211 protein-coding genes and 1 pseudogene (1 of these 212 cut by a window edge) are annotated in these 220,600 nt (G+C 71.1%); 111 read left to right on the top strand and 101 right to left on the bottom strand.

The window, feature by feature from the left end; translation table 11 throughout:
* A protein-coding gene (locus MFF64_RS06180) for a glycosyltransferase (RefSeq protein WP_099906999.1) crosses the window boundary here: on the top strand, window positions 1–1,487 show its final stretch. Its footprint begins 1,582 nt before the window's first position; only the last 1,487 of its 3,069 coding nucleotides appear in the window; its start codon lies beyond the left edge, outside the window; its stop codon occupies window positions 1,485–1,487.
* Window positions 1,488–1,587: 100 nt separating this feature from the next.
* Here the strand turns inward: MFF64_RS06180 and MFF64_RS06175 are convergent, their stop codons facing one another.
* The 3 genes from MFF64_RS06175 to MFF64_RS06165 form a co-directional block, all read right to left on the bottom strand.
* Window positions 1,588–1,824 carry a hypothetical protein gene (locus tag MFF64_RS06175; protein ID WP_133123682.1) on the bottom strand — a complete coding sequence of 79 codons (237 nt, stop codon included), beginning with the start codon at window positions 1,822–1,824 and terminating at the stop codon, window positions 1,588–1,590.
* A 156-nt stretch (window positions 1,825–1,980) separates the two neighbouring features.
* Complete coding sequence (locus MFF64_RS06170) at window positions 1,981–2,526, bottom strand: sigma-70 family RNA polymerase sigma factor (protein WP_099907009.1); 546 nt, start codon at window positions 2,524–2,526, stop codon at window positions 1,981–1,983.
* Between the two features lie 20 nt (window positions 2,527–2,546).
* Window positions 2,547–2,876 (bottom strand): NepR family anti-sigma factor, encoded by a 330-nt coding sequence (locus tag MFF64_RS06165; protein ID WP_099906995.1) that lies wholly within the window; start codon window positions 2,874–2,876, stop codon window positions 2,547–2,549.
* A 456-nt stretch (window positions 2,877–3,332) separates the two neighbouring features.
* Between MFF64_RS06165 and MFF64_RS06160 the strand changes: the two genes are divergently transcribed.
* On the top strand, window positions 3,333–3,620 hold the full coding sequence (locus MFF64_RS06160; protein WP_099906993.1) for a hypothetical protein: 288 nt from the start codon (window positions 3,333–3,335) through the stop codon (window positions 3,618–3,620).
* Between the two features lie 134 nt (window positions 3,621–3,754).
* Here the strand turns inward: MFF64_RS06160 and MFF64_RS06155 are convergent, their stop codons facing one another.
* From MFF64_RS06155 to adh, 4 genes are all read right to left on the bottom strand, one after another.
* Window positions 3,755–4,990: a molybdopterin molybdotransferase MoeA gene (locus MFF64_RS06155; protein WP_238190071.1), complete on the bottom strand. Its 1,236-nt coding sequence runs from the start codon at window positions 4,988–4,990 to the stop codon at window positions 3,755–3,757.
* Window positions 4,987–5,466, bottom strand: a complete 480-nt coding sequence (gene moaC, locus MFF64_RS06150) for a cyclic pyranopterin monophosphate synthase MoaC (protein WP_099908067.1) — start codon at window positions 5,464–5,466, stop codon at window positions 4,987–4,989. Before moaC ends, MFF64_RS06155 begins: the two co-directional genes overlap by 4 nt.
* A gap of 97 nt (window positions 5,467–5,563) precedes the next feature.
* Window positions 5,564–5,929 carry a DUF779 domain-containing protein gene (locus MFF64_RS06145; protein WP_099908065.1) on the bottom strand — a complete coding sequence of 122 codons (366 nt, stop codon included), beginning with the start codon at window positions 5,927–5,929 and terminating at the stop codon, window positions 5,564–5,566.
* Between the two features lie 53 nt (window positions 5,930–5,982).
* A complete protein-coding gene (gene adh, locus MFF64_RS06140) occupies window positions 5,983–7,506 on the bottom strand; it encodes an aldehyde dehydrogenase (RefSeq protein WP_099908064.1) in 1,524 nt (507 codons plus the stop codon).
* Window positions 7,507–7,777: 271 nt separating this feature from the next.
* Between adh and MFF64_RS06135 the strand changes: the two genes are divergently transcribed.
* Window positions 7,778–9,661 carry a sigma-54-dependent Fis family transcriptional regulator gene (locus MFF64_RS06135; protein ID WP_099908062.1) on the top strand — a complete coding sequence of 628 codons (1,884 nt, stop codon included), beginning with the start codon at window positions 7,778–7,780 and terminating at the stop codon, window positions 9,659–9,661.
* Between the two features lie 104 nt (window positions 9,662–9,765).
* Here the strand turns inward: MFF64_RS06135 and polA are convergent, their stop codons facing one another.
* Complete coding sequence (gene polA, locus MFF64_RS06130) at window positions 9,766–12,828, bottom strand: DNA polymerase I (RefSeq protein WP_099908060.1); 3,063 nt, start codon at window positions 12,826–12,828, stop codon at window positions 9,766–9,768.
* A gap of 305 nt (window positions 12,829–13,133) precedes the next feature.
* On the opposite strand from polA, the gene MFF64_RS06125 reads away from it, so the two are divergent.
* Both MFF64_RS06125 and MFF64_RS06120 read left to right on the top strand, forming a co-directional pair.
* Window positions 13,134–13,607, top strand: coding sequence for a hypothetical protein (locus MFF64_RS06125; RefSeq protein ID WP_099908058.1), 474 nt, complete (start codon window positions 13,134–13,136; stop codon window positions 13,605–13,607).
* Window positions 13,607–14,260 (top strand): ribonuclease T2 family protein, encoded by a 654-nt coding sequence (locus MFF64_RS06120; protein WP_099908056.1) that lies wholly within the window; start codon window positions 13,607–13,609, stop codon window positions 14,258–14,260. Before MFF64_RS06125 ends, MFF64_RS06120 begins: the two co-directional genes overlap by 1 nt.
* A gap of 4 nt (window positions 14,261–14,264) precedes the next feature.
* On the opposite strand, the gene MFF64_RS06115 is transcribed toward MFF64_RS06120, so the two are convergent.
* Entirely contained in the window at window positions 14,265–14,615 is a 351-nt protein-coding gene (locus MFF64_RS06115) for a HepT-like ribonuclease domain-containing protein (RefSeq protein ID WP_099908054.1), read from the bottom strand.
* 107 nt (window positions 14,616–14,722) lie between these two features.
* The gene (locus MFF64_RS38005; RefSeq protein WP_309296443.1) at window positions 14,723–14,893 is read right to left on the bottom strand and encodes a nucleotidyltransferase family protein; all 171 of its coding nucleotides are present in this window, start codon (window positions 14,891–14,893) and stop codon (window positions 14,723–14,725) included.
* A 97-nt stretch (window positions 14,894–14,990) separates the two neighbouring features.
* Between MFF64_RS38005 and MFF64_RS06105 the strand changes: the two genes are divergently transcribed.
* Complete coding sequence (locus MFF64_RS06105) at window positions 14,991–15,836, top strand: 23S rRNA (adenine(2030)-N(6))-methyltransferase RlmJ (protein ID WP_099908052.1); 846 nt, start codon at window positions 14,991–14,993, stop codon at window positions 15,834–15,836.
* Window positions 15,837–15,917: 81 nt separating this feature from the next.
* Here the strand turns inward: MFF64_RS06105 and MFF64_RS06100 are convergent, their stop codons facing one another.
* Together MFF64_RS06100 and MFF64_RS06095 are read right to left on the bottom strand one after the other, a co-directional pair.
* Window positions 15,918–17,606: an SWIM zinc finger family protein gene (locus MFF64_RS06100; protein WP_238190068.1), complete on the bottom strand. Its 1,689-nt coding sequence runs from the start codon at window positions 17,604–17,606 to the stop codon at window positions 15,918–15,920.
* Window positions 17,603–19,036 (bottom strand): FAD-linked oxidase C-terminal domain-containing protein, encoded by a 1,434-nt coding sequence (locus MFF64_RS06095; protein ID WP_099905434.1) that lies wholly within the window; start codon window positions 19,034–19,036, stop codon window positions 17,603–17,605. Before MFF64_RS06095 ends, MFF64_RS06100 begins: the two co-directional genes overlap by 4 nt.
* Before the next feature lie 255 nt (window positions 19,037–19,291).
* Between MFF64_RS06095 and MFF64_RS06090 the strand changes: the two genes are divergently transcribed.
* Window positions 19,292–19,648 carry a c-type cytochrome gene (locus MFF64_RS06090; RefSeq protein ID WP_099905432.1) on the top strand — a complete coding sequence of 119 codons (357 nt, stop codon included), beginning with the start codon at window positions 19,292–19,294 and terminating at the stop codon, window positions 19,646–19,648.
* Window positions 19,649–19,802: 154 nt separating this feature from the next.
* Window positions 19,803–20,126, top strand: a complete 324-nt coding sequence (locus tag MFF64_RS06085) for a hypothetical protein (RefSeq protein WP_133123621.1) — start codon at window positions 19,803–19,805, stop codon at window positions 20,124–20,126.
* A gap of 64 nt (window positions 20,127–20,190) precedes the next feature.
* Here the strand turns inward: MFF64_RS06085 and MFF64_RS06080 are convergent, their stop codons facing one another.
* Window positions 20,191–20,664 carry a PaaI family thioesterase gene (locus tag MFF64_RS06080; protein ID WP_238190066.1) on the bottom strand — a complete coding sequence of 158 codons (474 nt, stop codon included), beginning with the start codon at window positions 20,662–20,664 and terminating at the stop codon, window positions 20,191–20,193.
* A 92-nt stretch (window positions 20,665–20,756) separates the two neighbouring features.
* Here MFF64_RS06080 and MFF64_RS06075 point away from each other — a divergent pair, with 92 nt between their 5' ends.
* Entirely contained in the window at window positions 20,757–21,188 is a 432-nt protein-coding gene (locus MFF64_RS06075) for a PaaI family thioesterase (protein WP_099905430.1), read from the top strand.
* Between the two features lie 21 nt (window positions 21,189–21,209).
* Here MFF64_RS06075 and MFF64_RS06070 read toward each other — a convergent pair whose 3' ends face one another.
* On the bottom strand, window positions 21,210–22,676 hold the full coding sequence (locus MFF64_RS06070; protein ID WP_238190064.1) for a pilus assembly protein TadG-related protein: 1,467 nt from the start codon (window positions 22,674–22,676) through the stop codon (window positions 21,210–21,212).
* A 265-nt stretch (window positions 22,677–22,941) separates the two neighbouring features.
* On the opposite strand from MFF64_RS06070, the gene MFF64_RS06065 reads away from it, so the two are divergent.
* The 6 genes from MFF64_RS06065 to MFF64_RS06045 all read left to right on the top strand — a co-directional run bounded on the left by MFF64_RS06065 (window position 22,942) and on the right by MFF64_RS06045 (window position 26,879).
* Window positions 22,942–23,541 (top strand): DUF1285 domain-containing protein, encoded by a 600-nt coding sequence (locus MFF64_RS06065; protein WP_099905350.1) that lies wholly within the window; start codon window positions 22,942–22,944, stop codon window positions 23,539–23,541.
* Window positions 23,538–24,197: a CoA pyrophosphatase gene (locus MFF64_RS06060; RefSeq protein ID WP_099905348.1), complete on the top strand. Its 660-nt coding sequence runs from the start codon at window positions 23,538–23,540 to the stop codon at window positions 24,195–24,197. Before MFF64_RS06065 ends, MFF64_RS06060 begins: the two co-directional genes overlap by 4 nt.
* A 6-nt stretch (window positions 24,198–24,203) precedes the next feature.
* Window positions 24,204–24,461, top strand: a complete 258-nt coding sequence (locus tag MFF64_RS06055) for a DUF6111 family protein (RefSeq protein ID WP_099905346.1) — start codon at window positions 24,204–24,206, stop codon at window positions 24,459–24,461.
* Window positions 24,458–25,747 carry a CCA tRNA nucleotidyltransferase gene (locus MFF64_RS06050; RefSeq protein ID WP_099905344.1) on the top strand — a complete coding sequence of 430 codons (1,290 nt, stop codon included), beginning with the start codon at window positions 24,458–24,460 and terminating at the stop codon, window positions 25,745–25,747. The genes MFF64_RS06055 and MFF64_RS06050 overlap by 4 nt, the downstream gene beginning before the upstream one ends.
* Before the next feature lie 31 nt (window positions 25,748–25,778).
* On the top strand, window positions 25,779–25,901 hold the full coding sequence (locus tag MFF64_RS37800; protein ID WP_273557140.1) for a hypothetical protein: 123 nt from the start codon (window positions 25,779–25,781) through the stop codon (window positions 25,899–25,901).
* Window positions 25,902–26,105: 204 nt separating this feature from the next.
* Window positions 26,106–26,879 carry a DUF4198 domain-containing protein gene (locus MFF64_RS06045; RefSeq protein WP_099905342.1) on the top strand — a complete coding sequence of 258 codons (774 nt, stop codon included), beginning with the start codon at window positions 26,106–26,108 and terminating at the stop codon, window positions 26,877–26,879.
* A gap of 9 nt (window positions 26,880–26,888) precedes the next feature.
* On the opposite strand, the gene MFF64_RS06040 is transcribed toward MFF64_RS06045, so the two are convergent.
* The 3 genes from MFF64_RS06040 to MFF64_RS06030 form a co-directional block, all read right to left on the bottom strand.
* Window positions 26,889–27,356: an ureidoglycolate lyase gene (locus MFF64_RS06040; RefSeq protein ID WP_099905340.1), complete on the bottom strand. Its 468-nt coding sequence runs from the start codon at window positions 27,354–27,356 to the stop codon at window positions 26,889–26,891.
* A 26-nt stretch (window positions 27,357–27,382) separates the two neighbouring features.
* Window positions 27,383–28,978, bottom strand: coding sequence for a GMC family oxidoreductase (locus tag MFF64_RS06035; protein WP_238190062.1), 1,596 nt, complete (start codon window positions 28,976–28,978; stop codon window positions 27,383–27,385).
* 86 nt (window positions 28,979–29,064) lie between these two features.
* Complete coding sequence (locus MFF64_RS06030; RefSeq protein WP_238190061.1) at window positions 29,065–30,474, bottom strand: FAD-binding oxidoreductase; 1,410 nt, start codon at window positions 30,472–30,474, stop codon at window positions 29,065–29,067.
* Window positions 30,475–30,925: 451 nt separating this feature from the next.
* On the opposite strand from MFF64_RS06030, the gene MFF64_RS06025 reads away from it, so the two are divergent.
* Entirely contained in the window at window positions 30,926–32,083 is a 1,158-nt protein-coding gene (locus MFF64_RS06025; protein ID WP_238190058.1) for a S8 family serine peptidase, read from the top strand.
* A gap of 6 nt (window positions 32,084–32,089) precedes the next feature.
* On the opposite strand, the gene MFF64_RS06020 is transcribed toward MFF64_RS06025, so the two are convergent.
* From MFF64_RS06020 to MFF64_RS05985, 8 genes are all read right to left on the bottom strand, one after another.
* A complete protein-coding gene (locus MFF64_RS06020; protein ID WP_238190056.1) occupies window positions 32,090–32,887 on the bottom strand; it encodes a shikimate dehydrogenase family protein in 798 nt (265 codons plus the stop codon).
* Window positions 32,888–32,896: 9 nt separating this feature from the next.
* Complete coding sequence (locus MFF64_RS06015; protein WP_238190054.1) at window positions 32,897–33,604, bottom strand: FAD-binding oxidoreductase; 708 nt, start codon at window positions 33,602–33,604, stop codon at window positions 32,897–32,899.
* Window positions 33,605–33,607: 3 nt separating this feature from the next.
* The gene (locus MFF64_RS06010) at window positions 33,608–34,213 is read right to left on the bottom strand and encodes a sulfite oxidase-like oxidoreductase (RefSeq protein ID WP_099901534.1); all 606 of its coding nucleotides are present in this window, start codon (window positions 34,211–34,213) and stop codon (window positions 33,608–33,610) included.
* 125 nt (window positions 34,214–34,338) lie between these two features.
* Complete coding sequence (locus MFF64_RS06005; RefSeq protein WP_238190052.1) at window positions 34,339–35,760, bottom strand: SNF2-related protein; 1,422 nt, start codon at window positions 35,758–35,760, stop codon at window positions 34,339–34,341.
* A 115-nt stretch (window positions 35,761–35,875) separates the two neighbouring features.
* Window positions 35,876–36,118, bottom strand: coding sequence for a hypothetical protein (locus MFF64_RS06000; RefSeq protein ID WP_099901508.1), 243 nt, complete (start codon window positions 36,116–36,118; stop codon window positions 35,876–35,878).
* A gap of 78 nt (window positions 36,119–36,196) precedes the next feature.
* Window positions 36,197–36,370, bottom strand: coding sequence for a hypothetical protein (locus tag MFF64_RS05995; protein WP_165795652.1), 174 nt, complete (start codon window positions 36,368–36,370; stop codon window positions 36,197–36,199).
* A gap of 23 nt (window positions 36,371–36,393) precedes the next feature.
* Window positions 36,394–36,687: a hypothetical protein gene (locus MFF64_RS05990; RefSeq protein ID WP_238190050.1), complete on the bottom strand. Its 294-nt coding sequence runs from the start codon at window positions 36,685–36,687 to the stop codon at window positions 36,394–36,396.
* Window positions 36,688–36,691: 4 nt separating this feature from the next.
* Window positions 36,692–37,051, bottom strand: a complete 360-nt coding sequence (locus tag MFF64_RS05985) for a hypothetical protein (RefSeq protein ID WP_099905819.1) — start codon at window positions 37,049–37,051, stop codon at window positions 36,692–36,694.
* Window positions 37,052–37,213: 162 nt separating this feature from the next.
* On the opposite strand from MFF64_RS05985, the gene MFF64_RS05980 reads away from it, so the two are divergent.
* The 3 genes from MFF64_RS05980 (at window position 37,214) to MFF64_RS05970 (ending at window position 41,060) form a co-directional block, all read left to right on the top strand.
* Entirely contained in the window at window positions 37,214–37,813 is a 600-nt protein-coding gene (locus MFF64_RS05980) for a nitroreductase family protein (protein WP_099905817.1), read from the top strand.
* 20 nt (window positions 37,814–37,833) lie between these two features.
* Complete coding sequence (locus MFF64_RS05975; protein ID WP_099905821.1) at window positions 37,834–39,423, top strand: AMP-binding protein; 1,590 nt, start codon at window positions 37,834–37,836, stop codon at window positions 39,421–39,423.
* A 362-nt stretch (window positions 39,424–39,785) separates the two neighbouring features.
* Window positions 39,786–41,060 (top strand): sulfatase-like hydrolase/transferase, encoded by a 1,275-nt coding sequence (locus tag MFF64_RS05970; RefSeq protein WP_099905815.1) that lies wholly within the window; start codon window positions 39,786–39,788, stop codon window positions 41,058–41,060.
* Between the two features lie 70 nt (window positions 41,061–41,130).
* Here the strand turns inward: MFF64_RS05970 and atpC are convergent, their stop codons facing one another.
* The 11 genes from atpC to MFF64_RS05915 all read right to left on the bottom strand — a co-directional run bounded on the left by atpC (window position 41,131) and on the right by MFF64_RS05915 (window position 51,968).
* On the bottom strand, window positions 41,131–41,532 hold the full coding sequence (gene atpC / locus MFF64_RS05965) for an ATP synthase F1 subunit epsilon (protein ID WP_099905813.1): 402 nt from the start codon (window positions 41,530–41,532) through the stop codon (window positions 41,131–41,133).
* 92 nt (window positions 41,533–41,624) lie between these two features.
* Entirely contained in the window at window positions 41,625–43,082 is a 1,458-nt protein-coding gene (atpD, locus tag MFF64_RS05960) for a F0F1 ATP synthase subunit beta (protein ID WP_099905811.1), read from the bottom strand.
* A 25-nt stretch (window positions 43,083–43,107) separates the two neighbouring features.
* Complete coding sequence (locus MFF64_RS05955; protein ID WP_099902047.1) at window positions 43,108–43,995, bottom strand: F0F1 ATP synthase subunit gamma; 888 nt, start codon at window positions 43,993–43,995, stop codon at window positions 43,108–43,110.
* A 31-nt stretch (window positions 43,996–44,026) separates the two neighbouring features.
* On the bottom strand, window positions 44,027–45,556 hold the full coding sequence (atpA, locus tag MFF64_RS05950) for a F0F1 ATP synthase subunit alpha (RefSeq protein WP_238190048.1): 1,530 nt from the start codon (window positions 45,554–45,556) through the stop codon (window positions 44,027–44,029).
* 67 nt (window positions 45,557–45,623) lie between these two features.
* Complete coding sequence (locus tag MFF64_RS05945) at window positions 45,624–46,196, bottom strand: F0F1 ATP synthase subunit delta (RefSeq protein ID WP_099905183.1); 573 nt, start codon at window positions 46,194–46,196, stop codon at window positions 45,624–45,626.
* Window positions 46,197–46,579: 383 nt separating this feature from the next.
* The gene (locus MFF64_RS05940) at window positions 46,580–47,284 is read right to left on the bottom strand and encodes a DsbA family protein (protein ID WP_099905184.1); all 705 of its coding nucleotides are present in this window, start codon (window positions 47,282–47,284) and stop codon (window positions 46,580–46,582) included.
* Between the two features lie 73 nt (window positions 47,285–47,357).
* Window positions 47,358–47,849, bottom strand: a complete 492-nt coding sequence (locus MFF64_RS05935) for a glutathione peroxidase (RefSeq protein ID WP_099905186.1) — start codon at window positions 47,847–47,849, stop codon at window positions 47,358–47,360.
* 41 nt (window positions 47,850–47,890) lie between these two features.
* Window positions 47,891–49,093 carry a Zn-dependent hydrolase gene (locus tag MFF64_RS05930; RefSeq protein ID WP_099905188.1) on the bottom strand — a complete coding sequence of 401 codons (1,203 nt, stop codon included), beginning with the start codon at window positions 49,091–49,093 and terminating at the stop codon, window positions 47,891–47,893.
* A gap of 446 nt (window positions 49,094–49,539) precedes the next feature.
* Complete coding sequence (locus tag MFF64_RS05925) at window positions 49,540–50,013, bottom strand: DUF3597 domain-containing protein (RefSeq protein WP_099905190.1); 474 nt, start codon at window positions 50,011–50,013, stop codon at window positions 49,540–49,542.
* A gap of 23 nt (window positions 50,014–50,036) precedes the next feature.
* Window positions 50,037–50,270 (bottom strand): DUF2171 domain-containing protein, encoded by a 234-nt coding sequence (locus MFF64_RS05920; protein ID WP_099905192.1) that lies wholly within the window; start codon window positions 50,268–50,270, stop codon window positions 50,037–50,039.
* 114 nt (window positions 50,271–50,384) lie between these two features.
* Window positions 50,385–51,968: an aldehyde dehydrogenase (NADP(+)) gene (locus tag MFF64_RS05915; RefSeq protein WP_238190046.1), complete on the bottom strand. Its 1,584-nt coding sequence runs from the start codon at window positions 51,966–51,968 to the stop codon at window positions 50,385–50,387.
* Window positions 51,969–52,199: 231 nt separating this feature from the next.
* Here MFF64_RS05915 and larC point away from each other — a divergent pair, with 231 nt between their 5' ends.
* The 5 genes from larC to MFF64_RS05890 all read left to right on the top strand — a co-directional run bounded on the left by larC (window position 52,200) and on the right by MFF64_RS05890 (window position 56,405).
* On the top strand, window positions 52,200–53,492 hold the full coding sequence (gene larC / locus MFF64_RS05910) for a nickel pincer cofactor biosynthesis protein LarC (RefSeq protein WP_099904003.1): 1,293 nt from the start codon (window positions 52,200–52,202) through the stop codon (window positions 53,490–53,492).
* On the top strand, window positions 53,489–54,298 hold the full coding sequence (larE, locus tag MFF64_RS05905; RefSeq protein ID WP_099904005.1) for an ATP-dependent sacrificial sulfur transferase LarE: 810 nt from the start codon (window positions 53,489–53,491) through the stop codon (window positions 54,296–54,298). The genes larC and larE overlap by 4 nt, the downstream gene beginning before the upstream one ends.
* An 8-nt stretch (window positions 54,299–54,306) precedes the next feature.
* The gene (gene larB / locus MFF64_RS05900) at window positions 54,307–54,984 is read left to right on the top strand and encodes a nickel pincer cofactor biosynthesis protein LarB (RefSeq protein ID WP_238190130.1); all 678 of its coding nucleotides are present in this window, start codon (window positions 54,307–54,309) and stop codon (window positions 54,982–54,984) included.
* Between the two features lie 19 nt (window positions 54,985–55,003).
* Window positions 55,004–56,119 (top strand): aldo/keto reductase, encoded by a 1,116-nt coding sequence (locus MFF64_RS05895; RefSeq protein ID WP_238190043.1) that lies wholly within the window; start codon window positions 55,004–55,006, stop codon window positions 56,117–56,119.
* A gap of 76 nt (window positions 56,120–56,195) precedes the next feature.
* On the top strand, window positions 56,196–56,405 hold the full coding sequence (locus MFF64_RS05890; RefSeq protein ID WP_238190041.1) for a hypothetical protein: 210 nt from the start codon (window positions 56,196–56,198) through the stop codon (window positions 56,403–56,405).
* 335 nt (window positions 56,406–56,740) lie between these two features.
* Here the strand turns inward: MFF64_RS05890 and MFF64_RS05885 are convergent, their stop codons facing one another.
* A complete protein-coding gene (locus tag MFF64_RS05885) occupies window positions 56,741–57,655 on the bottom strand; it encodes an SDR family oxidoreductase (RefSeq protein WP_238190039.1) in 915 nt (304 codons plus the stop codon).
* Between the two features lie 103 nt (window positions 57,656–57,758).
* Here MFF64_RS05885 and MFF64_RS05880 point away from each other — a divergent pair, with 103 nt between their 5' ends.
* On the top strand, window positions 57,759–58,400 hold the full coding sequence (locus MFF64_RS05880; protein ID WP_099900334.1) for a TetR/AcrR family transcriptional regulator: 642 nt from the start codon (window positions 57,759–57,761) through the stop codon (window positions 58,398–58,400).
* Between the two features lie 15 nt (window positions 58,401–58,415).
* Here MFF64_RS05880 and MFF64_RS05875 read toward each other — a convergent pair whose 3' ends face one another.
* Entirely contained in the window at window positions 58,416–59,840 is a 1,425-nt protein-coding gene (locus MFF64_RS05875) for a pyridoxal phosphate-dependent decarboxylase family protein (protein ID WP_238190037.1), read from the bottom strand.
* A 383-nt stretch (window positions 59,841–60,223) separates the two neighbouring features.
* On the opposite strand from MFF64_RS05875, the gene MFF64_RS05870 reads away from it, so the two are divergent.
* From MFF64_RS05870 to MFF64_RS05860, 3 genes are all read left to right on the top strand, one after another.
* A complete protein-coding gene (locus MFF64_RS05870; protein WP_099900336.1) occupies window positions 60,224–60,547 on the top strand; it encodes a hypothetical protein in 324 nt (107 codons plus the stop codon).
* A gap of 226 nt (window positions 60,548–60,773) precedes the next feature.
* Complete coding sequence (locus MFF64_RS05865; RefSeq protein WP_099900338.1) at window positions 60,774–61,049, top strand: hypothetical protein; 276 nt, start codon at window positions 60,774–60,776, stop codon at window positions 61,047–61,049.
* Between the two features lie 75 nt (window positions 61,050–61,124).
* Window positions 61,125–63,095, top strand: coding sequence for a PhoX family protein (locus MFF64_RS05860; protein WP_238190035.1), 1,971 nt, complete (start codon window positions 61,125–61,127; stop codon window positions 63,093–63,095).
* A gap of 219 nt (window positions 63,096–63,314) precedes the next feature.
* On the opposite strand, the gene MFF64_RS05855 is transcribed toward MFF64_RS05860, so the two are convergent.
* From MFF64_RS05855 to MFF64_RS05845, 3 genes are read right to left on the bottom strand one after another with little or no spacing between them, the layout of a single operon-like run.
* Entirely contained in the window at window positions 63,315–65,552 is a 2,238-nt protein-coding gene (locus tag MFF64_RS05855; protein ID WP_238190033.1) for a xanthine dehydrogenase family protein molybdopterin-binding subunit, read from the bottom strand.
* Window positions 65,545–66,600 (bottom strand): FAD binding domain-containing protein, encoded by a 1,056-nt coding sequence (locus tag MFF64_RS05850; protein ID WP_099902800.1) that lies wholly within the window; start codon window positions 66,598–66,600, stop codon window positions 65,545–65,547. Before MFF64_RS05850 ends, MFF64_RS05855 begins: the two co-directional genes overlap by 8 nt.
* Entirely contained in the window at window positions 66,597–67,121 is a 525-nt protein-coding gene (locus tag MFF64_RS05845; RefSeq protein WP_099902798.1) for a (2Fe-2S)-binding protein, read from the bottom strand. The genes MFF64_RS05850 and MFF64_RS05845 overlap by 4 nt, the downstream gene beginning before the upstream one ends.
* 162 nt (window positions 67,122–67,283) lie before the next feature.
* Between MFF64_RS05845 and MFF64_RS05840 the strand changes: the two genes are divergently transcribed.
* From MFF64_RS05840 to MFF64_RS05825, 4 genes are all read left to right on the top strand, one after another.
* Window positions 67,284–67,553, top strand: coding sequence for a hypothetical protein (locus MFF64_RS05840; RefSeq protein WP_238190031.1), 270 nt, complete (start codon window positions 67,284–67,286; stop codon window positions 67,551–67,553).
* A gap of 324 nt (window positions 67,554–67,877) precedes the next feature.
* Window positions 67,878–68,843, top strand: coding sequence for a D-2-hydroxyacid dehydrogenase (locus tag MFF64_RS05835; protein WP_238190029.1), 966 nt, complete (start codon window positions 67,878–67,880; stop codon window positions 68,841–68,843).
* A gap of 470 nt (window positions 68,844–69,313) precedes the next feature.
* A complete protein-coding gene (locus MFF64_RS05830) occupies window positions 69,314–69,877 on the top strand; it encodes a hypothetical protein (RefSeq protein ID WP_099901101.1) in 564 nt (187 codons plus the stop codon).
* A 21-nt stretch (window positions 69,878–69,898) separates the two neighbouring features.
* Window positions 69,899–70,501, top strand: coding sequence for a DUF4852 domain-containing protein (locus MFF64_RS05825; RefSeq protein WP_238190027.1), 603 nt, complete (start codon window positions 69,899–69,901; stop codon window positions 70,499–70,501).
* 282 nt (window positions 70,502–70,783) lie between these two features.
* On the opposite strand, the gene MFF64_RS05820 is transcribed toward MFF64_RS05825, so the two are convergent.
* Window positions 70,784–71,194: a tellurite resistance TerB family protein gene (locus MFF64_RS05820; RefSeq protein ID WP_238190026.1), complete on the bottom strand. Its 411-nt coding sequence runs from the start codon at window positions 71,192–71,194 to the stop codon at window positions 70,784–70,786.
* Window positions 71,195–71,763: 569 nt separating this feature from the next.
* On the opposite strand from MFF64_RS05820, the gene msuE reads away from it, so the two are divergent.
* The 5 genes from msuE (at window position 71,764) to ssuD (ending at window position 76,231) form a co-directional block, all read left to right on the top strand.
* A complete protein-coding gene (msuE, locus tag MFF64_RS05815; protein ID WP_099904311.1) occupies window positions 71,764–72,345 on the top strand; it encodes an FMN reductase in 582 nt (193 codons plus the stop codon).
* A complete protein-coding gene (locus tag MFF64_RS05810) occupies window positions 72,342–73,286 on the top strand; it encodes an aliphatic sulfonate ABC transporter substrate-binding protein (RefSeq protein ID WP_099904313.1) in 945 nt (314 codons plus the stop codon). Before msuE ends, MFF64_RS05810 begins: the two co-directional genes overlap by 4 nt.
* 4 nt (window positions 73,287–73,290) lie before the next feature.
* Window positions 73,291–74,076: an aliphatic sulfonate ABC transporter permease SsuC gene (gene ssuC / locus MFF64_RS05805; RefSeq protein ID WP_099904315.1), complete on the top strand. Its 786-nt coding sequence runs from the start codon at window positions 73,291–73,293 to the stop codon at window positions 74,074–74,076.
* Between the two features lie 30 nt (window positions 74,077–74,106).
* On the top strand, window positions 74,107–74,934 hold the full coding sequence (locus MFF64_RS05800) for an ABC transporter ATP-binding protein (protein WP_238190024.1): 828 nt from the start codon (window positions 74,107–74,109) through the stop codon (window positions 74,932–74,934).
* Window positions 74,935–75,067: 133 nt separating this feature from the next.
* Window positions 75,068–76,231 carry an FMNH2-dependent alkanesulfonate monooxygenase gene (gene ssuD / locus MFF64_RS05795; RefSeq protein ID WP_099903909.1) on the top strand — a complete coding sequence of 388 codons (1,164 nt, stop codon included), beginning with the start codon at window positions 75,068–75,070 and terminating at the stop codon, window positions 76,229–76,231.
* Window positions 76,232–76,395: 164 nt separating this feature from the next.
* On the opposite strand, the gene MFF64_RS37795 is transcribed toward ssuD, so the two are convergent.
* The 9 genes from MFF64_RS37795 to repA form a co-directional block, all read right to left on the bottom strand.
* Window positions 76,396–76,530, bottom strand: a complete 135-nt coding sequence (locus tag MFF64_RS37795; RefSeq protein WP_273557139.1) for a FitA-like ribbon-helix-helix domain-containing protein — start codon at window positions 76,528–76,530, stop codon at window positions 76,396–76,398.
* Window positions 76,531–76,547: 17 nt separating this feature from the next.
* A complete protein-coding gene (locus MFF64_RS05790; protein WP_099903911.1) occupies window positions 76,548–76,937 on the bottom strand; it encodes a type II toxin-antitoxin system death-on-curing family toxin in 390 nt (129 codons plus the stop codon).
* Window positions 76,934–77,158 carry an AbrB/MazE/SpoVT family DNA-binding domain-containing protein gene (locus MFF64_RS05785; RefSeq protein WP_207768135.1) on the bottom strand — a complete coding sequence of 75 codons (225 nt, stop codon included), beginning with the start codon at window positions 77,156–77,158 and terminating at the stop codon, window positions 76,934–76,936. The genes MFF64_RS05790 and MFF64_RS05785 overlap by 4 nt, the downstream gene beginning before the upstream one ends.
* A 117-nt stretch (window positions 77,159–77,275) precedes the next feature.
* On the bottom strand, window positions 77,276–80,497 hold the full coding sequence (locus MFF64_RS05780) for an error-prone DNA polymerase (RefSeq protein ID WP_238190021.1): 3,222 nt from the start codon (window positions 80,495–80,497) through the stop codon (window positions 77,276–77,278).
* 19 nt (window positions 80,498–80,516) lie between these two features.
* Window positions 80,517–82,019, bottom strand: a complete 1,503-nt coding sequence (locus MFF64_RS05775) for a Y-family DNA polymerase (RefSeq protein ID WP_238190020.1) — start codon at window positions 82,017–82,019, stop codon at window positions 80,517–80,519.
* Window positions 81,937–82,677 (bottom strand): ImuA family protein, encoded by a 741-nt coding sequence (locus MFF64_RS05770; protein WP_238190018.1) that lies wholly within the window; start codon window positions 82,675–82,677, stop codon window positions 81,937–81,939. Before MFF64_RS05770 ends, MFF64_RS05775 begins: the two co-directional genes overlap by 83 nt.
* Window positions 82,678–84,655: 1,978 nt before the next feature.
* Window positions 84,656–85,795, bottom strand: a complete 1,140-nt coding sequence (locus MFF64_RS05765) for a replication protein RepA (protein WP_099903791.1) — start codon at window positions 85,793–85,795, stop codon at window positions 84,656–84,658.
* A 194-nt stretch (window positions 85,796–85,989) separates the two neighbouring features.
* Complete coding sequence (gene repB / locus MFF64_RS05760; protein ID WP_238190016.1) at window positions 85,990–87,027, bottom strand: plasmid partitioning protein RepB; 1,038 nt, start codon at window positions 87,025–87,027, stop codon at window positions 85,990–85,992.
* Window positions 87,024–88,244 carry a plasmid partitioning protein RepA gene (gene repA / locus MFF64_RS05755; protein WP_099906932.1) on the bottom strand — a complete coding sequence of 407 codons (1,221 nt, stop codon included), beginning with the start codon at window positions 88,242–88,244 and terminating at the stop codon, window positions 87,024–87,026. Before repA ends, repB begins: the two co-directional genes overlap by 4 nt.
* Before the next feature lie 447 nt (window positions 88,245–88,691).
* On the opposite strand from repA, the gene MFF64_RS05750 reads away from it, so the two are divergent.
* Complete coding sequence (locus MFF64_RS05750; protein ID WP_099906935.1) at window positions 88,692–89,312, top strand: pyridoxamine 5'-phosphate oxidase family protein; 621 nt, start codon at window positions 88,692–88,694, stop codon at window positions 89,310–89,312.
* A gap of 4 nt (window positions 89,313–89,316) precedes the next feature.
* Here the strand turns inward: MFF64_RS05750 and MFF64_RS05745 are convergent, their stop codons facing one another.
* Window positions 89,317–90,144, bottom strand: a complete 828-nt coding sequence (locus MFF64_RS05745; protein WP_099906938.1) for an EamA family transporter — start codon at window positions 90,142–90,144, stop codon at window positions 89,317–89,319.
* Between the two features lie 155 nt (window positions 90,145–90,299).
* Between MFF64_RS05745 and gcvA the strand changes: the two genes are divergently transcribed.
* Both gcvA and MFF64_RS05735 read left to right on the top strand, forming a co-directional pair.
* Window positions 90,300–91,181: a transcriptional regulator GcvA gene (gcvA, locus tag MFF64_RS05740; protein ID WP_099906941.1), complete on the top strand. Its 882-nt coding sequence runs from the start codon at window positions 90,300–90,302 to the stop codon at window positions 91,179–91,181.
* Between the two features lie 71 nt (window positions 91,182–91,252).
* Window positions 91,253–92,218, top strand: a complete 966-nt coding sequence (locus MFF64_RS05735; protein WP_099906944.1) for a C45 family autoproteolytic acyltransferase/hydrolase — start codon at window positions 91,253–91,255, stop codon at window positions 92,216–92,218.
* Between the two features lie 22 nt (window positions 92,219–92,240).
* Here the strand turns inward: MFF64_RS05735 and MFF64_RS05730 are convergent, their stop codons facing one another.
* Genes MFF64_RS05730 through MFF64_RS05720 form a run of 3 tightly spaced genes read right to left on the bottom strand, consistent with a single transcriptional unit; the run spans window position 92,241 to window position 95,971 of the window.
* Window positions 92,241–94,001 (bottom strand): ABC transporter ATP-binding protein, encoded by a 1,761-nt coding sequence (locus tag MFF64_RS05730; RefSeq protein ID WP_099906946.1) that lies wholly within the window; start codon window positions 93,999–94,001, stop codon window positions 92,241–92,243.
* Between the two features lie 42 nt (window positions 94,002–94,043).
* Window positions 94,044–95,003 carry a glycosyltransferase family 2 protein gene (locus MFF64_RS05725; RefSeq protein ID WP_238190014.1) on the bottom strand — a complete coding sequence of 320 codons (960 nt, stop codon included), beginning with the start codon at window positions 95,001–95,003 and terminating at the stop codon, window positions 94,044–94,046.
* A complete protein-coding gene (locus tag MFF64_RS05720) occupies window positions 95,000–95,971 on the bottom strand; it encodes a glycosyltransferase family protein (RefSeq protein ID WP_309296442.1) in 972 nt (323 codons plus the stop codon). Before MFF64_RS05720 ends, MFF64_RS05725 begins: the two co-directional genes overlap by 4 nt.
* Before the next feature lie 216 nt (window positions 95,972–96,187).
* Here MFF64_RS05720 and MFF64_RS05715 point away from each other — a divergent pair, with 216 nt between their 5' ends.
* From MFF64_RS05715 to glpK, 12 genes are all read left to right on the top strand, one after another.
* A complete protein-coding gene (locus tag MFF64_RS05715) occupies window positions 96,188–97,246 on the top strand; it encodes an RHE_PE00001 family protein (protein ID WP_099903630.1) in 1,059 nt (352 codons plus the stop codon).
* 244 nt (window positions 97,247–97,490) lie between these two features.
* A complete protein-coding gene (locus MFF64_RS05710) occupies window positions 97,491–98,318 on the top strand; it encodes a DeoR/GlpR family DNA-binding transcription regulator (protein ID WP_238190013.1) in 828 nt (275 codons plus the stop codon).
* A gap of 92 nt (window positions 98,319–98,410) precedes the next feature.
* A complete protein-coding gene (glpD, locus tag MFF64_RS05705; RefSeq protein ID WP_438823057.1) occupies window positions 98,411–100,000 on the top strand; it encodes a glycerol-3-phosphate dehydrogenase in 1,590 nt (529 codons plus the stop codon).
* 24 nt (window positions 100,001–100,024) lie between these two features.
* Window positions 100,025–101,110: an ABC transporter ATP-binding protein gene (locus MFF64_RS05700; protein ID WP_099906652.1), complete on the top strand. Its 1,086-nt coding sequence runs from the start codon at window positions 100,025–100,027 to the stop codon at window positions 101,108–101,110.
* A gap of 14 nt (window positions 101,111–101,124) precedes the next feature.
* Complete coding sequence (locus tag MFF64_RS05695) at window positions 101,125–102,219, top strand: ABC transporter ATP-binding protein (protein WP_099906654.1); 1,095 nt, start codon at window positions 101,125–101,127, stop codon at window positions 102,217–102,219.
* Window positions 102,216–103,190 (top strand): carbohydrate ABC transporter permease, encoded by a 975-nt coding sequence (locus MFF64_RS05690; RefSeq protein WP_099906656.1) that lies wholly within the window; start codon window positions 102,216–102,218, stop codon window positions 103,188–103,190. The genes MFF64_RS05695 and MFF64_RS05690 overlap by 4 nt, the downstream gene beginning before the upstream one ends.
* Window positions 103,190–103,987, top strand: a complete 798-nt coding sequence (locus tag MFF64_RS05685; protein WP_099906658.1) for a carbohydrate ABC transporter permease — start codon at window positions 103,190–103,192, stop codon at window positions 103,985–103,987. The genes MFF64_RS05690 and MFF64_RS05685 overlap by 1 nt, the downstream gene beginning before the upstream one ends.
* Window positions 103,988–104,003: 16 nt before the next feature.
* On the top strand, window positions 104,004–104,285 hold the full coding sequence (locus MFF64_RS05680) for a DUF2160 domain-containing protein (RefSeq protein WP_099906660.1): 282 nt from the start codon (window positions 104,004–104,006) through the stop codon (window positions 104,283–104,285).
* A 122-nt stretch (window positions 104,286–104,407) separates the two neighbouring features.
* On the top strand, window positions 104,408–106,153 hold the full coding sequence (locus MFF64_RS05675) for an ABC transporter substrate-binding protein (protein ID WP_099906662.1): 1,746 nt from the start codon (window positions 104,408–104,410) through the stop codon (window positions 106,151–106,153).
* A gap of 95 nt (window positions 106,154–106,248) precedes the next feature.
* Window positions 106,249–106,488 carry a type II toxin-antitoxin system Phd/YefM family antitoxin gene (locus MFF64_RS05670; protein ID WP_099906664.1) on the top strand — a complete coding sequence of 80 codons (240 nt, stop codon included), beginning with the start codon at window positions 106,249–106,251 and terminating at the stop codon, window positions 106,486–106,488.
* Window positions 106,485–106,919: a type II toxin-antitoxin system VapC family toxin gene (locus MFF64_RS05665; RefSeq protein WP_165795838.1), complete on the top strand. Its 435-nt coding sequence runs from the start codon at window positions 106,485–106,487 to the stop codon at window positions 106,917–106,919. The genes MFF64_RS05670 and MFF64_RS05665 overlap by 4 nt, the downstream gene beginning before the upstream one ends.
* Window positions 106,920–106,945: 26 nt before the next feature.
* Window positions 106,946–108,439: a glycerol kinase GlpK gene (gene glpK, locus MFF64_RS05660; protein ID WP_238190006.1), complete on the top strand. Its 1,494-nt coding sequence runs from the start codon at window positions 106,946–106,948 to the stop codon at window positions 108,437–108,439.
* 39 nt (window positions 108,440–108,478) lie between these two features.
* Here glpK and MFF64_RS05655 read toward each other — a convergent pair whose 3' ends face one another.
* Window positions 108,479–109,345: an NAD(P)-dependent oxidoreductase gene (locus MFF64_RS05655; RefSeq protein ID WP_099904834.1), complete on the bottom strand. Its 867-nt coding sequence runs from the start codon at window positions 109,343–109,345 to the stop codon at window positions 108,479–108,481.
* Window positions 109,346–109,528: 183 nt separating this feature from the next.
* On the bottom strand, window positions 109,529–110,311 hold the full coding sequence (locus tag MFF64_RS05650) for an ABC transporter substrate-binding protein (protein WP_099904832.1): 783 nt from the start codon (window positions 110,309–110,311) through the stop codon (window positions 109,529–109,531).
* Window positions 110,312–110,481: 170 nt separating this feature from the next.
* Here MFF64_RS05650 and MFF64_RS05645 point away from each other — a divergent pair, with 170 nt between their 5' ends.
* Complete coding sequence (locus MFF64_RS05645) at window positions 110,482–112,209, top strand: coiled-coil domain-containing protein (RefSeq protein WP_238190004.1); 1,728 nt, start codon at window positions 110,482–110,484, stop codon at window positions 112,207–112,209.
* A gap of 18 nt (window positions 112,210–112,227) precedes the next feature.
* Here MFF64_RS05645 and moaA read toward each other — a convergent pair whose 3' ends face one another.
* Window positions 112,228–113,277, bottom strand: coding sequence for a GTP 3',8-cyclase MoaA (moaA, locus tag MFF64_RS05640; RefSeq protein WP_238190002.1), 1,050 nt, complete (start codon window positions 113,275–113,277; stop codon window positions 112,228–112,230).
* A 122-nt stretch (window positions 113,278–113,399) separates the two neighbouring features.
* Between moaA and MFF64_RS05635 the strand changes: the two genes are divergently transcribed.
* Window positions 113,400–113,777, top strand: a complete 378-nt coding sequence (locus tag MFF64_RS05635; RefSeq protein ID WP_099906298.1) for a gamma-butyrobetaine hydroxylase family protein — start codon at window positions 113,400–113,402, stop codon at window positions 113,775–113,777.
* Here the strand turns inward: MFF64_RS05635 and MFF64_RS05630 are convergent, their stop codons facing one another.
* Complete coding sequence (locus tag MFF64_RS05630; RefSeq protein ID WP_099906294.1) at window positions 113,778–114,995, bottom strand: MFS transporter; 1,218 nt, start codon at window positions 114,993–114,995, stop codon at window positions 113,778–113,780.
* 11 nt (window positions 114,996–115,006) lie between these two features.
* Window positions 115,007–116,326, bottom strand: coding sequence for a tetratricopeptide repeat protein (locus MFF64_RS05625; protein WP_099906292.1), 1,320 nt, complete (start codon window positions 116,324–116,326; stop codon window positions 115,007–115,009).
* 125 nt (window positions 116,327–116,451) lie between these two features.
* Between MFF64_RS05625 and MFF64_RS05620 the strand changes: the two genes are divergently transcribed.
* The gene (locus MFF64_RS05620; protein ID WP_099906287.1) at window positions 116,452–117,246 is read left to right on the top strand and encodes an AraC family transcriptional regulator; all 795 of its coding nucleotides are present in this window, start codon (window positions 116,452–116,454) and stop codon (window positions 117,244–117,246) included.
* A gap of 316 nt (window positions 117,247–117,562) precedes the next feature.
* Here the strand turns inward: MFF64_RS05620 and MFF64_RS05615 are convergent, their stop codons facing one another.
* From MFF64_RS05615 to MFF64_RS05605, 3 genes are all read right to left on the bottom strand, one after another.
* Entirely contained in the window at window positions 117,563–118,186 is a 624-nt protein-coding gene (locus tag MFF64_RS05615) for a L,D-transpeptidase (protein ID WP_099906281.1), read from the bottom strand.
* A gap of 205 nt (window positions 118,187–118,391) precedes the next feature.
* Complete coding sequence (gene eda, locus MFF64_RS05610; RefSeq protein ID WP_165795826.1) at window positions 118,392–119,036, bottom strand: bifunctional 4-hydroxy-2-oxoglutarate aldolase/2-dehydro-3-deoxy-phosphogluconate aldolase; 645 nt, start codon at window positions 119,034–119,036, stop codon at window positions 118,392–118,394.
* The gene (locus MFF64_RS05605) at window positions 119,033–119,971 is read right to left on the bottom strand and encodes a sugar kinase (RefSeq protein WP_238190000.1); all 939 of its coding nucleotides are present in this window, start codon (window positions 119,969–119,971) and stop codon (window positions 119,033–119,035) included. Before MFF64_RS05605 ends, eda begins: the two co-directional genes overlap by 4 nt.
* Before the next feature lie 509 nt (window positions 119,972–120,480).
* On the opposite strand from MFF64_RS05605, the gene MFF64_RS05600 reads away from it, so the two are divergent.
* The 8 genes from MFF64_RS05600 (at window position 120,481) to MFF64_RS05565 (ending at window position 126,947) form a co-directional block, all read left to right on the top strand.
* Window positions 120,481–120,747, top strand: a complete 267-nt coding sequence (locus MFF64_RS05600; protein ID WP_207768088.1) for a hypothetical protein — start codon at window positions 120,481–120,483, stop codon at window positions 120,745–120,747.
* Window positions 120,748–120,805: 58 nt separating this feature from the next.
* Window positions 120,806–121,144: a hypothetical protein gene (locus MFF64_RS05595; protein ID WP_099902794.1), complete on the top strand. Its 339-nt coding sequence runs from the start codon at window positions 120,806–120,808 to the stop codon at window positions 121,142–121,144.
* A 105-nt stretch (window positions 121,145–121,249) separates the two neighbouring features.
* Window positions 121,250–121,750, top strand: coding sequence for a MarR family winged helix-turn-helix transcriptional regulator (locus MFF64_RS05590; protein WP_099902793.1), 501 nt, complete (start codon window positions 121,250–121,252; stop codon window positions 121,748–121,750).
* A complete protein-coding gene (locus MFF64_RS05585) occupies window positions 121,750–123,777 on the top strand; it encodes an FUSC family protein (RefSeq protein WP_438823058.1) in 2,028 nt (675 codons plus the stop codon). The genes MFF64_RS05590 and MFF64_RS05585 overlap by 1 nt, the downstream gene beginning before the upstream one ends.
* Window positions 123,777–123,980 carry a DUF1656 domain-containing protein gene (locus MFF64_RS05580; RefSeq protein ID WP_099898840.1) on the top strand — a complete coding sequence of 68 codons (204 nt, stop codon included), beginning with the start codon at window positions 123,777–123,779 and terminating at the stop codon, window positions 123,978–123,980. The genes MFF64_RS05585 and MFF64_RS05580 overlap by 1 nt, the downstream gene beginning before the upstream one ends.
* A 12-nt stretch (window positions 123,981–123,992) precedes the next feature.
* On the top strand, window positions 123,993–124,961 hold the full coding sequence (locus MFF64_RS05575; RefSeq protein ID WP_238189996.1) for an efflux RND transporter periplasmic adaptor subunit: 969 nt from the start codon (window positions 123,993–123,995) through the stop codon (window positions 124,959–124,961).
* Window positions 124,962–125,161: 200 nt separating this feature from the next.
* Complete coding sequence (locus MFF64_RS05570; RefSeq protein ID WP_238190125.1) at window positions 125,162–126,424, top strand: MFS transporter; 1,263 nt, start codon at window positions 125,162–125,164, stop codon at window positions 126,422–126,424.
* A gap of 211 nt (window positions 126,425–126,635) precedes the next feature.
* Window positions 126,636–126,947: a hypothetical protein gene (locus MFF64_RS05565; RefSeq protein WP_099898844.1), complete on the top strand. Its 312-nt coding sequence runs from the start codon at window positions 126,636–126,638 to the stop codon at window positions 126,945–126,947.
* Window positions 126,948–126,951: 4 nt separating this feature from the next.
* Here MFF64_RS05565 and cbiB read toward each other — a convergent pair whose 3' ends face one another.
* Window positions 126,952–127,947: an adenosylcobinamide-phosphate synthase CbiB gene (gene cbiB, locus MFF64_RS05560; protein WP_099898846.1), complete on the bottom strand. Its 996-nt coding sequence runs from the start codon at window positions 127,945–127,947 to the stop codon at window positions 126,952–126,954.
* Between cbiB and cobD the strand changes: the two genes are divergently transcribed.
* The 3 genes from cobD to MFF64_RS05545 all read left to right on the top strand — a co-directional run bounded on the left by cobD (window position 127,946) and on the right by MFF64_RS05545 (window position 130,843).
* On the top strand, window positions 127,946–128,944 hold the full coding sequence (gene cobD, locus MFF64_RS05555; protein WP_099898848.1) for a threonine-phosphate decarboxylase CobD: 999 nt from the start codon (window positions 127,946–127,948) through the stop codon (window positions 128,942–128,944). The two genes, cbiB and cobD, sit on opposite strands and share 2 nt — an antisense overlap.
* Before the next feature lie 93 nt (window positions 128,945–129,037).
* Window positions 129,038–130,342 carry a KpsE/RkpR family capsule polysaccharide export protein gene (locus MFF64_RS05550; protein ID WP_238189994.1) on the top strand — a complete coding sequence of 435 codons (1,305 nt, stop codon included), beginning with the start codon at window positions 129,038–129,040 and terminating at the stop codon, window positions 130,340–130,342.
* Between the two features lie 219 nt (window positions 130,343–130,561).
* Window positions 130,562–130,843: a hypothetical protein gene (locus MFF64_RS05545; RefSeq protein ID WP_099898852.1), complete on the top strand. Its 282-nt coding sequence runs from the start codon at window positions 130,562–130,564 to the stop codon at window positions 130,841–130,843.
* A 1-nt stretch (window position 130,844) separates the two neighbouring features.
* On the opposite strand, the gene MFF64_RS05540 is transcribed toward MFF64_RS05545, so the two are convergent.
* Complete coding sequence (locus tag MFF64_RS05540) at window positions 130,845–131,249, bottom strand: CBS domain-containing protein (protein ID WP_099898862.1); 405 nt, start codon at window positions 131,247–131,249, stop codon at window positions 130,845–130,847.
* A gap of 220 nt (window positions 131,250–131,469) precedes the next feature.
* Between MFF64_RS05540 and glgX the strand changes: the two genes are divergently transcribed.
* The 5 genes from glgX to MFF64_RS05515 all read left to right on the top strand — a co-directional run bounded on the left by glgX (window position 131,470) and on the right by MFF64_RS05515 (window position 139,075).
* Window positions 131,470–133,746: a glycogen debranching protein GlgX gene (glgX, locus tag MFF64_RS05535; RefSeq protein ID WP_099898864.1), complete on the top strand. Its 2,277-nt coding sequence runs from the start codon at window positions 131,470–131,472 to the stop codon at window positions 133,744–133,746.
* Between the two features lie 161 nt (window positions 133,747–133,907).
* On the top strand, window positions 133,908–134,285 hold the full coding sequence (locus MFF64_RS05530) for a response regulator (RefSeq protein WP_099898866.1): 378 nt from the start codon (window positions 133,908–133,910) through the stop codon (window positions 134,283–134,285).
* 137 nt (window positions 134,286–134,422) lie between these two features.
* Entirely contained in the window at window positions 134,423–136,342 is a 1,920-nt protein-coding gene (locus MFF64_RS05525) for an AI-2E family transporter (RefSeq protein WP_099898854.1), read from the top strand.
* Window positions 136,343–136,761: 419 nt separating this feature from the next.
* Window positions 136,762–138,378, top strand: coding sequence for a hybrid sensor histidine kinase/response regulator (locus tag MFF64_RS05520; protein WP_099898856.1), 1,617 nt, complete (start codon window positions 136,762–136,764; stop codon window positions 138,376–138,378).
* A 40-nt stretch (window positions 138,379–138,418) separates the two neighbouring features.
* Window positions 138,419–139,075, top strand: a complete 657-nt coding sequence (locus tag MFF64_RS05515; RefSeq protein WP_238189992.1) for an intradiol ring-cleavage dioxygenase — start codon at window positions 138,419–138,421, stop codon at window positions 139,073–139,075.
* Between the two features lie 198 nt (window positions 139,076–139,273).
* On the opposite strand, the gene MFF64_RS05510 is transcribed toward MFF64_RS05515, so the two are convergent.
* Window positions 139,274–140,488, bottom strand: coding sequence for an NADP-dependent isocitrate dehydrogenase (locus MFF64_RS05510; RefSeq protein WP_099898860.1), 1,215 nt, complete (start codon window positions 140,486–140,488; stop codon window positions 139,274–139,276).
* Window positions 140,489–140,780: 292 nt separating this feature from the next.
* Between MFF64_RS05510 and MFF64_RS05505 the strand changes: the two genes are divergently transcribed.
* A complete protein-coding gene (locus tag MFF64_RS05505) occupies window positions 140,781–141,524 on the top strand; it encodes an RNA methyltransferase (RefSeq protein WP_238189990.1) in 744 nt (247 codons plus the stop codon).
* A gap of 21 nt (window positions 141,525–141,545) precedes the next feature.
* Here the strand turns inward: MFF64_RS05505 and curA are convergent, their stop codons facing one another.
* Window positions 141,546–142,559, bottom strand: a complete 1,014-nt coding sequence (curA, locus tag MFF64_RS05500) for an NADPH-dependent curcumin/dihydrocurcumin reductase (RefSeq protein WP_099905503.1) — start codon at window positions 142,557–142,559, stop codon at window positions 141,546–141,548.
* A 179-nt stretch (window positions 142,560–142,738) separates the two neighbouring features.
* On the opposite strand from curA, the gene MFF64_RS05495 reads away from it, so the two are divergent.
* A complete protein-coding gene (locus tag MFF64_RS05495) occupies window positions 142,739–143,158 on the top strand; it encodes a DUF4174 domain-containing protein (RefSeq protein ID WP_099905505.1) in 420 nt (139 codons plus the stop codon).
* 84 nt (window positions 143,159–143,242) lie between these two features.
* Here MFF64_RS05495 and MFF64_RS05490 read toward each other — a convergent pair whose 3' ends face one another.
* Window positions 143,243–143,737, bottom strand: coding sequence for a hypothetical protein (locus tag MFF64_RS05490; RefSeq protein ID WP_099905507.1), 495 nt, complete (start codon window positions 143,735–143,737; stop codon window positions 143,243–143,245).
* Between the two features lie 173 nt (window positions 143,738–143,910).
* On the opposite strand from MFF64_RS05490, the gene MFF64_RS05485 reads away from it, so the two are divergent.
* The 5 genes from MFF64_RS05485 to MFF64_RS05465 are packed head-to-tail and all read left to right on the top strand — an operon-like array spanning window position 143,911 to window position 146,754.
* Window positions 143,911–144,690: a phosphodiester glycosidase family protein gene (locus tag MFF64_RS05485; protein ID WP_099905517.1), complete on the top strand. Its 780-nt coding sequence runs from the start codon at window positions 143,911–143,913 to the stop codon at window positions 144,688–144,690.
* A 58-nt stretch (window positions 144,691–144,748) separates the two neighbouring features.
* Complete coding sequence (coaD, locus tag MFF64_RS05480) at window positions 144,749–145,252, top strand: pantetheine-phosphate adenylyltransferase (RefSeq protein ID WP_099905509.1); 504 nt, start codon at window positions 144,749–144,751, stop codon at window positions 145,250–145,252.
* A gap of 32 nt (window positions 145,253–145,284) precedes the next feature.
* Window positions 145,285–145,833, top strand: a complete 549-nt coding sequence (locus tag MFF64_RS05475; RefSeq protein WP_099905511.1) for a peptidylprolyl isomerase — start codon at window positions 145,285–145,287, stop codon at window positions 145,831–145,833.
* A 4-nt stretch (window positions 145,834–145,837) separates the two neighbouring features.
* Complete coding sequence (locus MFF64_RS05470) at window positions 145,838–146,302, top strand: UCP034077 family protein (RefSeq protein ID WP_099905513.1); 465 nt, start codon at window positions 145,838–145,840, stop codon at window positions 146,300–146,302.
* Entirely contained in the window at window positions 146,299–146,754 is a 456-nt protein-coding gene (locus tag MFF64_RS05465; RefSeq protein ID WP_099905515.1) for a peptidylprolyl isomerase, read from the top strand. Before MFF64_RS05470 ends, MFF64_RS05465 begins: the two co-directional genes overlap by 4 nt.
* Window positions 146,755–146,822: 68 nt before the next feature.
* On the opposite strand, the gene mobA is transcribed toward MFF64_RS05465, so the two are convergent.
* Together mobA and MFF64_RS05455 are read right to left on the bottom strand one after the other, a co-directional pair.
* Window positions 146,823–147,461, bottom strand: coding sequence for a molybdenum cofactor guanylyltransferase MobA (gene mobA, locus MFF64_RS05460; protein ID WP_238189989.1), 639 nt, complete (start codon window positions 147,459–147,461; stop codon window positions 146,823–146,825).
* Window positions 147,458–148,591 (bottom strand): Mrp/NBP35 family ATP-binding protein, encoded by a 1,134-nt coding sequence (locus tag MFF64_RS05455; protein ID WP_099902041.1) that lies wholly within the window; start codon window positions 148,589–148,591, stop codon window positions 147,458–147,460. Before MFF64_RS05455 ends, mobA begins: the two co-directional genes overlap by 4 nt.
* Before the next feature lie 286 nt (window positions 148,592–148,877).
* Here MFF64_RS05455 and MFF64_RS05450 point away from each other — a divergent pair, with 286 nt between their 5' ends.
* Together MFF64_RS05450 and MFF64_RS05445 are read left to right on the top strand one after the other, a co-directional pair.
* The gene (locus MFF64_RS05450) at window positions 148,878–149,501 is read left to right on the top strand and encodes an RNA polymerase sigma factor (protein WP_238189987.1); all 624 of its coding nucleotides are present in this window, start codon (window positions 148,878–148,880) and stop codon (window positions 149,499–149,501) included.
* Between the two features lie 175 nt (window positions 149,502–149,676).
* Window positions 149,677–151,524, top strand: coding sequence for a vWA domain-containing protein (locus MFF64_RS05445; RefSeq protein WP_238189985.1), 1,848 nt, complete (start codon window positions 149,677–149,679; stop codon window positions 151,522–151,524).
* Window positions 151,525–151,527: 3 nt separating this feature from the next.
* Here MFF64_RS05445 and MFF64_RS05440 read toward each other — a convergent pair whose 3' ends face one another.
* The 4 genes from MFF64_RS05440 to MFF64_RS05425 are packed head-to-tail and all read right to left on the bottom strand — an operon-like array spanning window position 151,528 to window position 154,580.
* Window positions 151,528–152,295 (bottom strand): ABC transporter ATP-binding protein, encoded by a 768-nt coding sequence (locus MFF64_RS05440; RefSeq protein WP_425324292.1) that lies wholly within the window; start codon window positions 152,293–152,295, stop codon window positions 151,528–151,530.
* Window positions 152,295–153,335, bottom strand: coding sequence for a FecCD family ABC transporter permease (locus MFF64_RS05435; RefSeq protein WP_207767862.1), 1,041 nt, complete (start codon window positions 153,333–153,335; stop codon window positions 152,295–152,297). The genes MFF64_RS05440 and MFF64_RS05435 overlap by 1 nt, the downstream gene beginning before the upstream one ends.
* 5 nt (window positions 153,336–153,340) lie before the next feature.
* A complete protein-coding gene (locus MFF64_RS05430; RefSeq protein ID WP_238189983.1) occupies window positions 153,341–154,363 on the bottom strand; it encodes an iron ABC transporter substrate-binding protein in 1,023 nt (340 codons plus the stop codon).
* Between the two features lie 7 nt (window positions 154,364–154,370).
* Window positions 154,371–154,580, bottom strand: coding sequence for a TOBE domain-containing protein (locus MFF64_RS05425; protein ID WP_099899358.1), 210 nt, complete (start codon window positions 154,578–154,580; stop codon window positions 154,371–154,373).
* Window positions 154,581–154,793: 213 nt separating this feature from the next.
* Between MFF64_RS05425 and MFF64_RS05420 the strand changes: the two genes are divergently transcribed.
* From MFF64_RS05420 to MFF64_RS05410, 3 genes are all read left to right on the top strand, one after another.
* Window positions 154,794–155,303, top strand: a complete 510-nt coding sequence (locus MFF64_RS05420) for a pyridoxamine 5'-phosphate oxidase family protein (RefSeq protein ID WP_099899360.1) — start codon at window positions 154,794–154,796, stop codon at window positions 155,301–155,303.
* 149 nt (window positions 155,304–155,452) lie between these two features.
* Window positions 155,453–156,745, top strand: coding sequence for a nicotinate phosphoribosyltransferase (locus MFF64_RS05415; RefSeq protein ID WP_099899362.1), 1,293 nt, complete (start codon window positions 155,453–155,455; stop codon window positions 156,743–156,745).
* 161 nt (window positions 156,746–156,906) lie between these two features.
* A complete protein-coding gene (locus MFF64_RS05410; RefSeq protein WP_099899364.1) occupies window positions 156,907–158,061 on the top strand; it encodes a GGDEF domain-containing protein in 1,155 nt (384 codons plus the stop codon).
* Window positions 158,062–158,172: 111 nt separating this feature from the next.
* Here the strand turns inward: MFF64_RS05410 and hemC are convergent, their stop codons facing one another.
* From hemC to MFF64_RS05395, 3 genes are all read right to left on the bottom strand, one after another.
* Window positions 158,173–159,108: a hydroxymethylbilane synthase gene (gene hemC / locus MFF64_RS05405; protein ID WP_238189980.1), complete on the bottom strand. Its 936-nt coding sequence runs from the start codon at window positions 159,106–159,108 to the stop codon at window positions 158,173–158,175.
* An 87-nt stretch (window positions 159,109–159,195) separates the two neighbouring features.
* On the bottom strand, window positions 159,196–159,354 hold the full coding sequence (locus MFF64_RS05400; RefSeq protein WP_165795507.1) for a hypothetical protein: 159 nt from the start codon (window positions 159,352–159,354) through the stop codon (window positions 159,196–159,198).
* Window positions 159,355–159,406: 52 nt separating this feature from the next.
* Entirely contained in the window at window positions 159,407–159,706 is a 300-nt protein-coding gene (locus MFF64_RS05395; protein ID WP_099899365.1) for an antibiotic biosynthesis monooxygenase family protein, read from the bottom strand.
* Window positions 159,707–159,961: 255 nt separating this feature from the next.
* On the opposite strand from MFF64_RS05395, the gene MFF64_RS05390 reads away from it, so the two are divergent.
* Window positions 159,962–160,423: an RNA polymerase sigma factor sigma-70 region 4 domain-containing protein gene (locus MFF64_RS05390; RefSeq protein WP_099899367.1), complete on the top strand. Its 462-nt coding sequence runs from the start codon at window positions 159,962–159,964 to the stop codon at window positions 160,421–160,423.
* A 126-nt stretch (window positions 160,424–160,549) separates the two neighbouring features.
* Window positions 160,550–160,864, top strand: a complete 315-nt coding sequence (locus tag MFF64_RS05385; protein WP_309296441.1) for a carboxymuconolactone decarboxylase family protein — start codon at window positions 160,550–160,552, stop codon at window positions 160,862–160,864.
* Window positions 160,865–160,929: 65 nt separating this feature from the next.
* Here the strand turns inward: MFF64_RS05385 and MFF64_RS05380 are convergent, their stop codons facing one another.
* Window positions 160,930–161,394: an Hsp20 family protein gene (locus MFF64_RS05380; protein WP_099899369.1), complete on the bottom strand. Its 465-nt coding sequence runs from the start codon at window positions 161,392–161,394 to the stop codon at window positions 160,930–160,932.
* Window positions 161,395–161,640: 246 nt separating this feature from the next.
* Here MFF64_RS05380 and MFF64_RS05375 point away from each other — a divergent pair, with 246 nt between their 5' ends.
* Window positions 161,641–162,636, top strand: a complete 996-nt coding sequence (locus MFF64_RS05375; RefSeq protein WP_099899371.1) for an alpha/beta fold hydrolase — start codon at window positions 161,641–161,643, stop codon at window positions 162,634–162,636.
* Between the two features lie 15 nt (window positions 162,637–162,651).
* On the opposite strand, the gene MFF64_RS05370 is transcribed toward MFF64_RS05375, so the two are convergent.
* A complete protein-coding gene (locus MFF64_RS05370; RefSeq protein WP_238189979.1) occupies window positions 162,652–163,539 on the bottom strand; it encodes a LysR family transcriptional regulator in 888 nt (295 codons plus the stop codon).
* A 95-nt stretch (window positions 163,540–163,634) separates the two neighbouring features.
* Here MFF64_RS05370 and MFF64_RS05365 point away from each other — a divergent pair, with 95 nt between their 5' ends.
* On the top strand, window positions 163,635–164,759 hold the full coding sequence (locus MFF64_RS05365; RefSeq protein ID WP_238189977.1) for an aldo/keto reductase: 1,125 nt from the start codon (window positions 163,635–163,637) through the stop codon (window positions 164,757–164,759).
* A 95-nt stretch (window positions 164,760–164,854) separates the two neighbouring features.
* On the opposite strand, the gene hisN is transcribed toward MFF64_RS05365, so the two are convergent.
* From hisN to MFF64_RS05330, 7 genes are all read right to left on the bottom strand, one after another.
* Complete coding sequence (hisN, locus tag MFF64_RS05360) at window positions 164,855–165,646, bottom strand: histidinol-phosphatase (protein WP_099904141.1); 792 nt, start codon at window positions 165,644–165,646, stop codon at window positions 164,855–164,857.
* 111 nt (window positions 165,647–165,757) lie between these two features.
* The gene (locus MFF64_RS05355) at window positions 165,758–167,749 is read right to left on the bottom strand and encodes an AI-2E family transporter (protein WP_238189974.1); all 1,992 of its coding nucleotides are present in this window, start codon (window positions 167,747–167,749) and stop codon (window positions 165,758–165,760) included.
* Between the two features lie 164 nt (window positions 167,750–167,913).
* Window positions 167,914–169,974: a penicillin-binding protein 1C gene (pbpC, locus tag MFF64_RS05350; RefSeq protein WP_238189971.1), complete on the bottom strand. Its 2,061-nt coding sequence runs from the start codon at window positions 169,972–169,974 to the stop codon at window positions 167,914–167,916.
* Between the two features lie 195 nt (window positions 169,975–170,169).
* Window positions 170,170–171,177: a DUF808 domain-containing protein gene (locus MFF64_RS05345; protein ID WP_099902672.1), complete on the bottom strand. Its 1,008-nt coding sequence runs from the start codon at window positions 171,175–171,177 to the stop codon at window positions 170,170–170,172.
* A gap of 101 nt (window positions 171,178–171,278) precedes the next feature.
* Entirely contained in the window at window positions 171,279–172,955 is a 1,677-nt protein-coding gene (locus MFF64_RS05340) for an efflux transporter outer membrane subunit (RefSeq protein WP_238189968.1), read from the bottom strand.
* Window positions 172,956–173,014: 59 nt separating this feature from the next.
* Window positions 173,015–176,152 carry an efflux RND transporter permease subunit gene (locus tag MFF64_RS05335; protein ID WP_099907865.1) on the bottom strand — a complete coding sequence of 1,046 codons (3,138 nt, stop codon included), beginning with the start codon at window positions 176,150–176,152 and terminating at the stop codon, window positions 173,015–173,017.
* 70 nt (window positions 176,153–176,222) lie between these two features.
* Window positions 176,223–177,536, bottom strand: a complete 1,314-nt coding sequence (locus MFF64_RS05330) for an efflux RND transporter periplasmic adaptor subunit (RefSeq protein ID WP_099907867.1) — start codon at window positions 177,534–177,536, stop codon at window positions 176,223–176,225.
* A 541-nt stretch (window positions 177,537–178,077) separates the two neighbouring features.
* Between MFF64_RS05330 and MFF64_RS05325 the strand changes: the two genes are divergently transcribed.
* From MFF64_RS05325 to murC, 6 genes are all read left to right on the top strand, one after another.
* The gene (locus tag MFF64_RS05325; protein WP_099907880.1) at window positions 178,078–178,704 is read left to right on the top strand and encodes a ParB-like protein; all 627 of its coding nucleotides are present in this window, start codon (window positions 178,078–178,080) and stop codon (window positions 178,702–178,704) included.
* Window positions 178,705–178,984: 280 nt separating this feature from the next.
* The gene (locus tag MFF64_RS05320) at window positions 178,985–179,419 is read left to right on the top strand and encodes a hypothetical protein (protein WP_133123718.1); all 435 of its coding nucleotides are present in this window, start codon (window positions 178,985–178,987) and stop codon (window positions 179,417–179,419) included.
* Between the two features lie 422 nt (window positions 179,420–179,841).
* Window positions 179,842–180,084, top strand: a complete 243-nt coding sequence (locus MFF64_RS05315; protein WP_099907869.1) for a hypothetical protein — start codon at window positions 179,842–179,844, stop codon at window positions 180,082–180,084.
* A gap of 153 nt (window positions 180,085–180,237) precedes the next feature.
* Window positions 180,238–181,377: an FtsW/RodA/SpoVE family cell cycle protein gene (locus MFF64_RS05310; RefSeq protein ID WP_099907871.1), complete on the top strand. Its 1,140-nt coding sequence runs from the start codon at window positions 180,238–180,240 to the stop codon at window positions 181,375–181,377.
* Between the two features lie 107 nt (window positions 181,378–181,484).
* The gene (locus MFF64_RS05305) at window positions 181,485–182,600 is read left to right on the top strand and encodes a UDP-N-acetylglucosamine--N-acetylmuramyl-(pentapeptide) pyrophosphoryl-undecaprenol N-acetylglucosamine transferase (RefSeq protein ID WP_099907873.1); all 1,116 of its coding nucleotides are present in this window, start codon (window positions 181,485–181,487) and stop codon (window positions 182,598–182,600) included.
* Window positions 182,601–182,673: 73 nt separating this feature from the next.
* Entirely contained in the window at window positions 182,674–184,089 is a 1,416-nt protein-coding gene (murC, locus tag MFF64_RS05300; RefSeq protein ID WP_099907875.1) for a UDP-N-acetylmuramate--L-alanine ligase, read from the top strand.
* Window positions 184,090–184,099: 10 nt separating this feature from the next.
* Here murC and MFF64_RS05295 read toward each other — a convergent pair whose 3' ends face one another.
* Window positions 184,100–184,483 carry a helix-turn-helix transcriptional regulator gene (locus tag MFF64_RS05295; RefSeq protein WP_099907878.1) on the bottom strand — a complete coding sequence of 128 codons (384 nt, stop codon included), beginning with the start codon at window positions 184,481–184,483 and terminating at the stop codon, window positions 184,100–184,102.
* 10 nt (window positions 184,484–184,493) lie between these two features.
* A complete protein-coding gene (locus MFF64_RS05290; protein WP_238189966.1) occupies window positions 184,494–184,748 on the bottom strand; it encodes a type II toxin-antitoxin system RelE family toxin in 255 nt (84 codons plus the stop codon).
* Between the two features lie 74 nt (window positions 184,749–184,822).
* On the opposite strand from MFF64_RS05290, the gene murB reads away from it, so the two are divergent.
* The 8 genes from murB to MFF64_RS05250 all read left to right on the top strand — a co-directional run bounded on the left by murB (window position 184,823) and on the right by MFF64_RS05250 (window position 195,334).
* A complete protein-coding gene (murB, locus tag MFF64_RS05285) occupies window positions 184,823–185,740 on the top strand; it encodes a UDP-N-acetylmuramate dehydrogenase (RefSeq protein WP_099902826.1) in 918 nt (305 codons plus the stop codon).
* 508 nt (window positions 185,741–186,248) lie between these two features.
* Window positions 186,249–187,238, top strand: coding sequence for a cell division protein FtsQ/DivIB (locus tag MFF64_RS05280; RefSeq protein WP_099902829.1), 990 nt, complete (start codon window positions 186,249–186,251; stop codon window positions 187,236–187,238).
* A gap of 103 nt (window positions 187,239–187,341) precedes the next feature.
* Window positions 187,342–188,667: a cell division protein FtsA gene (gene ftsA / locus MFF64_RS05275; protein WP_238189964.1), complete on the top strand. Its 1,326-nt coding sequence runs from the start codon at window positions 187,342–187,344 to the stop codon at window positions 188,665–188,667.
* Between the two features lie 115 nt (window positions 188,668–188,782).
* Window positions 188,783–190,621 carry a cell division protein FtsZ gene (gene ftsZ / locus MFF64_RS05270; protein ID WP_099903711.1) on the top strand — a complete coding sequence of 613 codons (1,839 nt, stop codon included), beginning with the start codon at window positions 188,783–188,785 and terminating at the stop codon, window positions 190,619–190,621.
* Window positions 190,622–191,027: 406 nt separating this feature from the next.
* Window positions 191,028–191,975, top strand: coding sequence for a UDP-3-O-acyl-N-acetylglucosamine deacetylase (lpxC, locus tag MFF64_RS05265; protein ID WP_238189962.1), 948 nt, complete (start codon window positions 191,028–191,030; stop codon window positions 191,973–191,975).
* A gap of 252 nt (window positions 191,976–192,227) precedes the next feature.
* Window positions 192,228–193,130 carry an outer membrane protein assembly factor BamD gene (locus MFF64_RS05260; RefSeq protein WP_099905080.1) on the top strand — a complete coding sequence of 301 codons (903 nt, stop codon included), beginning with the start codon at window positions 192,228–192,230 and terminating at the stop codon, window positions 193,128–193,130.
* A 112-nt stretch (window positions 193,131–193,242) separates the two neighbouring features.
* On the top strand, window positions 193,243–194,916 hold the full coding sequence (gene recN, locus MFF64_RS05255; protein ID WP_099905078.1) for a DNA repair protein RecN: 1,674 nt from the start codon (window positions 193,243–193,245) through the stop codon (window positions 194,914–194,916).
* A 214-nt stretch (window positions 194,917–195,130) separates the two neighbouring features.
* On the top strand, window positions 195,131–195,334 hold the full coding sequence (locus MFF64_RS05250; protein WP_099905075.1) for a hypothetical protein: 204 nt from the start codon (window positions 195,131–195,133) through the stop codon (window positions 195,332–195,334).
* Between the two features lie 155 nt (window positions 195,335–195,489).
* Here the strand turns inward: MFF64_RS05250 and MFF64_RS05245 are convergent, their stop codons facing one another.
* Window positions 195,490–195,690: a hypothetical protein gene (locus MFF64_RS05245; RefSeq protein ID WP_238189959.1), complete on the bottom strand. Its 201-nt coding sequence runs from the start codon at window positions 195,688–195,690 to the stop codon at window positions 195,490–195,492.
* Window positions 195,691–195,891: 201 nt separating this feature from the next.
* Between MFF64_RS05245 and MFF64_RS05240 the strand changes: the two genes are divergently transcribed.
* A complete protein-coding gene (locus tag MFF64_RS05240) occupies window positions 195,892–196,068 on the top strand; it encodes a DUF1328 domain-containing protein (protein WP_048429091.1) in 177 nt (58 codons plus the stop codon).
* Window positions 196,069–196,161: 93 nt separating this feature from the next.
* Here the strand turns inward: MFF64_RS05240 and MFF64_RS05235 are convergent, their stop codons facing one another.
* The gene (locus MFF64_RS05235; RefSeq protein ID WP_099905073.1) at window positions 196,162–196,401 is read right to left on the bottom strand and encodes a NepR family anti-sigma factor; all 240 of its coding nucleotides are present in this window, start codon (window positions 196,399–196,401) and stop codon (window positions 196,162–196,164) included.
* 189 nt (window positions 196,402–196,590) lie between these two features.
* Here MFF64_RS05235 and MFF64_RS05230 point away from each other — a divergent pair, with 189 nt between their 5' ends.
* Complete coding sequence (locus MFF64_RS05230; RefSeq protein WP_048429093.1) at window positions 196,591–197,394, top strand: response regulator; 804 nt, start codon at window positions 196,591–196,593, stop codon at window positions 197,392–197,394.
* A gap of 110 nt (window positions 197,395–197,504) precedes the next feature.
* On the opposite strand, the gene MFF64_RS05225 is transcribed toward MFF64_RS05230, so the two are convergent.
* From MFF64_RS05225 to MFF64_RS05215, 3 genes are all read right to left on the bottom strand, one after another.
* Complete coding sequence (locus MFF64_RS05225) at window positions 197,505–198,149, bottom strand: L,D-transpeptidase (RefSeq protein ID WP_238189956.1); 645 nt, start codon at window positions 198,147–198,149, stop codon at window positions 197,505–197,507.
* Window positions 198,150–198,703: 554 nt separating this feature from the next.
* On the bottom strand, window positions 198,704–200,254 hold the full coding sequence (locus MFF64_RS05220) for an acetolactate synthase large subunit (RefSeq protein ID WP_099902904.1): 1,551 nt from the start codon (window positions 200,252–200,254) through the stop codon (window positions 198,704–198,706).
* Window positions 200,255–200,640: 386 nt separating this feature from the next.
* A complete protein-coding gene (locus MFF64_RS05215) occupies window positions 200,641–202,845 on the bottom strand; it encodes a hypothetical protein (RefSeq protein ID WP_238189954.1) in 2,205 nt (734 codons plus the stop codon).
* Window positions 202,846–203,846: 1,001 nt separating this feature from the next.
* On the opposite strand from MFF64_RS05215, the gene MFF64_RS05210 reads away from it, so the two are divergent.
* The 5 genes from MFF64_RS05210 to MFF64_RS05190 all read left to right on the top strand — a co-directional run bounded on the left by MFF64_RS05210 (window position 203,847) and on the right by MFF64_RS05190 (window position 209,519).
* Window positions 203,847–204,908 (top strand): zinc-binding metallopeptidase family protein, encoded by a 1,062-nt coding sequence (locus MFF64_RS05210; protein ID WP_099898868.1) that lies wholly within the window; start codon window positions 203,847–203,849, stop codon window positions 204,906–204,908.
* 178 nt (window positions 204,909–205,086) lie between these two features.
* Window positions 205,087–206,082: a fumarylacetoacetate hydrolase family protein gene (locus MFF64_RS05205; protein ID WP_238189952.1), complete on the top strand. Its 996-nt coding sequence runs from the start codon at window positions 205,087–205,089 to the stop codon at window positions 206,080–206,082.
* A gap of 225 nt (window positions 206,083–206,307) precedes the next feature.
* Window positions 206,308–207,546, top strand: a complete 1,239-nt coding sequence (locus MFF64_RS05200) for a TadE/TadG family type IV pilus assembly protein (RefSeq protein ID WP_099898870.1) — start codon at window positions 206,308–206,310, stop codon at window positions 207,544–207,546.
* Between the two features lie 95 nt (window positions 207,547–207,641).
* Window positions 207,642–208,085 carry a VOC family protein gene (locus MFF64_RS05195; RefSeq protein ID WP_099898872.1) on the top strand — a complete coding sequence of 148 codons (444 nt, stop codon included), beginning with the start codon at window positions 207,642–207,644 and terminating at the stop codon, window positions 208,083–208,085.
* A 159-nt stretch (window positions 208,086–208,244) separates the two neighbouring features.
* Window positions 208,245–209,519 (top strand): pilus assembly protein, encoded by a 1,275-nt coding sequence (locus MFF64_RS05190; RefSeq protein ID WP_165795494.1) that lies wholly within the window; start codon window positions 208,245–208,247, stop codon window positions 209,517–209,519.
* Between the two features lie 3 nt (window positions 209,520–209,522).
* Here the strand turns inward: MFF64_RS05190 and MFF64_RS05185 are convergent, their stop codons facing one another.
* The 4 genes from MFF64_RS05185 to MFF64_RS05170 all read right to left on the bottom strand — a co-directional run bounded on the left by MFF64_RS05185 (window position 209,523) and on the right by MFF64_RS05170 (window position 214,094).
* A complete protein-coding gene (locus tag MFF64_RS05185; protein WP_099898876.1) occupies window positions 209,523–210,284 on the bottom strand; it encodes an SDR family NAD(P)-dependent oxidoreductase in 762 nt (253 codons plus the stop codon).
* 65 nt (window positions 210,285–210,349) lie between these two features.
* The gene (locus MFF64_RS05180) at window positions 210,350–210,796 is read right to left on the bottom strand and encodes a Crp/Fnr family transcriptional regulator (RefSeq protein ID WP_048449164.1); all 447 of its coding nucleotides are present in this window, start codon (window positions 210,794–210,796) and stop codon (window positions 210,350–210,352) included.
* A complete protein-coding gene (locus tag MFF64_RS05175) occupies window positions 210,793–213,780 on the bottom strand; it encodes an ABC transporter ATP-binding protein/permease (protein WP_238189935.1) in 2,988 nt (995 codons plus the stop codon). Before MFF64_RS05175 ends, MFF64_RS05180 begins: the two co-directional genes overlap by 4 nt.
* A gap of 95 nt (window positions 213,781–213,875) precedes the next feature.
* Window positions 213,876–214,094, bottom strand: a complete 219-nt coding sequence (locus tag MFF64_RS05170; RefSeq protein WP_099898878.1) for a hypothetical protein — start codon at window positions 214,092–214,094, stop codon at window positions 213,876–213,878.
* A 303-nt stretch (window positions 214,095–214,397) separates the two neighbouring features.
* Between MFF64_RS05170 and MFF64_RS05165 the strand changes: the two genes are divergently transcribed.
* Window positions 214,398–214,592, top strand: coding sequence for a con-10 family general stress protein (locus MFF64_RS05165; protein WP_048429096.1), 195 nt, complete (start codon window positions 214,398–214,400; stop codon window positions 214,590–214,592).
* 224 nt (window positions 214,593–214,816) lie between these two features.
* Here the strand turns inward: MFF64_RS05165 and MFF64_RS05160 are convergent, their stop codons facing one another.
* From MFF64_RS05160 to MFF64_RS05145, 4 genes and pseudogenes are all read right to left on the bottom strand, one after another.
* The gene (locus tag MFF64_RS05160) at window positions 214,817–215,023 is read right to left on the bottom strand and encodes a hypothetical protein (RefSeq protein WP_099898880.1); all 207 of its coding nucleotides are present in this window, start codon (window positions 215,021–215,023) and stop codon (window positions 214,817–214,819) included.
* A 38-nt stretch (window positions 215,024–215,061) separates the two neighbouring features.
* Entirely contained in the window at window positions 215,062–215,580 is a 519-nt protein-coding gene (locus MFF64_RS05155; protein ID WP_099898882.1) for a hypothetical protein, read from the bottom strand.
* Window positions 215,581–215,963: 383 nt separating this feature from the next.
* On the bottom strand, window positions 215,964–217,532 hold the full coding sequence (locus tag MFF64_RS05150; RefSeq protein WP_099898884.1) for an aldehyde dehydrogenase family protein: 1,569 nt from the start codon (window positions 217,530–217,532) through the stop codon (window positions 215,964–215,966).
* A gap of 16 nt (window positions 217,533–217,548) precedes the next feature.
* Window positions 217,549–218,445, bottom strand: a pseudogene (locus tag MFF64_RS05145) (NAD(P)-dependent oxidoreductase); the annotation flags it as partial.
* A gap of 179 nt (window positions 218,446–218,624) precedes the next feature.
* On the opposite strand from MFF64_RS05145, the gene MFF64_RS05140 reads away from it, so the two are divergent.
* Window positions 218,625–219,566: a LysR family transcriptional regulator gene (locus MFF64_RS05140; protein WP_238189933.1), complete on the top strand. Its 942-nt coding sequence runs from the start codon at window positions 218,625–218,627 to the stop codon at window positions 219,564–219,566.
* Between the two features lie 223 nt (window positions 219,567–219,789).
* Window positions 219,790–220,600 (top strand): CHASE3 domain-containing protein (locus MFF64_RS05135; RefSeq protein WP_238189931.1); only part of this gene is annotated, 811 nt, incomplete at its 3' end.

Raw genomic sequence — 220,600 nt, 5'->3', positions numbered from 1 at the left:
TCTACCTGAACCGGCAGGCCCTCGACGAGGTCGGAGGCCTGTCGCCCGAATGGGGCCGGGGCTATTGCGAGGAGGTCGACTGGTGCCTCACCGCCCGGGACCTCGGCTGGATCCACGTCGCCGCCACCGACACCTACGTCGAGCACGAGGGGTCGGTGTCGTTCGGCAAGGGTGAGCGGCTGGCGATCCTGGAGCGCAACCACGCCCGGCTCGTCGCCCTCTATCCGGAGTACCAGGACGAGATCGACGCCTTCCTCGCCGCCGACCCGCTCCGATCCCTGCGGCTCACCGTATTCGGGTCCCTGCTCGCCGGGAGCATCCGGCGCCTGACCCTGCATGTCGGCCACGGGCTCGGCGGCGGCGCGACGCGCTACGTCGACCAGATCCGCGGGCTCGCCCGGGCGAAGGACCACGAGATCGGTCACCTGGCCCCCGCCGGCCAGCGTCTCGCCCTCACCCTCGATGCCGCCCGCGCGGGAGTGACCCTGCGGCAGGACGACTTGTTCGGCCTGCTCGAGGCGCTGGAGGGCGCTGGCGTCGCCATCGACCTCCACCTCAATGCCCGCTTCGGCTACGCGTCGAGCTTCCTCGACCGGCTGCTCTCGGGCCGCTGGCCCTACGCGGTCACGCTGCACGACTTCCAGTGGTACTGCCCGAAGGTGCACCTTGTCGACGGGCGCAACTTCTACTGCGAGGAGCCGCCGGCCGACATCTGCCGCCACTGCACGGTGCGGGGCGTCCCTTACGACTACGCCGACCAGAACGCCCTGATGGGCGGCGGCCTCGACGGCTGGCTGGCGACGAACGAGCGCATCCTGCGCGGCGCGCGGCGCCTGGTGGCGCCCTCCCGCGACACCGCCGAGCGCTACGCCCGCCGCCTCGGCCTCACCGGCATCGCGGTGGTGCCGCATCCCGAGGCGGCCGCACCCGTGGCCGCGCGGCCATCTCGGGCGCGGACGGGCGCGGTGCGGGTCGCCCTCGTCGGCGGCATCGGCGCCCACAAGGGGTTCGAGGTGGTGGTGGCGCTCGCCGAGCGCGCGGCGCGGGAGCGGCGGCCGATCGCCTTCACGGTGATCGGCAGCGTCTCCGACCTGCACCGGGTGGAGGGCCTGCCCAACCTCACGGTGACGGGTGCCTACATTCCGGAGGACCTGCCGCGCCTTCTGGCCGAGGCCGATCCGGACTACGTGTTCCTGTCGAGCGTCTGGCCCGAGACCTATTCCTACGTCCTGTCGGAGGTGTGGGCCGCGGGCTACCCAGTCGTCGCCTTCGACATCGGCGCCCCGGCGGAGCGCATCCGGGCCGAGGGGGGCGGGATCCTGCTCCCCTTCACCCGCGACACCGCGCTGCTGCTCGACGCGCTGGTGGCCGCCCGGGGCCAGCTGGCGGAGGTGGCGATCCCAGCCCTGCCCGCGGCGGCGCCGAGCCTGGCGGCCTATGAGTCGGCGATCGAGGCGGGCGGCACGGCGGAGGGCTCGGGTCTCTGACCCGCCGCAGTGAGACAAGATCGACAGCGCCGAGAATGTGGGGCTTCGCCGCGTTCCCGGTGCTGCGGATCAGCCGGCCGAACCCCGCGACCTCGGTCGCTCAAGCACTCAAGCGGTTCATCGGATGGGACTCGGCGGCCACGAGCGTGCGAGCCATGGCGTCGTTCTCGGCGTCGAGGATCGCCTGGGCGATCCGGCTGACGAGATCGCAGCTCGCCGCGTCGAGCGCGGCGTCGTTCCCGGTTCGCGCGGCCGCGGCGAGCGCCGAGCCCTCCTGCATCACGATGGCGCGGGCGGTGCGGACCGCGTCCGCGACGGCTTCGTAGGGGCGAGGCATCGACAACTCCACGGATCGAGCAGCGCCGCAGGCACCGGCGGATGCCGCCGCCGGCCTGCCGCGGGGTCATCGAAACCGCGCAGGCCGGAAAACCGTTCCGGGGGTGCGGCGACCCGCGCCATCAAGCGCGGGCCGCGGACGCGACGGACGACTCGGTCACGGATGACCCATGGCCGCCAGGGTCATGCCGTCGCTGCCGATGTCGTCGGGGCCGGTCATGCCGAGCAGCTCGATCAGCCGGCCCCGCGCCCGGCTGACCCGGCTCTTGATCGTGCCGACGGCGACGCCGCAGATCTCGGCCGCCTCCTCGTAGGTGAAGTTCTGCGCCCCTACCAGCACCAGCGCCTCGCGCTGGTTCGCCGGCAGGGTGCTCAGAGCCGCCTGGAAGGCCGAGAGCTCGACCCGCGCCTCCTGGTCCGGCAGGGCCGTCAGGCGTCCCGCCATCACCCCGTCGGCATCCTCGACCTCGCGCCGGCGCTTGCGCTGCTCGGAGTAGAACAGGTTCCGCAGGATGGTGAACAGCCAGGCATAGAGGTTGGTGCCGGGGGTGAAGCTGTCGGCCTTGGTCCAGGCCCGAACCAGGGTCTCCTGCACGAGGTCGTCGCTGCGGTCGAGGTCGCGGGTCAGCGAGAACGCGAAGGCGCGTAACGCCGGGATCGCCCCGAGCAGCAGCGCTCGCATCTCGGGATCGACGGACGTCATCGTGGACATCTTGGCGGAGTTCATCGCGCGTCCTCCTGCCCGGACTCGTCGGCCGCAGGCTCGGCTGCAGGCGAGACCGGCAGCGCGGCCGCCGGCGGGGTGCCGGCCAAGGTGCCAGCATCGAGCCCGGCGATGAGCGCCGCGAAGCGGTCCGGCACGGGAGCGTTCAGGAGGTCGGCGTAGTGGGCGCGCAGGGCACGGCCGAGCCGGCGCCGAGTGACGGCGTCGAGCTCCGCCGGCCCCTTGCCTTGCCCCTTGCCTTGCCCCCTGCCCTGCCCTTGACCCGGCCGCCCCCGGGATCGCGGCTCCGGCCCGGCCGGAGCGTCGGTGTCGGTCTCGTCGTCGCGCATCGCCGCCTGAGCCTCGCGGCTGCCGGGGCCGGGTCGCGGGCGAGGCGGGATGCCTGCCGGAACCACGGCGCGCCGATCGTGAGCCGCCACATGCTTCGTTCGGCGCCGCAATAAAGCCGTGGATTTTAATGCGATCTGAAAACGATATTCAGCGAACCTTAATCCAAGCTTGGCGGTATAGCGCCAGCTTGTCTGTCGGATCACAAGAAATTCAAGTCCGGGGCATGACAACGATACGGCTGGGATCTGCGACCGGAGGGAGCGCCCTTGCGCAGGTCCGCGCCTCTCAGAATGCGGCATTCCGGGCGGACCGACCCGCTGGCGCGGAAGCAAGCCCGAACAGGTCACCGCGGGCTCAGGCGCGCATCGCCGCGCAAGTGTGACCTGGCCGCGCTTGTCCAGCGGCCCGGGGCACCTACCCTAGGGGCTTGCCGATTCTCCAGCGGGGATGACACCTTGAACCCGAAGTCGCTTCGTGCGCCCGCCGCCACTGCGGCCTTCCTGACGCTTCTGGCCCTGACCCCCTTGGCGGTGACGCCGGCCCTCGCCCAGCGGGACGATCAGGGCCTGCAGATGAACTGTGCCGGCGACTACTTCAAGCTCTGCGCCGGAGCCGACCCGGACAGCCCGGAGGTGGAGCGCTGCTTCGCGCGCAACCGGGCCAAGCTCTCGCCCCAGTGCCGGGCGGCGATCACCGCCTACGACCGCAAGACCGGCGGGACCAAGGGTCCCGACGAGCAGTAAGTGCGACGGGGGACGCGAGGTCCCCCCGCCTCCCGGCGGAGTCCGCGTGGGCAGACCGACGCTCCGTCCGCTTCGTTCATCGTCGTGTCGCAGGTTCTTGTCGCAGAACCGGCCACCGCTTTCGCGAAACCTGCTCAGAACCCCCGATCGAGCCGCAGGATGCGGCAGGGATCGCCGGCCCGGGCCGCCGGCGCGTGCGGCGCGCGGATCAGCAGCGCCTCGGAGCGGGCAAGCACCGAGAGCATCGAGGAATCCTGGCGCGCGGCCGGGTGGACCACCGGCAGCCGGTCCGGCGCGGTGTCGAGGGCGGCCCGCATGTAGTCCTGGCGGCCGTCATTGGCCGGCAGATCGCGCCCGAGGAGGGCCGGCTCGCTGTGGTCGGCCCCGGCCTCCGGATCGCCCAGCAGCGCCCGGATCAGCGGGTGGACGAAGAGCAGCCCGCACACCACCGACGAGACCGGGTTGCCGGGCAGCCCCAGAACCGCCATCGCGCCGAGGCGGCCGTGCATCAGCGGCTTGCCGGGCCTGAGCGCCACGCGCCAGAAGCCGAGATCGAGCCCCTGCCGGGTGAGCGCCGACTGGACGAGGTCGTGGTCGCCGACCGAGGCGCCGCCGAGCGTGACGAGAAGGTCGGCCTTCGCGTCGCGGGCGTGGGTGATCGCACCTTCCAGATCGGCGAAGGTGTCGCCGGCGATGCCGAGGTCGATCGCCTCCGCCCCGGCCGCCTCCGCCATGGCGGCCAGCGCCAGACCGTTCGAGGCGACGATCTGGTCCCATTCCGCCGGCTCGCCCGGCCGCACCAGCTCGTCGCCAGTAGCGAGCACCGCGACGCGGGGCCGGCGCCGGACGCTCAAGGTCGGATGCCCGCCCGCGGCGGCGAGCGCGACGCGCCAGCCGTCGAGGCGTTCGCCGGCGCCGAGCAGCCGGTCGCCTTCGCGAAAATCGAGTCCGCTGCCGCGGATGTGACGCCCCGCCGGGTTGCCGGCGCGGGCGAGCACCGTGTCGCCCTCCGCTTCGGTGTCCTCCTGGATCACCACCGTGTCGGCGCCGTCCGGCAGCGGCGCGCCGGTGAAGATGCGGATCGCCTCACCCGGGCCCACTGGCCCGCGGGCGCCGTGGCCGGCAGCGCTGGTGGCGGTGACCGCGAGGCGCACCGGCGCCTCGGGTGAGGCCCCGGCGACGTCGGCGGCGCGCACGGCGTAGCCGTCCATGGCCGAGGTCGCGAAGGGCGGCTGGGTGCGCAACGCCCGCACATCCTCGGCCAGGGTGCGGCCGGCGGCAGCGGTGATCGCGACGGATTCGGCCTCGACCGGGTGAACACCGGCGAGGATGCGCGCCAGCGCCTCGGCGACGGGAAGGAGCGGGCTCACGCGCCGGCCTCCCAGACCCCCGAGCGGCCGCCGCTCTTGTGAAGCAGCCGCACGCCCTCGACCCGCATGCCCCGGTCGGCCGCCTTGACCATGTCGTAGACGGTGAGGCAGGCGACCGAGACGGCGGTCAGCGCCTCCATCTCGACCCCGGTCGGGCCCTGCACCCGCACTTCCGCGGTGACGCGGATGCCCGGCAGCGCCTCGTCCAGCTCGCACTCGACCCTCACCTTCGTGAGAAGCAGCGGGTGGCAGAGCGGGATCAGCTCGTGGGTGCGCTTGGCCGCCATGATGCCGGCGAGCCGCGCGGTGCCGAGCACGTCGCCCTTCTTGGCGTCGCCCTCCCGGATCAGCCGCAGGGTCTCAGGGTTCATCGCCACCAGGCCCTCGGCGCGGGCGGCGCGATCGGTCGCGGCCTTGTCGGTGACGTCGACCATGTTGGCGGCGCCGGCGGCGTCGAGATGGGTCAGGGTCGGCATGGCCTGGCTCCAGGTGCACGGGGTCCGCGCTGAACGTGTCCGCGCTTAGCACGCCGGCCGCCGGCCCCGCCACGGCCTCGCCGAGCATCCCGCGTCGTCAGGGAGTCAGGGCCGCGCTCTCGGCCTCGTCGAACACCCGGGAGCGCAGGAGGAAGCGTTGCCCGGAACCGTTCTCCAGCGAGAACATGCCGCCGCGGCCCGGCACCACGTCGATGATGAGCTGAGTGTGCTTCCAGACCGCATATTGCGGCCCGCTGATGTAGAAATCGGCCCCGCCGATCGCGCCCAGATGCACGTCGCCGTCGCCGATCATGAAATCGCCGACGGCAAAGCACATTGGCGCCGAGCCGTCGCAGCAGCCGCCGGATTGGTGGAACAGGATCGCGCCGTGCTCAAGGCGGAGCGCCGCGATCAGGTCGAGGGCCGCCGGGGTGGCGACGACGCGGGGTGGGGACATGGTCATGCGGAGCGTCCTCGTCGAGGCGGCGGGGCGAGCGCCCCGCCGCCTCCCGAACCTCAGAAGAACCCGAGCTTCTTCGGCGAGTAGCTGACCAGCAGGTTCTTGGTCTGCTGGTAGTGGTCGAGCATCATCTTGTGCGTCTCGCGGCCGATGCCGGATTGCTTGTAGCCGCCGAAGGCCGCATGCGCCGGGTAGGCGTGGTAGCAGTTGGTCCAGACGCGGCCGGCCTGGATCGCCCGGCCGAAGCGGTAGGCGCGGGTGCCGTCGCGGGTCCACACCCCGGCGCCGAGGCCGTAGAGGGTGTCGTTGGCGATGGCCAGCGCCTCGGCGTCGTCCTTGAAGGTCGTGACCGACAGGACGGGCCCGAAAATCTCCTCCTGGAAGATCCGCATCCGGTTGTGACCGCGGAACACCGTCGGCTTCATGTAGTAGCCGCCGGCGAACTCGCCGTCCTTCACGTTGCGCTCGCCGCCCGTGAGGCATTCGGCGCCCTCCTGCTTGCCGATATCGACGTAGCTCAGGATCTTCTCCAGCTGCTCGGAGGAGGCCTGGGCGCCGATCATCGTCGCGGGGTCGAGCGGCGAGCCCTGGGTGATCGCCTCGACCCGCTTGATCGCCCGCTCCATGAAGCGGTCGTAGATCGATTCGTGGACCAGCGCCCGGCTCGGGCAGGTGCAGACCTCGCCCTGGTTGAGGGCGAACATCGTGAAGCCCTCGAGCGCCTTGTCGAGGAAGTCGTCGTCCTCGGCAGCCACGTCCGAGAAGAAGATGTTTGGCGACTTGCCGCCGAGCTCCAGCGTCACCGGAATCAGGTTCTGCGAGGCGTATTGCATGATGAGGCGGCCGGTCGTCGTCTCGCCCGTGAAGGCGATCTTGGCGATGCGGGCCGAGGAGGCGAGCGGCTTGCCGGCCTCCAGCCCGAAGCCGTTGACGATGTTGAGGACGCCCGGCGGCAGGAGGTCGCCGATCAGCTCGGCGAGCAGCAGCACCGAGGCCGGGGTCTGCTCGGCGGGCTTGAGCACCACGCAATTGCCGGCGGCGAGGGCCGGAGCGAGCTTCCAGACCGCCATCAGGATCGGGAAGTTCCACGGGATGATCTGACCAACGACGCCGAGGGGCTCGTGGAAGTGGTACGCCACGGTGTCGTGGTCGATCTCGGAGAGGGAGCCCTCCTGCGCCCGGACGCAGCCGGCGAAATAGCGGAAGTGGTCGATGGCGAGCGGGATGTCGGCGTGGGTGGTCTCGCGGATCGGCTTGCCGTTGTCCCAGGTCTCGGCCCGGGCGATCAGGTCGAGGTTGTCCTCCATTCGGTCGGCGATCTTGAGGAGGATGCGGGCGCGCTCGGCAGGCGCCGTGCGGCCCCAGGCCTCCTTGGCGGCGTGGGCGGCATCGAGCGCCCGCTCGATGTCCTGCGCGTCCGAGCGGGCCACCTCGCAGATCACGCCGCCGGTGATCGGCGAGGTGTTCTCGAAGTAGCGGCCCGCCACCGGGGCGACCCACTGGCCGCCGATGAAGTTGTCGTAGCGCGCCGAGAACGGCGAGGTCGTCCTGGCATCGGCGAAGAGTTCCGGCTTGTTCATCTGTTCCTCCCTTTCGCCCCGTGACGGGGCGTGGCGGGAGATCACCCGGCAGCGGGCGTGCCAGCCGAACCCCGACCGCCGGCCCGAGTCGTCCATCCATCGGCAAGGCGTTGGTCGGATTGATCTTTCTCGCTCGCCCGGCGCGCCCTTCGACCAAAATCCGGACCCGCCCGGTCGCCGCGGCGCTGGACCGGGCGCGCGACAGCTGCGACACCTGTCGCAAACAGCGACAGGCCGCCGACGCGGCGACGACACGGGAGGTGAGCCGCGCATGCAGAACCGCGTGACCACGCCCCGCACCCTGCTGGCCGCCCGGCGGCAGGCCTTCGGGCCGGGGATGGCGGAGCCGCCGCCGCCGATCCTGCGCTCCTGGGAGCGCTGCGCCGCCCTCGGGCTCGATTTCGGGCAGCGGCCCCGGGTCGAGCCGCTGAGTACCGCCGAGATGCGCGCCGCCTTCGACCGCAGTGAGGCCCTGCGCCGGACCTGCCGGCCCGAGATCGAGGCGCTGCACGCCGACGCGCAGGCGACCGGCAGCCTGGTGATCCTCACCGACGCCGACGGGCTGATCCTCGACACCCTCGGCAGCGATTCCTTCGCCGGCCGCGCCGCACAGGTGGCGCTCCGCCCCGGGGTACCCTGGAGCGAGAGCCTCACCGGTACCAACGCCATCGGCACCGCCCTCGTCGAGCGCCGCCCGGTCGAGGTGCGGGGGGCGGAGCACTATTTCGAGCCGCACCGCATCCTGAGCTGCGCCGCCATGCCGATCCTCGGCCCGGACGGCACGGTGCTGGGCGTCCTCGACCTGACCGGCCCGGCGGCGATCCACCAGGGCCACGCCCTCGGGCTGGTCGGTCTCGCGGTCGCCGCCATCGAGCACCGCCTGCTCGCGGCGGTGCCGCCGGGCTGCGAGGTGCTGCGGCTGCACCGCGACGCAGGGCTCCTCGGCACCCCCCGCGAGGGAGTCCTGGTCTTCGAGGGGCGCCGCCTCGTCGGCGCCAACCGGCACGGGCTGACGCTGCTCGGCCTCGGCTGGGGCGATCTCGGGGCCGAGCATGCCGGCGACCATGGCGGCGGCTCCGCGCCCGGCCCCCTGGCCCTGCGGGACGCGGGCGGGGCACCGCTCTATGGCCGCCTCCAGGGGGCGCCGCCCTCGAGCCGGCGCCGGCCGGCAGCCGAGCCGGCGCGGCAGAATCCCGAGGCACGGAACCCCGCGGCGCCGATCCTCGACCCCGCGACCGAGAAGCTCCTCGCCCGCGCCGTGCGCCTGATCGATGCCGGCATCCCGGTGGTGGTCGAGGGCGAGACCGGCACCGGCAAGGAGGTGTTCGCCCGTGCCGCCCACGCGGCCTGCGCGCGGTCGCAAAAACCCTTCGTGGCGGTGAACTGCGCGGCGCTCCCTGAGACGCTGATCGAGGCCGAACTGTTCGGCTACGAGCCCGGCGCCTTCACGGGGGCGGCGCGCCACGGCGCCAAGGGCCTGCTGCGCCAGGCCGAGGGCGGCCTGCTCTTCCTCGACGAGATCGGCGACATGCCGCTCGCCCTGCAATCGCGCCTGCTGCGGGCCCTGCAGGAGCGCGAGGTGCTGCCGGTCGGCGGCACCTGCCCGGTCCCGGTCGATTTCGCGCTGATCTGCGCCACCCACCGCGACCTGTCCGGCATGGTCGAGGACGGCGCCTTCCGGGCCGACCTCTACTACCGCATCGCTCCCTACCGGGTGCGCCTGCCGGCCTTGCGCGAGCGGCCGGACCGCCTCGCCCTGGTGCGGGCGCTGTGGGCCCGGTCCGACGGCCCGTCCCGCCGGGTCGCCCTGTCGCCCTCCTGCGAGGCGGCCCTGGCCGAGGCGGATTGGCCCGGCAACCTGCGCCAGCTCGCCGCCTGCCTGAAGGCCCTGGCCGTGCTCGCCGAGACCGGGGAGGTGCTGGGTCCGGAGGACCTGCCCGAAGGGGTGGCCGGACGCCGAACCACCCCCCGCCCCGATCCGAGCCCCCATCGGCCACCGGCACCCGGCCGCCTCGATACCCTGGCCCACGCGGCGATGCGCGCGGCCCTGGCAGAGCATGGCGGCAATGTCAGCCGCGCGGCGCGCAGCCTCGGGATCAGCCGCAGCACGCTCTACCGGCGATGCTTGACGGAGCCGGCGGGGACGCCGGGTTGACCCGCGGCCTCACCGCCGGCCCCCAGATTTCCCTCCGCTGACGCTTGGCTTGTCCGCGACAGGGCGAGGCTCGCGAGGAACGCTCCGCCCCGGCGACCGAGCGCTCAATGCGCCTCCTGCCAGTTCGTCGCCGCCTTGGCCTCGACGGCGAGCGGAACCCGGAGCTGCACCGCCGGATGGGGCGCCTCCTCCATCACCCGGGCGATGATCGGCAGCGCCCGCTCGACCTCGTCGTCGGGCGCCTCGAACACCAGCTCGTCGTGGACCTGGAGCAGCATCCGGGTCGAGAGGCCGGCCTCGGACAGCGCACCCTCCATCCGGGCCATCGCCCGGCGGATGATGTCGGCCGCGGTACCCTGGATCGGCGCGTTGATCGCCTGGCGCTCGACCGAGGCGCGCTCCTGCGGGTTGTTGGAGCGGATCTGCGGGTAGTGGCAGACCCGGCCGAACAGCGTCGTGACGTAGCCCTTGTCGCGGCAGATCTTCTTGGTGTCGTCGATATAGGCGCGGATGCCGGGGAAGCGCTCGAAATACTGCTTGATGAAGGCCGAGGCCTCGCCCTGCGGGATGCCGAGCCGGTCGGCGAGGCCGAAGGCCGAGATGCCGTAGATGATGCCGAAATTGATGGTCTTGGCCCGGCGCCGCAGGTCCGGATTCATCTGGTCGAGGGGCACGCCGAACATCGCCGAGGCGGTGGCGGCATGAATGTCGATGCCGTCCTCGAAGGCCTGGCGCAGCTGCGGGATGTCGGCGATGTGGGCGAGCAGGCGCAGCTCGATCTGGCTGTAATCGGCCGAGATCAGCTTGTGCCCGGCATCGGCCACGAAAGCCTGGCGGATGCGCCGGCCTTCTTCCGTGCGGACCGGGATGTTCTGCAGGTTCGGGTCCGACGACGACAGCCGCCCGGTCGTGGTGGCGGCGAGCGCGAACGAGGTGTGGACCCGGTCGGTGCCGCGGTCGGCATGCTCCTGCAGGCTGTCGGTGTAGGTCGATTTCAGCTTCGAGAGCTGGCGCCATTCGAGGATCCGCCGCGGCAGGTCGTGGCCCTGGCCGGCCAATTCCTCCAGCAGGGTCGCGGGCGTCGCCCACTGGCCGGACGGGGTCTTCTTGGCGCCGGGCAGGCCCATCTTGCCGAACAGGATGTCGCCGATCTGCTTCGGCGACGAGACGGAGAATTTTTCCCCCGCCATCTCCTGAATCTCGTCCTCGAGCCGTGCCAGCGACTGGGCGAAGTCGCCCGAGAGCCGGCTCAGCATGCCGCGATCGACCTTGATGCCCTCGCGCTCCATCCGCGCCAGCACCGGCACCAGCGGCCGCTCCAGGGTCTCGTAGACGGTGGCGCGGCGCTCGGCGGCGAGCCGCGGCTTCATCAGCCGCCACAGGCGCAGGGTCACGTCCGCGTCCTCGGCGGCGTAGGCCGTCGCCTTGTCGAGGGCGACGCGGTCGAAGGTGACCTTCTGGCGTCCGGTCCCGGCGACGTCCGCGAAGGTAATCGGCTGGTGGCCGAGATGGCGGCGGGCGAGCTCGTCCATGCCGTGCGAGCCCTTGCCGGCATCGAGCACGTAGGAGATCAGCATCGTGTCGTCGAAGGGCCGGACCTCGATGCCGTGGCGGGCCAGCACCAGCCAGTCGTACTTGATGTTCTGGCCGACCTTCAGCACCGCCGGGTTCTCGAGCAGCGGCTTCAGGCGCTCCTTCACGGCCTCCCAGGAGAGCTGCCCCGGCAGCAGGCCGCCGCCGAACAGGTCCTCGCCGCCGCGATGGCTGAGCGGGATGTAGGCGGCGCGGCCCGGCGCGGTGGCGAGCGACACGCCGACGAGGTCCGCCTTGTTGGCGTCCAGCGCCGTGGTCTCGGTATCGACCGCCACGACGCCGGCCTCCACCGCCTCGGCGACCCAGGCCTCCAGGCTCTCGACCGTGGTGATGGTCTCGTAGGACGCGGTGTCGAAGGGCTTCACCGCCTCGGCGGCCCGGGCCGCCACGAGGGTCGTCGGCGTCGCCTCGGCCGGAGCCCTGGGCTTGGGCGGCGCGTCCGGCAGATCGAGATCGGCGAAGGGGTCGATCTCGGGCTTCGTCTCAGCCGGTGCGGCATCGGGCGCGTCGCCGAAGAACGGCGTCACGTCGCTGCCGCCCTTCGTGTTCGAGAAGCCGGTATCGGCGCCCTCGGGCAGCAGGGCCGGGTCGGGGCGCACCGCCTCGGGATCGACGTGCAGCATCTGGGCGATGCGGCGCGTCAGGGTGTTGAACTCCATCGCCTTGAGGAAGCCGACCAGGCGCTCGGGGTCGGGCTTCGGAAGCCTAAGGTCGTCGAGGGGCACCGGCACCGGCACCTGCTCGTCGAGGGCGACGAGGCGGCGTGACAGCCGGGCCTGGTCGATGCTGGCGAGCAGGGTCTCGCGGCGCTTGGGCTGCTTGATCGTGGCGGCCTTCTCCAGCAGCGCCTCCAGGCTGCCGAATTCCTTGATCAGCGCCGCGGCGGTCTTGAGCCCGATGCCCGGCACGCCCGGCACGTTGTCGGAGGTGTCGCCGATCAGCGCGAGCGCGTCGCCGATCTGCTCCGGCGCCAGCCCCTCCCAGCGCTCGACGATCGCCGCCCGGTCGAGGTTGCGCTCGGGCCGGTAGCCCGGCTTGCCCTTCTGGCCCGATTCGAAATCGTAGAACCGCACGAGGTCGCCGACGAGCTGCATCAGGTCCTTGTCGGACGAGACGATGATGACGCCCGCCCCCCGGCCTTCCGCCTGGCGGGCATAGGTCGCGATCAGGTCGTCGGCCTCGTAGCGCTGCAGCTCGATCGGGTGCAGGCCGAAGGCCCGCACCGCGTCGCGCATCAGGGGCATCTGGCGCTTGAGGTCGTCGGGGGCGTCGGGCCGGTGGCCCTTGTAGTCCGGGAAGATCTCCTTCCGGAACGAGCCCTCGGACTTGTCGAACACGATGCCGAGATGGGTCGGCATGACGCCGGCGGCGCCCTCCTGCACGAACTGGGCGAGCTTGGCGCAGAACAGCCGCACTGCCCCGGTCGGCAGCCCGTCGGAAGGGCGGAAATTGTAGCGCTCGGGCTGGTTGATCGACTGGAAGTAGGCCCGGAAGATGAAGGACGAGCCGTCGACCAGGAGCACCTGATCGCCGGGGCCGACGGGCTTCGTCTCGGGGGCGGTCTCGGTGCTCATGCGGGCTGACGTCTGTTCCTGCAGTGGTGAGACCCGTCTTAGTGCGTCGCCGGGGCGAGGCAAACCGCGGCGCGGGCGCGCTCCCCGGGGAATGGGGGCGATCAGGTGAGCCCCTCGAACGGATGCACGGATGTGAGTGTGCCTCCGGCACACCAGGCGCCCGCGAAAGCGCCGCCGGACCAGCCCGGAAGCTTGACTTGGTGCGGGCGGAGGCTTGGTGTCAGGCTTGAGAGAGCAACCGTCATTCGCCCGGGAACCAGGACGCCGCCTTCGGGCGGGCGCCGCCCGGGCCCAAGGACCGGCCCATGCGCACGACACCCCTTCTCGCCGCCCTCCTCGCGGGCCTCGCCACCGCCGCCGGCCTGTCGGCGGCGCAGGCCCGCTCCGCCCGCCAGGAGATCGCCCCGGCCGAGGAGCGCGAGTTCCCGTTCGACGCCCAGATTCCGGGCTGCCAGGATGCGGGGGTTCTGGAGAAGATCACCTACCAGTTCGCCGAGAAGGAGGCGAAGTTCTGGAACTCGACGCTGACGATCGCCTCCTACGACAGCATCGAGCGCACTGCCTGGCGGCCCTGGGGCCTCGACTTCTATCCCCGCCGCTTCTGCACCGCGGTCGCCACCACGTCGGACGGGGTGCGCCGGCGCGTCGACTACTCGGTGCGCGAGAGCCTCGGCATCATCGGGGCGACCTACGGCGTCGAGTTCTGCGTCCATGGCCTCGACCGCAACCTCGCCTACGCCTACGCCTCGGCCTCGTCCTGCCGCGAAGCCCGTCCCTGATGAACCGGTTCGCCGCTGCCCTCCTCGCACTCGCGACCCTGGCGGGCCCGGCCGCCGCGCAGGGGCGCGGAGGCGGCGAGCCGGGCGTGTTCGACTTCTACGTCCTGGCTTTGTCCTGGTCGCCGACCTACTGCGCGCTGACCGGCGAGCGCCGCAACGACCGGCAATGCGACACGGGCCGCAACCCGGGCTTCGTGGTCCACGGTCTGTGGCCGCAATACGACCGCGGCTTCCCGAGCGAGTGCGGCGCCTTCTCCCGCAGCCCGAGCCGCCCGGCGATGGAAGAGGCCGAGGGCGTCTTCCCGAGCGAGGGCCTGGCCCGCCACGAGTGGCGCCGGCACGGCACCTGCTCGGGCCTCGACCCGGCGGCCTATTTCCGCGCGACCGCCAAGGCCCGCGAGGCGGTGACGATCCCGGCCGCCCTGGCGAAGCCGGGGGAGGACCTGCGCGCCGCCCCCATCGACATCGCCCGCCAGTTCGTCGCCGCCAATCCGGGCCTGCGCCCGGACATGATGTCGGTCACCTGCCGGTCGGGGCAGCTCGAGGAGGTGCGGATCTGCTTCACCAAGGACCTGCGCGGCTTCACCGCCTGCCCGGAGGTGGCGCGCCAGAACTGCCGCGCCGGGGAGGTGACGGTGGGGGCGGGGCGCTGAGGTCTCACTCGTCCGGCACCCGATCGAGAAGCGCCGCAGCAGCGGTATCGAGGGGCGCCAGATGTTCAGTGACAACCGACCAGAGCACCACCGGGTCGATTCGGCGATACTCATCGCGGAGCATGTTGCCGAGTCCATGGATCTGTCGCCATGGGACCGATGACTCCAAAGCCTTCAGTTCGGATGGAACGTGCTTTGCAGCCTCCGCGATGATCAACAGTGCGTGCTGCACGGCTCGCGTCATGGCCCGGCTTCCCGCGAATGTTTCGAAGGTGGCATCTTTGGTCAGATCGCGCATGCCGGCGATCTCGCCTCGAATATCGAGCAGCCAGATGTGGGGCGAGTGGCCGGCCATCGGAACACCCTGACCGCATCCCGCTCGATCTTCGGACGCAGGACCGGATGCAGCCCGCTGCGCGTGCCGTAATCCACCCGGCCTCCCACCGCAGCTTCGATCACCTCTTAAGCCGCCATGAACGGCAGAAAGCCGAACGCGACGCCAGGCGCGGGATCGACGAACACGTCGATGTCCGAATCGTCCCGGGCCTCGTCCCGGGCGTGGGAGCCGAACAGGTAGAGCGCGGCGACGCCGCTCGCGCGCAGGGCGGGCTCGGCGGATTTCAGGCGGGCCAAGATCTCGCGACAACGACCTCGTCGCGGCGCATGCGATGATGATAGGGCATCGCGCGCCGATTCTTACGTGGGACGGCGAGACGAGGACCAGCGACCCGTGAATTACCGCCACGCCTTCCACGCCGGCAACCACGCCGACGTGCTCAAGCACTGGGTGCTGACCCGGGTGCTGGCGCATCTCCAGCGCAAGGCGACGCCGTTCCGGGCGATCGACACCCATGCGGGCCTCGGCTTCTACGACCTCACCGCCGACGAGGCCGGGCGCACCGGCGAGTGGCACGACGGCATCGGCCGGCTCGACGCGCCCTTCCCCAACGCCGTCGAGGCCCTGCTCGCCCCCTACCGCGACGCGGTAACGGCGGTGCGGGCGCGCCACGGCGCGACGGTCTATCCCGGCTCGCCGGCGCTGATTCGCGAATTCCTGCGCCCCGGCGACCAGGGCGTGTTCGTCGAGCTGCACCCAGCCGACGGCGCGGTGCTGCATGCCCGCTACAACCAGGATTCGCGCACCAAGGTGCTGGCCCTCGACGGCTGGACCGCGCTCCCCGCCCTGATCCCCCCGAAGGAGCGCCGCGGCCTGGTGCTGATCGACCCGCCCTACGAGGTGCCGGGCGAGATCGACCGACTGGGCCGCGAATTGCTGAAGGCGGTGGGCAAGTGGGCGACCGGCACCTACCTCGCCTGGTACCCGATCAAGGACGCAGCAGCGATCGACCGCCTCGCCGCGACCCTCGACGCCGCCCTCCCCCGCCCGGCCCTGCGCCTCGACCTCCTGATCCACCGGCCCGACCCGACGCGCCTGAGCGGCAGCGGGCTCATCGTGGTCAACCCGCCCTGGACCCTGCGCGAGGAGGCTGACGCCGTCCTGCCGGCTCTGGCCGAGCGCCTGGCCCAAGGAGGCTACGGCGCCTTCCGCTGCGCAGCCCTCGGGCCACCGGCCTGAGGTTCAGCGCAGCGCCACCAGCAGCGGCTTGAGCGAGTGGCGCCGCTTGTGCTCGGTGATCAGCGCCTCGATCCGTGTGACCTACTCCGCCTGCCTGCCCTGCGCCAGGTAAGCCTGCCGGGCATGGGCGAGCCAGGCCGCGGCCTGCTCGTAGGGGCGCCGCGAGCCGGCGGTCAGGAGCGGCGCCGCCCGTGCTTCGGCGAAGCGGGCGACCCAGGCCGGGTCGCGCTCCAAAGCCGCCTCGGCCAGGCGGTGCAGCACCGCCTCGTCGATCGTGTGCTCGCGGTTGAACTCGGCCGCCGTCATGGCGTCCCCGACCAGCCCCTCCTCGAGCAGGATCGCGATCCGGTCGGAGGCGAAATCGGTCTTGGCCAGGATCGCCAGGAGGTCGTCGCGGAGGGGGTCCCAGCCCTTGCCCGCCACCTTCCGGGCGGCCAGGTAGTCGTCGAGGGCGCAGCTCTGAGCGAAGGCAGCGCGGGCGCCCTCGAGGGCGAGGTCCCGGCGCTTGAGCGCGGCGGCCTCGTCGCGCAGCCAGCGCGCCAGGGCCCCGGCCGACCTGCTCGCCTCTGGGCCGGCTCGGCGCAGGCCGGATTGCGCCAGGTCGAGCGCCCGGGCGGGATGCCCGCCCTCGCGCAGACGCCGCGCGAGGGCGAGGACCTGGCCCGGATCCGCGACGTGCTCGGCCGCGTAGGCGACCGCCTCGTCGGTCCGGCCGAGCTGCACCAGCATGCCGGCATAGGCCGCCCCATCCCCGGCCGCCCGGGCGAGGTTCAGGTACTCCTCGGCGCGGCTGGTGGCCTCGAGCGCCCGCAGACGGACCGCGACGAGGTCCTTTTCGGTCGCCGGCAGGGCCGCCCCGGCCTCGCCGGCGAGCACGGCCTGGAGCGCCGGCGCGTCCCAGCCGGCGGCGAGCGCCGCGGTGACGATCGAGAAGCCCTCCGGCCCGTAGTCGCTGAGCTCGGCCTGCCAGCCCTCGACCGTCTCGAACAGGTCGTCGCGCTCGTCCTCCGAGAGGTCGCCCATCAGGACGGCCTCGGCCATCATCCGTCCGAGGTCCTCGAACAGGAGGTACATCTCCTCGTCGGTCTCGGCCATCTCGCCGAGCCACTCCTCGATGAATGGCTCGGCCACAGCCACGAGGACACGAAGCGCGTTCCGCCCGTCGCCGGCCTCCAGGAACGGCACCGCCTTCTCGACCAGGGCATGAAGCTCGGCGGAGGGACCGACGGATTCGTAATCGTCCCAGTAGGTCCGCGCCCGGCGGGCGAGGACGGTCCGCGCCCGGGCGGCCAGCGGCGCCGGATCGACGGCACCTCGGCCGGGGGCTGTGGCCAGCTCGACCTCGATCCAGCCGGGCAGGTCGGGATCGGTCCCGGCCCGGCGCAGCAGCAGGTCCGTCAGGGCGTCCCGGGACAGGCCGTCGAGCAGCTGGCGCACCGGTGGCCGCTCGGTCACCGCCCCGGGCCTGGCCGCGGCGAGCAGGATGGCGACGACGTGCTTGCAGGCCCCACCCCACTCGTAGGGACAGCTGCAGCAGAAATCCGCCACGCCGCGATCCTTCAGCCGGACCGTGACCCGGTAGGGCTCGTCCTCGCTGCCCGCGACCGCGGCGGTGAGATGGTCGCCCCGCCGCACGAGGTCGGAGACGGCACCCGAGCGTGCCACGTCGCGGCCGCGCTCGAACACCTTCGGGTCGGCGAGGGCCTTGACCGCCGCCTCGCCCGGCAAGGCGGCAGACGCGCTCTTGTCGCTGCCCCGCTTACTCCTCACGCGGCGATCCGGCCCTCGAGCGGGAAGACCTTGGCCGGGTTCATCAGCCAGGCCGGGTCGAACACCGCCCGCACCCGCATCTGCTGGTGCAGATCCTCCGGGTTGTACTGGACGGTCATCAGGTCGCGCTTCTCGATACCGACGCCGTGCTCGCCGGTGAGGCAGCCGCCGACCTCGACGCAGAGCTTCAGCATCTCCTCGCCGGCGGCCTCCGCCTTCTCCATCTCGCCGGGCGTGTTGATGTCGAACAGGATCAACGGGTGCAGGTTGCCGTCGCCGGCGTGGAAGACGTTGGCGCAGCGCAGACCATAGGATTGGGTGATCTCGCCGATGCGCTCCAGCACGCGCGGCAATTGCCCGGTCGGGATGGTGCCGTCCATGCAGATGTAGTCGGAGATGCGGCCCGTGGCGCCGAAGGCCGACTTGCGGCCCTTCCAGATCGCGGCGCTCTCGGCCTCGGACTGCGAGACCTTCAGGCTCGTCGGGTTGAAGGGCTTGGCGATCTCGCAGATGCGGGCGAGCATCGCGTCGCATTCCTCCTGGCAGCCCTCGACCTCGATGATCAGCATCGCCTCGGCGTCGAGCGGGTAGCCCGCATGGGCGAAGGCCTCGCAGATCGTGATCGCCTCGCGGTCCATGTACTCGATCGCCACCGGGATGATGCCGGCGCCGATGATCGCCGCCGTGCAGGCGCCCGCATCCTCGACCGTGCCGAAGCCCATCAGGGCCGGCCGCGCGCCTTCCGCGGCACGCAGGATCCTGACGGTTGCCTCGGTGACGATGCCGAGCTGCCCTTCCGAGCCGCAGACCAGGCCGAGCAGGTCGTAGCCGGCGGCATCGAGGTGGTCGCCGCCGATCTCGACCACCGTGCCGTCGATCATGACCAGGGTCACGCCCATCAGGTTGTTGGTGGTGACGCCGTATTTCAGGCAATGGGCGCCGCCGGAATTCATCGCGATGTTGCCCGCGATGGTGCAGGCGAGCTGGCTCGACGGGTCGGGGGCGTAGAAGAAGCCCTCGTGGGCCACCGCCGCGCTGATGGCGAGGTTGGTGATGCCGGCCTGGACCCGGGCGGTGCGGTTCGAAAAATCGACGTCGAGCACCCGGTTCATCTTGGCGACGCCGAGGATCACCGCATCCTCCTGCGCGATGGCGCCGCCGGCGAGCGAGGTGCCGGCGCCGCGCGGTACCACCCGCACCCCGTTCTCGTGGCAGTAGCGCATCACGGCCGCGACCTCCTGGGTCGTCGAGGGCAGAACCACGGCCAGCGGCATCTTGCGGTAGGCGGTGAGCCCGTCGGTCTCGAAGGCGCGGCGCTCGTCCTCGCTGGTCACCAGGGCCTCCGGCGCGACGAGGCCGCGCAGGCCGTCCACGATCGCGTCGCGGCGGGCGAGGATCGCGGGGTCCGGCGTCGGGAAGGCGATCGTCATGGGGTATCCTCCGGGCATTCTTGGATGTCGTTCGGCCGGCGAAGGCCGCGGATGCCCCCTCTTACCTCAGGCGAGGAAGCGCGCCCATCCATGGGGCACCCCCGCACCTTGGTCCGATTGCGCGGGGACGCGGCACAGCTTCTTTTCGCCGCACGGGACCCGTCGCGAGCCGTCGGCGTTTTTAACTGTACCAAACTGCAGGCTGGGCCATATCCCGATGGCCCGTCGCGAACGACGTCCGTTGGAGGGAACCTCATGCGTCAGCTCATCCTCGGTGCCGCCCTGGCGGCGCTCCTGCCCTTCGCCGCCCAGGCCCAGGACGCGGCCGCCGGCGAGAAGGCCTTCGCCCCCTGCAAGGCCTGCCACGCCTTCGGCAAGAACGGCGTCGGGCCGGATCTCAAGGGCGTCATCGGCCGCAAGGCCGGCACCCACGAGGGCTACAACTATTCGGCGGCGATGAAGAATTCCGGCCTGACCTGGGACGAGTCCACCTTCCGGGACTACATCCACGACCCGAAGGCCAAGGTGCCGGGCACCAAGATGATTTATGCCGGCATGAAGGACGACAAGAAGGTGTCGGACCTGATCGCCTATCTCGAGACCCAGAAGTAACGCACGGTGGACCCCGGCGGTCATCGCCGGGGTCCCGGGCCCGTCGACGGAATCGACCGTCGTGATGCTCGCATGACGCAGCGCTGGATTAAGTTATAACAGTCGCAGGGTCGGGAAGGCGGGCTTCGCCCTGGAGATCGGCGATCGCCATTTGTTGCGCGAAGACCTGATCTACTCCGGCGGGAGCATGGTGAAAATCTGGGAACACGAGGACCAGTTTTGGCATCATCAATTGCCTCCTCTCTCAGGAGGCGATCCCGTTTATGATGCGATACTCGATACCACTTTCGCACTCTACAACAAGGATCATTTCCAGCATTCAAATATCTGGCGCGCGGTTCGGGCGGGCGGAAGATTCACGTCGCGTCACCTGCCCTGGTATCGCGAGGCGCGCATCCCGATCGAAGTGGCGCACGCCTACGCGAAGACCCAGCGATACTCGACGTATCTTCGCGACGCCGCATCCATCGGCGAGTGAGACGACAGTCGCCGGCCAATCCATCCGGAGACCGTTGGGGGAGAGGCGGGCGGCAGTCCCATCCTCAATCGCCGACGCCCTCCCGCCCCTGCACCGTCATCAAGGTGGCGGTGAGGAGCGCGACCAGCTTCTCGCCCGCTTCCGTCTCGGCGAAGACCTCGGCCTGGGCGAGGGTCAGGGTGCGGCCGGCCTTGACCACCTGCCCCCGGGCGACGATGCGGCGGCCGGCGGCGGGGGCCAGCAGGTTGATCTTGAATTCCGCCGTTAGCACCCCGGCGCCGGGCGGCATCAGGGTCAGGGCCGCGTAGCCCGCCGCGCTGTCGGCGATGGCGCTCACCGCCCCCGCATGGACGAAGCCGTGCTGCTGCGACACCGCCGGCCCGGGGGTCAGGGCGATCTCGACCGCGCCGGGCGACACCGCGGCGAGGGAGGCTCCGAGGGTGCGCATCAGGCCCTGCTTGTCGAAGCTGGCGCGCACGCGCGCCTGGATCGCCTCGGGCTGGGCGCGCAGGCGCGCCTCGTGTGTCTGGTCCGTCACGGGCGCTGGGCCTCCCCCTCGATTGTCTTGTAGGGACGTTGAGGCACGGCCGCGGCCGCGCTGTCCAGCGCTCTCACCCTCCGAGACCCTCGATGACCACCCCCGATTCCGATCCGGCCGGCTGGCGCCCCTTCGACGATCCTGGCTTCCTCTCCCTGGTCGGCCCGGTCCTGCTGCGCGAGGAGGGCGAGGCGGTGAGCTTCGCCTTCCGGGCCGAGCCCAAGCACGCCAACCTGATCGGCGTGGTGCAGGGCGGCATGATGATGACCTTCGCCGACCGGGCGCTCGGCTTTTCCGCCATGCGGGCCGCTGGCGGGGCGAATTGCGTCACGGTGCAGTTCGAGATGCAGTTCGTCTCGGCCGGACGGATCGGCGAGACGATCACGATGACGCCCGAGGTGGTGCAGCGCACCAGCAGCCTGGTCTTCCTGCGCGGCGACGCGCGGTGCGACGGGCGCATCGTCGCCACCGCCACCGGGGTGTGGAAGATCCTGCGCCGCCGGCCGGAGGTGGGCGCGGCCTGACGCGGCCGGCCCCGCCGGAGATCAATGGGTGAGCGACGGGCGGGTGCTCGTGGGGCCGAGCCCCTGAGGCACCGGCACCTTGGTGGCGCTGTAATTCGCGTTGACGACGAGACGCGGCGCCTGCGACAGCGCCAGCTTCCGCGTGACGATGGCGGTGTATTCCGACTGGTCGGCGACGACCTGATTGGCAGAGACCAGGAAGGTGCCCTGCGGCATGTAGATCGTGCCGACGAGACGGCGCGCATTGTCGCTCATGACCTCGAACACCCGGTCCACCGGGGCGGCGCGGTCCTCGAAGAACAGCAGGCCCGCCATGACGTCGCCCGTCGGCGCGCTGAGCGACACGTTCGAACGCGGCATGAATTGCAGCGGGCGGGGGATGCCGTCGTATTCAGGCGGGACCGTTCCAGTGAAGTAGAAGCCCACGCCGTCACCGCTCAGCGAAGCCGCCGGCAGTGATGATGGCGCGGCGGGGCAGTGCATCATCTCTTTGTCATGCAAAGAAACGTCGTTATGATAGCAAAGACACGAAGCGTGATCATGCTTGTGCCCTTTCCCCTGCTTCAAAATGTCCGTTCCGACCACGAAAGGACCGTCCTTCATGACATAGATCCCAGGATTCAGCTTGACTACAGCGCCTGACGTAAGAACAAGACCGCCGCAATAAGTTCCAGGATTGAGAACTTCGCTCCAATTCCCCACCAGCTTGTTAGTATACGTACAGCCCCCCACCGGCGGGGCGGCGCGTCCCGCGAGCGGGTCCTTGATGGCCGGGCAGCCGGTGATCGGCACGGGCTGGTAGCGCTGCGACGGACCGGCATAGCCGCCGACCGTGCACGACGTCATCGCGGAGAGCTGCGACGTGTCGCGCGCGTTGATCGCCGCACTGGAATCGGACATCGCGTAGACGGAGCAGTTGGTCGCCGAAACCCGGGAATCGTTGCGCAGGGCGATGGCGTCCGCCGACCGCCCGTCGAGCGCCACGACGCAGACCCGGGACGTGCCGACGATCTCGGCGGTCGCCTGGACGAGGATGTCGGTCAGGTGCGGCGTCACGAGCTTGGTCATGATTGCGCGTTTGCGCTGCGACAGGGTCGTCCTCACGCCCGTGGGCGCCTGGTCGCCGCCGTTGACCACCACCGGCGCGAAGGGATCGTTCCCGTTCTGCCGGCGATAGACCGGCTCGGTCGTGACCGTGATCGGATCGGAACCGAGCGCGGTCCCCGCGAGGCTGCGTACCTGGCTCTCCGCCACGGCTTGCGCCCGGCCCCTGTCGTAGCCGCCGACCTGCATGTCGGAGACGACGGCGAGAGCCGTCGCGTCGGCAATGTTCTGGAGCCTCTGCTTGCGCACCAGCCAGGTCGCGTAATCGACCCCGACCCCCACGAAGCCGAGCACGATCGGGAGAACAAGCGCGAGGATCAGCGCGAGGCCACCGCTCCTGTCTGCCGCAAAACTGCTCAGCACGTTTTGGCGAGATTTTTTCAAGCCGACCCTCACAAACAAAATATTGTTATCCGATCATGTCTTAAAATTACCCTAAGTCAGATTAATTTCTCAACGTCGCCTTATGCCATCTCCATCTGCGGCAGATGCTGAGCAAACACGCGTTGTCGATCACCGTCGGAGCAAGGGCGATGACGCGTCATCAGACCGATGATCGCCGCGAGCGCCGTCGCCGCATGCCGATCCCGGCGGCGACCCGCCACGACGACGCCTGCACAACCCGCCCCGATCCGCTATGTAGAGCCGCATGACGCACGATCCGAACGGCGCCCCGCCCGGCGGGGTCCTCGAACGACTGACCGCGGCTCTGGGCGCGGAGGGCACGCGGCGCGGGCCGCCGCCGGTCGAGCGCTGGAACCCGGATTATTGCGGCGAGATCCCGATGCGCATCGCCGCGGACGGGACCTGGCACTATAACGGCAGCCCGATCACCCGGCCGGCCCTGGTCAAGCTCTTCTCCACCATCCTCCGCCGCGACCCCGACGGGCGCACCGTGCTGGTGACGCCGGTGGAGCGGGTCGGGATCGAGGTCGAGGACGCGGCCTTCCTGGCGGTCGAGATGGCGGTGGAGGGCGAGGGCGACGAGAGGGCCATCGCCTTCCGCACCAACCTCGACGACGTGGTCCCCTTCGACGAGGCTCACCCGCTGCGCGTCGAGCGCGATCCGGAGGGCGGGTTCAAGCCCTACGTCGCCGTGCGCCACGGCCTCTGGGCCCGCCTCACCCGGGCGCTGACCTACGACCTCGTGGAGCTGTGCGAGGAGCGCGAGGAGGCGGGCGAGAGCTGGTTCGGCCTCGCCGCCGGCGGGCGCTTCCATCGCATTGCCCGGGCGGCCGAGCTGTCGTGACCGATCTCGCCGCTCCGACGGCTCTCGACGCCTTCCTGACCCGCGCCCGCGACCGCCTGCGGCCCGAGCCGCCGGGCCCGCACGATTCGACCTCGAACCCGAGGGGCGACCACGACCTCGAGCCCGACGTGCTGGAGGCCGCCCTGTCTCGCCCGCCCCGGCTCGCCGCGGTGCTGGTGCCGGTGGTGCCGCGCGACGACGGCGTCTCGGTGCTGTTCACCCTGCGGGCCTCGCACCTGCGCGACCATTCGGGCCAGATCGCCTTCCCGGGCGGCAAGATCGATCCCGGCGATCCCTCGCCGCTCGCGGCAGCCCTGCGGGAGGCCAACGAGGAGATCGGCCTCGACCCGGCGGCGGTGACGCCGCTCGGCTACCTCGATCCCTACCTGTCCGGCACCGGCTTCCTGGTGACGCCGGTGGTCGGGCTGGTGGCGCCGGACGCAGGGCTCAGCCTCAACCCGCACGAGGTGGCGGAGGCGTTCGAGGTGCCGCTCGACTTCCTGATGAACGTCGCCAACCACGCCCTGCACAGCCGGGAATGGCGCGGGCGCCAGCGCCGCTACTACGCGATCCCCTTCGGCGAGCGCTACATCTGGGGGGTGACCGCCGGCATCGTGCGCAACCTCTACGACCGGCTCCGCGACGCGGACGAGTGAGATCTGATGGCCCGCGCGCTGATCGACGACGTCCTGCTGTTCCTGCTCCCCTTCGCGGTCTTCGCGGTGTGGCTGGTCCTGCGCCAGCGCAGCCCGCTGCGCTGGATTCACTGGAGCGACCACGCCGCGCGGCTCGCCATCGCGGGCGCCGCCCTGGTCATCGCCTCCTTCGTGGTGGTGGCGCTCACCTCGGAGCGGCACCGGGACGGCTTCGTGCCGACCCACATCGAGAACGGCCGGGTGGTGCCCGGGCAGTTCCGGTGAACCGTCCCCTCGACGAGGCCGCCCTGCGGGCGGTGCTGGCGCAGCCGCGTCTCGCCCGCGTGCTCGCCGCCCTCGACGCTCCGGCCGAGGAGACCCGCCTCGTCGGCGGCGCGGTGCGCGACGCGCTGCTGGGCCGCCCGGTCGCCGATATCGACCTCGCCACCACCTTGCTGCCCGAGGCGGTGGTGGCGCGCGCGCGCGCGGCGGGCCTGAAGCCGGTGCCGACCGGCATCGCGCACGGCACCGTCACGGTGGTGGTGGAGGGCGAGCCGTTCGAGGTGACGACCCTGCGCGAGGACATCGAGACCGACGGGCGCCATGCCGTGGTGCGCTTCGGCCGCGACTTTTCCCGCGACGCGGCTCGGCGCGATTTCACCGTCAACGCCCTCTCGGTCGACCCGGCGGGCCGCGTGCACGATACGGTCGGGGGCTTGGCCGACCTCGCGGAGGCCCGGGTGCGCTTCATCGGCGAGGCGCGCCAGCGCATCCGCGAGGATTACCTGCGGGTGTTGCGCTTCTTCCGCTTCCACGCCCGCTACGGCGCCGGCGCCCCCGATCCGGAGGGGGTGTCCGCCGCGATCGAGGCGCGGGACGGGCTGGCGCTGCTCTCCCGCGAGCGGGTGCGGGGGGAACTCCTGAGGCTCCTCGTCGCCCCGGGGGCGCCCGCCGTCACCGCCGTACTGTCCCAGACCGGGCTGCTGCAGCGCCTGATCGGCGGGGCCGGCGATCTCGGCCGCCTCGCCCGCCTCGCCGGTGCGGAGACCGAAGCCGATCCCGTGCGCCGCCTCGCCGCCCTGGCGGTCCGCTCCGGTGCCGATGCGGAGCGCCTGCAGGACACCTTGCGCCTGTCGAAGGCCGAGCATGCGCGGCTCTCAGCCTATGCGGGAGCCGAGGCCGCCCTGCACGGGGCGCTCGATCCCCTGACTCCCCCGGATGTGCGGCGTCTGGTGGCCGTGCACGGCGCGGGGGCGGTCTCCGATGCCGCCCTGGTACTGACGGGCGAGCCGCGGCCGGTGCTGACGCCGGACGCCGCCGACGCGCTCGCCCGCTTCGCCGCCGGCGCCGATCCGGTGCCGGTTCTGCCGGTCACCGGGGCGGAACTGGTGGCGGCGGGCGCCCCGCCCGGCCGCAACCTCGGCCGGGGCCTGGCGGCAGCGCGCCGGGCCTGGCTCGCGGAGGGCTGCCCGACCGATGCGGCCGCGAAGGCGCGCCTGTGCGCCCTGGCCCTCGCGACCGCCGGCGGAACCCGCGAAGACGCCGCCCGTTCGCCCCATTCCAGGAACTAACAGTACCGGGATCGCCCGGGGAGAGGACGGGATGGCGCGGATCGCGATGGTGTTCGGGGCGGCGGCAGTGGCCGTTGCCGGGGCGGTGGCCCTGTCCTACCTGACGAACGGGGCGCGCGAGGCGCGCCAGGGACAGCAGGCCAAGCCGACCTGAGGACAAGCCTGTTCGAGGCAAGCCCGCACGCGGAATGACCGGGCTGTCGGACGGTTCACCCGAGGGATCGTCGGCCTCGGGGCTCCTGCGGGATCGGTTTGCCGCCGGATGGGTTATGATGCCTTGCCGCCGCGGGCCCGCTTCGTGCCTCGCCCCACCCGCGCGAGGCGCTGTCCGGCGCCGCCCGATGGAGACCGACGACCGATGCAGCCCCTGCTCCGCACCGCCCTGGCCGCCGCCCTCGTCCTCGGGGCCTCGCGGCCGGGCGGCGCGCACGAGCTGTGGCTGACGCTCAGCACCGTCGAGCAGGTCCCGCAGGTCCGGGTCAATTACGGCCACGCCTCGAAGCGCGAGGCGCCGAGCCCCCTGAAGCTCATCGAGCTCGTCGCCCTGACGCAGGACGGGAGCACGTCCTTGCGCGCCGGCCTCAAGCCGGCCCCGCCGGAGGTGCCGCCCGCCCTGCTGGCGCCGCTCGGCACGAAGCCCGGCCGCACGCTGGTCGCGGCGACCTACGATGCCGGCTACTGGGCGACCCTGCGCGACGGCACCCGCCTCAACGCCAGCCGGCGCTTGGTGCCCGACGCCCGGGAGGGCCGCTGGTCGGTGAAATACGCCAAGGCCGCTTTCGGCCCTGGCGCGCCGTGGCTGCGGGTGGTCGGCCACACGCTGGAGATCGTGCCGATCGAGGTCCCGGGGCCGACCGCGGGAGCGATCCGTGTGCGGGTGCTGTTTCGTGGCGCGCCGCTGCCGGGGGCCGACCTCTATTACGGCGACAGCGGTATGGAGCCGGAGCGGGCCGGCGTGCCGGCCTACACCACCGATCCGGACGGCATCGCCACGGTGCCGATCCGCAAGGCCGGCAGCCAGGTGCTCACGGTGAGCCAGACCGTGAGCCCGTCGGCCACCCCGACGCTCGCCGACGAGGACGTCTACACCGCGACCTTCGCGTTCCGGCTCGACGAGCCGTCGGTGAATTGAGCGACGGCGTCACGCCTCCGGCGTGACCGGGGCGATCGGCGCGAACACGCAATCCTCCGGCCCGCCATCCTCGTGCACCAGCATCGCGAAGGTGCCGGGCGCCGACAGCGTGGTCATGTGGGCGTGCCACGCCCCGCTGCGGTAGACGATGCCCGTGCCGGCCGGCACCCGGAAGGCGCGCAAGGCCGTCTCGTCCGGCCGCCCGCCGGCATCGGGGGCCACCACCACCAGGTACTCGCCGACGGCGAGCGGCAGGAAGGCTTGCGCCGAGTGCGGGTGCCGCTCGAGCCGCCGCAGGGGCAGGGAATCGGCGAAGGGCTCGCTGCGGATGAGGGCGAGGTTGAGGGCCGCGCCCGGGCGCCCGTTCTCGATCTCGGCCGCCCGGTCCTGCCGCGGGCCGGCCGCCGGGCCGACCAGCAGCGTGCCGAAAGGAGCGAAGGCCTCCGCGGTGATCGGCTCGATCGGCAGGGTACGCATCTCGTCGGGTCCTTTCGGGTCGCGCCTCAGCGGCGATCCTCCCGTATCAGGTCCGCCCCCTTCTCGGCGATCATCATCACGGCGGCCTGGGTGTTGGCCGAGACCTCGGTCGGCATCACGCTCGCGTCGATCACCCGCAGGCCGTCGAGGCCGCGCACCCGCAGGCGCTCGTCCACCACCGCCTCCGGGCCCTGGCCCATGCTGCAGGTGCCGACCGGGTGGTAGATCGTCTGGCCGTTGCGGCGGGCGAAATCGAGCCACTCGTCGTCCGATTGCACGCCGTCGCCGGGATTGAGCTCGTGCGCGCGGTAGGGGTCCATGGCGGGCTGTTCGATCACCCGGCGGGCGATGCGCATGCCCTCGATCAGGGCCTCCTGGTCGGTGCGCACGCTCAGGAAGTTCGGGCGGATCGCCGGCGGGCGGAGCGGATCGCTTGAGACCGCGTGGATGGTGCCGCGGGATTCGGGACGCAGCTGCGTCACGCCGATCGTCATGCCGGGCGCGCGGTCGAGGGTGCGGTCGGCGGCATTGGCGTAGCTCGCATGCATGAAGAAGTACTGCACGTCGGGCCCGGCGAGATCGGGACGGGTGCGCACGAAGCCGTGGGCGAGGCCGGTGCCGAGGGTCAGGATGCCGCGGCGGGTGAGGAAATACTGGCCGACCGCGAGGCCGAGGCGCCAGCCGCGGGTCGCCTCGTTGAGGGTCACCGGCAGCGTCACGCGCCAGTTCATCCGCGTGGCGTAATGGTCGCGGTAGTTCTCGCCGACGCCCGGCAGGGCGTGGCGCACGGGGATGCCGGCTGCCGCCAGCACCTCCGGCCGGCCGATGCCGGAGAGTTCGAGCAGGTGGGGCGACTGCACGGCGCCGGCGGCCAGGATCACCTCGGCCCGCGCGCTCACCCGCTCCTCGCGCCCGTCGCGCCGGTAGGTGACGCCGGTCACGCGGGTGCCGTCGAGATCGAGGTGCAGGACGTGGGCGTTGGTGCGCACCGTCAGGTTCGGGCGCGTGCGGGCCGGCTGCAGGTAGGCGTCCCGGGCGCTCCAGCGGCGGCCGTTTCGCTGGTTGGCCTGGTAATAGCCGAACCCCTCCTGCGAGGCGCCGTTATAGTCGGGGTTCTCCGGGTAGCCGGCCTCGGTCCCGGCGCGGATGAAGGCATCGGCGAGGGGGTTCCTCACCCCGACCCGGGTGACGTGGAGGGGCCCGCCCCGGCCGCGTAAGGCGGGATCGCCGCCCTCGAAATGCTCGAGCTTGCGGAAGTAGGGCAGCACGTCCTGCCAGCTCCAGCCGCGATTGCCGCTCTGGGCCCAGATGTCGAAATCCTGCGGCTGGCCGCGCACGAAGATCATGCCGTTGATGAGCGTCGAGCCGCCGAGCCCCTTGCCGCGGGGCACCACGATGGCGCGGTCGTGGGTGTTCGGCTCCGGCTCGGTGACGAAGCGCCAGTTGAAGGCGGCGCCGGTGAGGAGCTTGGGGAAGCCGGCCGGGATGCCGACCCAGAACCCTGTCCCCTCCCCGCCCGCCTCGAGCAGCAGCACGCGGTGGCGGGCATCCTCGCTCAGGCGGTTGGCCAGCACGCAGCCCGCGGTGCCCCCGCCGACGATGACGAAGTCGAACGCGTCCATGCTCCTCCCTCGGTGTTCGTTTTTGTCGTTGTGGCTCGTCCTCGATCCCTTCCCCCTCTGCGGGGAGGGTTCGGGCGCCGCCTTCCCTACCCCCGCGCCAGCACCTTCCCCGGATTCAGCAGCCCCTCCGGATCGAGCGCCGCCTTGATCCGCCGCGCCAGCGCCATCTCGTCCGGATGGCGGTGGCGGGCGAGCTCGGCGACGCGGTACTGGCCGATGCCGTGCTCGGCCGAGATGCTGCCGCTGTAGCGGTCCACCACCCCGTGCACGAGGGCGTTGATCGCCTCCGAGGCGTGGTCCGGCCCGATCAGCACGTTGTAGTGGATGTTGCCGTCGCCCATATGGCCGAAGGTGTTGACGCGGGTGCCGGGCGCGCCCGCCGCCAAGACCCGGCCGGCCTCGTCGAGGAAGTCGGGGATCGCGGTGATCGGCACCGAGACGTCGTGCTTCACGCTCTTGCCCTCGCGGGCCTCGCACTCGGTCACGTGCTCGCGCAGGGCCCAGAGCTCGGCGGCCTGGCGACCGGATTCGGCCAGCACCCCGTCGAGGGCGTCCTCGCGCTCGAGCGCCGTGCCGAGCACGCCTTCCATCGCCTCGCGCAACCCCGAGAGCGACGAGGCCGCCTCGATCAGCACGCTCCAGCCCGCCTGCCCGACCGGGCTCTTGAGGCCCGCATGCGTCTCCACCAGGCCGAGCGAGGTGCCGGAGATCAGCTCGAACGCTTGGATGCTGTCGCCGATTTCGTCTTGGGCGAGGGTGAACAGGCGCAGGGCCGCCGCCGGATCGGGCACGGCGAGGAGGGCCGTCGCGGTGTGGCGCGGCTTGGGCACGAGGCGCAGGACCGCCGCCGTGACGATGCCGAGCGTGCCCTCGGTGCCGATGAAGAGCTGCTTCCAGTCGTAGCCGGCATTGTCCTTGCGCAGGGCCCGCAAGCCGTCGACGACGCTGCCGTCGGCGAGCACCACCTCGAGGCCGAGGACGAGGCCGCGGGTCATGCCGTAGCGCACCACGTTGATCCCGCCCGCATTGGTGGCGATCACGCCGCCGACCAGCGCCGAGCCCTCCGCCGCGAAGCTCACCGGCAGGAGCCGCCCGGCCGCCTCGGCGGCGTCCTGCGCCACCTTGAGGACGCAGCCGGCCTCGGCGGTCAGCGTCAGGCCGACCGGATCGACCCCGCGGATCGCGTTCATGCGGGCGAGCGACAGCACCACCTGCGTGGCCGATCCGTCCGGCACCGCGCCGCCGGCGAGCCCCGTATTGCCGCCCTGCGGCACCAGGGCGGCGCCGGCCTTGGCGCACAGCCGCACCACGTCGGCCACCTCGGCGGTGGAGGCGGGGCGCACCACGCAGGCAGGCCGGCCGGGAAACAGGCGCCGCCAGTCGATCGCGAAGGGGGCCATGTCGGCCTCTTCGGTGAGGAGGCCGGCGGGACCGAGGCGCTGCCCGAGGCGGTGGATCAGGTCGTCGTGCTGGGGCTGGTGGGCCGGAAGGGTCATCGGCGTCCTCCGACGGGTCGTGGGCGGCAGGAAGGTGGCGCCGGCCTCGCCCGGATGGCCGCCGGGGTCAAGCCCGCGCGACGCTAGCCGGCAGCGACCGATTCATCGCGACCTGCCCGATCGGGAAGAACAATTCCACCGTGCCGACCGGTTGCGGGCCTTCATCCGAAGTTCCGGCGAGAGCACGCACCTCGCGCAGCGGAAACTACTTGCGCGAGAATAAAATTTATATAAAACCTCGCACAAATCCCCATCGGAGACGGCGATGCCCGAGCGGCGCGTGATCCTCGTCCTGCCGACGCAGGAGGCGCTGCACGACTCTGCCATGATGAGGCTGAGTGGCGGCAGTGGGATCACCCGCCGTCTGACCGGATTGCCGGCCCGCGCGGAAATCGATACGCGCTTTTCTGCAGTTCCTCTCGGAGAAAGTCAGCTCACCTCCCCTTTCTCGGTGTCGTCACCCGACAGCGCCTCGCACTACGCCGTCCGGGCGACGATCGACGCCGATGCCGAACTGTCGGCGCTGACGACGGAGGGCGCGGCGATCTTCTCCGACCCGCCGATCGCGCATTTTGCGACGCCGGCCAGCGCTCCGGGCGGCACGCGGGCGGAGGTGGAGCAGCGCCTCGGCGTGCCTGGGCTCGTCACGCGCCGGCTCGACGGCGCGGGCGTGGCGATCGCGGTGGTGGATGGCGGGATCAACCTCGCGCATCTGGCCGCGCGGGGCGTTGCGGCCGACCTCGACGCGTCGGTGACGTGGCCGCCCCGTCCAGTCGAATCCGGCCACCACCCGGTCGGCCCCGGCACGATGTGCGCCTATGGCGCCCTGATCGCCGCCCCGCGGGCGACGCTGCTCGACCTGCCGGTCCTGCCCGCGACGGGCCCCGGCTTCCTCAGCGACGCGCTCCAGGCCTACGCGCACCTGCTCGCGGCGGTCCGGGTAGACAAGCCACGCTTCAAGGCCCTCGTCGTCACCAATTCCTGGGGCGTCGGCCACGAGAGCTGGGACTTCCCGGCCGGACATCCCGGCCGCTACGTCGACAACCCCGGCCATCCCTTCAACCGGATCGTCGGGGCGCTCAGCCGCTACGGCGTCGACATTCTGTTCGCGGCCGGCAATGGCGGCCCAGGACGGTCCCAAATGCATCTAGCCCAAATGCATCCCGCGCAAGTGCATCGCGACGAGCGATCGGGCTCGCCCGGCCAGGGCCGCGCCCGGGCCACCATCATGGGGGCGAACGCCCATCCGGACGTCATCACGGTGACCGGCGCGACCCTGCGGGGCCGGCGCACGGACTCCGCCTCGCAGGGGCCGGGCATCCCCGGCATGGTCTACGCCAAGCCCGACCTCGCGAGCTACGCCGACTTCCTCGGCTCGGAGGCGGGCGGTCCCGGCAAGGCCGATGCCGGGACCTCGGCCGCCTGTTCAGTCGCAGCCGGCTGCGTCGCCGCGCTCCGGACCCGGCTGCCACACGCCGCCCTCACCCCCCGCGACCTCACCGTCGCGCTCCAGGCCGATGCACGCCGCCGCGGCTCGTCGCGCTGGCACCACAGCCTCGGCTACGGGGTGATGGCGCCCTTGCGCACCGCCATGCGCCTGGGGCTGTGATCCGGATCACGGCCGCATGCGCAGGAAATCCGCCATCAGGGCGAGCTGACCCTCCAGCATCGGCAGGCCCGGATGGGTGCGGCAGCCCCGCGCCGCCGCCACCTTGAGCAGCGGCGTCTCGGCCGGCTGCATGATGATCTCGGCCACGAGCTGATCGGGTTCGAGCCCGGCGGGGTCGAGGGGCAGGGCATCGTCGGGGCGCAGACCCAGCGAGGTGGCGTTGACCACGAGGTCGTGCCCCGCCGGATTCGGACCGCCGAGCGCCAGCGGCAGGTCGGGGACGAGCCGGCGCAGGCGCGCGAACAGGTCCTCCACCCGGCCGGCCGTGCGGTTGTGTACGGTGAGGTGGGTGACGCCTGTTTCGGCCAGCGCGAAGGCGATGGCGTTTGCGGCACCGCCCGCCCCGGCGAGATAAGCGCTGCGCCCGCGAGGCTCGTGGCCCGCCGCCCGCAGGCCCGCAACGAAGCCGGCACCGTCCAGGATCTCGCCGACGAGGCGGCCGTCGGCCTCCCGCCGCACGGCGTTGACCGCCCCGACCAGCCGCGCCGCCTCGCTGACGTGATCGAGGAGCGGCACGATCGCGGTCTTGTGCGGCACGGTGATGATCGCGCCGCCGAAGCTCTGCACGCCCCGCAGGCCCGCGAGCACCGTCGCGAGGTCGGCCGCCGCGACGTGGAGCGGCACCATCACCCCGTCGACCCCGCGCTCGGCCATGATGCGGTTGAGCCCTTGCGGCGCCTTCACCTGGGTGATCGGGTCGGCGAGGATCGCGAAGACGCGGGTGTGGCCGGTGATCTCGGGCATGGGTGCGGTCTATCCTCCAAAGCGTTCGGTGCGGATCGTTCTCGCCGGCACGCCGGCCTCGACCAGGAGGTCGGAGGCGGCGGAGACGAACGGGTTCGCCCCACACACGAAGGTGTGGGCCGGTGTTCCGAGGGCGGCGAGCGTCTCGCCGATGGTGGCTGCGTCGATCCGCCGGCCGCCCGGCGACCGGGTGAGGACGAGCCTCAGGCGAAAATCCGGCTCCTCGGCGTCGCGGCGCAGCAGCTCCTCGCGGGCGATCACCTCGTCGAGGGTCCGGGCGGAGTAGAGCAGCAGGGCCGGCACGCCGGGCGCCGCTTCCGCCCGGTGGCGCAGCATGGCGAGCAGCGGCACCACCCCGGACCCGCCGCCGACGAGGAGGAGCGGCCCGCCCTGCGCCGGATCCCACACGAAGGCGCCGCCGATCGGCCCGCGCAGCTCGATCGCGTCGCCGGGCTCGGCCACGTCGGCAAAGAAGCCCGAGACCTCGCCGTCGTCGAGGCGCTCGATCAGGAGGTCGATCGTCTCACGATTCGTCGGGGAGGAGGCGATCGAGTAGCTGCGCTGGGCCTGGTAGCCGTCCGGTGCGGTCAGGCGCACGTCGACGTGCTGGCCGGCCCGGAAGGGCTTCGACCAGCCGACCGCCAGGGTGAGGCGCCGTACCCTCGGCGTCTCAGGGACGGCGGCGGTGATCCGCGCCTCCTGCCAGACGAGCGGCACCGCTCAGTCGCCGGTGAAGCGCTGCTCGCGCCAGGGATCGCCGACCATGTGGTAGCCGCGCAGCTCCCAGAACCCGGCCTCGTCCTTCTGCGTGAAGCGCAGGCCCTTCACCCACTTGGCGCTCTTCCAGAAGTAGAGGTGCGGCACCAGCAGTCGGGCGGGGCCGCCGTGATCGGGCGGGATCGGCTCGCCGGCGTAGCGGGTCGCCACCATGGCCTTGGCCCCGGTCAGGTCGGCCACCGGCACGTTGGTGGTGTAGTCGTCGTAGCCCTCGGCGAGCAGGTAGGCGGTCGGCGCCTCGATCCCGGCCGCCGCCAGGAGGTCGTCGATCGTCACGCCCTCCCAGGCGGTGTCGAACTTCGACCACTTGGTCACGCAGTGGATGTCGCCCCTCCAGCGGGTGCGCGGCAGGGCCTCGAACTCGTCCCAGGTCCAGCTCTTCAGGGGCTTCGATCCCTCCCGCAGGGTGAAGCGCCAGCGCGCGAGGTCGATCCTCGGCGTCGGCCCGAGCTGCAGCACCGGGAAATCCTCGGTGAGGTACTGGCCCGGCGGCAGGCGCTCCGCGTCCGGCCGGGCTGGGCGGCGCCCCGTGAACCCTCGCGTCACCATGAGGATGTCTCCTTTCCTGGTGTCTCGCCATCGACGCGTCGATGACGGAACGTCCGGCGCATCGGCGCCGACGCCTGGTCAGGCTTGGCCCTGGCCCTCGGCCCTGGCTCTCGACGGCCGAGGGATCATTCCGCCTCACCATCGATGATCCGCGCGATGGCGTCGAGGAGGGAGGTATCCTCGCCGGCCATCCTGTCCATCCCGGCCATGCGGGCGATCACGGTGGCGGCCACCCGCTCCTCCACGGTGCCCTCCGCATAGGCGAACAGGATCGCGGCGCGCTCGCCGTCGCGGTGGCAGCGGCCCTCGATCTGGCTGAGCTGGATCGCGCTGTGGCGCATGTCGTGGACGATCAGGCTGCGCGGGCGCTCGCCGCCGGGCAGCTCGTTGCGGTGGAGCGAGATCGACTCGGTGACGGTGAACACCACCGCGTCGAGCTCGCCGCGCTGGAAGGCGACCCGCACCGCCTCGTTCGTCTCCGGGCTCTGCGTCCCATTGATGGTGCCGGCGCGCCAGCCGCGGCCCGTGAGCGCCGCCGCGAGCGCCGCGCCGGTCTCGAGGAACGCCACCGAGATCGCCACCTGCTCGCCGGCCTCCAGCAGGTCCTCGGCGAGGTCGACGGTGCCGGCGACGCGGATCAGGCTCGCCTTCTGGCGGAAGCGCAGATCCGCCGCCCAGCCGGCGGCGCGCCGGTTCGAGCCGCCGGCCAGGCCCCATTCCCGGCGGAACTCGCGCCAGGTCGCGTCGTAGAGGCGCTTTGCCGGCGCATCGAGGGCGGTGGGGGCGAGGTCGCGCCGCACCTCGGGCCAGCCGGCGATGTCGGCCGGGCGGCGCCGGAGCCCGATCGCCCGTGCGCCGCGATAGAGCAGGTCGGCCATCACCCTCTGGTCGCGGAGATTCGGCTCCCACGACCAGTTCTGCCAGCGCCCCTTGGCGCGGCCGATCTTCAGGTGCTGCATCAGGGCGCGGAAATCGGAAACCGTCTCGACCGGGCGGCCGACGGTGTGGCCCAGCAGCGCACCGAGATAGGACAGCTCGTGCGGCGCCTGGCCGGCGGTGGCGCTGGCATAGACCGTGAAGGCGGCGGCCTCGGCCATCCGCCGGCAGGCCTGGCCGGCTTGCGAGTTCGGGTTGCGCAGGCGGTGGGCCTCGTCGAACACCACGATCGGCCAGACCCGCTTCGGCCGCCCGAGCTTGGCGAGCTCGTTGTTCTTCGCCCTCACCGAGCGGCGGGCGCTGGCGGTAGGCAGCGCCAGCAGGGACTTGGTGCGCTCGTAGTTGAGGAGCGTCACGTCCTTCGAAGCCAGCCCCGAATCCCGGATCGTGCGCCGCCATTGCGGCATCGCCCCCTTGGGGCAGACGATCAGCACCGCGGATTCCGGCATCGCCGCCACCGCGCCCCAGACCGACAGCGTCTTGCCGAGCCCGGTCATGTCGCCGAGGAGGAAACCCGGTCGCCCCTCCGCCCGCGCCGCCAGGATGGCGCGGATCGCCTCGACCTGATGCGGGCGGGGAATCAGGCGGGGTGGCGCGGAGAGGGAGGACATGGCGCCCCTATGCCGGGGGGCGGAGCAGGGCTCAAGCCCGCGCTCGCGTCCCAGGCCCGGCGATACGCCGCGGCATCGCCCTCCCGACAGGCAGGATTCCAGCCCGACCCGAAGCCTAGCCCAGGCCGGTCGTGGGCGCCTGCCACGCCACGCCGGGATGCTCGCGCACATCCCCGGCGTTCGAACCGGTATCCGACGTGCTGACCCAGTCGCCGGGCTCGGCGACCTCCACCACCTCGTCGTCCGGATAGGCCGCTTCGAGGAACAGCCTCGCCTCACCCTCGGCCGCGGCGCGCACCGTCACGAGCGGCCGATCCCCGGACGTCCCGCGCACCCGTGCGATGAAGAGCTTCGTCATCGTCGTCCTCGTGAAGAACCGAGCCGGCCGCGACGCGGCCGGCCGTCTCGGCTCGGGCGCCGGGATGCGCCCGGCATCCTAACCCGCCCCCGGATCGACCTCGTCGCCCTGCCGGTCACCCGCATTGGCGCCGGACCTGTTGTCCTCGCCGTCACCGTCCTGCGGCACCGCGGCGACACCCTTCAGGTCGTCGGAAGTGATCTTGTCGTCGCGGGCCGGCTTGCCGTCCCGCTGGTCCTTGCGCTCCGCCATCCCGTGCTCCCCTCTCGACCGGCCTACCAATCGACCTTGCCACCGGTCTTCTCGGTCCGATACTCGCCGTCCGCGACCTTCTTCCCCTCGCGCGGACCCTGCCCGGCGACCTGGTCGGAATGGCCGCCGGAGCTGCCGCCGACAGAGACCGGCGGCCGGCCGGGCGTGCCGGCCGAGGACCATTCGCGCTTCAGCTCGGCCTCGTCGCGGCCGCCCCCCTCCTGCCGGGTGATCGCCTCCTGCTGAGGCGTCTGGTGGCCGCCGCCGGCGGCCGGCTCGCCCCGGCTGCCCACCACGTCGTCGGGCTTGCGCGTCATCGCTTCACTCCCCCTCGTCCTGGCCAATTGCCGCGGTCGCGCGGTCGATCGCCTCCTTGGCGGCGGGATTCCGCGCGGCGGGGCCGCCGGTCGAGGGGTCGCTGATCCGGCGCAGGTTCTCCGGCGGCGTCTCGTCCTCGGTGGCCTGGCTGCCGTCGGTGGCGCCGATCGCGTCGAGGCGGTTGAAGTCGGAGGCGACCCGGGCGTCGCGGGCCTGGCCCATCGGGTCGTGGGCCAAATCGGCTTGCGTGCGCTGCGGCACCCCGAGATCGAGGGGCGAATCCTGCCCCATGTCCTGGCCGTTGCGGTCGGTATAGGGGTCGAAGTCGCGCAGCGAGGGCCGCGCCTGATCCGTCTTCGCCATCGATCCGTCTCCTTTGCGGCCGGTTCGCTCGTGTCGAAGACAACACCGGGGTCGGTATGAGGTTTCCGCGGGTCAGATCCGCCGAAGGACCGGCATCCGGGCCCGTGACAACCGCCGCGCTTGCTGGCAGGACGGCGCGACATCCACGGAGATCCTCCACCCGTGACCACCGCCAATTCCCGCACCGCCGACCACCCGATCGACGCGCAGTTCCTCGAGCGCTGGTCGCCCCGCGCCTTCACCGGCGAGGCGGTGCCTCAGGCCGATCTGATGACGATGATCGAGGCGGCGCGCTGGGCGCCCTCGGGTTACAACTCGCAGCCCTGGCGCTTCCTTTACGCGCTTCGCGACACCCCCGCCTGGGAGACGCTGTTCGGCCTCCTCGTGCCGTTCAACCAGGGCTGGGTGAAGAGTGCCGGGGCACTGGTGTTCCTGGCCTCGAACGGGATGATGAAGACCCCGGACGGGCTGAAGCCCTCCTACAGCCACTCGTTCGATGCCGGCACGGCCTCCGCGCTGTTCCAGCTCCAGGCGGTCAAGATGGGCTGGCACGCCCATGGCATGACCGGGTTCGACCACGAGCGGGCGCCGGCCGCGCTGAATCTGCCGCCCCACCACCGGGTCGAGGCTGCCTTCGCCATCGGCCGCAAGGCCGACCCGGCGACGCTGCCGGAGGAGACCCGGGCCCGCGAGACCCCGAACGGCCGCCACCCCCTGTCCGACTTCGTGTTCGAGGGCGGTTTCCCGCCGCGCGAGGCGTGAGCCCCACCACCTACGACGAGATGGTCTCCGGGTTCCGCTGGCGGATCCCGGAGCGCTACAACATCGCGGTCGACGTCTGCGACCGCTGGGCCGCGGCCGATCCGGATCGCACCGCGATCCTCGACGTGAGCCCGGCCGGCCGGGTCGAGGCCTGGAGTTTCGCCGCCTTGCGCGAGGCCTCGAACCGCTTCGCCAATGCCCTGCGGGCTCACGGCATCCTGGCCGGCGACCGGGTGGCGGTGCTGCTGCCGCAATCCCCCGCCGTGGTGGTGGCCCATCTCGCGATCTACAAGCTCGGCGCCGTGGCGCTGCCGCTCGCGGTGGTGTTCGGGCCGGAAGGCCTGCTCCACCGCCTGAGCGACGCCGGCGCCCGAGCCGTCGTGACCCATGCGGGCGGCGTCGCCAAGCTCGGCCCCTTGCGCGATGCCGTGCCGGGGCTCGACCTCGTCGTCTCGACCGACGGTGCCGGCGACGGGGCGCTCGGCTACGCCGACCTCCTGGCGGCGGCCTCGCCGGACTTGATCCCGGTCGACACGCTGGCCGACGACCCGGCCCTGATGATCTACACCTCGGGCACCACCGGCCCGCCGAAGGGGGCGCTGCACAGCCACCGGGTGCTGCTCGGCCACCTGCCGGGCTTCGCCATGATGCACGACTTCATGCCGAAGGCCGGCGACCGGATGTGGACCCCGGCCGACTGGGCCTGGGCCGGGGGCCTGCTCAACGCGCTCCTGCCGAGCCTCCATCACGGCGTCGCCGTGGTGGCGCGCAAGGCCGAGAAGTTCGAGCCCGAGGAAGCCTTCCGGCTGATGGCCGACCTCTCGGTCGCCAATGCCTTCGTGCCGCCGACGGCCCTGCGGATGCTGCGCACCGTCACGGATCCGCGCCGGCGCTTCGACCTGCGCGCGTTGCGCACCCTGGCCTCGGCCGGCGAGATGCTGGGCCCGGAGACCTTCCACTGGGCGAGGACTGCGCTCGACCTCACCATCAACGAGGCCTACGGCCAGACGGAGTGCAACCTCGTGCTCGCCTCCTGCTCAGGCCTCGGGCTGGCGCGGGCGGGCTCGACCGGCCGGCCGGTGCCGGGCCACCGCGTCGCGGTGATCCGCCCGGACGGCTGCCCGGCGGCTCCCGACGAGACCGGCCAGATCGCCGTCGCCCGGCCCGATCCGGTGATGTTCCTGCGCTACTGGAACGACCCCGACGCCACCGAGCGCAAGTTCCTCGGCGACTGGATGACCACCGGCGACCAGGGCCGGATGGACGGGGACGGCTACGTCCACTTCGTCGGCCGCGACGACGACGTCATCACCTCGTCGGGCTACCGGATCGGCCCCGGCGAGATCGAGGATTGCCTCTTGCGCCATCCGGCGGTGGCACTGGCGGCGGCGGTGGGCAAGCCCGATCCCGTCCGCACGGAGATCGTCAAGGCCTTCGTGGTCCTGCGGCCCGGATACGGCCCCTCCGACGCGCTGGCCGCCGAGATCCAGGCTTTCGTGCGCACGCGGCTCTCGGCCCACGAATATCCGCGCGAGATCGCGTTCCGGCCGAGCCTGCCGCTCACCACGACGGGCAAGATCATCCGGCGGGTGCTGCGCGACGAGGCGTAGAAGGTGCGTTCCGAGTCCCGATGCCGGACTGCGTCATAAGATTATCGTCCTGCAGACATCGCGTCGTTGCGGCGCCGATTGTCCGATACCACCGCCACAACATCGTCGCGCGCTGTCGGTTTGCGATCAATGCAACAGCCGCCATATCGCGCCGTATGCGAGAATATCGCCGCGATACGCCGTCGTTAGATCTACACCTTCGTCGGATCGGAAGGTCGAATTAACGAAAGACCGGCTACGAATCCGATATGCTTCTACGTCATGGATCCGCAGCTTACGCCGCAATCCTGCGGCCTATTCGGCGGGCTCCGGCACTCGTCCTGCCGGATCGGCCGAGTCTGCTCCTGCTCGTCGGCGGCCTCGTGCTGCCGAACGCTCTCGCCCTCGCCGCCTGCGCCGTCGCGGGCGTGCCGACGCGCACGAGCGCCATCGCGCTCTACGCGGCGATCGCCCTCCTGGGCGGAACGCTGCCGGGCTGGGCGCTCGTGCTGCTCGTCCTGCCGACGATGGCGTTCGATCTCGTCTTCGCCGTCGGCCGCATGTTCTTTCTCGACGCCGGCGCGCTCCTGGGCCTGATCGATGCCGACCTGCTGACCACGCTCCTGGCGACGCGTGACTACGCGGCCGGTGCCCTGGCGGCCACCTGCGTCGCGCTCGCCTACCTGACCTTCCTGGTGCGGGCCGGCCCGGTGATGCGCCGGGGCAGCCGCCCCGTCTTCGCGGCGGCGGTCGCCGCGCTGCTGATCGGCGACGGCCTGGTCAACGGCTCCACCGCCTACGATTTCGGGCCCCTGGCGAGCTTCGGCAAGCCGTTCGAGTCGGGTGGCGTCCAGTCGGGCTTCGATGCCCTGCCCGATCAGCCGCGGCCTCCCCGCCGGGTCCTGATGGTCATGGTCGAGAGCCTGGGCGTCCTGCGCGACGTCACTCAGCGCGCGATCCTAACGGCACCGTTCGACGATCCGGCCCTGCGCCGGCTCTACACGGTCACGACCGGGACGAGCGCCTTCTTCGGCTCCACCGCATCGGGTGAGATGCGCGAATTGTGCCGCACCTATCGCCCGCATCGCGAGGTCTTCGCCGCGGACGATCCGACCTGCCTGCCCGGTCGGTTCGCCGCCCGCGGCTACCGGACGGTTTCGGTGCACGGCTACCAGGCCGGGTTCTACGGCCGCGCGCAGTGGTACCCGCTGGCCGGCTTCCGGACGAGCCTGTTCGGCGAGGCCCTGGCGCCCCGGTTCGCCAAGGCTTGCGGCGGCCCGTTCCCGGGCCCCTGCGACACCGACGTGGCCGAGGTGGTCGAGGCCGAGATGGCGGCATCCGAGCCCTCTTTCGTCTACTGGCTCACCCTGAACTCGCACGTGCCGGTGCCGCAGGGCGGAGCGACGCCGCGGCAGGATTGCGGGCGCCCGGGCAGCCCGTTTCCCGACCGCGAGGTCTGCACCATGGTGGAGTTCTGGCAGGACGTGTTCGCTGCGGTGTCACGCCTCGCCTTGGCCTATCCGGCGACCGAGATCCTGCTCGTCGGCGATCACGCCCCGCCGCTGTGGCGCCGGGCCGCCCGCGACGCGTTCGAGCCCGGCCGGGTGCCGTGGATCCGGCTCGCGCCGATCCCGGTCGCCACCGCGGCGCTGCCGTGAACGCGAAGAGGGCGGCGGGAACCTCCGTTCCCGCCGCCCTCTCGAGACGTCCGACCCGCGATGATGGCGCTCAGAAGCTCAGTGCCACCTTGGCCTCGCGCAGCTGCGCGATCTGGCCCTCGATCTCGATCTTGCGGTCGTAATCGTCGGTGGCGTCGTAGAGCATCTCGGCCGCCGCGATGTCGGCGTCGATGATCGCGGGCGTCAGCTCCTCGATCGGGGTCGCCCGCTCGGCGATCACGGTGAGCGAGGTGGCGTTGATCTCGGCGAAGCCCCCGCGCACCAGCACCCGCTTGCCGTGCTGCGGGCTCTCAGTGATGACCAGCATGCCGGTCTTGAGGGTGGTGAGCACGGGCGCGTGCCCGGGCAGCACCGTCATCTCGCCCTCGGAGCCCGGCAGCTGCACGGCATCGACCGCGCCGGAATAGAGGATCCGCTCGGGGCCGACGAGGTCGAACTGGAAGGTGGCCATGGGGTAGGGTCGATCCCGGTTTCGTCAGACGCGACAGGACTTTGCGCGAATGGGCCCAGCCTCATGGCCGGGCCCGTTTGAGTCGCTGCCGATCAGGCCGCGGCGGCGAGGCGCTGGGCCTTCTCCTTGGCCTCCTCGATCGAGCCGACCATGTAGAAGGCCGCCTCCGGGAGGTTGTCGTACTCGCCGTCTACCAGGCCCTTGAAGCCCTTGATGGTGTCCTCGAGCGCCACGAGCTTGCCCGGCGAGCCGGTGAAGATCTCGGCGACGTGGAACGGCTGGCTCAGGAAGCGCTCGATCTTGCGGGCGCGGGCCACGGTGAGCTTGTCCTCCTCGGACAGCTCGTCCATGCCCAGGATCGCGATGATGTCCTGGAGCGCCTTGTAGCGCTGCAGCACCTGCTGGACGCGGCGGGCGACGGTGTAGTGCTCCTCGCCGAGGATCGCCGGCGACAGCATGCGCGAGGTCGAGTCGAGCGGGTCCACCGCCGGGTAGATGCCCTTCTCGGCGATCGAGCGCGACAGCACGGTCGTGGCGTCGAGGTGGGCGAACGAGGTCGCGGGCGCCGGGTCGGTCAGGTCGTCGGCCGGCACGTAGATCGCCTGCACCGAGGTGATCGAGCCCTTGGTGGTGGTGGTGATGCGCTCCTGCAGGGCGCCCATGTCGGTGGCGAGCGTCGGCTGATAGCCCACCGCCGAGGGGATGCGGCCGAGCAGCGCCGACACTTCCGAACCCGCCTGGGTGAAGCGGAAGATGTTGTCGACGAAGAACAGCACGTCCTGGCCCTCGTCGCGGAAGTGCTCGGCGACGGTGAGGCCGGTCAGCGCGACGCGGGCGCGGGCGCCCGGGGGCTCGTTCATCTGGCCGTAGACCAGGGCGCACTTGGATCCTTCCGCGGAGCCGTGCTCCTTGGGGTCCATGTTCACCTTGGACTCGATCATCTCGTGGTAGAGGTCGTTGCCCTCGCGGGTCCGCTCACCGACGCCCGCGAACACCGAGTAGCCCGAGTGGGCCTTCGCGATGTTGTTGATGAGCTCCATGATCAGCACGGTCTTGCCGACGCCGGCGCCGCCGAACAGGCCGATCTTGCCGCCCTTGGCGTAGGGAGCCAGCAGGTCCACCACCTTGATGCCGGTGACGAGGATCTGCGCCTCGGTCGACTGCTCGGCGTAGGACGGGGCCGGCTGGTGGATGGCGCGGAGCGACTCGGTCTTGATCTCGCCGGCCTCGTCGATCGGCTCGCCGATGACGTTCATGATGCGGCCGAGCGTGTTGGCGCCGACGGGCACGCGGATCGGCGAGCCGGTATCGGTGACCTCCTGGCCGCGGACCAGGCCCTCGGAGGTGTCCATCGCGATGCAGCGCACGGTGTTCTCGCCGAGCTGCATGGCCACCTCGAGGACGAGGCGGTTGCCCTGGTTCTTGGTCTCGAGAGCGTTCAGGATCTCGGGCAGGTGGCCCTCGAACTGCACGTCGACGACCGCGCCGATGACCTGGGTGATGTGGCCGACCTTGTTCGAGCCGGCGCCGGGGGTGGCAGTGTTCGCCATGATGCTAATCCCTGATTGCGTGCGGTCAGAGCGCCTCGGCGCCCGAGATGATCTCGATCAGCTCCTTGGTGATCATCGCCTGGCGCGTCCGGTTGTAGATCAAGGTCTGCTTCTTGATCATCTCGCCGGCGTTGCGCGTGGCGCTGTCCATGGCACCCATGCGCGCGCCCTGCTCGGAGGCGGCGTTTTCCAGGAGCGCCCGGAGGATCTGAACGGTGAGGTTCTTCGGGAGAAGGGCGGCGAGGATCTCGCCCTCGCCCGGCTCGTACTCGTAGACCGCGTCGGCCGAGGCGCCGGCAGAGGCGGTCTCGGACGGGGCGATCTCCGCCGGGATGATCTGCTGCGCCGTCGGGATCTGGGCGATCACCGAGCGGAAGCGCGAGTAGAACAGCGTGGCGACGTCGAACTCGCCCGCGTCGTAGCGGCCGAGCAGGTTGCGGGCGATGCCTTCGGCGTTCTCGAAGCCGAGCTGGCGCACGCCGCGCAGCTCGATCAGCTCGACGATCTGGTCGCGGAACTCGCGACGCAGGATGTCGTAGCCCTTCTTGCCGACGCAGATGATCTTGACCGTCTTGCCCTCCGCCATCAGGCGGCGGGCATGGTCACGGGCGAGACGCGCGATCGAGGAGTTGAACGCGCCGCACAGGCCGCGCTCCGCCGTGCAGACGAGGAGCAGGTGGGTGCGGTCCTGGCCGGTGCCGGAGAGCAGCCGGGGCGTCTCCGCCCCGGGGGTCAGGTTGGCGGCGAGGTTGCCGAGCACCTGGGCCATGCGCTCGGCGTAGGGCCGGGCGCTCTCCGCCGCCGTCTGCGCGCGGCGCAGCTTGGCGGCGGCGACCATCTGCATCGCCTTGGTGATCTTCTGGGTCGCCTTCACCGAGGTGATGCGATTGCGCAGGTCCTTCAGACTCGGCATCGGAGAATCCCTTGCTGTCGAGCCGGAACGCTTACTGGAACGACTTGGCGAAGGACTCGACCACGCCCTTCAGCTTGGCGCCGCTGTCGGCCGACAGCTCCTTGGAGGAGCGGATCGTGTCGAGCAGGTCGGTGTGCTTTGTGCGCAGGGTCGAGAGCAGGCCGTCCTCGAAGGCGCGGACCCGGTTGACCGGGATCGCATCGAGGTAGCCGTTCACGCCAGCGTAGATCACCGCGACCTGCTCCTCCATCTTCAGCGGCGAGAATTGCGGCTGTTTCAGGAGTTCGGTCAGGCGGGCGCCGCGGTTGAGCAGCTTCTGGGTCGAGGCGTCGAGGTCCGAGCCGAACTGCGCGAAGGCCGCCATCTCGCGGTACTGCGCCAGCTCGCCCTTGATCTTGCCGGCGACCGACTTCATCGCCTTGGTCTGGGCGGCGGAGCCGACGCGCGACACCGAGAGGCCGACGTTCACCGCCGGGCGCACGCCCTGGTAGAACAGGTCGGTCTCGAGGAAGATCTGGCCGTCGGTGATCGAGATCACGTTGGTCGGGATGTAGGCCGAGACGTCGTTGGCCTGGGTCTCGATGACCGGGAGCGCGGTCAGCGAGCCGGCACCGGCGGCGTCGCCCATCTTGGCGGCGCGCTCGAGCAGGCGGGAGTGCAGGTAGAACACGTCGCCCGGATAGGCCTCGCGGCCCGGCGGGCGGCGCAGCAGCAGCGACATCTGGCGGTAGGCCACGGCCTGCTTCGACAGGTCGTCGTACACGATCACGGCGTGCATGCCGTTGTCGCGGAAGTACTCGCCCATGGCGCAGCCGGCGAAGGGCGCCAGGAACTGCATCGGGGCGGCGTCCGAGGCGGTGGCCGCGATGACGATCGAGTACTCGAGGGCGCCGTTATCCTCCAGCACCTTCACGAACTGGGCGACGGTGGAGCGCTTCTGGCCGACCGCGACGTAGACGCAGTACAGCTTGGCCTTCTCGTCGGTGCCGGCATGGGCCGGCTTCTGGTTCAGGATGGTGTCGAGCGCGACGGCCGTCTTGCCGGTCTGGCGGTCGCCGATGATCAGCTCGCGCTGGCCGCGGCCGATCGGGATCAGGGCGTCGATCGCCTTGAGGCCGGTCGCCATCGGCTCGTGCACCGACTTGCGCGGGATGATGCCCGGGGCCTTCACGTCGACCCGGCGGCGCTCCTCGGCGACGATCGGGCCCTTGCCGTCGATCGGGTTGCCGAGCGCGTCGACGACGCGGCCGAGCAGGCCCTTGCCGACCGGCACGTCCACGATGGCGCCGGTGCGCTTGACGGTCTGGCCTTCCTTGATCTCGCGGTCGGCGCCGAACACCACGACGCCGACATTGTCCTGCTCGAGGTTCAGGGCCATGCCGCGCACGCCCGACTCGAACTCGACCATCTCACCGGCCTGGACGTTGTCGAGGCCGTAGACGCGGGCGATGCCGTCGCCGACCGACAGCACCTGACCGACCTCGGTGACCTCGGCCTCCTGGCCGAAGTTCTTGATCTGCTCCTTCAGGATGGCGGAGATCTCGGCGGCACGGATGTCCATCTGGACCTTCCCTCGTTCGTTCGCGTGTCGGGCGTTGTTCTGGATAGCGGCGGGTGCGTCGGGGGCCTTAGCGGGCGCCCTGCATCGCCAGGCGGATGCTGTTGAGCTTCGTGCGCAAGGAGGCGTCGACCATGCGGCTGCCGAGCTTGACGACGATGCCGCCGATCAGGCTCGGGTCGATGCGGAGATCGAGGTCGACCTCGGCCTTCGCGACGTCACGCAGGGACGCCTTGATGTCCTGGAGCACCGCGTCGGAGGGCTTTTCGGCGAGCCGCACCTCGGCGCGCACGATGCCCTTCGATTCGCGCACCAGCTCGCGGTAGGCGCGGATCATGTCCGGCAGGGCGAAGAGCCGGCGGTTGGCGGCCGACAGGCGGATGAAGTTGCCGGCGAGGCCCCCGATGCCGGCCTTGGCCAGCACCGCCTCGATCGCCTTGACCTGATCCTCGGCCGAGAAGGCCGGGCTGCGTACGAGGCGCCGCAGGTCGGCACTCTCGGCGATCAGGGCGTCGAACCGGTCGAGCCCCTCGGCCACCGCATCGACGGCCCGCTCGTCGCGGGCGAGCTCGAACAACGCCGAGGCGTACCGCCCGGCGACGCCCGCCAGGGGAGAACCCGATTCCGATGCGTTCTGAGCCACCAGCGCTCTCTCTTCATGTCCTGGCCCGACGGGTCCGGCCGCATCGCGCCGGTCTGGAGTGGAGCGGCGGCGGCGCGCGGCCCGTCGATGATGGGAAAGGCTCCGGCGCGAGAAGAATGCCCCCTCCCCCGGCGCGGCGCCGGCCTAGCATGGGTTTTCGGGGGGCGCAAGGCGAGCGGAGCGCGCGCAATCGCGAGGCGGGCCGTGGGCTTAAACCCATCCGGCGCCTCGCGGTTGCGCGGACGGGGCGGCTCTTCGACGATGGTCGGATTGCGCTGACGCGACGCGTTGGCTCGCGGACGCGCCGCGGAACTTTCTCCGCGGCGGCTAAGCTGCGGAGGTTTCGGCGAGGTTTCCGAATGATTTCCTGGTGCTGGAGGTCGTCAGCTCGCGCAGGCGATCTCGTCGCACTCGACCACGTTCGACAGCACCCGGGCGAGGCTCTTCGGCCCCGGATAGCCGAGCAAGGCGGATGTGCCGACGACGTAGGACGGGGTGGCGTGGAGGCCGAGATTGGCCGCGAGGCTCATCTGGCTCTTCAGCGCCTCGCGCACCTCGTCGGAATCCGCCGACTGCTCGATCCCCGCCCGGTCGTGGCCGAGGCGCGCCGCCGCCTCCAAAGCCCGGGGCCCGTCGATCCGCCCGGACGTGCCGGGGCCGAGGAGTGCGGCGTAGAGCTTCGCGGTCGCCGCCGAGCCGCCGGCGCGCTGCACCGCGAGGGCCACCTTGGCGGCCTGGGCCGACTGCACCGACAGGATCGGGTTGTTGACGAGGCCGATGCGCAGGTCCGGATTGGCCTTGACCAGGTCGTCGAGATCGCGCGCCGCGGCCCGGCACCATGGACAATTGTAGTCGAAGAACTCGTAGAGCGTGACCGAGGCCTCCCGCGGCCCGAGCCAGGTCACGCCGCGCAGGCGGCCGATCTCGGAGGCCAGCTCGCCCGGCAGGCGAGTGTTGGGGATCGGTTGGCCGTTGTCGCCCGTCACTGCGCGCCACTGGCCCTCCGCCTGCGCCAGGGCCCTGCCGGAGGCCAGGGCGGGGAGCGTCGCCAGGGAGGCGGCGAGGAGGGTGCGGCGGGAGAGCGACATGGTTCTACGTCCGGGGCGACGGGTACTCGTCACCCTCGATGACTAGCTCGGCCATTTTGGCCGGATGATGGCCTCAGACCGTCTCCGCCAGCGCCTTCACCACCGCTTTCTCCAGAGCCTCCGGCGTCACCCGCGGGGCGAAGCGTTCGATTACCCGCCCGTCGCGGCCGACCAGGAACTTGGTGAAGTTCCACTTGATCGCGCGGGTGCCGAGCAGCCCGGGCCTCGCCTCCTTGAGGTAGGCGAAGAGCGGGTCGGCTCTGGCCCCGTTCACCTCGACCTTGGCCAGGAGCGGGAAACTGACATCGTACCTGAGGCTACAGAACCGGGCGATCTCCGCCGCGTCGCCCGGCTCCTGGGCGCCGAACTGGTTGCAGGGAAACCCCAAGACCACGAGGCCGGCCTCGCGGTGGCGGCGCCACAGGCCCTCGAGCCCGGCATATTGCGGGGTGAAGCCGCAGGCCGAGGCGGTGTTGACGATGAGCAGCACCTTGCCGCGGTACTGCTCCAGCGGGTGGGGCACACCGTCTGGGGCGGCGGGGGCGAAGTCGTGGACCGTACTCATGCTCCGTCATAGCACCGGCCGATGGCGAAGGTCTGCCCGCGCTATCGCGCCAGCACCCGCTCGGCCGCCGCACCCAGCACCCGCACCCCGAGCGCCAGGTCTTCCTCCTTGGTGTCCTCGGACCAGTGATGGCTGATGCCGCCGATGGAGGGCACGAACAGCATCGCGGCGGGCATCACCTTGGCGACGTTCTGGGCGTCGTGGCCGGCGCCCGAGGGCATCGCCTGCCAGCCGCCGGGGCACAGGGCCTCGGCCGCCTCCGAGAGGGCACCCATCAGGACGGGATCGCACAGGGCCGGGGTGGCGCGGGAGATCTCGTGCAGGGTCGCGGTGCAGCGCTCGCGCCGGTTGCTCTCGCGGATCAGTGCCCGCAGGGTCGCCTCCATCCGCTCCAGCACCGGCACCGAGACGTCGCGGAACTGGAACAGGATCTCGGCCCGGCCCGGGATGATGCTCGGCGCGCCGGGATCGAGGGTGATGCGGCCGGTGGTCCACGTGCTGCGCTCGCCGCAGACCTGCGGGAAGGCCTGGTCGATCGCGGCCAGCAGGCGCACGGCGGTCAGCCCCGCGTCCCGGCGCTCCGCCATGGTGGTGCCGCCGGCATGGTCCTGCGCGCCCTCGATCACGATCCGCCACTGCCAGATCGCCACGATGCCGGTGACGATGCCGAGGCGCTGCCCCGCCGCTTCGAGTTGCGTGCCCTGCTCGATATGCATCTCCAGGAAGCCGCGGTAGCGCCCCGGCTCCAGCCGCATCCGCGGCAGGCCGGCGAGGCCCGCGGAGGCCAGCGCCTCGCGCAGGGGCGTGCCGTCGGTGCGGTTGCGGCTGCCGTCGATCTCGGCCTCGTCGACCTCGCCGATGGCGGAGCGGCTGCCGAGGAAGCCGACATCGAAATGCCCCTCCTCGTCCGCGAAGGCGCAGACGTCGACCGGCAGCCCGGCCCTGGCGAGCGCGATCCCGGCCACAACCCCGAGCGCCCCGTCGAGCCAGCCGGCCTCGTTCTGGCTCTCGATGTGGCTGCCGACGAGGAGGTGCGGGCCTTCGCCCCGATGACGCCCAAGGACGGTGCCGACGCCGTCGATCGCGGGCTCCAACCCGCATTCCTCCAGCCTCTGCATCAGCCAGCGCCGGGATTCCATGTCCTGGGGCGAATAGGTCGGGCGGTGCACACCGGTGCGGAACCGGCCGATCGCGCGCAGGTCGTGGAGATCCTTGAGAAAAGCCTGCGTGTCGATTGCCCGCATGGTCCCCGTCGCCCTCCATGGCCGCCCCGGACCGGGACGGTCGGGCGCGGCTCGCTCGAGGCACGATCCGTACCAGGGCGCGATCGGTCAAGCTATAACAAGCGGGAGCAGAGCAGCCCCGCGCTAGGGAAATCGAATCGTCCCCTCGCGAAGCCCCGCCGCGCGGATCACGGCAAAAAGAAGGCCCGCCGAAGCGGACCTTGGTACCAGTTCCCGCCCGGGAACCACGCGGCAGCGGACCGGGTTTGTCCTGTGCAGGGCGGTGGCGATGCCGCTGCGCTGCTCGCGCCCTCCTCGGGCGTTTCCTCCCTAGACTCGGGCCGCCTTCTCGCAGGGCGGCCCTTTTTTCGTCCAGGAATGTTAACCCAACTCAAGTCACGGGCGTCTGGTTGCATCATCCGTTGGCAGAGTGCCGCGCGAGCAGCCTACGCCGGACGGCGCCCCGGTCAGGCGTGGCGCAGGTCGTCCGGCACCCGTCCGCCGTTCTCGGCGAGCTTGCGCATCACTTGCGCGTGCAGCCACACGTTCATCGCGGCGGAATCGTTCGTGTCGCCAGTATAGTGCAGCTCCCGGGCCAGTTCCTGGCGGGCCGACAGGCTGCTGTCGAGGCCGAGCAGCTTCAGCAGGTCGACAATCGAGCGCTTGTAGTCGAGGCCCTGGCCCGACCGGGCGGCCAGATCCTGAAGCACCGCGCCGACATCGACGGCCTCCGGGGAGCCGGCCGCAGGATCATTGGCCACCGGCGACGGGGCGCCGCCCATCGTCGGTACCGCGGCGCTGCTCGCGCCGCCGGAGGGGCCGCCGAGCCCGGTGCCGCCGCCGGCCGTGACGTTCGGCGTCTCGGTCGCGTGCGGCGCGGCGGCCTGGGCCGCGGCCGGACCGCCGAAGATCTTGGTCATGATCGACCCGAAGATGCTCATCGCGTCACTCCTTCCGTGCAGCGTCAGGCCATCGCCCACTCGTCCCTGGCCTCGGCTTTGGTGCGGTTGAGGCGTACCTGCCCGCCCTCGACGCTGGCGATGGAATCGACGTGGATGAAGTGGTGGTGGCCGCCGGCCTCCGGGTCGGTCTTCGTCAGCTTGATCCGCTGCCCGTCGAGGTGATCGATCGTGCCGACATGGCCGCCGTCGGATCCGACGACCGGCATGTGCTCCTTGATGCTGCTGAGATCGATCATCGCGCGCTCCTTCTGGTGCGGCGATCAACGGGAACACAGGGGGCGGGTTCCTGTCGCCCACGGGAAGGCGCGCAGCCTCCCGCAGGCGTCAAGGGGTCCCAGGCTCCAGAACTCTCAGGCCCCTGGGGCCGTGAGCTTGCCGTCCTGCCGGCGCCACAGCTTGAGCGGGTTGTCGTCGCGGAGCGCGGCCGGCAGCAGGGCCGCGGGCAGGTCCTGGTAGCTCACCGGGCGCAGGAAGCGGTGGATCGCCAGGCTGCCGACCGAGGTGGTGCGGCCGTCCGAGGTCGCCGGGTAGGGCCCGCCATGCACCATGGCGTGGCCGACCTCGACGCCGGTACCGAAGCCGTTGACGAGGATGCGTCCGACCCGGCGCTCCAGTACCGGCAGCAGCGCCCGGGCGGCGTCGTGGTCGGCCTCGTCGAGGTGGACGGCGGCGGTGAGCTGGCCTTCCAGCCGCTCCAGCACCGCGCGGATCGCCGCGAGGTCGGGGCAGCGCACCACCAGGGAGGCGGCGCCGAACACTTCCTCGGCGAGGGTGTGGTCGGCGAGGAACGCCTCGGCGGTGGTGGAAAAGAGCGCCGCCTGGCCCTGATGCGTGCCGCCGGCGAGGCCCCGGGCGAGCGTGGTCACGGCGGGGTTGGCCTCCAGGGCCGCGATGCCGGCGCAGTAGGCCTTGTGGATGCCGGGCGTCAGCATCGTGGCGGCCTGAGTCTCCTTGAGGGCGGCGGAGGCCGCCTCCAGGAAGCCGTCGAGGCCCGCGCCCTCCAACGCCAGGATGAGGCCCGGATTGGTGCAGAACTGGCCCGAGCCGAGGGTGAGCGAGCCGACGAAGGCACGGCCGATGTCGCGACCGCGGGCCTCGAGCGCCGCCGGCAGCAGGACGACCGGGTTGATGCTGCTCATCTCGGCATAGACCGGGATCGGCACGGGGCGCGCGGCGGCGGTCTGCATCAGCGCGACGCCGCCGCGGCGCGAGCCGGTGAAGCCGACAGCAGTAATGCGCGGATCGGCGACGAGGGCCTGGCCGACAGAGATGCCGGAATCCATGAGGAGCGAGAACACACCCTCCGGCAGCCCGCACTGCTTCACCGCCGCCTGCACCGCGCGGCCGACCAGCTCCGAGGTGCCGGGATGGGCCGGGTGGGCCTTGGCCACCACCGGACAGCCGGCGGCGAGGGCCGAGGCGGTGTCGCCGCCGGCGACCGAGAAGGCGAGGGGGAAGTTCGAGGCGCCGAACACCGCGACCGGGCCGACGGCGATCTGGCGCAGCCGCAGGTCGGGGCGCGGCAGGGGCTTGCGCTCGGGCTGGGCCGGGTCGACCCGGGCTTCGAGGAAGCCGCCGTCGCGCACCACGCCGGCGAACATCTTGAGCTGGCCGACGGTGCGGCCGCGCTCGCCCTCGAGCCGGGCCCGCGGCAGACCGCTCTCGGCCATGCAGCGCACGATCAGCTCGTCGCCGACCGCCACGATGGCGTCGGCGACCGCCTCGAGGAAGCGGGCGCGGTCCTCGAGGGACGTCTCGCGGTAGGTGTCGAAGGCCTCGGCGGCGAGCGCGCAGGCCCGCTCGACATCCGCCGGCGTCGCCGAGGCGAAGGCCGGCTCCAGGCTCTGGCCCGTGGCGGCCTCGACGGCGCGGAAGGTCTCGCCCTCGCCGCGGCGGGCGGCGGCGCCGATCAGGTTCTCTCCGGTGATGGGCATGGGTCGCGTCCTCTCCTGGATGGCCGATGTTTGGCCGGGCTTATGCCCCGACGGGCGGGGATTGATCCACCGGGCGCACGAGAAAATTCGGAGCCTGTCCCGCATTCTCGGCGCCCCGCTGCGACGGTCTGTCCCGAGGGGCCGACGCTTGCCGTAGGCCTGGGCGGGCCGATGTGCCCCCGACCGGCGTTAGGTCCAACGCCGACGAGACGAACCCGATCAAGGGACCCGATGCAAATTCATCTCGACGCCGTCGGGGGTGTGGCCGGCGACATGGTCGTGGCGGCGCTCCTCGATGCCTTTCCGGAGCACGGGGCGGGCGTGCGCGAGAGCGTGGCGCGGGCGAGCCGCGGCCGGACGACCTGCACACTGCTCGCTCATGGGGACGGCGTGCTGCATGGCCAGCGCTTCGCCGTCACCGGCCCCGAGGGCGAGGCGCCAGACCGGCCGGCGGACGACCACGGGCATCACCATCACCACCACGGCGATCATCACCACCATCACGAGCACCACGGCCATCACCATCACGGCGGCGGGCACGCGCACCGGCACTGGTCCGGCATCCGCCGCGACCTGGAGGGCAGCGGCCTCGTCCCGGCGGTGCTCGCCCACGCGCTGGCGATCTTCGGACACCTCGCCGAGGCCGAGGCGCGGGTTCATGGCATCCCCGTCGAGGAGGTGGCGTTCCACGAGGTCGGCGCCTGGGATTCGATCGCCGACATCGTGGCAGCGGCGCATCTCGTCGACGCGATCGGCGCCACGGCCTGGTCCGTCTCGGCCCTGCCGCTCGGCTCCGGCCGGGTGCGGACCCAGCACGGGCCCCTGCCGGTCCCGGCGCCCGCCACCGCGCTCCTGCTCGAAGGCTTCCTCACCCTCGACGACGGCGTGCCGGGCGAGCGCGTGACCCCGACGGGCGCGGCGATCCTGCGCCATCTCTGCGGCGGCCCATCCCGCAGGAGCGGGCCGCGCCGGCTCCTGCGCAGCGGCCTCGGCTTCGGCACCAGGACACTTCCCGGCCTGAGCAACGTGCTGCGGGTACTGGTCTTCGAGGAGCAGGGCGAGACCGGATCCCCCGGCCACCGCGAACTCGGCATCATCGAGTTCGAGGTCGACGACCAGTCGGCGGAAGACCTCGCCATGGGGCTCGACCGGCTGCGGGCCCATCCCAAGATCTTCGACGTCGTGCAGATGCCGGTCTTCGGCAAGAAGGGCCGGATGATGACCCATGTCCGGGCGCTGGCCCGGGCCGACGCGATCGAGGAGGCGATCGAGGCCTGCTTCCGCGAGACCACCACGATCGGCCTGCGCCACCACACCGTCTCGGGAGCGGCGCTGAAGCGGCGCGTCGACACCGTCGAGGTGGCGGGCAAGCCGGTGCGGGTGAAGAGCGTCGAGCGGCCGGGCGGGCGCACCGCCAAGGCCGAGGCCGACGACGCGCAGACGACCGAGGGCCATGCCGCCCGCCAGGCGCTGCGCCGCGAGGCCGAGCGCCTGGCCCTCGCGTTGCCGGAGGACGAGCGATGAGCGCCGGCCTCGAAGCGATCCTCTTGGGTCTCGGGCCCGTCGCCGTCGCGGTGAGCGGCGGGGTCGACAGCCTGACCCTGGCGACGGTCGCGCACCGAACCGGCACCGAGCCGCCCCTGATGGTCCACGCCGTCTCGCCCGCGGTGCCGGGCGAGGCGACCGAGCGCGTGCGGGCGGAGGCTGCTCGCGAGGGCTGGCATCTCCGCGTGATCGAGGCCGGCGAGTTCGCCGACCCGGCCTATCGCGAGAATCCGGTCAACCGCTGCTTCTTCTGCAAGACCAACCTCTACGGGGCGATCCGCCGGGTCACGGAGCGCCAGATCGTGTCGGGTGCCAACCTCGACGATCTCGGCGAGTACCGACCCGGCCTCGACGCCGCCCGGGAGCACGGGGTGCGCCATCCCTTCGTGGAGGCGCGATTCAGCAAGGCGATGGTGCGGGCGCTCGCCCGCGACCTGGGCCTACGCGCGGTGGCGGAGCTGCCCGCCGCGCCCTGTCTGTCGAGCCGGGTCGAGACCGGCATCCGCATCGAGCCCGAGACCTTGGCTTTCATTCACGCCGTCGAGCGGCTGGTGGGCGAGGATTTGGAGGTCTCGGGCGCCCAGCGCGCGGTGCGCTGCCGGGTGCGCGCCGCCGGCATCGTGGTCGAGCTCGATCCGCAGAGCCTCGCCAGCCTGCCCGAGGCGGTGCAGGCCGATCTCGGCCGCCGGATCGCCGCGCGCGCGCCGGCGCGGCTGGCCGCGGCGCCGGTCTCCTTCGCGCCCTACCGCACCGGCAGTGCTTTCCTGGTGGGAGGCGCCCGGTGAGCCTCCAGGTGAGCATCCAGGACGAATTCACCCTCGACTTCGCCCGCACCGAGCGGATCGGCCTCGAAGAGGCGGTGTTCGCCGCCGGCAAGTCGCCGGCGCAGATCGATGCCATCCTGGCGGCGGCGGAGGAGCGCGGGGCGCGGTTCCTCGTCACCCGGCTCGACCCGGAGCGTCACGCCGCCCTCCAGTACAAAGACCGGCTCGATTACTGCCCGGTCTCGCGCACCGCGTTCTTCGGCGAGGCCCGACGGGTCGCGGGGCCCGCCCGGATCGCCATCGTGGCGGCCGGCACCTCGGACGTGCCGGTGGCCCGCGAGGCCGAGCGGACCCTGGCCTACCAGGGACACGCCACGACGCTGATCGCCGATGTCGGCGTCGCGGGATTGTGGCGGCTGACCCGGCGGATCGAGGAGATCCGGGCCCATCCGGTGGTGATCTGCGCCGCCGGGATGGACGCGGCCCTGCCGAGCGTGCTCGGCGGCCTCGTCGCCGGCGCGGTGATCGCGGTGCCGACCTCGGTGGGCTACGGCGTGGCGCAAGGCGGGCGCGCCGCCCTCGACGCGGTGCTGGCGAGTTGCGCCCCCGGCATCGCGGTCGTCAACATCGACAACGGCTACGGCGCCGCATGCGCGGCCCTGCGCCTGCTCCACGCGGCAACCCGGCTCGCGGAGGCCTCCCGATGATGATCCCAGGAGAATCGCCATGGAACGTCGCAGCTTCCTGCAGGGCGCGGCCCTCGGGGCCGGTCTCGCCGTCACCAGCGGCGCGGGGGCGGCCGTGAACGCCCCGCCGGCCCCGCTCCCGAACACCCGCCCGGCCGACCCCGCCGCCCTGCCGCTGGTCACCGATCCCGGCGAGCGCCGGGGCGAGATGCTCTACCGCCCCTTCGGGCGGACGGGCGAGACAATCTCGGCGATCGGCATGGGCGGTTTCCATCTCGGCAAGAGCGCCGTGACCGACGCGGAGGCGACCCGGCTGATCCACGAAGGCGTCGACCGCGGCATCACCTTCATGGACAATTGCTGGGACTACAACGAGGGCCGCTCCGAGGAGCGGATGGGCATCGCCCTCGAGCAGAACGGCACCCGCAACAAGGTCTTCCTGATGTCCAAGATGGATGGGCGGACCAAGCAGGAGGCGATGAAGCAGATCGACCAGTCGCTGCGCCGCCTGCGCACCGACCGGATCGACCTCGTCCAGCACCACGAGATCCTGCGCTACGACGACCCCGACCGGGTCTTCGCCGAGGGCGGCGCCATGGAGGCGTTCCAGGAGGCGAAGAAGGCGGGCAAGCTGCGCTATATCGGCTTCACCGGCCACAAGGACCCGCGCATCCACCTGCAGATGCTCGAAGTGGCAGCCGAGCGCGGCTTCCACTTCGACGCCGTGCAGATGCCGCTCAACGTGATGGACGCGCATTTCCGCAGCTTCGGCCACCTCGTGCTGCCCTACCTCGTGCAGAACGGCATCGCGCCGCTCGCCATGAAGACCTTCGGCGACGGGGTGATCCTGAAGAGCGACGCGCCGATCAAGCCGATCGAGTACCTGCACTTCTCGCTCAACCTGCCGACCGCGGTGGTGATCACCGGCATCCAGAACCAGCGCGACCTCGATCAGGCGTTCGAGGCGGTGAAGACCTTCCGGCCGATGGACAAGGCGACCGTGGCGGAACTCTTGAACCGCAGCCGGCCCTACGCACTCGAGGGCAAGTACGAGCTGTTCAAGACCAGCGCGACCTTCGACGGCACCGCCAAGAACGCCGCCTGGCTCGGCGAGGACGTGCCGGGGGTGAAGACGCTCGCTCCCACCATGGAGTGAGGACAGGAGCCACGATGACACAACCATGACGGCGGCCGGCGCGTTGACCCGACGTCTTCACGCCGGAAGCCACCCCATGAGCGACACCACCGCCCCTCACCGCAACCCGTCCGCGGAGCTGCAGACGATGAACGACCGTCTCGCGGCCTGGGCCGCCTGCACGGCCGAGGACAGCCCGGCGCTGATCGAGCGCTTCGAGGCGATGGGCTACGAGGTGCGGGGCAAGTCGCGCGAGGAGGTGGAGGCGGTCCTGCGCTGCCCGCCGACCCGGGTGGGGCGGGGGTGAGCGGGGTCGGACCGGGCCGCGCGAGTGCGTTCGTCGAACGTACATGCGGGTGACGCCTCACGGTGTCGCAGCCCGGGGGGCCGCGCAGCGGAACCCGGGATGACGCGGAGAGCGCGAGAACCGCAAGGAGAGCCGAACAAGCCCGCAGCAGGTAAATCGCCGGCGCGGCCATGTCGCCCGGATGGGACCGGGCTGACGGACGCGGCGTCGCCCATGACGTCTCTCGGCGGCCGATCGGCCGCCGTCGCGGCGCAAGGATGACAGTTCACGAAGGACGCCGCGCCGACGAGGGCGGCGGTGCAGAAGCGGGCGAGGATCGGGGTCATCGGGCCTCCTCAGCCGAAACGCACGCCGGCGAGGCGCTCGGAGACCTCCCACAGCCGCGCAGCCGCCGCCTCGTCCAGCGCCTGGGCCGGGACCCGGGCGGGGCCGGGTGCGCCGCGGGTCTCAGAGAGGCGGACCGGTCCGTAATACGCACCCCCGGCCGCTTGAGGCGCGGTCGCGGCATAGAGGGTTGGCAAGGCGGCCCGGTCGGCGGGCTGGAACAGGAACCACAGGTAAGTGCGCGCCAGGCCGGCGACGCTGCGGGGGCCGGCGCCGTTGGGCAGGAGATCGGTGCGGGCGATGCCCGGATGGGCGGCGAGGCTCGCGAGGCCCCAGCCATCGGCGCCGCTGCGGCGGTCCAATTCGCGCGCGAACATCAGGCAGGCGAGCTTGGACTGGCTGTAGGCCGTCATCGGCCGGTAGGCGCGCTCCGCTTGCAGGTCGTCGAAGGCGATGCGACCGCCGCGGGCCGCGACGCTCGACAGCGACACCACCCGCGGGGCGCGTCCCCGGCGCAGCAGCGGCAGCAGGCGCGCGGTGAGGGCGAAGTGGCCGAGATGGTTGGTGGCGAATTGCAGCTCGTACCCGTCGGCGGAGACCTGGCGCGTCGGCGGGGTCATCACGGCGGCGTTGTTGACGAGCAGGTCGATCCGGTCGCGGCTCGCGGCCATCCGCTCGGCGAAGGCGGCGACAGAGGCGAGGCTGGCGAGGTCGAGGCGCTCGAACCCCACCGTCGCGCCCGGCACCGCCTGCCGGATCCGCGCGAGGGCTGCCGCGCCCTTGTCCGGGTTGTGCCCGGCGACGAGCACGTCGGCCCCGGCGCGGGCCAGCGCCAGGGCGTCCTCGAAGCCGAGGCCGCCCGTGCCGGTCACGACCGCAATCCGTCCCGTCTGGGACGGCATGTCCGCCAGCGTCCATCCCGACATGGTCGAGACTCCCTTTCACCGAGTGCATGGCCGCACTCGGTGCAATTTTTTACTGCACCGAGTGCAGCTTTTCAAGGGGGGAGCGACGTGCGAGAAGGCCGGCATGACGAGCGAGCCCCCGGAGACCGAGACCCCGAAACCCGAGGGCCTGCGCGCGCGCAAGCGGCAGGAGACGCTGCAGCGGATCGCCGAGACCGGCCTGCGGCTGTTCGGCGAGCGCGGCTACGAGGCGACGACGCTCGACGCCATCGCCGAGGCCGCCGGCATCTCGCGCCGGACGTTCTTCTCGTACTTCCGGTCGAAGGAGGAGATCCTGCTGGAGTGGCAGATGCGCGGGTTCAGCGCGCAGCTGCGCCGGGCGGTGCTGGCGCAGCCCGCCGACCGGGCGCCGATCGCGGTGGTGCGCGACGCGATGCTGCAGCTCGCCGCCGGCATCCGCGCGCAGGAATTCATCAGCATCGACCGGGTGATGCGCGCGAGCGAGACCCTGCAGGCGCGCAAGCAGGCGACCTACGCCCTGCAGGAGCGGGCCCTGCACGAGGCCCTGGTCGAGCGCTGGCCCGATCCGGCCCGCAGCCAGGCCCTGCGCCTCGTCGCGATGGTCTCCCTCGGCGCGATGCGCCTGGCCATCGAGGCGTGGATCCAGGCCGGCGGCGATCGGGGCGCCGCGCCGTTCCTGGAGGACGCCTTCGCGCAGATCGCCGCCGAGGTCTGTGGGGTCGGTGGGCCTTCGCCGGCGGCCTGAGCCGACGTCCGGCCCTCACCCCGCCCGCAATCCCGCCGCGATCTCCTTGACCGCCGCCCACGCCATCATGACATCCTCCCGCGTCGTCGTGGTCTGGCCGACCTGGAAGCGGATGACGAAGCGGCCGTCGTGGCGGGTCTGGGTCAGGTAGGTGCGGCCGTCGTCGTTGATGCGCTCGACGAGGCGGGCGTTCAGCGCGTCGAGGTCGTCGGTGCCTGCACCGGCAGGGGCGTACCGGAAGGTGAACAGCGACAGGATCGGTTCGGTCGTCAGCTCGAAATCGGGCTCGGCCGCGATGACCTCCGCGAGTTCCCGCGCCCAGGCGACGTGGTCGCGGATCATGCCGCGCAGCGCCTCGACGCCGTAGGATCGGATCACGAACCACAGCTTCAGCGCCCGGAAGCGGCGCCCGAGCGGAATCGACCATTCGTTGTAGTCGACGAAGCCGTCCTGACCGAGCGTGCGCAGGAAGGGCGGGCGGATGCCGAGGGTATCCGTCAGGGCCTTCGGGTCGCGCACGAAGTGGGCCGAGCAGTCGAAATGGGTGAACAGCCACTTGTGCGGGTTGAACACCAGGCTGTCGGCGTGCTCCGCCCCCCGCATCAGGTCGCGGAACTCGGGGCAGATCATCGCGCTGCCAGCCCAGGCGGCGTCGACGTGGAGGAAGACGTCGTGCCGGCGCGCCACCGCGGCGACGGCCTCGATCGGATCGCAGGCGCCGATGCTGGTGCCGCCGAGGCAGGCGACGATCGCGGCCGGCACCAGGCCCGCCTCGCGGTCGGCCCGGATCGTCGCGTCGAGGGCGTCGGGGTCCATGCCGTGGAGCAGCCCCGTCACCGGGATTCGCACCAGGTTGGCATCGCCGTAGCCGGCGATGCGCACCGCCTTGTCGACGGAGGAATGCACCTGCGCCGAGGCGTAGACGCGTAAGGTCGGCCCGCCGGCGAGGCCCTTGGCGTTGCCGGTGAAGCCGAGCGCCCGCTCCCGGGCGGTGAGGAGCGCCGCGAGCGTCGCGCCGGACGCCGAATCCTGGATCACGCCGGAGAAGCCGTCGGGCAGGCCGATCATCTGGCGCAGCCAGTCCATCACCCGGGTCTCGAGCTCGGTCGCGGCCGGCGAGGTCTGCCAGAGCATGCACTGGGCCGCGAGCGCCGCGGTGACGAACTCCGCCACCAGGGAGGGCGGGCTGGCATTGGCCGGGAAGTAGGCGAAGAAGCGCGGGTGCTGCCAGTGGGTCATGCCCGGCATCACCACCCGGTCGAGGTCGGAGAAGATCCGTTCCATCGGCTCGCCCGCGGCGGGAGGAGTGTCGGGCAATTGCCGGAAGATCTCGCCCGGCGCGACCTGGGCCCGCACCGGCCGCTCGCCGACGCCCGCGAGGTAATCCACCGACCAGTCGGCGGCCCGGCGCGCCCAGGCCCGAAACGTCTCGTCGTCCATCGCGTCAGCGCTCCTCCCGCCGGTCCGGCATTCCGGTGCCTGGGCGGGTGTCTAGCAGGTTTCGTGGGGCGCGCCTCCCCGCCCCTGCCCGGGTGTGCAATCGAGCCCTGGGCACATGGCGGACGGCACCGGATCCGACATGAGATCCCGGTCTTCGGCCCACTTGAGAGCGCGGCGAAAGCGTGCCACGATCAGTCAAGTAGGCACTATTTACGGTTGATTAACTAATCCAAGGTTGCAATATCGAGCTGCTGATTGTTTTTGACCATAGGTCAATGAGAATGCTGCGGAGATAAGCGCCGATATCGTGAATTGTCGGAATTCGCTTCGATATTTCTTAACCGGCCATGTTAGTTCATGAGAGGACGAGCGAGAGGAGCGCGATGTTCGGGCGAGGCACCCAGACGAGACCGGCCGGCACGCTGACCCAGCGCCATGTTCGCGTGCAGAGCGGCGGAGCCGATCAGGATTGCTGCCTGATCTATCTCGGCGACCAGCTCGTCTCGCGGCTGATCCGCCTGCAGCCGGGCACCGCGGCCGCACCGGAGCACCGCCACAAGTGGCGCGTGGCGGAGGCCTACGGCCCCGGCAAGGCGCTGGCTCGCGCCCCGCTCTTCGACACGCCCGACGCGGTGATCGACTGGATCGCCCGCCGTCTGCCCCTCCCGGCGCCGAGGCCCTGGCTGGACGCGCACCTGCTGCCGTGAGGCCGCGCCGCATACCCGATCCGACGTGATCGCAAGGCCCGCGATAAAGGCTTTCCCCACAAAGGCTTTCCGGCCTGCTGCGCCCGTCCGCCGAAGCGGCCCGGTGCGCCGGCGCACGTGGGGCCGAGCGGACCGGGCCCATATCTCTCCCATGCCGCCCGAACCCCGCTGCGCCGATGTGAGACGCCAGGACGTGAGATGCCGGGATGGCGGCCGGAGACTTGCCATGACCCGCTTCGTCACTGCCGCGGCGGCTGCCGCCCTCGTCGCCCTGCCCCTGGTTGCCCTGCCGTTCCCGGCCTTCGCCAATGGCGGGGACCGCGAGCCCGCCGGCGGCGCCTTCATGAGCAGCTACGTCACCAACCCCTACGCCACCTCCCGCTCGCCCGCCGAGGCCCGCCCGCTGGACCGGCCGGCGCCGTGGCTCGTGCCCGACGTCATCGGACCTGACACCACCGGGTCCGTGCGGGCCCTCCCGGCTCGCCGGCGGACGCATCGCTGAGCGCCGTCATCCGCTCGCCACGGTCCCTAGGGTAAGCGTCCGGTTTCATCCATGAAGGCGCGCCGAGGGATCCCGATGACACAGCCGTCGCTGAACCGATCGCAGCAGGCCGAGGCGGCCGAGGATGCCGGCTCGAACCCGAGCCCGAACCCGACCCTCGGCGAGGTCGTGGCCCGGCGCTTCGACCGGCGCGAGATCCTGCGCGGGGGGTTGGCCGTCGCGGCGATCTCGGCGACCCTGGCGCCCCGGGCGGCAGCGGCGGCGGAGGGCCCGCCCGAGACCTTCCCGTTCCGCGAGCTGCCGGCCGGCGCCGACGAGCGCCACCACGTCGCGGACGGGCACGACGCCGAGGTGCTGATCCGCTGGGGCGATCCGGTGCTGCCCGGCGCCCCGCCCTTCGACCCCCACAGGCAGTCGGCCGCCGCGCAAGCGCAGCAATTCGGCTACAACAACGACTTCCTGGGATTCTTCCCCCTGCCGGGTGCGAGCGACCCCGCGGGTCACGGCCTCCTCGTCGTCAACCACGAGTATACGAACGAGGAGCTGATGTTCCCCGGTCTCGGCCGGCAGGACGGCAAGACCGCCTTCGCCGACATGGACCGCGACCTCGTCGACATCGAGATGGCGGCCCATGGCGGCTCGGTGATCGAGGTGAAGCGCGAGGACGGGCGCTGGCGGGTGGTGCCGGAATCCCGTTTCGCCCGCCGCATCACCGCCACGACCCCGATCCGGCTCGCCGGCCCCGCCGCCGGCTCGGACCGCCTGCGCACCGGCGCCGACCCGGAGGGGATCCAGGTCCTGGGGATGCTCAACAACTGCGCCGGCGGCGTCACCCCCTGGGGCACGTGGCTGACCTGCGAGGAAAATATCAACTACTACTTCCAGGGCCGACTCCCCGAGGGATCGGCGGAGGCGAAGAACCACAAGCGTCTCGGCCTGCCGGGCAACCTCTACGGCTGGAGCCGCTTCCATCAGCGCTTCGACCTCGCCAAGGAGCCCAACGAGCCGAACCGCTTCGGCTGGGTGGTCGAGATCGATCCCTTCGACCCGACGAGCGTGCCGGTGAAGCGCACCGCCATGGGCCGCTTCAAGCACGAGGGCGCCGCCGGCGCGATGGCCCGTGACGGCCGCTACGTCGTGTTCCAGGGCGACGATGAGCGCTTCGACTACGTCTACCGCTTCGTCACGCGCGACCCGGTGAACAGAGCCGACAAGGCGGCGAACCGCGACATCCTCGACCACGGCACCCTGTCGGTCGCCCGCTTCGATGCCGACGGGCGCGGCGCCTGGCTGCCGATCGTGTTCGGGCAGGGCCCGCTGACGCCGGAGAACGGGTTTCGCGATCAGGCCGACGTGCTGATCGAGACCCGCCGGGCCGCCGACCTCCTCGGCGCCACCAAGATGGACCGGCCGGAGGACGTCGAGGCCAACCCGAAGACCGGCAAGGTCTACGTGATGCTGACCAACAACGTCCGCCGCAAGGCCGACCAAGTCGATGCGGCGAACCCGCGGCCGGACAACCGCTTCGGCCACATCGTCGAACTCGCGCCGGACGGCGGCGACTTCGCGGCCGATCGCTTCGCCTGGGAGGTGCTGGTGCGCTGCGGCGACCCGTCGATCGCGGCGGTGGGCGCGACCTTCTCGTCGTCGACGACGAAGGACGGCTGGTTCGGCATGCCGGACAATTGCGCGGTCGACAGCCAGGGCCGGCTCTGGGTCTCGACCGACGGCAACTCGCCCTCGAAGACCGGCCGCACCGACGGCATCTGGGCGATGGAGACGCAAGGTCCCCGCCGCGGCACGGGCAAGCACTTCTTCCAGGTGCCCCTCGGGGCCGAGATGTGCGGCCCCTACTTCACCCCCGACGACACCACGTTCTTCGTCGCCGTGCAGCATCCCGGCGAGGCCGACGAGGAGGATCCGAACGCCCAGCCGGCCACCTTCGAGCAGCCGGCGACCCGCTGGCCCGACTTCGACCCCGCCCTGCCGCCGCGCCCGGCGGTGGTGGCGATCACGAAAAGGGGCGGGGGGACGGTGGGGACGTAAGCGGTTCTCCTTACTCAAGAAGTCGCACCGGCTCGACCCCTCCCCCCCTCTGCGGGGGAGGGTGGCCTGCGGAGCAGGCCGGGAGAGGGGCAGCGCGACGCTGAAGGATTTGGCGCCCTTCACGACTGTCGCGACCTCTCCGGAGCCGGCGTCCCCTCCCCCGCCCGGCTCCGCCAGGCACCCTCCCCCCGCGGAGGGGGGAGGGGTCGGGCGGGCTCGCTACAGCACCTTGTCCAACGTCACCGGCAACCTGCGCACCCGCTTGCCGGTCGCGTGCCAGATCGCGTTGACGATCGCCCCGGCGCTGCCGGTCACGCCGATCTCGCCGACCCCCTTGATGCCGAGCGGGTTGACGTGCGGGTCCTCTTCCTCGACCAGGATCGCCTCCAGCGAGGGCACGTCGGCGTTCACCGGCACGTGGTACTCGGCGAGGTTGGCGTTCATCGGCCGGCCGGTGCGCGGGTCCATCACCGCCTGCTCGTGCAGGGCGAAGGAGACGCCCCAGATCATTCCGCCGTAATACTGGCTGCGCACCAGCCGCGGGTTGATGATCCGCCCGGCCGCGAAGGCACCGACGAGGCGGGTCGCGCGGATCTGGCCGAGATCGGGATCGACCGTCACCTCGGCGAAGACCGCGCCGTGGGCGTGCATGGCGTAAGACTCGCGCGCCGCATCGGGACCCGCCGCGCCCTTGCCTTCGACCGAGTCCTGGCCGGCCCTGCCCAGGATCTCCGTGAAGGCCTCGGACCGGCCCTCGTCGTCGCGCCGCACCAGCCGGCCGCCCCGGGCGATCACCCCGGCATTGCCGGCGCCGTAGAGGGGCGAGCGCGGGTCCTGCGTCGCCAGCGCGGCGAGCTGCGCGATCGCGTCGGCGGCCGCAATCTTGATCGCCGTGCCGGCGGTGGCGGTGTGGGCCGAACCGCCGGCGATGCCGCCATTCGGCAGGTCCGAGGAGCCGATGCGGAAATCGATCGCGTCGATGTCGAGGCCGAGTTCCTCGGCGGCGATCTGCGCGAGGGCGGTCCAGGCCCCCTGCCCCATGTCGATGGCGCCGATCGCGACCGCAGCCTCGCCGCTGGCCTTCAGCACCGCCCGCGCCTCGGCCTGGAACATCAGGGCCGGGAAGGTCGCGGTGCCGACGCCCCAGCCGACGAGGAGCCCGTTCGCGTCGCGCATCTGCCCCGGCGCCAGCGGGCGCTTGCCCCAGCCGAACGCTTCGGCGCCGCGCGCGTAGCACTCCCGCAGGGCCTTCGAGGAGAACGGCTTGCCGGAGGCCGGCTCGGTCTCGGCGTAGTTGCGCAGGCGGAACGCCAGCGGGTCCATGCCGCAGGCCTCGGCCATCTCGTCGATGGCGCCCTCGAGCGCGACGCTGCCCGAGGCCTCGCCGGGGGCACGCATGAAGAGCGGCGTGCCGGTATCGAGCCGCACCGCCCGGTGCCGGGTGGCGAGGGCCGGCGCGGCGTAGAGCGTGTGCGAGACGCCGCCGCTCGGCTCGATGAAGTCGTCGAAGGTGCTGGTCGCCGTGAGGGTGTGGTGGTCGAGGGCGGTGAGCCCGCCATCCTCGCTCGCGCCGAGGCGCAGGGTCTGCCGCGTCGGGGCGCGATGGCCGACGGGGCCGAACATCTGCGGGCGGCTCATGACGAGCTTCACCGGCCGGCCGACGAGGCGGGCCGCCATGATGCCGAGCACCTGGGGACCGGCGATCATGCCCTTCGAGCCGAACCCGCCGCCGAGGAACGGGCTGCGGATGTGGATATCCGCGGGCGAGATGCCGAACAGGCCGGCGATCCGCCCCTGCGCCATCGCCAGCCCCTGCGAGGGCGTGTCGAGGTCGAGCGTGTCGCCGTCCCAGGTCGCCACCACGGCGTGCGGCTCCATGGCGTTGTGGTACTGCGCCGGCGTCTCGTAGGTCGCCTCGATGGTGCGCGCCGCCGCCGCGAGCCCGGCCGCGACGTCGCCCGTCTCCATGTCGGCCGGGTCGCCGACGCCGATCGCCGGCGGGGTGAACGGCTCGGAGCCGTCGAGCCCGACCGCGGGCGTCTCGGCCTCGTAGGCCGGGTCGAGCAGGGCGGCGCCCTCGGTCGCGGCCTCCAGCGTCTCGGCGATCACCACCGCGACCGGCTGGTTGGCGTAGCGCACCCGGTCGTCCTGCAGGAGGTCGAGCCGGAAGGTGAAGCCGTCATTCTTCTCGTCCGGGTGCCGGGCGAGCGCGGGCTTGTTCTGCGGCGTCATCACCGCGACGACTCCGGGATGGCTCTCGGCCGCCGCGACGTCGAGGCGGGTGACCCGGCCGCGGGCGATGCGGCTCACCGCCATCACGGCGTAGAGCATCCCGGGCGGGTGGTGGTCGGCGGCGTAAGCTGCGGCGCCGGTCACCTTCAGGATCCCGTCCCGGCGGGTGAGCGGCTGGCCGAGATTGGAGCCGTGGCGCATCTGGCGGGGAGCGGTCTCAGACATGAGCGGCCTCCGGAAGCGGGGCGAAGGCGGAACCCGGCAGCGCCGGCAGGCGCTCCGGCGTGCCCGCCGCGGTGCGGGCCAGCGCCCGCACCACGAGACGGCGGGCGAGCTCGATCTTGAAGGCGTTGTCGCCGGAGGGCTCGGCGCCCGCGAGGGCGGCGTCGGCGGCGGCCCGGAAGGCGGCCTCGTCCGGAGCGCGTCCGGCGAGCAGGCTTTCCGCCTCCCGCGCCCGCCAGGGCTTGAGGGCGACGCCGCCGAGCGCCAGCCGCGCCTCGGCGATGCGCCCGCCATCGAGCCTCAAGGCCACCGCCACCGAGACCACCGCGAAGGCGTAGGAGGTGCGGTCGCGGACCTTGAGGTAGCGGCTGTGGCCGGCGAAGCTCGCGGCGTCCGGCGGTAGGACGAGAGCCGTGATCAGTTCGCCCGGCTCCAGCACCGTCTCGCGCTCGGGCGCGTCGCCGGGCAGGCGGTGGAAGGCCTCGAGCGGCACGCTGCGGGTGCCGGCCGGACCGGCGATCTCGACGAGAGCGTCCAGCGCGACGAGGGGCACGCAGAAATCCGACGGGTGGGTGGCGATGCAGGCCTCGCTCCAGCCGAGGATCGCGTGCAGCCGGGTCTCGCCGCCCCTGGCGTCGCAGCCGCTGCCGGGCTCGCGCTTGTTGCAGGCGCTGCCCGTGTCGGTGAAGTACGGGCAGCGGGTGCGCTGCATCACGTTGCCGGCCGCCGTGGCGGCGTTGCGCAATTGCGCCGAAGCGCCGGAGAGCAGGGCCTCCGCCACGGCCGGATAGGCTTTGGCGAAGGCGGGATCATGCGCGAGGTCGCTGTTGCGGGCGAGCGCGCCGATGCGGAGCGACCCGTCGCCCATCCGCTCGACCGCGGCGAGGCCGGGCAGCCGGGTGATGTCGACGAGGCGGCGCGGGCGGCTGACGCCGCCCTTCATCAAATCGAGGAGGTTGGTGCCGGCGGCGAGGTAAACGGCGCCGGGCGCCGTCCCCGCCGCGACCGCGCCGGCGAGATCGGTCGCGCGGACGTACTCGAACGGGATCATGCCGCCTCTCCCTGCCGGGGGGAGGCCGGATGCTGGCTCGTGGGGGCCTGAGTCATGGCGGCCTGCGCCTCCAGCACCGCCTCGGTGATGCCCGCATAGGCGCCGCAGCGGCACAGGTTGCCGCTCATCGCCTCCCGCACCCGCTCGGGATCGTTGCCGGCCTGGGCCTCGCGGATCAGCCCGACCGCGCTCATGATCTGGCCTGGGGTGCAGAAGCCGCACTGGAACCCGTCATGGGCGATGAAGGCCTCCTGCACCGGGTGCAGGCGATCGCCTTCCGCCAGCCCCTCGATGGTCAGGACCTCGGCGCCGTCGAGGCTGACCGCGAGCGCCAGGCAGGAATTGATCCGCCGCCCGTCGACCAGCACCGTGCAGGCGCCGCACTGGCCGCGGTCGCAGCCCTTCTTCGTACCGGTGAGGTGCAGACCCTCGCGCAGCAAGTCGAGCAGGGTCGTGCGCGGGTCCGGAATCGGGATCGTGCGCCTCGTGCCGTTCACCGTCAGGACGATGTCGAAGCTCATGCGGCTTCCTCCAGGCTAGACGCGGTCCAAACTAATCCCGCATCGCAAACTGCCCAGGACCCGATGCGTGCGGCAGCGCACACGTCGTGGCGAACCTTTTGCCGGCGAGACGATTGACCCTGCGAAACCGCAACGCGGTCCCATCAATCCAGAGGTTCTGTCATGAAGACCCGTCTCGCCCTCGCGGCCGCCCTGCTGACCGCCGCCGCCGCTCCCGCCTTCGCCCAGGGTGGCTCGCCCTACAACCGATCGGGCTCGCAGGCCGGTGGCCCGCTGGGCGGCATAGAGCGCGCCTACGGCGCCCCGGGCGGCGCTCCGGCCGTCGACAGCACCGGCAGCATCGTCGTCTATCCGCGCGACGAGCGCGGCGTGCTGGTGCGCGAGGTGCCCCCGGGCTACGCGCCGGTCGCTCCCTACGTCTACGGCCGCTGATCGAGCCTCCCGGGGTTCCGTCCGCTCCACTCGGAACCTCGGGCTCTCGTGAGCTTACATAAGCCCGTCCCTGCGCCCAGCAGGGGCGGGCTTTCGTATGCGTGGCGAGGTTGCGTTGATCCGAAACCCGACTGCCGCTTCCACAGTGTTTCAGAGTGAAGCGCGCCTCCCATCTCCCGCGTGGGAGAGGGATCCCGGGCTTTCTCGCGAACGGGTTCATGATCGAGATGGATCTATCCGGATCGGTCTGACGCCTTGCCTCCGGCTCAAGCTCGGTGTGAACTCCCGCGGCCTCGCTTGCCCAGGATCCCGAGCCGCCTGCCGATGACCGCACCCGCCCTCTCCGGACCGATCGTCCTCGCCCACGCCGCCTATCGCCTCGGCGACGCCTACGCGGCGAAGGGCGCGCGCCAGCCCGTCGTCGAGGTGCGCAACGTGGAGGCGCTGCAAGAAGCGGTCACGGACGCCGAGGTGCTGGTGGTCTCAGGCCTGTGGCGTCATTCCCTGCTGGAGCGGGCGCCGCGCCTGCGCTTCATCCAGTCGGTCAGCGCCGGCACCGACCAGTTCCCGAAGGACGCCCTGCGCGAGCGCGGCATCCGGCTCGCCAGCGCGCAGGGCGGCAACGAGCGCGCCGTGGCCGAGCACGCCCTCGCGCTGATGCTCGGCCTCACCCGCCGCCTTCCGGAGGCCCTGCGCAACCAGGCCGCCGCGACCTGGCGCCCGATGATCGCCGATCCGGCCCGGCGCGAGCGCGAGCTCGGCGGCCAGACGCTGCTGGTGATCGGCCTCGGGCGCATCGGCACCCGCATCGCCCGGCTGGCGCAAGGGTTCGACATGCGGGTGATCGGCCTGCGCCGCCGCCCGCTTCAGGCCGGCGACCCGGTCGAGGCGGTCTTCTCCCCCAACCGGCTGCACGAAGCCTTGGGCCAGGCCGACGTGGTGGCGCTCGCCTGCCCGCTCACCCCGGAGACCGAAGGCCTGATCGATGAAGCGGCGCTCGCGGCGATGAAGCCGGGGGCGCTCCTGATCAACGTCGCCCGCGGCCGGGTGGTCGACCAGGACGCCCTGGCGCGGGCGCTCACCGAGGGCCGGATCGCCGGGGCCGGCCTCGACTGCTTCCGGGAGGAGCCGCTGCCGCCGGAGGCGCCGTTCTGGCGCATGGAGAACGTGATTGTCACGCCCCACAGCGCCGGCGAGACCAGCCACTACGAGGGCCGGGTGATCGACCTGCTCCTCGAGAATCTCGGCCGGCTGCGACGCGGGGAGGAGCTGGTCAATCCGGTGGTGTGAGGGGAACCGCCGGACGGCATGAATCTCGCGCGAGAGCGCCGCTCGCCCGTCAGAGGCCCGGCCGCTCTCACCCCCCGGAGGCCGGTTCCACCGCGCGCATCGGCCGTCGCGACCTGGGCGGCGGGTCTGTACGCCGGCGGTCGCGGGGTCGCGTCGGATATTCGTTCGCCGCCCGCGGGGCCTGCCGCGGCCTCGATGGCCAAGCCATTCGCGCCGTTCGGGAATGGCATGTTGAACTCCCTCGCCGTAACATTGCCTTAGGATAACGTGTTCAAAGATTATTTAGCTGTGCTGCGTCATGTTGGCTTCATCGTCACGCCTACGAAGCCTTGCATATGTATAAATCAGCGATCACGACTGCTTTGCTCGGCCTACTCGCGATCGGGAGTGCGAGTGCCGGCCCTGTGACAGGCCCGGAATACTCACCGGCTCAAATCAGATCTCAATCCGTCGCCGGTCTGCGACTCGGGATGACGGTCGACGAAGCCGAGAAGGCGCTCAAGGAGGGCGAATTCGAAGGCAACTTCAAGAAGTTCGTCGCCACGGAGACGACCGCGACGTCCTGGGTGAAGATCGACCAGCGCGTCTCTCCGTTCCGCTTCAGGGCCGCCGACGGACAAATCCGCATCTGGACGATCATGTTCGAGCAGAGGTTCGACCGTCCTCAATCCGTCGAGGCGCTGAGCGATCTCATCGTCAAGAAGTACGGGACCCCGACCGAGAGCCAGAAGTTCTCCACCGACACGCCGGTCAAGTTCCTCTACCATCCACATTTTACCGTCGACCACCAGCTGTCGACCGCTGCCTGCCAATCCGGACCCGACGTCTTCTGCCCGCAGAAGCAGTACGAGGCGTTCGAACGCGAGCTTCGGATGCCGATCCTCGAGATCTCGATCACGCCCCGATCGATCCGGGCACGCCTTGCGGATGGCGAGGCTCGCGCCGCCGGTGACGAAGCCTCACAGGCCGCCGCGAGCGCCGCCCAGGAAAGCAAGGCGCTCAACAACACCAAGAACACGAAGCTCGGGCTGTAAAAAATCAGGGATGATCGTGTCGTGAAGACTCTGATGATGAATTGCGCCGCGATCGCAGCTGCGATCGGCAGCACGTTTGCCGGAGCCGAGGCGAGAGACTTCTCGGCGCCCGAGGCCTACCTCGCCTACCTCAAGCTCGCTCAACCGGCGGATCTGTCGACATACATACCGGAGTATCGCCTGCATTTCGCGCCGCCTTCCTCGCGAACCTCGAACGAGTTCGACTCCGAGAGCGAGGAGAAGAGGCTGCTCACGACCCTGAAGCGGAACGTGTCGTCGTTCGACCTCAACGAGCCGTTCGAACTTCAGTTATCCGTGCAGTTCGGTGAGTATAATTTCGAGAAAAAGGCATTCAATTTTCATCCGCTGAGTGCGTCCAACGTCTTCGCGTCGGGCCGGATATCACTCGTATTCCTGAATACCAGGCAGTTCGACGGACTGCCGATGGACGAGAGTCAGGCGCGCGCGTTCGTCCAGCGCAATCCGTCGCGTACGGTCGCGGCAACCGTGAGGTTCGTTCCGAAAGAGGCGATCGAGGACACGAATCGCATCAAAGCCAGCATCGTCGGCATCGAGGTCTTTTCGGATTCGCGTCGCCAAAACCTGATCTACGTCATGAAATGAGCTTGTCCGCGACGCGGATCCCGGTTCGCTCGGCATGATCCCGGAAATGTATCGATGGACCGGTCGCCGGGCCAGCCGCGGGAGTTCGCCCGACGCTCCCTCGAGGCGCCGGCGCGTGCGCCGACCGCTCGCGCCGGAACGACGGATGCGAGCGGCATCGGGCGGCGCCCTCGCGATTCACGCCACGCTCAGGTGGCGTGAATCGCGACGGTGAGTGCGGCCGCGAACCCGGGCCGACCGCCCTCCGTCGGGCGGCCCGCGACAGCGCCGTAGGCCGGAGCCTCAGCGATCCAGCACCGCCCGGTCGTTCTTCGCCACCAGGGCCTTGAAGTACGGGGTCAGGTCGTTCTCCGACAGGCCGAAGGCCTGGGAGAACTGCATGATGAGCTGCTGCTCGCCCGCCTCCGCCTCGCCGTCGGCCATGGCGCTGTCGATCATGTTGAGGATGATGCAGAGCTTCTGCTCCGGACGCAGGCGCGGCGCCGCGTCGGCCAGGAACTGGGCCGGCTGGGTGGCGCGGGCGTAGCGGACGGCGGAGTCGAGGCTCTGGCGCGTCGCGTTGCGGCCGAGCACCGACATCAGGTGGCCGATCTCCTCCGGGTCGATCTCGCCGTCGGCGCTCATGCAGTAGATCAGCGAGACCGCGAGGCAGGTCCGCGGGGTGAGGTCGAGCGAGGTCTGCGACTTGAACATGTTGAACATCGTCGGGGGCCCCTGGCAAGGTGCTCTGTGAATGTGCTGAATCGATCCATCAGCGCAGGCGGTCGATTACCGCAACGGTGCGGCGGTGTCGATCATCGGCGAGCCCGTCGCATGAGAGTATTTTTACGGCACACCGTATTCCATTTGCGAGCCGACACTCCCATATAACGGCGGATTTTTCTTCAATACGTTTGGTGAGAGGATTTAATCCGCATCAAATGCTTGAAAATGCGACTCGGAAGCAAGTCCAGCGGCCGAGGCCGGCGGGGTTGGGGCCGGACCGCCCCTTTGGTCACCACCGCGCCCCGATCGCCGGGCCCGAACCGCAACCGTACCAGGATATCCCGCCGGGAACCTACGATCTTTCTCATTCCATACCGAGTTCCAAGTCGCATTTTCTCTCTTTTGCCGCCCCCATAGCAGGATCAACTCCCGCTATACGATCATTTGAAATCTCATTTCATTGACTGATCTCAGCCTCGGCCGCATCGTAAGGACATCGAGCACGGGGCCGCGGCGCCCCTTCCGTGCCCCCGCCCCTGACCATCGGATCGACCCCCATGACGCGACCGCGCCTCGTCGGCTTCTCCGCGAACATCCAGCGGCCCTCGAAGACCCGCACCCTGGTCGAGGCGATCGCCGCCGAGGCCGCCGTGAGGCTGCCGGTCGAGGTGCGGATCTTCGACCTCGTCGATGCCGGACCCGGCCTCGGCGGTGCGCTCACCCGCGACCAGCTCTCCCTGCCGGCCCGGCGCATCGTCGAGGCGGTGGAGGAGGCGGACGCCCTCGTGGTCGGCACCCCCGTCTACAAGGGTGCCTATACGGGCCTGTTCAAGCACCTGTTCGATCTCGTGGCGCCCGAGGCCCTGGCCGGCAAGCCGGTGGCGCTCGCCGCCACCGGCGGCGGGCCGCGTCACGCCCTCGTGGTGGAGCACGCCCTGCGCCCGCTCTTCGGCTTCTTCACAGCGCTGACGGTGCCGACGGCGGTCTACGCTTCCGACCCCGATTTCCGCGAGGGCGGCCTCGACTCCGCGGCGATCCGCCAGCGGGTGGCCGAGGCCGGGGATCAGCTCGCCGGCCTCGCCGGCGCCCGCGCCGCCGCGGCCGCGCCGCTCGCCCGCGCCGCCGGGGGCGCCCGGTGATCGACCGCCGCACGCTCCTGGCCGCGGCCCTCGCGGGCGCCGCCCTGCCGGCCCGGGCCGGGCCGGGCGACACCCTGCGCATCGGCTACCAGAAGAACGGCATCCTCGTCGTCGCCAAGCAGCAGGGCGCGATCGAGGCCCGGCTGAAGCCCCTCGGCGTCTCCGTCACCTGGGTCGAGTTCTCGTTCGGCCCGCCGCTCCTCGAGGCGATCAGCCTCGGCGCCATCGATCTCGGCCCGACTGGCGACGCGCCGCCGATCTTCGCGCAGGCCGCCGGTTCGCCTCTGGTCTACGTGGCGGCGATGGAAGCGGCGGGCTCGGGCGCCGCGATCTTGGTGCAGACGGACTCCCCGATCCGCACCCTGGCGGACCTGAAGGGCAAGCGCGTCGCCTTCGCCAAGGCGTCGAGCGCGCACAACCTCACCATCGCGGCGCTGGAGAAGGCGGGGCTGACCTACCGCGACATCGAGCCGGTGACCCTGGCGCCGGCCGATGCGGCCGCCGCCTTCGCCCGCGGCAGCGTCGATGCCTGGACGATCTGGGACCCGTACTTCGCCATCGCGGAGATGCAGCCGAGCACCCGGGTGCTGACGCTCGCCACAGACATCGCCAAGCCCAACAGCTTCTTCCTCGCCCACCGGACCTTCGCCGCCGAGCGCGGCCCGGTGCTGGACGCGGCCCTCGACGCGCTCGCCGGCGTGGCGCGCTGGTGCGAGGCCAATCGCGGCGATGTGGCGGCGATCCTGTCGAAGGGCACCGGCGTGCCGTTGCCTGCGACGCGCCGGGCGGTGGACCGCACCGACTACGTCATCGGACCGATGACCCCGGGGGCGGTGGCCGAGCAGCAGCGCGTCGCCGACCGCTTCCACGCCCTCGGCCTGATCCCGCGGGCGATCAGAATCGCCGACGCGCTCCGCGCGCCCGTCTCCCAGAACGGCTGATCCAATGCCTGCCCTTCCCTCCCCCGACGCCGCGGCGCGGCGCCTCGCCCCCTGGCTCCTGCCGGCGGTGATCCTCGTCGGCTGGCAGATCGCCGGCTCGGCCGGGCTGGTCTCGACCCGGCTGATGCCGGCCCCCCTCGACGTGGCCGCCGCCGGCTGGCGCCTGGCCGAGACCGGCGAGCTCTGGACCAATCTCGGCGTCAGCTTCCTGCGGGCGGCGAGCGGCTTCCTGATCGGCGGCGGCATCGGCTTTTCCCTCGGCCTTGCCAACGGGCTGTCGCGCCTGTCGGACCGGCTCACCGACACCACCGTGCAGATGATCCGCAACATCCCGCACCTGTCGCTGATCCCGCTGGTGATCCTGTGGTTCGGCATCGGCGAGGAGGCCAAGCTCTTCCTGGTCGCGCTCGGCGTGTTCTTCCCGATCTACGCCAACACCCTGCACGGCATCCGCTCGGTCGATCCGCAGCTGATCGAGATGGGCCGGATCTACGGCATGTCGCGGACCGAACTCTTCTGGCGGGTGGTGCTGCCGGGTGCCCTGCCGTCGATCTTCGTCGGCCTGCGCTATGCCCTCGGCATCATGTGGCTGACGCTCATCGTCGCCGAGACGATCTCGGCCTCCTCCGGCCTCGGCTACATGGCGATGCAGGCGCGCGAGTTCATGCTGGTCGACGTCGTGGTGCTGGCGATCCTGATCTACGCGCTCCTCGGCAAGGTGGCCGACCTGCTGACCCGCCAGCTGGAGCGCGCCTGCCTCGCCTGGAACCCGGCCTACCGCTCGGCCTGATTCCCGCTCTCGCTTCCAGGGTTCGTCACCATGATCGCCAGCACCCTCCGCCGGTTCGAGGGCTTCGCCCCCGCCTCCCCGGCCCGTCTGCGCCGCGAGGTCATCGACCGGGAGATCGCCCGCGACCGGGCCGCCACGGGCCTCGGCATCACGCTCCGCGGCCTGTCGAAGTCCTTCGACGGCGGCAAGCCGGTGATCGACGGGCTCGACCTGCACATCCCGGCGGGCCAGTTCGTCGCCGTGGTCGGGCGTTCGGGCTGCGGCAAGTCCACCCTGCTGCGCCTGATCCTCGGCCTCGAGGCGCCGACCGCCGGCCGGGTCGCGATCGAGGGCGGCGAGGCGCCGCGCCGGATCATGTTCCAGGAGCCGCGCCTGCTGCCCTGGGCACGGGTCCGCGACAACGTCGCGGTCGGGCTCGGCCGCGACGGCAAGGCGGCGGAGCGGCGGGAGCGCGCGGGTGCGGCGCTCACCGAGGTCGGCCTCGCCGAGAAGGCGGGACAGTGGCCCGCCACCCTCTCGGGCGGCCAGCGCCAGCGGGTGGCGCTCGCCCGCGCCCTCGTCAGCCGCCCGGGGCTGCTCGCCCTCGACGAGCCCCTCGGCGCCCTCGACGCGCTGACCCGCATCGACATGCAGGCGATGATCGAGCGGATCTGGCGGGCGCAAGGCTTCACCGCGCTGCTCGTCACCCACGACGTCGCCGAGGCGGTGGCCCTCGCCGACCGCATCCTGGTGGTCGAGGCCGGCCGCATCGCCCTCGACGTGGCGGTACCGGTGCCCCGCCCGCGCCGCCGCGGCGACCCGGAACTGGCGGCGCTGGAGGGGCGCATCCTCGATCACCTGCTGGATGGGCGGGGTTGACGGGCCGCTCGCCGAAGCAGCCCTGTCAGATTCTCGCTCCCCCCATCCCCGGCCTCAGGATGAGGTCGGGGGTGGGATGATTTGAAAAGCTACCGCCGAACAGGCGCCCGAACCTCTTCACGGGAGTCCCCCCATGACCGGCCAGACCGACGTCCTCTGGTTCCTGCCCACCCACGGCGACGGCCGCTACCTCGGCGCTCAGGAAGGGGCCCGGGCCGTCACCCTGCCCTACCTGCGCCAGATCGCCCAGGCCGCGGACGAGCTCGGCTATTTCGGCGTGCTGCTCCCGACCGGACGCTCCTGCGAGGATTCCTGGGTCGTCGCCTCGGCGCTCGCGCCGTTGACGAAGCGCCTGCGCTTCCTGGTGGCGGTGCGGCCGGGCCTGCAATTGCCGTCCACCGCCGCCCGCATGGCCGCGACCCTCGACCGGATCTCGGACGGGCGGCTCCTCATCAACGTGGTCACGGGCGGCGATCCGGTGGAACTGCGCGGCGACGGCGTCTTCCTGGCGCACGATGAGCGCTACGCGGTGACCGACGAGTTCCTGCGGGTCTGGCGCGGCCTCCTCGCCGGCGAGACCGTGACCTACGAGGGCGAGCACCTGCGGCTGGAGGACGGACGGCTGATCTTCCCGCCGGTCCAACGGCCCTACCCGCCGCTCTATTTCGGCGGCTCGTCGCCGGCCGGCATCGAGGTCGCGGCCGAGCATTGCGACGTCTACCTGACCTGGGGCGAGCCCCCGGCCGACGTGAAGGAGAAGATCGCCCGGGCCCGCGAGGCGGCCGAGAAGCGGGCTAAGACCTTCTCGTATGGCATCCGCCTGCACGTCATCGTGCGCGAGACCGAGTCCGCGGCCTGGGAGGCGGCCGAGTCGCTGATCTCGCGCCTCGACGACGCCACCATCGCCAAGGCGCAGGCGACCCTGGCGCGCCAGGATTCCGTCGGCCAGAGCCGGATGATGCAGCTCCACGGCGGCCGGCGCGACAAGCTCGTGGTCTCGCCGAACCTTTGGGCCGGCGTCGGCCTGGTGCGCGGCGGCGCCGGCACCGCCCTCGTCGGCTCCCCCGACCAGGTCGCCGACCGGATGAAGGAGTACATCGACCTCGGCATCGACCGCTTCATCCTCTCCGGCTACCCGCACCTGGAGGAGGCCTACCGCTTCGCCGAGCTGGTCTTCCCGAAGCTCCCCCTGCGCAGCACCACAGGCACGGCAGCGACGGGCGCGCGCAACGACGGCCCGTTCGGCGAGGTGATCGCCAACGACATCGTGCCGGCGCGGGGGGTGGCGGCGCATTGAGGGGTTCATTCGGGCCGCATCCGACCAGAGATCATGGCCGCGTCGAGGACGATCAATCCTCGAATCGTGGCGGCTGACCGACCACCACCGGCGGGTGCGGCTCAAGCTCGACCCCGCCGAGCGGCGCGAAGCGACGGCGGATCGCTTCGGCCAGATCGGCCACCTCACGCAGGGGTGGCGCGACCGTCTCGGCGAGGATCGCGCGCCTCCGCTTCCACGGAGCGGGCGTTGCGCACGGCGCGCACGCGCATCGCCTGTTTAACCTTGGTGTCGAGGTTGCGGATCGTGAGCGTGACCATGGTCGATGCGTCCGGGACTACAGGGAAGTCGATGCGAAACGCCTGATCCAGGCCGTGATATCGTCCTCCGTCATCTCCCCCGCGGCGATGGCCGTCCAGACTCGGACGACGTCGCTGTCGTTGGCAGTCAAGTCATATCCGTTGAGCGCGAGAAAAAGTTCGGTCACTACCGCCGAGACTCGCTTGTTGCCGTCCACGAAGCCCTGATTGCGGGCCAAGCCGAACGCGTAGCAGGCCGCGAGTTCGCAGATGTCGTCGCAGCCGCCGAGGTCGTGACGGTTCCGAGGCCGGTCCAGGGCCGAGTCGAGCATCATCCTGTCACGGATCCCGCCGGCGCCGCCATGCTCGGCCAGCTGCTCGTCGTGGATGGCGAGAACGACCTCGGTCTCGACCCAGAGCGGTATCATTTGGCGAGTTCGCGCAGCGCGTTGCGGCGCCGCTTCATGATCTCCCGCGCCTTGTCCATCTGCTCCTCGAAGGTCGGGTCGTAGGGGGTCAGCCGGTAGCCGTCCGGCGTCTCGGTAAGAAACACGGTGTCGCCCTTCTCGACCTTGAGGCGCGCGACCGCTTCCTTGGGGAGAACGAAGCCGAGCGAGTTCCCGATTCCCGTGAGCTTGAGCGCCAGCATGGCGGCCTCCGCTGTTACAACACTCGTTATAACGATGGGGCGTTGCGTGACTTCACGCAAGCATCTCCCCTGACCGGCGAACCGGCGCAAGCAACCGAGATAGGGCAGAGCCGCATCTTACCGGAAATCCCGGCTCCCCACCCGCAACGGCCGCGCCACTCCTCGCGGATCCGCACCACCGCGCCGCGCCTCGTCCCCCCGCCCTCCATCGACCGCCAGGGGCTCGGCCGGCCCCTCCCCTGCCACCCGCGCCAGGAGGTCCGAGCGGTCGATCAGGTGCTCGGCGACGAGGTGGATCACCTCGCCCTCGCGCTGCACCCGGCCGCGGGCGGCCATCAGGCCGGCCTGGAGGATCAGGCTGCGCTGGCGGGCGAACAGGGAAGGCCAGATCACCAGGTTGGCGACCTCGGTCTCGTCCTCCAGGGTGATGAACATCACGCCCTTGGCCGAGCCCGGCTTCTGGCGCACCAGCACCAGCCCCGCCACCGTCACCCGGGCGCCGTCGCGCAGGCGGCGCAGGGCAGCGCAGGCCGAGACGCCGTCGCGGGACAGCTCCGCCCGCAGGAAGGCGAGCGGGTGGCGCCCGAGACTGAGGCCCGAGGCGCGGTAATCCGCCACCACGGCGGCCCCCTCCCCGAGGGGCGCCAGGCGCACCGGCGGCTCGGCGAGTTCGGGGGACGGCGTCGCCTCGCGCCGGTCGGCCGCCGCGAAGAGCGGCAGCGGCGCGGGCGCCAGGCCGCGGATCGCCCACAGGACGTCGCGCCGCCCCAGGCCGAGGCAGGCGAACGCATCCGCGGCGGCGAGACTCCGCAGGCCTTTCAGCGAGAGCCCAGCCCGGCGCCACAGATCCTCGACCGAGCGGAACAGGTCGGCCTCCCGCACCGTGGCGATTCGGGCGCCATCGGCATTGGGCAGGCCGCGCACCAGCCGCAGGCCCAACCGCACCGCGAGGCGCCCGTGGCCTGCCGGCTCCAGGGTGCAGTCCCAGCGCGAGGCGTTGACGCTGATCGGCCGGACCTCGACCCCATGGTTACGGGCGTCGCGCACGATCTGGGCCGGAGCGTAGAAGCCCATCGGCTGGGCGTTGAGGAGCGCGCAGCAGAACACCTCGGGGTGCCGGCATTTCAGCCAGGACGAGGCGTAGGCGATGAGGGCGAAGGAGGCGGCGTGGCTCTCCGGGAAGCCGTAGGAGCCGAAGCCCTCGAGCTGGCGGTAGGTGCGGGCGGCGAAGTCCGGGTCGTAGCCGTTGGCGATCATGCCGCGGACCAGCTTGTCCTCGTAGAGGTTGATCGTGCCGTCGCCCTTGAAGGTGCCCATGGCGCGGCGCAGGCCATCGGCCTCGGCGGCGGTGAAGCCGGCGGCGACGATCGCGACCTGCATCGCCTGCTCCTGGAACAAGGGCACGCCGAGGGTCCGCTTCAGAACCGCCTTCAGTTCCTCGGTCGGGTAGGTGACCGGATCGAGGCCGCGGCGCCGGCGCAGATAGGGGTGGACCATGTCGCCCTGGATCGGGCCCGGCCGCACGATCGCGACCTCGATGGTGAGGTCGTAGAGGTCTTCGGGCTTCATCCGCGGCAGCATCGCCATCTGCGCCCGGCTCTCGATCTGAAAGACCCCGATCGTGTCCGCCTTCTGGATCATCGCGTAGGTGTCTTCGTCGCCCGGCGGGATATCGGCGATCTCCCGCGGCGGGTTCGTCTCGGGCCTGTGCTCGGCGAGCAGCGCGAAGGCCCGGCGCAGGCAGCCGAGCATGCCGAGGCCGAGCACGTCGACCTTCATGAAGCGCAGGGCCTCGATGTCGTCCTTGTCCCACTCGATGATCTGGCGGTTCTCCATCCGGGCCGGGACCACCGGGCAGAGCCGATCGAGCCGGTCGAGGGTGAGGACGAAGCCGCCCGGATGCTGGCCGAAATGGCGCGGCGTCCCGATCAGCGCCCGGGCGATCTCGAGGGTGAGGCGCAACGATCGCTCGGAGAGGTCGAGGCCGAGCGCCTTGGCCTCGCGCTCGCCCACCCCCTCGCGCGACCAGCCCCAGACCAGGCGGGCGAGGGCGCCGGTGACGTCCTCCGGCACGCCCAGAACCTTGCCGACCTCCCGTACCGCGCCGCGGGCGCCGTAGCGGATCACCGTGGCGGTGAGCGCCGCCCGCTCGCGGCCATAGGTGGCGTAGATCCACTGGATCACCTCCTCCCGGCGCTCGTGCTCGAAATCGACGTCGATGTCGGGCGGCTCGTCGCGGTTCTCGTTGATGAAGCGGGCGAAGAGCAGCCCCTGCTCCACCGGATCGATGGCGGTGATGCCGAGGCACCAGCAGATCGCCGAGTTCGCCGCCGAGCCGCGGCCCTGGCACAAAATTCCTTGAGAACGGGCGTAGCGGACGATCGCCTCGACGGTGAGGAAGTACGGCGCGTAAGCCTTCTTGGCGACGAGGTCGAGTTCGTCCCCGAGCTGCCGGCGGACCGCCTCCGGCACCCCGGCCGGGTAGCGCTTCGCCGCGCCCTCCCAGGTCATCGCCGCGAGGCGCACTTGCGCCGGGCGGCCGTCCTCCCCGGCCTCGTCCGGGTAGGTGTAGGTCAGCTCATCCAGCGAGAAGCGGCAGGATTCGGCGAGTGCCGCGGCGCGGGCGAGCGCCTCCGGGTGGCGGGCGAACAAGCGCGCGGTCTCGGCCAGATCGTGCAGGTGGCGCCCGGCATGGCGCTCGCGGGAGAAGCCCGCCGCCGCGATGGTGGTCTTCAGGCGGATGCAGGTGACCACGTCCTGCATCATCCGCCGCTCGGGCACGTGGTAGAGCACATCGCCGAGGGCGATGGTCGGCACCCGGGCGGCGCGGGCGAGGCCCGCGATCTCGGCGAGCCGCAGGTGATCGTTGACGCCGAAGCGCCGCGACAGGCCGCAGGAGAGATCTTTGCCGAAGATCGCCTTTAAGATGCGCAGGCGTTCGACGAGGAGGTCGTCCGGCCGGTCGGCGGGCAGCACCGCCACGAGACCCCGGCTCCACTCGGCCACGTCCGCGGTTGTCAGGTGGCAACCGCCGCGGGGCACCCGATCCCGCGAGCGGCCGATCGTGAGGAGCCGGCAGAGCCGGCCATAGGCCGCCCGGTCCGTGGGGTAGACGAGCAGGCTCCAGCCCTCGGCGAGGTCGAGCCGGCAGCCGACGATCAGGCGGAGGCCGGTGGTGCGCGCGGCAGCGTGGGCCCGCACCATCCCGGCGAGCGAGTTGCGGTCGGTGACGGCGAGCGCCCGGATGCCGAGGAGGGCGGCGGCGGCAAACAGCTCCTCGGGCGAGGAGGCGCCACGCAGGAACGAGTAATGGGTGGTGACCTGGAGCTCGACGCTCATCTTCGGAGCTCGACGCTCATCACGCCTCCCCCAGACCGTGCAGCCACCAGCGCGCACCCTCGGACGTGAGGGAGTCGCGGAACAGCCAGTAGCGGGCGCCGGTCTCGTCCTCGACCCGGTAATAGTCGCGGCAGGCCGAAACCTCGTCGTCGGCGAGCCACCATTCGCCGAAGATGCGCTCCGGCCCGTCGGCCCGCGCCACCCGGCGGCGGGTGCCGCGCCAGGTGAAGACGGAGGGCGGGGCATCGGGGAGGGCCGCCAGCACCGCCACCGGCTCCGGGACGGGAAGCAGGCGGCCGGGCCGCGGCAGGTCGGCGGGCCAGGTCACGCCGGTGGCGGGGCTCAACGGCGCGACCCGGCGCACGGCCCTCTCGGGCCACTCGCTCTCGACCGGGGCGTTGCGGAACACCCGGCCCGGCCCGAGCCGGAGCACCAGCCGGTCGATCAGCTCGGCCATCGCGTCCGGATCCGGCTCCTCGCCGGGGGCGGCGAGCTGGCGCGCTTCCAGGCGCTCGACCCGGGGGGCGGAGAGTCGCGCCTCGTCGAGGCCGTGGCCGGGATCGATGTGGCTCAGGCGCTCGGAGAGGAGGCGGGCGAGGTGGCGCGGGTCGCGGCTCGGCCGGGCGGTCCCGATGCTGACCGACTGGTCGAGCCCGTCGACGCGGCGGAACACCAGGTCGAGCCGTCGTGCGCCGAGCCCGTGCCGGGTGAGGTTTGCGGCCAGCATCGCGGCGAGCCGCCCGGTCACCCGGGCGAGCGTCTCGGGGGCCCCGATCGGCTCCGGAAAGGCGAGGCGCACGGCGTGCTCCACCGGCGGCGCCAGGTAGGCCAGCGGTTCGGGAGCGTGGCCGAAAGCCTGGTCGAGGCGGCGGGCGGGCTCCTCGCCGAAGCGCAGGCGCAACGGGCCGCTTGGCTGGTCGAGGAGATGACCGATCCGTGTGAGGCCGAGCTGGCCCAGGCCCGAGACGGTGTCGCGGTCGAGGCGCAGGGCCCAGAGCGGCAGGGCGAGGAGCGCGTCCCGCTGGCGGCCGGGCGGCAGCACGATTTCGGGCCCGAGGCAGCGGGTCGCCGCCCAGGCGGCGCCGGGCGTATCGGCCACGGCCGCCCGGACCCGGATCCCCGCCCGGCCGAGGCGGCGGCGCAAGTGGCCGAGCAGGGCCGCCTCGCCGCCGTGCAGGTGGGCGGCGCCGGCGCTGTCGATCCAGATCCCGTCCGGCGGGTCGGGGGCGACGAGGGGGGCATAGGCCAGGCACCAGGCCGCGAGGCGGGCGAGCGCCGCGGCGTCACCCTCCGGATCGGCCGCGATCACGGTGAGACCCGGCACCATGGCCTGGGCCTGCGCGACGGCGAGGCCGGGGCGCAAGCCGAGACCCCGAGCGGCGCGGTCGACGGCGCTGAGCACCCGGCGCGGCCCCTCCTGCGCCGCCGCGACCAAAGGCTCATCCGGCGACGGCCCGCCGCTCCGGCGCCGCCAGCGGTCGGTCGGCCAGGTCGGCAGGAACACGCAGATGACCCTTCGCATCGGGAGCCTCGAGGAGCCAGGTGCGGGGCTCGGCGCCCCGGGCGCGAACGAGCGCCACGGTCCAGCGGGCCCGCGACAGGCCCGGCACGGGAAGGACGGGAGACGGCGCCGCCGTGACGCTCCAGCGGGTCGCGGCGGCGTTCGGTTCGGGGATCGCAGCGCCCCAGCGGCGTATCACCAGGGCGAGACCCCGGCTGCCCTCGGCGGCGAGCTGGAGCCGGCGCGACGGGGTGAGCCCGAGCCGGGCGACCTCGCCCACCACCCCCGCGAGGCCGCGATGGCGCAACCCCTCCTCCATGGTGGGCAGGATTTCGGCCTCGCGCCGCGTCTCGGCGTAGAGCACCCGGTCGGGATGGAGGCCGACCGCGGCGAGGCCGGGGGCGAACAGGTCGCGGCTCGCCAGGCACCACAGCACCGGGCCGGAGAGCCGGGCGAGGATCGCGGCGGCGAACAGGGCCGCGAGCGCCCCCTCCCCGTCCACCGGCCCCGCCGCCAGCACCTCGTGCACGGCACCGAGGCGCAGGCCCCCACCCGGCAGATGCTCGTCCAGGGCCGCGACGCCGAACGGCAGGACCGGCCGTCCCGCCCCCTCGGGCGCCAGCCCACCGATCCGCTCGCGCAACGCCGCGAGCTGCCGCTCCCGCTCGGCCTGTCGCATCTCGTGCCCATCACCGACCGAAGCCCATACATGTTCTTGTTTTGTTCGATTTCGAGGGAGTGTCAATCGGGGCTGTGGATGGAAGGGACGTCAGAGCCTGCGGAAACCGGGCTCCTGTTGACGGCAACGGGGACAGCTGCGTCGAGGCCGCCCGGAAAGCCCGGTGCTGCAAGGGGATCGGTCGGGAGTGCGAGCTGGCCTGCGAGCGGGCACAGCCCTTGGACAACGCTGTCAAAGCCGCCAGGAGCGCCGCTGAGCTGGATTCGGGGCCGGCGGGTGCCGTACAACTGTCTCGGGGCGCAACCGGCCTCCACGGGCCTCCTGGCGGAGAATCCGGCGATCCCGACGCGTCGGGATCGCCGCGGGTGTCAGGAGGCACGAATGCGGCTTCGTCCAGGGGTGGCGCGCGGCCCCGCGCGGCACGCTGAGTCGCCTACGCCGGGCCGTCCGCGATTCACACAGCTTTCCAAGCTGTTAATCGGGGGCCTGCGCAGAGTAACCTACGGGGCCGCGCCGAGTCGCCTTCGCCGGACCGGTGATTCCGCGCAGACCTGCCTACGCGGACACGCCGAGTTGCCTACGCGGACGCGCAGACCTGCCTACGCGAACCAGGCCTAACTCCTTGCAGAACATCAGAAAATCGCGGCCCCATATAATACCCATATAGCTCTACGGATTCAGATTCGGAATCTAGATTCTGAATCTCTCATAAAAAGGCTTTTGGGGATCAGGAGTTAGGGAGTTCTCGGGGCCTGATCGTCGCGATCCGGCCCATCGGGGGGCCGGCCTGAGCCGGAGCTCGGCACGATCAGGGTCCGGCCTGGGGGAGCTGGGCCCCCCTCCCCGCTCGTCCCGAGTCCTCGCGGCCGGTCCCTCGAGTCGGAGACTCGCGGGCCACGAGTCTTCGTCTGACAAAGCCCAGCACAGCTGGACGCGTTTCCCGGGGAAAGAGTCGAGGCGAGGCTTGAGGGGCTGGAACCGACTCGCCTCTACGCTGGCTGATGATTCGCTGTCCCGATCCGGGACTCTCGCTCGACTCTCGTCACCCGTTTGACATACGAAAATACTTGCCGGCGACTCGTGGCCCTGACTGGCCGGAGGGTTACTGCCAGGCTGCACGGTCGCGGAGGAGCGTAGGCAGTTCGGCGTGGAGTCGTTCACGACCTGTAGGCAGGTCTGCGTGCGTGCAGACAGAGAAAAGACGTGAAATCTCAATGGGGAAGCGGCAGATTCGGGATGTCGCGCGAGCGGTGAGGCGCGTAGGCGATTCAGCGTCGTCGGGCGCGGCCCCGGCGGTGGCGGGGCGTAGGCAACTCGGCGTAGGGAGGCGCCGGCAGCTATGCGCTGCGATGCGCCCGGGCAGGATCTTCGGATCGGGATTCACCCTATGATCCGGGATCACATCGGCTTTTGGACCTCAACCGACCGGATCGCGCGGTAGAACGAAGGGTGTTTTCCGAATAAATACCCACGTATCAAAGGATATTGATTGCGTTCAACGGGCGTCCAGATCTCCCGACCGTACAAATACCCTCTGCGTCATCGCTGGGCCGCCGAGTCGGAAGCCGGGTTCCGTAACCGCCGACGATGCAGGATGACGCGGAACGCCGACCGCCACATCCGGCAGCGTCGGCGGCTATGGATCCCGGGTTCTCGGCAAGCCCCGCCCCGGGATGACGCGGAGCATGGCGCGGCCGCAGGCGAAACAGGCCGACGAGCACGGAGGGAGACGTTCTTGGTGCCCGTTCAACCCGCTCCCATCGAGCCAGACCGATCACCCCATCATGGGAGACACTCGTGATCGGGACCGGTCGAACAGGCTTCGGGACCTGCGCGCTGCCGGCGCCAGAGATGCCATCAGCGACAAGATAATAATCCTACCGACAGTCACGCCAAGACCCGCACGCCTGAAACGCCGCGCACACGGGTCACACCCCAGGCCGCGGCCCCCCCTCCCCTCGTAGGGAAGTCAGCGGAATCAAGCCCTTGCCCGGGCTCGCTTATTCGCGAGCGCCGCCTTGGGGGGCACCAGCAGGTCCTTCGGATCGGACGGAAGCAGTTGCATTCCCCCATCGTCGAGGGTGAGGCGCAGGCGGGGAAATACCTCGGTGAGGTGGGCGACGTCCTTGCGGAATTCCTGCCGGAACGAGCGGATCGAGCCGTTCTCGCTGCCGAACTGCTTGTAGAGATTGTCCCAGGTCAGGCGCAGCGGCCGTTCCAGGCGCGAGAGCCGGTAGCCGACCCAGAACAAGAGGTCGAGCTTGCGCGCCGAGCCGGCGAAGGCGCGGGCAGCGCGGATATCGACCGGCAGGGCGTGCTGGATCAGGTTGTCGTAGAACTCGCGGTGGAAGGTGATGGTCGAGGACCAGAGCAGGCCCTGGTCCGGATGGTTGTGCAGCGGCAGCCACACGTCCATCTGCCGGAACGGCGGCACGTTGAGGGTCGAGGCGCGGGTGCCGTCCCACAGGCCGATCTGCATCGAGCAGGCGGCGAGCCGGTTGAGTTGCTCCTTGAACTGCTTGAGCGTGCCGCGCTCGCCGCCGGTGACCGGGAAGCCCATGTCGCGGATGAAGCCCGACATGCTCTGCGCCACCTCGACCTTGGGGCTGCGCTGGCGCACCGCCTCGGTGCAGAGGTGCAGCAGCAGAAGGCGTGCCTTCGGGCCGTAGGGCAGCCCCTGCATCTCCATCTCGCCGGTGGTCGGGTTGATGAGCCGGCCGGCATTGATGGCGAGCGTGTTGCGGCCGTATTCGCGCGAGACGTTGGTGACGCCCTTCGGTTCGCGATACGGCAGGCCGCAGAGCGCCAGCACCGAGTGGATGTGCTGGATATTCTCCGGCGCTGCCGGCTCGTTCTCGATTACCTCACGCACCATGTCGCGGCGGCGGGCGTTGCGGGGCAGCCGGGCGCGCTCGGCCGCTGCCTCGGCCTTCAGCACCACCAGCTTGTCGCGCGCTTCGGCCTCGGCATCGCGCTTGGCCTGGCTGGCACGGACGAAGGCGAGCGTCGCCTTGTAGGCGACGCTGCCGCGTGCCTTCTCGACGATCTCGATCAGGTCGGCGTCGCGCACGCCCTCGACCGGCTCGGGCGACGGTTGCGGCGGGTTCGTCGTCTCCACCAAAAGGGCTCCGCACGAGGACGCGAACCTTCTGGGCACGCGTCGTGACTTTTGTCTGGCGGAGTCCTAACGCGTGAAACCCGAATCGGCAGAGTCGAGTCCGGCCGAATTTCGAAGCAGAGCGACAGATTCCTGTGAATCTGTGTGCTTAACCGGCGAGTCTTCGTCCCGCCGGCTTGAGAGGGGGCCGAACCTTAATCGGTCTCGTCGCGGGTCCTCGACTCGGTGAAGGTGGCGTAGAGCTGTGGAAGACTCTGGATAAGATAGGCGGCGAAGTCCGGCTCGAGCGCGTCGTCGACGGTGAGCTGGGTGCCCTGGCGGCCGCGCTCGATCCGCACCACCGGCCGGCCGCCGAGATTGGTCCAGACCGCCGGCGTCGGAGCCGGACGCGACGCCGGCACGGCGAGGCCCGCGAGCAACCGGGCGAAACGGTCGTCGGAGGAGAGCCCTGAGAAGTCCGGCGCCGCCAGGATACGGGTCACCACCTCCCCTGCCCCGTCCCGCGCCAGCGCCTCGACGAGCGCGGTCCAGCGCGGCCGCCCGGCTTTCGGCGCCGGACCGACCGCTGCCACGAGGGCTGCGGGCACCGCCCGGCCGATGCCGAGCAGGCGCGAGAGCTGGGTCTTCTCGACCGCGAGCGCCGCCATGATGGTAGCACGATCGAAGCCGCGATCCTCCAGCGCGATCGCGAACAGCGCCCGCTCGATGTAGCTGAGATCGGCCCGGGCCGAGTTCTCCTGCCCCTGCGCGACGACGAGATCCTCGTCCGACAGCGCCTTGACCACCGCCCGCACCGGCCGGCCGAGCTCGGCCGCCGCCCGCAGGCGGCGATGGCCGTAGGCGACCTGGTAGCGGCCTTCGGCGCTCGGATGCGGCCGTACCAGAATCGGCACCTGCTGGCCGCGCTCGCGGATCAGTTCGACGAAGGCGGCGTGCTCGGCTGGATCGCCGGTGAGCCGGTCCTGCACGAAGGAGCCGTCGATCAGCGCCGGATCGAGTTCGACCACCCGGTCGCCGGAGGCGACCATGGCGCGGGCTTCCGCCGCCGCGCTGGCGATGCGCCCGAGGCTGCGTCCCATGGCACCGACGGCGCCGGAGCGCACCAGGGGGCGCGGCGCCTCGGGGGGAGCCTCCACCGCCTCGGCCGGGTTGCCAGCTGGCAACTCCGGCGCCGTCTCGCGGTCGAGGGAGCGGGCGCCGAGGGCGGCGCGGAGGGCGTCCTTGCGCTTCATGCCGGCACGCGTCCCCAGGCGCGGTGCATCAGACCCTCGATCTCGCCGTTGACCCCGTCGAGGGCCTCGATCGCCCGGTCGTAGGTGGCGCGGGTGAAGCTCTCGCGGCCGATCTCGTAGAGGGTCTGCTTCGACAGTCCGGCATCCGAGATCGCGGTCGATTTGAGCATCAGGTGAGTCAGCACCCGCTCGCGGAACAGCGAGCGCATGAAGCCGACCATCTGCGTCTGTGGCGCGTCGGAGGGCTCGTAGCGGGTCACGACGTAGCGCAGGAAGTCGTAGTCGAGGTCGGCGCCGGCCTCCTGCACCACCCCGAGCAGGTCGGAGGCCATCAGCAGGAACTGGCACATCGACATCACGTCGAGCATCTGCGGGTGCACCGTCACCAGCATCGCGGTGGCGGCGCAGAGCGCGCCGAGCGTCAGGAAGCCGAGCTGCGGCGGGCAATCGAGGATCATCACGTCGTAATCGTCGGCGACGCTGCCCAGCGCCGTGGCGATGCGGCCGAAGAACGGCTCGGCGTTCCGGTCGGCCAGCACCCGCGGGGTGTCGTGCTCGAACTCCATCAGCTCGAGGTTGCCCGGCACGAGGTCGAGGCCCGGGAAATAGGTCTTGCGCACCACCTCGCTCAAGGGGCGCTGCTCGTCGTCGTGGCGGATCGCGGCGTAGAGCGTCTGGTTGGGGCCGACGTCGAATTCCGGCTGATAGCCGTGCAGCGCCGTCAGCGAGGCCTGCGGGTCGAGGTCGACGGCGAGCACCCGGTAGCCACGGAGTGCGAGGTACTGGGCGAGGTGGGCCGCCGTGGTGGTCTTGCCCGACCCGCCCTTGAAGTTCACCACCGCCAGCACCTGGCAATGCTCGGTCCCGGAGCGGTGCGGCACGTAGCCCTTCGCCTTCGGGCCGTCGTCGAGGAGCTGGCGCAGCTCGTTGATCTGCCCGAGCGTGTAGGAGCGCCGTCCGCCGGGACCGATCTCCGGCTGTGGGCCCTTGCTGGCAAGGGAGAGCTGGCGCAGGTAGCCATCCGCCACCCCGATCAGCTTCGCCGCCTCGCCAGAGGAGAACGAGCGCAGCAGCTTGTGCGAGGCCGGCGGGAAGAGCGTGCGCCGCAGCGCGTTCAGCTCACTCGACAGGGCGCCGCCATCATCGGCGATGATCCTGGTGATCGAGGGACGGTCGGAGATCGCGGCTCTCGCCTGCTCCTGCGGCTGATCAGGCATTTACGGTTCCTGGACGCATCACGGAAAAAATCCGTAAGACGATGCCAGCGTGGCCGTGGGAGCGCAAACGGTTTTTGGTTAAGGTTGATTAACCAACACTCACCTTGACCGCCGCCCACCGGTGAGAGGTTGCCAGGTGGCAACCGGCCCGCCGCGAACGGCCTGGTACCGACCGAGCCACCGACAAGCCTCCGTCTGTGCAACCGCACCCGTCTCGCGCCGCACAGACGCGACCAGGGACGCTGCCGCCGCCAACGCCCCCTGGCCTTGTCTCGTCGACCGGCGCGACCCCACCCGGCAGATGCCGAGCCGCCTGTTGCCAGGTGGCAACCGGGGGGCGGGCAGGAGTCTCGGTGAGCGAATCTCACGCAAGGGTGCGATCTTCTCGATGGTCAGGCGTCCCACGATCGCCTAACCGATCCCCATCCACGCTGAGGAAGACGGTCGATGGCGATCCTGGATACGGTGGCGGAGCTGGAGCGGGTCTACGGCGAGTTCGGCGCGGTCGGCGAGGCCTCGACCGTGAAGGTCGCCGACCACATCACGCCGGATTACCAGCGTTTCATCGAGGCGGCGCCGTTCACCGCGTTGGCGACGAGCGGCCCGGAGGGTCTCGATTGCTCGCCCCGCGGTGATCGGCCCGGCTTCGTGCGCATCGCCGATCCGCGCACGCTGCTCCTGCCGGACCGCCGCGGCAACAACCGGATCGACAGCCTGCGCAACGTCATCCGTGACCCGCGGGTCGGGCTGATGTTCCTGATCCCCGGAATCGGCAACGCGCTCCGGGTCAACGGACGGGCGGTGATCGAGGACGACACGGAGCTGTGCGCGTCGTTCGCCGTCGAGGGCAAGGCGCCGCGCACCGTGATGGTGATCCGGGTCGGGGAGGTCTATTTCCAGTGCGCCCGGGCGCTGATCCGCTCCGGGCTGTGGCGGGCCGACAGCCAGGTCGACCCGAAGACCCTGCCGACCCCCGGCCAGATCCTGGCCGGCTTGAGCGAGGGCCGCGTCGGCGGCGAGACCTACGACGTGGCCTGGGCCGAGCGGGCGAGGCAGACGATGTGGTGATCGATCAGGCGGCGAGGCAGGCCGCGCCCGCGGCGATCGCCAGGCAGGAGGCGATGCGCTGCACCGTCAGCCTCTCCCTCAGGAAGATCCGGCCGATCAGGGCGGCGTAGACCACGCTGGTCTCGCGCAGGGCCGAGACCACGCCCATCGCCCCGAATTGCATCGCCCAGATGACGATGCCGTAGGCGAGGATCGAGACCACGCCGCCGGCGAGTGCCATGGTGGTCTCTCGCCGCGTATAGGTCGGTGGCCTGCCGCGCAGGCCGAAGAAGATCGGCGGCATCGTCAGGCTCCACAGGAGGAACATCGCGTTGGCGTAGGCCACGCTGTCGCCCGACAGACGGACCCCGATCCCGTCGACGACCGTGTAGGCGCCGATCAGCGCGCCCGTGGTGAGGGCGGCGGGCAGCACTTCGGCCCGGACCGTCCGACCCTGCAGGGCCAGCGAGACGATCCCGCCGGAGACGAGCGCGATGCCGAGGGCGGAGACGAGGGTGACGGCCTCGTGCGCGAAGAGCATCGCTCCCAGGGCGACCAGGACCGGCGAGGAGCCGCGGGAGATCGGATAGGTCTGGCCGAGATCGCCGATGCGGTAGGTCCGCACCAGGGACAGGTTGTAGCCGGTATGGATCAGGCCTGAGGCGATCACGTAGGGCCAGCTCGCCGCGTTCGGCCAGGGCAGGACCAAAGCCGCGGTGCCCGTGACGACGCTGACCGCGACCATCATCAGGGTCATCGACCACAGCCGGTCGCTGCCGCCGCGCAGTACCGCATTCCAGCCCGCATGCAGGATCGCGGCGCCGGTCACGGAGGCGAGGACAAGGGGCGTCATGCGGCGGCCTCGGCGCCGCGCCGACGGATCGGGAGGTTGATGACATCGGGCACAGGTTTCACGCGACGACGGTGGAGCATGCGTGAGGGTGGCTCTTGTCGATGACCCCGACAAACCATTTGTTCACTCGAAACTCTGCAGGAAAACTCACCCGAATGCGGCGCGCGCTGCCTCCCCTGAACGCCCTTCGCGCCTTCGAGGCCGCTGCCCGCCTCGGCAGCTTCAAGGCCGCTGCGGACGAACTCGGGGTGACGCACGGTGCCGTCAGCCAGCAGGTGCGGGGGCTCGAGGGCTGGCTGCGGGCGAGCCTGTTCGAGCGGCACAACCGGCGCGTCGTGCTCACCCCGGCAGCCCGCGCCTATCTGGCGGAGGTCGGCCCGGCCCTCGACCGGATCGCGGCCGCGACGGCGCAGTACGGCCACGAGGCGGGCGCGGTGCTCCGGGTCAATGCGCCGGCGAGCTTCTCCCTGCGCTGGCTGGTGCCGCGGCTCGCGCGCTTCCGGGCGCGGCATCCCGCCATCCGGGTCAGGCTCGAGACCTCGAACCAGCCCCTCGAGGCCCTGGCCGACCCTTACGACGTGGTCATCCGCGGCGGGCCCGATACCTTCTACGGCACCACGGTGCGGGTCTTCCTGTCCGAGCGGCGGCTGCCGGTCTGCAGCCCCGGCCTGCTGGACCGGGCGCCGCTGCGCAGCCCCGCGGACCTGCGGCGCCACACGCTGCTGCACAGCGCGAGCCTGCCGCGGCTGTGGGACGACTGGCTGTCAGAGGCCGGCGTCGCGGGGCTGGAGCCGGAGGCGGCGCTGACCCTCGACCATTTCTATCTCACGCTCCAGGCCGCCCTCGACGGCGTCGGCCTCGCCATGGGCCCGACGGCTTTGATCGCCGACGACCTGGCGCGGGGCCGCCTCGTCGCGCCGTTCGAGGGGCCGCGCCTGCCGGCCCGAAGCTACTGCACCTATGTGCGGGAGGGGAGGGCTCTCGCCGGGCCGATCGCCGCCTTCCTGACCTGGATCGAAGAGGAAGGGGCCGCTTGAGCCCGGTCCGATTGCCGCGCGGCCGGGAACGCGGTGGTCAGGGCAGGGGTGGGGCGGATACATGATCCATCATGGAAAAGACCTTCACCGCCCACCGCGAGGACCGGCCCGGCGCCTTGTGGCTCGCGCGCTTCCGGGACGGGCGGGACGAGGCGGCGCGGTGGTATCTCGGGGATGGAGCGACCGACCGACCGACGGCCGCCGAGTGCCGGGCCGCCCTGGCGCGTCACATGCCCGAGCTCGTCCCGCATTACGACGACCTGTGCGGGATGGTCGGCGACGATGACCTCGCCCACCGCATCCTCAGTCATTACCGCCCGGCCGCGCACCGGCAGGGATGCAGCCAGGCGGTGTGGCTCGGCGAGGACGGCCCGGCCCTCGTCCGCAACTACGATTATCCCCTGACCTCGATCACCGGCCGCATCGAGCTGACCGCGTGGTCGGGGCGGCGGGTGATCGGGATGGTGCAGCGCCCCTGGGGCGGCTGCCTCGACGGGATGAACGAGGACGGGCTGGTGGCCAGCTGCACGCTCGGCGGCATCGCCCGGCGGGGAGAGGGCTTCGCCATCATCCAGATGCTGCGCTATGTGCTGGAGACCTGCGGGTCGGTCCCCGAGGCGGTGACCGCGCTCTGCCGCCTTCCGGCGGTGCAGCTCCACAACGTCACTGTGCTCGACCGGACGGGCGATCACGCCACGGTCTTCCTCGGGCCCCGGCGCGAGCCCGCGGTGACGCGCCAGAGAACCTGCACGAACCACCAGGAGCGGATCCTGCCCGCCTCACGCTCCGCCTTGCGCCAGCGGGTGCTGGAGGAGGCCCTGGCCGATCCCGCGACGAGCCTCGCGACCCTGGCGGCGCGCTTCTTCGCGCCGCCGCTCCACTCGCGCAAGCTCAGCTTCACCACGGCCTACACGGCATTGTACCGGCCGGCTTCGGGCCGGGTCGACTACCTCTGGCCCGGCCACAGCTGGAGCCAGAGCTTCGACCGGTTCGAGGAGGGGGCCTACACCCACGATTACGGCGAGCTGGAATCGTGACCCGTCGCGCCCTCTGGCGCGATCACCCCTGATCCGCCGTCCGTGCCACCTGTGGCAGCACCTGTTCCGGCCGACCCGAGGCCACGATCCGGCCGCCCTCCAGCACGTGCACGGTGTCGGCCCCGGCGAGGCTGGTGAGGCGGTGGGCGATCATGATCAGGGTGCGGGTGCCAGAAAGCCCCTGCACCGCCCGCATCACCACGCCCTCCGTCTCGTCGTCGAGGGCGGAGGTCGCCTCGTCGAACACGATCACGTCGGGGTCGTGGTAGAGCGCCCGGGCGATGCCGATGCGCTGGCGCTGGCCGCCGGAAAGCCGGGCGCCGCGCTCGCCGACGCGGGTGGCGTAGCCCTCCGGCAGGGCTGCGACGAAGTCGTGCGCGCCGGCGAGTCTGGCGGCCCGCTCCACCGCCGCCTCGTCGATCGCGTCGAGCCCGAAGGCGATGTTCTCGGCGATCGTGCCGTCGATCAGGAAGATGTCCTGCGGCACGTAGCCGATGCGGTTCTGCCAGGCCGGCAGGGTGGCAGGGTCGAGCGTCACGCCGTCGACCGCGATGCGGCCGCTCGTGGGGGCGAGGAAGCCGAGGATCAGGCCGACCAGGGTCGACTTGCCCGAGCCGGTGCGACCGACGAGGCCGATCGTGGTGTGGGCGGGAATCATGAGGTCGATGCCCGACAGGGCCGGGCGGCCGGGCTCGTAGTCGAACCCGACATTCTGGAGGCGAATGGCCTCGCGGAACGGCAGGCGCCCAGGTGGGCGGGGGCTCGGAGCGCGCTCGCCGTCCAGCCCGTCGACGACGAGCTGCACCGCCGGCAGGGTGAAGCGCAAGAGCGCGAGCGCGTTGAACACGTTCTGGAACGCCGGCAACATCCGGTAGCCCGCGAAGGCGAACAGGCCGAGCAGCGGCAGGATGCCGGCGGTGTCGAGCCCCTGCGAGAGCGCGAACAGCACCACCACGATGACGCCGCCGAAGGCCAGGGCCTCGATGACGAAGCGCGGCAACTGCCCGGTGAGCAGGCTCTCGGCGCTGGCTTGCGCGTAGGCGCGGGCCGGCGCCTCGAACCGGCTCGCGAAGCCTTCCGCCCGGCCGTAGAGCTTCAGCTCGGTGAGGCCGCCGAGCGTCTCGTGCACCACCCGGAACCGGCCCTCGTTGCCGGCCACGGCGCGGGCGCCGATGCGCGCCAGCCGCGCCCGCACCACCAGGAAGATGCCGACATAGAGCCCGCCGAAGCCGGCCCCGAGGATCAGCGCAAGGCGCGGCGAGACGACGAGCAGGAAGACGATCACGGCGATCGCCGAGGTCGCCCGCGAGGCAATGACCGTGGCGGGCGTCAGGACGCCGACGACGAGCCGGTCGGTCTCGCTCAGGATCGTCTTGGCGAGCGCGGCGCTGTTCGCCGTGGTGAAGAACAGCCGCTCGCGGTCGATGGTGCGAAACAAGAGCCTTCGCGCGAAGCCGTAGCCGACGCTGTGGCTGAAGCGCAGCTGGGCATAGGTGAGCCCGGCATTGACGCAGGAGGTGGTGAGGATCGCGAGCAAGGCCGCCAGGCCGACCACGATCAGGAAGGTGCGGTCGTGGACGAGCCCGAGCCCGTCGCGGATCGCCGCCAGCGCCGGGACCCGCGCCGCTGCGCCTGGATCGCCGACCAGCGTCAGGAACGGCACCACCGAGGCCACCCCGACGACCTCGAGCAGGGCTGCGAGCGCCAGCCCGGCCCCGATCAGCCCGGCGCGGCGGCGCTCGCGCAGGGTCATGGCGCGGAGGAGGTCGATCAGGGCGCGCATCGTGGGCTCACGGGAGACTTGGAATCGGGGGAGGGGAGGGGATTACCGGGGGCCGATCGCCCGCAGCAGGCCGGGCAGCGCCCGGGCGAGCAGACCCGCCCCGCGCAAGGTCTCGCGGGCCTCGGCGGCTGAGCGCCGCGCCAGCGCCTGGGCGAGGCGCAGCGGCACCTGCGCGCCGAAGGCCGTCGCCACCAGGGCGAGCGCAGTCGCCCGGCCGTGATGCTTGGCGGCGTAGCGGATCTGGCTCTCGAGGAAGCAGGCGAGCCGGTGAGCCTTGGCCGCCCGGGTGGTGCCCTGGCCCTCGTGCCGGACAGTGATGCCGGCGAGGTGGCGCACCGCGAAGCCCGCATCCCGGGCCCGGGCGCAGAGATCGACATCCTCGTAATAGACGAAGAAGCGCGCGTCGAAGCCGTCGAGGCGCGAGAAGAGCGAGCGGCGGATCATCAGGAAGGCGCCCATCACCTGATCGACCGCCCGGTCCTCGGCGTGGTCCCACTCGGTCATGAAGTGGGAGGGCACCAGCCCCGCACGGTCGAGGAGCAGCGCCTGGCCGATCAGCGAGCGGGCGGTCGGCCGCCGGGCGCAGGAGCGCTGCACGCGGCCTGCCTCGTCGAGAAGCTGCGCGCCGACGATGCCGGTGCCCGGATCCGCCATCAGGGCCGCGTGGGCGCCGGCGAGGCTCTCCGCCGTGACTCGCGCATCGGGGTTGAGGAACAGGATCGCGGGCGCGCCTCCCCGCGCCGCCCCTGCGTTGCAGGCCCGGCCGAAGCCCTGGTTGTCGGGATTGGCGATCACCTCCGGGCCATGGCGTAAGGACGGCAGGGCCTCCAGAGAGCCGTCGCGCGAGGCGTTGTCGACCACGACGACCCGCAAGGGAAGGGCGTCGCCGAGGCGGTCTTCGGCCTCGGCCAGGCTGGCGAGGCAGGCCCGCAGCAGGGCGCCGCCGTTCCAGTTGACGATCACGACGTCGAGGGCGGGGGGCATCACGGCACTGTCCGTCATGGCAATCCTCGCGGCGGGCCGAGCCGGCCGCGCAGGCCGTCCACCACCGCGCCGGCGAGCTGCGCGAGCACGCCCGGGCGGTAGCCGGCATCGGCCCAGTACAGCAGGGCCTGAAGCGGCAGGTAAGCGGCCTGGCGCCAGCGCCAGCGCCGTGGCACGTGCGGCAGCCGCCAGGCATAGACGCTGTTGCGCAGGTAGGCCGCCATCCGGAAGAGCGGCTGGCGCGGCATCTCGATGCCGAGGAGCCGGGACCGGATCACCCCGGCGCCGACCCGGTGGGGCAGGGCGGTGCCGGTCTCCATCCAGCAGCCGTAGCCGCGAGCCCAGGCGCGGAAGCACCATTCGAGGTCGACGCCGTCGATGAAGAAATCGCTCCGGAACGGGCCGATCCGCGCGTAAGCCTCGAGATCGACGAGCGAGCCGGAGGTGGCCAGGAACTCCACCGGCACCAGCGAGCCGTCATCCGGAAGGCCCGGCCGGCGCGGATAGGCCGGCGCCTTGCGGCCGGGCGCCGCGTCCGGCCTGGGCCCGACGACGGCGGGCGGGGGGCTCGCGGTTCGCAGCCGCGCCAGCGCCGCCTCCAGGCCTGAGACCTGCTCGGGCCGGAACGCGGCATCCTGGTCGAGGAGCAGCAGCTGGGCCGCGCCCGCTTCCGCTGCCGCCCGCGCGATCGCGTCGAGGGCGCCGCCGACCCCGATGTTCCGGCCCGCCGACAGCACGCGCGCGCCGCGCGCGGTGAGATGGGCGGCGTCCTCCGCCGGCAGGCCGCCATTGTCGAACACGATGGTCAGGCGAGGTTCCGCCTCGACCCGCGCGCGCAGGGCCGCGATCTGCGCCGCGTCCGGCCGGAAGACCGTGATGCCGACGGCGGCGATGGGCCGACAAGCGGAAGCGGGAGGGGGAGAGGTCGGCAGGATCGTCTCGGCGGAGGGCTGGCGCACGCCCGCGTCCGGCGCGGCGTCGGTCACGGATGGTCGCGTCGCCGTAGGGCCGTCGGGGCAGGCGGGTCAATATCCCGGCGCGGCAGCGACATTGCGGCGGGATCGGCCGCCCAGGCCGGCGGGGGTGGGCTTTTCGCCTCTGGCGGGCGAGTGGCGGCGTTTAAGGGGGTGATCGGGCTTTCGCTGTGACCCAAGCGAACACCGACTTCCGTTGGCGATGATACGCCGTATCGTGCCACCGCAATGGTTTACGATTTCGACTCGCTCCGCCCTCCCGCCACCTGGCGGGGCCTGGCCGGTCCCCTGGAGGCGGCGTCCGACGCGCTGGTGCGCGTCGACGAGCGTCTCGCCCGCGCCGAGCCGGTGCTGGCCGACGGTGCCCGGGCGCGGGCCCACCTGCTCGACGCGCAGGCCGCCCTCCACCTCGACGGCGAGCTCGTCGCCCTGGAAGATCTGGTGTTGCACGAGGCGGCGATGGACGTGCGCCGTCCGACCCTGGCCCTCGCGCGCGCCGTCGCGGTGCTGGCCGACCGTCGCCGCCTCGCCGCCGCAGCCCCGGGCCGGGCCTTCTCCGGTGACGGCTGGGCGCTGCTGACCGGGCTCGCGGCGAGCGCGCCGGACGACGAGGAGGACGAGCGCGACCCGGAGGATGGGGAGGAGCCGGCCTTCGTCGCCGTCGACCGGCTGCTCGCCCGCACCCGCCGCACCCTCGCGGATTACGAGGCGGGTGCGCCGGCCCCGCGCGCTGCGACGGACGCCCCGCTCGCCGCCTGGCGGCGGATCCTCGACGAGACCCGCGACCTGCCGGCTTTACTCGCCGCTGCGGTCGCCCTCGATGCCTGGCTGGTGCTCGATCCGGCTCCGCGCCGATGCCATCGCGGCCTTCTCGCCGCGGCCGCTCTGCTGCGGGCCCGGGGCAAGGCCACCGCCCACCTGCCGGCCCTGGCGCTGGGCCTGCGCGAGAGCCGGGCGCACTGGTCGCGGGCGCTGCCGCTCCCCGAGCGCCTAGCCGGCCTCCTCGGGGCGGTCGAGACCTCGGCCCGCCTCATGGGGCGCGACCTCGACCGCCTGGCGCTGGCCCGCGAGGTGATGCTGCGCGCCTGCGCCGGGCGGCGCAGGACCTCGCGCCTGCCCCAGCTCGTCGACCTGTTCGTCGGCACGCCCCTGGTTACGGTGGCGAGCGCCGCCCGGGGGCTCGCGGTCAGCCCGCAGGCGGTGGAGGCGATGCTGGCCGAGCTGGGTCCGGCCCGGCCGCGGGAATTGACGGAGCGGCGGCGGTACCGGGCGTGGGGGATCGTGTGAGCGTCCGTCCGTTGCCACCCGGCAGATGGCAGCTCGCCGTTCGGACGAGGCCAACATTCGTCGTAAGCCTCTTCCCTTCCGAGCCCGGAAAGGGGCGGGTGTAAACTCATCGTGCCCCTATCGCGCAGGTCGCCGTGGTCGTGAGAGCCCTCAACCCCTGCACGACCCACGCCGCCCCGATTGCGCCCGTCCCCGCTTGCCCCGACAATGCCCGCCCCCGCGCACCCGCGGGCAAGAACAAGGCATGCGCGTCGTGATCGACCAGGTTTCCCAGCGCCAGCAGGACATCCTCGCCCTCGCCCGCCTGCACGGGCGGGTCAGCGTCGAGGACCTGGCGGCGCGGTTCGAGGTGACGCCGCAGACGATCCGCAAGGACCTGAACGAGCTCTGCGACAGCCGGCTGCTGTCGCGCATCCACGGCGGCGCCGTGGTCGCCTCCGGCGTCGAGAACGTGTCCTACGAGGCGCGCCGCCTCGTCGCCCACGGCGAGAAGCGGGCGATCGGCGCCGCCGCGGCGCGGCTCATCCCCAACAGCGCGTCGCTGTTCATCAATATCGGCACCACCACCGAGGAGGTGGCCCGGGCGCTCGGCGACCACGAGGACCTGCTCGTCATCACCAACAACCTCAACGTGGCGACCCTGCTCTACCGCCACCCGAAGATGAGCCTGATCGTTGCCGGCGGGCCGGTGCGGCGGGCCGACGGGGCGGTGATCGGCTCGGCGGCGGTCGATTTCATCAACCAGTTCAAGGTCGATTACGCGGTGATCGGCGCCTCGGCGATCGACGAGGACGGCACGCTGCTCGACTTCGACTATCGCGAGGTCCGCGTCGCCCGCGCGATCATCGAGAATGCCCGCCGGGTGATCCTGGTCGCCGACAAGCTGAAGCTCGAGCGCTCGGCGCCGATCCGCGTCGGCCACCTGCGCGAGCTCGACTACTTCGTCACCGACGCGCTGCCGTCCGCTGCCCTGCGGGAGATGTGCGCGACCCACCGCGTCGCCCTGGTCGAGGCGGAGATCGAAGCCGGTGCGGAGGCGGGCGCGCAGGACACCCCCGACGCCGCGGAGTGACGCGAAACCGAAAGCCATAGACTTTCATTCGCACTCTCCCGCTTTCGGTTTCGCTTGCGTCAGCGTTCGCGCGCGTCTAAATTCGCGCCAGGATGCAAACGAAAGAGCCGAAAGGCTCCGACAGGGAGGTGGCTTTGGCCCCCAGGCGCCAGCAGCCCGGCGACGAGCGCGGGGTGTTCGACCTCGCGGTGATCGGCGGCGGCATCAACGGCTGCGGCATCGCCCGCGACGCGGTGGGCCGCGGCGCTTCCGTGGTGCTGTTCGAGCAGAACGACCTGGCCAGCGGCACCTCCTCGACCTCGACCAAGCTGATCCACGGCGGCCTGCGCTACCTCGAGCACTACGAGTTCCGCCTGGTCCGCGAGGCCCTGATGGAGCGCGAGGTGCTGTGGGGCATGGCGCCCCACATCGTCTGGCCGCTGCGCTTCGTGCTGCCGCACCATTCGGGTTTGAGGCCCGGCTGGCTCCTACGCTTGGGGCTCCTGCTCTACGACAACCTCGGCGGCCGCAAGCGCCTGCCCGGCACCCGCACCCTCGACCTCACCCGCGATCCCGCCGGCGGGCCCCTGAAGCCCGGCTTTCGCCGCGCGTTCGAATACTCGGATTGCTGGGTCGAGGATTCGCGCCTCGTGGTGCTGAATGCCCGTGACGCCGCCGAGCGCGGCGCGGTGATCCGCCCGCGCACGCGGGTCGTCACCGCCACCCGCACCGAAGGACTGTGGGAGGTCACCGTCGAGGACCGCCAGACAGGCGCCCGCGACACCGTGCGGGCGCGCACCCTCGTCAACGCCGCCGGTCCGTGGGTCGCCAACGTGCTCACCGGCGTGGCGCGGGCCAACTCGACCGAGGGCGTGCGCCTGGTCCAGGGCAGCCACATCGTGGTGCGCCGCCTGTTCCAGCACGACCGCGCCTACATCTTCCAGAACGCCGACCAGCGCATCATCTTCGCGATCCCCTACGAGCACGACTTCACGCTGATCGGCACCACCGACCGCGACTACAAGGGCGACCCCGCCGACGTGAAGGCGAGCGAGGAAGAGATCGCCTATCTCTGCGCCGCCGCCAGCGAGTATTTTCGCGATCCCGTCACCCGCGACGAGGTGGTGTGGACTTATTCGGGCGTGCGCCCGCTCTACGACGACGGTGCCTCGAAGGCCCAGGAGGCCACCCGCGACTACGTGCTGACCCTCGACGCGCCGGAGGGACAGCCGGCGATGCTCTCGGTCTTCGGCGGGAAGATCACCACCTATCGCCGCCTCGCCGAATCCGCGCTCGACCGCCTGAAGGATCACCTGCCGGCGGCCGGGAAGGCCCCCTGGACGTCGGGCGCCACCTTGCCAGGTGGCAACTTCCCGAAGGAGAGCTACGACGACGTCGTGGCGGGGCTGGCGCGCCAGCATCCGGGCCTGCCCGAGGCACTGGTCGCCCGTCTGGTGCGGGCCTACGGCACCGAGGCGCGGGAGATCCTGAGCGGCGCCCGTGCGATGGCCGATCTCGGCCGGCTCTTCGGGGCGGACCTGACCGAGCGCGAGGTGCGCCACCTGATGCGCCGGGAATGGGCTGCCACCGCCGACGACGTGCTCTGGCGCCGCTCGAAGCTCGGCCTTAGGGTCACGCCCGCCGAGGCCGCCGCCCTCGACGACTTCATGCGCCGCGCCGCCGCCGCGCCCAACGCGGCCTGACAAGAATAGAGACGGGAGGGCGCCATGACCCTGATCCTGGAGAACGTCACCAAGCGGGTCGGGCCCGAGACGCATATCCGCGACGTGAGCTTGGCGCTGCCGAAGGGCTCGCTCAACGTGCTGCTCGGCCAGACGCTCGCCGGCAAGACCACGCTGATGCGCCTGATGGCCGGGCTCGAGGCGCCGAGCGAGGGCCGGATCATCGCCGACGGCCAAGACGTGACCGGCCTGCCGGTGCAGCGCCGCAACGTCGCGATGGTCTACCAGCAGTTCATCAATTACCCCTCCCTCTCGGTCTACGAGAACATCGCCTCGCCGATGCGGGTCGCCGGCGTCGCGAAGAGCGAGATCGAGGCGCGGGTGCGCGAGGCGGCGGGTCTCCTCAGGCTCGAACCCTATCTCCAGCGCAAACCTCTCGAACTCTCCGGCGGCCAGCAGCAGCGCACCGCCATCGCCCGGGCCCTGTGCAAGCGCGCCGACCTCGTGCTGATGGACGAGCCGCTGGCGAATCTCGATTACAAGCTGCGCGAGGAACTGCGCGAGGAACTGCCCCGCATCTTCGCGGCTACCGGCGCCATCTTCGTCTACGCCACCACCGAGCCGGCGGAGGCGCTGATGCTCGGTGGGCGCACCGCGACCCTGCACCAGGGCCGCGTCACCCAGGTCGGCCCGACGCCGGACGTCTACCGCCGGCCCGACGACCTGATCACGGCCAAAGTCTTCTCCGACCCGCCGCTCAATACACTGAGCGTGACGAAGGCCGGCGGTCGCGTCACTCTGCCGACCGGCGGGCAGGTCCGGGCGACCGGAACGCTGGCGAGTGTGCCGGATGGTGCTTACACGATCGGGTTCCGCGCCCACCACCTCGCCCTCGATCCGCTGCCGAGCGAGGCGATCGCGCTGCCCGCCACCGTCTCGGTCGCCGAGATCACCGGCTCGGAGAGCTTCGTTCATATCGACGCCGGCGAGAGCCGCCTGATCGCGCTCGTGGCCGGCGTGCGCCGGCTCGAGCCCGGCACGGCGGTGACCGCCTATCTCGATCCCCGCCACGCCCTCGTGTTCGACGCGGCCGGCCGCACGGCGGCCCTCGACCTGCCGGCCGCAGCCTAGAGAGGAGAGGGGACATGGCCCGCATCACCCTCGACCACCTCGCCCACGCCTACGGCCCCGACCCGAAGGGCCCGCAAGACTACGCGCTCAAGGAGATCGACCACGTCTGGCGCCAGGGCGGCGCCTACGCGCTGCTCGGCCCCTCCGGCTGCGGCAAGTCCACGCTGCTCAACATCATCTCGGGGCTGGTGGTCCCGACCCGCGGCCGCATCCTGTTCGACGACCGCGACGTCACCACGGTGCCGACCGAGGGGCGCAACATCGCCCAGGTGTTCCAGTTCCCGGTCGTCTACGACACGATGACGGTGCGGGAGAATCTGGCCTTCCCGCTCAAGAACCGGCGCGTCGCGCCCGCCACCATCCGGTCGCGGGTGGAGGAGATCGCCGGGCTCCTGGATCTCACCCGCGTCCTCGACCGCCGCGCCAACAACCTGACGGCGGACATGAAGCAGAAGATCTCGCTGGGCCGCGGCCTGGTGCGCCCGGACGTGGCGGCGATCCTGTTCGACGAGCCGCTCACCGTCATCGACCCGCATCTGAAGTGGCAGCTGCGCTCGACCCTGAAGGAGCTTCACCGCAAGCTCGACCTGACGATGATCTACGTCACCCACGACCAGACCGAGGCGCTGACCTTCGCCGACACGGTGGTGGTGATGCATGACGGCGCGGTGGTGCAGACCGGCACGCCCGACGAGCTGTTCGAGCGGCCGGCCCACACCTTCGTCGGTCACTTCATCGGCTCGCCGGGCATGAACCTGCTGCCGGCTCAGGTGACGGGCGCGACCGCCACGATCGAGGGCCACGCCATTCCGCTTTCCCGCCACTACCCGGACTTGCCGGCCGGCAAGCGGATCGAACTCGGCGTCAGGCCCGAATACGTGCATCTGGCGCCGAAAGGCCTCGGCCTGCCGGTGCAGGTCAAGCGCATCGACGACATCGGCCGCCAGCGCCTCGCCCGGGTCGAGCTCGGGGGCCGTCCCCTCGTCGCCACCGTGGCGGAGGGCCAGAGCCTCGATGGAGCCGAGGCGGCGCTGACCCTCGATCCGCGCCAGATCCACATCTACGCCGACGGCGCCCTGGTGCCCGGCCTGGCCGGAGGCGCCGCATGACCAAGACCGTCAACCAGAAGGCCTGGCTCCTCGTCCTGCCGGTCTTCGCCGTCGTCGCCTTCTCGGCGGTGCTGCCGCTGATGACGGTGGTCAACTACTCGGTGCAGGACACGTTCGGGAACAACCAGTTCTTCTGGAACGGCCTCGGCTGGTTCCAGGAGCTGCTCGACCCGTCGAGCCAGTTCGGCGAGCGCTTCTTCGACTCGCTCTGGCGCAACCTCCTGTTCTCCGCCATCATCCTGGCGATCGAGGTGCCGCTCGGCATCGCGGTGGCGCTCTCGATGCCGCGGGAGGGCCGCGGGGTCGCGTTCTGCCTCGTTCTGATGGCCCTGCCGCTCCTGATCCCGTGGAACGTCGTCGGCACGATCTGGCAGGTCTTCGCCCGCACCGATATCGGCCTGCTCGGCTCGTTCCTCAACAGGATCGGCATCGACTACAATTACGCTGGCAGCGCGCTCGCCGCCTGGGTCACCATCGTGACCATGGACGTCTGGCACTGGACCAGCCTCGTGGCGCTCCTGTGCTATGCCGGCCTGAAGTCCATCCCCGACGCCTATTACCAGGCCGCCCGCATCGACGGGGCGAGCCAGTGGGCGATCTTCCGCACCATCCAGCTGCCGAAGATGCGCCGCGTCCTGCTGATCGCCGTGCTGCTGCGGTTCATGGATTCGTTCATGATCTACACCGAGCCCTTCGTGCTCACCGGCGGCGGGCCCGGCAACGCCACGACCTTCCTGTCGATCGACCTCGTCAAGCTGGCCCTCGGGCAGTTCGATCTCGGCCGGGCGGCGGCGATGTCGCTGGTCTACAACCTGATCATCCTCAGCGTCTGCTGGGTGTTCTACACCGTGATGACCAACGTCGACGCCGGCAACCGCACGGTGCTCACCGAGAGCGACCCGGCGGATGCCAGTGCCGCCGGCAGCCTGCCCCCCGCCACCACCATCCCGCTCGACCGGAGGGCCGCCTGATGCGCCCGCGCCACGTCGTGATGACGCTCTACCTCCTGTTCCTGATGGTGCCGATCTACTGGCTTGTGAACATGAGCCTGAAGACCAATCAGGAAATCAATTCCGGCATGACGCTCTGGCCGCATGCCATCACGTTCGACAACTACATCCGGATCTTCACAGATCCGAGCTGGTACGGCGGCTACCTGAACTCGCTGTCCTACGTGGCGATCAACACGGTGCTGTCGATCGGCCTGGCGCTTCCGGCGGCCTACGCCTTCTCGCGCTACAGCTTCATCGGGGACAAGCACCTGTTCTTCTGGCTCCTGTCGAACCGGATGGCGCCGCCGGCGGTGTTCGCGCTGCCGTTCTTCAACCTCTACTCGGCGGTCGGCCTGTTCGACACGCCCTGGGCCGTGGCGCTGGCCCACTGCCTGTTCAACGTGCCGCTGGCGGTGTGGATCTTAGAGGGCTTCATGTCCGGCGTGCCGCGGGAGATCGACGAGACCGCGGCGATCGACGGCTATTCCTTCCCGCGCTTCTTCATCAAGATCTTCATGCCGCTGATCGCGTCGGGCATCGGCGTCGCCGCCTTCTTCTGCTTCATGTTCTCCTGGGTCGAGCTGTTGCTCGCCCGCACCCTGACCTCGGTCGACGCCAAGCCCATCGCCGCCACCATGACCCGCACGGTTTCGGCCGCCGGCATGGATTGGGGCCTGTTGGCCGCGGCGGGTGTCCTCACCATCGTGCCGGGCGCCCTCGTGATCTGGTTCGTGCGCAACTACATCGCCAAGGGCTTCGCCCTCGGCCGGGTGTGATCGGGGAGCTTGTCCGATGCCTGATTTCGCCTGGATGGCCTGGACTTGGCAGACCGCGCTCTTCTTCGCGGTCATCGCCGGCCTCCTCGCCCTGATGACCGCGCTCGCCGTGTGGCGCCCGGAGACCGAGCAGGTCGGGATCCTGCGGATCCCCACCACCCGGGGCGACCGGCTGTTCCTGACGCTGGTCGGGGCCGCCTTCATCAACCTCGCCTGGCTCGGCCTCGTCGGCCCGAGCCTCGAATGGGCGCTCGCGCTCTCGCTCGTTTACGGGGCGGCGATGTTCCGGTTCGCGTGAGGGCGGACGCCCGCCCTCATGGGAGACAGCGACATCACTCCTTCGCGAGTGATGCGTGAAGCAAGAAGCTGACGTGTCTGACCGGTCAGGCCCGACACAGGTTCAACAGGGAGGAAACAGCAGTGAAACGCCACGTTCTGCTCACCGCCGCGAGCGCCCTCGCTCTCAGCCTCGCCGCCGGCCACGCCTTCGCCGGCATGGAGGAGGCGAAGCGCTGGGTCGATACCGAGTTCCAGCCCTCGACCCTGTCGAAGGAGGAGCAGCTCAAGGAGATGCAGTGGTTCGTCGATGCGGCGAAGCCCTTCGCCGGCATGGAGATCAACTTCGTCTCCGAGACCATCACCACGCACGAATACGAGGCCCGCACCCTCGCCAAGGCCTTCTCCGAGATCACCGGGATCAAGCTCCGCCACGACCTCCTGCAGGAGGGCGACGTGGTCGAGAAGATCCAGACCCAGATGCAGTCGGGCAAGAACATCTACGACGGCTGGATCAACGATTCCGACCTCGTCGGCACCCATTTTCGCTACGGCCAGACCGTCGCCCTGTCCGACTTCATGAAGGGCGAGGGCAAGGACGTCACCTCGCCGACCCTCGACCTCGACGACTTCATCGGCAAGTCCTTCGGCACCGGCCCGGACGGCAAGCTCTACCAGCTGCCCGACCAGCAATTCGCCAACCTGTACTGGTTCCGCTACGACTGGTTCACCCGGCCCGATCTCAAGGAGAAGTTCAAGGCCAAGTACGGCTACGAACTCGGCGTGCCGGTCAACTGGTCAGCCTACGAGGACATCGCCGACTTCTTCACCAACGACGTGAAGGAGATCGACGGCGTCAAGGTCTATGGCCACATGGACTACGGCAAGAAGGACCCGTCGCTCGGCTGGCGCTTCACCGACGCGTGGCTGTCGATGGCCGGCAACGGCGACCGGGGCATCCCGAACGGCAAGCCGGTCGACGAGTGGGGCATCCGCATGGAAGGCTGCCGCCCCGTCGGCTCCTCGATCGAGCGCGGCGGCGACACCAACGGCCCGGCGGCGGTCTATTCCGTCACCAAGTACGTCGAGTGGCTGAAGAAGTTCGCCCCGCCGCAGGCGGCCGGCATGACCTTCTCGGAATCCGGGCCGGTGCCGTCGCAGGGCAACGTCGCCCAGCAGATGTTCTGGTACACCGCCTTCACCGCTGACATGGTCAAGCCGGGCCTGCCGGTGATGAACCAGGACGGCACGCCGAAGTGGCGCATGGCCCCCTCGCCGAAGGGCCCGTACTGGAAGGACGGCATGAAGCTCGGCTACCAGGATGCCGGCTCGCTCACCCTGCTGAAGTCGACCCCGCTCGATCGCCGCAAGGCGGCCTGGCTCTACCAGCAGTTCATCGTCTCGAAGACGGTCAGCCTGAAGAAGAGCCACGTCGGCCTCACCTTCATCCGTGAGAGCGACATCTGGGACAAGTCCTTCACCGAGCGGGCGCCGAAGCTCGGCGGCTTGGTCGAGTTCTACCGCTCGCCGGCCCGCACGCAGTGGACTCCGACCGGCGTGAACGTGCCGGACTACCCCAAGCTCGCCCAGCTGTGGTGGCAGAACATCGGCGACGCTTCCTCGGGCGCCAAGACCCCCCAGGCGGCGATGGACGCGCTCGCCAATGCCCAGGACGACGTGATGGCGCGCCTGGAGCGCTCGAAGGTGCAGGGCGAGTGCGGCCCGAAGCTCAACCCGAAGACCTCGGCCGAGCACTGGTACGAGCAGGCCAAGAAGGACGGTACGCTCGCGCCGCAGCGCAAGCTCGCCGACGAGAAGCCGAAGGGTGAGACGATCGACTACGACACCCTGATCAAGAGCTGGCCAGCCTCGCCGCCCAAGCGCGGCTGACCTCGCGGGAGCCGGGGCCGTGAGGCCCCGGCTCTCCTTTCCGCGGATGGCCGGATTCCGCTATCCTGGCGGCCGGCGCTGCCACGGAGACCGCCATGGCCTATCACAGGATGGAAGACGTTCTCGACCGCCTGCCCGAGCTGCTCGCCAAGGCGAGCGCGGGCGAGGAGGTGATCATCACCCGCCTTGATGAGGATTTGATCCAGCTCGTTCCGGCCGAGCCGCGACCGGTGACGAAAGAAGAGTTGGAGCGCCTGCGCGCGAACCGGGTGACGCCACGCAAGCCCTTCGACTCCACGACCCTGATCCGGCAGATGCGGGATGAGGGATTGTGAGCCGCGTCTACTGCGATACCAACATCCTGGTACCGGTCTTCGTGAACGAGGCGCAGAGTGCCCGGATCGAAGCCTGGATCGGCTCGCCGGGGATCGATCCGGTCGTGTCGGACCTCGTCGTGCTGGAATTCTCTGCCGCGATCTCGCGCTTGGTCAGGGAACGGCTGCTTGATGATGGTGAAGCTCGCGCGATCAACGGCGAGTTCGATGCCTGGTGCAAGGCCCGCGCCCGCCCGCTGACCATCACTCGCAAAATTTTCGCCCGCGCCCGCACCATCGTCGAGGACGCCGCCCTCGGCGTGCGCGGTCCCGACGCCCTGCACCTCGCGCTGCTGCAGGTCACCGGCCTGCCCTTCGACACTTTTGACGTGCGGCTCCGCCGGGCGGCCGGCACGCTCGGCCTCGCCACGCTGGAACCGCCGCCCCTCTAGCCGCGCCAACCCCGAGCCTTTTCGCGATGTCCTCCCTCATCCTCGCCATCGACCAGGGCACCACCTCCTCGCGCGCCCTCCTGTTCCGCCCCGATACCTCGATCGCGGGCCTTGCCCAGGCCGAGTTCCCGCAGCACTTCCCGGCCTCGGGCTGGGTCGAGCACGAGCCGGAGGATCTCTGGCGCACGACGCTCGACACCTGCCGGGCGGCGATGACGCAGGCCGGGGTCACGGCGCGCGACGTGGCGGCGATCGGCATCACCAACCAGCGCGAGACGACGCTGGTCTGGGACAGGAGCACCGGCGAGGCGGTGCACCGCGCCATCGTCTGGCAGGACCGGCGCTCGGCCGGGATCTGCGCCCGCCTGAAGGAGGCGGGGCACGAGCCCCTGGTCACCGCCAGGACCGGACTGATCCTCGATCCCTACTTCTCCGGCACCAAGATCGCCTGGATTCTCGACAACGTGCCGGGGGCCCGCGCCCGGGCGGAGGCCGGCGAACTCGCCTTCGGCACCGTCGATTCCTACCTCCTGTGGCGCCTCACCGGCGGGCGGCTGCACGTCACCGACGCCACCAACGCCTCGCGCACGCTCCTCTTCGACATCCACCGCGGCGCCTGGGACGAGGAGCTGATGGGGCTCTTGGGCGTGCCGGCCTCGATGCTGCCGGAGGTGCGCGATTCCTCGGGCGATTTCGGCACCACCGATCCGGAGCTGTTCGGCGCCGCGATCCCGATCCGCGGCGTCGCCGGCGACCAGCAGGCGGCGGTCGTCGGGCAGGCCTGCTTCCGGCCCGGCATGGTCAAGTCGACCTACGGCACCGGCTGCTTCGCTCTCCTCAATACCGGGTCCCAGCCGGTCGCTTCGAAGAACAAGCTCCTCACCACCATCGCCTACCAGCTCAACGGCCAGCGCACCTACGCCCTCGAAGGTTCGATCTTCGTCGCGGGGGCGGCGGTGCAGTGGCTGCGCGACGGGCTCGGCGTGATCGAATCGGCCGCCGAGACCGGGGCGCTCGCCGAGCGGGCCGACTCAGGCCAGGACGTCTACCTGGTGCCGGCCTTCGTCGGCCTCGGCGCGCCCTACTGGGAGCCGGACGCCCGCGGCGCCCTGTTCGGCCTCACCCGCGGCACGGGACCGGCCGAGCTCGCCCGCGCGGCGCTCGAGAGCGTCTGCTACCAGACCGCCGACCTTCTCGCCGCCATGCGGGCCGACTGGCCGGACGGGGAGGGGAGCGCCACGGTGCTGCGGGTCGATGGCGGCATGGTCGCCTCCGACTGGACGATGCAGCGCCTCGCCGACCTCCTCGCCGCGCCCGTCGACAGACCCGAGGTGAAGGAGACGACGGCGCTCGGCGCCGCCTACCTCGCCGGCCTCGCCTGCGGCCTCTACCCGGAGCCCGAGCACTTCGCCGACCACTGGCGCCTGGAGCGCCGCTTCGCCCCGGCGATGGAGCCGACCATGCGCGAGCGCCGGCTCGCCGGCTGGCGCAAGGCGGTGAGCTGCCTGGTGGGGAAGTAGGGTGACAGAGAAAGGGGGCCTTTCGGCCCCCTTCCGTTCCTACTTCTCCAGCCGGGCGATCAGGCTCGACGTGTCCCAGCGCCCGCCGCCCAGGCTCTGCACCTCGGCGTAGAACTGGTCGACGAGGGCCGTCACGGGCAGCTTCGCCTTGTTGCGGCGGGCCTCCGCCAGCACGATCGACAGGTCCTTGCGCATCCAGTCGACGGCGAAGCCGAAATCGAACTTGCCCTCGTTCATGGTCTTGCCGCGGTTCTCCATCTGCCAGGAGCCTGCGGCGCCCTTGGAGATCACGTCGAGCACCGCCTCGATGTCGAGCCCGGCCTGCTTGCCGAAATGCACCGCCTCCGACAGGCCCTGGACCAGGCCGGCGATGCAGATCTGGTTCATCATCTTGGCGAGCTGGCCGGCGCCGACGGGCCCGAGCAGCCGGCAGGCCCGGGCGTAGGCCGCGATCACCGGCTCGACCCGCGCGAAGATCTCAGGATCGCCGCCGCACATCACGGTGAGCACGCCGTTCTCGGCGCCGGCCTGGCCGCCGGAGACCGGCGCGTCGACGAAGCCGAAGCCGCCCGTCTCGGCGGCGGCCGCGAGCTCGCGGGCCACCTCCGCCGAGGCGGTGGTGTGGTCGACGAAGACCGTGCCCCTGCCCATCGCCGAGAAGGCGCCGTCCGGCCCGATCGTGACCTGGCGCAGGTCGTCGTCGTTGCCGACGCAGGCGAAGACGATCTCCTGACCCTCGGCCGCCTCACGGGGCGTCGCCGCCGCCTTGCCGCCATGGGCGCTCACCCAGGCGTCGGCCTTGGCCTTGGTGCGGTTGTAGACCGTGACGTCGTGGCCCTTGGCGGCGAGGTGACGGGCCATCGGCCCCCCCATCACGCCGAGACCCAGAAACGCGACCTTTGCCATGCGCTCGTCCTCCCACGCCGTTATCCCGGCGGTCGGCCCCCGGTGTAGTGAGCCGGCCCCGCGCCCGTCAAACCGACGGATTCGTCTTTGTGCCTTCGCATGAATGCGAAGGCGTCCGGCGAATCGGCGCCGGTTCGGGCTTGCCTCTCCTCCACGACGATCTCGTTCGTGGAGGAGAGGACGTCACTTCGTGTCGAACGGGATGTACTTCGCCCGGAGGCGGTCGTAGCGCCCGTCCGCGACGAGGGCGGCGAGGGCCCGTTCGAACGCCTCGCGCAAGGCGGTGTCGCCCTTGCGCAGGCCGATGCCGACGCCCTCGCCGAGCAGCGGTTCGCCCGCCGGCACGTCGCCGATGAGGCGGCAGCAGGCATCGCCCTCGGGTCGTGCGAGGAAGTTCGCGAGGTCGAGCTTGTCGCCCAGCACCACGTCGACCCGGCCGGCCCGGAGGTCGAGAGTCGCATCGGCGAGGCCGTCGAAGGTGCGGACCTCCGCGCCCGGCACCCGCTGCTCCAGGTAGGCGACCTGCGGGCCGTGCGCCGCCACGCCGATCGTGCGGCCCCTCAGGGTCGCCGGCGTCGGGCTCGGCAGCGAGGTGTCCCGGCGCGCCACGTAGGCGAAGGGGATCCGGAGATACGGCCTGGTGAAGGCGATGCGGGCCGCTCGCTTGGGGGTGATCGCCATCGCCGCCATGATGGCGTCGTACTCGCCCGCCTCCAGGCCCTTGATGATGCCGTCCCACTGGTGGAGCACGAGCGTGCAGGTGAGCTTGGCATCCTGGCACAGGGCCTGAGCCAGATCGACTTCGAACCCCGCCGGCTTGCCGTCCTCGACGTAGTTGAATGGCGGGTGGCCGCCCTCGGTGGCGATCCGCACGGGGGAGGGCAGGGGGGAGGGGGCCTGCTCGGCCAGGGCCGGTGGGGCGGCCAGCAGCGACAGGAGCAGGAGGCGGGAGAGCAGGCGGCTCATCCGGCGGTGGTCTCTCGTGGAAAAGGGCGAACCGATCGGGGGCGGACCCTGCCACGGCCACGCCTGCCGGCGCAACTCGCGCGTCGTGTCCTGGCCTGTGCCCGAACCCGCGGCGTTGACGTATCGTCAGGGTTAACTGGCCTTTAAGCGCGGCGCGCTCTGATCCGGCCATGCGTCTGAGCTTCCGCCCGCCCCACCCGCCCCGCGACCGCGCCGACGGGGTCGAGATCCTGCCGCCGCTCCCCGCCCTGGGGCCGGCGGTCGAGGGGCCGGAGCGCGATGCGGGCCGGGCCGGGCGCGACGCGGTCGACCGGGTCGAGGCGGAGCTGGTGCGGGCCGCCCGCGCGGTCGGGGTCGCCGCCCGGGACGGCTGCGTCGAGACCGCTGCGGCGGCCGCGGACGCCGCCGCCCTCGCCCGCGGCCTCGACACCCTGGAGATCCGAGCCGACGAGGCGGGCCGGCGCGGCCGCGCCCTCGGCGCCTCCGCCGAGACGCTGGCGGCGGAGGCCGATGGGCTCGCCGGCGTGCTGGTCCAGGCCGGCCGCCACCTCGAGCGCACCGACGCGCAGAGGCGCGTGCTCGAGGCCGAGATGGCGGGCGCCGCGCAGGATGCCGCCCGCGTCGTCGAGGCGGTGGCGACCCTGGCGCGGCAGGCCAACCGCCTCGCCCTCAACGCCACCGTCGAGGCCGCGCGGGCCGGAGCGGGCGGCGGACCGCTCTGGCAGGCGGCGGAGGAATTCAGGCTCCTCTCCGCCGATGCCGCCCGGACGGTGGAGGAGGTGCGCGCCTTGAGCCGCCGCCTCTCCGGTCCCGGGGCGGTGGCGATGGGCGGCGTCGCGACCTCGCTCGCCTGCCTGCGCCCGGCTTTCGCCACGACCGGTGCGGCGGCCGAGGCCCAGGCCGCCTCCGCCCGGCGCTTGGCCGACGGAGCACAGGATCTCGCCGATGCCACCGATGGGATCGGCCGGGACGCAGCCCTGGCGATGGCCGCCGCCGACGAGGCGGCCCGGCGCATGGAAGCCGCGCAATCCGTCGGCGCCGGCGTCGCCGGCCTCGCCGGGGGGCTCGCTGGGCGCACGGTCGCGTCCTTGCGCCAGGCGGAGATCGGCGACCGGCGGGTGCATGACCGCTATCCGGTCGACCTCGCGGTGCGGGTCGGCAACTGGGGCCTCGGACGGGTGCTCGATCTGAGCCGGGGCGGCCTGCTCCTGACCCCGCCGGAGGGCTGCGGCGCGGCCATCGGCGCCCGGCTCTCCCTCGATGTGCGGGGAATCGGCCGGATGCAGGTGCGGGTCGTCGGCGCGAGCCCGCGCGGCCTGCACTGCGCCGTCAGTGATCGGGCCTCCGAGGCGCGGATGCGCGACGCCCTGGTGGCGATCGAGGAGGAGAACCGTCCGCTGATCGCGTCAGCGACAGGGGGCGCCGCTTCGGTCGGCACGGCGCTGGAGCAGGCTCTAGCTACGGGCCGGCTCGCGCACCACGCCCTGTTCGACACGACCTACCGCCCCGTCGCCGGCATCGAGCCCCCGCACTACCTCACCGCCGCCGTCCCGGCTCTGGAAGATCTCCTGCCGCCGATCCTCGAGCCGCTGCTGCTGGCCGATCCACGCACGGCGTTCTGCATCGCGGTCGACCGCAACGGCTACGCCCCGGTGCACAACCGCGCCCAGGCCCAGGCGCCGCGGGCCGGCGAACCGGCCTGGAATGCCCTCCACGCCCGCCAGCGCCGGCTCTACGACGACCGCATCGGCCTCTCCGCCGCCCGCTCGACCCGGGCCTTCCTGGTCCAGGCCTGTCCGCAGGACGAGGCCGGCCGCCCGCCCCTGCGCGAGGTGGCCGCCCCCATCCGCGTCCACGGGCGGCACTGGGGGGCGTTGCGGATGGGGTTCCGGATCTGAGGGTGTCCGGAAGGGGCGTCAGCCCCCCGTCGTGCTCATGTGCCGCGGCACCGCCGGCTTCGCGGCGCGGGCGATGACGAAGTCGTGGCCCTTCGGCTTGCGGCTGATCGCTTCCGCGATCGCTTCGGCGACCACGGCATCGTCGGGGGAGGCGCGCAGGGCCGCCCGCAGGTCGGCGGCGTCCTCCTGGCCGAGGCACATGTAGAGCTGGCCGGTGCAGGTCAGGCGCACCCGGTTGCAGCTCTCGCAGAAATTGTGGGTGAGCGGTGTGATGAAGCCGAGCCGCCCGCCGGTCTCCTCCACCCGCACGTAGCGGGCCGGGCCCCCGGTGCGGTCGGGGAGGGGGGTGAGGCTGTAGCGCTCCGACAGGCGCTCGCGCACCACCGAGAGCGGCAGGAACTGGTCGACGCGCTCGGGTTCGATGTCGCCGAGCGGCATCACCTCGATCAGCGTCATCTCCATGCCGAGCCCGTGGGCCCACTCGAGCATGCCTGAGATCTCGTCCTCGTTGACGCCCTTGAGCGCCACGGCGTTGATCTTGACCTTGAGGCCCGCCTCCCGCGCCGCCGCGATGCCGTCGAGCACCGTGGGCAGGTCGCCGCGCCGGGTGATCGCCCGGAATTTCTCGGGGTCGAGGGTGTCGAGCGAGACGTTGATCCGGCGCATGCCCAGGGCCGCCAGCTCGGCGGCGTGCTGGCGCAGGCGGGTGCCGTTGGTGGTGAGCGTCATCTCCTCCAGCGCGCCGGATTCGAGGTGGCGCGAGAGGTTGCGGAACAGCCGCATGATGTCCCGGCGCACCAGCGGCTCGCCGCCGGTGATGCGCAGCTTCCTCACGCCGCGCGCCACGAACACCGAGCAGACCCGGTCCAGCTCCTCCAGCGTGAGCAGGTCGCGCTTGGGCAGGAACGTCATGTCCTCGGACATGCAGTAGACGCAGCGCAGGTCGCAGCGATCGGTCACCGAGACGCGCAGGTAGGTGATCGCGCGCTGGAACGGATCGATCAGCGGCGCCGGCCGCGCCGACACGGACACGGCCGGCATCGGATCGTCGGTACGGGGACCCCACATGCGAACAATATCCTCGGGACGCGGCTTTCGTGGCCGACTATCACCCTGCATATGAGCGCTCCCGGGATGACGGGCAAGTTGTGCCTGAGGAGCAGGGAGACGCACCCATGACCGGCACACCCATGACGGAACAGGCCGACTGGCCGACCGAGATCCGGCTGTCGCGCGACAAGCGCATCCTCCACGTCGCCTTCGCGAGCGGCGCGGCCTACGCCCTGCCGGCGGAGTACCTGCGGGTCGAGAGCCCCTCGGCCGAGGTCCAGGGCCACGCGCCGTCCGAGCGGAAATGGATCCCGGGCAAGCGCGAGGTCGAGATCCTGGCGGTGGCCGCGATCGGCAACTACGCCGTCAAGCTCACCTTCGACGACATGCACGATACCGGGATCTACGCCTTCGACTTCCTGCGCCGCCTCGGCGAGGAGCAGGCGACGCGGTTCTCCCGCTACGAGGAGGAACTGGCGGCACGCGGCCTGAGCCGGGAGCCGGCGCGGCGGCGATAGTCAGCCCGCCGCCGGCGCGGGCCGCGACGCCGCCGCGAGGCTGAGCGCCGCGACCGCGACGGCGAGCGGCCCGAACGACACCCACAGCACCACGTCCCAGCCGAAGCGCGCCAGCAGCCCGCCGGAGGAGAACGAGCCCACCGCCATCGTGCCGAACACCACGAAGTCGTTGAGCGACTGCACCCGGGTCCGCTCCTCCGGCCGGTGGCACTCGAGCACCATCGCGGAGGCGCCGACGAAGCCGAAGTTCCAGCCGAGGCCGAGCAGGACCAGGAAGGCCCAGAAATGGGCGAGGTCCAGGCCCGACAGTCCGACCAAGGCCGCCACCGCCGTGAGCGACAGCCCCGCCGCCACCACGGCGGGCGCGCCGAAGCGCGCGATCAGCCGTCCGGTGAAGAAGCTCGGGGCGTACATCGCGATCACGTGCCATTGCAGGCCGAGATTGGCGTCGTCCTGCGTGAAGCCGCACAGGTGCATCGCCAGCGGCGCGGCGGTCATCAGGAAGTTCATCAGGAGGTAGGACACCACCCCGCACAGGACCGCGGTGACGAAGCGGGGCTGGCGGGCGATCTCAGCCAGCGGACGTCCGCCGGAGAGCTCCGCCTGGCTTGGCCCCGGCAGCCGTACGCCCATCAGCACGACGGCCGAGAGCGCCGCCACCGCGGCTTGGCCCAGGAAGGTGGCGGCGAAGACGTGGGCCGGCCACAGGGACATGGTATGGCTGACGAGCTGCGGCCCGATGATCCCGGCGAACACCCCGCCGGCCATGACGGCGGAGAGCGCCCGCGGCCGGCGCTCCGGCGCGACGCCATCGGCGGCGGCGAAGCGGAACGACAGCACCACGGCGGCATAGGCGCCGCCGAAGAAGGTCGCGAGGCAGAAGAGCCAGAACGACGAGAGCACGACGGCGAGCGCTGCCAGGAGCCCGACGAGCACGCCGCATCCGGTGCCGGCCAGGAACGCGGTGCGCCGGCCGTGAGCCCGGGCGATGCGCCCGGCCGGCAGGGTGCAGGCGGCCATGCCGACGACGAAGATCGAGACCGGCAGGGTCGCGAGCGCCGGATCCGGTGCGAGCTGGCTGCCGATGACGGCACCGGTGGCGTAGACCACGACCGAGTTGGCGCCGGCGAGGGCCTGCGCGATGGCGAGGCGCAGCACGGTGCCGGTGCCGGTCTCGGCACGGAGGGAGTCCCTGGACAGGGCGGCGGGGTTCGACATCGTTCGTCTCGTCAGGCGGTGAGCTGGGCCAGCCAGCGCGCGTCGCGCGGCGAGGGGCGGCGGTGGAGGCGGCGGTCGAGGAGCGATCGAGCCTTCTCGGCCTCGCCGGCGCGCATCAGGGCGACGAGGAGCGTGTCCTCGATCATCTCGCGCTGGGCGCCGCTGCCGCCGATGCGCACGACGTCGGCCGCGACCGGTTCGAGGATTCGCGCGCAGGCCGCGTAATCCTCCTCCGCGAACGCGAGGCCGGCGCGGCAGATCGCCGGCACCACCGGCCCCGCCGCCAACGTGCCCGCCTCGACGAGGCCGGTGAGCGCGTCGATGCGTATGTGTGCCGCCGCGCGGTCGCCGGTCGCGGCGGCGAGCAGGCCCATATGCGCGTCGGCGAAGCCGAAGCCGGCCCGTGCGAAGTACGGCGCCGCATAGGCCCGGACCTCGTCCCACAGGCCGGCCGGGACGGCGTGCCCGTAGGCGCCGAGACGCCAGAGCAGCGAGACCGTGTCGGTGATCACGTTGAGCGACAGGCCCGCGGTCACCGCGGGTCGGACGTGCTCGGAATAGATCGCCAGAGCCCCTTCGGAATCACCGCGCTCCAGCGCCGAGAGCGCGGCGTGCCAGGCGATGTGACCGTGGAGGATGCCGGAGCGGTCGTAACCCGGCAGCCAGTCGGCGATCAGCGCCTCGGCCTCGTGGCCGGCCCCGTCCTCGAACAGGGCGTGCGACAGGGCGTGGGCGCCGTTGGCGTTCTCGGGCCGCAGGGAGAAGCCCTGCTCGGTGAGCGCCCGGCCTCGCGCCACCGCGCCGTTCTCGGTGTGGGACCAGCCGTGCGAGACGGTGAACCACCAATCGTCGGCATCGTAGGCATGGGCGTGGCGCTCGCAGAGATCGACCCGGGCCTGGTCGTGGTCGGCCCGGCCGGAGAAGGCCAGAAGCCCGAAGGCGCCCAGCGGCAGCGACAGGATCAGGGCGTCCCGCGGCCAAGCCTCGGCATGGGCGAGCGCCCGCGCCAGCGCCGGCCCCGATTGCCCGTCGATCGCGAGCGACAGGACCGCGACGTGGCTGCGCTCCCGCTCGGTCCCGCCTCGCGCCACGCATTCCGCGGCCGCCGTAATGCAGGCCCGCGCCGCTTCCGATTCGGTGCGCATCGCGTGCAGGCGGGCCCGCGCGGCATGGGCGAGGGCGAAGCCGGGATCGGCCGCGATCGCGGCGTCGAGCGCCTCCGCGGCGCCCGGCCAGGCGGCGAGCAGGAGGTCGATGCCGGCGCGGTAGCGCTCGGCGGCGCGGTCGGAGCGGGTCGAGAGGGGCAGGCCGCGGCGATCGTGGTGGGCCATGATGGTTATCTTCTCTGGCAGCGGCCCGAGGCAGCAGAATTCTTCTCCTCCATAGCGGAGCGCTGGCTGTCCGTATTTCGACGAGCTGACAATTCGTATAGAACTCCCGCCAAACTGGAGTCCGCATGCAGTGGGAGACGATCGAGACGCCGCACGGGGCGGCGGCGCCGCAGCCGCTGACGGTGCGGGCGCAAGGAATCCCGGCGCGCCATTCCTTCCCGGAGCACGCCCATGCCTGGCATCAGGTCGTCTACGCCATCTCCGGCGTGCTGACCGTGGCGGTTGCCGGCCGCTCCTTCGTGATCTCGCCGGAGCAGGCAGTATGGCTGCCGACCGGGCACCGGCACCGAGTCGGCTCCCTGCTCGGAGCCGAGTTCCGCAGCCTGTGGATCGCCGACGCGGCCGGGCGCGGGCTTCCGGAGGATCCGACGGTGTTCGGCGTCTCGGCCCTGCTCCAGGCCCTCATCGTCGAGGCGGCGGCGATCGACGGGCAGGACGATCCCGACGGCTATGCCGGCCGCGTCGCCGGCCTGATCCTCGACCAGCTCCGCCGCGCCGCGCCGCTCCCGGGGGCGCTGCCCTGGCCGCGCGGCGGACCGCTGACGGGGTTGTGCGAGGCGCTCTACGCCGAGCCGGCCGATTCCCGGAGCCCCGAGGAATGGGGGCGGGCGCTGGGCCTGTCGGGCCGCACGCTCGCCCGCCGCTTCGAGGCCGAACTCGGCATGAGCCTGCGCTCCTGGCGGCGGCGCCTGCGGCTGTTCAAGGCGATCGAGCTGATGGGCGGAGGGCTGGACGTGACGCAGACCGCGCTGGCGCTGGGCTACGGCTCGACCTCGGCCTTCGTCTACGCGTTCCGGAGCGACATGGGGTGCGCGCCGCAGGCCTACATGCGCGGGCGGATGGCGGGCTTGCGGCCGTGATAAGTGCTAAACCATTCAGAAGGACCGCGATTTTCCCTTCTTTCCCCGCGGGCGGGGAGACGGCCGAACCCTCGTTCAGAGGATTCGGCAAGCCCGCAGGGCGAGGATGAGGGGGTGTTTCCGGAGGAGTCTCCCTCCTCGAGACCCCCTCACCCTCGCTCCGGCTGCGCCTGCGCTAGCCGTGTCCTTTCGTTGACGCCATCCTCACCCGAGAGAGGGGATGCCGCAGCAGACGCTATATGTCGTCAGGTAGCTGGAACGAAAAAGGCCGGCACAAGGCCGACCTTTCCAGTCAGATGATCTGTGCCCGCGCCACTCAGCGCTGCACGATCACCTTCGTGCCCACCTTGGCGCGGGTGTACAGGTCCGTCACGTCGTCGTTGGTCATCCGGATGCAGCCGGAGGAGACGGCGGTGCCGATGGTCTCGGGCTCGTTCGAGCCGTGGATGCGGTAGAGCGAGCCGCCGAGATACATCGCGCGCGCGCCGAGCGGGTTCTCCGGGCCGCCCTTCATGTAGCGCGGCAGGTCGGGCCGGCGGCGGATCATCTGGGCCGGCGGGCGCCAATCGGGCCACTCGCGCTTCATCGAGATGGTCTGAACGCCGCCCCAGGTGAAGCCCGGGCGGCCGACGCCGACGCCGTAGCGCAGGGCCTGGCCGTTGCCGAGCACGTAGTACAGGCGGCGCTCGGAGGTCGAGACCACGATGGTGCCGGCGCCGTAGGGACCGGAATACGCCACCGTCTCGCGCGGGATCGGGCTCAGCTTCGGCACCGAGGCCTCGAGCGGGTCGGCCGCGGCGGCGGGGGCCCGCACCGTCACGGTGAGCGGCTGGTCGAGGGGCTGACGGGTGAGCGGGTCGATCTCGTAGGCGGCGGCGGGGGCCGCCCAGGCGGTGACGGCGCAGACCAGCCCGGCCAGGGCGGGGACGAAGCGGCGCATGGAAGCCTCTTGGCAAGGAAAAGCTTGGACGGGGAAGCGCGGGCTAAGACGGTGCGAACGCAGCCGGCACCATACGGCGAACCAATGGCCAAGCCGTAAACGCCCACGTCTCAAAGCCAAGCTTAAATCCAATGCGGCTTCGCGGTTGCGAAGGCGGCGTTGTGCCCGCGCCACACCGTGGCGGCGCGGCCACGTTTCTGGCGTGTTACTGCAGCGCCGCGAGGGTGCGGCGCGCCCGCTCGGTGATGGCGGCGAAGTTGCCGGCGCGGATCTCGGCCTCCGGCGCCAGCCACGAGCCGCCCACCGCCGCGACGTTCGGCAGGGCGAGCCAGGCCTTGGCGTCGGCCTCGCCGATGCCGCCGGTGGGGCAGAACCGGGCCTGCGGGAACGGGCCGCCGAGCGCCTTCAGGGCCGCCATGCCGCCCGCCGGCACGGCGGGGAAGAACTTCGCCACGGTGAAGCCGGCGGCGAGCACCTGCATCAGGTCGGAGGGCGTGGCGATGCCGGGCATGAACACCATGTCACTGGCCGCCGCCGCCCGCAGCAGCTCCGGCGTCGCCCCGGGGCTGAGCGCGAAGCGGGCGCCGAGCGCGTGCGCGGTCTCGAGGTCGGACGGATTCAGCACCGTGCCGAGGCCCACCACCGCCTCGGGTACCTCGGCCATGATCGCCTTGGCGGCGTCCCGCGCCACCGGCGTGCGCAGTGTGATCTCCAGGGTGGTGATGCCGCCCGCCACCAGGGCGCGGGCGAGGGGCACCGCGTGGGCGAGTTCCGGCACGGTGATGACGGGGATCACCGGGGAGGCGGCGAGCAGCGCGTCGAGGCGTTGGGCGCGGGTCTCAGTGCTCATGGACATTCCTGTTCGGTGGCGAGCGGCAGGTCGGGCATCGCCGACCGGGGGATCACGGCGCCGCGATGGCCGATCACGGTGCCGGCGAGGCGGTGGCCGCAGGCGGCGGCCTCGGCGGGCGAGCGGCCGGCGAGGCGGGCCGCCATGTAGGCCGCCGCGAAGCTGTCGCCCGCCGCGGTGGTGTCGACGATCGTGTCGACCGGCGGGGCCGGCACCGTCACGTCCTCGGTCCCCGCGAGAACCCGGACGCTCGGCGGCGAGCCGCCGCCCTTCAGCACGATCTCGCAGCGGCCGTGATGGCGCAGTACCTCCTCCTCGCCGTCGGACCCGTACAGCCATTCGAGGTCTTCGCTCGATGCGAAGATCAGGTCGGCCGCCGCCATCGCGTCGCGGAAGGCGGCCTGGGCCTTGGCCTTGTCGGGCCAGCCGCGGGGCCGATAGTTGGTGTCGAAGGCGACCCGTCCGCCCTTCGCCTGCACGGCCCGGCAGGTCTCGGCGAGCGCCGCCCGGCCGGCCTCGCCGTAGAGCGACAGGCTGATGCCGGAGGCGTAGACGAGGTCGTACCCCGCCAGGGCTCCTTGCGTCTCGGCGGCGCCGGGGCCGGAAAAGAGGTCGCGGGCGGCGGCGCTGTCGCGCCAGTAATGGAAGCTGCGCTCGCCGGATCCGTCGGTGCGGATGATGTAGAGCCCCGGCATCCGCCCGGGCAGGCGCCGCACCTGGCCGGTGCCGACCCCTTCGGCGGCCCAGGCCGCCAGCATCTCCTCGCTCCACGGATCGTCGCCGAGCGCCGTCACGTAATCGACCGCAACGCCGAGCCGGGCGAGGTAGAGGGCGGTGTTCAGCGTATCGCCGCCGTAGCCGCGCAGCAGGCTGCCGTCGGGCCGCTCCGACAGCTCCATCATGCACTCGCCGATGCAGGCGACCCTCGTTGCCATCGTGTTCGTTCCTCTCCCCGTCGTGCCGGAAGGCCCGTCCGGAAATTCGTCCCGGGCAAGTCATGACGCGGGATCCCCTCTCCCGGCGATCCCGGGCTTGCCCGGGATCACTGCAAGGTGCGGGAGAGGGTTACCCTCCGCCCCTCTTTTCCGACCCCGTCTCCGGACGGTCCCCGCGAAATCAAGTCACCATCGCCTATCGACCCCCTGCGCGATGTCAACGGCCCACTCCCCGTCGCCCGCCTCCGCAGGCCCGAGGTCGCGGCTCATCCTGAGTTAACTCTTGAACAGTCCATGGATGACGCTAGAAGCGTTGACCCAGCGTCGCCGATGGGCGATCGCAGCAACGAGCCCGCGACGGCGTCAACCCGCCGCGGACAAGACTCGACACTCCCGTCCCGATGCAGCCGGGACCGGGGGTGAGAGGAACGGTTCGAACAAGGCAGCCGCCGATCACGCCAGACATCCGGGATCACCAGACCCCCATCGTCTTTCGGAATTCGCCCGTCATGCCCGTCTATCGCCTGCTCTCCACCTCCCGCGATCGAAGCGAGACCGTCCCGCTTCACGACCTACCGATCGAGGCGCCGACGGTGCGCCACGCCGCCGCCCGCGTGCTCGGACGGGCCGACGAGGTCTTTTGCGACCGGACCGGGGAGGTCTGGCTCGTCGCCGAGGACGGCGCCCGGGTCTGGAGCCTGTGCCTCGATGCCGAGGAGGTCGAGAACCCCGTCCGGGTGCAGCCCCGCGAGGGCGTGACCGTCGCGCCTTGCTGACGCCGCAAGCGCCGCGCATCGGGGCGGCCCGAGACCCGTTCCGAGATCCCCCGATTCGATGAGAGCCCTGTTACCGGGCGCCGTGATCGGCGTCACGTTGGTTGCCACCCCGGCCGTCGCCGACTGGCGCTACTGCCTCGCCCGCGGGCCGGATCGTACGGTCTACCTGTCGGCCCCGTTCTCGACTGTCGCGGCGATGCCCGCCCTCGACGCCGCCTTCGGGCGCATGCTCGACCGGACCAAGCGCCCCCACCACCCCGTCCAGTGCCCCCGGGCCGACGATGCCGCTTCCTTGCGGGCGATGCGGCTCACCGCCCTGCGCTACAACCGCCAGGACGGCGAGACCGTGGTCGAGCTCGACTGGACTCCCGATCGCGACGCCGCCGCCAAGCCCTAAGACACCGCGTCCGCGTGCATGGCCGACCCGCGCCGGCCGCGCTTCAGCGTCAATCGTTAGCATCCTATCTATGAGGCCGATCAATGATCGGTTCGACCGACGGCGATGCGACGCGACCTGCTGCAATCCCTCACCCTGACCCTGCTCCAGGCCGGGCGCGTCTGGCGCCGGGCCGCCGACGAGGTCGTGACCGCCTATGGCCTGACCGAGGCGACGGCGTTGCCGCTGCTGCTGATCGGGCGCCTCGGCGGCGACCTGCGCCAGACGACCCTCGCCGACGCGCTGGGCGTCGAGGGGCCGAGCCTGGTGCGCCTCCTCGACCAGCTCTGCGAGGCCGGCCTCGTCACCCGCCGGGAGGACCCGACCGACCGCCGCGCCAAGGTCCTGCACCTGACGGAGCAGGGCCGGGCCCGCGCCGCCGCCATCGAGGCGCGGTTCGACGGCTTACGCGAGGCGGTCTTCACCCATGTCGGCGACGACGACCTGCGGGCGGCCCTAAAAGTGCTGCGCGCGCTCCAGGCCGAGGGCCCGCGTGGCGCCAGCATGGCTTGCGGGTCTCACGCGGATGCACCGATACCGCGTCCGGCCACGGGAGGACGCCCGTGATGCTGCCCGGCTGGCGCCAATGGCTGTTCGCCGTCAAGGTCAGCGGGGCCGCGCTCCTCGCCCTCGGGATCGCCCTGTGGGTCGACCTGCCGCGGCCGTACTGGGCGATGGCGACCGTCTACATCACCATGCAGCCGCTCTCCGGTGCCACCCGCTCGAAGGCCCTGTACCGGGTGGTCGGCACGCTGATCGGCGTCACGGCCGCGGTCGTCCTGGTGCCGCCGCTCGTCAATGCCCCGGAGGTGCTGACGCTGGCCCTAGCGCTCTGGACTGCCGCCTGCCTCTATCTCTCGCTCCTCGACCGCTCGCCGCGGTCCTACCTGTTCATGCTCGCCGGCTACACTGCGGCGCTGATCGGCTTCCCGGCGGTGACGAGCCCAGAGACCATCTTCGACACCGCGGTGTCGCGGGCGGAGGAGATCACCCTCGGCATCCTCTGCGCTTCCCTGGTGGCGAGCCTCGTCCTCCCCGAGCCGGTCGGCCCGGTCCTCGCGTCCCGGGTTGGCGCCTGGCTCACCGAGGCCGGGCGCTGGACCGGCGACGTGCTCTCCGGAGTCGGCGAGGAACCAGCAGTCCGGGCGCGGCGCCTGCGCCTCGCGGCGGAGGCGGCGGAGATCGACGCGCTCTCGACCCATCTCGCCTACGACACCTCGGCCCAGAGCCGGGCGGTGCCCCTGGTGCAGCTCCTGCGCGGCCGGATGCTGATGCTGCTGCCGGTCCTCTCCTCCCTCGCCGACCGGATCGCGGCACTCTCGGGTCTCTCGGGCCTCACGCCGGAGCTGCGCCGGCTGCTTGCCGATGTCGAAGCGTGGTCGGCGGCCGGCGCCCCGAGCCTGGAAGCCGACGCGCTCATGGCCCGCATCGAGGCCGCCGACCGCCCCCTGTCGTCCCGCGCCTCCTGGTCGGCGCTGGTGCAGGCGAGCCTGATCGACCGCCTGCGCGAACTGGTGGCGATCGGCCGGGACTGCCGGGTGCTGCAGGACGGCATCGGTCGCGGCGACGGCTCGTTACGCGAGCCGCTGGCCTTCGCGAGCGAGTTCGGCGGCCGGGCACCGCGCCACCGCGACCACGGCATGGCCCTGCGCTCCGCCATCGGTGCGTTCCTGGGGATCATCGCCTGCGTCGTGGTGTGGATCGCCACCGCCTGGCCCGACGGCGCCACCGCCGCGATGATGGGCGCGGTGCTCACCTGCCTGTTCGCGACCCAGGACGACCCGGTCCCGGCGATCCTGAGCTTCGCCACCTGGACCGGGATCGCCGCGGGGGCGATCGGCGTGCTGCTGTTCGGCGTGATGCCGCTGGTGCACGATTTCGTCAGCCTCGCCCTGGTGTTGGCACCGGCCCTGATCCTGTGCGGCCTGCTGATGACCTATCCCAAGACCTTGCCGGTGGGCCTGGCGCTCGGCGTCAACGGCAACGCCCTCCTGGCGATCCAGGACCGCTACACCTCGGAATTCGGGGCCTACGTCAATTCGAGCCTCGCCCTGGTCGGCGGCATCTGGATCGCCGCCATGGTGACCCGGCTGGTGCGCTCCGTCGGCGCCGAGCACGGCGCCCGCCGGCTGGTCGCGGCGAGCCGCGTCGACCTCGCCCGGGCGGCGCGCCGGCGCGGGCGCGGCGACCGGGCCGCCTTCGCCCACCTGATGCTCGACCGCCTCGGCCTCCTGGTGCCGCGCCTCGCCGCTGCCGGCCCCGACAGCGATCTCAGCCGGATCGACACCCTGGCGGCCCTGCGGGTCGGCATGAATCTCGTCTCGCTGCGGCGCGCCCGCCACGGCCTGTCGCCCGACGCGGTCGCGTCCCTCGATGCCGCCCTCGACGCGGTGGCGAGCCACTACGAGGGGCCGCGCGGCCCGGCCTCCGAGGCACTGCTCCACCGCATCGACGCGGCGCTCGCGCGGATCGAGGCGGAAACCGAACGCTCCGGCCGGCGCGACGCGCTCCTCGGCCTCGTGGGCTTGCGCCGCGCCCTCTGTCCCGCGGCGCCGCCCCCCGGCGCCGCCCCGCTCGCGAGGGAGGCCGCCTGATGGCCGATATCGACCTCTACGGCGTCTTCGTGCCGGCCCTGCTGGTCTGGGCGCTGCTCGCCTTCCTGATCAACCTCGTGTTGCGCCGGCTGATCGGCGCGCTCGGGCTCTACCGGCTGGTCTGGCACCGGCCGCTCTTCGACCTCTGCCTCTACCTCGTGTGCCTCGGCGGCGTCGTGTCGCTCGCCAGCCGCCTGACCTGAAGATTCGAGACCATGACCCGCGCGCTCGCCTTCCTCGGCCGCTTCGCCGTCACCGCCGCCATGCTGGCCCTCGCCGTCGTGGTCGGGGCGGCGCTCTGGGACTATTATCTCGAGGCCCCCTGGACCCGCGACGGTCGGGTGCGGGCGGAGGTCGTCGGCGTCGCCCCCGACGTCTCGGGGCTGGTGCGCGACGTCGAGGTGCAGGACAACCAGCGGGTCAAGCGCGGCGACGTGCTGTTCCGCATCGATCCGGACCGCTTCGCCCTGGCGTTGCGCCAAGCGGACGCCGTGGTGGCCGGCCGCAAGGCGACTCTGGTCCAGGCCGAGGCCGATCTCACCCGCTACCGCCAGCTCAGCGACAACGTCGTGTCGCAGCAGAAGCTGGAGGCGACCCTCGCCGCCGAGCAGAGCGCCCGGGCCGCCTACGACCAGGCCGTGGCCGACCGCGATCTCGCCAGGCTCAACCTCGACCGCTCCGAGGTTCGCGCCTCGGTCAACGGCCGCATCAGCAACCTCGAATTGCGCCCCGGCGCCTATGTGGGGGTCGGCAAGGCCGTGATGGCGCTCGTCGACAGCGACACGCTGCACGTCCAGGGCTATTTCGAGGAGACGAAGCTCGATCGCATCCATCCGGGCGACCCGGTCAGCGTGCGGCTGATGGGCGAGGACCGCGACGTCACCGGCAGGGTCGAGAGCGTCGCCGCCGGCATCGAGGACCGGGAACGCAGCGCCGGCTCCTCGCTGCTCGCCAACGTCAACCCGACCTTCGCCTGGGTGCGCCTCGCCCAGCGCGTCCCGGTGCGGATCGCCCTGGATCCCACCGTCGACCGCGACCGCCTCACCGTCGGGCGCACCGCCACCGTGGTGGTGCATCCCCGCGGCGAACGGCCGGAGATCCGGCCGTTCGAGGGCTTGCGCCATCTCGGCCTGCGCGACGGCTGGGAGGCGCTGAAGGTCCATCTGCCGGCGATCAAGAGCTAACGCCAGGAGGATGTGATGCCGATCCACTATCGTCCCGCCCGGCGACGGATTAAGGAGCGCCGCCAAGACGTGACCCTCGAGCGCGGCCGGGAGGAGGCCCCATGGCAGATCAGCAAAGGCCAGACCAGCGGCAGGACGCCCTCGGCGCCCGCACCGACGCCATTGGCGTCGGCACCATCTCGACGATCACGTGGCGGCTGATGCCGCTCCTCGGCCTGATGTACCTGATCGCCTACATCGACCGGCAGAACGTCTCCTACGCCAAGCTCCAGATGGTGGGCGACCTCGGCCTCAGCGAGGCGGCCTACGGCTTCGGCGCCTCGCTGTTCTTCCTCGCCTACTTCCTGTTCGAGGTGCCCTCGAACGTGATCCTGGAGCGGGTCGGCGCCCGGGTATGGTTCACCCGGATCATGGCGACATGGGGGGTCATCACGATCCTGCTCGGCTTCTCCACCGGGCCGGTGATGTTCTACATCCTGCGCTTTCTCCTCGGCGCGGCAGAGGCGGGGTTCTTCCCCGGCGTTCTCTACGCGCTCACCCTGTGGTTCCCGCAGGTCTTCCGCGGCCGGATGGTCGGCTGGTTCATGATCGCGAGCGCGGTGGCCAACGCCGTCGGCGCGGCGATCGGCGGCGCGCTCCTCGACCTCGACGGCCTGCTGGGCTACCGCGGCTGGCAGTGGGTGTTCATCGCCACGGGCGTGCCGGCGGTGCTCCTCGCCGCCGTGGTGTTCGTCATCCTGCCCGACCGGCCCGAGAAGGCGCCCTGGCTCGGGGCCGACCAGAAGAAATGGCTCGCCGACACCCTGGCGCGCGAGGCGGAGAGCACCCCGCACACCGACCACCACAACCCGTTCCGGGTGCTCGCCGACAAGCGCGTGGTGCTGCTCGCGCTCCTCTACGTCGCCTTCCCGCTCGCGGCCTACGGCCTGAGCTACTGGCTGCCCACGGTGGTGAAGGGCTTCGGCGTCTCGAACACCGTGAACGGCTTCATCAACATCATCCCGTGGATCTGCGTCGCCCTCGCCCTGTGGTGGGTGCCCCGGCACGCCGCCCGCACCGGCGAGACTACCTGGCACATCGCCGGCCCGGCCCTCGTCGGTGCGCTGGGCCTCATCCTCAGCGTGGTGCTGCCCGGCGACGCGGTGAAGTTCGCCTGCCTCTGCGTGGCGGCGGCCGGCATCTTCTCGGGCCAGCCGGTCTTCTGGTCGCTGCCCCCGACCTTCCTGCGCGGCGCCACCGCGGCGGCAGGCATCGCGATGATCAACTCGGTCGGCAATCTCGGCGGCTTCATCGCCCAGAACGTCGTGCCGTGGATCGGCGACGTCAGCGGCAGCAAGCTCGTGCCGATGCTCTTCCTCGCCGCCTGCCTCGTCGTCGGGGCGGTGATGGTGTTCGTGGTCCAGGGCATCCTGAAGCGCCACGGCACGGCCGAGGTCGGGGGCCTCACCCCGGCCCGGCGCTGACGGCGAGATTGTCCCTTTCGCGGCCGGTTTCGGCCGTGAAAGGGATAACGCCTGCCTTTTCAATGGTCTCATACCGCCGCACCTTCGAACGGACGCGTTCGACGGTGCCAGGCAAGCCCGAACGGGCGCCGGCGCTGATGCGACGGCGCGAGGGTATACATGGAGCGAGACGGCGTAGGATCGGGCGGCAGGCAGCCCGACCCGAAACGCGATGGCCGATCTCACCGACCGGACTCACGAGCAGGTCCGCCAGTTCGTCGATGCCGAGCAGGTCTTCGCGGCGTATCGGGCGGCACGGATCGAGCTCGCCCAGCGCTTCGCCGGGTCGATGGCCTGGAAGACGGTGCGCGGGCATCAATATCTCTACCGCAAGCGGAAGGCTGACTGGTCGTCCCTCGTGCCCCGCCACCTGTCCTTCGACGATCCGGCCCTCGGTGCGATCCCGCGCCCCTTTGCGCGACCGGGCCGCCGAGACCTGCCGACGCCGGGCGAGGCCGAGGGTTCCATCGAGCCGGACCGGTGAAGGCTCACACCGCCAGCGCGAGACAGGCCAGCCCCGCCGCCAGCCCCCACAGCAACCCGCACGCCCGCCGATACAGCCCGAGCGCGCGACGGATATCGTCGGCCGTGGCCTCGGGCCTCCCCGATCCCATCCAGGCATCCTCGACCCGCGTGGAGCCGTAGACCCGCGGGCCGGCGAGGCGGAGACCCAGCGCGCCGGCCATCGCGGCCTCGGGCCAGCCGGCATTGGGCGAGCGGTGGCGGCCGGCATCGCGCCGGACCGCCGCGAGCGCGGCCCGGGCGCTGGCCCCCGGTGTCAGGGCGGCGGCGGCGACGATGAGCCCGGCCGTGAGGCGCGAGGCCGGCAGGTTGACGAGGTCGTCGAGGCGGGCGGCGGCCCAGCCGAAGGCCTCGTGGCGCGGCGTGCGGTGGCCGATCATGCTGTCGGCGGTGTTGACCGCCTTGTAGAGGGCGCCCCCGGGCAGGCCGCCGGCCCCGAGCCAGAAGGCCGGCGCCACGACGCCGTCGGAGAAGTTCTCGGCCAGGCTCTCGATGGCGGCGCGGCAGAGCGCGGCCTCGTCGAGGGTCTCGGGGTTGCGCCCGACGATCATCGCCACCGCCCGCCGCCCACCGGCAAGGCCGTCGCGGTCGAGATCCCGGGCCACCCGGGCGACGTGGTCGTGGAGGCTGTTTTGCGCCGGCAGGCTCGCGGCGAGCAGAGCGCAGAGAACCACGCCGGGAAGGAGCCCGAGCGCCCCGCAGGCGAGCGCGAGGGCGAGCGCGGCGAGGCCGGTCGCCGCGAGGACGATGAGGACGGCCAGCACCCCGGCGGCGCGCCGGTATCCGGGCGGATCCGCCTCGCGGTTGAGGCCGCGGTCGAGGGCGGCGATCAGGCCGCCGATCCAGGTGACAGGATGGCCGGCCAGCCTGTAGAGGCGGTCCGGATAGCCGAGGCCGGCCTCGACCGCGAGAGCGAGGACGAGCACCAGGAGGCTGTCGGGCGGGTGCAGCAGGGCGGTCATGACGAGCGATGGCGAGGAAGGGGCGATCCGGCACGGGGGCGACCTCGGCGAGGCCCGCCGGCTCTTCCCGCAGGCCCCCGAGCCCTGGATCGACCTGTCGACGGGGATCAATCCGATCCCCTATCCGTGGCCGGCCCTCGAGGCCAGCGCCTTCACGCGGCTCCCGGCGCGCGCCGATCTCGCGGCCCTCGAGGCCGCGGCGGCGCAGGCCTACGGCGCGAGGCCGGACCACGTCGTCGCGGCTCCCGGCACGCAGGCGCTGATCGACCTGATCCCACGGCTGCGGCCCCCCGGCCGCGTCGCGGTGGTCGGTCCCACCTATGCCGAGCATGCCGCGTCCTGGGCCCGGGCCGGGCACGCCGTCGCGGCGGTGGCGGACCTCACCACGGAGGCCGACGTCGTGGTGGTCGTCAACCCGAACAACCCGGACGGGCGGGTCGCGCCGGCCTGCGACCTCGCGTCGGCGGCGGCCGGGCTGGCGGCGGGCGGCGGCTGGCTCGTGGTCGACGAGGCCTTCGCGGATCTCGAACCCGTCGCGAGCCTGTGCGGGGCGCCCCCGCCCGGCTGCCTGGTGCTGCGCTCCTTCGGCAAGACCTACGGCCTCGCCGGGCTGCGCCTCGGCTTCGCGGTGGCGGCGGAGCCCTTGATCAGCGCCTTGCGCCGCGGGATCGGGCCCTGGGCAGTGTCGGGGCCGGCGATCGTGATCGGCCGCCGCGCCCTGGCGGACGAAGCCTGGCGGCGAGAGGCCGCCGCGGCGCGGAGCCGCGACGCGGCCCGGCTCGATGCGCTGCTCGCGGCCGCCGGCGGCCGGATCGTCGGCGGCACGACGCTGTTTCGCACCGCCGACTTCTCCGATGCGCAGGGCCTGTTCGGGCATCTCGGCCGCGCCGGGATCTTCGTGCGCCGGTTCGAGGCCGCGCCGGCGCGGCTGCGCTTCGGCCTGCCCCCCGACGAGGCGGCCTGGACGCGCCTCGCCGCCGCCCTCGGGGCGCGGTGAGGCGCCATTAAAAAGGCCGAAAACCGCAGCATCCGATAACCCTGGCCATCGGGGTCACGAAGGCGGCCGACGCCGCACGGGGAATCAGGCAGAATGGACGCGGACGAGGTCAAACGGCGCGACAGGCTCGGCAGCATGATCGCGTTCGCGCGGCGCACCGTGCCCGACCTGCGCCGCAACGCCGAGACGGTCGAGCCGATCTCCCCCGAGGGCCCCCGGGGCCGGCTGCCAGCGTTGCTCAACCCGCTGCGCTGGACCCGCGTGCCGCTCCTGCCCGCCGCCGGCACCCAGAACCGGGTCCTGGGACGGCTGCTGCGCAACATCGGCCTCTTCGTGCTGCTGCCGACGGCGGTGGTCGGGATCTACCTGTTCGTCTTCGCCGCCGACCAGTACGTGGTCGAGGCCCGCTTCGCCGTCCGCGGCGAGGTCGAGCCGATGGGCAACGTCGCGCTCGGCGAGTTCTCCTCGCTGATCCAGAAGAACAACAGCCAGGACAGCTACATCGTCCAGGAATACATCCAGAGCCAGCCGATGCTGGAGAGCGCCCAGAAGGAGCTCGACGTCGTCCGGATGTTCACCCGCGACGAGGCCGATTTCTGGGCGCGCTACTCCGGCGACAAGCCGATCGAGCAGTTGCTGAAGTACTGGCGCAAGCACGTCCAGGTCCACATCGATCTCGTCTCGGGCGTGATCACCCTGACGGTGCAGGCCTTCACGCCCGACGACGCCCTGGCGATCAGCCGCCACGTCATGGCCCGCGCCGAGGCGCTGATCAACGCGATCTCGTCCCGCGCGCAGCAGGACATGCTCAAGCACAGCAAGGACGACTTGGCGGCGAGCGAGGAGCGGATGCGCAAGGCCCACCTCGCCCTGCGCGAGTTCCGCAACCGCTGGGGCATCATCGATCCGGCGAAGTCCGCCGAGGCCACGATGACCACCCTGCTCTCCTTGCGCAAGGACAAGATCAAGGCGGAGAACGACCTGCAGGTGCTGCGCGGCTCAGGCCTCGACGAGAAGTCGCGCTCGATCCAGACCATCGTGGCAAGCCTCAACGCCACCAACCAGCAGATCAAGCAGCTCGAGGATTCGCTGACCAGCGACGGGATGGCGGTCGGCGGACGGCACGTCTCGGACGCGATCCTGGAATACGAGGGGCTGATGGTCGAGCGCACCATCGCCGAGAAGCTGAACGATTCCGCCACCACGATGCTCGACCGCGCCCGGGTGGCGGCGAACCGCCAGCACGTCTACCTCGCGGTCTTCGTGCCGCCGAGCCGGCCCGAACTCTCCACCGTGCCGATGCGCGGGCACTCCCTGTTCGTCGCCTTCTTCGCCTTCCTGGTGGTCTGGGGCTGCAGCAGCCTGCTCATCGCCGGCGTCAAGGACCACAACATGTAATACCGCCGCACCTTCGAACGGACGCGTTCGACGGTGCCAGGCAAGCCCGAACGGGCGCCGGCGCTGATGCGCCGGTCGCCTTCGAATCGACACGTCGATGCGTAGGCGCGAAGGTATAAGACCTCGCCCGGGCCTTCGGTCCCGGCGCCGGTCGTGCGATGAAGCGGGTCGGGGCGCCGCAAGGAGCGCCCGCAACCGTCAAGGACGAGCAGCACCCCGATGTCCGATTTCACGGACCTGGTCGCCCGGGCCGTCTCCCCGGCGATGAGCCGCGAGGAGCGCGAGGCGGTCTACCAGGTGGTCAAGCAGGCCATGCGCCGGCTCCAGGAGCGCGAGAACCTGCAGGCCGACGATCCCCGCGCCCGGCTCCAGGAACACCTCGTCGAGGAGACGATCCGCGACGTCGAGGCGCTCGTGACCCGCTACCTCGCCCGCCAGACCATCCTGGAGGCGGAGCGCGCCAACGAGGCGGCCAACGCCGCCGCCGCGGCCGGCATCTAGCTCACGCCTCCTCGGTCAGGCGCTTGAGCGAGGTCTGGAGCGCGTCGCCGCCGAGCAGCAGCGCCCGCGACAGGTCCGCCAGGGTGACCCAGCCGGTGACGCGCCCGCCCGCATCCCGCACCGGCAGGCGCCGGACATGGTGGGCGGCCATCAGGTCGAGGGCGGTGCGCACCGGGTCGGTCTCCGCGCAGGACACGACCGGGCGCGACATCGCCTCGCTCACCCGGACGTGGCGCGGGTCGAGCCCCTGGGCGACGACCCGGTAGAGGATGTCCCGGTCGGTGATCACGCCGTCGAGGGCGTCCGCCGTGCCGACCGGCAGGGCGCCGACATCGAGCTCGCCCATGAGCACCGCGGCTTCCTGCACCGGGGCGTCGCCGGGGATGAACTCCACGTCCCTGCTCATCACGTCCGCGATCGTCACACTCATGCCGGTCCCCGCCGCGGGATGCGCCCGCTATCCTCAGGAACCCGCGAGCGCGGCCGGAGGTCCGTCCCGGCGCTGGAAAGTTCCCGGACGGCACCCAGGAAATTTTGGCGATGGAACGGGAGCTTGGGCGAGGGGCGGCGCGTTCAGCCCACAGTCAGGCTTCTCGCCTCCGGGATCGTCGAACGCCCCCATGAACATGGAACTCACGTCCAAGCCCGCCCCGGAAACCCCGGCGGCCCAGCCCGCGGCCCGGCACTCGCGCATCAGCGAGGGCCAGCCCTTCCCCCTGGGCGCCACCTGGGACGGCCTCGGCGTCAACTTCGCGCTGTTCTCCGCGCACGCCACCAAGGTCGAGCTGTGCCTGTTCGACGATACCGGCGAGACCGAGATCGAGCGGATCGAGCTGCCCGAATACACCGACGAGGTCTGGCACGGCTACCTGCCGGACGCCCGTCCCGGCACGATCTATGCCTACCGCGTCCACGGCCCCTACGAGCCGGAGGCCGGCCACCGCTTCAACCCGAACAAGCTGCTGCTCGATCCCTACGCCAAGGCGCTGGTCGGTTCCGTCACCTGGAACCCCGCGCTCTTCGGCTACGTGATGGAGAGCGGCGACGACACCACCTTCGACACCCGCGACAGCGCGCCCTTCACCCGCAAGTGCCGGGTGATCGACCCCGCCTTCACCTGGGGGCGCGACCAGAAGCCGAACGTGCCGTGGGACAAGACGGTCTTCTACGAGACCCACGTCAAGGGCTTCACCAAGCTGCACCCGGCGGTGCCGGAGCGCCTGCGCGGCACCTATGCGGGCCTCGGCACCCCTGAGGTGCTGGCCTATATCCGCAGCCTCGGCGTCACCTCGGTCGAACTGCTGCCGATCCACTCCTTCGTCAACGACAGCTATCTGCTCGAGAAGGACCTGGTGAATTACTGGGGGTACAACACCCTCTCGTTCTTCGCCCCCGCCCGCCGCTACGCCGCCGTGCCGGACTTCGCCTTCTCCGAGTTCAAGGAGATGGTGGCCCGGATGCACGGGGCCGGCCTCGAGGTGATCCTCGACGTGGTCTACAACCACACCGCCGAGGGCAACGAGAAGGGTCCGACCCTGTCGTTCAAGGGGATCGACAACGCCTCGTACTACCGGCTGCTGCCGGACCAGAAGCGCTACTACATCAACGACACCGGCACGGGGAACACCGTCAACCTCTCGCACCCGCGGGTGCTGCAGATGGTGACGGATTCTCTCCGCTACTGGGCGACCGAGATGCGGGTCGACGGGTTCCGCTTCGACCTCGCGACGATCCTCGGCCGCGAGCCCTACGGCTTCGACGAGGGCGGCGGCTTCCTCGATTCCTGCCGCCAGGACCCGGTGCTCTCCTCGGTCAAGCTGATCGCCGAGCCGTGGGATTGCGGCCCGGGCGGCTACCAGGTCGGCGGCTTCCCGCCCGGCTGGGCCGAGTGGAACGACCGGTTCCGCGACGAGGTCCGCGGCTACTGGAAAGGCGACGAGGGCCTGCTCCCGGCGCTCGCCTCCCGCCTCACCGGCTCGGCCGACAAGTTCAACAAGCGCGGCCGGCGTCCCTGGGCCTCGGTGAACTTCATCACCGCCCATGACGGCTTCACCCTCGCCGATACGGTCTCGTACAACGAGAAGCACAATGCGGCGAACGGCGAGGACAACCGGGACGGGCACTCTCACAATCTGTCCTACAATTACGGGGTCGAGGGGCCGACCGACGATCCCGAGATCCGCGCCGTGCGCCTGCGCCAGATGCGCAACCTGCTGGCGACGCTCCTCCTGTCGCGTGGCACCCCGATGCTGCTCGCCGGCGACGAGTTCGCCCGAACCCAGAAGGGCAACAACAACGCCTATTGCCAGGACAACGAGATCTCGTGGATCGACTGGGAGGCGATCGGTGAGGACGAGCGGGATCTCGCCGAGTTCACCCAGCGCCTGCTGATCCTGCGCAAGTCCCTGCCGATGCTGAGCCGCGGGCGCTTCCTCACCGGCGCCTACGATGCCGAGCTCGGCGTCAAGGACGTGAGCTGGCTCACGCCCGCCGGGACCGAGATGACCCCGGAGAACTGGAACGATGGCGGCGCCCGCTCGCTCGCCGTCGTCCTCGACGGCCGGGCGCAGTCGAGCGGCATCCACCGGCGCGGGGGCGAGGCGACCCTGATGCTCCTGTTCAACGCCTATCACGACGTGGTGGAGTTCACCCTGCCGGAGGTGGTCGGCGGCGATGCCTGGATGCGGGTGCTCGACACCAACCTGCCCGATACCCAGGACCTCGCCCGGTTCGCCGTGGGCGATACCTACGCGGTGACCGGCCGCTCGATGCTGTTGTTCGTGCTGCGCCCGACCGACGTGGACCATGCCAGCGAGACCTGGCGCTCCTACCAGCACGTGATCCAGGCCTTCGAGCGGGCGGAATCCGAGTGCGTGGCGTTCGGGTTGCCGCACGAGGGGTGACAACCGGGCGAGCCTGCCCACTTTGAGTTGGGCCCGAAATGCCTCACCCGTCCCCTGCGTCAGCGGGGACGGGCGTGTATGAGGGCCTGTCGAACAGGCGCGATGCCAGGAGGCGGCCGGACCGGCCGCGTCCTGTCTCGCGCGAGCGTGGAGTGGGGGCGGTGGCGAAGATCCTTCTCGTCGAGGACCATGAGGAAATCTGGGATTTCCTCTCCCGGCGGCTCAAGCGGCGGGGCTACGAGGTGGTGCTCGCCCATGACGGCGAGGAGGGCGTGATGAAGGCCCGCACCAGCCGGCCCGACATCATCCTGCTCGACATGAACCTGCCGGTTCTCGACGGCTGGTCGGCGGCGCGCGCGCTCAAGTCCGACGCCGAGACCGCCCGGATCCCGATCATCGCGCTCACCGCCCACGCCATGTCGGGCGACCGCGAGAAGGTGATCCAGGCCGGCTGCGACGACTACCACCCGAAGCCGGTCGACTTCTCGAAGCTCCTGACCCAGATCGGCGCCGCCCTCGGCACGCCGCCCGCGTCTTGAGATCCGGCGTGTGAGGCCGCAGCGCCGTCGGACGGATCCGTGCGGCGTCGCTGGCCAAGCCCGACAGGTGCCGGAGCCGGTGCGCTGAACGCCTTCGCTGCGTCGATGCGAAGGCGCAATAGTCCAATGAGAGGCCGATGATCGACGATCCCGTGACGGCGCGCCGCCTGCGCGACGCGATGCCGGTGTTCACGGCGCTGGCGACCTGCCTGCTGGTGCTGGCGATCGGCGCGATCCTGTCGCTCGGGCGCGACGTGCTGATGCCGATCACCCTGGCGGTGCTCCTCAGCTTCGTCCTCGCCCCGGCGGTGCGGGGTCTGCAGCGCCGGCGCCTGCCGCGCTCCCTCGCCGTGCTGGTCGTCGTGCTGGCGACCTTCGCGGGCATCGGCGGCTTGGGCCTCCTGATCGCCAACGAGGCGTCTCAACTCGCCTCGGACTTGCCGCGCTACACCGTGACGATGCGGGAGAAGATCGGCGCCCTGCGCGCCCAGGCCGGCGGCGGCGCCACCCTGGAGCGGCTGTTCCAGGCGGTGCAGGACCTGAGCCAGGACCTGCAGCCGCAGGAGGCGAAGGCGAAGGGCGGGGCGTCGTCCGACGCCGAGAAGCCGATGCTGGTCGAGGTGCGCGAGCCGAAGGCCGGCCTGGTCTCGACCCTCGGCAGCGTCGTGGCGCCGGTGCTGCACCCGCTCGCCACGGTCGGGCTGATCCTGCTCTTCACCCTGTTCTTCCTCGCCCAGCGCGAGGACCTGCGCAATCGCGCCATTCGCCTGGCCGGGTCCGGCGACCTGCGCGCCACCACGGCGGCGATGGACGACGCGGTCGCGCGGCTCTCGCGCTTCTTCCTCGCCCAGGCCGGGCTCAACCTCGCCTTCGGGGTGGTGATCGCGGTGGGCCTGTGGCTGATCGGCGTGCCGAGCCCGATCCTGTGGGGCGTGCTCGCGGCGATCCTGCGCTTCGTGCCCTATATCGGCGCGGTCATCGGCATGGCCTTCCCGCTCCTGCTCGCGGCGGCGGTCGATCCCGGCTGGTCGATGCTGATCGCCACGATCGTGCTGTTCGCCGTCGTCGAGCCGATCGCCGGGCACGTCGTCGAGCCGCTGCTCTACGGCCACTCGACCGGCCTGTCGCCCGTGGCGGTGATCCTGGCCGCGACTCTGTGGACCTTCCTGTGGGGGCCGGTCGGGCTGGTGCTCGCTACCCCGATCACCGTCTGCCTGGTGGTGCTCGGCCGCCACGTCGAGCGCCTCGCCTTCCTCGACGTGATGCTCGGCGACCGGCCGGCGCTCGCCCCGTCCGAGATCTTCTACCAGCGCATGCTGGCGGGCGACCCCCTCGAGGCGATCGACAAGGCGCGACAGGTGCTGAAGGAGCGGGCGCTCGCCACCTATTACGACGAGATCGCGCTCGGCGGCCTGCGGCTCGCCCAGAACGACCGCGCGAGCGGGGCGCTGGCGGCGGACCGCCAGCAGGCGGTCGGGCGGGCGATCGAGAGCGTGGTGACGACCCTCGGCACGCTGCCGGTCCGCAAGGGAGCGTCGGCGGTGCGCAGCGCCGAGATCGAGGCGGCGGTGGCCGCTCTCGGTCCGGACCGGGCCTCGACCGCCATCGTGCGTCGCCCGGAGGATTTAAGCCCGGCCTGGCGCGGGCCCGCCCCGGTCCTGGTGGTGGCGGCCCGCGGGCCGTTCGACGCCGCTGCCGCCGGCATGCTGGCCCAGGTGCTGGGGCATCACGGCTTGTCGGCCCGCACCACCAGCCAGGACGCCCTGAACAAGGGCGAGCGGCCGGAGACCGAGGGCGTTGCCCTGGTCTGCCTGTCCTACATCGAGCCGATCAGCACCTCCCACATCCGGCTCGCCGCCCGCCTCGCCCGCCGGGCGATCCCGGGCGTCCGGGTGATGGTGGCGATCTGGCGCGAGCGCGATCCGGCTGGCCGCGACCGCCTGCGCCGGGCGACCTCCGCCGACATCCTGGTCACCACGATCAGCGACGCCCTCGACGCCGCCCTGACGCTCTCGGGCGCCGGCGAGGCCCGGGAGACGCGGCGCAAGGCGGCCTGAGCGACGGTACGGACGGCTTCGCCGCAAGACGCGGCAGAGGCGAGGATGCGATCGGGAGGCCGCGCACGATCCCGGCCTCCCAGAGAACAACGCATAGATCTGTATCTCTCGCGCTTGTGAGAGCATAATCCGACGGGATTATCCCGTCGCTGTGGTGTCGCAGCGGCCGTGAGCAAGTCCAGCCTTTTAGGAGAAGCGCTTAAATCCAGTTGCGGCGATCTTTTTTCGGATCGGGATCGCCTCTCGCACGCCAATATCCACCGCGGCGACGATTGCAACCTTGCGTCGCCTGGCTTATCCAAGTCCCGAAGCGACGCCCGGTCGCGGTTGCCGCTGGTGGCATTGACCGTTGTGCAGGGGCGCCGGGAGTAGGATCCCATGCGGATGCGGGGTACGGTCAGCGGGCCACCGGAGCGACGATGAGTGTGAAGCGAACGCCGATCGAACTCGGATCCCGGCCGACCGTGGCGGACGTGCCCACCGATGTCTCGGACCAACACAGCGACATCTTCTTCGCCGCCGTCGAGATGACGCGGATGCCGATGATCGTCACCGATCCGCGCCAGCCGGACAACCCGATCATCTTCGCCAACCAGGCCTTCCGGGCGATGACCGGCTACGCGCCCGAGGAGCTGGTCGGCCGCAACTGCCGCTTCCTGCAAGGCCCCGAGACTGACAGCGAGACGGTGTCGGATGTGCGCCGCGCCATCGCGGAGCGCAAGGAGATCGCCACCGAGATCCTGAACTACCGCAAGAACGGCTCGACCTTCTGGAACGCGCTGTTCATCTCGCCGGTCTACGATCCGGCGGGCGAGCTCGTGTACTTCTTCGGCTCTCAGCTCGACGTGTCGCGCCGGCGCGACGCCGAGGAGGCCCTGCGCCAGTCACAGAAGATGGAGGCCCTGGGCCAGCTCACCGGCGGCATCGCCCACGACTTCAACAACCTGCTCCAGGTGGTGGTCGGCTACGTCGACATCCTGCAATTGGGCCTCGAGGATCCGGCCACCGACCCGCGCCGGATGGCGCGGGCGGTCGACAACATCCGCAACGCCGCCGAGCGCGCCACCACCCTGACCCAGCAGCTCCTGGCCTTCGCCCGCAAGCAGCGCCTCGACGGGCGGGCGGTGAACCTCAACAACCTGATCGAGGGCATGCGCGACCTCGTCGGCCGCACCCTCGGCGAGAGGATCACTGTCGAGGCGGAGCTGACCGAGGGTCTGTGGAACGCCCGCCTCGACCCGACCCAGACCGAGGTCGCGCTGCTCAACATCCTGATCAACGCCCGCGACGCGATGCCGGACGGCGGCACGGTGATGCTCCGGACCGAGAACCACGTCTTCGACGCGGACGAGCTGCCCTCCGGCCTGCCGAAGCCCGGGCGCTACGTCTCGGCCTCGGTGACCGACACCGGCAATGGGATGCCGCCGGAGATCCTGGCACGGGTGATGGAGCCGTTCTTCACCACCAAGGAGGAGGGGCGCGGCACGGGCCTCGGCCTCGCCATGGTGTACGGCTTCGCCAAGCAGTCCGGCGGCACCGTGGTGATCGAGTCGCGGGCCGGCCACGGCACCACCGTGCGGCTCTACTTCCCGATGAGCGACAGCGACGAGCGCCCGGCTCCGGGCCCGGGCCATCGCGGCGACCAGCGCGCCGGCACCGAGACGATCCTGGTCGTCGACGACCGCCGCGACGTCGCCGAGCTGGCCCGGGCGATCCTGCGCGATTTCGGCTACACCACCCTGCTCGCCACCGACGGTCGCCAGGCCCTCGAACTCCTCGACGGCGGCGACCGGGTCGACCTGCTGTTCTCCGACCTGATCATGCCCGGCGGCATGAACGGCGTGATGCTTGCCCGCGAGGCGCGCCGCCGCCAGCCCCGCCTCAAGGTGCTGCTCACCACCGGCTACGCCGAGGCTTCGCTGGAGCGCACCGATGCCGGTGGCAGCGAGTTCGAGATCATCAACAAGCCGTACCGGCGGATGGAGCTGGCGCGGCGGGTGCGGGCGGTGCTCGACGGGCCGACCGGGGTGACGTGAGGCGCGACATCACGGCGCCGACGGGAGTGAGGAGGGAGCCATGCCGAATCGCCCGACGCGCCGCGTGATGCTCGGCACCCTCGCGGCCGGCCTTCTGGCGCCCCGCCCGGCGCAGGCGACCTGCCTCCTGACCCCGCAGGCGGTGGAGGGGCCGTTCTACCTCGATCCCCGCCTGCTGCGATCGGACATCCGGGAGGATCGGGACGGTACGCCTCTCAGGGTGAGGCTGCAGGTCGTGACGTTGCGCGACTGCGTTACCCTGCCGGCGGCCCGCGTCGATCTCTGGCATGCGGACGCGCAAGGGCGCTACTCGGGCTATCCCGACCAGGGTGATCGCGGCGCGTCCACCGTTGGACGCACCTTCCTGCGCGGCACGCAGGTCGCCGACGAGGCCGGCCGCGTGGCCTTCCGGACGATCTATCCGGGCTGGTATCCGGGCCGCACGCCCCACCTGCACGTGAAGGTGATCCTGGGCAGCCGGACGGCACTCACGGGCCAGATCTACTTCCCGGACGCGGTGAGCGAGGCGGTGTACGGAGGTCCCGCCTATCTGGGCCGATCCCGGCGCGGCCGGATCGGCAATGCCCGCGACGTCCTCCTGCGCCAGGACGATCCCGAGGGTCGCGGCGTCGCGGACATCCGCCCGGAGGGCGGGGGCTACGAGGCGGCGCTGACGCTGGTGGTCAGGGGAGCGTGACGGGTTCCCCGCGGCCGTGACCTGGCCGCAGGGAAGGAGGCCCGAAGGGCGGCCGGGCTCCCGGCCGCCCTTCGGCGTCTCATACCTTCGCGCCTTCGCATCGACGCGTCGATGCGAAGGCGACCGGCGCATCGGCGCCGGCGCCCATTCGGGCTTGCCTTGCACCTTCGAACGCGTCCGTTCGAAGGTGCGGCGGTATCACACGGCCATCGCGGCCTTCAGGTTCTCGTCGATCTTGTCGAGGAAGCCGGTGGTCGAGAGCCACTTCTGGTCGGGGCCGACCAGGAGCGCGAGGTCCTTGGTCATGAACCCGGCCTCGACGGTGTCGACGCAGACCTTCTCCAGGGTCTCGGCGAACTTCCCGAGATCGGCATTGGAGTCGAGCTTGGCGCGGTGCGACAGGCCGCGGGTCCAGGCGAAGATCGACGCGATCGAGTTGGTCGAGGTCTCCTTGCCCTTCTGGTGCTCGCGGTAGTGGCGGGTCACCGTGCCGTGGGCGGCCTCGGCCTCGACGGTCTGGCCGTCGGGGGTGAGCAGTACCGAGGTCATCAGGCCGAGCGAGCCGAAGCCCTGCGCCACGGTGTCGGACTGCACGTCGCCGTCGTAGTTCTTGCACGCCCAGACGTAGCCGCCGGACCACTTCAGGGCCGAGGCGACCATGTCGTCGATCAGGCGGTGCTCGTAGGTGATGCCGGCCGACTGGAACCGCGACTTGAACTCGGCCTCGTACACCTCCTCGAAGATGTCCTTGAACCGGCCGTCATAGGCCTTGAGGATGGTGTTCTTGGTCGAGAGATAGACCGGGAACTTGCGGGCGAGGCCGTAATTCATCGATGCGCGGGCGAAGTCGCGGATCGACTCGTCGAGGTTGTACATCGACAGGGCGACGCCGGCGCCCGGGAACTTGAACACCTCGCGCTCGATGACGGTGCCGTCCTCGCCCTCGAACTTGACGGTGAGGCGGCCCTTGCCCGGCACCTTGAAGTCGGTGGCGCGGTACTGGTCGCCGTAGGCGTGGCGGCCGACGACGATCGGCTGGGTCCAACCTGGCACCAGGCGCGGCACGTTGCGGCAGATGATCGGCTCGCGGAAGATCACGCCGCCGAGGATGTTGCGGATCGTGCCGTTCGGCGACTTCCACATCTCCTTGAGGTTGAACTCCTTCACCCGGGCCTCGTCCGGGGTGATGGTGGCGCACTTCACGCCGACGCCGTGCTTCTTGATCGCCTCGGCGGCCTCGATCGTCACCTTGTCGTTGGTGGCGTCGCGATGCTCGACCCCGAGGTCGTAGTACTCGAGCGGCACGTCGAGGTAGGGGTGGATCAGCTTGTCCTTGATGGACTGCCAGATGATCCGGGTCATCTCGTCGCCGTCGAGCTCGACGACGGGGTTCGCCACCTTGATCTTCGCCATGTCTGATCCAGCCTTCCGTGATCCCGGGGGCCGCCCTCATGCCCGCTCGAGGCGCGCGGCCGGCCGTGGCGCGGTCATAGCGCGCTGCACAAACAGGGGGAAGCGTCGGAGCGGAATGGCGTCCGCCCGCCGCGACGAAAAAAGCCCCGGCGCGGGGGCACCGGGGCTGCAAGGAGGTCCGTGGAGAGAACGCCGACCGTGGCCGGTGGGTTCCCGGACCGATGCGAGACCCCTTCGCGATCCGTGTGCGAGGCCTTATGTGCCGGCGATCCGTCCCGTCCGACAACGCCCCATGACCGATCCTTCGCCGAATCGTCCCGCCATCATCCTGGTCGAGCCCCAGCTCGCCGAGAATATCGGCATGACCGCCCGCGCGATGGGGAATTTCGGGCTCGACGCGCTTCGCATCGTCAACCCGAAGGGCGGCTGGCCGATGAAGGGCGTGCGCGAGACCGCCTCGAACGCCACGCACATCCTCGACGGGGCGACGATCTTTTCCTCGGTTGCCGAGGCTTTGGCCGACCTGCACTACGTGCTCGCCACCACGGCGCGGGAGCGCGGGCAGATGAAGCGGGTCTTCGGGCCCGACGATGGGCTCGCCGAGGCGGCCGGGCGGCTCGCGGCGGGCGAGCGGGTCGGCATCCTGTTCGGGCGCGAGCGGGTCGGGCTGTCGAACGACGAGGTCTCGCTCGCCGATGCCATCGTCACCTTCCCGGTCGATCCGGAGCATGCCTCGCTCAACCTCGCTCAGAGCGTGCTCCTCGTCGCCTACGAGTGGCGGCGGGCGGCGGGCCGGGCGGTGCTGCCCTTCTCGGGAGGGATGCGCTCGGGTCCGGCGCCGCGGGAGGCCGTGATCGCGCTGTTCGAGAGCCTGGAGGCCGAGCTCGATGCCGCCGGCTACTACCCGCCGGCGAAGCGCGACGGGATGATCCGCAACATGCGCGACATGTTTCACCGCATGGCGATGACCGAGCAGGACGTGCGCAGCTTCCGGGGGGCGCTGCGGGCGCTGGCGCGGCGCTCCCCGGAAGAGTGAACCCTACAGCTTCGCGCAACGCTAAAGCTTCACCACCAGCTTGCCGAAGTTGCGGCCCTTGAGCAGGCCGATGAACGCCTCGGGCGCGCTCTCCAGCCCCTCGACGACGTCCTCGCGGTAGTGCACGCGGCCCTCGCGCAGCCACTGCCCGACATCGGAGAGGAAGGCCTGCTCCTGGTCGGCGAAGTCCCAGACGATGAAGCCGCGGAAGGTCAGGCGCTTGCTGAGCACCGCGCGCATCACCGCCGGCACCCGGTCGGGCCCGGGGGGCAATTCGGTCATGTTGTAGTTGGCGACGAGGCCGCAGACCGGGATACGGGCGAAGTCGTTGAGGAGCGGCAGCACCGCATCGAACACCGCGCCGCCGACATTCTCGAAATAGACGTCGATGCCGTCCGGGCAGGCTGCCGCCAGCGCGCCGGGCAGGTCGCCGGAGCGGTGGTCGACCGCCGCGTCGAAGCCGAGCTCTTCGGTGAGATGGCGGCACTTGTCGGCCCCGCCGGCGATGCCGACCGTCCGGGCCCCCTTGAGCTTGGCGATCTGGCCGACCAGCGAGCCCACCGGGCCGGTGGCGGCGGCCACGACCACGGTCTCGCCGGCTTTCGGCGCCCCGATGGTGAGGAGGCCCGTATAGGCGGTCATGCCCGGCATGCCGAGGATGCCGAGCGCCGTGGTGACGGGAGCCGACGCGGGATCGAGCTTGCGCAGGCCCTGGCCGTTCGACACCGAAAAGTCCTGCCAGCCGCCATAGGCCAGGACCGTGTCGCCGACGGAGAAGCCGGGATGATGCGAGGCCACCACCTCCGCCACCGTGGCGCCGACCATCACCTCGTTGATCTCGACCGGCTTGGCGTAGGACTTCGCCGCGCTCATCCGGCCGCGCATGTAGGGGTCGAGGGAGAGGTAGCGGTTGCGCAGCAGCACCTCACCCTCGCGCGCCACCGGCACGGTCCCGCGCTCGAGGCGGAAATGGGCCGGCGTCGGCTCGCCGTGCGGCCGGGACGCCAGGACGATGCGGCGGTTCACGTCGGACATGCGGGACCTCCCTTCAGGGGCTCTCGGGCTGGCGCGGGCCTCTCGGCCACGCTCGTGCCCGATCCGTCGCACTTGGGACGGTCGGCCCCGCGCGTCAACGCCGCGCTGGCCGGAGATTGTCAGAGCCTTACCTTCGAGAGACGCGCCGACCCGTCCGGCGCCCCGCGAAAGGGTTCGGCATGCCTGCGTCCCCGCTCCTCCCCTCGCTCCTCGCCGGCGCGCTCCTGCTCGCGGCGGTCCTGCCGGCCGCGTCCGCCGGGTCCGACCTCGACCGTTACCGCTGGAAGTCCCGGGTGCTGGTGATCGCGGCCGCCGCCGACGATCCCCGCGGCGGCGCGCAAGCGCGCATCGCCGAGGCGGCCGCACCGGGAATGCGCGAGCGCGACCTCGTGGTGGTGCGGGCGATCGGGGAGGGGAGGGAGGCCGCTGCGCTACGCCGCCGCCTCGGTCTGCCGGCGACCGGTTTCCGGGCGGTGCTGGTCGGCAAGGACGGTGGGGCGAAGCTCACCGCCGAGGAGCCGATTCCGGCCGAGCGGCTCTTCGCCACCATCGACGCGATGCCGATGCGGCGGGAGGAGGCGGCGGGACGGCGCAACTGACGGGCCTTTGGAACCGACGAATCTGCCACGAAAAAGGGCCGCCCGTCGCGGGCAGCCCTCTTCCGATCGGAGCCGGTCCGCCGCTCAGTAGCAGCGGGTCACGAGGACGCGGCGATAGCCGTAGGGCGTCCAGCGCACGCGGGGCACCTCGTAGCAGCCGCCGCCATAGCCGTAATCGTAGCCGCCGTAATAGCCGACCGGGGCGTAGCCGCCATAGCCGTACCCGCCGTAATACGGATAGGCCGTGGCCGCCGCCAGGCCGAGACCGACGCCGAGTCCCAGGCCTGCCGCGCCCCAACCGAAGCCGCGGCGGTAGCCGTAGCCGCCATAGCCTCCGCGCCAGCCGCCGTAGCCCCCGCGCCAGCCACCGAAGCCGCCCCGGTACCCACCGAAGCCGACGCCGCGGTAGCCGCCGAAGCCCCGGCCGAATCCGCCGCCGCCGAACCCGCCCCGGAATCCACCTCCGTGGAAGCCGCCACCATGGAATCCGCCGCCGCCGAAGCCGCGCGCCTCGGCGGTGGCCGGCACAACGAGCAGGGCGCCCGCGAGGGCCGCCGACGCCGCCAACATGCCTTTCATGACCCGATTCTCCTGATCGCGAGAGAAGCGCAAAACCCCCAGGCCGTCAGAACGCCGAAGCTCGCTCTTCGGTTCGTGCTGCAAAACGTCACGATCGCACTATACCGGTATCCCGAAAAATCGCATGGGCGAAGAACGGACACGGGCGAAGAACGGAGAGGCACATGGTGGGGATGGCGGGACGGATCGGGGCGTTGCTGCTCGGGGCGGGCCTCTCTTGGCTCGCGGCCGGCCCTGCCCCTGCGGCGCCCTCCGCTTCCCCTGCGTCCGCCGCACCCGCCTCTGCGGCCTCCTGCCGGCCGCAGAGCCACGAGGGCCAGGCCTACGCCGTCTGCACCGTCGACCTGCGGCGCGCCCGGGTGAAGCTTTTTTGGCGCGGGCCCGACGGCCTGCCCTACGGCTCGCTCTCGCGGCTCGCCGGCCAGCAGGGGGCGAACCTCGCCTTCGCGATGAATGCCGGCATGTACGATACCGGCCTCAGCCCCGTGGGCCTCTACGTCGAGGACGGGCGCGAGCTGAAGGCCGCCAACACGGCGAACGGCCCGGGCAACTTCCACCTGAAGCCGAACGGGGTGTTCTACGTCGCGGGCGACCGGGCCGGCGTGCTCGAGACCGGCCGCTACCTGAAGGCGCATCCCCGGGCCGAGTTCGCGACCCAGTCCGGCCCGATGCTGGTGATCAACAACCGCATCCATCCCAAGATCTCCGAGGACGGGCCATCGCAAAAAATCCGCAACGGCGTCGGCGTGCGGCCGGACGGGCACACGGCGGTGTTCGCGATCTCGGAGGCGCCGGTGAGCTTCGGGGCCTTCGCCCGGCTGTTCCGCGACGCGCTCGGCTGCCCCAACGCGCTCTTCCTCGACGGCAGCGTGTCGAGCCTCTACGCCCCGTCGCTGGGCCGGCAGGACCTGAGCCGGCCGCTCGGGCCGCTGGTCGGGGCGGTGACCAAGTGAGCCGGACGAAATGACAGGCGGTTCCGTTGATCCCAAAAATGCTCTACGGGGGACCACGATGAACCGCACCGCGCTCTATGCCGGCTCCTTCGATCCGGTGACCAACGGCCATCTCGACGTGGTGCGCCAGGCCTGCCGCCTGGTCGGCCGCCTCGTCGTGGCGATCGGCGTGCATCCGGGCAAGACGCCGCTCTTCACCGCCGAGGAGCGGGCGGAGCTGATCCGGGACACCTGCGGGCCTCTCGCCGCCGAGACCGGGACGGAGCTTGAGGTGGTCAGCTTCGCCGACCTCGCGGTGGCGGCGGCGCGCCGGCACGGCGCCAGCCTGTTCATCCGCGGTTTGCGCGACGGCACCGATCTCGACTACGAGATGCAGCTCGCCGGCATGAACGGCGCCATGGCGCCGGAGGTGCAGACCGTGTTCCTGCCGGCCTCGACCGGCGTGCGGCCCATCACCGCCACCCTGGTCCGCCAGATCGCCGCCATGGGCGGCGACGTGCGGCCCTTCGTGCCCGCGGCGGTGGCCGACCGCCTCGCGGCCCGCTTCGCCCCGTCCGCCTGACGCGGGCGTTCTTCCCATTCAGGAGACATCCGATGATCCGTTGGCTCGCAGCCCTGGCGCTGTCCGTCGCCGCGTTCGGCTTCGCCGCTCCGGCGAGCGCCGCGCCCGACCAGAACACCGTCTACCTCGACACCAAGGACGGCCGCATCACCATCCAGCTGCGCCCCGACCTCGCGCCCAAGCACGTCCAGCAGATCAAGACGCTGACGAAGCGCGGCTTCTACAACGGCATCGTCTTCCACCGCGTGATCGACGGCTTCATGGCCCAGACCGGCGATCCCACCGGCACCGGCATGGGCAAGTCCGACCTGCCGAACATCCCGGCGGAGTTCTCGAAGGTCCCGTTCAAGCGCGGCACCGTCGGCATGGCCCGCTCGCAGGACCCGAACTCGGCCAATTCCCAATTCTTCATCTGCTTCGGCGACGCCTCGTTCCTCAACAACCAGTACACGGTGGTGGGCGAGGTGACCTCGGGCATGGACGTCGTCGACAAGATCAAGAAGGGTTCCTCGGCCCAGAACGGCACCGTGCAGAACCCGGACAAGATCGTCCGGATGAGCCTGGCGCAGGACGGCCAGTAAGGCCTTGCGCGGCGGGCTGTTCCGCGCCGGCCTCGCGCTGGCGGTCTCGGCTTCGCCCGCCGCGGCGCAGTTCGACGTCTATGACAACCCCTCGGTGCTCTCGCTGCCGACGACCCTGCGGGCGACCGTGCGGGTGCCGGTGGCGAGCCCGCCGCGGGGGGCTGCCGACACCCTCGTCGCGCTCTATCCTCAACTCGCCGCCTGCTGGCGCCCGCCGGCGCATCTCGGGGCCGCCGCGATCACCGCGCGCTTCGCGCTGCGGCGCGACGGGAGCCTGCAGGGCACCCCGCGGATCACCTTCGCCCGCGTTTCGGGTGAGCGCCGCAACGCCCTCGTCACCGAGACCCTGGCGTCGCTCGCCCGCTGCACCCCGGCGCGGCTGACGGCGGGGCTCGGCGGCGCCGTCGCGGGGCGTCCCATCGCCCTGCGTTTCGTCTACCCTGGTCCGAATCAAGGAGACCGACCATGACCGACAGCAACCGACTCGTGATGGAGACCAGCAAGGGCCGCGTGGTCATCGAGCTGCGCCCCGACCTCGCCCCCAACCACGTCGAACGGATCAAGACCCTCTCGGAGCGCGGCTTCTACGACGGCGTGCCGTTCCACCGCGTGATCGACGGCTTCATGGCCCAGACCGGCGACCCGACCGGCACCGGCACCGGCGGCTCCGACCTGCCGGACCTGAAGGCCGAGTTCAACGCCGAGCCCCACGTGCGCGGCACCTGCTCGATGGCCCGCACCAACTTCCCGCACTCGGCCAATTCGCAGTTCTTCATCTGCTTCGGCGACGCCAAGTTCCTCGACCGGCAGTACACGGTGTGGGGCAAGGTGGTCGAGGGCATGGAGGTGATCGACCAGATCAAGCGCGGCGAGCCGGTGCGCGATCCGGACACGATCAAGTCGATGCGCGTCGAGGCGTAAAGAAGAGATCCGGCGAGCGTTGCGCCCGAACCCTCCCCCCGCAGAGGGGGGAGGGAGAAGCCTGAGCGTTACTGGACCGGCGGACGCTTCTCGTCCGCCAGCAGCCTTTCCGCCGCGAAGACGTCATCCGGCGTGTTGAGGTTCAGGAACGGATCGACCGGCTCCGTCCCCCACGCCGCCTCCGCCGCGTTGTGACGGGCGATCCACATCCCGACCCGGCGCAGGCCCCGCTCCACCAGGGCCGCCCTCAGGTCGTGCCGCAGGCCCACCGCCCACACCCCGTTCACGAAATGCAGCTGCCCCCCTGAGGCCGCGACCGCCATCTCGACGCCATCGCGGACCCGCGCCGCGTGCAGGCGGGCGACGAGATCGTGCGGCAGGAACGGCGTGTCGCCGGCGACGCTCGCGACGTAAGGAACGTCCGGATGGTGCGCCGCGCAGAAATCGAGGGCGGCGAGCACCCCGGCCAGCGGCCCGGGCGCGTCGGGGATGGAATCCGGCACCACGAAGCCCGTGAAGGCGCGGAACCGCGCCGGATCGCCGTTGGCGTTGAGGATCAGCCCGGCCGAGCATTGCGGCGCCAGGCGCTCGACCACCCGCTCGAGCAGGGTCCTGTCGCCGAGCCGGAGCAGCGGCTTGTCGCCGCCGCCCATCCGGCGGGAGAGCCCGCCGGCCAGGATCACCCCGAGGGTCGGGGGCGCGCTCACTCGATCACGATCCGGGGCGCCGGGCGCGGGCCGGCGCCGCCGCTGAGATTGGCCCAGAGCGCGGCGGCGATCGCCCGGTAGGCGGCGGCCTGCGGCCCGTCGGGATCGACCGCCACGACGGGGCGGCCGGAATCGGAGGATTCGCGGATCGTCATGTTCAGGGGCACTTCGCCGAGGAACGGCACCCCGAGGGTCTCGGCCTCGTGGCGGGCGCCGCCATGGCCGAAGATGTGCGAGGTGCCGCCGCAATGCGGACAGACGAAGGTCGCCATGTTCTCGACCACGCCGAGGATCGGCACCTCGACCCGGCGGAACATGGTCACGGCGCGCCGTGCGTCGATCAGGGCGAGATCCTGCGGCGTCGAGACGATCACCGCGCCGGCGAGCGGCGTGGCTTGCGCCAGCGTCAGCTGCGCGTCGCCGGTGCCGGGGGGCATGTCGACGATCAGCACGTCGAGCTCGCCCCAGGCGACCTCGCGCAGAAGCTGCGTCAGGGCCGATTGCACCATCGGGCCGCGCCAGATCATCGCCGTGTCGGCGGCGATCAGGAAGCCGATCGACATCACCGCGAGGCCGTAGCCGTTGAGCGGCACGATGCGCTGGCCCTGCGGCGTGTTGATCGTCTCCGGCTTGCGGTCGAGGCCGAAGAGCTTGGGCACCGAGGGGCCATAGATGTCGGCGTCGAGCAGGCCGACCTTCAGGCCTTGTGCCCGCAAGGCGAGTGCGAGGTTGCAGGCGGTGGTCGACTTGCCGACGCCGCCCTTGCCGGAGGCCACCGCCACGATGTGGCGCACGCCCGGCAGGGCCGGGCCGGGGCGCGGACCACCCTGGGGGCCGCCGCCCGGGGCGGCGGGGCGCGGGGCGGGGCCGGCACCCGGCCCGCGCTCGGCGGTGAGGCTCGCGAGGGCCGCCTTGACGCCGGGCAGCCTCAGCACCGCGATCTCGGCCGCCTGCCGCACCGCCTCGAAGGTCTTGGCCTCCGGCGGCGCGATGCCGATCGAGAACACCACCCGGCCGGAAGGGTCGATGACGATCTCGGACAAGCGACCGGAGGCCGGCAGGCTGGTCCCCGCCGCATCGACCGTCACGCCCGCGAGCGCCTTCAGCACGTCGTCCCGGGTGATCGCCACGTCGCCTCGCTCCTCTCCTGGGCCGAAAGGCGGCCCATCCTCCCCGTTCATGTAGACCCTGGGCGCCGAAACACCAGCGCGCCGCGTGACGGCCATTGGCAGGGGGCGCCGCGCCGGGCGCAGGCCTCCTACGCCCGGGAACATCGCGCACGCCGTCCACGCGCCGCATCCAGCATCATCCCGGCGCCAGTGATGATTTCCCACGATGGCGCCAAGGATTTCGCGGCCGCCCGCGTCCCACGCATCAGAGCGGGGCCGGGAGCCGCGCACGGATGCGGGATACGGAATGCAGCCTCTCGCCTCGCCCGCGGTCGCCCCGTCGGGGAATGTTTCACCCGGGAGCACGGCCCCGCGCCATCCGCCCGGCGCGCCGCCGGACCCCGATGCCGACCTCGCGTCCCGGGCGGCGCGGGGCGACCGCGCGGCCTTCGAGGCGCTGCTGCGGCGCCATTACGACCGCATGCACCGCATCGCCTGGCGCATGACAGGCTCGCGCCACGACGCCGAGGACGTGGTGCAGGAGGTCTGCTGCGCCCTGGTGGAGCGGATCGCGGGTTTTCGCGGCGAGGCCCGGGTCTCGACCTGGCTGTTCGGCATCGTGGTCAACGCCTGCCGCGACCATCACCGCCGCCGCACCACCCTGGCGCGGATGAGGGAGGGTTTGGGCACGCTGCTGCGCCTCGCCCCCACGCCCGACGGGCGCGACCTCTACCGTCGCGCCTGGCTCGCGGGGGCGCTCGCCCGCCTCGACCCCGCCTTGCGCGAGACCGTCGTGCTGGTGGTGGGCGAGGGCCTGACCCATGCCGAGGCCGGCCAGGTTCTCGGCGTCGCCGAGGCCACGGTGTCCTGGCGCCTGCACGAGGCCCGCCGCCGCCTCAAGACCGATCCGGAGGAGCGCCATGGCGCCTGACACCGACTTCCTGCCCCCCGCGCCGACGCCCGCCCCCGAGGCCCGTGAGCGGGCGCTCGCCGCAGCGCTGGCCCGGTTCGACGCCGCCCACGGCGAAAAAGATCGGGCCCCGGGCCAAGCTTCCGCCGGGCCGGCGCGTCGCAAGGAGCGTCGATCCCCTCTGGGAGGCCCGCTCATGCTCCGTACCCGTCCCCTCGTCGCCGCCGCCCTGGTCGCCGCCCTCAGCCTTCCCGCGGCCTGGACCATCCTGCGCGAGCGCGCGGCGACGGCGCCTCCGGACGCGCAGGACCCGAGCGTGCCGGGGCAAGCGCCCCGGATCGAAGCGGCGCCACCGGCGACCGAGGCGGCCCAGGCCGCGCCCCCTCCGGCGCCGAGCCCGTCCGACCTGTCGGCCGCCCGGGACCTGGAGATCGTCCGTCGCCTCGCCCTCGCCGAGGCGGAATCGACGCGCCGCAGGGGCGACCAGGCCATGGCGCTGCTGCACCCTCCCGCGCCCTCGCGCACCCGGGCGCTTTCCGGAGGCGTGGTCGCGACGCTCGCGGCGCCGACGCCGGAACCCATGCCGCTGCCCGAGCCCACCGGCCGCGACCGCTTCCCGGAGGCGCAGCCGAGCGGCTTCCAGGCGGTGGCGCAGGCACCGGTCTCGACCTTCTCGATCGACGTCGATACCGCCTCCTACGCCTTCATGCGCGCCAGCCTGAACCGCAACGTCCTGCCGCCGCCGAACGCGGTGCGCACCGAGGAGCTGATCAACTACTTCCCCTACGCCTACCCGGCGCCGACGAGCCCGGAGGAGCCGTTCCGGATCACCACCGCGGTGTTCCCGAGCCCCTGGGCCGAGGGGCGCAAGCTGGTGCAGGTCGGCATCAAGGGCTACGCCGTGGCGCCGGAGACCCGGCCGCCGGCCAACCTGGTCTTCCTGATCGACACCTCCGGCTCGATGGCGGGGCCGAACCGGCTGCCGCTGGTCAAGCAGGCGCTCGGCCTGCTCCTGACGACGCTCGACGCCCGCGACCGGGTCGCGATCGTGACCTATGCGGGCGAGGCCGGCACGGTGCTGCCCCCCACCCCGGCGAGCGAGCGCCAGAAGATCCTGGGTGCGATCGAGGGCTTGGGCGCACGCGGCGGCACGGCCGGCGGCGAAGGCCTGCGCCAGGCCTACGCCCTCGCCGAGCAGGGCTTCGAGGCCAAGGCGGTCAACCGCGTGGTGCTCGCCACCGACGGCGACTTCAACCTCGGCATCACCGATCCGGACGAGCTGAAGGGCTTCGTCGCCCGCAAGCGTGGGACGGGCATCTTCCTGTCGGTGCTCGGCTTCGGCATGGGCAACCACAACGACGCGCTGATGCAGGCGCTCGCCCAGAACGGCAACGGCGCGGCGGCGTACATCGACACCCTGAACGAGGCCCGCAAGGTGCTGGTGGAGGAGGCGACCTCGACCCTGGTGCCGATCGCCAAGGACGTGAAGATCCAGGTCGAGTTCAACCCGGCCACGATCGCCGAGTACCGGCTGATCGGCTACGAGACCCGCGCCCTGCGCCGCGACGACTTCACCAACGACAAGGTCGATGCCGGGGAGGTCGGCTCGGGCCAGACCGTGACGGCGCTCTACGAGGTGGTACCGGTGGGCGGGCCGCGGGCGATGCCGGACCTGCGCTACGCCGCGAAGCCTGCCGCGCCGGTGGCGGGATCGAGCGACTACGCGCATGTGGCGATCCGCTACAAGCGGCCGGACGCGGAGACGAGCCGGCTGATCGAGGCGGCGATCGACCCGGGCCACGAGGTGAAGACCCTCACCGAGGCGCCGCAGGAGGCCCGCTTCGCCGCCGCGGTGGCGGCGTTCGGCGAGATCCTGCGTGGCGCGACCCATACCGGCGCCTTCCGCTACCCGGATATCGTGCGGCTCGCCACAGGGGCGAGGGGGGACGATCCGTTCGGCTACCGGGCGGAGTTCGTCGGCCTCGTCCGCGCCGCGGAGACCGCCGCGGAGACCGCCGCGGCACTGGCGCCGGCGCCGCGCTGAGCCCTATCCCGGCAGGAAGGCCCGCACGCCGCTCGCGGTGTCCCGCACCTCCTCGACCGGCGCGCCGTAGAGCCGGCCGAGGGTCGGGGCGTCAAGCACCTCCGCCACCGGGCCGGCGGCGAGGGCTAAGCCGCCGCGCAGGAGCAGGACCCGGTCGGCGTAGCGGGCGGCCTGGTTGGGATCGTGGGTGGTGAAGAGGAGGCCGAGCCCGTCGGCGCGCAGTCGCAGGATCTCGGCCATCACCCGGCCCTGGTTGCCGAAATCGAGGCTCGCCGTCGGCTCGTCGAGGACCACGATGCGGGGCTCCTGGGCGAGCGCCCGGGCGACCAGCACCAATTGGCGCTCGCCGCCGGAGAGCCGCGTCACCGGGCGCTCGGCGAGGTGGGCGATGCCCATCCGGCGAAGGGCCCCTTCCGCCGCCGCGTGGTCGGCGCGCGAGGGGGCGGAGAGCAGGCCGGAGCGGCTGGTCCGCCCCATCAGCACCACGGCGCGGGCGGTGAAGGCGAAGGCGCTGGCGCCGGCCTGCGGCACGTAGGCCATCGCCTGCGCCCGCTCCCGCACGGTCAGCTCCGAGAGCGGCCGGCCCTCGACCCGGATCGTGCCCGCGAGCGCCGGCAGCAGGCCGAGCAGGGTCTTCAGGAGCGTGGTCTTGCCGCCGCCGTTGGGACCGAGGAGCGCCAGCGCCTCGCCGGCGGCGAGCTGCACCGAGAGGCCGCGGCCGATCTCCCGGCCCGCATAGCCGAAGGCGAGGTCGGCTGCGTCGAGCAGGATCACGACCAGTCCCGCTCCGCTCGGGCGAGCAGCCACAGGAAGACCGGGGTGCCGACGAAGGCGGTGAGGATGCCCAGCGGCACCTCGACCGGGGCCAAGGTGCGGGCGAGCGTGTCGATGGTGAGCAGCGTGCCGGCGCCGAGGAGCGCCGCGGTCGGGATCAGCCGGCCGAAGCCGGGGCCGACCAGGAAACGGGCGAGGTGCGGCACCACCAGCCCGACCCAGCCGACGATGCCGGCCGCCGCCACGCTCGCCGCCGTGACGAGGGTCGCGGCCGCCACGACAGCGACGCGCAGGGCGCCGGTGGCGAGGCCGAGCGAGCGCGCCTCCTCGTCCGGCAGCGACAGCACGTCGAGCCGCCAGCGCAAGGCGAGCAGGAGCCCGGTGCCGACGACCACCGGCCCGGCGAGCGGCAGCAGGTCGGAGGGGTGCGTCCCGGACAGGCTGCCGAGCAGCCAGAACGTCATCGCCGGGAGCTGGTTGTAGGGATCGGCGAGGTACTTGATGAGCCCGACCCCGGCCCCGAGGAGCGAACCGATGACGACGCCCGCCAGCACCAGCACCAGGACCGGATCGCGCCCCGAAAGGGCGGCGCCGAGACCGTAGACGCAGGCCACCGCCAGGAGACCGCCCGCGAAGGCCAGCCCCTCGATCGCCAGCACGCCGAGGGAGAGCCAGATGCCGAGGACCGCGCCGAGGGCCGCCCCCGAGGAGGCGCCGAGGATGTCGGGCGAGACCAGGGGATTGCGAAACAGGCCCTGGAAGGCGGTGCCGGCGACCGAGAGGGCGGCGCCGATCAGGATCGCGGCGGCGATGCGCGGACCCCGGATCTGCAACACCACCGCCTCGACCGCCGGTGCCACGTCCGGCGCGTGGCCGGTGAGGCGGCCGAGCAGCACCCGCGCGACGTCGAGGAGCGAGACCGGATAGCGCCCGACCCCGAAGGCGAGAGCGGCAGCGAGCACCAGGGCGAGGAGCGCGAGCCACGGACCGCTGAGCCGGACGGCCCGGGCGCCGGCGAGGGCGATGGCATGAGCGATGGCGCTCACAGGGCTCCCGCCAGCACGCGGTCGAGGGCCGCGTCGTCCGGCACCACATGGTAGAGCCGGCCGTGGAGGTCGCGGGCGATCCCCCGGATGTCCTCCGGGAAATGCGCCGGATAGAGGATCTTGCCCAGCCACCACAGGCCGAGCAGCCGGTTGACCGAGGGCGGGAAATCGACCCAGCCGAAGGGCAGCGACGGGCTGACATGGAGCCGCCCGGCGCGCAGCGCCGGCGTCGCCTGCCACAGCGGGTCCTGTCGCGCCGCCGCCGCGAAGGCGGGATCGAGGGCGACGATCACCTCCGGTGCCCAGGCCACCACGTCCTCGGGCGAGACCTGGGCCAGGCTGGCTCCGGGGCCCGCGACGTTGACGGCGCCCATGAGACCCAGGGCCTCGACGTTGATCGAGCCCTGGCGCGCGGTCTCGAGGCCGCGCGGCCCGCGGGCGAGGTAGACCCGGGGGCGCTCGCCCTCCGGCACAGCGGCGACGCGCTCGCGCATCGTCGTCAGGGTGCGCTCGGCCAGGGCCGTCAGGGGTTCGGCGTCGCGCCCGATCAGGCGGCCGAGGCTGCGATAGGTGGCGGGCGCCGCCGTCAGGCGCCCGTCGAGGAGCGCGTAGGGGATGCCGGTCTGGCCCTGCACCCGGTCCGCCAGCGAGCGGTAGGTCTCGGCGGTGGAGCCGACATCGAGGATCAGGTCGGGCTTCGACGCCAGCACCGCTTCGAGGTTGGCGGTGTTGCCGCGCCCGGTGAGCCGCCCGATCTCCGGCAGGTCGGCGGCCTGGGCCAAGAGATAGGGTCTTTCCGCCGGGCGGATCGCCCGCGGCCAGCCGAGCAGCAGCTCGGGGGCCAGGGTGTAGAGCAGGATCGCCGCCGGGGGACCGGCGGGAAACACCCGGGCGACGGGGGAGCGCAGCGTCTCGAGAACCCGGCCGGCACCGTCCCGCAGGGGGTCGGCGGCGCGTGCAGGCCCCGCCAGCGCGAAGGCCGCCGAGCCGAGGAGCAGGGAGCGCCGGTCGGGCCGCATCGCGCCGTCAATCCGTCGCGATCATCACGTCGCTGGACTTGATCACCGCCTTCACGGTCTTGCCGGGGGCGAGGCCCAGCTCGTCGGCGGATTCGTTGGTGATCGCCGCGGTGACGACCTGCCCGCCGGCGAGCTCGACCCGGACATGGGCGGTGGTGGCGCCCTTCTTCACCTCGATGACCTTCCCGTCGAGCTGGTTGCGCGCGCTGATCTTCATCGAGGGGTCTCCCCGTTCCACATCGTGGCAGCGCGCCTGCGCCACCCCGGCCGGACAGATAGGCGCCTCGTCCGTCCCTGGCGAGCCGGGCGCCCCGGATTTCACGGCCGAGTTTCCGCGATGGGGAACCGAAACCAAAGCCGGCATCGTCCGTTGTCGTGCAGCTTCGAGCGGGCCGGCCCGCTCGCGACGATGTTCGAGGGAGATCGACGGATGCACCAGGGCAGCCACCGCGACCACGAGGGCGCGCAGAAGCTCTTCGCGATGATCAAGGACGTGAAGGTCGCGATGATGACCACGGCCGATTCCGACGGGCAGCTGCGCAGCCGCCCGATGTGGAACCAGGACGCGGACGAGAACGGCGACCTGTGGTTCTTCGTCAAGCACGACGCGCCGGTGGCAGGCGAGATCAGCCGCGACAGCCAGGTCAACCTCTCCTATTCCGACCCATCGAGCCAGAACTACGTCTCGGTGTCGGGCAAGGCCGAGATCGTGCGCGACAAGGCGCAGATCGACGCCAAGTGGAGCGAGAGCCTGAAGACCTGGTTCCCCGGCGGCAAGGACGACCCGTCGATCGCGCTGATCCGCGTCCATCCCGAGAAGGGCGAGTACTGGGACAGCCCGAACGCCACGATGCTGCACCTCTACGGATACGTGAAGGCGGCGGTGACCGGCGAGTCGCCGAAGACCGAGAAGAAGGCGGTCGATCTCGGCGCCCGCTGAGGATTGCGCACGAGACCGGGCCGGCGCTTGGCCTGAGCGCTTGACTTGGCGGCCCGAACCGTGCCGGCTTCACACCCTCCGTCGCCCCGCCCGAGGGGCGATGGTCCGGCCGCTCGCAGGAAGCGGCCCGAGTCAGGCAGGCACGGGCGATGCTCGATCTCGCGACCAGGGTCTACAACCATACCTGGAAGATCGATCCGATCATCCGCTCCGTGCTCGACACGGATTTCTACAAGCTCTTGATGGCCCAGACGATCTTCCGGCGCCACCGGAACGTCTCGGTCACCTTCGGCATCCAGAACCGCACCAGCCGGGTCCGCCTCGCCGACCTGATCGACCCGGGCGAACTGCGCGAGCAGCTCGACCATTGCCGGTCGCTCCGGCTCACCCGGGGCGAATCCACCTGGCTGCGCGGCAACACCTTCTACGGCCGCCGCCAGATGTTCTCGCCGGACTTCATGGACTGGCTCGAGAACTTCCGTTTCCCCGACTACCTCCTGGAGAAGCAGGACGGGCAGTACGTCCTCACCTTCCACGGCCCGTGGATCGAGACCACGATGTGGGAGGTGCCGGCGCTCGCCATCCTCAACGAGCTGCGCTCCCGCGGCGTGCTCAAGGGCATGGGCAAGTTCGAGCTGCAGGTGCTCTACGCCCGCGCCATGACCCGGATCTGGGAGAAGATCGAGCGGCTGAAGACCCTGCCGGGCCTGTCGATCGCCGATTTCGGCACCCGCCGCCGCCACGGCTTCCTGTGGCAGGATTGGTGCGTCGAGGCGATGATCGAGGGTTTGGGCAACAGCTTCCTCGGCACCTCGAACTGCCTGATCGCCTTGCGCCACGACATCGAGGCGGTGGGCACCAATGCCCACGAGCTGCCGATGGTCTACTCGGCCCTGGCCGAGACCGAGGAGGAACTGGCCCGCGCGCCCTACCTGGTGCTCGCCGACTGGCAGCGGGACTATGCCGGCAACCTCCTGGTGATCCTGCCCGACACCTACGGCACCACCGGCTTCCTCGAGCGCGGGCCTGCCTGGATGGCAGACTGGACCGGCATCCGCATCGATTCGAAGGATCCGATCGAGGGCGGCGAAGAGGCCATCCGGTGGTGGACCCGGCACGGACGCAACCCGCGGGAGAAGCTGGCGATCTTCTCCGACGGGCTCGACGTCGGCGTGATCGATCGAATCCACCGCCACTTCCACGGCCGCCTGCGCATCGGCTACGGCTGGGGCACCCTGCTCACCAACGATTTCCGCGGCCTGGCGCCGGACGGCCGCCTCGACCCGATCTCGATCGTCTGCAAGGTGATCTCGGCCAACGGCCGCCCGACCGTGAAGCTCTCCGACAATCCCACCAAGGCCCTCGGGCCGGAAGAAGAGGTCGACCGCTACAAGCGGGTCTTCGGAGTCGGCGCGCAACAGGCTTTGCCGGTACTGGTCTAGAGCAGGGATGTTTTTCGACGGCGTGGGCTCTCCCGGCATCCTGACGCAGGGACGGCATCGGCGGGGTGGGAGAAAGCGGCTCGACCCGTAGGATTATTGTCGGATCCGTCATAGATCCCGTGTTCCCATGGCGATTGGAACTGGGATCGGACACGTGGCGGATGCGTGCAGGCGTTGAATCGGACGACATCTACGTCGCGTTGGTCTCCGATCTCGCGCGCGTCATCCTGCCGACCGCCATCATGGCCGTCACCTTGGCAGGCGTAGGCCTCTTCGTCGCGCAGGCGCTCGGCCAGGCCGTGCTGTTCGCGGCGGTCGCGAGCGGCATCCTGGCCTCGGCGTGCAAGCTCGTGCTCGTCCTCCGGCAGAGGCGGCGGCTGGCTCACGGGCCACTCGCGCCGGGAGAGGCCCGCTTATGGGAACAGGGCCATATCCTGACGACCATCGGGGTCGCCGCCTCGGTCGGGGCATTCGTCGGCACGATCTTCGCGCAGCCCCGCATGGAGCCGCAGATGCTCGCGACCGGGCTGCTGTTCGGCTACTGCTCCGGCATCGTCACCCACCTCTCCGTCCGGCCGGTGATGGCCTTCGGCGCGCTGCTGCTGGCGACCCTGCCGGCGATCGTGTCTGCGGCTTGGTTCGGGGGCATGCCGCACGGCATCCTCGCCACCATGTTCGGTCTGTTCCTCGTCGGGGCCCTGCAGAGCGTCGTCTCCGCTCACCGGACGGCCATCCGGCAGATCCGGCTGCGCCTCGACATGGCGGCGCTCGCCCGCAGCGACGCCCTGACCGGGCTCGCCAACCGGCTCGGTCTGTGCGAGGCCTTCGGCCGCCTGTCCGGGACCGAGGACGACAGCGTGGCGATCCACTGCTTCGATCTCGACGGCTTCAAGCTGATCAACGACCGCTACGGCCACGCGGCCGGCGATGCCCTGCTGCAGGAACTTGGGGCGCGGCTGCGCCTGCTTCTGGAGGCTCCCGTCCTGGCGGCCCGGACGGGTGGGGACGAGTTCGTGGTGCTCCAGCCCGGCGTGCGACACGCGGAGGAGGCGGAGGGTCTCGCCCGCCGCATCGTCCACGCTCTCAGCGCTCCCTACCATCTCGGGGGGCAGACGGCGAGCGTAGGCCTGAGCCTGGGCTTCGCCTGCGCGCCGTCGCGCGCGGCGGGTCTCGACGACCTGGTCCGGCGGGCCGATGCGGCCTCCTACGCGGTCAAGCGGCGGGGCGGCGGGGTCGCCGCGAGCGGTCTTGCCCTCGGGTCGCAACCGGCCGGCGACAGCGCGGCGCGCGTCGAACCCGCGCAGGTCGCCCGCTAGAGCAACGCCCGACCGCCTTGCCAGCTGGCGCTGCTCTCCCGTCTCGATTGGCCGCGTTTCCTGGGACGAACCGATGGTCACTTCGTCGGAACATGCTCGAGAGGCGGCCTGCTACTGGAGCTTCGCCCGGTAGGTCTCGCCGGCCTTCGCCTTCAGCTCCGCCCCCGCCTCGCGCCCGATCGCCAGGGCGTCCGCGGTGGGACCGGTGCGGTGGGTGGCCCAATGGGCGCTGCCGTCGGGCAGGAACAGGAGCCCGTCGAGGGTGAGGGTGTCGCCGTCGATCTGGGCGAGCGCCGCGATCGGGGTGCGGCAGGAGCCGTCGAGCTCCTCGAGCAGCGCTCGCTCTGCCCCGACCGCGATGGTGGTGCGGGAGCAGGAAACGGCCTGGAGGCGCTCGATCACGTCGGTGTCGCCGGCCCGGCACTCGATGCCGAGCGCCCCTTGCGCCACCGCCGGCAGCATCTCGCTAACCGGCAGGACTTCTTGAGCGCGGTCGGCGAGGCCGAGGCGTTCGAGCCCCGCGATGGCGAGCAGGGTGGCGTCGCAGGCGCCCTCCTGCAGCCGCTTCATCCGGGTGTTGGCGTTGCCGCGCAAGGGCACGATCTTCAGGTCGGGCCGGCGCATCAGCACCTGGGCGCCGCGACGCAACGACGAGGTGCCGACCCGGCTGCCCGGCGCGAGATCGGCGAGGCGGCTCGCATGCGGCGACAGGAAGGCGTCGCGCGGATCGTCCCGCTCCAGGATGCAGGCGATGACGAGGCCGTCCGGCAGCCAGGTCTCGACATCCTTCATCGAGTGGACGGCGATGTCGACCTCGTCGGCGAGGAGCGCCTGCTCCAGCTCCTTGGTGAACAGGCCCTTCCCGCCGATCTCGGAGAGCGGCCGGTCGAGCACCTTGTCGGCCACCGTGGTGACGACGACGAGCTCCATCGCGCCGGGCTCGGCGAGGTCGGGATGGGCGGCCGCGATGCGGTCGCGCACCATCCCGGTCTGGGCGAGCGCCATCGGGCTGCCGCGGGTGCCGATGCGCAGGGGACGTCGAGGCATGTCGGGTGCCGTGAGATCGAGGAGCCTTGACTCGCGAGTAGCGGGTCGGGCGCCCGGTGTCACGCCGTGGCGCGTCGCGCGGACGAGTCAGTCCCGCGGCACCTGCTCGTCGGCGGGCCGGCCGCCCTGCGGCGTGCCGGTGGCGGGCTTCGTCTCGCCCGCGCCCGCCGGGCGGCGGCTCGCCCCGAGGCTGTCATTGGCGAGCCCTTCGCCCGGCTTCGGATCCGGCTTGCGGTCGTCGGTCATGGGTGTCTCCGGTGTTCGGTCCGGAGGGCAACGGCCGGCGGTTGCCGGGGTTTCAGAACCCCTGGACCGCCAGCACCGTGTGCTCGACCTGCGGCGGGGCGGCGAAATGCTCCGAGACCAGGGCGCGCCAAGCCTGGAAATCCGCCGACTCGCGGAAATCGACCGTGTGGTTCTCCAGGGTCTCCCACTGCACCATCAGCCGGTAGCGGGTCGGAATCTCGACCGAGCGCTGCAGCTCCATGCTGCGGCAGCCCGTGGCGCGGCGAAACAGCTCCGCGGCCTTGCCGACGCCGGCCTCGAAGGCGCTCTCGTGCCCGGCCTTCACCTCGATCTGCGCGATCTCCAGCACCATGGGGTCTTCCTCTCTTGCCTCCCGTCCGGTGTGGGAAGCCATGAGCGAAGCCGCCGGGCTTGTCCACGCGGCGCGCGAGCGGCGGCAAGTGGAGTGCCGAGCAAGAGGGACGGCAAGAGCGGTGGATGGCCTCCGGCGACCGGTTGCCAAGCCGGAACAGGACGCGCACAAACCGTGGATGATCTGTGCACGGTGGCAACCAGCCCCGACCGGCGCCGTTTCCCTGCCGGAACGTGACAGCGGAGTTCGGTCCTCATGGCGACGCTGAAGGAATTCGAGGAAGCCCTGCGCGAGAACGGCATGCAGATGGCGCTGGCGATTCTCGAGCGCCTGCGCGAGCGCGACCGCGCCAACCGGGTGGTCAAGCCCGGGCGCCGCATCGTCGGCAAGAAGATGACCCCGGAACTCGCCCGCCAGATCCTCGAGCTGCACGGCTCGACGGAGATGACCCAGCAGGAGATCGCCTTCAAGCTCGGCGTCAACCAGGGCCGGGTGAACGAGGTCATCAAGCGCGGCAAGTGGCTCTCGGGCGACCAGACTGCCCCGGAGGCGGTGGCCCGCGACAAGGGCAAGGCGCGCATCCAGGGGGCCGAGCCGAAGCGGCCGCGCAAGGCTGCCGCGAAGAGCAGTGCCAGGAGTGGCGCCAAGACCAAGGACAAGGCCGGCAAGCCCCAGAGGAGCCCGGCGACGGCCCAGCTCGCCTTCGGCGATCTCTGACGGGCGTCGGGCGGGCCCAAAGCCGCATTGGGCCAAGGCCCGTGATCCTCTAACTGTCGCGATGCCGAGCCGCCCCGATCGATGGGCGGCCGGTCACGACACCGGCCAACCCGGGAGGATCACGCCATGTCCCACGCGATGTATGATTCCGCCAACCTGACGAAGCTGCCCGCCCTGAAGAGCCTCGCCCCCGAGGCGATGGGCGCCTTCGAGGCCCTGGACAAGGCGGCCTTGGCGGACGGCGCGATCCCGCGCAAGTACAAGGAGCTGATGGCCCTCGCCGTCGCCCTGACCACACAATGCCCGTACTGCCTCGAGGTGCACCGCGAGGCGGCAAAGAAGGCCGGCGCGACCGAGCAGGAACTGGCCGAGACCGTCTTCGTGGCCGTCGCCCTGCGGGCCGGCGCGGCGCTCACCCACGGCACGCACCTCCTGCCCTGACAAAATGAAACGCCCCGGCCTCGCGGCCGGGGCGCTCCCCCTGACGGGTCAGACGGTCGCGACGCTTACGCGGCCTTCTGGACGCTGCCCTCGATCGACTGCGGGCGGGAGCCCGAGGCGATCTGGATCTGGCGCGGCTTCTTGGCCTCCGGGATCTCGCGGACGAGATCGACGTGGAGCAGGCCGTTCTCCAGCACCGCACCCGTCACCTGGACGTGGTCGGCGAGCTGGAAGCGCCGCTCGAAGCCGCGGGCCGCGATGCCCTGGTGCAGGAACTCTGCCTGCTTGGCCTCGGCCTTGCGCTCGCCCTTCACGGTGAGCGCATTCTCGCGGGTCTCGATCGACAGGTCCTGATCCGTGAAGCCCGCCACCGCGAGGGTGATGCGGTAGGCGTTCTCGGCCGTGCGCTCGATGTTGTAGGGCGGGTAGGTCGGCGCCGCATCCGAGGTCACGAACTGATCGAGAGCGGAAAACAGGCGGTCGAAGCCGACGGTCGAACGGTACAGGGGAGCGAGATCGAACTGACGCATGACATATTCTCCGTCTGAAGCAATATGTAGTCTTGTGAGGCCGCCGCTGGGGCCGGTCCCGGTCTTGCGCGCCGCCGTATCGGCCGGCGCCCCTCGCATATTGGAGTGGGCTCTCAACTGGTCAAGGCCGCTACAAGCGGGGTCGTGCGATTTTTTTCGGGAGGCGCGGACGAAGGCGGATCCTGCCCCACTTATTAGGGTCTGCCGTGCCAGGATGCGGCGGATGCCAGCTTCGGGGGGCTTCTCGTGACCGTGCCGCTGCTCGCCACGCCCGACAATCCGATCCCGCCGGGGGCCACGCTCCTGACGGTGAGGACCGCCGACGGCCTGTCCCTGCGCGTCGCCACCTGGGCACCGACGGCGCGGGTCGTGCACGGGACGGTCTGCCTGGTGCAGGGCCGGGCGGAGTTCATCGAGAAGTACTTCGAGACCGTGACCGAGCTGCGCGACCGCGGCTTCCACGTCGTCGCCTTCGACTGGCGCGGGCAGGGCGGCTCTGACCGCACCGTCGAGGACCCGCACAAGGGCCATGTCGACGACTTCTCGGAGTACCGGCTCGACCTCGCGGCGGTGGAGGCGCAGGTGATGGAGGCGCGGATGCCGCGCCCCTTCTTCGGCCTCGCCCACTCGATGGGCGGCGCGGTCTGCCTCACCGCCTCCCGGGAGGGCTGGCTGCCGTTCAGCCGCCTCGTCGTGCTCGCCCCGATGGTGGCGATCTGCATGATCCGCCGGCCCAAGGCGGCGATGCGCCTCGCCGCTTTCCTGCGCGCCCTCGGTTTCGGCCGGCGCTACGTGCCGGGCGGCACGGCGATCTCGATCGCCACCAAGCCGTTCCCGAACAACCGGCTCACCGCCGATCCGATCCGCTACGCCCGCAATGCCGCCGCGGCGCTCGCGGTCGGGGCCGGCGCCGTCGGCGACCCCACCATCGGCTGGCTCGCCGCTGCCTTCCGGGCGATGCGCCGCTTCGAGGACCCGCGCTATCCGCTCGGCATCCGCGTGCCGGTGCTGGTGGTGGCCGCCGGCGCCGACCCGGTCTGCAGCACCCCGGCGGTAGAGCGCTTCGCGGCGCGCCTCGCCGCCGGCCACACCATCACGCTGCGCGGCGCCCGCCACGAGATCCTGATGGAGCGCGACGCGATCCGCGAGCAATTCTGGGCGGCGTTCGACGCTTTCGTGCCGGGGACGGCGGCGCCGGTGCACGGAGAGGCGCAGGGGGAGGCGAAGGCCGAGGTGGCGTGAGGCGCGCCTCGCGGCTCACCCGCGCCAGCGCAGGGCATCGATCAGGGCGCGCAGCGCCGGGGTGACCTGACGGGCTGGGTGATAGAGGTGGTAGCCGGGAAACGGCAGGCACCACGCGTCCAGCACCTGGACCAGGCGTCCCGCCGCCACGTCCTCCGCGACGTCCTGTTCCAGCATGTAGCCGAGCCCGACCCCCGCCCTCAGGGCCGCCCCCGCCATGACGCCGTCATTGACGACGAGCCGGCCGCCGGGGCGCACGCGCAGCTCGCGGCCACCCTGAGCGAATTCCCATGGCAGCAGACCGCCGCCGGCGAGCCGATAGTTGATGCAGTCATGCGCCTCGAGGTCGGCGGGGCTCTCGGGCGCCGGCCGCTGAGCGAAGTAGCCGGGCGTGCCCACCACCACGGTGCGCAGGTCCGGCCCGACGCGCACGGCCAGCATGTCGCGCTCCACCGCCTCGCCGAAGCGGATGCCGGCGTCGAAGCCCCCCGCGACGATGTCGGTCAGCCGGTCGTCGATCACGACCTCGACCGAGACCGCCGGATGGTCGAGGAGGAAGCGCGGCAGCGCCGGATCGAGGACGCTGCGCGCCGCTGCCAGGAACGTCGTCACCCGCAAGCTGCCGGAGGGCGCGCCGCGCCACTCGGCGAGGCCGGCGAGCCCGCGGGCGACCTCGGCGAGCGCCGGGTCGAGGGAGCGCAGGAGCCGCTCGCCCGCCGGCGTCGGGGCCACGCTGCGGGTGGTCCGGGCCAGCAGCCGCACGCCGAGTTGGATTTCCAGCCCCCGCATCGCGTGGCTGAGCGCCGAGGGCGACAGGCCGAGCTCGGCCGCCGCCCGCGTGAAGCTGCGCGCCTTCGCCACCGCCGCGAAGGCCGCGAGATCGTCGAGCGTGCCGCGCCGCATTCCTGAGCCTCGTTCACAAACGCTTGCGACCGATCCCGGCTAATCGCCCGGGAGATCGCTCGCTATCCATGTCCCACCATCGAGGACATGCAACAATGGATCTGTCGCATTACCGCACGCTCGGCCGCTCGGGGCTGGGCGTCAGTCCGCTCGCGCTCGGCACGATGACCTTCGGCACGGCCCGCTGGGGACTCGACGAGGCGGGGGCCCGGGCGGTGTTCGACGCCTATGTCGCGCAGGGCGGCAACTTCGTCGACACGGCCGACCTCTATGCCGGGGGCGAGAGCGAGGCGATGCTCGGCCGCTTCATCGCCGAGCGCTCCTTGCGCGACCGGATCGTGCTGGCGACCAAGGCAGGCTTCGCGGCCGGGGCCGGGCCGCATGCTGGCGGCAACGGCGCCAAGCACCTCCACGCCGCCCTCGACGGCTCCCTGCGCCGCCTGCGGACCGATCACATCGATCTCTACTGGCTGCATGTCTGGGACGGCGTCACGCCGGCCGAGGAGATTCTGGAGACGACGTCCGGCTTCGTGCGGGCCGGCAAGATCCGCTACTGGGGCGTGTCGAACGCGCCCGCCTGGCTCGCCGCCAAGCTGGCGACGCTCGCATCCTTGCGCGGCCTGCCGGGGCCGATCGCGTTGCAATACTTCTACTCGCTGGTGAGCCGCGAGGTGGAGGACGAGCACATCCCGCTCGCCAGCGAGTTCGGAATGGCGATGGTCCCCTGGTCGCCCCTGGCCTACGGGCTCCTGACGGGCAAATACGACCGCGCGACCGTCGAGGCGGCAGCCCCGCGGGGGGCGGGCCTGCCGGGGGAGGCCGCCCCGGCCGGCGGGGCGCGACCGGCCGGAGACAAGCGGCTCGACGGCGCCAACCCGTTCGGCGACAGCCTGTTCACGCCGCGCAACTGGGACATCGTGGCGGCGCTTCGGCAGGTGGCCGAGGCGCTCGGGCAGCCGCCGGCCCGCGTCGCGCTCGCCTGGGTGATGGGGCGGCCCGGGGTCGCCTCGACCCTGATGGGCGTGAGCCGCCCGGACCAGGTGACGGACAACGTCGCCGCGCTCTCGCTCGTCCTGCCGCCCGAGCACCGCGCCACCCTCGACGCGGCGAGCGCCCCGACGGAGCCGCGGCTGATCTACGCCCTGTCGCGCCCAGCCCTGCGGAGCCAGGTCGTGTTCGGGGGGGCGCAGGTATCCGGGATGGCGGCCGTGCCGGGGTGAGGCTCTAGGCAGAGTTACATGGCGCAGCTCTGCTTAGATTCTTGTTTTTGCGTCATTTTCGCCGCCGAACCGGTGGCCGTTTCGGCGAATGATGCTTAGCCGTTCAGCAGCGCCAACCCCGCCTCGTGCAGCCGCTTGTCCCCCGCCGCCACGATCCGCCCGCCCTTGGCGGCGGACTCCCCCTCCCAGGTCGTGACGATTCCGCCGGCGCCCTCGATCACCGGGATCATCGCCACGATGTCGTAGGGCTTCAGCTCGGCCTCGACCACGAGGTCGATATGGCCGGCGGCCAGCATGGCGTAGGCGTAGCAATCGGCGCCGTAGCGGGCGAGGCGGCAGGCCGTCTCGACCCTCTCGTAGGCCTGCCTGTTCGACGTGCCCGCGCCGAACAGGCGCGGGTCGGTGGTGTGCAGGATCGCGTCCGACAGGTCGCTTTTCCGGCGGGTGCGCAGGCGGCGGCTGCCGTGGGGCCCCTGGTAATGGGCGGCCTCGCCGTCGCCGAAGAAGCGCTCGCCGGTGAAGGGCTGGTTCATCAGGCCGTAGCAGGGCACGCCGCCGCGGGTCAGGCCGATCAGGGTGCCCCAGATCGGCAGGCCGGCGATGAAGCCGCGGGTGCCGTCGATCGGGTCGAGCACCCAGACGTATTCCGCGTCCTCGTGCTCGGAGCCGAATTCCTCACCCAGGATGCCGTGGTCGGGGAAGCTGCGCTTGATGAGCTGGCGCATCACCGCCTCGCCGGCCCGGTCGGCCTCGGTGACCGGGTCGAAGGCGGCGTGGCCCTTGGCCTTGTCCTCGGTGGCGAAGGCCGCGCGGAAGAAGGGCAGGATGGCCTGGCCCGACTGGGTGGCGAGCTCGTCCACGAACCGCGCGAAATCCACCACGCTCATGCTGTCCCCGCTTCCCGCTCGCCTGGGCCCGCGGCCCGCTCCAGCCGGATCGAAAGAGCGGCGCGGCCCCCGCGTCAAGCCCCGGGGCCATCGCCTCGGGACTTTGGCGCCTCAGGCTTCTTCGTGCTCGGGCGCGTGCTCGGGCTCCCGAGCCGGGGCAGGGGAGGGGGCGGCGGCCGCCCCGTCGCGCAAAGCCTCCAGGCAGGCCTCGACGCCCTCGCGCAGGGAGACCGCGTAATGGTCGGCGCCGAGCGATTCCCGAGCGCCGGGATCGCTCAGGACCGCGTCGTCCATCGGCCACAGCCCGACCAGCACCTGCGCCTCCGGAGCCCGGCGCCGCACCCGCTGGACGAGGTAGCGCAGATGGGCCGGCGTGCCGCTGATCTCGAGGTAGGAGATGCAGATCATCCGCGCCCCGGCCGCATCGAGCGAGCCGATCTCGGCCCGCGACACAGCCTCGAACGGCACCACGCGAGTGCCGAAGCCGTGTTTCTCGAGGAGCTGGGCCAGCATCATCGAGGCGGCCTCGTCGAGGGGGCCGCGGCCGGCGACGCAGAGCACCGCACCCTCGCGCCGCCAGTCCTCCGGCAACTGGTCCGGGGCGGGCGCGTCCGGCACCGCGGGGGCGGCCTCACACGGCGCCTCCTCGTCCTGGCGGCCCGACAGGAGGCGGCCGGCGAGCGTGGGCTTCGTCTCCGGCGCCACGTCGTCCCGGTCGGCGAGGTCCTCGATCAGCTGCGCGATGCCGACGCGGATGCGCTCGAGCTGGCTCTCGGTCAGCACGCCGCGGCGGGCATCGGTGGCGGCGAGCTGGAGGCCCTTGAGCGCCACCTCGTCGTAGTACGAGGAGAGCGAGCACTGGGCGAGGATGGCTTCCGCCAGCTCCTGCGCCTCGTCCGGATCGTCGGCCAGCATGCGCTGATAGAAATTCTCGACCGGGGTCAGGGCCGGGCGGTCGCCGAACAGCACGTCGAGGAATTCGAGCTTGTCGACGTGGCGGCCGAGCACGACGAGGCAGACGGTGAGCGGCGTCGAGAGCAGGAGCCCCACCGGCCCCCACAGCCAGGTCCAGAACAGGGCCGAGACCAGTACCGCGAAGGGCGACAGGCCGGTCGAGTGGCCGTAGACCAGGGGCTCGATGAACTGGCCGACCAGGGGTTCGAGCACGATGAACAGGGCGGCGGTCGCCAGCACCATGTTCCAGCCCGGATCGACGGCGGCCGCCAGCATCAGCGGCAGCAGCGCCGACAGGAAGGCGCCAATATAGGGCACGAAGCGCATCAGCGCGGTGAAGATGCCCCACAGGATCGGGTTCGGCACGCCGATCAGCCACAGCCCGATGCCGATGACGAGACCGAATCCGGCATTGAGCGCGAGCTGGACCAGGAAGAACCGGCTCAGGCGCCGTGCCGCATCGTCCATCGCCACGGTGGTGCGGTGCAGGTCGCTCGACCCGACGAGACGGATCATCCGGTCGCGCAGGTCCTCGCGCTGCACCAGGATGAAGATCAGCACCACGAAGACGATGCCGAGGGTGGCGAGCGGCGAGACCACCGGGGCCAGCACCTTCTCGGCGAGCTCGACCGGGCTCGGCTCGCGGTCGCGCATCTCGACCAGAACCGGCTTGTCGGGGTTCTGCACCGTCGGCGGCGGGGCGGGCTTGCCGGGCGCGGGCTTCTCCTCCGGCTTCTGCTCCGGCGCTCCGGCCTGCTGGATCTGGTGGTTGATGCTGCGCAGATAGCCGGCCAGATCGCCGAGGGGGCCGGCCTTCAGGTTCTCGGCCTTCTGGGCGATGGTGCGCTGGTAGCGCGGCAGGCCGGTCGAGAGGTCGGCGACCTGCATGCCGATGAGACCGCCCAGACCCGCCACCACGGCGAGCAGCAGCAGCACCGCGACGCCGACGGAGGGGATCCGCCCGAGCCGGGCTTTGCGCAGCAGCGCCACCAGCGGCCCGATCACGAAGCTGAGCAGCACCGCGATGGCGATCGGGATCAGGATCTCGCGGCCGAAATACAGAGCCGCCACGATCACCGCCGCGATGACCAGCGGCGCCGCGAGGCCGTCGCCGGGGGTTTCGGCCGCCTGCACCCGGGCCGGCTTCATCGGAAGGATCCGCCGGGAATCGTCTCGTCCATCCGCCATGCGACGCACACTCACTCGCGCGCGGCGCTCGCCGTCTCGCCACGCTTCCACGGGTGAGGAACGGGATGGGCGGAGAAACGATCCGCCGTTGACCCTGGGCGAACCTGTCGAAAAAGTGATCGGGCCTACTCGATGCGCACCATCACGCTGTCGCTCGCCCCCGTGGCGTCCAGCACCGAGATGCGCACGAAGCCGGCGCCGTCGGGCTGCCACTCGGCCTGGCGCCGGTCCGATTCGGTCACCGGCAGGCCGCCGACGAGCCAGATCAGCGGCAGGGTGCCGCCGAGCGCCTTGAGGGCGAGGCCGGCGGGAAGGCCCTCCGCGGCCCCGAGATCGATCCGCGCCCCGTCCGGCGGGTAGGCGATGCGCAGGCGGTCCGTCGGGCCGGCGTCCCGGCGCAGGTGGCGCAAGGGCGGCGGCAGGGCGGAGGTCGTCGCCACCAGGGCGTCGCGGGGGCGCGGCACCGGCTCGGGGTCGCCGCCGAGGCGCGCCACCGCGTCGAACAGCAGCGGCGCGGCGGCGGTCCGCCCGACGAGGCCCGGCACCCCGGCCCCGTCCGGCCGCCCGAGCCACACCGCCACGGTGTACCGGCGATCGAAGCCCACCGCCCAGGCGTCGCGGTAGCCGTAGGACGTGCCGGTCTTGTAGGCGAGGCGGTTCGGCAGGGCGCTCTCGGGCGGCGGCGTGCCCCGCAACACGTCCGCGACGTACCAGGCTGCCACGGGCTCGGCGATGCGCGGCAGGGCCGCGCCTGCCGCCGGGCCGTCGAGGCGCCTGCGCAGCACCGGCACCTCGCCGCCGCGGGCGAGGCCGGCATAGAGCCGGGCGAGGTCGGTGAGCGTGATCCCGAGGCCGCCCAGCGCCACCGGCAGGCCGGGCGCGGAATCCCGCGGCAGGAGGATGGACGCGCCGGCCGATCGCAGGCGGGCGAGGAAGCGGGCCGGCCCCACCGCCTCCATCAGCTCCACGGCCGGCACGTTGAGGGAGAGCTGGAGCGCGCGGCGCGCCGTCACCGTGCCCTGGAAGGTGAGGTCGAAATTCTCCGGCGCGTAGGAGGCGCCGAACCGGGACGGGCGGTCCTCGATCAGGGTCTCGGGATGGGCGAGGCCTGATTCGAACGCCATGGCGTAGACGAAGGGCTTCAGCGCCGATCCCGGCGAGCGGACCGCTGCCGTCATGTCGATGGCGCCCGACCGGGTCGCGTCGAAGTAGCCGGCGCTGCCGATCTGGGCCCGCACCTCGCCGGTGGCGTTGTCGATGACGAGCGCCGCCGCCGACAGCCCGGGCCCGAGCGCCGCCGCCCGCTCGGCCACGAGCGGTTCGAGCCGGGCCTGCAGCCGCGCGTCGAGGGTGAGCCGATGGACGGCCCGGCCCGGCTCCTGCGCCACCGCCGTCTCGGCGGCGTGGGGGCCGAGCATCGGGAAGGGTTTTCGGGAGTGCGGCACCGGCTCCGCCTTGGCGGCCGTAGCGTCCGCCGCCGGCACCACGCCGCGGGCGGCCGCGATGTCGAGCACCCGGTCCCGGGCCCGGCGGGCTGCTTCCGGGAAGCGGTCGGGCCGTCGCCCCTCCGGCGCCTGGGGGAGCGCCACCAGCAGGGCGGCCTCGGCCAGCGTGAGGCGCGCCGGCTCGCGCCCGAAATAGGCGAGGCTCGCCGCCCGCAATCCCTCGACCGGCCCGCCATAGGGCGCGAGCGCGAGGTAGAGCCGCAACACCCCGTCCTTGCCGAGGCGCCGCTCCAGCGCGATCGCCCGTGCGATCTGGCGCAGCTTCGCCGTGAGCGAGCGCTCGCCCCGCGGCTCGACGAGGCGCGCCACCTGCATCGACAGGGTCGAGGCCCCCGACACGATCCGCCCCGCCGCGAGCCACTGCCCGGCAGCGCGCAGCAGCGCCATCGCGTCGACCCCCGGATGCGCCCGGAAGCGCCGGTCCTCGTAGGCGGTGAGCATGGCGAGGAAGCGGGGATCGACGGCGTCGGGCTCGAGCGGCAGCCGCCAGCGGCCGTCCGCGGTCGCGAAGGGGCGCAGGAGGGTGCCGGCCCGGTCGAGGACGATGGTGGAGCGGGCCTGCGCGGCGGTGAGGTCGAGGGGTGGGAGGTGGGCGAGGATGCACCCGAGCCACGTAACGCCGGCAAGAGCCGGTCCCGCCGTGAGGCCGCCGAGAGCCAGGATGGCGCGGCGGCGGGTCATCCGTGTCGTGCGCGCTCCCATCCCCTCATCCTACCGTCGGCTCCGCCCGATTCTGCCGTACTTCGTGGGCGGAGGCGACAGGGCGAAGGGGGATGATCGCCGGATCGGACCGAATCCGTGCGATCGGCCTCGACGCAGGCGCTGTCTGCGACCTGCATCGCGCCGGACCCCTGAGGATGTCGCCTGCTCCCGCGCTCACGCCCCCGTCTCGGCGGGGGCCTTCTTGCCCGCAGACCAGCCGCTGCGACGGACGACGCTCGACACGGCCTTCGCCAGCGGGATCAGCAATCCGCCCGCGACAAGGCCGACGAGGCCCGACGCCGCCGCCGTCACCAGCCACTCGACGAGGCCCCGGACCGACGGCAGGAGCGACCCGAGGCTCGCCGCCGCTTCATGCGCCGCATGCGCAGGGGCCGACAGGCCATACTCCTCCAGCCCGTGCACCAGGATGCCGCCGCCGACCCAGATCATCGCGGCCGTGCCGACGATGGCGAGGAGCTTGAGCAGGATCGGCATGCCCTTGACCACGCCTCGACCGATTCCCCGGACGACGCTCCCGAAGGGCGGTCCCGCCTTGCTGCGGGCGAGGGCGAGCCCGGCATCGTCCGCCTTCACGATGAGGGCGACGACGCCGTAGACCGCCACGGTGATGCCGATGCCGACGATCGCGAGGACGGCCGCCTTCATCCAGAAGCTGCCCTCCGGCAGGGCGGCCAGGGTGATGGCCATGATCTCGGCGGAGAGAATGAAGTCGGTCTTGATGGCACCCGCCACACGGCGCTCCTCCAGCGCCGGGTCGTGTCCCGTACCGGCCTGGGGCGCCTCCTCGTGCCCGTGCGCACCATGCGGGACCAGAGCCTCGTAGACCTTCTCCGCGCCCTCGTAGCAGAGATAGGCGCCGCCCAGCATCAGGAGCGGGGTGATCGCCCACGGCGCGAAGGCTCCGAGGGCGAGGGCTCCCGGAAGCAGGAACAGGATCTTGTTGCGGAGCGACCCCAGCGCGATCTTGCCGACGATCGGGAGTTCTCGCTCGGCCGCGAAGCCGACGACGTAGCGCGGCGTCACGGCCGCATCGTCGATGACGACGCCGGCGGCCTTTGTTCCGGCTCTCGCCGCCTGCGCCGCGACATCGTCGAGGGACGCGGCCGCCGACCTGACCATGAACGCGACGTCGTCCAGCAGAGCCAACAATCCGACGCTCACGGAACCTCCCAGCGCATGACAGCTTCGCTGAAAACGGACCATGGCAGCTTTGGATCCGCGACGCGATCCGCACCGGGGCCGCCGCGGCCTCCGTTCGCCCCCTAGAGGAACGGCGCCGGATCCTTCGGGTCCCGCGCCGGCTTCACGTCGCGCCGGTTCCACCACCCCCCGCCCAGCGCCTGGAACAGCGCGGCGGTATCCGCGTACTGGTTGGCCTGCGCCTGGGCCTGGGTCACCACGGCTTGCAGATAGGCCGACTGGGTGATGAGCAGCGAGGCGCTGCTGACCGCGCCGAGGCCGAACTGCTTGCGCACCAGTTCCACGCTCTCCCGGCTCGCCTTGACGGCGGCGTTGGCAGCCGCCACCGCGCGGCCGTCGGCCTGGAGGGCGCGTAAGCAATCCGCGACGTTCTGGTAGGCGGTGATGACGGTGGCGCGGTACTGGGCCTGGGCCACACCCAAGTTCTCCTCCGCCGCCTGCTGGCGCCGGAAGAGGGTGCCGCCGTCGAAGAGCGGCTGGGCCACCGCGCCGGCGATGGTCCAGAGGCTGGCGGCCGGGTTGAGGAGCGCCGCGAAGTTGGTGGCGCTGGCGCCGACCGCGCCCGAGATGGTGAATTGCGGCAGGCGGTTCGCCACCGCGACGCCGACCTGGGCGCTCGCCGCGTGCACCGCGGCCTCGGCCGCCTTCACGTCGGGACGCTGCTCGATTAGCCGCGAGGGCAGGCTCACCGGCAGGGAGCGTGGCAGGTGCAGGGAGGCCAGCGTGAAGGTCTGGCTCACCTCCTCGCTCGGGAAGCGGCCGGCGAGCGCCGTCAGGAGGTTGCGCTGCTGCGCCAGCGCGCGTTGCAGCGGCGGCAGCACTTGCTGCGACTGGGCGAGAAGCGCGATCTGCTGCACCACATCAGCGCCCGCGACCTGGCCGGCATTCTGCTGCTTGGTGATGAGGGAGAGGAGATCGGTCTGGGCCTGGATCACCTTCTCGGTCGCGGCGATCTGGGCCCGCAGGGAAGCCTCCTGGATCGCCGCCGCGACCACGTTGGCGGTCAGCGCGAGGTAGGCCGCCTCGAGCTGCCAGAACTGCCCCTCTTCCTGTGCCGTCTGCGATTCCAGCGCCCGGCGGGTGCCGCCGAACACGTCGGGGGCGAAGCTCACCGTCACCTGCGGGGTGACGAGGCTGTAGAGCAGCGAATTGTCGTTGAGGGGCGATTGCAGGTCGCCGCCCGGGGCCTTGTTGTACGAGCCCTGGCCGCCGAAGGCGACCTGCGGGAAGAGCGCGCCGCGCTGCGCCTCCGTGGTGGCCCGCGCCGCCCGGAGCGAGGCCTGGGCGGCTTCGAGGTTCGGGTTGCGGGCGAGCGCCTCCGCCACCAGGCTGTTGAGGGCCCGGGAGCGGAAGAGCGTCCACCACTCGCCCGGCACGTCGCGCCCGGTCGCGAAGGTCTGGCTCAGCGCGCCGCTGCGGCTTTCCTCGGCGCTCAACCTCGGATCGCGCAGCCCTTCCTTGGTGTAGCGGGTGACCGGCGGCGGCGTCGCGCCCTGGAAATCGGGCCCGACCATGCAGGCCGAGGCCGACGCGGCCGCGAGGGCGGTCGCCAGGATGCGGGCCGCGGTGCGCGCGGCGGGGCGTGGCGCGCCGGCTCCCGGGGCGCCGTCGCCCAAGCCCTTGTTCCCCGAGACCTCGTCACCCGCGACCCGGCCAGCCGGCGCCGCTTCGGGCGGTGTGGCAGGCACGGCGGCGCGCGGGACCGGGATCGCGGTCGAGAGGCGCAGGATGGCGCGCATGGAAGGGGGCATGCTGGCGGGTGCGGGGGAAGGCGCGTCGGGTCGGGCCTGCATCTATCTCACTCCGCCGGCTCGGGCTGTCGCGCCGGGGCGACAGGCGCCCGCGGACGGTGGCGCGAGAAGGCCGCGATCAGCACCGGCAGCACCACCAGGATCAGGATCGGGGCGAGCAGGATGCCGCCCACCACCACCAGCGCCAGCGGCTTCTGCACCTGCGAGCCGATGCCAGTCGAGACGGCCGCCGGCAGCAGGCCGACGCAGGCGGCGACGCAGGTCATCATCACCGGGCGCATGCGCACGTCGGCGGCGTGGTGGATGGCCTGTGCCCGGGCCCAGCCCTCGTCCATCAGCTGGTTGCAGTAGGAGAGCAGGATCACGCCCTCCATGGTCGAGATGCCGAACAACGCGATGAAGCCGATCGCCGCCGAGACCGAGAACGGCGTAGCCGTGAGCACCAGGGCGAAGATGCCGCCGATCAGCGCCATCGGGATCACGCTCAAGGTGAGCAGCGTGTCGGTGAGCGACGCGAAATTGACGTAGAGCAGGAGCGCGATCAGCCCGATCGTCACCGGCACCACGAGCTTCAGCCGTGCGATCGCCCCTTGCAGGTTGCTGAACTCGCCGACCCATTCGAGGTGGTAGCCGGCCGGCAGCTCGACCTGCTCGGCGACGCGCTTCTGCGCCTCGATCACCGCGCCGCCGAGATCGCGCCCGCGCACGCTGAACTTGACCGGGATGTAGCGCTCCTGGTTCTCGCGGTAGATGAAGGCGGCGCCCGAGACGAGTTCGACCCGGGCGATTTCCGAGAGCGGCACCTGGACCACGCCGCCGCTCGGCGGCGTCACGCCGACCGTGATGTTGCGGATCGTCTCCAGCGAGCGGCGGTATTCCGGCGCCAGCCGCACCCGCATCGGGAAATGGCGGTCGCTGCCGTACTCGTAGAGGTCGCCGGCGGTCTGGCCGCCGATCGCTGCCGAGATGGTGGTGGCGATGTCGCCGGGAGCCAGGCCGTAGCGGGCGGCTCGCGCCCGGTCGATATCGATGCGCACGGTCGGCTGGCCGAGCGAGGTGAACACCGCGAGGTCGGTCACCCCCGGCACCGTGGCCAAAGCCGCTTTCACCTCGTTGGCGGTGCGGGTGATCTCGCTGAGGTCGGTGCCGTAGATCTTGACCGAGTTCTCGCCCTTCACGCCGGAGGCGGCCTCCTGGACGTTGTCCTGGATGTATTGCGAGAAGTTGAACTCGATGCCGGGCAGCTCCTCGCGCAGGCGCCCCGAGATCTCGTCGATCAGCGTCTCCTTGGTGAGGCCGGGCCGCCACTGGTCGGCGGGCTTGAGCGGCGCGAAGATCTCGACGTTGAAGAAGCCGGTGGCGTCGGTGCCGTCGTCGGGCCGGCCCTGATGCGAGACGACCGTGGTCACCTCCGGATAGGAGCCGATCAGCTTGCGCATCCGCTCGACGTAAGGGTTGCCCGCCTCGAGCGAGATCGAGGCCGGCATCGTGCCGCGGATGTAGAGGTTGCCCTCCTCCAGCGTCGGCAGGAACTCGAGGCCGAGGGTGCGCATCGCGACCCCGGTGCAGCCGAGCATCGCCACCGTCATCAGGATGGTCAGGAACCGGTTGTTGAGGGTGAAGCCCTGGAGCGGCCGGAACAGCGCCCGCAACACCTTGACCACGAGGGTGTCGCGCTCCTCGACGTGGTTCGGCAGGATGAGCGCGGAGAGCGCCGGCGAGACCGTGTAGGTGGCGATGAGCCCGCCGACCAGCGCGTAGGCGTAGGTCTTCGCCATCGGCCCGAAGATGTGGCCTTCGACGCCGGTCAGGGTGAAGAGCGGCAGGAAGCCCACGATGATGATCGAGGCGGAGAAGAAGATCGCCCGGTTCACCTCGCGCGCCGCCGACGCGATCAGCCCGAGCTTGACCCCGCTGCCGCGTTGGGCCGGCCCTTTATGCTCGGCGAGGTGGCGGAAGATGTTCTCAACCATGATCACCGTCGCGTCGACGATGAGGCCGAAATCGATCGCGCCGAGGGACAGGAGGTTGGCCGATTCGCCCCGCGCCACCATGATGGCGATGGCGAAGCCGAGCGCGAACGGGATGGTGGCGGCGACGATGATCGCGCTCTTCAGGCTGCCGAGGAAGAGCCACTGCACCAGGAACACCAGCACCACGCCGAAGACGAGGTTGTGCATCACCGTGTGGGTGGTGGTGTGGATGAGCGCGCTGCGGTCGTAGAGCGGCACCACCTGCACCCCCGGCGGCAGGATGCCGGAGGAGTTGATCTTCTGGATCTCGGCCTCGACCCGCTGGATCGTCGGCAGGCTCTGGCCGCCGCGGCTGAGCAGCACGATGCCCTCGACGATGTCGCCGTCATTCTCGTGCCCGACCATGCCGAGGCGCGGCGCGTTGCTGACCTGCACCTCCGCCACGTCCTTCACCAGGACCGGCACACCGTTCACCTGCGTGATCATGGTGTTGCGGATGTCGTCCATGTCGCGGATCAGGCCGACGCCGCGCACCACCGCCGATTGCTCGCCGACATTGAGGGTCTGGCCACCGACATTGGTGCTCGAGTTGTTGAGAGCCGTGACGAGCTGGACGAGGGTCAGCCCCTGCGCCTGGAGCTTGCGCAGATCGACCGCGACCTCGAACTCCTTGGTCTTGCCGCCGAAGGCCGACACGTCGACGACGCCGGGAATCGCCTTGAAGCGGCGCTGCAGCACCCAATCCTGCAGGGTCTTCAGGTCGGTCGCGGAGAAGCCCGGGGGGCCGGCCACCTGGTAGCGCATGATCTCGCCGATCGGGCTCGTCGGCGAGATCTGCGGCTGGGCGTTGTTGGGCAGGGGCGCGAGCTGCGACAGGCGGTTGAGCACTCGCTGCAGCGCCTCCTGGTAGGTGAAGTCGTAGGTGAACTGGATCTTCACGTCCGACAGGCCGAACAGCGAGATCGTCCGCGTCACCGTGGCGTTCGGGATGCCGGCGAGCTGCACCTCGAGCGGGATGGTGATGTAGCGCTCGATCTCCTCGGCCGACTGGCCCGGATTCTGGGTGATGACGTCGACGAGCGGCGGCACCGGGTCCGGATAGGCCTCGATGTTGAGCTCGCGGAAGCTCGCGTAGCCGACTCCGAGCATTGCCAGGAACAGGAGCAGCACCAGCACCCGCTGGCGCAGGGCGAAGTCGATCAGGCGGTTCATGGTGCCCCTCTCGCGGGGTTTGGAATCAGGAGGCCGGGCTTCAGCAAGCCGGGATTCGGGAGGCCGGAAATCAGGAAGCCTTGTCGCCGGAGGCGGCGCGGTCGATGAACAGGCTGCCGCGGGTCACCACGCGCTCGCCGACCTTGAGCCCGTCCACGACCTGGACGAGGCCGCCGCCGGAGAGGCCGAGGATCACGTTGCGCGACGCGATGGCGCCGTCCGGCCGCTCGACCCAGACCCGGGCGCGGGCGCCCTCGTAGACGATCGCGGAAGCCGGGATCGCCGGGGCGCTCTCGTCGCGGCCGGTCAGGATCGTGAAGGTCGCGAACATCTCGGGCCTGAGCAGGCCCTCGGCATTGTCGATCTCGGCCCGTACCGGCAGGCGGCGCGTCGCTGGGTCGAGGGCAGCCGCCATGTAGTTGATGCGTGCCGTGAACACCCGGCCGGGGAAGCCGATCACGCTGGCCTCGAGCTCCTGGCCGAGCTTGATCCGCGGCACCTCGGTCTCGCGCACGTTGGCGACGAGCCACACCGTCGAGAGGTCTCCGATGACGAAGGCCGGGTCGCTGCCGGAGGCGAGGTACTGGCCGAGGCCCACCTTGCGCTGCACGATGGTGCCGGTGATCGGCGCGCGGATCTCGGTCTCGGGGCTCATCGCGCCGCTACGCGCGAAGGCGTCGATCTCGGCATCCGACTTGCCGAGGAGGCGCAGGCGGTTGCGCACCGCCTGGAGCGCGGCCTCCGCCGAGCGCTGGTCGCTCTGGGCGGCGATCACGTCGTTCTGGGCCTGCTGCCAGTCCTTCAGGGCCACGGCCTTGGCCTGGAACAGCTCCTGCAGCCGGGCCGCCACGGTCTGGTTGAGCTTGAGCAGGGCCGAGTTCTTGGCGAGCGCGTTCGTCGCCGCCTGGAAGTCGTTGAGGGCCGAGACCATGTCGGCAGCCTCCAGGGTGAACAGCACCTGGTTGGCCTTTACCCGGTCGCCGGCGCGGACCATCACCTTGGTCACCCGACCCGCATAGGGTGTGTAGACCGGGACGTTGTCGTCCTCGTTGACGCCGATCCGTCCCTCCGCGAAGCCCTCGGGCCGGAAGTCCCGGGCCTGCACGGTCTCGATGCCGAAGCTCGCGCGCTGCTGCTTGCTCGGCCGGAAGACCGGCGCCGCCACGGTCTCGCCGGCCTCCGGCGCCTGGCCCTCGACCCCCTGACGCTGCGCCAGAAGCTCTTCCAGGCGCTCGCGCACGGGCGCGAGGGCGGGCACGAACCCGATCGCCAGGCCGGCCCCCGCGAGGAGCAGGATCGTGACGGCCCAGGCGAGGCCGCGCCGCCGCCGCGCCGGTGCCCGGGAGGTCAGAAGCTCCTTGGTCAGAGGGGTGTTGGTGTCCATCGCGCGCCGACCATTCGCCGGGGCGGTGCGGCCGGCCCGGGATCTCCTGGCGACCGGCCCTGCGACAGGGTGGCGTCCGAGCGGTCCCGGGCCGGCCGACCGGCCCCTGTCCGTGCCTCGAGTCCGGGAACTGCCGGGTGGCCTGCCCTGTCCCAGCGTCAGATCCATGACAGGGACGGACGACGAAGCAGAATCCGGGCCGGGGCGCCGCACCTTGCGGAAGACACCCCGAGATCGTCTCTTGGCGAGCAAACCCAAGCCAAGTCAAGGTTGGCCGGGAACGCCTCGATCCGCGGCGGGGGCATAGCTCCGGATCCCGCGAGGGCGAGTGATGGGCGCGGAAAAGTTCATGAATGCGAGTGGTTTGGAGGATTTGTAACGATATGTTCAGCGGTGTGGATTAATCCGTTCGGACGATGTCGGGCGGGTTTGTTAGATCGTGAGGCATCGGCCCGGTGCCTTGACCTTGGGGAGGGTGTGACCAAGTCTTCACATCCCGGCGCGGAAGGCCTGCGCGCAACACGACCCGATGATCCGCCTGATGACCCGCACCTCCGTCCGCGACCCGATTCTTCACAGCACGCCGATCGCCGAGCTGCGCCCGACCCAGATGACGGTCGGCTACCGGGAGGTGGAGGCCAAGCGCCGGCGCTGGCGCGAGATCGACGACAAGGACCGTGAGACGTTCCTCGGCTCGCACATGATCCCGGTCCTGCTCGGGCCGAAGAAGCGCCGCTACGTCATCGATCACCACCACCTCGCCCGCGCGCTGCAGGAGGAGGGGGTTGCGAGGGTGTTCACCACCGTGGTGGCCGACCTGCACCACCTCGACAAGGATGCGTTCTGGGTCGTGGCCGACCACCGCGCCTGGGTCCACCCCTACGATGCGGACGGCGTGCGCCGGGATGTCGGCGACCTGCCCAAGCGCATCGAGGACCTGGCCGACGACCCCTTCCGCAGCCTCGCCGGCGAGTTGCGCCGTGCCGGAGGTTTCGCCAAGGACACGACGCCGTTCAGCGAGTTCCTGTGGGCCGACTTCCTGCGCCGGCACATCAAGCGCAAGGACGTGAAGCAGGATTTCTCCGACGCGATGGAGGAGGCCCTTGCGCTCGCCCGCTCCAAGGCGGCTTTGTACCTGCCGGGCTGGAGCGGGCCGCACGAGGATTGAGCGCTCCGTGTCGAAGCAAATCGCCTCGGAGTGTGATCAAGCGCCAATCGCAGTTCCCGCGGTATGCACAGTGCTGGTTTAGCGCTGGCTTCTACCTGTTCCGGTTCGGTGTGCGCAGGGGTTGCCGGATTTCGTTGGGTTAGCGGACCCGTTTGAAGTCCCGGCCGCGTAACAAAATCTTGGTGCTTGTGATTGTACGTGGTATGCCAGAGTTTGGCAGGCGGAAATCCTGGACAGTGCGTTAGTTATAACAAGCCAAGTGACTGATATCATTTGCTAAATGATGCAGGTGCTCAGCCCTATGAATGAAATTACAAGCAAAGAAAAATTATCTATTCTTCTATCGGAATATTCATCCCTGAGATCCGAGCTTTTGAGCCGCACCGGTTATGGTTTCCAGATCGGTGCGGCTATCATTGCCTTGTTAACTTGGCTTCTGCAGCAATCATTCGATATGAGAACAATACTAGCCTTTGTATTGATTGCGTGCGGTGTTATAATATATACAAAAGTTAATATCACACAAATGGTAAAATTATCAAAAAGATTAAGAGATATTGAATATGAAGTTAATACCATTGCCGGTGAACACATCATGATTTGGGAGCAGACATCTGGGGCTGGTAGAAAAGGATACTTGGCAGGAGCTCTCGGACATAACCCATCTCTGACAAAAGAGAGTTTGCCTGAGCTGCCAACCCGCATCAAGGCATAACAATAGGAAATATCAGACTGAACCGCCGTCCGCTGTCGACAAAGTCGTCCGTGAAGCCGGCCTGCTCCTCATGCCACTCGAATTCACATATCGGCCTAAGGAGAGCGCGTGTCAAAGGATTCGCTGGGCGTGGAGGTGGCGCCTTCGATGAGATTGCCGAGGATTGTATTTTTGAAGAAATGATCACTGCGCCGGATAACAGCGACATCCTCTCGCGCACGGCTCTGAGAGCTACGGGACCCCTTCGTCACGGATGTCACCACCGCGATGCCTCTCATGCGGTAGAGCGTATCGAACGTGTGCCGTGTGGCCCGTGGTCAAGAGCGGTCCACTCCCATCAAGTTCATTTGCCGCAGGCCGCCATCCGGCCTAGCCTTCGGTTCGGCGCGAGGCGCGTCGCGCCGGTACGGGGGACCTCCGTCATGTTCGACTCGCTGCTGAAGAGCATGGGTGCCGATCCGGTCGACAACGAGACCCACTTCTACAAGTTCACCCCTCAGCCCGACATCACGGCCTACGAGCTCGCCCTGATCCTGCAGCGCTTCGGTGCCCTCACGGCCGGCGCGGCACCGCTGCACGGGGTGATGCTGATGCCCTGGGAGACCCTGGAGGAGGAGTACGCCCGGCATTTCGAGCTGGCGCCGCACGGCATGTTCCAAGGCTGACCAGGCGCTGACGAAGCAAGGCTGACCTGCCAGGGCCAATCGAGGACACCGCGGCTGCGCCACGACGATCCGCTTCGCTGCGGCGGCGCGGCAACACTCGGTTTACCATTCCGTCCGATGGTCGCGCATGGTGAACGAGGGGCCCTGCAAGCCATGATGTCCCGCGCGGAACGCTCGCATCTCGGCGACTGGTGGTGGACCGTCGACCGGGCACTGCTCGCCGGCCTCGGCGTGCTGATGACGGCCGGCCTGGTCTTCCTGATGGCCGGTGGCCCGCCGGTGGCCGAGCGCCTCGGCCTGCCGACCTTCCACTTCCTCAACCGGCAGGTGATGTACCTGCTGCCGACGATCGCCCTGATCCTGGCGGTGTCGTTCCTGTCCCTGCGCCACATCCGGCGCATGGCGCTCGTCACCTACGGGCTCGGCATCGCTTTGTGCATCGCGGCCACCAAGTACGGGCCCGAGATCAAGGGCGCGCATCGCTGGATCCAGTTCGGCCCGATCGGCGTCCAGCCCTCCGAGTTCGTCAAGCCCGCCTTCGTGATCCTGGCCGCCTGGGCCTTCGCGGAGGGCGCGCGCCGGCGCGACATGCCGGGCGGCACGCTCGCGGTGCTGCTCCTGCCGATGACCATCGTGCCCCTCATCCTGCAACCGGATTTCGGCCAGACCATGCTGGTCACCATGGTGTGGTGCTGCATGGTGTTCGTGGCCGGGCTGCACTGGCTCTGGGTCGGCGGCCTCGGCGGGCTCGGCCTGATCGGCGTCGCGGCGGCCTACGAGTTCCTGCCGCACGTGCGGGCCCGCATCACCCGCTTCATGGACAAGGAATCGGGCGACAACTTCCAGACCTTCTGGTCGCAGGAATCGTTCAATTCCGGCGGCTGGTTCGGCACAGGCCCGGGCGAGGGCGTCGCCAAGCGCCACCTGCCGGACGCCCATACCGACTTCATCTTCTCGGTGGCGGGCGAGGAATTCGGCGTTATCGTCTGCATCGGCATCGTGCTCCTGTTCGCCTTCATCGTGATGCGCGGCCTGATGCTGGCGCGGCGCAGCGACGACATCTTCTGCCGCCTGGCCATCACCGGCCTCACCGCACTCTTCGGCCTCCAGGCCTGCATCAACATGGCGGTGAACACCCGGATGATGCCCGCCAAGGGCATGACCCTGCCGTTCATCTCCTACGGTGGCTCGTCGCTGATCTCGCTCGCCCTCGGGATGGGCTTCCTCGTCGCCCTCACGCGGCGCCGGCCGCGCACGACGCTCCTCAACCGCGACGAGGGCTCGGCGCACTGAAAACGCCCGAGGGGGTGACCGCGGGGTCCCACCGTGACACATGGGGCCCCTCGACGCCGATCCTTGACCGGAGACCGCATGCTCAGCCCCCGCAAACCGGCCGCCCGATGACCGTCGCCCAGCCCCTCGTCCTGCTCGCCGCCGGCGGCACCGGCGGCCACCTGTTCCCGGCCGAGGCCCTGGCGTTGCGCCTGCGCGAGCGCGGCATCCGGGTGGTGCTCGCCACCGACAGCCGGGTCGCGGCGCTCTCGGGCGAGTTCCCGGCCTCGGAGATCGTGGCGGTCCCCTCCGCCACGCCGTCGAGCGGGCGCTCGCCCTTGCGGCGCGTCACTGCCCTCGCGACCCTCGGGCGCGGCTTCGCGGCGGCGCTCCGCGAGGTGCGCCGCCTCAACCCGGCGGTGGTGGTCGGCTTCGGCGGCTATCCGACCGTGCCGCCGCTGCTCGCCGCCCAGATGCTGCGGGTGCCGACCCTGCTGCACGAGCAGAACGCCGTCATGGGCCGGGCCAACGGCTTCCTCGCCCGCGGCGCCACCGTGATCGCCACGGGCTTTCCCGAGGTGCGCGGCGTGCCCGTCAAGGCGACGGCCCGCCGCGTCCATACCGGCAATCCGGTCCGCCCGGCGGTGCTGGCGGCGGCCGAGATGCCCTATCCGGGCGTGGGCCCCGATGCCCCGCTCCAGCTCCTCGCCTTCGGCGGCAGCCAGGGCGCCCGTGTGATGAGCGACGTGGTGCCCGATGCCGTCGTGCGCCTGCCCGCCGACTTGCGCGCCCGCCTCACGGTGATCCAGCAGGCCAGGGCCGAGGATCTGGCCCGGGTGCAGACGCTCTACGAGGGCGCGGGGCTCGCCGCCTTCACGGCGGCGCCGTTCTTCAAGGACCTGCCGGCCAAGATGGCCGCGTCCCACCTCGTCGTGGCGCGCTCGGGCGCCTCGACGGTGGCGGAGCTGGCGGTGATCGGCCGCCCGGCCATCCTGGTGCCGCTGCCCGGCGCCCTCGACCAGGACCAGGCGGCGAACGCCGCGGTGCTGGGGCGAATCGGCGCCGCCTTTCCCAGACCACAAACGGACTTCACCCCTGAGCGGCTGGCCGCCGATCTCGGCGCGCTGCTCGGCGATCCCGACCGGCTCGCCGCGGCGGCGGCCGCCGCCAAGGGGGCCGGCCTGCCCGATGCCGCCGAGCGCCTCGCCGCCTTGGTGGTTGAGACCGCCCAAGCGGCCCGCTAGCGGCCGCCAACAAACAATGTCGGCCCGCTAGCGGCCGCCCATCGAACAAGAAGATCGTAAGGACCCCGACTCCATGAAGCTGCCGAACAAGCTCGGACCCATCCACTTCATCGGCATCGGCGGCATCGGCATGTCCGGCATCGCCGAGGTGATGCACAATCTCGGCTACACGGTGCAGGGCTCGGACGCCTCCGACAACGCCAATGTCCGCCGCCTGTCAGAGAAGGGCATCCGCACCTTCGTGGGCCACCGGGCCGAGAACCTCGCCGATGCCGCCCTGGTGGTGGTCTCGACCGCGATCCGCCGCGACAACCCGGAGCTGGTCTCCGCCCGCGAGCGCCGCCTGCCGGTGGTGCGCCGGGCCGAGATGCTGGCCGAGCTGATGCGCTTCAAGTCCTGCGTCGCGGTGGCCGGCACCCACGGCAAGACCACCACGACCTCGCTCGTCGCCACCCTGCTCGATGCCGGCGGGCTCGATCCGACGGTCATCAACGGCGGCATCATCAACGCCTACGGCACCAATGCCCGCATGGGCGAGGGCGACTGGATGGTGGTCGAGGCCGACGAGTCCGACGGCACCTTCCTGAAGCTGCCGGCCGACATCGCCATCGTCACCAACATCGACCCCGAGCATCTCGACCATTTCGGCTCGTTCGACGCGATCAAGGACGCCTTCCGCGCCTTCATCGACAACATCCCGTTCTACGGCTTCGCGGTGATGTGCATCGACCACCCGACGGTGCAGGACCTCGTCGGGCGCATCGAGGACCGGCGCATCGTCACCTACGGCGAGAACCCGCAGGCCGACGTGCGCCTGATCGACGTCGACCTGAAGGGCGGCCAGAGCCGGTTCCGGGTGATGATCCGCGACCGCCGCCCCGGCTTCCGGATGGAGATGGAGGATCTCGTCCTGCCGATGCCCGGCAAGCACAACGCCCTCAACGCCACCGCGGCTCTGGCCGTGGCCCACGAGCTCGGCGTGTCGCCGGAGGCGATCCGCAAGGCGCTGGCGAATTTCGGCGGCGTCAAGCGGCGCTTCACCCGCACCGGCGAGTGGAACGGCGTCCAGATCTTCGACGATTACGGCCACCACCCGGTCGAGATCCGGGCGGTGCTCAAGGCCGCCCGCGCCTCGACCGACGGCTGCGTGATCGCGGTGGTGCAGCCCCACCGCTACTCCCGCCTCGCCTCGCTGTTCGACGATTTCTGCACGTGCTTCAACGATGCCGACACGGTGATCGTCGCCCCCGTCTATGCGGCCGGCGAGGCGCCGATCGAGGGCATCGATCGCGACGCCCTGGTGGCGGGCCTGACCTCCCGCGGCCACCGCAACGCCATCGCGCTGGAGCGCACGGAGGACCTCGCCGGCATCGTCGGCGGGCTCGCCGGCCCGGGCGACTACGTGGTGTGTCTCGGCGCCGGCAACATCACCCAGTGGGCCTACGCCCTGCCGGGCGAGCTCGCCTCCCTCGGTGAGAAGGCGGCGTGAGCCGCCGCCCTCACGACGCGTCCGGGACGAGATCCTCGATCTCGATCCCGAGCGCCCGGGCGACCTGCCGGTAGAGCTGGACGTCGCCGATGCTCTCGCCGCGCTCGACTGCGCTGAAGCGCTCCTCCGGCACGCCCGCCTGCCGGGCGAGATCCGCCGCGCTCAAGCCCCGCTTGCCGCGCCAGAAAGCGAGGGGGGTCGGCGCGGCCCGCAAGGCATCGAGGTCGCCCCCGCTCAAAAGCTCCTCCTCGCCGCCCTGCAGGCGCGCGAGGGCGGCGGCGAGGGTCCGGGCATCCGTGGCCTCCTCGGCGAGGTCGCGCAGCCGCTCGAACTCCGCCTCCGGCAGGATCACGATCGCCTCGCCGGCGGGCGTCCTGGTGCGGACGATGGTCATGCCCTGTCCCCTACTCGTAGACCGACCCGCGCGGCTCGACATCGTGCACAATGATCGTTGCGTCCTCGCTCGTGAAGAGGGCGCGCCAATCCCCAACCCGCAGCCGGTAGCCCGGCACGCCCCTCATCGCCCGGATGTTGTTGGCGAGCGACGCGGGGTCCCGGGCGACCTGGTCGAGTTTCGCCCGGATCAGCGCCTCGGCATCGGCCGGCATCCGGGCGAGGGCCCGCGCCGCCTTTCGCGTGTAGACGACCGTCCTGGCCAACCGCGCCGGCCTCCGAATGCCCTTGCGTCAACTCTAGAGCGCTCCGCCCCCGCGCGTCGAGCCGGAACCGCACCATGACCTCCGCCGCCATCCTCGCCGCCCTGGAACCCGCCGCCTTGCGCGGCCGCCTCCTGCCCGACCATCCGCTGGCCGACCTGACCTGGTTCCGGGTCGGGGGGCCGGCCGACGTGCTGTTCACGCCGGCCGACGAGGAGGACCTCGCCGCCGCTCTCTCGGCCCTGCCGCCCGAGGTGCCCGTGACGGTGATCGGGCTCGGCTCGAACCTGATCGTGCGCGACGGCGGCGTGCCGGGGCTCGTCATCCGCCTCGGCGGCAAGGCCTTCGGGTCGGTCACGATCGAGGGCGAGACGATCCGGGCCGGCACCGCCGTGCCCGACATGAAGCTCGCCCGCGCCGCGGCGGAGGCCGGCCTCGACGGCCTCGCCTTCTACCGCGGCATCCCGGGCTCGGTCGGCGGGGCGCTCAGGATGAATGCCGGCGCGCATGGCGGCGAGACCACCGACGTGCTGGTCGAGGCCCGGGCCATCGACCGCTCCGGCGCCCTGCACGTCCTGTCCCATGCTGACATGGGTTTCGCCTATCGCCACTGCTCGGCGCCGGCCGACCTGATCTTCACCCAGGCGACCTACCGCGGACGGCCCGGCGACCGCGCGGCGATCGAGGCCGAGATGGACCGGGTCACCGCGGCGCGGGAGGCGGCGCAGCCGATCCGCGAGCGCACCGGCGGCTCGACCTTCAAGAACCCGGACGGGGGCAAGGCCTGGCAGCTCGTCGATGCCGCCGGCTGCCGCGGGCTGACCCGCGGCGGCGCCCAGGTCTCGGAGATGCACTGCAACTTCCTGATCAACCGCGGCGGCGCCACCGCCGCGGACATCGAGGGCCTGGGCGAGGAGGTGCGGGCGCGGGTCCGCGAGACCTCCGGCATCGATCTGCACTGGGAGATCAAGCGCATCGGCGTCGCCACGCGCTGATTCGCGAATCACCCGGGCGACCGCCGCCGCGGGGCCCGGATGGTAACCATATGCGCCGTCGCAGGTTCGCCCCGTCGCGGGGCGCCCCGCCCCCGCCGGGACGGCTCTCGATCCCGGTGAACGGCCTCACGGATCGGGATGTAAGACCTTGAAGGAGCGTCACTTCCCGGCGCCGGTCCGACCGGCGGCCTGACCCGGATCCGGGCCGTCGCCGGGGCGTGGCACCCCGGCGACGGGGGCCGCCCGGGGCGCGCGATCCCTGTGCGCGGACCGAAAATTTTACCGGATATTTACCAGCGAGTTCGAGAGTTGGCGTTAACGGCGCATCAAGCACTTGGATGCCGGGCGTGAGCCGTGCCGACCTCTCGCGACGACGACATACCGGCCCCGGCGGCCGGTGTGCCGGTGGTGCGGCGGGCCGGCGCAGCGAAGCCCCGGACGACTCAAGACCGCCCCTGCGCCGGAGATCGCAGCCCGTGTCGGGTATCGTTTTCGGTGAACTCGCCCCATGGATGGTGGTGGACGCTTCCCTGAGCCGCTGACCGCCGCCGGCTATGCCGGTGCGGAGGCCGGCATGCCCGCTCCCCCGCCGGGGACGGCGCCGGCCCGGGGCGGTCCGTCGCGCGATTCGCGTTTGGCCCGCGTCCTGCCGCGGTTCCTGCGCCCACGCCGCGCCTCGGTGGCGGTGCCGATCGAGCGGCGGATGCCGCGCCATCTCGGGATGGGCCTGGCCTTCGGGTTCTTCGGCCTCGTCGCCGCGGCGGGCTTCGTGTCCGGCGGCGGCTATGCCGAGGTCTCGGCCCGCTACGGCACGCCCTTCGACATGGCGGCCCGCGCCCTCGGCTTCGGCCTCGACAAGGTCACGATCTCGGGGCTGGTGCAGCTGCACTCGGCCGAGATCCTGAAGGCCGCCGGCATCGACCAGCGCAACTCGCTGCCCCTTCTCAGCGTGGTCGACGTGCGCGACCGCCTGTCCACCGTGCCGCTGATCGGCGCGGTCTCGGTGCGCAAGATCTACCCGCGCGAGCTCCTGATCACGCTCACCGAGCGCGAGCCGAGCGCCCTGTGGCAGCGCAACGGCGAGATCGCCGTGATCGCCGCCGACGGCACGGTCATCGACCAGATGCGCGACGGCCGCTTCGCCAACCTGCCATTGGTGGTGGGCGACGAGGCGAACCTGCGCACCAAGGAATACCTCGCACTCCTCGAGGCGGCGGGCCCGCTCAAGGACCGGATCCGGGCCGGCACCCTGGTCTCGGGCCGGCGCTGGACCCTCAAGCTCGACGGCATCGACGTGCGCCTGCCCGAGGCCGGCGCCCGCGAGGCGGTGGCCCGCCTCGTCAAGCTCGAGGCCGAGTCGAGCGTGCTCGAGAAGGACATCATCGCGGTCGACCTGCGGCTGCCCGACCGGGTGGTGGTGCGGCTGACCGAGGAGGGCGCGGCGGCGCGCCTGGAGGCCCAGAAGAAGCAGAAGAAACCGAAGGGAACCGAGACATGACCCGCGCGCGAGACGTGACGCCCGCCGGTCTTCCCGGATCCACTCCTGCCGGTTCCGGCAGCCCCTTCATCCCCGTTTCCTTCTCCCCGGTGAGCGTCGCGTCATGAGTCTCCTCCAGCACGGTCTCACGCCGCGCTTAAAGCCGCTCTCGGCGCGCCGCAGCGCGACCCTGTCGGTGCTCGACATCGGCACCAGCAAGATCGTCTGCCTCGTCGCCGAGCTGCAGCCGGTCGAGACGCTGGCGACCCTGCGCGGCCGCACCCACCTCGCCCGCATCATCGGCATCGGCCACCAGCGCTCCGTCGGCCTCAAGGGGGGCGCCGTGGTCGATCTCGAGGCGGCCGAGACCTCGATCCGCCAGGCGGTCCACGCCGCCGAGCGCATGGCCCGGGTCGAGGTGCAGTCGGTCATCGTCAGCCTGTCGGGCGGGCGGCTCGGCTCCCAGCATTTCGACGCCAAGGTCCCGGTGCGCACCGGCGCCGTCACCGGTGCCGACGTGCAGCGGGTGCTGGAGGCGGCGAGCACCCACAGCATCAGCCCCGGCCGTGCGGTGCTGCACGCCCTGCCGACCGGCTACTCCCTCGACCAGCAGAGCGCGGTGGTCGATCCGTCGGGCATGCTCGGCGAGCGCCTCGGCGTCGACCTGCACGTCGTGACGGCCGAGATCGCCGCCGCCCGCAACCTGATGCTGGCGGTGGAGAACACCCATCTGCGGGTCGAGGCAGTGATCGCCACCCCCTACGCCTCGGGCCTCTCGGCCCTCGTCGACGACGAGGCCGAGATGGGCGTCGCAGTGGTCGACATGGGCGGCGGCACGACGAGCGTCGGGGTGTTCTCCGGCGGCCACCTCGTCCACGTCGACGCGCTGGCAGTGGGCGGCCACCACGTCACCATGGACATCGCCCGCGGGCTCTCGACGCGGGTGGCGGCGGCCGAGCGGCTGAAGACCCTCTACGGCGCCGCCATGGCGACCGCCTCGGACGAGCGCGACATGATCGCGGTCCACGGCGTCGACGAGGACGAGCGCGACCTGCCGCACCACATTCCGAAGTCGCACCTCGTGCGGATCATCCGCCCGCGGGTCGAGGAGGTGCTGGAACTGGTGCGCGACCGCCTGCGCAACGCGGGCTTCGCCGCCCAGGCCGGGCGCCGGGTGGTGCTGACGGGGGGCGCGAGCCAGCTCGTCGGCCTGCCGGAGGTCGCCCGCCGCATCCTGCAGGGCCAGGTTCGGATCGGCCGGCCCCTCGGCATCAAGGGGCTGCCCGAGGCCGCCAAGGGACCGGCCTTCTCGGCCGCCGTCGGCCTCCTGGTCTACCCCCAGGTCTCTCACGTCGAGCATTTCGAGCCGCGCGGCCAGTCCGGCCGCACGGGCCTCGTCTCCAACAGCTACCTCTCCAAGTTCGGACGGTGGTTCACGGAGAGCTTCTAACGGGATCGCCTCCCGGCACGGGCCCCGGAAACGGGCCGCGCCGGGCGGGCGGGACGGCAAACGGCGCCGATGAGGCGCTCATAGAAACGTAACGATCATCAGAGGCTCGCGCATCATGGCCATCTCCCTGCAAGCTCCGGACATCCGCGAACTGAAGCCCCGCATCACCGTGTTCGGTGTCGGCGGCGCCGGCGGCAACGCCGTCAACAACATGATCGAGTCGGGGCTGCTCGGCTGCGAGTTCGTGGTCGCCAACACCGACGCCCAGGCGCTGACCTCCTCGAAGGCCGAGCGCGTGATCCAGATGGGCATCGGGGTGACGCAAGGGCTCGGCGCCGGCTCGCAGCCCGATGTCGGCCGCGCCGCCGCCGAGGAGGTGATCGACGAGATCCGCGACCAGCTCTCGGGCGCCCATATGTGCTTCATCACCGCCGGCATGGGCGGCGGCACCGGCACCGGCGCGGCCCCGGTCATCGCCCGCACCGCCCGCGACATGGGCATCCTCACGGTCGGCGTGGTGACGAAGCCGTTCCAGTTCGAGGGCGTGCGCCGCATGCGCACCGCCGAGTCGGGCATCAACGAGCTGCAGCAGGCCGTCGACACCCTGATCGTGATCCCGAACCAGAACCTGTTCCGGGTCGCCAACGAGAAGACCACCTTCGCGGACGCCTTCGCGATGGCCGACCAGGTGCTCTACTCGGGCGTCGCCTGCATCACCGACCTGATGGTGAAGGAAGGTCTCATCAACCTCGACTTCGCCGACGTGCGGGCGATCATGCGCGGCATGGGCAAGGCGATGATGGGCACCGGCGAGGCGTCGGGCGAGAAGCGCGCCAACCGCGCGGCGGAAGCCGCCATCGCCAACCCGCTCCTCGACGACGTCTCGATGAAGGGCGCCCGCGGCCTCCTCATCTCGATCACCGGCGGCAACGACCTGACCCTCTACGAGCTCGACGAGGCCGCCACCCGCATCCGCGAGGAGGTCGATTCCGACGCCAACATCATCCTGGGGGCCACCTTCGACGAGAGCCTCGACGGCATCATCCGGGTCTCGGTGGTCGCCACCGGCATCGAGCCCGCGCTGATCAACGCCAACGCGATCGGCTCGCCGGAGATCGCCCAGACCGAGCAGCGCATCGCCGAGGTCGCCGAGCGTCTGCGCGCCGAGGCCCGGGCCCGGGCCGCCGCCCCGTCGGCTCCCCCCGCCGCCTCCTTTCGTCCCGCCGAGGCCCCGGTAGCGCGGGCCCCGGCGCCGGAGCCGGTGGCGCATGCCCCGATGCCGGCTCCCGAGCCCGTGCGGATGGAGATCCCCAGCGCCCACCAGGCCGCCGGCCTGATGCGCGACGAGGTGCAGATCACCCCGGCCCAGCCGCGTCCCGCCCCGGTCTACGAGCCGGCCCCGGCGCCGGCTCTCGAGCCGCAGATGCCGATGGCCTCCGGTCCGTTCATCCCGCCCTCCCCGGCGGTGGTGCGCGCGCCGCGCATGCCCCGGGTCCAGGACCTGCCGATGCCGGCCCAGAACCAGATCCGGGCCAGCCGCGGCGAGGAGCCGGTGCAGCAGGTGACCCCGGACGCCAAGCGCACCTCGCTCCTGCGCCGCCTCGCCACCGTCGGCTTCGGCGGCCGGCGCGAGGACGAGGCCGGCCACCCGGTCCAGGCGCCGGCGCCTGTCGCCCATGCTCCGGCGGCTCACGCCCCGCAGCCGGCCCCGCGGCCGATGCCTCAGGCTCCGGTGCATCAAGCTCCGGTGCAGCACCACGCCGCCCCGGCCCCGCGCCAGCCCGCACCGCAGCAGGCCTACGCGCCGCAGGGCGGCTACCCGGCTCAACCGCAGGGCTACCGCCCGGCGCAGGGCAACCTCGACCCGCAGGGCCGGACGGTGCCGGCCGGCAACCGCATCGACGACGACCAGCTCGAGATTCCGGCCTTCCTGCGCCGCCAGGCCAACCTGTAGGTCGACCGACCGGCGAACCGACGGGACCGGCGGGCCGGGGCTCCGCCGAAAGGCGAAGCCCCGGAGCCCGCTCCGGGCGCCACGATCCCGCCACGGAGGGCGCCGGTGCCGCCCAAAAGACACACCCCGAGGCCGCCCGGCCCCGGGGTTTACGCGTCGTTCAAGATTTTGATTCGAAACGACTTTTCGCGACCGTCGCAGGGTCGTCGGACTGTTACAGAGCGTAAGAATCCGTGATTTGGCCGTGCTCCGGAGCGCGACTATAGGTGTCCTACGCACAAGGGCGAAGGCCGAGCGGGACCGCCGGCACCGACACCCACAGGGGCTTCAAGCAACGGACGGATCGCCTCGAAACGTGGGCCTGGAAACAGGACACGATGGTGAGTCGCGGCCGAGGGCTGAGGTAATGAGAACAAGTCAGCAGACGACCCTACGCTCCGCCGCGAGCCTCTCCGGCATCGGCGTCCATTCCGGTAACCCCGTCGCGATCACTCTTCATCCCGCGGAGGCGCATCACGGTATCGCCTTCCTGCGCACTGGCCTCGCGAATGGCCGCGACCGCCTGATCCAGGCCCAGTACGCCCAGGTCAGCGCCACCGAGCTCTGCACCGTCATCGGCAGCCGCGAGACCGGCGCCGTCGCCACCATCGAGCACCTGATGTCGGCCCTCTACGGGCTCGGCATCGACAACTGCCTCGTCGAGATCGACGGGCCCGAGATGCCGATCCTCGACGGCAGCGCCGCTCCCTTCGTGGCGGCGATCGAGGCGGCCGGCACCACCTCCTGCGGCACCCCCCGCCGCTTCATCAAGGTGCTCAAGACCGTCCGCACCGAGAAGGGCCGCGCCTATTCCGAGCTGCGCCCGTTCGAACGCGGCTTCCACCTCGACGTCGAGATCGATTTCGAGAGCCCGGTGATCGGCCGCAGCCGCAAGGCGCTGACCCTCACCCCCGCCGCCTATCGCCGGGAGATCGCCCGCGCCCGCACCTTCGGGATGATGCGCGACGTCGAGCGCTACTGGAAGGCCGGCTTCGCGCTCGGCGCCTCGCTCGAGAACACCGTCGCGGTCGGCGATGGCGGCGTGGTCAACCCGGAAGGCCTGCGCTACCCGGACGAGTTCGTCCGACACAAGATCCTCGACGCGGTCGGCGACCTGGCGCTCGCCGGCCTGCCGATCCTCGGCGCCTACCAGTCCTTCTGCGGTGGCCACGGCCTCAACGTCGCGGTCCTCGGCGAGCTGTTCGCCGACCGGGCCAACTACGCCATCGTCGAGGGTGCGGCCGCCCGGCGCGAGCCTGTCTTCGCCGAGTTCGGCGTCGGCCTCGGCGCCGCTGTCTACGCGCCCGAACTCTGAGATCGTCCGGCCCGCGTTGCAGCAGGGTCACATCCGGATGATTTCGTCGCCGCGACGAGGCGACGGATGGAACCTACACCGCGTCGCGCCGTCTTGGCGCCCCATTCGCCCCACAGGGTTAAGAGGTTCCTGACCGACGGTCGCCGGCTCCGGCGCGATGGCCGTCACGGGCTTGGCGCGCCGCGCCGGCCTGCGCTAAGGGGCTCGTGGATCAGCGGCCGTGCAAGGCCGCCTGCTTGGGGAAGAACCCGAATGTCGTTCGCCCACCCGCTTCGCGACGCGAAGGTGACCGTTCTGCGGACCGTGCTGCTCGCGGCGTGCGGTCTGGGGCTCGCCGGTTGCGACGCGATCGACTCCATCAACCCGTTCGCGAACGAGAAGTACAAGACCGAGGTCGTCCCCGACGTCCCGGCCGACAAGCTCTACAGCCAGGGTCTCGGCAAGCTCGAGGATCGCGACTACGAGGGCGCGACGAAGAAGTTCGAGGACCTCGACAAGCAGTACGCCTATTCCGACTGGTCGCGGAAGGCGGTGCTGATGACGGCCTACTCGAATTACGAGGGCGGCCGCTACGAGGACGCGATCACCGCCTCGAAGCGCTACCTGCAGCGCCATCCGGGCTCTAAGGACGCGGCCTACGCCCAGTACCTGCTGGCGATGTCGCACTACAAGCAGATCCCGGACGTGACCCGCGACCAGGACCGCTCCGAGAAGGCGCTCGTGGCGCTCACCGAGCTGGTGCAGAAGTACCCGACCTCGGAATACGCCGCCGACGCCAAGGCCAAGATCCAGATCACCCGCGACCAGCTCGCCGGCAAGGAGATGGAGATCGGCCGCTACTACCTCGAGCGGCGCAACTTCCCGGCGGCGATCAACCGTTTTCGCGACGTGGTGAGCAAGTACCAGACGACCCGCCACGTCGAGGAGGCGCTGGAGCGCCTGGCCGAGGCCTACATGGCGCTCGGCATCACCGGCGAGGCTCAGACCGCCGCGGCGGTGCTTGGCCACAACTTCCCCGACTCGCCCTGGTACAAGGACGCCTACAACCTGCTCCAGAACGGCGGCCTGCAGCCGCGCGAGGAGAAGACCTCCTGGATCAGCAAGGCGTTTCGCGGCGTGATCGGGATGGACACCCGCACCGCCGAGGCGCAGTAAGAGCCTCGCGGCTTGAAGCACGGACATGCGGCCGTGGCGCGCACTCGCGCCGCGGCCCGTTCGGCTGTAGATACCCGCCCCATTCCCTCCTCCACGTCCCGGCAAGGGTGGCATGCTGGTTCAGCTCGCGATCCGCGACATCGTCCTGATCGATAAGCTCGAGCTGAACTTTCGCGAAGGCCTGAGCGTCCTGACCGGGGAGACCGGTGCCGGCAAGTCGATCCTCCTCGACGCCTTCACCCTGGCGCTCGGCGGGCGCGGCGACGGGCGCCTGGTGCGCCAGGGCGAGGCGCAGGGGCAGGTGACCGCGGTGTTCGACATCCCCGCCGACCATCCGGCCCGGACGCTGGCCGCTGCCGCCGAGATCGACACCGAGGGCGACCTGATCCTGCGCCGCATCCAGGTCGCGGACGGGCGCACCCGCGCCTTCGTCAACGACCAGCCGGTCGGCGTGCAGGTCCTGCGCGCCATCGGGGCGGCCCTCGTCGAGATCCACGGCCAGCACGACGACCGGGCTCTCTCGGATTCCACGACGCACCGGGCGATCCTCGACGCCTTCGGGGGCTTAGGGAGCCGCCAGGCCGCCGTGGCGGACAGTGCGCGCCGGGTACGCCAGGCCCGCAACGCCCTCAACGAGCATCGCGCCCGGGTCGAGGCCGCCCGCAAGGAGGTCGATTTCCTGCGCCACGCCGTCGAGGAGCTGGCCGCCCTCGACCCGAAGCCTGGCGAGGAGACGGAGCTCGCCGAGCGCCGCACTGCGATGCAGCAGGGCGAGAAGGTCGCCCGCGAGCTCAACGAGGCACTCGACGCCGTGGCCGGCCAGGGCTCGCCCACTGCCCATCTCTCGGCGGCGCTCCGCAAGCTCGAGCGCCGCGCCGCGCAGGCCCCAAGCCTCGTCGAGCCCAGCATCGCTGCCCTCGACAACGCGCTGGTCGCCCTCGACGAGGCCCGCACCAGCCTGGAGGATGCCCTGCAGGCGGCGGAGTTCGATCCGCGCGAGCTGGAGCGGGTCGAGGAGCGCCTGTTCGGCCTGCGCGCTGCGGCACGAAAGTACAACGTTCCGGTCGACGATCTTGCGGCTTTGCGCGAGCGCTACGAGGGCGACGTCGCGGTGATCGATGCCGGCGAGGAGGCACTCGGCCGGCTGGAGGCCGACCTCGCCACCGCCGACGCGGCATATCTCGAGAAGGCGGAGGCCCTCAGCAAGGGCCGGCGCAAGGCGGCGGCCGCCCTCGACAAGGCGGTGCAGGCCGAATTGCCGCCGCTGAAGCTGGAGCGCGCCCGCTTCATCACCGAGATCGCCACCGATCCGGAGGCACGCGACCCGGCCGGCCTCGACCGGGTCGAGTTCTGGGCCCAGACCAACCCGGGCACCCGGCCCGGCCCGATGATGAAGGTGGCCTCGGGCGGCGAGCTGTCGCGGTTCATGCTCGCCCTCAAGGTCGTGCTGGCCGACAAGGGCTCGGCCCCGACACTAATCTTCGACGAGATTGATACCGGCGTCGGCGGCGCGGTGGCGGACGCGATCGGCGCCCGCCTCGCCCGGCTCTCGGCCCGGGTTCAGACCGTGGCGGTCACCCACGCGCCGCAGGTCGCCGCCCGGGCCTCGACGCACTTCCTGATCGCCAAGGAGGCGGTGAAGGGCTCGGACCGGGTCGCCACACGGGTGAAACCCCTTGCGGCGGTGCCGCGCCAGGAGGAGATCGCCCGGATGCTGGCCGGTGCCACGGTGACCGAGGAGGCCCGCGCCGCCGCGGCCCGGCTGCTCCAGGCGGCCTCGGCCTGAGCGCCGCCGGCTCGGAGGACGTCACGGCCCTCGACAAACGTTGCTGTAAGGTTAAGCTCCAAAGATGATTCGCGAGGCGGCTGTCAGTGCCTCCGACATGGTGAACAAAGGACAAATTTTAACTCTTTGTTTACCACGCCCGGCGAGACTGCTTCATCTCGGCACGGGTCAGCCTTCCCTCGGACCCGCGCAATGGTACGGGGCCAGTGGTCCGATGAAGCAGGAAGTGATTGCGTCCCGGGACAACGGTCAGGATCCGGTCCTGCCGGCCATCTGCGTCGAGGCGCAGCATCGGCTCGGGCGGACGTTGCGCTCGTTCTACGAGCGCACCGTGGACGGACAGCCCATTCCCCTCGATCAGGTCGACCTGCTGCTGCGCCTGCGGCACCGGGAGCGTGAATTGCAGCGTCAGCGGTGACAGGCGATTGCGACGCGGGACTCTGGCGTGAATTGTGAGCGCGGGACGCTCCGCCGGACGGCGGAGCGGAGCGCGAGAGAGAAGGGCCGTCGCGGTCCCGCCCTCATCTGGGAGATCCTGCACGAACCCGCGCGGGACCGGCAGGGAAGGGCGGGTCAGCGCCGCCGGCGGTTGCGAGCGCGCACCGGAACGAGGACCGGAGCCTGCTGTGCCCGCGTCCCAGCGAGCGCGACGGCACCCGCGAGTCCGAGCGCCGCGATAATCCCGGTCACGACCATCGGCGAGGCCGTGAGAAGACCCGCCAGCAGGGCGAGCAGCACGAGGCCGGCACGCAGGGCATTGGAACGGATCATCATCAAGCCTCCATCCAGACGCCGGTGAGAACGTACGGCGCGAAACCGGAGTTCCGCCCGGCCGTTCCCCCGACCGTCACCATGATGTGGGGTGCCCGACCCGGTTGCGCCACCTGCGACAAAGCGGAACCCAAAGTCATGCTTGACGTTGTCTGCTCACGATCGGCCGGGGGCCGAGAGAATCAGGCAACAGAGGGTCTCGCCATGCTGGGTTGGGCTGTCACTTTCCTCGTCGTAGCCCTCGTGGCCGCGCTGTTCGGGTTCGGCGGCATCGCCGGCACGGCGGTCGAGGCCGCCAAGCTCATCTTCTTCGTCGCTGTCGTGCTGTTCGCCATCTCGGCCGTGGTCGGCCTGATGCGGGGCCGCTCGCCGACGCTCTGACGTCGCTGCGCTGATCGGCTGAGGACGGTGTCCCGAGCGGCGTCTTGGCCGCCCCTTTCTGCGAGGGGCGGCATCATGGCCCGGTCGGGCCCATCACGATTCCGTCGGCGGTGTCTCCGTCGGCATCGGTGTCGTGTTGCGCTCGAGTTCGGCGATGAGATCGACGAAGCGGTCCGGAATAGGCTGCTGCATCAACTCGTCATACATGGCACGCAGATGCGAGCCGATGCGTCCCTGGACGTTGCGGTCGAGGGCGGGCTGCTCGGGCCCTGCGGCGGGATCATCCTCTTCCCGGGGCGCCCGCGGGCCCTGCATCCCCTTGCCTTCGATCATACCATTCCCCTTCGCCCGTCCTGGACATGTGGACAGGGCGATGCCATGGCGCCCGGTATGCCGGGTCGCGCGCTTGCGGCGACAACGCACGCCGGCGGAGTCAGTTCCGTCGCGGTCCGGAACGAATGCGCCCTCACGGCGTTGTGGCGTGAGGGCCGACGCGCGAACGACAACACCAAGGGGACCTGAATGTCGACAGCACAACTCGTGGTGCAGCACCTGCCTTACCTGCGTCGCTACGCGCGCGCCCTCACGGGCAGCCAGGTGGCCGGCGATGCCTACGTGGCCGCGACGCTCGAGACGCTCGTGAACGAGCCCGAGACCCTCGGGCGCAGCACCAACGTCAAGGCCGACCTGTTCCGCGTCTTCACCCGGATCTGGAACTCGCTCTCGGTCAACGGCCAGACCGAGCAGACGCAGCACGACCTGCCGGCCGAGGTGCGGCTGGGCCAGATCACCCCGCTGCCGCGCCAGGCCTTCCTGCTCTCCTGCCTCGAGGGCTTCTCCGAGGAGGACGCCGCCACCATCCTGGGCGTCGACGTCTCGGAGGTCCGCGACCTCGTCGACGAGGCCGGGCGCGAGCTCGCCGCCGACATGGCGACCGAGATCCTCATCATCGAGGACGAGCCGCTGATCGCCATGGATCTCGAGGCCCTGGTCGAGGGCTTGGGCCACAACGTCACGGGTGTCGCCCGCACGCGGACCGAAGCGGTCAAGCTCGCCTCGACCAAGCGCCCGGGCCTGATCCTCGCCGACATCCAGCTCGCCGACGGGTCGTCGGGCCTCGACGCGGTCAACGACCTCCTGAAGTCGTTCGAGGTGCCGGTGATCTTCATCACCGCCTATCCGGAGCGCTTCCTCACCGGCGAGCGGCCCGAGCCGGCCTTCCTCATCGCCAAGCCGTTCCAGCCCGCCAACGTCTCGGCGGTGATCAGCCAGGCGCTGTTCTTCCAGCAGAGCGCCCGCCGTCGCGAGGCCCGCGCGAGCGCCTGAGCCGCACCCTCAAAGACAACGCGCGCGACCAGACCGAGGCCCCGGGCCCGCCGGAAGGCGGGTGCCGGGGCTTCGTCGTTCCTGCCGCACGGCGGTCCTCGCATCCGTGCTCACACCCGATACTTGCCGTGCCGCTTCACCAGCACGGTCGTGCCGACCGGCACGCGGTTGTAGAGGTCGACCACGTCCTCGTTGAGCATCCGCACGCAGCCGGAGGACATCTGCTCCCCGATGCTCCAGGGCTCGTTGGTGCCGTGGATGCGGAACAGGATGTCGCGGCCGCCCTGGTAGAGGTAGAGGGCGCGCGCGCCCAGCGGGTTGTCGAGACCGCCCTTGCGCAAGCGCGGCAGGTCGGGGTTGAGGCTGACCATCTTGGCGGTCGGGCCCCAATCGGGCCAGACGCCCTTGCGGCCGACCGTGGCGGTGCCCTTCCAGGAGAAGCCGAGCTTGCCGACGCCGACGCCGTAGCGGACCGCCTGGCCGCCCTCCTGCACGAGGTAGAGGAAGCGCTCGTCAATATCGACCACAACGGTGCCGGGCTTCTCCAGGCCCGTATAGGCGACGGTCTGGCGCCGATATTTCGGGTCCATCCGGCCGCGATCGACCAGCGGCACGTCGTAGGGCTGGTCGGGCATGCTGCCGATGTACCAGGCCGCGTCCGGATCGACCGCCGCGACATTCGCGGGCCCGCGGGCGTTGCAGGCCGCGAGCGGCAGCCCGGCGAGGAGGGCGAGGACGAGACGGCGCGGGAGCATGTGGGCGTGATCTTTCGGCAGGGACATCGTCCTATGCCTAGCCGCTCCCGGACGCGCAGGTTGTGTCCTCCCGGACGCAACACCCGGGAAACAGGGCGGCGAGACGCTGGCAGCGGCCTCCAGGGTCTCGCGGAGGCCGCGACGAGGTGGCGGATCCCCGCTGCCGGCACCGGCCGGCCGAACGGGAAGCCCTGCACGTCGCAGCAACGATCGTGGCGCAGGAAGGCGAGCTGCGCCTCGGTCCCTCGGCGATCTCCGGTTCGAGCCGAGCCGGGTCGAGGCCCGACTCCGTGAGCGCCCGCGCCACCAGCCCGTCGGGCCCGAGGCAGGCACTCGGAGCCCTCGCGCCGCAGCGCGTCGCCGGTCGGGTGCCCGGGCGGCCTGCCAGGGGTGCCGCAGCCCTCCGGTGCCGCAGCCCCTCGCGTTCCCGCTCATCCGATCCGCAGCCGCACCGTATCGGCGATGGACCTTACGAGCCTTCCGGGCCGCGAGAGATCGGCCGGCTTCCGGACAATCGGCCGCGGCGGGGCAGCGTCCGCGGTCGCGTGGCGCCGCTACCCCAACGCCACCTCGATCAGGAACGGGCCGCGTCGGGCAAGCGCCCCCGTCATGGTGTCGACGAACTGGGCCAGGGTCTCGACTCGGCGCGCCTCGACGCCGTAGCCCTTCGACAGGCTCACCCAGTCGATCGGCGGGTCGTCGAGAGTCAGCATGTCGATTGCCTTGCGGCCCGGATTGGCGCCGACATTGGTCAGTTCGTGGCGCAGGATCGCGTAGGAGCGGTTCGCCCAGATCAGCGTCACCACGTCGAGTCGCTCGCGCGCCTGGGTCCACAAGGCCTGGGCGGTGTAGAGAGCACTGCCGTCCGCCTGGAGCGAGATCACCTTGCGGTCCGGGCAGGCCACCGCGGCGCCGGTCGCCATCGGAATGCCGAGCCCGATCGAGCCGCCGGTGAGCTGGAGCCAGGTATGGGGCGCCGCCGCGTGCGTGGCGGGAAAGAAGTTGCGTCCCGTCGTCACCGACTCGTCGCAGACGATCGCGCCCTCGGGAATCAGCGCGCCGAGCACCCGAGCGATCGAGTCCTGGTCGAGGGAGCCGGCCGTCGGCAGGTCGGGGCGGGAGAGCGGCGGCAGCGGCGCGTCGGCGGTGGCGCCGACCGCCTCGGCAAGGCGCTCCAGGGCGTCGATTTGGTCCTGCTCCGGGGTCGCGAGGGCGAAGACGTCGCAGGTCGGCGGGGCGAGCGCGCTCGGCTTGCCCGGATAGGCGAAGAAGGCCACCGGCAACGTCGCGCCGACGAGGATCACGTGCTTGTAGGGCGCCAGCACCTCGCGGGCCGGATCGACCGGATAGGGCAGGCGCTCGATCGGCACCGTGCCGGCGCCGCGGTCGATGCGGGCATTCGACGTCATGGCGAGAAGCTTCGCGCCGGTCTTCTCGGCGATGCGGGCGGCGATGCGCCGGCCCTCGTCGCGCACCGCCCGGTCGCCGAGATGCAGCAGCACCGGCTCGCTGCTGCGGAGCGCCGCGACCGCGTGGGCAATCGCCTCGTCGCTCGCCCGCGGGCGCTCCGGGAGTGCCGGCAAGGGCGCGATGCCGGAGCCCTCCTCCCACGCGGTGTCGGCGGGCAGGATCAGGGTGGCAACGCCGCCGGGCGCCGTGCGGGCGGCGACGATCGCGTCGGCCCCGTCCGCCGCCACGGCCTTGGCGCTCATGCCGGTGCGGACCCAGGCCGAGACCGGGCCGGCCAGCCCCTCGATGTCGGAGGTGAGCGGCGCGTCGAAGGCCCGGTGATAGGTGGCGTGCTCGCCCACGATGTTGACGAGGGGCGAGCGGGCGCGGCGCGCATTGTGCAGGTTGGCGATGCCGTTGCCGAGGCCCGGACCGAGATGGAGCAGCGTCGAGGCCGGCTTGTCGGCCATGCGGGCATACCCGTCGGCGGCGCCCGTGGCGCCGCCCTCGAACAGGCACAGGACCGCCCGCATCCCCTCGACCCGGTCGAGGGCGGCGACGAAGTGCATCTCCGAGGTGCCCGGATTGGTGAAGCACACCTCCACGCCCCCCGCCACCAGGGTGCGTACCAGGCTCTCGGCCCCGTTCATCGCCATCGGCGTCTCCTCTCGCGCGGGCATCTGACCGGCCCGGTTCGGGTTTGCGGTCTGGTGATAGGGGATTTCGGGGTGGACTGTGAGGGCGTCGGGGGCATGGGGTGGGGCCAGCCTCATGCTTTCGCATCTCGGCACTGCTGCATCGATGCCGAGGCCTCCCGGGCGACACTTGCGACGCGGGGTTAGGGGTCACCCAGATTGGAAATCAAGAATAACAATATTTCGCATGTCAAATAATCCAATAGCAGAATCATTCTCGATTGCATCATGTCCAAGGATAAATATTTGAGCGTCGACTTTGCAATCATTTAGCGATACAAAGAAAAAAAATTTTTAAATAAATTTTTTGCGGAAAAATCTGCAGCTGACTTTTTGCATAATTGATGTTAGAATCTCCAGGTGGTCGGGTCCATGGCCCGCAGAATTTTTCTGACTTCCGAATTTTTTCCTCCTGCCATCTGATTAAATACGGAGCTGTCGCCGCCCCAGATTTGACTGGGATTGTTTATCATGGAGTTTGGTCCGCCCTTAAGTTGACCGGGATTGTTGATAAGAGAATTTGGGCCGCCAGCCAGATCACGCACTCTGTTCAAAAAGACAACAGCATCGTTGTTCGGGCCTGGGCCCTTCGTAAGGTCATTGAAGGCGTTTGTGTAGGCTTTGATGATCGTGTTGTTAGGGCCGAAGCAACCCTTTCCGCTGAAGCATTGCGTGATTTCCTTGAGCGTGAGGCGTCCAGCGGTACATCCTGCAAATCCGATCGGATTTCCACTTGACTGCACGGCGCATTCTGCCGCTATGCGCCATTCCTCGTTCATGGCAGGGCCTGCCGCGCACAAGGCGAACGACGTCGGGCCTTGACTGGACGCCGCACAGCCTACCAAGCGGGCCGCATCAGGCGGCAGCGCGGCGCTGGCCGCACAGCTTGCAAGCTGTGCCCGGCTTCCGTTCGCGCGTACAACACAGGCCACAGTCTGACTCGTTTTCGGATCGAGTAGCCCTTCCGAGCAATTTGCGATGAGATTGCTCGCGGAACTCCCACTTGAGATGCATGCGTAAGCACGCTGTGCCGCACGGGCCTCAGGATGACCTTCAAGAAGGCACATTGTAGCACCCATCCTGTCTGGGCTGGCCACGCAATCGGCCATCCTGACTGCTTCTCCTCCAAGGTGAGGCGCCGCGCACGCGAAAGCGTGCGCGGCATCGGCAGTGCCGGACAGGCAGGACAGCGTTCTCTGCGGGCCTTCGAGTGCTGGATCAGCTTTCGACAGGCAGTTTTCCAGCTTGCCGCCCGCCTCAGACAGGCAAGCTGCGAAAATTGTCCCACTTCCACCGATATGTTTCGCGGCGCAAGCGGCTGCGTCACCAGTTTTGACGCAACGCGTAAGGTCTATGACCTTTGCGAAATCCTTGTTCTCGGCAGCAGCACAACTCGTCCGTTTATCAGGTGCTTGCTCATCCCTGATGCAGCGGGCTACGATACCGGCGTTCCCAGACAAGACGTCGGCCGCGCAGCCGACCGCCTCGTTGGATGCATCCGCCATGCACCCGACGGTGCCACGAGCCTTCGCTACGTCCGGCGAAATCTTATCGAGGCATTTGGCTGCGTCGTCGGGACTAGCTGCACTGGCGGCACAATCCGCAAAAGCCTTTTGTGGACCAGCGAATCCCTCACTTGCGCATTTTGCAGCCATTTGGGGAGTGGCTGCGGATTGCACGCACTGGCGCAACCCTACCGCGTCACTCGCAATTTTTTGATTGGGCGTGCAGGATACCAATTTATCGAGAGTCGGCGGGCCGCCGCTCATGCAGCCCATGAGTGCCGTGAAATTCGCGTTATTGACGGTCTCGGCAAAACAGCCGAGACGAGACGCTTCGTCCGGCTTCGCAAAGCATCGAACCACGGCACTGTATTTTCCATCGTCGATAGATTGACTCACGCAGCGCAGCCCGTCTCCGCTCCGCTCCGCATCCTCGCATCCCTTGATTGAGGCGGCTGTTGGAAGCCGGGGCAAGTTTTCTACATCCAAGTGAAGCGTGCTGTCGCGTGTGACCCCTGGTCCGTATTGTTGTAGTACTGCATCGAAAGCAGCACGTCCTTCGTAAGTGTCTGGAAGAACGGGGCACGACGAATCGATCGAACACCGCACGAGCGCTCGCGGAGATACCCATACCCCGGCGCAATCCCGCATGTCGTTGAACGACATGAATTTCCGACCCGCAGTGCCTGCTTTGAAACATGCAACTACATTCTTGGCAGTTTTAGCCTGAGCGGCGATATCAGCCGCCGCTCCTTCTCGACTCTCCTGACCGGAGATGGTGCTGTTTCGGGGATTTTGTGAAGCATGATCTGGCGGAGCGGCGGATAGTGTGAAATTCGCGATGCGCAGCCACGTTCGCTGATCGCCACCAGACGTCGCGATTGATCTTTTCTCGACGACTCTGACGAGAGCATTCTTGTCGAGCAGGAAGATTGCGGCACTGGAGAGTGCAGGAGATGGTCTGATCTCAACTTGTTGTTTCGCAACCAAAATATCATCTGCGTTGATTTTTTCCACGTTGATCGGTTTTGCGCCACGGGCTGAAAACAAATCCTGGCCTCTCGCCCCCTGTGCGTAAGCCCAGTACTCCTCCGGAAGCTTGGCCTGGACGCTGGCGCGACGCTTGGTAGGCGGGGCGCTCGGGCCAAGCAGGCCGCAGGGCTCTTTGGGAGTTCCCAAGAAACTGGCAGCATCGAGACACGACCTATAAAAATCGTTCTCGTTCGCTGGTGCGGCCAAGCTGGTTAGAAACAAGATTATCAATGAGATTGCCAGAGACGCAGACCGTGTCATGGCGCTACCACACAAACGAAAATGGGCTCGAAGATTGCAGATTAAACCAAGTGCGAGGCGCTGAAAAGCCCAATAATTACCCATGGGCTCAGTCATCGTCTAAGCCTCACGGCCTTCTTAGTCCTCTTTCACACGCATCGTCAGGCGGCGGCTCGATATCAACTCATGGCGCTATGACAGCATATAAACCCAACCCCCAGCAACGGAAAATGAACATAAATTGTCTAGCAAAATATTAATTGTATCAAAATAGATTTATCTGTCGGAGACGCGCGAATTTGTGCATCCGATTTTTTTAATTATTCAATAATTCATCGTAGTAATACTTACAGAACGATGTATAATATCTCACAAGCGCCGATTGAAACGCACGGTCGCACGATCAATTTTGATGGTTGGCCAGTACCATCTTCGACCGCAGCCGCCGCTAGCCATTTCGGCCTAATCCCGCCCAGCGGTCGCAGGGACTTCTCCTGGAGCGGGTGAGGGCTGGCCTCAAACATCCAACCCGGTGGCGAAGACGTCCGGTCCGCACCGTCCACAGTCACGAGGCGACCGAGCACTCGTCCGGGCCTGCCCACTCGCCCTTGGATTCATCCTGAAGGGGCGAGGTGTCACAAGCCCCGGACGGCGGAGCTTTGCCCCGCGTGGCTGAAGCAATCAACCGGACGCGTATGAGCCGTAACGGCGGCAACCCCCGCACCTCTAGCACGTTCGTTGCACCGTGCGGCCGGCCCTTGCGCCCGGTGGAGACCCCGATGAAGCTGTTCCAGTGCCAGTCCTGCGGCAATATCCTGTATTTCGAGAACCGGACCTGCCAGCGCTGCGGCCACCGCTTGGCCTACCTGCCGGAGACGCGCACGCTCTCGGCGCTGGAGCCCGCCGGGGGCGAGGACTGGACGCCGCTCGCCGTCCGCGACCGGCCGAGCCGGTTCTGCGCCAACGCGGTGCACGACGCCTGCAACTGGCTGGTGCCGCCGGGCTCGGGCGACGCCTTCTGCCTTGCCTGCCGCCACAACGGCACGATTCCCGACGTGTCGAACCCGGAATACCTCGCCAAGTGGCGCGAGATGGAATTCGCCAAGCACCGGCTGTTCTACAGCCTCCTGCGCTGGAACCTGCCGCTGAAGACCCGGGCCGAGGATCCCGAGCACGGGCTGATCTTCCACTTCCTGGCCGATCCGCCGGAGAACCAGGGCCCGAAAGTGATGACCGGGCACGACAACGGCGTCATCACCATCGCGCTCGTCGAGGCCGACGATGCCGAGCGCGAGAAGCGCCGGCGCCAGATGGGCGAGCCCTACCGTACCCTGCTCGGCCATTTCCGCCACGAGGTCGGGCACCATTACTGGGACCTGCTGGTCCGCGACGCCGGCCGGCTGGAGGCCTGCCGGGCGGTGTTCGGCGACGATTCGCAGGATTACAACGCGGCGCTCCAGCGCCATTACGAGCAGGGCACGCCGGCGAACTGGCAGGAGAGCTACGTTTCGGCCTACGCCACCACCCATCCGTGGGAGGACTTCGCCGAGACCTGGGCGCATTACCTGCACATCGTCGACACGCTGGAGATGGCGAGCGCCTTCGGCATGCAGGTCCACCCGCTCCTCGACGCGGGCGGCGAGCTGGCGGCGCGGATCGACTTCGACCCCTACGAAGCCCAGAGCATCGAGCAGATCGTGGCGGCCTGGCTGCCCTTCGTGTTCGCCCTCAACAGCGTCAACCGGACGATGGGCCAGGGCGACCTCTATCCGTTCGTGCTGGCGCCGCCGGTGATCAGCAAGCTCGGCTTCATTCACGGCCTCGTCCATGGAACGATCTGACGGGCCCGATCTGATGCTGGCGATCTGACGTAAGGGAGCGCCACGCACCGTCTCGGCCGTAGCCTCCGCGGCCGGGGCGGTCCATGATGGGGCAACGCGCCCGAGGAACCGGGCCGCCCGCCTGCCGTCTCGGCAGGCAGACATGCCCGCAACAGCGGGTCATATGGAGGGACGCCGAATGAAGCTCGCCAGCCTCAAGCACGGCCGCGACGGCCGCCTCGTCGTGGTCTCGCGCGACCTGACCCGCGCCACCGACGCCTTCATCGTCGTGGCGACCCTGCAGCAGGCTCTCGACGACTGGGAGCGGTTCGCCCCCGCCCTCGCGGCCCTGGCCGAGCAGCTCGAGCACGGCTCGGTGCCCTCGTTCCGCTTCCACGAGCACGATTGCGCCGCCCCCCTGCCGCGCGCCTATGCCCGCCGGCACGCCGCCGCCTGGCCGGGCTACCCGGCGCTGCTGCGCCAGGCCGCGGGCGCCGAGGCGCCGGCCGGCGAGGCGGGAGCCCTGCGCCACGCCGCCTCCGACGGGTTCCTCGGGCCCCGCGACCCGCTGACGCCCGACGACCCGGCGGCCTCCCTCGACCTCTCGGCGGGCCTCGCCGTGATCACCGGCGACCTGGCCCGGGGCGCCGACGCGGCGGCGGCCGGGGACGCGGTCCGGCTGGTGACCCTGGTAGCGGAGGTGATCCGCCACGACCGCCTGCGGCCGGACGGGCTCGACCTCGATGGAGCGGAGGCGCCGGCCCTCGCCGCGAGCCTCGCGCCGGTGGTAGCGACCCCCGACGAGCTGGGACAGGCCTGGCGGGACGGCAGCCTGCACCGCCCGCTGCTCGTGAGCCGCAACGGCAAGGCTCTCGGCTGCCCCGATGCCGGCACCGATCTGGGCAGCAGCCTCGTCGCCCTGGTGGCGGAGGCGGCGCGGCATCGGCCGCTCGGCGCCGGCACGCTCGTCAGCGCCGGCCCTGTCTCGAACCGCGGCATCGATGGCGGTCCCGGCCGTCCCACCGCCGAGGGCGGGGCCGGCTATGCCTGCCTCGCCGAGGCCCGCGCCGCCGAGGCCCTGACCGGCGGCTGGGTCCGCACGCCCTACCTCGCGGCCGGCGACCGCCTGCGGGTCGAGATGAAGGATGTCGGTGGGCATTCGATCTTCGGGGCGATCGAACACGACGTCGTCTGACGCAGGGGTACCCGGCGCGATCGCAGGTAATCGCGCCGGTTGCGGCAATGAACGACTCAACCGGCAAGCGAAAATCGCCGGGTTAAACGGCAACAGAACGAAAGCGTTAGGGATTCGTTCGGAAACATCGAGCAGAACCGGACGATGCCGACTTCGCGTGCGCCGGAAAGCAACTGCTGATCGCAGTTGATCCGGCCACGGCCTGGATAGCCCTCCGCCTCGACGATGAGCCTCTGCCCGGACCTTGTCCTGAGCCTCGCCCGCTTCCGGCGCTGCCGGAGCGGCGTGGTCGGCATCCTGCTTGGCCTGGTGCTGCCGATCCTGGGGATGGGAGCGGTCGGTGTCGCCGAACTCGCCGAGGTGATGCTGGCGAAGGCGAAGCTCCAGCGCAACGTTGACGCGGCGGCGATTCAGGGTGCCGGCGAGTTCGGGGTCGACCGGTCGGCCGCGACGACGGAGCGGACCCGCCTCTACGCGGACGCCCTGGCCGAGCCCCTGCGCCTGCGCTGGGCGATCGGCTCGCATGCGACGGTCGACGCCGCATCGCGCACGGTCACCGTGCGCCAGACCGCGCACCGCGCCTCGTTCTTCCGCAGCCTGCTGCCGCCGGGCGGCTGGAACCTCACGGCCACCGCGACCGCGATCCGGACGGCGCGCAAGCCCCTCTGCGTTCTCGGCTTCCAGGGTCAAGGGCAGGACAGCATCGCGCTCCAGGGCAATTCCGGGATCGCGGCGAGCGACTGCCTGGTCCAGAGCAACGCCAACCTGACGGCGAGTGGATCCGCCTTCGTCCTGGCCGGCGAGGCCCGCGCCGTCGGCAGCGCCTCCGGGTCGATCCGCCCGAATCCCGTGACCGACGCGCCGGCCGTGCCGGATCCCTTCGTCGGCCTGCGGATCGACGTGCCGATCCCGTGCGACACGTTCTCGCTCAGCCTCGGGGACGGCACCTTCTACCTCAATCCCGGCGTGCATTGCGGCACCATCACGGTCATGGGCAACGCCACCCTCGTGCTGGCGCCGGGCGACCACTACTTCGTCGGGCCGAGCCTCAGCATCGGTGGCAGTACCACGATCACCGGCAGCGACGTCGTGGTCATCCTCAAGGGGCTGCTGACGACGCAGATCACCGGCGGCGCCGTGCTGCAGCTCGAAGGCCGCAAGAGCGGACCCTATGCCGGCTTCGTGCTGATCTCCGACCGCAGCTACACCGGCGAGATCGAGATCTCGACCAGCAACGCCCGCAAGCTCATCGGCACGGTCTACCTGCCGAACGCCGACCTCACGGTGAAGGGCAACAACAACAAGGTCGCCGACCAGTCGCCCTGGACGGTGGTGGTGGCCCGGACGATCCGGACGCAGGGGAGTGCCACGCTCACCATCAACTCCAACTACGCGTCCTCGACGGTCCCGGTGCCGGCCGGAGTCGGCCCGCCGCGGGACCAGCCGGTCCGGCTGACGGAATGACGGCTCGATCCGGCGACGGCACTTCCTGCCGGTGCGGAACCTCCGGCCCGCGACCTGGATTTTCCCCTCACACCGATCTTCACGGAACACCGACGATGCCGGAGACCGAGACCCTCCCCGAACTCGCGGCCGAGGTGCCGGAGACGATCGTGCGTCCGGCGATCCACCTCGATCACTGCGTCATCCACGTCTCGGACTGGGAGCGCTCCACCGCCTTCTACCGGGACGTTCTCGGCGCGGAGGTCATTCCGGTCGGGCGCGGCTACGCCTATCGCTTCGGCGGCGTGCAGCTGAACTGCCATGGGCCGGGCCAGATCGGCGAGCCGCGGGCCCGGGTGCCGGTGATGCCCGGCAACAGCGATCTCTGCTTCCGCTGGCACGGCCCGATCGAGGAGGCGGCGGCCCATCTCGCGGGACACGGCGTGCCGGTCGAGCTCGGCCCGGTGCCGCGCCACGGCGCCGTCGGCGAGGGCATCAGCGTCTATTTCCGGGATCCGGACGGATCGCTGCTCGAGTTCATCACCTACCCGGCGGGCTGAGGTGCCGCCGGTTCCGTTCAGATGGGGTGGAAGGCTCTAACATTCTTGCATCCGTTTTACTTGCGGGAAATCATTGGCGTGGGATGACGGAAAGCCCTAACTGGTCGACCGTCCATGCTTTCTCGCCTGCCTTCTCCGCGCCGTCTCAACAGGGCGATCTTGGCGTTCCAGCGCGACCGCGGCGGCGCCGTCGCGATCCTGGCGGCCCTGACGAGCCTCGTGCTCGTGGCCCTGGCGGGGTCCGCCTTCGACTACGCCCGAGCCCGCAAGGACGAGGCGCGCCTGGACGCGGCGCTCGACGCCGCGGTGCTGGCCGGCGCCCAGGCGGTGAAGGCGGCGGATGCCAAGGGGAAGACCGACGCGCAACTCAAGGAGGCTGGCGCGGCCGCCGCCGCGCAGATGTTCGCCAGCTTCACGTCCAACGCGGCCGCAAATGCGCCGCAGCCGCAATTCGACGTGACCCTCAACGGCCGCAGCGCCACCGTCACGGGCAGCTACACGGCCTCGACCAAGACAACGCTCATGGGCCTCTCGGGCATCACGACGATGCCTTTCTCCGGCAGCGTGAAGGCCGGCGTCGACCTGTCGCCGCTAATCGACGTTTACCTGCTGATCGACGTGTCCGGCTCGATGGCGCTGGGGGCGACGACCGCCGACATCGACCTGCTCCGGGCCAACCTGAACTGCGCCTTCGCCTGCCACGACGGGGCGGCCGTCAAGAACAGCGGCAAGGACAGCTACCTGTGGGCCAAGGCGAACGGCATCACCCTGCGCCTGGACGAGATGAACCAGGGGATCCTCGATTTTGTGAGTTCACTGCGCCAGCAGGACGCGGTCAGCAAGCGGATGCGGATCTCGATCTACTCGTTCAGCACCACGCTCACCAAGGTGCTCGACCTGACCAGCGACCTCTCGCAGGTAGCCGGCAACCTGCCGAAGGTGCCGAGCGCCTCGGGCGAGAGCGACGGCGCGACGCTGTTCAACACCATCATGCCGGATTTCATCAAGGCAGTCGGCACGAGCGGCGACGGCATCAACACGCCGAAGAAGCTGGTGATCCTCGCGACGGACGGCGTCGCCGATCCGGGCCGGTCCTGGACTTCGGACGTGCCCAAGCGCGCCTCCGTCAGGCCGTTCGACCCGGCGCAATGCGCCCCCCTCAAGGTTGCGGGCGGCTCCGCCAAGCTTCCGGTCTGGGTCGGGGTGATCTACACGCCCTACCTGGCGATGCCCTGGGACTGGGGCTACAACGTGACCCTCGGGCAGCCGAGCCAGATCGGCGGCAGCGGCACGCGCCGCGACGACATCCCGTCCCAGCTGACCGCCTGCGCGACCAGCAAGGACTTCTACATGGAGGCCGGCGGCACCATCTCGATCGGCGCTGCGATGTCGAAGCTGTTCAATACCTTCGCGCAGGTCCGGCTGACCAACTGACGGTCACAGCCCCGAGACGAGATGCCCGCCATCGACCGGGAGCGTCGCCCCGGTCATCCAGCCCGAGGCGTCGCCGGCGAGCAGCAGGAAGGCGCCGTCGAGATCCTCCGGGCGGCCGAGCCGGCGCATCGGGATGCGCTTGAGCATCGCCTGGCCGGGCGGCGTCTCGAAGAAGTCGCGGTTGATGTCGGTACCGATATAGCCGGGGGCCAGCGCGTTGACCCGGATGCCGTAGCGGGCCCATTCGAGCCCGAGCGCCTGGGTCATCTGCACCACGCCGGCCTTGGACACCGTGTAGGGCCCGACCCCGCCCGCGACCCGCAGGCCGAGGATTGACGCGACGTTGACGATCACGCCGCCGCGGCCCGCATCCCGCCAAGCCCGGGCGGCGGTGGTGGACACCGCCCAGACCCCGCGGAGATTGGTGTCGATCACTCGGTCGAAGGCCGCGAGGTCGAGGTCGATCGCCGCCCCGCCCTCGGCGATGCCGGCATTGTTGACCACGACGTCCGGCAGGGCGTGCAGGGCCGCGAAGGCGGCGGCGACGGAATCCGGGTCGGCGACGTCGAGGGCGACGGCCCGCGCTTCGGCTGCGCCGGCGGCAAGCAGGTCCTGCACCAGGGCGTCGAGCTTCTCCTTGCGCCGCGCCGCCACCGTGACGGCGGCGCCGCACCCCGCGCAGAGCCGGGCGAAATGGTCCCCGAGGCCGCTCGAGGCCCCGGTGACGAGGACGTGGCGGCCTTTCAGGCCGGCGGCGAGATCCATGGCGCTTTCCCCGAATCGATGGTCGGGCGTGCCTCGTTCGCGGGCACGCCTCGTGGGTATCGTCGTCAGCCGGTCCGCATCTGGGCGAGCTGCTGGTTGGTCATCTCGAGGCGGTGGGCGAGCTCGCGCATCACCGCGATGGCGATCTGCGGGAACTGGCTCAGGAGCTCGAGGAAGACCCGTCGGTCGATGCGGAGCGCCGTCGTCGGCACCACGGCGGTCACGGTGGCGGAGCGCGGCTGGTCGGCCAGGATGCCCATCTCGCCGACGAGGGCGTTGGCGCCCAGCAGCGCCAGGCGGATCGGTCCCTGCGGCCCGTCCAGGGTGACCGCCGCCTCTCCCTCCAGGATCAGGTAGGCCGCGTCGGCAGCGTCGCCCCGGTCGAAGAAGCGCTGGCCGTCGGCGAAATGCACCCGCTCGCTGGTGAAGGCGAGCAGCTTCAGGCGGGCCGGATCCACCTCGCGGAACATCGGCACTTGGCGCAGCGACTGCACCTCGGTCTCAAGCGTCATGCCTTCACATCCTGCTCGACGCGCGCCGATTCCGGCCCCGTCTCGTCCTCGGCGCGTCCGGAGACTGCCGCAGCCGGGCCCGCAGCGCCAGCCCCCGCCGGCGCGTCTGCGGGGGATGCCGCGGGCCCGGCAGGCCGCTCCGGCCCGTGGATCTGCGTTCCGGCTGCCCGCAGCACCAGCTCGAATCGGTCGGCCAAGCGGTCGTTCGGCAGCACCACCACGAGGCTGTTCTCGCGGCCGAACCGCTCCAGCAGCAGGCCCAGCACCGTGCGGGCCCGGTTCTCGCCCATCGGCGACAGGGCACCGTCGAGGACGAGCAGATCCGGCCGGCGGATCAGGGCCCGCACCAGGCTCACCACCGCGCGCTGGACGCTCGACAGGAAGCGTCCCTCCGGGCCGACCTGATGGTCGAGCCCGACCCGGGTGATGGCGGGGGCGAGCTGCATCTCCTGGACGAGCGCGGTGCCGGTCGCCGTCACGGTCTCGACGGCGTCGGCGACCGATTGGTTGATGCGGCCGAACAGGAGGTTGTCGCGCAACGGGGCGGCGGCACAAACCTGGTCGGGATCGTAGAAGTCGACGCCGCCCATCCCGGCTTCGTCGAGGGCGGTGCGCAGCTGCGTCCGCGCCTCGACCACCCGGTCGCGGAACGCGTCGTCGATCAGGCCGAGGCGGTGGCGGGGCTCGATATAGGCGAGCGGCAGGGCGATGAGCCGGGTCGCGTCGGCCGAGCCGTAGCGGCCGAGCCCGATCCAGCGCCGCCGGATCCGGTTGAGCGCCGAGCCGCCATGGCGCTCCGCCGAGGCTTCGGTGGCGGTGCGGCGGGCGAGGATCGCCTCGTATTCCGGCAATTCATCGGCGGAGAGGAACGAGAACTGCTCGAACAGCGGATGTCCGCTCGGCAGGCCGCGAAAGATCTCCAGCATCGTGGCGGCGATCCGCTCGCCCATGGTGATGAGGTCGTCGGCGAGTTCGGTGCGGTCGAGCACCAGGCGCACCACCGGGTGCTCGGCCATCGCCCGGCCGGTGAGCGCCGAGGTGGTCGGCACACCGAACAGCAGGTTCTCGGCCACCGTCGCCTGGCGGTTGTAGCGGGCGGGGTCGAACGGCTCGACGAGGTGCGCGTGCCCCTCCGCCGCCAGGCGCTCGCGGAAGGCGGTCCGGGCCTCGATCAGCCGGGCGGCGAGCTCCGGGTGCCGCTCGGGATCGACCTGGCCGAGGAGGCCGAAGCGGTAGACCTCCTCGCCCATGCCGATGCGGGTGAGCCAGTCGAGGATCAGGGCGTCGAGGGCGGCGGCATCCGCCACGCCGGCCTGGGCGTAGTCGGTCCAGTCGGCCGGGAACGGCTCGACCGGGTTGCCGGTCCGGTGGGCCTCGGCGAGCACCTTTGCGTCGATAGCGGCGGTCTCGGGCGGACGGCGGTTGAGGCCGTACACGATGTTGTCGCGCAGCGAGCCCGGGAACAGGATCGGATCGACCCCCGCATAGGCGATGCGCCGGGTGAGCGCCGCGCCGGACCATTCCGAGAGGTCGTGATCCTCGAGAGTGATTCTTCCTGAGGTCGGCACCACGCGCCGCGCCAGCACCCGCGCGAAGGTCGAAGCCGCCGGGCCGCCATCGCTGACGATGCCGACCACGGCCGGAAGGGCTAAGGTGAGGGAGACGTTGGCCAGCACCGGTCCGTGCGGCTCCTGGACGCCGACGCCCTCGGCGGCGAGGCGCCCGCACAGGGACTCGTCGCGGCCGGGGGCGTCGAGCCCGATCAGCCGGTCGGGCAGGAATTGCTGCAGCACCTGCTCGTACTTCACCTGCACGTCGAGGCGCTGCTGGTCCCAGTCGATCAGCTCCTTCAGGGGCGGCGGCAGGTCGCGATAGGCGGCGATCACCGCGACGAGCTGGCCGATGCTGAGCTGGCCCTTCAGGGCGAAGTAGCCGCCGATGCAGTAGAACAGGAACGGCGTCATCTGCGCGAGCAGGTTGTTCAGGAACTTGACCATGAACTTGCGCCGGTAGATGCGCAGGCGCAGGTCGAACAACCCGCCGAGGCGGTGACCGATCTCGGCCCGCTCCCAGGCCTCGGCACCGTTGGAATGCACCGCCGCGATGCCGTCCACCACCTCGCCGACCCGGCCGGCGAGGCGGCGCGAGGCGAGCTGGCGCTGGCGCCCGAGGCGCAGCAATTCGCGCCGTAGGCGAGGGATCACCACGAACTGCACGCCCACCACCCCGGCGGCGAGGAGCCCGAGCCAGACGTTCTGGAGCAGGATGAACGCCATCGCGGTGGCGGCCTGGGTACCGAGGAAGGCCGGCAGGATGTAGGCGTCGCCGATGAAGCCGCCGATCGGCTCGACCTCGTCGCGGATGATGGTGGCGACCTCGGAGGCCTTGGTCTGACGCAGGGCCTCCGGCGAGAAGCGCATGATCAGCGCGAACAGCTGGAACCGCAGGCGCCGCAGCATGCGCTCGCCCAGCGCCCCCTTGGCCACGTTGATCCAGTACTTGAAGACGCCGTTGATCAGCACCAGCAGCAGGAACATCGAGGACAGGCCGAACAGGAGCTCGAACCGGTCGACGTCGAAGCCCGGGAACAGCGCGACGTCGTGGCCGAACCAGTCCGGCATCTGCAGGCGCAGCACCAGGAACTTGGTGGTCTCGTTGCCCTTCTCGAAGGCGTGGCCCTGGATCGCCTCGTTGACGATGCGCCGCGGCAGGTCGAGGGAGGCGAAGTAGAGCGGCAGCGAGGCGAGCACGACGCCGCAGATCAGGATCTGATCGCGCTTCGAGTGCCGCCAGATGTAGCGGAAGAGGCTGCGGTCGAGGCCGCCCGACGCGTCGGCGGCCTCCGGATCGTTGCCGGTCCGGGCGGCCGCCTGCGCCTGGTCCCGCCCGGCGGCGCGATCCTCGCGCGCGATGGCCGGGACCTCGCCCGCCGCCGGGGCCATGCCGCCGCCCGTCCGCTCCGCCGCTCCCGCCCCGCCGCTCATGGTGGTCCGCCGCCCCAGATCCCGTCTGCCTGTGTAGTGGGCCGGAGCAGGACTGGAAACCGCCGCTGGGTCGGCGCCTGCCGGCCGAACCCGGTTCAATCCCGACGGGTATATTCCTTGCGCGTGGTCAGGCCGCCGACCGGCTCGTCGCCGAACTGGCGGTTGGGCTGGGGCGAGTCGCCCGGCTCCTCGGTCGTGGTCGGGCGCGGGCTGCCCTCCTCGGCCGGCATCGGCGGAGGGGCGGCGCGGTTCGGTGCGGGCGCGGTCTCCGGATGTGCGACGGTCTCGTGGCTCACCATGGTCTTGTTGGTCATTGGCTGCTCCGGCAGGTCTCGATGGAGGTTTCGGTGCGGCGGGCGGCCGCAGGCCGCTCCACCGCGGAGTTCGGGGCGAACGCCGGCCCGTCGGCCGGGTTCCGCTCCGCAGCTCCGCCCGCAGCCAGGTCTCTCCGGGAGCGAGGGGTGTTAGCGCAAGTCACCGGACCGATGCGGCCGTCCGGAGGTGCCGCCTGTACTGACCCGATTCGGGACCTTCAGTCCGCCGGTCCGCATGCGTGGCAGGAACCATCATTTCCGCTGAAGGTTGTCCGGACTGAGAACACGGCCAAGGAGGCAATCATGGCTACCGGAAATTCGACCTCGAAGCGCGGCTTCGCGTCCATGGACCTGGAGCGCCAGCGCGAGATCGCCAGCAAGGGCGGCCGCAGCGTGCCGGCCGAGAAGCGGTCTTTCTCGCAGGATCGCGAGTTGGCCTCGTCGGCCGGCCGCAAGGGCGGCCAGGCCTCGGGCAGCGGCCGCGCCACCGACGAGTGAGGCTCGCCGGACCAGCATCGGCCGGCGGCGGACAGGCCTGCGTGACCAAGTTCCGGTCCGAACCGCAGGCTCCAGTGCTGCGGACCCGTTGAGACCCACACTCATGCGCCGGAGGGAGACCACCTCGCCTCCGGCGCATCAGCATGGGCCGTAACGATGGCCTCGAGACGCGACGAAGCACCCCGGGCGCCGCGCGCCCGGGGTGCTTCGCCTGTGCGGTACCGTCACGCGGCGAGGGACCGCGCCGTGACCACGAGGTTGCGTCGCGCCAGATGGAGGCAGACCACGTCGTCGACCGGCCGCACGGCCGTGACGCCGGCGAGCAGACTGGCGAGCCGATCGGCGTCGGGCTCGATGGAGCTGTCGCGGTGGACCCGTTCGGAGGCCGGTGGCTGAGGCGAGGGCACCTCGTATTCGCGCAGATCGATCATGGTGGAGATCCGGTGAGCTTGGGAGTCCCGAGCGGCGCTCAGAGTGTCGCGACGGGGGTCGGGGAGAGGCTGGCGGGCATGACGTCGCCGGCATCGGCCAGGCAGCGGCTCGGCAGCAGGCGGCGGGCCTCGTGGCCGGCAAGCCCGCTGATCGCGCCTTCGCACCCCTCCGGCATTCGCCGCACGGCCTGGCCCGCGGGAGCCGGATCGCGCTGCGCCACCGGGGCACCGGCGCGCTCGCGCACCGTGACGTGGGGGATCGCGGTGTCGCGGGCGACCAGGGTCGTGTTGCGGGTGGCATCCGTCTGGTAGACGACGTCGCCGGCGGCGTTGCGCAGGGTGACCTTGGCGGCCCCGAGCCCGGTGATCTCGACCGCGACCGGAACCTGCGCCGTCGTGGTCGGCCGGACCGGAGCGAGACGGTCACCCTTGATCGCCGCCTGCTCGACGGCCGGGCGGGCGATCGCCCCGACGGAATGCTCGATCAGCGGCTGCCCGACCAGAGCGAGGAACGCGGCCGGAACCGTAATGCCGAGGAAGAAGTGCGGGCGGAGCATACGCGTGGCCCTCGCGGCGAAGCTTGAGAATGCTTCCATAACGCGGATGCGCCGCAAGTAGTTCCCGCACCCGTGCCCGGGCGGGACAGTTCATGCCGCGAATGCCACCGACCCCGTCAACCGCCCGTTAACCCACGGGCGAACGGCAGACGCGGCGGCCGGGCGAAGCAATTTCGCCACAGGCAACGAAAAAGGGTTGCGACATGCGGCTTCCATACGGCTTCGTGGAACCTTTCCGCGAGGATTCCCGTTGATGTGGCAACCCGGCCACCTGGTCCTCCCCGCATTCCCCTTGTGCATTGGCCGGAAACTCTTCCAACGGGCCGGATCCTGATCCGGCCCGTTCTTTCGTATTGGGCGACTTTTTTCGGGAATGGCCAAGTCTAGCGGAAGTCGGATCGCCGGGGCTCGGCGTCGCCAGGGCTCGGGACGTAGCCGAACGAGGCGGCGGGGGCGGCGGCGGTCTCGACCCAGACGCTCTTGACCTGGGTATATTCGTGCAGGGCCTCGATGCCGCTGGAGCGCCCGTAGCCGCTGCGCCCCGAGCCGCCGAAGGGCGACGAGACGTGGATCGTCTTGTAGGCGTTGATCCAGAAGGTGCCGGCGCGCACGGCCGCCGCGACCCGGTGGGCGCGGCCGACATCGCGGGTCCAGACCGCGCCGGCGAGCCCGAACTCGGAATCGTTGGCGATGGCGACCGCCTCCTCTTCCGTGTCGAACGGGATCACCGTCACCACCGGCCCGAAGATCTCGGTGCGGGCGCAGTCCATGGCATTGTGGGCCTGCGCCAGGACCGTCGGGCGCACGTAGTAGCCGCCCTCTCCCGGTGTGCCGTCGCTGCCGGCAGCGAGCTGGGCGCCCTCTCCGAGGCCGCCGCGGATCATCGCCAGCACGTGGCGGTACTGGTTGGCGTTGTTGATCGGCCCGACCTCGGTCTCGGGATCGAGGGGATCGCCGACGCGGATGCGCTCGGCGCCCGCGGCCAGCATGGCGACGAAGCGGTCATAGACCGGCCGCTCGACGAGCAGCCGCGAGCCGGCGACGCAGGACTGGCCGGCTCCGGCGAAGATCGCGGCTTGTGCGCCGAGGCAGGCCCGCTCCAGGTCGGCATCCGCGAACACGATGTTGGCCGACTTGCCGCCGAGTTCGAGCACGCAGGGCTTTAGATGACGCGCGGCGCTCTCCGCGATCCGTGCGCCGGTGGCCGGCGAGCCGACGAAGACCACCTTCGCCACCGCCCTCTCGGCGATCGCCGCCTGGCCGGTGGTGTGGCCGTAGCCGGCGAGCACGTTGACGACGCCTGGCGGCAGGCCCGCCCGCTCGGCAAGGGCCGCCACCGCGAGCGAGGTCAGGGGGGTCAGCTCGGAGGGCTTGAGCAGCACCGCGTTGCCGGCGGCGAGCGCCGGGGCGAGCTGCCAGCCGCAGGTGAAGACCGGGGCGTTCCAGGGCGTGATCTGCAGGACCACGCCGATCGGCTCGCGGCGCGTGTAGGTGAGGTGGCTCGTCGGGACCGGGATCACCTCGCCGTGCAGCTTGTCGGCCCAGCCGGCATAATACTCGAACATCTCCGCGACCTTGGTCGCCTCGACGCGGCAGTCGCGGATCGGCTTGCCGGCATTGAGCGCCTCGAGGTGGGCGAGCCCCTCGATCTCGGCCCGGATGCTGCGTGCGATCTCCTGCATCAACCGGCCGCGGGCGGCGCCCGTCAGCGCCGCCCAGCGGGCCTGGCCGGCCTTCGCTGCCCGGGCGGCCTCGGCCACCACGCCGGGTCCGGCATCCGGGTACTCGGCGAGGGTGAGGCCGGTCGCCGGATCGACGAGGCGCACCGACTCGCCGGTGCCGGGGACGATGCGGCCATCCACCCAAGATCCAATAGGCGTGCCGATGATCGTCATCTCGGGGAAGTACGGGCGCAGGAGGGCGGCGAGCGCCTGCGGGCGGGTCTCGGTCATGGCGGGTCTCCCTGAATCAGGCGTTCGGGTCGAGCTGGAGCGTGACGATGGCGTTGAAGTCCGCCTCGTCGGGAATCCCGTCGGCGCTCTCGCGCCACAGCCGGGCGGCCGCCTGCGACAGCGGCAGGTCGAGGCCGAGCGCCGCGACGAGGTTCTCGGCGAGGCGTACGTCCTTGCGCATCAGCTTCATGGTGAAGCCGGAATCGAAGGCGCCGCTGAGCACCCAGGTCGGGAAGTTCACCTGCGTGACGCCGCTGCGGCCCGAGCCCGCATTGATCCCGGCGAGCAGGCGCTCCGGATCGACGCCGGCATCCTTCGCCATCCGCACCGCCTCGGCGGCGGTGATGAGGTGGGCGGCGCAGAGCAGGTTGTTGGCGAGCTTGGTGACATGGCCGGCCCCGACGCCGCCGACATGGACCCGCGTCGCGCTCATGGCGGCCAGCACCGGCTCGGCCAGGGCCACGGCCCGGTCGCTGCCGCCGATCACCATCGTGAGGGTCGCGGCATGCGCGCCCTTCGGCCCGCCGCTCACCGGTGCGTCGATCAGGTCGATGCCGGCCGGTGCGAGCGCCGTGGAGATGCGGCGGGTGACGTCCGGGTCCGAGGTCGAGGTGTCGATGACGAGGAGTCCGGTTTTCGCCCCGTGGAGCGGCCCGCCGGACCCGAGGAGCACAGCCTCCACCACCTCGGGCGTCGGCAGCGACAGCACCACCGCGTCGCAGGCTGGCCAGAGAGCGGACGTCCCGTCGGCGATCTCGATGCCGTCCGCCGCCGAGGCTTCGCGTGCGGCGGGCGCGGGGTCGTAGCCCATGACGGCGAAGCCCCGCCGCCGCAGCGAGAGGGCCATGCCCCGGCCCATGTTGCCGAGCCCGATGACGCCGATCGTGCGCATGTCCGCTGTCTCCCGGAACCGACGCCGGGACCATGGCCGCGGCGCCTTCTGGGAGCCGGAGAGTGAGGCAGGCCGGCGTTGAGCGGAACGGCGCTGGCCGGTATTTTGCGTTGACTTGCCGGCAACGCACTCGCCGGCAACGCACTTGGCGAGGGGTACCTTGGCGAGCGGTACCTTGCCGAGTGGGGAGGGAAGAACCGGTGCACAGCCTCGACGCGCGCTACCTGCGCTACCTCGCGGAGGCGGTCGGCTGCGGCTCGGTCCGCGCGGCGGCCGACAAGCTCAACGTCAACGCCTCGGCGGTGAGCCGCCAGCTCGCCCGGATGGAGGTGCAGCTCGCCACGCCCCTGATCGAGCGCCACCGCCGCGGGGTGCGGGCGACCCCGGCCGGCTCCCTGCTCCTCGACTATTACCGGCGCCAGACCTCCGACCGGGAGGACATCCTGGCCAAGCTCACCGAGCTGAAGGGCCTGCGCCGCGGCCATATCGACGTGGTTCTGGGCGAGGGCTTCGTCGGCGACCTGATGTCGGGCCTGCTCCAGGGTTTCTGGGCCCGCCACCCCGACCTGACCATGACCCTCGACCTCGCGGCGACCAACGACGTGGTACGCCGCGTCGTCGAGGACGAGGCGCATCTCGGCCTCGTCTACAACCCGCCGCCCGAGCCGCGCCTGCGCACCCACTTGGCGATGCCCCACCCGATCCGGGTGCTGGTGCGGGACGGCCACCCGCTCGCAGGCCATCCGGGCCCGGTGCGCCTCGCCGACCTCGCCGGTCACCGCCTCGGCACGATGCACCCGGCCACCGGCATCCGGCAGATCATTGCCGCGGCCGAGCGGGCGGAGGGCGTGCGGCTCGAGCCGGCGCTGACCACCGGCTCGATCGGCGTGCTCACGCAGTTCGTCGCCTCCGGCGCCGGCATCACCCTGCTGCCGGCCTTCTGCGCCGCGCAGGAGGTGGCGGAGGGATCCCTGGCCGCCCTGCCCCTCGCCGATCCGGGCCTCAACGCCGTCGAGGCTCGGATCGTCACCCGCCTCGGCCGCCAGCTCTCGCCCGCGGCCGCCAAGCTCCTGCAGCACCTCGCCCGCGGCATGGCGGGCGACGCAAGGACCGCCCGGTCATGCGGGCGCGCCGCCCTATGAGACGAAGCGTCGATGCGCCGATGCCGCACCAGCTAAATTTCGGTGTTCCTTACGGAACCATCGCGAATATACGCCGAGGTCGAGGTTGGTGACTTTTTTCCTCTCCGGATCCGATGGCCCATTCATTATCCTTTAGGCACTTCGTTCCAAGGCTTCGCGAAATCCTGCCGCGACGGCGTTCGACGGCATTGGGTTCCGACCGCGATCATGGAAGCACCCGCTCATGTCGTTCCGCCTCAGTCACTTGCCTATCGCCGCCAAGATTGCCGCCGCCCTGGCATTCCTCCTGCTCGTGAGCCTCACGGTCATGGCCGTGTCGTGGCGCAACCTGCGCACGATCGAGGAGACGGGACGGTGGGACGTCCATAGCCGTGAGGTGCTGGAGACCCTCGACCGCGTCGTCGCAGCGATGCTCAACCGGGAAACGGGTCTGCGGGGCTACCTGCTGTCCGGAGAGGCCTCGTTCCTGGAGCCGTACCGGGCGGGCGAGGCCGACTTCGCCGCCGCGCTGAAGCGGGCCCGGAGCCTGACCGTGGACAACCCGGCGCAGCTGGCGCGGCTCGACGCGCTCGCGCGCCTCGAGCAGGCCTGGACCAGCGAGGTCGCGGCCCGGGCGATCCGGCTGATGGGCGAGCCCGCCACGCAGGCCGAGGCGCGGCGCCTCGAGACGTCCGGTGCCGGGAAGGCCGCCATGGATGGCTTGCGCGCCAACGCGGCAGAGATCGCGGCGAGCGAGCGCGACCTGCTCGCCCGGCGCAGCGGCGAGTCCGCCGCGGCGGTGGCCCTGTCCCGGATCACCAGCATCGCCGGGTTCGGCGTGATGGTCGCGGCGGCCGCAGGCTCGCTGCTTCTGCTCCATCTCGGCATCGCCAAGCCGATCCGCGGCATGACCGGGACGATGGGCCGGCTGGCGCGCCAGGACCTCGTGGCGGAGGTGCCCGGCATCGGACGACACGACGAGATCGGCGCCATGGCCGAGGCCGTGCAGGTGTTCAAGGACGGCCTGATCCGCGCCCGCGCACTGGAGGAGGAGA

The organism is Methylobacterium frigidaeris, from assembly GCF_022179185.1.
Taxonomy (GTDB): Bacteria; Pseudomonadota; Alphaproteobacteria; order Rhizobiales; family Beijerinckiaceae; genus Methylobacterium; species Methylobacterium frigidaeris.
The sequence above is the reverse complement of the archived record's forward strand: the minus strand, read 5'-3'. Positions and strand labels throughout refer to the sequence as shown.

What these genes read in the sequence shown, in the direction of transcription:
- MFF64_RS05370 (WP_238189979.1), bottom strand. Translation starts at nt 163,539, where the DNA reads ATGCGGCGCGGCACGCTCGACGATCTCGCGGCCTTCGCGGCGGTGGCG.
- MFF64_RS06095 (WP_099905434.1), bottom strand. Translation starts at nt 19,036, where the DNA reads ATGACGATCGCCTTCCCGACGCCGGACCCCGCGATCCTCGCCCGCCGC.
- MFF64_RS05930 (WP_099905188.1), bottom strand. Translation starts at nt 49,093, where the DNA reads ATGCGGGCAATCGACACGCAGGCTTTTCTCAAGGATCTCCACGACCTG.
- MFF64_RS06115 (WP_099908054.1), bottom strand. Translation starts at nt 14,615, where the DNA reads ATGGCCGGCCACTCGCCCCACATCTGGCTGCTCGATATTCGAGGCGAG.
- MFF64_RS05670 (WP_099906664.1), top strand. Translation starts at nt 106,249, where the DNA reads ATGGCCTATCACAGGATGGAAGACGTTCTCGACCGCCTGCCCGAGCTG.
- MFF64_RS05305 (WP_099907873.1), top strand. Translation starts at nt 181,485, where the DNA reads ATGACCGTCGCCCAGCCCCTCGTCCTGCTCGCCGCCGGCGGCACCGGC.
- pbpC (WP_238189971.1), bottom strand. Translation starts at nt 169,974, where the DNA reads ATGACCCGCCGCCGCGCCATCCTGGCTCTCGGCGGCCTCACGGCGGGA.
- MFF64_RS05590 (WP_099902793.1), top strand. Translation starts at nt 121,250, where the DNA reads ATGCGACGCGACCTGCTGCAATCCCTCACCCTGACCCTGCTCCAGGCC.
- MFF64_RS05550 (WP_238189994.1), top strand. Translation starts at nt 129,038, where the DNA reads ATGGACGCGGACGAGGTCAAACGGCGCGACAGGCTCGGCAGCATGATC.
- MFF64_RS05830 (WP_099901101.1), top strand. Translation starts at nt 69,314, where the DNA reads ATGACGGTCGACGAAGCCGAGAAGGCGCTCAAGGAGGGCGAATTCGAA.
- MFF64_RS05280 (WP_099902829.1), top strand. Translation starts at nt 186,249, where the DNA reads ATGGATGGTGGTGGACGCTTCCCTGAGCCGCTGACCGCCGCCGGCTAT.
- MFF64_RS05615 (WP_099906281.1), bottom strand. Translation starts at nt 118,186, where the DNA reads ATGCGCCGCTTCGTCCCCGCCCTGGCCGGGCTGGTCTGCGCCGTCACC.
- msuE (WP_099904311.1), top strand. Translation starts at nt 71,764, where the DNA reads ATGACGCGACCGCGCCTCGTCGGCTTCTCCGCGAACATCCAGCGGCCC.
- MFF64_RS05200 (WP_099898870.1), top strand. Translation starts at nt 206,308, where the DNA reads ATGAGCCTCTGCCCGGACCTTGTCCTGAGCCTCGCCCGCTTCCGGCGC.
- MFF64_RS05430 (WP_238189983.1), bottom strand. Translation starts at nt 154,363, where the DNA reads ATGCGGCCCGACCGGCGCTCCCTGCTCCTCGGCTCGGCGGCCTTCGCG.
- MFF64_RS05725 (WP_238190014.1), bottom strand. Translation starts at nt 95,003, where the DNA reads ATGACGGACAGTGCCGTGATGCCCCCCGCCCTCGACGTCGTGATCGTC.
- MFF64_RS05410 (WP_099899364.1), top strand. Translation starts at nt 156,907, where the DNA reads ATGCGTGCAGGCGTTGAATCGGACGACATCTACGTCGCGTTGGTCTCC.
- MFF64_RS05520 (WP_099898856.1), top strand. Translation starts at nt 136,762, where the DNA reads ATGAGTGTGAAGCGAACGCCGATCGAACTCGGATCCCGGCCGACCGTG.
- MFF64_RS05170 (WP_099898878.1), bottom strand. Translation starts at nt 214,094, where the DNA reads ATGACCAACAAGACCATGGTGAGCCACGAGACCGTCGCACATCCGGAG.
- MFF64_RS05250 (WP_099905075.1), top strand. Translation starts at nt 195,131, where the DNA reads ATGAAGCAGGAAGTGATTGCGTCCCGGGACAACGGTCAGGATCCGGTC.
- MFF64_RS06005 (WP_238190052.1), bottom strand. Translation starts at nt 35,760, where the DNA reads ATGTCCTCCCTCTCCGCGCCACCCCGCCTGATTCCCCGCCCGCATCAG.
- MFF64_RS05580 (WP_099898840.1), top strand. Translation starts at nt 123,777, where the DNA reads ATGGCCGATATCGACCTCTACGGCGTCTTCGTGCCGGCCCTGCTGGTC.
- MFF64_RS06125 (WP_099908058.1), top strand. Translation starts at nt 13,134, where the DNA reads ATGCGCACGACACCCCTTCTCGCCGCCCTCCTCGCGGGCCTCGCCACC.
- MFF64_RS05770 (WP_238190018.1), bottom strand. Translation starts at nt 82,677, where the DNA reads ATGCGACAGGCCGAGCGGGAGCGGCAGCTCGCGGCGTTGCGCGAGCGG.
- MFF64_RS05445 (WP_238189985.1), top strand. Translation starts at nt 149,677, where the DNA reads ATGCTCCGTACCCGTCCCCTCGTCGCCGCCGCCCTGGTCGCCGCCCTC.
- MFF64_RS05340 (WP_238189968.1), bottom strand. Translation starts at nt 172,955, where the DNA reads ATGCGCGCCATCCTGCGCCTCTCGACCGCGATCCCGGTCCCGCGCGCC.
- MFF64_RS05510 (WP_099898860.1), bottom strand. Translation starts at nt 140,488, where the DNA reads ATGGCGAAGATCAAGGTGGCGAACCCCGTCGTCGAGCTCGACGGCGAC.
- MFF64_RS05685 (WP_099906658.1), top strand. Translation starts at nt 103,190, where the DNA reads ATGCGCCCGCGCCACGTCGTGATGACGCTCTACCTCCTGTTCCTGATG.
- MFF64_RS05175 (WP_238189935.1), bottom strand. Translation starts at nt 213,780, where the DNA reads ATGAGCGGCGGGGCGGGAGCGGCGGAGCGGACGGGCGGCGGCATGGCC.
- MFF64_RS05780 (WP_238190021.1), bottom strand. Translation starts at nt 80,497, where the DNA reads ATGAGCGTCGAGCTCCAGGTCACCACCCATTACTCGTTCCTGCGTGGC.
- MFF64_RS05385 (WP_309296441.1), top strand. Translation starts at nt 160,550, where the DNA reads ATGTCCCACGCGATGTATGATTCCGCCAACCTGACGAAGCTGCCCGCC.
- MFF64_RS05990 (WP_238190050.1), bottom strand. Translation starts at nt 36,687, where the DNA reads ATGACGCGCAAGCCCGACGACGTGGTGGGCAGCCGGGGCGAGCCGGCC.
- MFF64_RS05160 (WP_099898880.1), bottom strand. Translation starts at nt 215,023, where the DNA reads ATGATCGATCTGCGCGAATACGAGGTGCCCTCGCCTCAGCCACCGGCC.
- gcvA (WP_099906941.1), top strand. Translation starts at nt 90,300, where the DNA reads ATGCGGCGCGCGCTGCCTCCCCTGAACGCCCTTCGCGCCTTCGAGGCC.
- MFF64_RS05235 (WP_099905073.1), bottom strand. Translation starts at nt 196,401, where the DNA reads ATGATCGAAGGCAAGGGGATGCAGGGCCCGCGGGCGCCCCGGGAAGAG.
- MFF64_RS05400 (WP_165795507.1), bottom strand. Translation starts at nt 159,354, where the DNA reads ATGACCGACGACCGCAAGCCGGATCCGAAGCCGGGCGAAGGGCTCGCC.
- MFF64_RS05790 (WP_099903911.1), bottom strand. Translation starts at nt 76,937, where the DNA reads ATGATACCGCTCTGGGTCGAGACCGAGGTCGTTCTCGCCATCCACGAC.
- MFF64_RS05425 (WP_099899358.1), bottom strand. Translation starts at nt 154,580, where the DNA reads ATGAAGATCAGCGCGCGCAACCAGCTCGACGGGAAGGTCATCGAGGTG.
- MFF64_RS05995 (WP_165795652.1), bottom strand. Translation starts at nt 36,370, where the DNA reads ATGGCGGAGCGCAAGGACCAGCGGGACGGCAAGCCGGCCCGCGACGAC.
- MFF64_RS06040 (WP_099905340.1), bottom strand. Translation starts at nt 27,356, where the DNA reads ATGCGTACCCTGCCGATCGAGCCGATCACCGCGGAGGCCTTCGCTCCT.
- hisN (WP_099904141.1), bottom strand. Translation starts at nt 165,646, where the DNA reads ATGAGCGTGGTGGATTTCGCGCGGTTCGTGGACGAGCTCGCCACCCAG.
- ssuC (WP_099904315.1), top strand. Translation starts at nt 73,291, where the DNA reads ATGCCTGCCCTTCCCTCCCCCGACGCCGCGGCGCGGCGCCTCGCCCCC.
- MFF64_RS05415 (WP_099899362.1), top strand. Translation starts at nt 155,453, where the DNA reads ATGCTCGATCTCGCGACCAGGGTCTACAACCATACCTGGAAGATCGAT.
- MFF64_RS05925 (WP_099905190.1), bottom strand. Translation starts at nt 50,013, where the DNA reads ATGAGCATCTTCGGGTCGATCATGACCAAGATCTTCGGCGGTCCGGCC.
- MFF64_RS06055 (WP_099905346.1), top strand. Translation starts at nt 24,204, where the DNA reads ATGGCCCGCGCGCTGATCGACGACGTCCTGCTGTTCCTGCTCCCCTTC.
- MFF64_RS05210 (WP_099898868.1), top strand. Translation starts at nt 203,847, where the DNA reads ATGAAGCTGTTCCAGTGCCAGTCCTGCGGCAATATCCTGTATTTCGAG.
- MFF64_RS05820 (WP_238190026.1), bottom strand. Translation starts at nt 71,194, where the DNA reads ATGTTCAAGTCGCAGACCTCGCTCGACCTCACCCCGCGGACCTGCCTC.
- MFF64_RS05380 (WP_099899369.1), bottom strand. Translation starts at nt 161,394, where the DNA reads ATGCGTCAGTTCGATCTCGCTCCCCTGTACCGTTCGACCGTCGGCTTC.
- MFF64_RS05955 (WP_099902047.1), bottom strand. Translation starts at nt 43,995, where the DNA reads ATGCCGAGTCTGAAGGACCTGCGCAATCGCATCACCTCGGTGAAGGCG.
- MFF64_RS05840 (WP_238190031.1), top strand. Translation starts at nt 67,284, where the DNA reads ATGAAGACCCGTCTCGCCCTCGCGGCCGCCCTGCTGACCGCCGCCGCC.
- MFF64_RS05295 (WP_099907878.1), bottom strand. Translation starts at nt 184,483, where the DNA reads ATGACCATCGTCCGCACCAGGACGCCCGCCGGCGAGGCGATCGTGATC.
- MFF64_RS05515 (WP_238189992.1), top strand. Translation starts at nt 138,419, where the DNA reads ATGCCGAATCGCCCGACGCGCCGCGTGATGCTCGGCACCCTCGCGGCC.
- MFF64_RS05395 (WP_099899365.1), bottom strand. Translation starts at nt 159,706, where the DNA reads ATGGTGCTGGAGATCGCGCAGATCGAGGTGAAGGCCGGGCACGAGAGC.
- cobD (WP_099898848.1), top strand. Translation starts at nt 127,946, where the DNA reads ATGACGAGCGATGGCGAGGAAGGGGCGATCCGGCACGGGGGCGACCTC.
- MFF64_RS05365 (WP_238189977.1), top strand. Translation starts at nt 163,635, where the DNA reads ATGGATCTGTCGCATTACCGCACGCTCGGCCGCTCGGGGCTGGGCGTC.
- MFF64_RS05875 (WP_238190037.1), bottom strand. Translation starts at nt 59,840, where the DNA reads ATGGACGACGAGACGTTTCGGGCCTGGGCGCGCCGGGCCGCCGACTGG.
- MFF64_RS05895 (WP_238190043.1), top strand. Translation starts at nt 55,004, where the DNA reads ATGGAACGTCGCAGCTTCCTGCAGGGCGCGGCCCTCGGGGCCGGTCTC.
- MFF64_RS05465 (WP_099905515.1), top strand. Translation starts at nt 146,299, where the DNA reads ATGACCGACAGCAACCGACTCGTGATGGAGACCAGCAAGGGCCGCGTG.
- MFF64_RS05690 (WP_099906656.1), top strand. Translation starts at nt 102,216, where the DNA reads ATGACCAAGACCGTCAACCAGAAGGCCTGGCTCCTCGTCCTGCCGGTC.
- MFF64_RS05785 (WP_207768135.1), bottom strand. Translation starts at nt 77,158, where the DNA reads ATGCTGGCGCTCAAGCTCACGGGAATCGGGAACTCGCTCGGCTTCGTT.
- MFF64_RS05860 (WP_238190035.1), top strand. Translation starts at nt 61,125, where the DNA reads ATGACACAGCCGTCGCTGAACCGATCGCAGCAGGCCGAGGCGGCCGAG.
- MFF64_RS05240 (WP_048429091.1), top strand. Translation starts at nt 195,892, where the DNA reads ATGCTGGGTTGGGCTGTCACTTTCCTCGTCGTAGCCCTCGTGGCCGCG.
- MFF64_RS06045 (WP_099905342.1), top strand. Translation starts at nt 26,106, where the DNA reads ATGCAGCCCCTGCTCCGCACCGCCCTGGCCGCCGCCCTCGTCCTCGGG.
- MFF64_RS06135 (WP_099908062.1), top strand. Translation starts at nt 7,778, where the DNA reads ATGCAGAACCGCGTGACCACGCCCCGCACCCTGCTGGCCGCCCGGCGG.
- MFF64_RS06170 (WP_099907009.1), bottom strand. Translation starts at nt 2,526, where the DNA reads ATGACGTCCGTCGATCCCGAGATGCGAGCGCTGCTGCTCGGGGCGATC.
- atpC (WP_099905813.1), bottom strand. Translation starts at nt 41,532, where the DNA reads ATGGCCACCTTCCAGTTCGACCTCGTCGGCCCCGAGCGGATCCTCTAT.
- MFF64_RS05595 (WP_099902794.1), top strand. Translation starts at nt 120,806, where the DNA reads ATGAGAGCCCTGTTACCGGGCGCCGTGATCGGCGTCACGTTGGTTGCC.
- MFF64_RS06000 (WP_099901508.1), bottom strand. Translation starts at nt 36,118, where the DNA reads ATGACGAAGCTCTTCATCGCACGGGTGCGCGGGACGTCCGGGGATCGG.
- MFF64_RS05745 (WP_099906938.1), bottom strand. Translation starts at nt 90,144, where the DNA reads ATGACGCCCCTTGTCCTCGCCTCCGTGACCGGCGCCGCGATCCTGCAT.
- MFF64_RS05150 (WP_099898884.1), bottom strand. Translation starts at nt 217,532, where the DNA reads ATGACCGAGACCCGCCCGCAGGCGCTCGCCGCCCTCCTGCGCCCGTAC.
- MFF64_RS05230 (WP_048429093.1), top strand. Translation starts at nt 196,591, where the DNA reads ATGTCGACAGCACAACTCGTGGTGCAGCACCTGCCTTACCTGCGTCGC.
- eda (WP_165795826.1), bottom strand. Translation starts at nt 119,036, where the DNA reads ATGAGCACTGAGACCCGCGCCCAACGCCTCGACGCGCTGCTCGCCGCC.
- MFF64_RS05495 (WP_099905505.1), top strand. Translation starts at nt 142,739, where the DNA reads ATGCCTGCGTCCCCGCTCCTCCCCTCGCTCCTCGCCGGCGCGCTCCTG.
- MFF64_RS05225 (WP_238189956.1), bottom strand. Translation starts at nt 198,149, where the DNA reads ATGCTCCCGCGCCGTCTCGTCCTCGCCCTCCTCGCCGGGCTGCCGCTC.
- ftsA (WP_238189964.1), top strand. Translation starts at nt 187,342, where the DNA reads ATGAGTCTCCTCCAGCACGGTCTCACGCCGCGCTTAAAGCCGCTCTCG.
- MFF64_RS05630 (WP_099906294.1), bottom strand. Translation starts at nt 114,995, where the DNA reads ATGTCGAACCCCGCCGCCCTGTCCAGGGACTCCCTCCGTGCCGAGACC.
- MFF64_RS05940 (WP_099905184.1), bottom strand. Translation starts at nt 47,284, where the DNA reads ATGTCGCTCTCCCGCCGCACCCTCCTCGCCGCCTCCCTGGCGACGCTC.
- MFF64_RS05885 (WP_238190039.1), bottom strand. Translation starts at nt 57,655, where the DNA reads ATGTCGGGATGGACGCTGGCGGACATGCCGTCCCAGACGGGACGGATT.
- hemC (WP_238189980.1), bottom strand. Translation starts at nt 159,108, where the DNA reads ATGCCTCGACGTCCCCTGCGCATCGGCACCCGCGGCAGCCCGATGGCG.
- MFF64_RS05850 (WP_099902800.1), bottom strand. Translation starts at nt 66,600, where the DNA reads ATGATCCCGTTCGAGTACGTCCGCGCGACCGATCTCGCCGGCGCGGTC.
- MFF64_RS05505 (WP_238189990.1), top strand. Translation starts at nt 140,781, where the DNA reads ATGACCGATCCTTCGCCGAATCGTCCCGCCATCATCCTGGTCGAGCCC.
- MFF64_RS06030 (WP_238190061.1), bottom strand. Translation starts at nt 30,474, where the DNA reads ATGACCCTTCCGGCCCACCAGCCCCAGCACGACGACCTGATCCACCGC.
- atpD (WP_099905811.1), bottom strand. Translation starts at nt 43,082, where the DNA reads ATGGCGAACACTGCCACCCCCGGCGCCGGCTCGAACAAGGTCGGCCAC.
- MFF64_RS06145 (WP_099908065.1), bottom strand. Translation starts at nt 5,929, where the DNA reads ATGACCATGTCCCCACCCCGCGTCGTCGCCACCCCGGCGGCCCTCGAC.
- MFF64_RS05195 (WP_099898872.1), top strand. Translation starts at nt 207,642, where the DNA reads ATGCCGGAGACCGAGACCCTCCCCGAACTCGCGGCCGAGGTGCCGGAG.
- MFF64_RS05855 (WP_238190033.1), bottom strand. Translation starts at nt 65,552, where the DNA reads ATGTCTGAGACCGCTCCCCGCCAGATGCGCCACGGCTCCAATCTCGGC.
- murC (WP_099907875.1), top strand. Translation starts at nt 182,674, where the DNA reads ATGAAGCTGCCGAACAAGCTCGGACCCATCCACTTCATCGGCATCGGC.
- MFF64_RS05915 (WP_238190046.1), bottom strand. Translation starts at nt 51,968, where the DNA reads ATGCCCATCACCGGAGAGAACCTGATCGGCGCCGCCGCCCGCCGCGGC.
- MFF64_RS06090 (WP_099905432.1), top strand. Translation starts at nt 19,292, where the DNA reads ATGCGTCAGCTCATCCTCGGTGCCGCCCTGGCGGCGCTCCTGCCCTTC.
- MFF64_RS37800 (WP_273557140.1), top strand. Translation starts at nt 25,779, where the DNA reads ATGGCGCGGATCGCGATGGTGTTCGGGGCGGCGGCAGTGGCCGTTGCC.
- MFF64_RS05880 (WP_099900334.1), top strand. Translation starts at nt 57,759, where the DNA reads ATGACGAGCGAGCCCCCGGAGACCGAGACCCCGAAACCCGAGGGCCTG.
- murB (WP_099902826.1), top strand. Translation starts at nt 184,823, where the DNA reads ATGACCTCCGCCGCCATCCTCGCCGCCCTGGAACCCGCCGCCTTGCGC.
- MFF64_RS05835 (WP_238190029.1), top strand. Translation starts at nt 67,878, where the DNA reads ATGACCGCACCCGCCCTCTCCGGACCGATCGTCCTCGCCCACGCCGCC.
- larE (WP_099904005.1), top strand. Translation starts at nt 53,489, where the DNA reads ATGAGCGCCGGCCTCGAAGCGATCCTCTTGGGTCTCGGGCCCGTCGCC.
- MFF64_RS05695 (WP_099906654.1), top strand. Translation starts at nt 101,125, where the DNA reads ATGGCCCGCATCACCCTCGACCACCTCGCCCACGCCTACGGCCCCGAC.
- MFF64_RS05475 (WP_099905511.1), top strand. Translation starts at nt 145,285, where the DNA reads ATGATCCGTTGGCTCGCAGCCCTGGCGCTGTCCGTCGCCGCGTTCGGC.
- adh (WP_099908064.1), bottom strand. Translation starts at nt 7,506, where the DNA reads ATGAACAAGCCGGAACTCTTCGCCGATGCCAGGACGACCTCGCCGTTC.
- MFF64_RS06010 (WP_099901534.1), bottom strand. Translation starts at nt 34,213, where the DNA reads ATGGTGACGCGAGGGTTCACGGGGCGCCGCCCAGCCCGGCCGGACGCG.
- MFF64_RS05450 (WP_238189987.1), top strand. Translation starts at nt 148,878, where the DNA reads ATGCAGCCTCTCGCCTCGCCCGCGGTCGCCCCGTCGGGGAATGTTTCA.
- MFF64_RS05715 (WP_099903630.1), top strand. Translation starts at nt 96,188, where the DNA reads ATGGTTTACGATTTCGACTCGCTCCGCCCTCCCGCCACCTGGCGGGGC.
- MFF64_RS05625 (WP_099906292.1), bottom strand. Translation starts at nt 116,326, where the DNA reads ATGGCCCACCACGATCGCCGCGGCCTGCCCCTCTCGACCCGCTCCGAC.
- cbiB (WP_099898846.1), bottom strand. Translation starts at nt 127,947, where the DNA reads ATGACCGCCCTGCTGCACCCGCCCGACAGCCTCCTGGTGCTCGTCCTC.
- MFF64_RS05680 (WP_099906660.1), top strand. Translation starts at nt 104,004, where the DNA reads ATGCCTGATTTCGCCTGGATGGCCTGGACTTGGCAGACCGCGCTCTTC.
- MFF64_RS05570 (WP_238190125.1), top strand. Translation starts at nt 125,162, where the DNA reads ATGCCGCTCCTCGGCCTGATGTACCTGATCGCCTACATCGACCGGCAG.
- moaA (WP_238190002.1), bottom strand. Translation starts at nt 113,277, where the DNA reads ATGTGGGGTCCCCGTACCGACGATCCGATGCCGGCCGTGTCCGTGTCG.
- ssuD (WP_099903909.1), top strand. Translation starts at nt 75,068, where the DNA reads ATGACCGGCCAGACCGACGTCCTCTGGTTCCTGCCCACCCACGGCGAC.
- repA (WP_099906932.1), bottom strand. Translation starts at nt 88,244, where the DNA reads ATGCCTGATCAGCCGCAGGAGCAGGCGAGAGCCGCGATCTCCGACCGT.
- MFF64_RS05525 (WP_099898854.1), top strand. Translation starts at nt 134,423, where the DNA reads ATGATCGACGATCCCGTGACGGCGCGCCGCCTGCGCGACGCGATGCCG.
- glgX (WP_099898864.1), top strand. Translation starts at nt 131,470, where the DNA reads ATGGAACTCACGTCCAAGCCCGCCCCGGAAACCCCGGCGGCCCAGCCC.
- MFF64_RS06165 (WP_099906995.1), bottom strand. Translation starts at nt 2,876, where the DNA reads ATGCGCGACGACGAGACCGACACCGACGCTCCGGCCGGGCCGGAGCCG.
- MFF64_RS05700 (WP_099906652.1), top strand. Translation starts at nt 100,025, where the DNA reads ATGACCCTGATCCTGGAGAACGTCACCAAGCGGGTCGGGCCCGAGACG.
- MFF64_RS05645 (WP_238190004.1), top strand. Translation starts at nt 110,482, where the DNA reads ATGCGTCTGAGCTTCCGCCCGCCCCACCCGCCCCGCGACCGCGCCGAC.
- repB (WP_238190016.1), bottom strand. Translation starts at nt 87,027, where the DNA reads ATGAAGCGCAAGGACGCCCTCCGCGCCGCCCTCGGCGCCCGCTCCCTC.
- ftsZ (WP_099903711.1), top strand. Translation starts at nt 188,783, where the DNA reads ATGGCCATCTCCCTGCAAGCTCCGGACATCCGCGAACTGAAGCCCCGC.
- MFF64_RS06065 (WP_099905350.1), top strand. Translation starts at nt 22,942, where the DNA reads ATGACGCACGATCCGAACGGCGCCCCGCCCGGCGGGGTCCTCGAACGA.
- MFF64_RS05315 (WP_099907869.1), top strand. Translation starts at nt 179,842, where the DNA reads ATGTTCGACTCGCTGCTGAAGAGCATGGGTGCCGATCCGGTCGACAAC.
- MFF64_RS05320 (WP_133123718.1), top strand. Translation starts at nt 178,985, where the DNA reads ATGATGCAGGTGCTCAGCCCTATGAATGAAATTACAAGCAAAGAAAAA.
- MFF64_RS05985 (WP_099905819.1), bottom strand. Translation starts at nt 37,051, where the DNA reads ATGGCGAAGACGGATCAGGCGCGGCCCTCGCTGCGCGACTTCGACCCC.
- MFF64_RS05355 (WP_238189974.1), bottom strand. Translation starts at nt 167,749, where the DNA reads ATGAAGCCGGCCCGGGTGCAGGCGGCCGAAACCCCCGGCGACGGCCTC.
- MFF64_RS06020 (WP_238190056.1), bottom strand. Translation starts at nt 32,887, where the DNA reads ATGCCCGAGATCACCGGCCACACCCGCGTCTTCGCGATCCTCGCCGAC.
- glpD (WP_438823057.1), top strand. Translation starts at nt 98,411, where the DNA reads ATGCAAACGAAAGAGCCGAAAGGCTCCGACAGGGAGGTGGCTTTGGCC.
- MFF64_RS05575 (WP_238189996.1), top strand. Translation starts at nt 123,993, where the DNA reads ATGACCCGCGCGCTCGCCTTCCTCGGCCGCTTCGCCGTCACCGCCGCC.
- MFF64_RS05650 (WP_099904832.1), bottom strand. Translation starts at nt 110,311, where the DNA reads ATGAGCCGCCTGCTCTCCCGCCTCCTGCTCCTGTCGCTGCTGGCCGCC.
- lpxC (WP_238189962.1), top strand. Translation starts at nt 191,028, where the DNA reads ATGAGAACAAGTCAGCAGACGACCCTACGCTCCGCCGCGAGCCTCTCC.
- MFF64_RS06035 (WP_238190062.1), bottom strand. Translation starts at nt 28,978, where the DNA reads ATGGACGCGTTCGACTTCGTCATCGTCGGCGGGGGCACCGCGGGCTGC.
- MFF64_RS05920 (WP_099905192.1), bottom strand. Translation starts at nt 50,270, where the DNA reads ATGATCGATCTCAGCAGCATCAAGGAGCACATGCCGGTCGTCGGATCC.
- curA (WP_099905503.1), bottom strand. Translation starts at nt 142,559, where the DNA reads ATGTCCGACGTGAACCGCCGCATCGTCCTGGCGTCCCGGCCGCACGGC.
- MFF64_RS05390 (WP_099899367.1), top strand. Translation starts at nt 159,962, where the DNA reads ATGGCGACGCTGAAGGAATTCGAGGAAGCCCTGCGCGAGAACGGCATG.
- MFF64_RS05605 (WP_238190000.1), bottom strand. Translation starts at nt 119,971, where the DNA reads ATGGCAACGAGGGTCGCCTGCATCGGCGAGTGCATGATGGAGCTGTCG.
- MFF64_RS05220 (WP_099902904.1), bottom strand. Translation starts at nt 200,254, where the DNA reads ATGGCGATGAACGGGGCCGAGAGCCTGGTACGCACCCTGGTGGCGGGG.
- MFF64_RS05205 (WP_238189952.1), top strand. Translation starts at nt 205,087, where the DNA reads ATGAAGCTCGCCAGCCTCAAGCACGGCCGCGACGGCCGCCTCGTCGTG.
- MFF64_RS05310 (WP_099907871.1), top strand. Translation starts at nt 180,238, where the DNA reads ATGATGTCCCGCGCGGAACGCTCGCATCTCGGCGACTGGTGGTGGACC.
- MFF64_RS05325 (WP_099907880.1), top strand. Translation starts at nt 178,078, where the DNA reads ATGACCCGCACCTCCGTCCGCGACCCGATTCTTCACAGCACGCCGATC.
- MFF64_RS05870 (WP_099900336.1), top strand. Translation starts at nt 60,224, where the DNA reads ATGTTCGGGCGAGGCACCCAGACGAGACCGGCCGGCACGCTGACCCAG.
- larC (WP_099904003.1), top strand. Translation starts at nt 52,200, where the DNA reads ATGCAAATTCATCTCGACGCCGTCGGGGGTGTGGCCGGCGACATGGTC.
- MFF64_RS05845 (WP_099902798.1), bottom strand. Translation starts at nt 67,121, where the DNA reads ATGAGCTTCGACATCGTCCTGACGGTGAACGGCACGAGGCGCACGATC.
- MFF64_RS05775 (WP_238190020.1), bottom strand. Translation starts at nt 82,019, where the DNA reads ATGCGAAGGGTCATCTGCGTGTTCCTGCCGACCTGGCCGACCGACCGC.
- MFF64_RS05165 (WP_048429096.1), top strand. Translation starts at nt 214,398, where the DNA reads ATGGCTACCGGAAATTCGACCTCGAAGCGCGGCTTCGCGTCCATGGAC.
- MFF64_RS05540 (WP_099898862.1), bottom strand. Translation starts at nt 131,249, where the DNA reads ATGAGCAGGGACGTGGAGTTCATCCCCGGCGACGCCCCGGTGCAGGAA.
- MFF64_RS06120 (WP_099908056.1), top strand. Translation starts at nt 13,607, where the DNA reads ATGAACCGGTTCGCCGCTGCCCTCCTCGCACTCGCGACCCTGGCGGGC.
- MFF64_RS06075 (WP_099905430.1), top strand. Translation starts at nt 20,757, where the DNA reads ATGACCACCCCCGATTCCGATCCGGCCGGCTGGCGCCCCTTCGACGAT.
- MFF64_RS05865 (WP_099900338.1), top strand. Translation starts at nt 60,774, where the DNA reads ATGACCCGCTTCGTCACTGCCGCGGCGGCTGCCGCCCTCGTCGCCCTG.
- recN (WP_099905078.1), top strand. Translation starts at nt 193,243, where the DNA reads ATGCTGGTTCAGCTCGCGATCCGCGACATCGTCCTGATCGATAAGCTC.
- MFF64_RS05600 (WP_207768088.1), top strand. Translation starts at nt 120,481, where the DNA reads ATGCCCGTCTATCGCCTGCTCTCCACCTCCCGCGATCGAAGCGAGACC.
- polA (WP_099908060.1), bottom strand. Translation starts at nt 12,828, where the DNA reads ATGAGCACCGAGACCGCCCCCGAGACGAAGCCCGTCGGCCCCGGCGAT.
- MFF64_RS05155 (WP_099898882.1), bottom strand. Translation starts at nt 215,580, where the DNA reads ATGCTCCGCCCGCACTTCTTCCTCGGCATTACGGTTCCGGCCGCGTTC.
- MFF64_RS05545 (WP_099898852.1), top strand. Translation starts at nt 130,562, where the DNA reads ATGTCCGATTTCACGGACCTGGTCGCCCGGGCCGTCTCCCCGGCGATG.
- MFF64_RS05330 (WP_099907867.1), bottom strand. Translation starts at nt 177,536, where the DNA reads ATGGACACCAACACCCCTCTGACCAAGGAGCTTCTGACCTCCCGGGCA.
- MFF64_RS05420 (WP_099899360.1), top strand. Translation starts at nt 154,794, where the DNA reads ATGCACCAGGGCAGCCACCGCGACCACGAGGGCGCGCAGAAGCTCTTC.
- MFF64_RS05585 (WP_438823058.1), top strand. Translation starts at nt 121,750, where the DNA reads ATGCTGCCCGGCTGGCGCCAATGGCTGTTCGCCGTCAAGGTCAGCGGG.
- MFF64_RS06175 (WP_133123682.1), bottom strand. Translation starts at nt 1,824, where the DNA reads ATGCCTCGCCCCTACGAAGCCGTCGCGGACGCGGTCCGCACCGCCCGC.
- MFF64_RS37795 (WP_273557139.1), bottom strand. Translation starts at nt 76,530, where the DNA reads ATGGTCACGCTCACGATCCGCAACCTCGACACCAAGGTTAAACAGGCG.
- MFF64_RS05485 (WP_099905517.1), top strand. Translation starts at nt 143,911, where the DNA reads ATGGCGGGACGGATCGGGGCGTTGCTGCTCGGGGCGGGCCTCTCTTGG.
- MFF64_RS05735 (WP_099906944.1), top strand. Translation starts at nt 91,253, where the DNA reads ATGGAAAAGACCTTCACCGCCCACCGCGAGGACCGGCCCGGCGCCTTG.
- MFF64_RS05800 (WP_238190024.1), top strand. Translation starts at nt 74,107, where the DNA reads ATGATCGCCAGCACCCTCCGCCGGTTCGAGGGCTTCGCCCCCGCCTCC.
- atpA (WP_238190048.1), bottom strand. Translation starts at nt 45,556, where the DNA reads ATGGACATCCGTGCCGCCGAGATCTCCGCCATCCTGAAGGAGCAGATC.
- MFF64_RS05245 (WP_238189959.1), bottom strand. Translation starts at nt 195,690, where the DNA reads ATGATGATCCGTTCCAATGCCCTGCGTGCCGGCCTCGTGCTGCTCGCC.
- MFF64_RS05185 (WP_099898876.1), bottom strand. Translation starts at nt 210,284, where the DNA reads ATGGATCTCGCCGCCGGCCTGAAAGGCCGCCACGTCCTCGTCACCGGG.
- MFF64_RS05935 (WP_099905186.1), bottom strand. Translation starts at nt 47,849, where the DNA reads ATGAGTACGGTCCACGACTTCGCCCCCGCCGCCCCAGACGGTGTGCCC.
- MFF64_RS05335 (WP_099907865.1), bottom strand. Translation starts at nt 176,152, where the DNA reads ATGAACCGCCTGATCGACTTCGCCCTGCGCCAGCGGGTGCTGGTGCTG.
- MFF64_RS05710 (WP_238190013.1), top strand. Translation starts at nt 97,491, where the DNA reads ATGCGCGTCGTGATCGACCAGGTTTCCCAGCGCCAGCAGGACATCCTC.
- coaD (WP_099905509.1), top strand. Translation starts at nt 144,749, where the DNA reads ATGAACCGCACCGCGCTCTATGCCGGCTCCTTCGATCCGGTGACCAAC.
- MFF64_RS05490 (WP_099905507.1), bottom strand. Translation starts at nt 143,737, where the DNA reads ATGAAAGGCATGTTGGCGGCGTCGGCGGCCCTCGCGGGCGCCCTGCTC.
- moaC (WP_099908067.1), bottom strand. Translation starts at nt 5,466, where the DNA reads ATGCCGACCCTGACCCATCTCGACGCCGCCGGCGCCGCCAACATGGTC.
- MFF64_RS05890 (WP_238190041.1), top strand. Translation starts at nt 56,196, where the DNA reads ATGAGCGACACCACCGCCCCTCACCGCAACCCGTCCGCGGAGCTGCAG.
- MFF64_RS05620 (WP_099906287.1), top strand. Translation starts at nt 116,452, where the DNA reads ATGCAGTGGGAGACGATCGAGACGCCGCACGGGGCGGCGGCGCCGCAG.
- MFF64_RS05180 (WP_048449164.1), bottom strand. Translation starts at nt 210,796, where the DNA reads ATGACGCTTGAGACCGAGGTGCAGTCGCTGCGCCAAGTGCCGATGTTC.
- MFF64_RS05260 (WP_099905080.1), top strand. Translation starts at nt 192,228, where the DNA reads ATGTCGTTCGCCCACCCGCTTCGCGACGCGAAGGTGACCGTTCTGCGG.
- MFF64_RS05565 (WP_099898844.1), top strand. Translation starts at nt 126,636, where the DNA reads ATGGCCGATCTCACCGACCGGACTCACGAGCAGGTCCGCCAGTTCGTC.
- MFF64_RS05635 (WP_099906298.1), top strand. Translation starts at nt 113,400, where the DNA reads ATGACGGAACAGGCCGACTGGCCGACCGAGATCCGGCTGTCGCGCGAC.
- MFF64_RS05655 (WP_099904834.1), bottom strand. Translation starts at nt 109,345, where the DNA reads ATGGCAAAGGTCGCGTTTCTGGGTCTCGGCGTGATGGGGGGGCCGATG.
- glpK (WP_238190006.1), top strand. Translation starts at nt 106,946, where the DNA reads ATGTCCTCCCTCATCCTCGCCATCGACCAGGGCACCACCTCCTCGCGC.
- MFF64_RS05730 (WP_099906946.1), bottom strand. Translation starts at nt 94,001, where the DNA reads ATGCGCGCCCTGATCGACCTCCTCCGCGCCATGACCCTGCGCGAGCGC.
- MFF64_RS05750 (WP_099906935.1), top strand. Translation starts at nt 88,692, where the DNA reads ATGGCGATCCTGGATACGGTGGCGGAGCTGGAGCGGGTCTACGGCGAG.
- MFF64_RS05975 (WP_099905821.1), top strand. Translation starts at nt 37,834, where the DNA reads ATGGTCTCCGGGTTCCGCTGGCGGATCCCGGAGCGCTACAACATCGCG.